Source organism: Paraburkholderia sp. J63 (assembly GCF_905220245.1).
Classification (GTDB): domain Bacteria; phylum Pseudomonadota; class Gammaproteobacteria; order Burkholderiales; family Burkholderiaceae; genus Paraburkholderia.
In genome coordinates this window covers 1-230686 of record NZ_CAJMZF010000009.1, presented here as the reverse complement: position 1 = coordinate 230686, position 230686 = coordinate 1, and the positions used below count along the sequence as shown (strand labels likewise).

The window sequence follows — 230686 nt, the reverse complement described above, 5'->3', positions numbered from 1 at the left end:
GGCCAGATGCTGCGTGATCGTGCGCGTTTCGGCGGACACGGCCCACGGGCTCTCATAGCCTCGCGGATACAGCACCCGAAGCTCGACCAGCTGCTCCAGCGTCTTCGGCGACTCGTTCAGATACGTCAGCAGACGCTGTTCGCGCGCATCCATCTTCGCCGCAAACGCGGCGAGGTCGCGCAGGAAGTGCGTGCGATCCGTATAGACGCCGCGATGGTGTGAGGTCACCCAGATCTTCGCCGGGATCTCCGGCAGCCGGGCCAGGCTGCGGCGAAAGTCGTGCAGGCTCGAATACGCATCGCCATAGTACGGTCCGAAACCGGTCAGATCGATGTCGCCAATGAAGGCCACGCCTTCCGGTTCGACTACCAGAACACAATGGCCCGCTGTGTGACCGGGCATATGGAACGCACGGATCCGCGATTTGCCGAGGTCCCACGTCGCGCCGTCGGCATAGCCTCGCGCATCCGGCCGCGGCGCATAAAAAAAGTCGCGCTGAAGCATCGCCAGCATCGCCGACGCGTCCCGCGTTGCATTGCCATACGCGGCAAACATGCCGTCCCAGTTGCGGATCGCGGGCAATTCGGCCTCATGCACGTAGACCTCGGCGCGGGGAATGCGGTGCAGCCCGGTCATATGGTCTTCGTGCACGTGCCCCATCACCACCAGTTCCGTCGCGTCGAATTCGGCGCCGATGTAGTTCGATACCAGGGGCGTATCGAAGGCGGCGCGAATGTCCGATCCGCGTATCAGCACCTGGTTGCCATCAGGGTATTTTCCGTTCTTCTCGCCAAACAGCACCGAAACGCGGCCAAACTCGACGCGCGCGATCGGTATGTGAGGAGCGGTGTTGCCGCAAGCAAGGTTCATGTCGATCGATTCCTTTGTTCGGGCGGGCGCTGTATGCCCGCTACGCCCGCCACGCCCGCCGTGCGGGCCCTCTCCATCTGGCCGCCGATGGCTAGATCGTCATGCCGCCGTCGACAACGATGCACTCGCCGTTCGTGTAGCTCGATGCGTCCGATACCAGATACAGCACCGTGCCCGCCATCTCCTTCGGTTCGGCATGCCGGCGCAATGGAATGCCGCCAACGAGGCGCGCAACGATTTCGGCGTCTTCGAACAGGGCTCCAGCGAATTTGGTCTTCGTGAAGCCGGGCAGCAACGCATTCACGCGAATGCCGAATGGCCCGCACTCCTTCGCGAAGGCTTTCGTCATATTCACGACGGCCGCCTTCGTGATCGAGTAGATGCCTTGCCGATCCCCCGGCTGCAGCGCATTGACCGACGCGGTATTGACGATCGCCCCGCCGCCTTGCGCCCTCATCAGCTTGCCGGCCTCGATCGACATGAAGAAATAGCCGCGAATGTTGACCTCGACCGTCTTGTTGTACGCGCCGATGTCCGTATCGAGGATGTGCCCGAAATAAGGATTCGCTGCTGCGTTGTTGACCAGAATATCGAGGCGACCGTGCCTTGCACGGATCGTTTCGAAGGTGGCCCCAATGTCTTCCATCTTGCCGACATGGCACGCCAGTGCCTCCGCACTGCCCCCCGAATGCACGATCTCGTCGGCGACTGTCCTGCAATCCTCGATCTTGCGGCTCGACACAATCACGTGTGCGCCCTGCGCCGCGAGCAATCGCGCAATCTCTTCGCCAATGCCTCGGCTCGCGCCGGTTACCAATGCAATCTTGCCCGTCAGGTTGAACAAATCCGGTGTCATCGACTTTGCCTTTGTAGAGTCATTTTACGAAGATGCCTGGCGGCCATCGCAGGCGGCAGCGGCGCGTGCAGCGCGATCCACCTTGTCGTCCATCCGTCCCAGCATCGACATCGCGCCGTTGACGGCACACCACCGCAGTGGCTCCGGCAGCGTGGACGGGGTTTTATGGTGCAATCCGGCCAGTAGCGCCGGCTCTTCGCCGCGAATGCGTTCGGCCAGCAACCGCCCCACGAGCGACTGCGCGCCCACGCCATGCCCCGAGCAGCCGGCGGCATAAAACACGTTCTGTCGCTCGCCGGTTGCGCCGACGACGGGCAACGCGTCTCCCGCCACGCTGATATAGCCGCTCCAGCAAGCACTAACCGTGAGGTCCTTGAGTGTCGGGAAGCGCTCGCGAAATGCCCGTATCAGCGCAAGATACGCTGCGCTGTCCGGAATATTCGGTGTGCGCGAGCCGAATGCATAGCGCACCCGCTTGGTCGTGATCACGAGCGTATTACGCGCCGTCAATCGATGACTCTCCATCTTGCGGTGCGCAGTCACGATGCCCTCGCGGTTCGGCCAAGCCAGTTGCGCCAGTTGCTCCGGCGAGAGCGGTTCGGTCTCGATGGCAGAAACACGCATCGGGACCACCTTGTTTTCAAGCAGGCCGAGTTGGGGCGTGTAGGCATTGGTGGCGAGCACCATGAACCGCGCGCGCGCGATGCCCCGCGGCGTTCGCACCTCGACGATGCGGCCTGTCGTCCACGACTGCACCTCCGTGTTCTCGTAGAGCATCACGCCCGCCTCGAGCGCCACGCGGCGCAATCCCATGACATATTTGCCGGGGTCCAGCGTGCCGCCGCGCTTGATGTAGCTGCCGAACAGAAACGCGGGCGGAATGCCTCGCGCGCGCATCGCCGCCCAATCGAGGAATTGCATTTTGATGCCGAAATCCGCGGCCTTGCGTATATTTTCCCGAATGTTTGCTTCGTGCACCGGATGAATGCCCACGCGAATCAACCCCGAATCGATGTAGTCGCAGTCGATGCCGTGCGCATCGAGCATCCCTTCGACGTGACTGACACCCGCTTCGAAGTAGTCGACGATCTTCTGCGTTTGTTCGCGGCCAATGCGGTCGAGAAAGAGATCGAACTTCGCCCCCGATCCTCCCGCGAGGTAGCCCGCATTCCGTCCGCTTGCGCCAAACCCCGCGAACTCGCGCTCGATCACGACGACTTTGGCGCCCTGCTGCGCCAGCGCAATCGCCGCATTGAGCCCGGCAAATCCGGCACCGACGATGATCACATCCGCGTCGACCTCGCCCTCGAGTTCGCGCTGCAGGTTTAGCGGCTTTTCGACCCATCCGCCAATCGTGCGATATTTCCCGAGCGCTGCGTCCGTTTGCGCTCGCGAGGCGAAATCGCCGCCGGGGCCTTTGGCGACAGGGGGATTGCCCATCCCGGCATAGCCGGCATTCGGTTCTATAACCATGATCGATACACTCGAGTGAAAATAGTCTTAGTGCGCCAGCAGGACACCGTCCTGCGAGAACAAGATTGGCGCGCCGGAAGCGTTCGCCAGGACCGCGGTCAAGGTCGCGCGATCGGCGCGCTGCGAGATCTCGGGTGCTGAGCCGGCGGCACGCTGTTTCAGCACCAATCCATCGAGCCCAACGCCCACCAGCCGATCGCCGACTGCTACAAGGTCGGTGATCGAGCTCTTCGTTCCCGAGCTCACTGGCGACCAGGTCGCCCCGCCATCGCGGCTTTCGAACAGGCTGCCGAGCAAGCCGCCAACGACGATCCGGCCGTCGGGCAGCGCAACGCCCGTCCATAGCGACCCCTTGCCGCCTGTAGCCAGATAGGTCCAGTCCGCGCCGTCGTTAGCGGACTTCAGCACCGTCCCCTGTTCGGAGACCATATAGAGCGAGCCGTGATGGTCGGAGAAGATGTGGTAGAGATTGCGGTCCGCCTTCCCGCCTCCTGGCGGCTTTGGCAACGACGCTTTGGTCCATGTCTTGCCGCCGTCGTGCGTCGCGAGCATCAGCGACCACAAGCCCACTGCGATTCCGTCCTGCGGGCTCGTGAAGACCACGGAAAAGAGCGGCTGGTCGACCGAGTTGTCCATGCGCTGCCGGCTCCAGGTTTCGCCGCCGTCGCTCGTCGCCAGAATCACGCCCCATTGGCCGACGGCCCAGCCATGCTGCGCATCCACGAAGGCCACGGCGGACAGCGTGGCCGATACCGGCACCTGGCGCGCCTGCCGATACGTGTTGCCGTCGTCGTCCGAGAGCAGAACGAGACCGTGCTCGCCCACGGCGACGACGCGTTTGCCGGCTCGCGTCGCGTCCAGCAGCATCATGTGCGCCGGGTCGGTCCAGGCATGGGCAGGCATCGCGCTCCATTCGCTCACCGTACCCGGCGCTTCTGCAAAGGCGGCCGCCGCTACGCAGAGCGCGGCGCCCGCAATCAGTGTCTTGATCATGAAGGAGTCTCCGTGATTGTGCGGGCGTCAATGGCTGAAGAGGCCCGGCGCGCGCGCGGGCTTACTGCGCGGAAACCAGCGTTCGAGCACCGACGCCAGCGCGGGCAATGCCGTCATCGCCATCAGCAGATTGACGAGGAACATGAACGCCAGCAGCTTGCCCATGTCGGCCTGGAATTTCAGCGCGGAGAAGCTCCATGTCGCCACGCCAATCGCCAGTGTGATCGCGGTGAAGATCGTTGCGACGCCAACTTCCAGCATCGCGTGCTGCACCGCCTTCACGATGTGCTGGCCGCTCGCGAGATGCACCTGCAAGCGGTTGTAGATGTAGAACGCGTAGTCGACACCGATGCCCACCGCAAGCACCATCACCGGCAGCGTCGCGACCGTGAGCCCGATCTGCAGTTCCTTCATGAACCAGTAGCCGATGAAGGTCGCCACGGAAAGCGGCGCGCAGCATGCCAGCATCGCGCGCCAATCGCGATACGCGAGGAACACGAGAATCAGGATGGCCGCGTAGACGTACAGCATCATCGGCAACTCGCTCTTCGCCACTTCGTCGTTCGTGGCCGCCAGCACGCCCGCGTTGCCCGCGGCAAGGCGCGCCGTGAGTCCGGGGAAGGCGTGCGAAGCGCGGTATTGCTTCACGTCGTCGAGAATCCGGTTGATCGTCGTGGCCTTGTGATCGGCAAGGAACAGATGGACGGCGGTCATGCTGCAATCGTCTTTCATGAAGCCCTTCACGCGCGCGACGTCGACCGACACCGCCCCATAGTTCTCGGGGTCGATCGGAATGACATTCATCTTCGGATAGTCCTCGTTGTAGCCCTGGTTGTACGCACGCAGCATCGACGGATACGACTGCACCGACACCACGCCGGGCTCCGTGCGCATCGCGGCGGCGAAGTCGTCTTCGTACAACCCGACCGCCGGGTTATCGCATGCCTTGCCGTTCGACTCGATCGCGACCGTGAGCCAGTCCAGTCCCATGTCGTAGTTTTGCGCGATTGACGTCGCGTCCCGATTGAAGCGCGCATCCGCGCGCAGTTCCGGCGCGCCCGGCTGCAGCGTGCCGATCACGCGGTCCCGGCTTTGCCACGCGGCGAGCCCGAATATCGCCACCGTCAACGCGAGCGTGAGCGCGGCGTATTTCGGCTCGGCTACGCGCGCCAGCACGCGCAGCGGCTTCGCGCGCTGCTGGGCGCGCTTGAGCGAATTGTCCGCGTAGGTCTTCGTGAAGTTGAAGCAGGAAGCGGCCACCGGCAGCAGGATCAGGTTCGTCACGATCTTGTACGCGACACCGAGCGACGCCGTGATCGCCAGCTCACGCACCATCGGAATCGGAATCAGCAGCAGCGTGATGAACGATACGAACGCAGTGACGAGCGCCAGCACGCCCGGTATCAGCAGACCGCTGAAGCTGTGGCGCGCGGCGTCGAACGAGCTATGGCCGTGCGCAATCTCGCGCACGATGAAGTTGACCTGCTGCACGCCGTGCGATACGCCGATTGCGAACACGAGGAACGGCACCAGCACCGCGAGCGGATCGAGGCCGAAGCCCAGCAGCTTCAACGTGCCGAACTGCCAGACGAGCGAAGTGAGCGAGCAGGCAATCAGCAGCACCGTGAAGCGCACCGAATGGCAATACCAGTAGACCGCTAGCGCGGTCAGCAGCAGCGCGATCGCGCAGAAGCCGAGCACCGCCTTCGCACCATCCGCAATGTCACCGATCTGTTTCGCGAAACCGATGATCTGCACTTCATAGCCGGCGTCCTCGAATGGCTTGCGAATGTTCGCTTCGAGCAGATGATTGAAGGTCACGTAATCGAGCACCTTTCCGGAGCGGTCACGTTCGTTCAATTCGGCCGTGATCATCGCGCTGTCTTCGCTGTGCGACACGAGCGTGCCGACATAGCCGCCGAGCGTGGTTGCACGACGGATCTTCTTCACGATCTCCGGGGTCAGCTGCTCGGGCGTGACGTTGCCCGAGATGATCGGCTCCGCGCGAAAGCCTTCGTCGGTAATCTCGTTCACGTAGGCGTTCGGCGTCCAGAGCGACTGCACGCCGATGCGGTCCACGTTCGGCAAATACGTGACCGCCTGCGTCACCTCGTTTAGACGCGTGAGCCCCTCCTTCGTCCAGATCGAGCCGTGGCGCGCCTTCACGACGACGGTGATGCGGTTCGCACCGAGCAGGTCGTTCCGGTACTTCTGGAACGTCTGGATGTACTCGTGGCCAATCGGCATCTGTTTTTCGAAGCCGGCGTCCATGCGCAACTGCACCGCAAACACCGCCATCACAACGGTGAACAGACCGATCACGCCGAGCACGATCGCACGATGGCCGAAGAAAAACCTTTCCAGACCGCGGACTAGACGATTTAACACGACATTACCCCTTCAAGTATTTCGACGGCGCACGACCTGCGCCGCCCTCCACTGGCTCACCGGTCAGAAGTTCCGGGTGACGAACATCCCGACGAAGTTGCGATCCGCATAGGGCTGGCCAACCGTGTTGTGCCCGCCCCAGAACAAGGTGTAATTAATGCCCGCCTGCCAGACGGTGGGGTTCTGGTTGAACAGCACATAGAGGTTCAACGACTTCGCGCTCTGCAGGTAATTCGCGGTCAGCGTGGGCGTGTAGCCGTAAAGACCGTCGGCAAAGGTGAGGCCAGGCGTGACCTGCCAGCCGGGAATCAGGCTGCCGTCATAGGTCCAGTTGAAATCGACCGTCGCACCCACCGAACTCGAGGTGCCCTGCGCCATGGCAATCGGGTAGCCGAGGCTCGAGCCGTTGTTCAACCAGGTCAGATAGCCCGCCTGCGGCACCTGTGTGACCTGCTGGCCGTTGACCGTGCGCGTCACGCCGCTCGAACTCAGGCCCGGGTAGTAGATCCACGTGAGTTCCCACGTCAGCGCCGCGGCGTCCGCGCCGATCAGCTTCAGGAACGGATAATCGCTGCGTGTCAGCGCGAGGATGCCGTTGATGTCGTACTGAAGCTTCTTCATGTCGGCCCACTGCTGGCAGTTGACGCCCGACACGCCGTTGGTGTTCAGGTCGAGCGGACCTCCCGCACCATAGCAACTCGACAGTGAGACCGCATCGTGGGGCCGATACGACAATTCCGTGCCGATCGCCCAGTCGCCGACCGCGAAGTTCGCGCTGGCGCCGAAGAGCTGACGGTTCTGCAGATACGACCAGTCCAGCGTGCCGTTAGCCAGCGACGACAGCACGGGCGACTTGTCGGTATAGTTTTCGTAGTAGAAAGCGAAGTTCGCATCGAACGAGCGCGGCGCATAGTTGAACTTCACGCCAAACTGCGGATGGTACTTCGACGGCGCCTGCCAGTTGACGGGCAGACCGATATCGTTCCAGGGCGGCCCGGCGAACTCGCCGTTCACGAGACCGGTGTTGATCCCGTTGAGCACGTTCTGGTTGCCGCTGCCCGGCCCCGCGATCGTGCCTGCGCTGGGACCGGCCACGTTGAAATTGGTTGTGCTGATCGTAGCCGGATCCGTCCCACGCCCCAGAGTGTTCGTGGTCGACCAGAACGAACCGACCGGCGGATAGCGATTCCCATTCCATTGAAACTGATAGTAATCCTCAGTACTGAAGCCATGACCCAGATCCGCGGCAAAGCTCAACATCGGTGCGGGCAGCAACGCCTGCTTGAGCTGTGAGCCCGGGATCAGCAGCTTCTGGATGTCGAGCGAGTTGGTCGCATTGATGCCGCTGCTGGCAAAGATGCTCTCGCCCCAGTTGATCACCTGGTTGCCCAGACGCACGTGCGCGTTCTGCCCGTTGATCGTGAAATCCTTCTCGCCCCAAAGATCGAGCAATTGCGCATCGTACACAACCTGCGCGGAAGCCGTGCTGGAAAGGGGCGTGCGGTTCGTGTCACCCGCGAGGAAGTCGTACATGCCCGTACCACGGACCATGAACTTCAGCCCTTCGCTCGGCATTGTCAGCAGCAACTCGCTGGTCGCGCTCACGTAAGTGCTGAACGGCTGTCCCTTGCGATAGTTCAGATCGCCGTCGTCGCCGAATCCCCATTGATTGGTGTTGGCTGCGGCCCCGCAGCCGAACGCGTTCGGATCGCCTGTCAGCGAGCAACTCGGGCTCTTCGTCCGAATCCCCGCGCCCGCCGTGATGTTGCTCACCAACGACCCCGTGAGGTCGTTCATGCCCGTCGTGAAGTCGTAGCCGTAGGCATTGGACGTTGCCGCCGCCAGAACGGCTAGCGAAATTGCAGGACATCTAAATTTAATGGTCTTTCTCATCATGTCTCCCCCTACCCGCGCTCAATGCGAGCGCGCGTCGCCGTCGCGCGCTCCTCCCCCTCCCGGTGCAGCGAAGCTCAACGCTCGCTGACCGACCTCAGCGATTCCGAAGTGAAGAAGTCCACCTTGAAGCGCGGGTCGTTGACCTGTTCGTACCAGCGAATGTCTTTACCCTGGCCGATTGTCGATTGATCGAATACGTAGCGGCCGTCGATCAGGTCATACTGAACGAACGGCTGGGTGTCGCACGCGCCGCCAAGTTCATACACCGGGATCGGATAGCTTTCGCGCACCTTCCAAAGCTTGCCCTGCGCGTCGTAGTCTTCGCCCACGAGCGCGAGCCAGCTGTCTTCGTCCAGATAGAAGACTTTCTTCGAATCGACGTGGCGCGCGTTGGACTTGAGCGTCGCTTCGATCACCCAGACGCGATGCACCTCATAGCGCCGGTTGTTGGCAGCGATACCATCGGGCGTAGCAACGTCGTGCAGCTTCTCGTCGAACTTGTACATGCCAAACGAGTTGTACGGCACGATCATCTCGCGCTTGCCGACGAGCTTCCAGTCGAAACGGTCGATCGGGCCGAAGAACATGTCGGCTTCATCCATCAGATACTGATTTTCCATCCCGATGATGGGCGCATCGTGCATGTACGCGGGCATGCGTCGCACACGACGCTGGCCTGGGAAGTAGTAGTAGGTCTCAGGATCCTTGTCGAAAAACTGCCGCTGTACAAAAGCCTGTCCCGCCAATGCGGGCGGCGACTGGATCGTGTAGAACGCGCCCTGAATGAGCTGATCGACGTCCTGGAGTGTCGTCTTCCCGGGCTTGCCCCATGGGAGATACACGATCTGCGGTGCCGCAGCATCGATCCATTCGTTGCCGCCGGGGCGCGGTGAGACGACGGTCGTCATCACCGGCCAGTCGGTGCCTTCACCGCGATAACGAATCAGGTAATTCCAGATCGCTTCGGCGCCGTTTTTCGGCTGGGGGAACGGCACGGCTGGGAGGATCGCGGACTGGATGTTATTGCCGCTCGCATCGAGCTTCGCCGTGTTGAGATCCGCCGTCGAGTTCTGTTGGACGAAGTCCGGCAACTGGCATTCGCGATGTGACGGATAGACGTCCATCCGATAGCCCTTCTTCTGCTTGATCAGTTGAACCTGACCCGGAGAGAGCATCGCGGTATACTTGTCGACATTGGAAGCGTCGATCGAATACAGCAGCTTTTCGTTGCGATGCTTCCAGAAGTCGCCCCGGAACTTGCCATACGACCACGCGGAATCCGGCGACTGCCGCCCCACGTATGCAGGCACGGCACCGTCCTTACTGGCTGCGCGGTCGCCGCCCTCCGGCGTAAGATCTTCCGCCGCGGCGGCAGAGCCGACAACGAGCGACACCGCGATGGCGATTGCAGAGAATGCCCTGAGCTTGCACGTATTCATTTGTCTCCTCCTTACGATTTGTCCGGTTCAGCGGCCGGCCGAACCCACTACCGCCACCGCGCGGATCTCAATGCGGAATTCGGCACGGGCGAGTTCCGTCACGCCCACCGCCGTCCATGCCGGATAGTCGCTCGGGAAGTACTCGTCCTTCACCGCGGCGAAGGCCTGGATCTCCTGGCGCATCTGCGTATGGAACGTGTTCAGTTCCACGACATCGGCGAGCGTTGCCCCTGCTTGCTCCAGCACGCACTTCAACGCGTCGAAAGCAAATCGGGCTTGCTCCGTCATGTCGATTCCCACTCTTCCTTCGCTGTCGGTGCCGACCTGCCCCGAGACCCAAACGATGTCGCCCACCCGGATTGCAGGCGAATAGTGAAAATTCTCGTAGCGCGTCCGGAACGCAGACGGAACGATCGATTGCCGCTGTTGATTCGATTTCATGTGATAGGTCGCCTTACTCAAACAATTGACAGAAACCCTGGTGGCCTACCGGGTCGCTACGCAGAAAATCCGCCTCCGCGTAATTGCTTAGCTATCCGAATAGATAACGATTCAAAACCCTGCTCTCGCTGCCCCGCAGACCGACTGAAGTCCCGCTTCAGATAGCCGCCGCGCCAAAGAACGCGGGACGTGCTGCCCGAGATCCAACCACAAGGGGAAACCCGAACTCGCGCCTTGGCAGCACTTCTGTCCGGCTTCCTCGCGATGCATGGAGAACCGCGAATCCAGCTCGACACCGTGGCGTGAGCGCAATATCGCACAAACAATTAATTTACACAATGGTCGTTATCAAAACACACGTTCTTGTAAACATTGACAGGAATCGGGGCACCGGCGCGTCAGTAAAGCGGACCTGCAGACGCGCCATTCGATAACTTCATACGGTTTCTCCGCCTGCCTGTTGCATGAGCGGCGGCCCCGGAATCCGGGGCCCAGAGTGTCCGGGTTTTTCCTGGCCCGGACTTTCCCCTAGCTCCGGGGTTCCGCCTTGTTATTTATTTGTTCACTCGTTAGCATAAATGCATACTGAATCTGCACCGCAGCAAGGATTCGCTGCGCGGCCAGTCACATCACCCGGCGAACGTGACGCTCATGCATGACGTCCACGCGCGCCTACATCGAAAACCCGCACCATCGCCAGTTGGAAATGAGGGCATTCATGCACGCCTCCGAAAATGCAGCGAGAACGATCCTGCACGCGTCGAACAGGCCAAATCGTCTGTCATCTTTCGGCGCCGGTTGGTTATGGTCGTTAGGCATTCTGATCATGAATGTGCTTCCGGTCGTGTTCCAGTCGTTGCACAGAAGCGGTGGCCTCGGTGAGGACCTGCTTGGCACCTTGGGCACGGCACTGGTTCTCGGATTCGGGATCAGTACCGCGAGCGGCCCAATCTGGATCTATCGATCGAATCCGAAATCGGTCGCGCTGGCAGGACTGCTGGTTTCCGCCTTAGGGATGCTGGGCATCACGTTCGTCGCCGGCGCATCCGATCAGATTTACTGGTGGTTCGTAGCTGGACTCGCAAATGGCTGCGTCGCAACACCCGCTTTCACGGCGCTTGGGGCCTCCGAGAATCCGCTGCGGGCATACAGCCTGGCGTCGTTCGCATCGCTGGTTTTCGCTGCCGCGGCCTCGTACGCGTTGCCGCTGTTCGTCGTGCCGCGCTTCAGCGACAAAGGTCTGCTGGTCGTGCTAGCCCTGATATTTATTGTCTCGCTGCCTGCGGCATTGACATTGCCGGCATTGCGCAGGAGAATCGGAGCAAACCACCCCGCTGCGAACGGCGCGCCTGAACGCGCAAGGCGTGGCGGCTTGACCGCGCCCATTCTCGCGGCGCTGTCCGGCGCCATCTTCATGGGCGTCTTCATGGGCGGTGTTTACACGTTTATCGATTCGCTCGCTTCGGCCGTTGGCATCGGTGCGCAGGCCGTCGATCCGGTCATCGCCATTGGCCTCGTCACGTCGATGATCGGCTCCATCCTCCCGGCAGTGCTCGGCCATCGAGTCAATACGACAATCGTGATGGCGATCTGCTCCGTCTGCGTCGTCCTGACGTACCCGGCAATGATGAGCCACTCTTTGGTGGCCTTTAGCCTCGGCTTCATCGTGCACGGGGTCTTCGGGGTGCTCGGGTACACCTATTCGCTCGGGATCGTCCGGCGTCTCGACTTCACCGATCGTCTCTACATCGCCTATCCCGCGCTGCAATCGCTCGGCCTCGCAATCGAGACCTCATTCGCCGGCTACTTGCTGGCCCACTTCTCGACGAAAATGCTGTTCGGCACGTCCGCTGTGCTGATTGGCTTCTCTTTACTGCTTCTCCTGATCGCCGAGAGCATCGCGGGTAGAACCTGCCGAACGAGGGACGAGGTGCCTGGCGGCGCGCCGCAATTCTGATGGCCGGCACGAGAACCCCTATTCACACCGCGCCCAACTGGAGCGCGATCCGAAACAACACGGCGGATAAGTCGAGTCCCCACCCACCGCATTCCTGAACGTTTTCCACTACCGCCTCAAGCAAAGCGGCCCGGTATTCAGGCGTTTTAGCCCCTGAATACCGGGCCGCTTTTCATTGCGCCTCACCTTATCGCAACATTTATTATAAAAACATATGTTGTGTAAATACAGCTTGTCGTCTACAGTGATCGCAGGCGGGAAGTCACGCTTTCGCCACCCAACGAACAAGGAGACTCGCAATGCCCATCCGTCAGTCCCAACGAGACGCGCTCTACCACGACGGCGCCGTGCTCATCGAAAAGTGCCTGAACGAAACGCAATTGAGCGAGTGCTACGACGCACTCAAGTGGGCCGTCGCCAACCCGAGCCCGTACGTGTTTCGCGGCCTCGACGGCACGGCTCTGCAAACCCACATCGACAACTGCAACCTGCTCGCCAAAGACAAGCTGGACGATCTGATGATGCGTCTGCCGTTCGGCAAGCTGTTCCAGGAGCTCTGGGGCTCGGAGCACGTCTGGTACTACGCGGAGGAGATCTTCATCAAGGAGGGAGGAAAGAGCGGCCGCGGTCCATGGCATCAGGACACGGCGAACCTGCCGTGGGCCGGCGAGCACTGGGGCAATGCGTGGATCACGTTCCAGTCCATCCCGAAGCAGAATTCGCTGGAGATCATTCGCGGTTCGCACCATGGCATCCAGTACGACGGCGCCAGTTTCACGAGTGCAGACGATCCGACCGATCCGCTCTACGGAGATGGCACGTATCCGCGTCTGCCGCACATCGATCGCGACCTCGCGGAAAATGCCGATTCGTGGGACGTCCTCTCCTGGCCCATCACGCCCGGCGACGTCGTGCTGCTTCACCCCCGCTCGCTTCACGGCGGGGCGCCGGTCGACGCCAACTGCCCGACCCGCCACACCCTGGTTGTGCGCTTCTTCGGCGACGACGCCCAGTTCCGCACGCTGCCAGAATCGCATCCCCGCTACGCGCGCAATGGCCCATTCTTCAAGGAGGAAATGGCGAGGCTCAATCCCGGCGACCCGTTCCGCGCCCCCGTGTTCCGCCAACTGGTCTAGGCGCGGCGCGTTATACCCGGCACGGGGACAGCGGTCCCCGGCTTTGCTTTCTGGAAGGACCAAGTTCGGACGTTTTCACGTTACGAATCGCCTTCATATCCGGCTGCATTACAATGCGGTTGAATAAGGTGCCGTACGGCATGCCTGGCAGCTCAAACCACTCGACTTCCTATCTATGGCGCGAACCTCCACTTCCCAACCTCGGCAAGACCGCAAGGCCGCCGCCGGCGAGGCCCCCGCTGCGGCACGCAGAGGCAGACCGGTCGGCGACCACAAGACCAAGCGCGACAACCTGCTCGCCGCCACAGCTGCTGTGATCGCGCGCGAAGGTTACGCGGGGACTTCGTTGCGCAAGATCGCAGTCGAGGCCGGTTGCACGACGGGTGCCTTGAGCTACTACTTCGAAGACAAGGACGAGATCGTGAAGGCGCTAGTCGAGAGCTCGTTCGACTTCTTCGACACGATCCTCGAGCCGTCCGAAACGCCGCTTGACGTGAGAACCACGCTCGAGCGCTGGATGAGCTGGCAAACCGCGAAGGACCTCGATCCCCGGATCGTGCAGTTTCAATTGTTGGGACAGGCGAAATACGAGCCCGTTGTCGCGGCCGTCATTCAGCGACGCTATACCCAGTATCGCCTCAAGCTGGCGGCGCTGGTCGCCAACGACCAGAAGCTCGGACTCATCCGGAGCGACATCCCCGCGGATCTGCTTGCCGACCAGGTGTGCGCGCTCGGAGACGGCTGGTCTGTCATGCTTCCGGTCGAGCCGGAGCGATTCAAGCCGCGCCGCCTCAAGGCGCTGTTGAATGCCTACTTCACGTTGCTGAGCCCGCCCGAGGCTGAAGCGCAATCTGAAACAAGCGAGCCGGCGCGCACGACACGTCGCGCGAAATAACCTGTTCCAGGCAAACCGTCGGCCGCGCCACGCGGCCGACGCGTCCGCCGCACTCGCGGCAACTTCCCGCCAAAACCTCGTGTCCGCATTCTAGCGGCACGCTATTCCTCGCGTCCCGATACTGCCCTGCATGCTCACTCTGCGCTCGCGCTAGCACGGCCACTGGTCGCGCGCGCCGAGCTTCTGATTTTAAATAACATGTGTTGCGCAAACTAGATTTCGTCACTATAGTGCCCTCATCCCCGCCGATAACGGCGCGCCTGAAAAGCCGAGCCGGCCCGAATATCCGTTTGTACAACACGTGTTGTACAAAAGCGCGAGGAGATCGCGTTGTCCTCGCTTCAACCCGAAACTCACGAGAAAAAATCCATGGCAGATCTGTACAAAGTTGCGGTGATTGGCGCCGGATTCGCGGGCGTCACTGCCGCCCGCGACATCAGCATGGCGGGCCACTCAGTGGTGCTGCTCGAAGCACGCGATCGTGTCGGCGGCCGGACTTACCTGAGCGAAGCGTTTGGACGGCCGCTGGAGATGGGCGGCACCTATACACACTGGAGCAAGCCACATGTATGGCGTGAGCTCAAGCGCTACGGCATCGGCCTCACCAACCCGCTGCCGATCGCCAGATCCTATTGGCTCGTCGACGGTGTGGTGCACTCGGGAACGCCGACGGAATTCGCCGAGTTGACCGCGCCGCTGCTCACGCGCTGCTTTGCCGACGCACGGACGCACTTTCCGCAAGTCGACAACATTGCGGCGGCCGACGTTACCAGCATCGAGAGGCAGAGTATCGGTGACCGGTTCGACTCGCTGAACCTCTCGAAGCAGGAGCGCGAGCTTTTGATCAACGTCATGGCCACGCTGGTCGGCTCGGAGGGCGAGCAGGGATTGGCTCAGTTGCTGCTCTGGTGCGCGACCTATTTCGGCAACTGGAATGCATTTAGCGAAAGTGGCGGCCGCTGGCCCATCGATGGTGGAACGAAGCGATTGCTCGACGCCATCGCCGCCGATTCCAAAGCTGAACTGCGCCTGTCCACGCCCGTCGCCGCAGTCGACGACAACGGCGAGGAAGTCATCGTGACGACCCGCGACGGGCAGCGCATCCGCGCGCGCCACGTCGTGATGGCGCTACCCTTGAACACCTTGAGCGACGTTGCCATCACGCCAGCCCTGGCCCAGCCTATCCAGACCATGCTCGAACAGAAGCATGCGATCAAGCCCAGCAAGATCTGGGCACGCGTCAAAGGCGAGATCGAGACTTTCCTCGCGCATGCCCCGGTCGGCAAGCATCCGATCAATACCGCGCGCACGGAGTACCGCCACGAAGGTGACACGCTGGTTGTCTCCTTCTGCTCCGATGCGTCCGCGCTCGATGGCGGTGACCGCGCCGCCGTGCAGCGCGCGTTGCGGACCTTCGTGCCCGATATCGAAGTCGTAGAAACGGCGTGGCACGACTGGGCCAGCGATCCGTTCGCACAAGGCGGCTGGGTGCATCACCGGCCAGGCAATCTCACTGAGGTCGTTCCGCAAATGAGAAGCCCCCATGGCCGCATCCACTTTGCGGGCGGGGACTTCGCTGCGATCGGAGTCGGTGGCATTGAAGGTGCGATCGAGACCGGCGCCAGGACCGCAGGCGACATCGTTCGCGCGTTGAACGGCGTCGATTGCTGAGTGCAGCTCTTGCCGATCAGGTGAAGCGCATCGGTGGCTGCGAGTACGCCTGGTAGCTCCTGGCAGCTGCAAATCAGGCCGATGGCCCCCCCCGGTGGGCAGTCTAATGATAGTGAGCACGCAAATGCAAGTTAGCGCGACTTCGCCGTCATGTAGCTCACCGCCGTCTTGATCTCGGCATCGGAACACGCCGAGCATCCCCCGCGCGGCGGCATGGCCTTGAACCCGAGCAGCGCGTGATGCAGCAAGGTGGCGTCGCCCTGCGCAATGCGTGGCAGCCACTCGCCCTTGTCCCCAACTTTCGGTGCGCCTGCCGCACCCGTGGCGTGACATGCGAAGCAGACCGAGCTATAGACAACCTCGCCGGAGCGCGCGGGGCTCGCCGCTGCGGGTGCTGCTGGAACAGCAGGTGCCGCAGTTACGGGTGCAGCGACCGTTTCGTGCTGTACACCTGGGGAGGCAGCGGGAATGAGAGCGAAGCCGCCCTCCCTGCCACCACCGCCTGTCGCGCCATGCAGCTGGCTGAAATAGGCCGCGATATTGAGGACATCACGGTCCGAAAGCGGCGCGGCCATCGCGTTCATCGTGGGGTTCTGCCGGGTCTTGCCGTCACGGTAGGCCAGCAGTGCGTTCGCCAGGTAGTCGCGCTGCTGGCCCGCCAGGTTCGGCACGCCCGGGATCTTCGCCACGCCGTCCACGTTATGGCAGGCGAAGCACACCGCCGCGCGCCGCTTGCCCGCGTCCGTATCGGGCGCCAGCCCCGAGGTCTGGGCATGCGCCATCGTGTAGAACAGCGCCAGCAGGACCAACCCGAAGCGGATGATGTTGTTCATTTCGATTCCTCCCCGTATCAGTTGAAGCTGTCGTGCATCGAGATCGCGATCCCGTACACGAAGAACACCGCAATCCAGACGCCGAGCACCGACACGGCGCCCGTGCCCAGCCGCGCCACCGTGCGGTCCGCGATGTACACGCCCTGCGTGCGTCCCGCGCGGTACAGCAGCATCAGATAGAAGCCGCCGACGAGACCGCCGATGCCGGCGAGCGTGGCGAAGAACAGCACCGTGGAAGGCCAGTCGGCGTGAACCGGGTAGGTCCTGATGGTGTAGCCCAGCGGCCGAAGGTAGTGGATGCGGATGATCTCGCGCCACGTGGCAAGGAGTCCGATCAATGCCAGGCCGAAGGTCGCGGGCAGATAGCCGTGCGCGTTGTCGTCGAGCTGGCGCATCCAGAGTGCCATCGTCGCGATCGCACCGACGATCAGCCAGCCCACCGGATGCAGCGCGAGGCCCGACCCCGCCGGAAAATCGCACTGCCAGGCAAGCAGCGGCAGCAGCGCGATCGCGTAACCCCACTGCGCAAGCTGCCTGCCGAGGTGGCTGACGAACGCCCGGTACGCCGGCTCGCGATCCGCGCGTACGGCGAAGTAATGCGCGTAGGCGAGCAGAAACACCCCCACGGCCGGCATGCACAGACTCATGAAGAACACATAACGCGGCCACTGGATCGCATGCAACGCGGCGCCGCGCGTATCCACCATGCCGCCCGGCGCGTACCAGTTCATCCACTGGTCCGGCAGCAGCGCCTGATACGAGAGCGCATGCATGATGAGGCCATCGAGGCAGAACAGGCCGAGGCCGGCCCACGCGTATACGCCGATGTGCTTCTTCGCGCCTTCGCGATTCGCGTGGTAGAACGCGAACCAGCAGCAGTAGGCCACGATCAGCGTGAAGATGAAGGCGATGGCCCAGCGCCCGGACAGCACGTTCGACGTGTACCACTGCGGGTCGTAAATCACCTGGGTAAAGAGCAGCGGCCCCACCCCCAGCACGATGAGCAGCGACACGGCGACCTTGGCCACCTTCGTCATGGCCATCGACAACCGCTCCCAATACTCACCAGCGGCGCGCCGATGGAACGCAAAAATCGCCAGCCCGGCGGAACCAAGCGCGAGGTGCACGAAGGCGATATGCCCCACCCACGTAGTCACCATCAGGATCTGAAACACCACGGGTTGCGCGGGAACCCCGGCGGGGTCGCGCATCGTGTTCATTACGGCACCAATGTCCATGGCTAGTTCCCCTGCGACGGCGCGTTCGCTGCCGCGTGTTGTTCGGCGATCAGACGATCCACGTTCTTGCCACTGTCGACCGCCGCGAGGTAGTGCGCGATGGCGCGGATCTCGTCGTCGGGCAGGTCGATGCGCGGCATATAGGGCTGCGCGCCATATTTGAGCGGGCCCCGCAGGAACGCGGCGATCATGTCCTCGTCGGTGGACCGGTGCAGCTTGTCGGGCAGATTGCGCAGCGGGCCGCCCGGTTCGAGCGAGTGGCAGTTCGCGCAGGCCACCTTGGTGAGCAGGCGCCCCACTTCGAGCTCGTTGGCGGGCGTAACGGTCCGCAGGTCGTCCGGCACGAACGGATGCAACTGCAGCAGGCCGTGGTCGGCAATGCGCTCGACTTCCGCATGAATGCCCTTGCCCGGCACGTCGCGCGCGATCACCTGGTTGCCGTAGATGTACTGCCCCGCCACGTACGGCTTGCGCATCGATTCGCGCATGCGTTCCTCGGGCCACACGCCCACCACGGCGATGAACAGGAACAGCGAGACCGCCAGCGACGTGTACACGCGCTGCGGAAAGGCCCAGGCAAACAGCAGCCAGAGCGTCGAGACGAGGAACACCGACACCATGCCCTTCGCATAGACGGGCAGCAGGTGCGTGTCGAGCATCACGAGCGCGTTGTTCGGCAGCGTGCGCACGTAGTAGAAGAACATCACCACGGCAATCGCACCGCCCAGGAGCCCGACGGGCGCAATAGAGCGCACGACGCTGCGGCGCAGCGCGGGATCCTTCACGCGGCTGGCCACCAGCAGGCCCACGAGCGCCGCCATCACGAGCATCGCCCCGGTGCGGGTGCCGAGCTGCGCGAAGAAGTTGACGTTATAGAACGCCTCGCTGGTCGAGCCCGTCTGATACCAGCTGTCGTGGCCCGGCCACATCATGAACGAGAGCACGCCCACGATCAGCAGCATGGTCGCCCACGAAGCGAGCGCGAACGACCACGTGAGCTTCAGGTGCGTGCGCGGATCGACCTTGCCGATCAGGTACACGAGCGCGTAGACGCCGATCACCTCGACCGTGAAGTACACCCACTCGCTGGCCCAGACCCAGACGAAGTTGTGGATCAGCCCGCTCACGCCGCGCGGACTCGCCACGGTAATGGCATACCAGATCCCTGGCCCGGTGATCGAGCCGATGATGTACGAGAACACCAGCAGGAACATGCCGTAGCGCTTGATGAAGTCCATCAGCTGCGGCTTGTTCTCGCGGTAGGCGCGCGTTTCGAGCAGTGCGAACAGAAACGACGCGCCCACCGATGTGTGGGACGCCACGACGTGAATCACGCCGATGATCCCCATCACCCAGGCCGTCCCGATGCCCGGGACGTAAAACGTCGGATACATGCCTAGCATGTCTAAGTGTTCTCCCCGTATCTTTTTGTGTTCCAGCGGACCAACGGTAACCGTCGCCGCTCAGTTCGTTGTCGCGTTTGCCGGCGAATGGACCTCAAAGACCGCAATCGCGTGCCGCTGGGCGGCGACCTGTTCCCCCAGCGAGAACGCAGCTTGCGCTGCCTGCTCGACGACGGCGGCATTGTTACGGATCACCTGATCCATGCGGTTCACCGCCTCGTTGACCTGCCCGATCCCGCTGCGCTGCGCTTGCGAAGCTTCGAAGATGCTGTCGTTGATTTCGACCACACGCTGGATCGCATGCCGCACGTCCCCCATGGCATGAGCCACCTGGTCCGCATGTGCGGCGCCACCCGAGATGGACTCCACCGAATTGCGCACCAGCACCTTGATTTCCTTCGCTGCGCTGGCCGCCCGCTGCGCGAGGCTGCGCACCTCGCCGGCGACGACGGCAAACCCGCGGCCGTGCTCGCCGGCACGCGCCGCCTCGACAGCGGCATTCAATGCGAGGATATTGGTCTGAAACGCGATCCCTTCGATCAACGCCGTGATTTCCACGATCTTCGCCGAACTGGCGGAAATCACGCCCATCGTGCCGCGCATCTGCTCGACGGCCGCCACGCTCGTATCGGCCGCGAGTGACGTCGCATTGGCAAACTCCGCGGCCTGGCTGACATGATCCGCATTGCGTTGAACAGACATGATGAGCTCGCTCAGGCTCGCCGCAGTTTCTTCGAGCGACTCGGCTTGTCGCCTTGCACCGGAGGACAAATCTGCGCTGCCTTCGGCTATCTGGATCGAAGCGCACTGGATCGCATCGCTCGATCCCTTGATCGTATGCACCGTCCCGGCGAGGTGCCGATCCATCGTTTGCAGCGCATCGAGCAACTGAGCGAACTCACCATGCAGGCTCATCCCCTCGGCATTGCCCAGCCGGCCTTCGGCGATTTCCCGGGCAACACCGAGTGCCGCCTTCAGCGGCGTCGAAATCGCCCAAAGCAACCAGGCGGAAGCAGCCGTGGCCACGAGGACGCCAAGGCCGATTGCCCCTAGCACGGTCCATCGCAACGCATCGAACGTCGCGTGGCCGCTCTCCGCCAGTTGCCGCGCCTGCATGGCACTCAGTGCGACGTCGCGGCCGATTGCGTCGGACAACGCATCGCCGGTTTCCGTCAGCTCGTCGATCGAGTAAGCCGCCATGTCCAGATTGCCGGAACGAAGCACCGCAGCGATATCGTCCGATTGCGTCCGGAAATTGGCCGATACCTTCGCTACCCGGTCGGCCAGTCGGCGCTCATCCGCCGTCTCGATCTTCGCGGGATAGTAGTCGCGCCAGGCCGCATCGAGCTTCTTTTGCTCCTTGCCGATATCGGCCACGAGTTCCTCGGCCTTGTCCTGTTCATGCAGCGCCTGGATGTAGCGCATCTGCAGACGGATCTTCAGCGCCGCCGCCTGCATTGCGGCGAGATCCTCGATCGGCACGGTACTCGCCGTGTACATGCTGCCCATGTCGGTGCTGAGCCTCGCCAGACCGCGCAGGCCCATCATGCCGATCGTCACCATCAGCGCCACGCAGACGCCAAGCGTAAGCATGACCTTGAACCGGATCGTCCCCGTAAAAGCACCTATGCGGCCAGTCTTTTTATTTTCCATTACGAAATATAATGTTTCTTCGCCGGCCGCTTGCTACCACCGGTCGCCAACTGATGCTTCAGAGATCGCCAACACGCGCCATTACGTCAGCCTTTCCTGCTATACGCGCTGCACCAGCCCTTACCTGCAACCTGCTTGCCCCCGAACATCGGGCACGGCGCGAACGCGTCGCCCGGCTTGCCCTGATAGAACGTGCAGTTGCTGCAAACCTGGCCAGCGGCATACTTCGCGTACTTCGCCTTGTCTACCCTGGTTGCGTCGGACTTGTAGCCGAGGGCCTGCGCCGTGGGCTCAGCGTCGGATACCTTGGGGGATTCGGCGAACGCAAGACGCGTAAGCGCCAGACTCGAAGCCACACCTGCGGTCGTGATCATAAAAGTGCGGCGGGACTTTCTCATAAAAGTACTCCTTATTGTGGGATGGGCGTGCCGGTAAGGCACAGTGATATCAAAAACGAATGGCCCTCGAATTCACCTTGGTTGTCGAGCGCGTCACCGTGTTCAGGCTTTCAGCGCCCCGAAAATCTCGCTCAACATCGCCTTCGCATCGCCGAACAACATGCGGTTGTTGTCCTTGTAGAAGAGCGGGTTGTCCACACCGGCATAGCCCGAGGCCATGCTGCGCTTCATCACGATCGAGGTCTTCGCCTTCCAGACCTCCAGCACCGGCATCCCCGCGATCGGGCTGGCCGGATCCTCCTGCGCTGCCGGGTTCACGATGTCGTTCGCGCCGATGACCATCGAAACGTCCGCCTCGGGGAAATCGGCGTTGATCTCGTCCATCTCCAGCACGATGTTGTAGGGCACCTTGGCCTCGGCCAGCAGCACGTTCATGTGCCCCGGCATGCGGCCGGCCACCGGGTGGATCGCGAAGCGCACGTCGACACCCTTTTCGCGGAGCACCTTGGTGAGTTCATATACCGTGTGCTGGGCCTGCGCCACGGCCATACCATAGCCGGGTACGATGATGACGCTCTTGGCGTCGCGCAACAGCTCGGCGGTTTCGGTGGCGCTCACCGCGACCACCTCGCCCACCGGCTGCGCGCCGCCGCCCGCTGACGCAGGAGCACCGCTTGCGGTGCCGAAGCCGCCGGCGATCACGCTAATGAAGTTGCGGTTCATCGCGCGGCACATGATGTACGAGAGAATCGCGCCCGACGAGCCCACCAGCGCGCCCACCACGATCAGCAAGTCGTTGCCGAGCATGAAGCCGGTGGCCGCCGCCGCCCAGCCCGAGTAGCTGTTAAGCATCGACACCACCACGGGCATATCGGCGCCGCCGATGGCCATCACCATATGCACACCGAACAGCAGCGCGATCGCCGTCATCACGACGAGCGGCGTCATGCCATCCGGGATGCTGCCAGCGTGAAGGAACGCGCGGCCGGACACGATCACGACCAGCAGCGCGGCGAGGTTGAGCCAGTGCCGCGCGGGCAGCAGCAGCGGCTTGCCGCCGATCTTGCCCGAGAGCTTGCCGAACGCGATGATCGAGCCAGCGAACGTCACCGCGCCGATCAGGATGCCTACGTAAATCTCGACTTCGTGGATGGACTTCTCGGCGCCGGTGAAATGCACCGACGTGTCGACGTAGCTGGCGAAGCCCACGAGGCACGCCGCCAGGCCGACCAGGCTGTGCATCAGCGCCACCAGTTCGGGCATCTGCGTCATCTGCACCTTTCGGGCCGCGATGATGCCAACGGCACCGCCAACGACCAGCGCGCCGACGACGTACGGAATGCCCGCAGCCGAAACACGCGGCCCGAGTACGGTGGCCAGCACGGCAACGGTCATGCCGATGATACCGAGCAGGTTGCCGCGACGCGCGGTTTCAGGATTGGCGAGCCCGCCAAGGCTGAGGATGAAGAGAATCGCCGCGCCAATATAGGAGACGGTAGTCAGGTTTGCAGTCATGCTCGCCCCCTCATTTACGGAACATCGCCAGCATGCGCCGCGTGACCGCGAAGCCGCCGAACATGTTGACGGCCGTGAGCGCCAGCGCGAGCACGGCGAGACCCAGGATCAGGCTCGACGGCCGGTCTGCGGCACCCGCCAGTTCGCCCAGCGGCGGCGCGACCTGCACCAGCGCGCCGATGGCGATGATCGACGAGATCGCGTTGGTCACGCTCATGAGCGGCGTATGCAGCGACGGCGTGACGTTCCAGATCACCATGTAGCCGACGAAGCAGGCCAGCGCGAACACCGTGAAGTGCGAGAGGAACGTGGCGGGCGCGTACAACCCAACCAGCAGAAACGCCAGTGCGCCGAGACCGAACACGATGGCCAGCGACTTCGCCGACATCGGCTCGCTCTTGCCGTGAGCGCTCTTTTTGGGCGCGGGCGCCGCCGCTGCGACGGGCTGGGGCTTAGGTGCAACGGCTGGCTGCTGGATCGGCGGCGGCGGCCAGGTGATGCTGCCTTCCTTGATGACCGTCAGGCCGCGGATGGCGTCGTCGTCGAAGTCGACGTTGATCGTGCCGTCCCTGGTTTTGCACAGTTCCTCGATCACGCGCAGCAGATTGTTCGCATAGAGCGATGACGACTGCCGCGCGAGACGCGACGCGAGGTCCGTATAACCAACGATGGTCACGCCGTGGCGCACCACGGCCTCACCGGGCACGGTGAGCTCGCAGTTGCCGCCCTGTTCGGCCGCCATGTCCACGATCACGCTGCCCGGCTTCATCGACTGCACCATCTCCGCCGTGATGAGCTTCGGGGCCGGCTTGCCGGGAATCAACGCGGTGGTGATGATGATGTCCGCGTCCTTTGCCTGCTGCGCGTACATCGCGCGCTGGGCCTGCTGGAAGCCCTCGCTCATGACCTTCGCGTAGCCGCCGCCACCCGAGCCTTCCTCGTCGTAGTCGACCTTGACGAACTCGCCGCCGAGCGACTTGACCTGGTCGGCCACTTCGGCGCGTGTGTCGTTGGCACGCACGATCGCTCCGAGGCTGGCCGCGGTGCCGATTGCGGCCAGCCCCGCCACGCCCGCCCCGGCGATGAACACCTTCGCGGGCGGCACCTTGCCGGCGGCGGTGACCTGCCCGTTCAGGAAGCGGCCGAATGCATGCGCGGCCTCGATCACGGCGCGATAGCCGCTGATGCCGGCCATCGAGGTGAGCGCGTCCATCTTTTGCGCGCGCGAGAGCGTGCGCGGCAGCGAGTCGATGGCGAGCACCGTGGCGTGTTTCGCGGCCAGTTGCTGCATCAGTTCGGGGTTCTGGGCGGGCCAGACGAAGCCGATCAGCATAGCGCCCTCGCGCATCAACGCCACCTCTTCTCTGCACGGAGCGCGCACCTTGAAGACGATGTCGCTGCAGGCCCAGAGTTCGGCTGCCGAGGCCACGACTTCAGCGCCTGCTGCGCGATACGCATCGTCGTCGAAGTTCGCGGCGGCGCCCGCGCCGCTTTGCACGGCGACCGAGAACCCCAGCGTTATCAGTTTCTCGACGACTTCGGGCACGGTCGCTACGCGCCGCTCTCCGGTCGCCGCTTCCAGAGGAATGCCAATCAGTAATGTCATAGGGAAAATGGATTGTTCACATTGGTATCGGTCGTTGCAGCGATTGCAGGCCCGGCGGCACCGGCGCAGTCAGACCAGCCGTGCAATCGGTCAGTCGTTCGCGCAGAAAATCGTCGGTGTGATATTTGTGAAGTTTTTCACGTCGCCGAGCACCTCAGCGGTTTTGGCAGAGGAAAAGGCCATATTGATCCCGACCTGATCGCTGAAACGCAGTATCGCGACGCATACGAAAGGTTGCGGATCAGGTGACGGAAACAGGACCTCCGCCGATTGCAGACCAAACTCGCTCCACGCCGAGCGGACAAGGGGAGCATGGGTCGAAAGATAATACTCTTGGTCAAACGTCGCGCCTTCTGCGCTCGGGTAGCTCACGATCAGGGTAGTCATATTCAGTTCCGTGTTGAGATGCAGTTGAGAGTTGCGTTAGGCGGATGCGCCAGCGCCTTGCATTCGGGCCGGCATAGCTCGCGCGCGGCGCAGCATCTGCCAGCCGAACAACAGCATCCATAGCGGCAGAATCAGCACGACGACCATCTCGCTCGCATTCGAAAGCGCGTCGAGATCCGGGAAAAAGCCGAACAGGAAGAAGAGCCCGAAAGCCCAGCCGACGATCTTGAGCAGAATTGATCCCCTCCAGCCATCCTTTTTTAACACGTTGGCGGCAATCGGCGTCCAGAACAGCACGAGGGGCCCCTCGATCCACCAGAGGCCGTTTTGCGTCGCATTGGCTATCGCCGTCCATACCGCCGCCGCGGCGTTTCTCGTGGCATCGTCGCCACCAGCGTATAGATGCGCTAGCGGGTGAAGGATCGCAAACTGCATGACAGCGCCGGTCACGCCCACCACGACGTACAACACGACGGCCATCGCCACCATGTTGCCGAGCGCGCCCAGTTCTTCACGAAATACGTGCACAAAGTACCCGCCAATGACGAGGAACGGCAGATAGAATCCGAGCGTATCGGCAACCATGCACCAGCGAAACAGGTCCCGGGTATCCGGTGGCAAGGCCAGCATCGATGCGCCGTGCAGCACCATATCGGCATCCGGTCCCGTGACCGCCATCGACAAGCCAACATTTGCGTATGCCAGAATGCCGCCGATAATGGCACTCCAGGCCGTGAAGCGCATGATCTTATGCGAGGTTTCGTTCATCATGTTTCCCCAAGCGAAGTCAGTTGCTGACCGGAACGTGTCTGGACACAACGATGCCCCTATTCTGCGCACGCTCCAGAGCACAATAGGCATAGTAGATTGCGGCCATAAGATAAGCCCACGAGCACAGCGCCAGTGTGTAGAAGTTGAACACGACGTTGGTTTCGTCTCCCGGGATCTTGTAGAAATCGTAGATACATGCAATGGCCTGCGAAGTCACCAGCCCCACTAACAAAGCCGTTGCCTGAAAACCCGCCCCGATGCCCAGCAGTCGCTTGATGAAGTAAGCCAGATAAAGCGAGAACAACGTCCACATCACCACGTTGTAATACGCCAGGACCCCGTCAAAGAAATGGGTTGTGACAAAAACGAGTGTTATTGCGGTTGCGGCTACAAACAGCAGCACGTCCACGCGACCTGATGGCTTGTAGTTGTGGGTAATGGCCATCAGCCCCGCGACAGCGATGATCGGCATACCGAATCCGCGAGAAAACGCATCGAAGAAGTGCGCGACCTCATAGGAAACTGCATTGCCAGTGGCAAAAAATCCAATCGCGTTCGTTGCAGAAACTCCAACAACCCACATCTCGATCCCGAGCAGATAGTTACGCTTCTTCACGACTTTCCAGCCGTAGAAAAACGAGCTCAGTGCCAGCAAGGCACTGGAAAGCATAAGAACGATAGATCTGAGGTCCATGACTAAACTCCCAACTCCGGTTGCATTTGATGGGTCAATTTTTCTTCGGGTCAAGGCTTGCCAGATAGGTGGCAATAGCCTCGCGGTCTTCCGGCGAGAAACCGGTTGCAAGATTTTTCATGACGCCTGTGGGTTCGCTGCGGGTGCCGGAAGCAAACTCGTCGAATTGCGCGAGCAGATAGTCGTATCCCTGCCCCGCCAGGCGCGGAAACTGGTCGTGGCCCATTAATCGCGCACCGTGACAGGCGGCACAGTTGCCCGCAGCCACCAGGCGCTGTCCCGTCTCGCGCAGTTGCGCATCCGGCTTGAAGTAGTGATTCGGGACCGGCGTCACACTGGAGAAATATTCAGCCAGCGATTTGATCTGCGGATCGCTCATCGTCATCGCGAGAGGCCCCATGTTCGGATTGCGCCGCGCCTCACTTGCGAAATTGTGAAGCTGCGTTTCCAGGTAGGGCGCCGGCTGCCCGGCGAGACCCGGATACCCCTGATTGAGCGAATTGCCTTTGACTCCGTGGCAGACCGCACACGTATCGACCACATGTGGCCATGGGCCGCCATCAGCAACATAGGCGGCCGCCGACGTCGTGATATAGCTTTGAAGCCGATAAAGGCCCAGTAGATCGGAACCAAAAATAGCCAGCAAAAAAACAATAACAAGAGGAATGCCAATCAATAGTGTTTTTTTCATCTCGCTATCCTCCTATACCCGGCGCAGCGCATTGAGCGCCTGAAGCGTGCCCTGATGGCCGGAGCGCACGGCGCCATCCATGTAGCCTGCCCAAATATTGGCCGTCTCCGTCCCCGACCAGATCAGCTTGCCGCACGAGGGGCGCAGCGCCTCGCCGTGAACGCTCCAGAAACCCGGTGGAATGGCGGAAACGCAGGTCAAAGTCCAGCGATCGACGCGGGCCCAGTCCTGATCGTGGTAAGCGATGGGAGACAGCGCTGCGTCGCCCAATGCCTGCGCATAGAGCTCCTTGTGCATGGCTATTGCCGCGTCCCGCTCGGACGGGACCATCGCATTGTTGATGAACGCGTTGATGACCCCGATCTCCCCGGCAGGCGGGGAATTGTCGTAAGCCCACATGATTGGGCCATTGGCCTGAAAGATGCTGCCGTTCATGCCCTTGTCGCGCCAGAACGGGCGACGATACACCATGGCCGTCTTCCGCGCCGGGGAATGCGCGGGCCACGCGCGCTGCAGGGCCGCGCGCTTTTCGGGCAAGGGCGGGTCGAACTGCACCTGATGACACAAAGCCGGATGGATGGCCATGATGACAGTCCGCGCCCGCACTTCTCCGTGTTCGGTATGCAGGGTGACGACATCGCTGTCCCATCCGGAAATCTGGCTAACCGGAGAAGACAGGCGGACCTTATCGCCCAGTTGCTGGGCCATCTTGATGCTGAGGATTTGCGAGCCGCCGATGAAGCGGGTTTCCTGTGCGCTGTGCTTGATGCTGTCGAGCTGCGAGTAGTCGCAATCCGCGGAATTAATCATCGAAAGGAAGTGCAGCAATCCCATCTTTGCTGGCGCTGCGCCGCCCGAAAGGCTGATGCTGTCATTCCACGCCACCTGGTCTTCAGGCTTGATGTCCTGCTTTTTCAGCCAGTCGCCAACCGAAAGCTTGTCCAGTTCGCCGGCCTTCGGGGACGTCCACGGTGCGCCACAAGGCACGTCGCGTGAGAGCCTGCTGAGCTTGGCCGCGATCGCGTCGTCGGTGCCGAAAGTGCCCTTCAGATCGACTGCCACGCGGCCGTCACCGCCCAACATGACCGTACTCCCGTCGTAGTAGGTCGGAAATGTGCCGACACCCAGTTCGCGGGCGAGATCCGCGATGGCGGTCTGGCCGGGCCCGATCCATTGCCCGCCGACTTCCGAAACGTACCCGCCAGGGATGTTGTAGTTGAACGTTCGCCCCCCCACGCGATCCCGGGCTTCAAGCACCAGAAAGGACTCGCAGCCCGCGTGACGCAGGTCGCGCGCTGCGGTCAGTCCGGCCAGCCCCGCTCCGATGATGGCGACGTCGAGAATGCCGTCCGCGCCTGGCGCGGCTTTGGTGACTGCGGCATACGCCTGTTGGGTGCTCATGGCGAGCGTACCCACGGCAGCAGCCGAGGCACCGGCATATTTGAGCCATTGCCTGCGCTGCAGGTTTGCAGCGCCGTCTGAGGAAGATTTTTTTGCCATAGTGCCTCTGTCTGCGTAATGAAGGCTCCCGATCTGAGCGGATCACCAGAACCGCCCCGCTCAGGCGCCCGGCTCCAAATCCGTCGATACACCGTGCCATGCAACTTCTTCGAATGCCTCACCGAATGATTCGTGCGCCTCGGCCGGGACCACGAGATTGGCTGCTTCAGCGGTGCATTTATAGGATACACAACCAAAGTTAGGTCATAATACCAATTTACACGGAGAAAAAAATACAGGGTATTCCCCTGTATCTCAAAAGATCCCGCACGACATTTCGCGTCGGATGCCTGACTGGGCGCCAAAGCGCCGCGCCATGGAGAGATTTTGGCGATCCGGGCAAGTGAGCAGGATCAGACCGGCATCCGCCCGGGCATCACAGGCGCAAATTCAGGTCATGTGCTCAAATTGACGACCCCAGCTCCGGCACGACCGTGAACAGATCGCCCACGACGCCGTAGTCGGCCACGCTGAAGATCGGCGCTTCTTCGTCCTTGTTGATCGCGACGATGACCTTCGAGTCCTTCATGCCCGCGAGGTGCTGGATCGCGCCCGAGATGCCGACTGCGATGTAGAGCTGCGGCGCGACGATCTTGCCGGTTTGACCGACCTGGTAATCGTTGGGCACATAGCCCGCGTCCACTGCCGCGCGCGATGCGCCGAGCGCTGCGTTGAGCTTGTCGGCGAGCGGCTCCAGAACCTTCGTGTAGTTCTCGCCGCTGCCCAGACCCCGGCCGCCCGAGACGATGATCTTCGCGCTCGTGAGTTCCGGACGGTCGAGCTTCGTGACTTCACGGCCGACGAATTGCGAAAGGCCACTATCCGCTGCCGCTTCGAGCTTCTCGACCGCTGCGCTGCCGCCTTCGGCTGCAACTGCGTCGAATGCCGTCGTACGGACCGTGATCACCTTGACCGGATCAGCCGATTGAACCGTTGCAATCGCGTTGCCGGCATAAATCGGGCGCTCGAACGTATCGGGCGAGTCCACTGCCGTGATGTCCGAAATCTGCGCGACATCGAGCTTCGCGGCGATGCGCGGCGTCACGTTCTTGCCCGCTGCCGTTGCCGGCGCGAGAATGTGCGAGTAGTTCTTCGCGATGGCGAGGACCGTCGCTTCGACGTTCTCAGCAAGGCCTGCTTCGAGTTGCGGCGCGTCGGCCAGCCGCACCTTCGAAACGCCTGCTATCTTCGCCGCTGCATCGGCAGCCGCTTGCGCGTTGTGACCCGCGACCAGCACGTGCACGTCGCCGCCGATCTTCTGTGCGGCAGCCACGGTGTTCAGCGTCGCAGCCTTGATGGTTGCGTTGTCGTGTTCGGCAATAACCAGATTTGTCATTTCTATCTCGCTCCCTTACAGCACCTTGGCTTCGGTCTTCAGCTTCTCGACCAGCGTCTTCACGTCCGGCACCTTCACGCCTGCGCTGCGCCTGGGCGGCTCGGCAACCTTCAGCGTCTTCAGACGCGGCGTGACGTCCACACCAAGGTCTTCGGGCTTGATCGTCTCCAGCGGCTTCTTCTTCGCCTTCATGATGTTCGGCAGCGTGACGTAGCGCGGCTCGTTCAGGCGCAGGTCCGTCGTGACCACCGCGGGCAGCTTCAGCGACAGCGTTTCCGCGCCGCCATCGACTTCACGCGCGACCGTGGCCTTGCCCTCGGCAACGAGCACTTTCGAAGCGAACGTCGCTTGCGGCAGGTTCGCCAGCGCGGCGAGCATCTGGCCGGTCTGGTTCGAGTCGTCGTCGATGGCCTGCTTGCCGAGGATCACCAGTTGCGGCTGTTCCTTGTCGACCAGCGCCTTGAGCAGCTTCGCGACAGCCAGCGGCTGGAGGTCTTCGTTCGACTCGATGAGGATCGCGCGGTCCGCGCCGATGGCGAGCACCGTGCGCAGCGTCTCCTGCGCTTGCGTGACACCGGCAGACACGGCGATCACTTCCGTCGCGACGCCCGCTTCCTTCAGACGAACCGCCTCTTCCACAGCGATTTCATCGAACGGGTTCATCGACATCTTCACGTTCGCGATATCGACACCCGTTCCGTCGGACTTCACGCCGACCTTCACATTGGCATCCACGACCCGCTTCACCGCCACCAACAATTTCATTGCTTCTCCTCGCTCAATCCATTTATACCGCTTACGCTCGTCGCCGGAATGATCCCCTTTGCCTTCCATACCTGTTCCACGCGCAGAAAGTCTTCGCGGTTGCGCGCCCTCGTCGCGGCACTGGGCGGATAATCAACCCACCGCGGGGGAAGCATCCCCTCCTCTCCAGCCTGCAGGAGTTCGGCCCGGACTTGCGCGCGGGTCTTGCCCAGCGCCGGGTTGACCGCCGTGCCCGGGCGCGCGTCTGCACGTGCCGCATCGGTCTGCATACTCGACTCGTCCGGCGCTCCATTCGAGATGAATGTGGAATGCGGAGTCGACCGCTCGGGGGGGCGAACACCGCCGCCACGCGCCTGAACCGAGACAGCGACGGTTGTTAGCACAGCCGCAAGAACGGCGTGATTCAATATGGCGGCAGTATTCATACCGTTCTCCTTACGTAAATTCAAATCAAAGTTGATGGCGCTGCTCTCGCACCAGCCGCTATCCGACCACCCGATCCGGGTGGCACGGATCCCGACGGCAGGCCAGTACATCGGCGCCGACGGCCTGGTTACTCCTTCGTCCACCCGTTCTGATAGAGCTTCCCTGCCAGCACGCCCAGACGTAACGTGAGGTGATAGTTCTCGCCGTCTTCGATCAGTGCGGAGCGCACATCGCGGAACAGCTTCTCGATCGGGAATTCGCGGGTGGTGCCGTTGCCGCCGAAGAGTTGAAACGCCTCATTCGTGATCTTCATCGCTTCTTCGGTCACGCTGACCTTGGCCTGGGCCGTCGCATACGGATGGCTCTTTGGAGAAAGACGTGAAAATGCCAGGCTGCGTCGTGCAATCGCGCGTGCCATCTCCAGCCGGCGCAACATCTCGCCCACACGCAATTGCGTCATCTGGTGGTCGATCAACACCGCCCCGCCTTGCTTGCGCTCGTGACAATATGCGAGCGCAAGCTCGAACGCAGCGCGTGCCACGCCCACGAACACCTGGCACATGTGCGTGCCGGCGAACGACCAGGTCGAGGCCAGATTGCCGAGGTAATCGTCCTGCAGCGCAATGGCGAAACGCCTGGGCACCTTCACGTTGTCAAAGTAGATCTCACCCTGCGGCAGCGAGCGCTGACCAATCTTGTCGAGCGGCTTGCCACGCGAGACACCCGGCAGGTCGAGCGGAAGAATCATGCCGATGCCGTTCGTGAACGCACTTCGCTCGCCGGTGCCATAGAAGCCATCGCCATAATCCGCCGCCATGTACGCGAGCGCCACCTGCGCGACCGAGCCGTTCGAGATCCATGCCGAACTCTGCCCGTTGATGACGATTTCGTCCGCGCCCACCTTCGCCGTGAGGTTACCCACAGGCTGCTTGCCGCCCGTGCTGATCTCGTCGCGGTAGAGAATCGCGGCATCGCTGCCGCGGTCGGGCTGCGTGTTCATCCAGCAGCCGATCTTGCCGGTGCACATGTCGATCAGTTCCTGATTGCCGATCGACTGCGCCATCATCAGCGGCGCGGGCGCCACACCGATCGAGACTGCAAGCCCCGAATCCCCCCAGCCGAGCTCTTCGCCGATCAACGATTCGATGCGCACCGCCATGTCGGGAGGAAGCTGCGCGAGCAGTTGCGGATCGAGGCCCAGCTTTGCACTCTCCATCATGGCCGCCCAGTACGGCGAGCCAGGCGCGATCACTTCCTCCGGCGTCATACGGTCGAGTTCGCGGCCGACCGGCTTCAGCACGTCACGTGCGAAACGATGAACCGTGTCCTGGATCGCACGCTCCTCCTCACTCATCGGCGTTTCGAAACCGGTCAATCCTGCCAGCGGCAACCCCACAGACTTGTGCAGTCGAATCATTTCGGTACTCCTCCTATCCTGAACGCACGTCGACTGGACTGCCCCGCAACCCAGCCGCCTTTTAATAGATCAACATACCAAACATAGGTAACAATACAAAACGTGCGGCGAAAAAAAAAGACAGGGTATTCCCCTGTCCTTTTTCTTCGCCCGCACAACGCTGTGGCTATCAGGCCGTCTCGGCGTCTACCGTCTTCCCCAACACCAGGTTACGCGCGGTCTCGAGAAACATCGTCTCGAACCCTCGCATGTACGCGCGTTTGCTGCGCGTGGTGCCCAGATGGAGGGTCATGCCGTCCACGATTGAAATAAGCAGCACGGCAATATGTGCACTCTCGGCCGCCCCATGCTCCGGATTCACGGCGCGAATAAGCTTGGCAAACTCGCCCGTGATGGTGTCGTACCAGTCGTCCCTCATCTGCGCACATTCGGGGTCGGTAGACGCAAACGAAAAGAAATGCCACCACAGCGGGATATTCTTCGAGTCCTTCGCGTCCTGCAGCCCCAGATCGAGAATGGCTTCGATCGCCGCACGCGGTGAGGCATTGCTCTGGAGTGCCTGTTTTAGCGCATCAAGATAAGCGTCGATCACGGGCGCCATGACCGCCCGCAGGACGTCGGGCCGCGTCGGGAAGTAGTACTGGAGGTTGCTGACGCTGATTCCCGCTTTCAGGGCGACGGCACGCAGCGAGAAGTCCATGGGACCATTCTCGAGCAGGAGCTTCCTGGCCACACGAATAATGGCATTGCGTGTACGTACGCCCTGGGCCCGCAGGCCGTCGGGTGCGGTTCCCGTAGAGACTGCTGCGCTCGACGTGCGCCGCTTACGGGGGTTTGACTCTTTTGGCACTGTCATCGCTTTCCGCCTTGAGTGAGGTGACGCCTCGCCGATGAGAGGCAACGCGGTCACACAAACCGCTTCCTAGGTAAACATGACTATACCTTACACCTGGCTAAAACTCCATCCACGTGGGGGCATGCTGCAGCGTTCATCCCCCGCCTTCATCACCTTCAACCGCAGTAGCCGATCGCCGAGGCGCTCGCACAGGGCGCCAATTAGGCCTCGTCGAGGCTTGCTCGCCGGAAGCGTCCCATACCTTGACGCGCGTTACGCCCGCTGCGCTTGCGCGGCGCGCGCCTTGCTGTTCACGCGATCGTCGAGCGCGTTCACCACGCCTAACGCCCCGTTCATGACGCACCAGCGCAACGGCTCGGGCAGCGTCGATGGCGTCTTGTGATCGAGCGCCGAAAGGAGCGGATTTTCGATGCCGCGAATCCGCCCGGCGATCATGCTTCCGACCATGGATTGGGCAGCCACGCCATGTCCGGAGCACCCCGCGCTGTAGAAAATGTTCTGATACGCCCCTGTCGCGCCAACAACCGGCAGCGCGTCACTGGCAAAGCTGATATAGCCGCTCCAGCAGGCCCGCAGCGCAATGCCCTTGAGGGTCGGGAAGCGGTCATGCAGGGCTGTGCGCAGCTCGCGATACGTCTCATAGTCGGGCACGTTCGGCGTTTTGGAGCCATATGGGTAGTGGAGACGCTTCGTCGTCACCACGAGGGTATTGTTGACGGTCAGGCGATGGCTTTCCATGGTCCAGTGCGCTGTCACGATGCCTTCTCGTCGCGGCCAGCCCAGCGCCTTGCGCTGGTCATCGGAAAGCGGCTCGGTCTCGATCGCCGAGACCCGCAACGGCACAACCTTGTCCGCCAGCAGACCGAGTTGCGGCGTATAGGCGTTGGTGGCCAGCATCAGTGCCGGCGCACTCGCACTGCCGCGCGGGGTTTGCACCTTGATGACCGGCCCCTCGGTATAAGACAGCAGCGGCGTGTTCTCGTAGAGCTTCACGCCTGCCCGCAGAGCCGCGCGCCTGAGTCCCATCACGTACTTGCCGGGGTGGAGCGTGCCGCCGCGCGGCACGTAGTTGCCGAACAGAAACGCCGGCGGAATGCCACGCGCGCGCATCTCGGCCTGATCGAGAAACTCCGACTGAAAGCCCAACCCGGTACCGGTTCGCATGTCATCGCGCACCTTGTCTTCCTGAGCGGGATCGATGCCCGCACGGATAATGCCCGTCTGGTTGTAGTCGCAGTCGATCTCGTACTCCTTGAGCTTGCCTTCCACGAAGGGAACGGCGTCTTCGTAGTAGCGGACGATCTCCTTCCCTTTCTCGTTGCCTACGCTCTTGAGAAAAAGATCGTATTCGAGCGCGAGTGCACCTGCCAGATAGCCCGCGTTGCGTCCACTTGCACCAAAGCCGGCAAATTCGCGCTCGAGCACGACCACTTTCGCTCCGTGCCTGACCAGTTCGAGCGCAGCAGAAAGCCCCGCAAAACCAGCGCCGACGATGACCACATCCGCACTCACGTCGCCAGTGAGTTCAGGCTGCATGTCGCCTGGCCGTTCCACCCAGCCGCCGAGCGCGCGGTACTTCTCCAGGTCAGCGGTCATTTTTGCCTCCTCCACTGGGCCAATCGATTCGACGCGAGAGCATTGCGTAGCCGCCACCGCCGGCACCACCACGGCTGCCGCCGCCGCACCCTTGATGAAGGTGCGGCGGCTCACTGCGGAACGCGAGCCGTCCTTTTGTCCTGCTTGTGTTTCCGTTGTCTCGCTCATACATCCCCCATCAAACCTTGCTCAGAATATGCACGGCAAGCGCCGCTTCTTCGATGCCCTCAAAACCACCACCGTTTTCCTGAATCGCGTGGCGCGCGCTGGGCACCTGACGCGCGCCCGCTTCTCCGCGCAGTTGGGAGACCAGTTCGTAGAGCTGACCGATTCCCGTCGCACCCAGCGGATGCCCCTTCGATTCGAGGCCACCGGATGTATTGATCGGAATGCGCCCGCCGATGGTGAACTCGCCACCTTCGGCAGCGGGACCGCCCTGGCCGGGCGGGACCAGTTGCAGGTTTTCCGCCTGAATGATTTCCCCCATCGCCGAGGCGTCGTGCACCTCGGCGACATCCATGTCCTCGGGGCCGAGACTCGCCTGCTCGTAGGCCTGTAGCGCCGCAAGGCGGCCGATATTCTTCTCCGGCTCGTCGATGCGTCGATGCGTAAAGCTGCGGACGACGCTCGCTGCAATCCGGATGCAGCGGCTACGGTCGGCACCGATGCGCCCCAAGCCCTCCTCGGTGCACAGGATCGCCGCCGCCGCGCCGTCCGAAACCGGCGCGCACATGGGCAGCGTGATCGGATATGTGATCGGTGGCGCCACGAGCACCTCGTCGATCGTGAACGGCTGACGGAACTGTGAATACGGGTTATGTACCGAATGCAGATGGTTCTTCGACGACACGGCGGCAATCTGGCGCTGCGTGGTGCCGTAGGTCTTCATGTGATACCGGCACAGCGCGGCGTAGACCGACATGAAGCGGCTATAAGGCCGATCGGACTCCGATCCCGGCGGCGGCTCGATGCCTTCGCCAAGCTTCATCAAATTGGAAAAGTTCTCGTCGACACGCGACACGTCCCAGCCCGCCTCGAACAGGGCGAATGATTTCGCCTTGTCCGGGACGTTCATCTTCTCTGCGCCGAGCGCGAGCGCCACATCGCAGGCACCCGACCGAAGCGCCTGGGCCGCGAGATGCACCGCAGTGCTGCCAGATGCACAGGCGTTTTCGACGTTGTAGACCGGAATGCCCTCGATCCCGATCTTGCTGAACACGACCTGCCCCGGAATGGATAGCTGGCCCTGCAGCGGCCCATTGGTGATACCCGCATAGAAAGCCGCGCCGATCGCCCCGCCATCGCAGCCCGCATCCTTCAGTGCGCCGCGTAGTGCTTCGCCCGCGAGATCGTCGATGCTGCGCTCGAAGTGCCGGCCGAACACGGTCATCGCAATGCCGGCGATGTAAATGTCGCTCATGTGTTTTATCTCTCCGTGGCTCACTCAGATCCGGCGGGTTTGACCCTGCCAGTACTGCTCGCGCAGATCCTTCTTCAGCACCTTGCCGGCGGTGCTGCGCGGCAGCGCCGCAATGAAGTCCACGCTCTTCGGTGACTTCACCGAGCCGAGCTTCTCCTTGCATAGCGCCACGAGTTCTTCGGCGCTGACGCTCTGCCCCGCGTTGAGCTCCACCACCGCCTTCACAGCCTCGCCCCACGTTTCGTCGGGCACGCCGATCACCGCGCAATCCTGCACCGCCGGGTGCGCCCAGATCACCTGTTCGACTTCGCTCGGGTAGACATTGAAGCCGCCGCTGATGATCATGTCTTTTTTGCGGTCGGTGATGTGCAGATATCCTTCGGTATCCAGATGACCGACGTCGCCCGTGTGCAGCCAGCCGTCGACGATCGCTTCCGCGGTCTTCTCCGGCGCCTTGTAGTAGCCCTTCATCACGAGGTCTCCGCGCACGCAGATTTCGCCGGTCTCGCCCTGCGGCAGGATCTCGCCGCGATCGTTCAGAATCTCGACGCGCACGAGCGGATTGGGGCGGCCAACCGAGGAGAGCCGCTCTTGCGGCGCAAGCTTGCCGTCCACGAAGTGTTCGGCCGGTGTGAGATAGGAAATCGATGCCGGAGCTTCCGTCTGGCCGTAGCCACCCGCCATGACCGGGCCGAACACCTCGATCGCGCGCTTGAGCTTTTCCACCGACATCGGCGCCGCGCCATACAGAAAGCACTTGAGCGACGAGAAATCCTGGTTTTCGATGCCGGGGATATCGAGCAGGCGGTAGATCACCGTCGGCGGAAGGAAGAACTCCGTGACCCGATGTTTCGCGATCGCCGCGAGAAGCAGCGCTGGGTCGAGCTTCGGCAGCACGACCACCGTACCCCCGCGCGCGGTGCACGGCAGCGACAGCATCCCCGCGGTATGGGTCATGGGCGCCGCGGCAAGATTCACCGGACGCTCCGCGCCATACGGAAACGCCATCATGAATTGCGCGAAGTAGGTCTGAAACGCGCGATGCGTATTCATCACGCCCTTGGGCAAACCCGTCGTCCCGCCCGTGCCCGAAAGCGTCACGATGTCGTCCATGTCGTAATCGACGCGCGGTTCGGTCGCGGGCTGCGCCGCGCTCCACTTCTCCAGCGACGGTGCCCACGGCAGATCGGCATCGATACAGATCCAGAGCCTGACCTTGGGGAGGCTGGGACGCAGCGCTTCAATCACCGGTGCGAATGCCTGGTGGAAGAACAGCGCTTCACAATCGAACGCGTCGAGGAGGTACTGGTTCTCCTGCGGTGCGCTGCGCCCGTTCACCGGGATCCACACCACGCCTGCACGCCACAGTCCCAGCGTGCAGGTCCATGCCGTGACGTCGTTGTCGGCCCAGACCGCTGCCTTCGCTTCCTTTTCGAAGCCAGCGGCGAGCAGGCCGTTGGCGATGCGGCACGACAGCGTGCGCACCTCATCGAACGAATAGCTGCGCTCGTTCTGAATGTAGGCGACGCCCTCGGGATTGATGCGCCAACCGCGGTCGAAGAAGTCAATGATTGCCATGTTCCATGTTTCCCTGAGTCTGTCCTGAATCTGTACCGAAACTGCGCGCTTGCGGCGCTTACAGCTGCGTGACGGTCGCGCGCGCGAGCCCGCGCTGCTCGAGGAAGCCGAGCAGATAGCGATGTCCGAATGCCTTGGATCCCGAGGCAAAGCCCACCTTCGCGGTCTCGCCGTCGAGAAGCTTGATGGCTGCTGCCGTCTGGATGGCGCCGGTCGCGATGTATGGCGTAATGCCGTGCACGGTTGCGCGAACGGCCGAGAGCTGGCCGCGACCGATCGCGAAGTCGACCGTGCGATGAAGCGACGTGCGTTCGCGTGGCGGCATGGCCGGCGTGGTCGAATCGACGAGTTGCTTGAGCACCGCATCCTGCTGCTCGTGCGGCAAGTTCGCGTACTCGGCATCCCACTTCTGCCCGAGCGCATGCACCATCTGCATCGCGTTGTTGTCGTAGAAGCCCACGCAGGAAACGCAGCTGCGCACGCGCGGATCGTTCTCGAAGTACACCGGCAGTGACGTTCCGCCCCACGGCAGCGCGAACACGGGCTGAAGGAAATCGGGAGAAGCGATGTTGAACGAGGCGTGCCGGTCATGCGGCACCAGCTTCTTTTCCCACAGATAGCAGGATTCCTGACGATAGCCTTCGAAGATCGTCGCGGTAGACCCTACGCTCACGCCAGCGCCGGCGCCGCGCGGGCCGCGCGTGAGCGTGGCGGTCTCCAGCGCGTCGGTGCCGGGCGTTTCGAGCGCCAGTTCAGCGGCGATTTCGGCGAACGTGTACATGTAGGCATTCGAGGGCGACACGAGCAGCCCGGCCTGCCGGAACTGCTCGCCAAACTGCTCGCGAACCTCGCGGATAAAGTGCTGCTCGCCCGTGGTGTCGAGGTAGTGGCAGCCTGCCTTGAGCGCCGCTTCCACGGCGGTGAGACCGAAGTTGAAGAACGGCCCGACCGTGTTGCACACGACCTTTGCACCGCGGAAGGCATTCACGAGCGAATCCACGGTGTGCCCGGCTTCGATGATTTCGTAGTTCGCCGACTCGAGGCGCACGACACGCTGCGCCATCATTTCCTGCGTGCGCGTCGCATTACGCGCCACGGCGGTAAAAGGAATGTTCTGGTCGATGAGCCAGTCCATGATCAACATGCCGGTGTAACCGCTTGCGCCATAAACGACGACGGGATGCTTTGCCATGCTTGTCTCCTGAAACGTGATTGGTCAAATGTTGCGTCTGTAAACTACCTGCGATGCCGCGTGAAGTGACGAGCACCGCCGTCGGTTGATGCAGCGATGACATGCGACCACTTCATAGAACACAATACAAAACTTAGGTCATATTGCCAAATATAAGGCGCTGAAAAAAGATAGGGTATTCCCCTGTCTCTCCACTACTCTTGCCTGTTACGCCATGGAAGCTATTGCTTGCCTGCGGCACTGCCATCCGGCGTCAGGCTCGCGAGGTAGCTGGCCACCGCCTGGATGTCTTCGCCCGACAGGGTGGCCACCATCGCGTTCATTGCGCCACTCGGGTCATGACGCTCACCCGTCTTGAAAGCAGCAAGCTGCTTCGCGAGATAGGCGGCGCCCTGGCCCGACAAACGCGGCACCTGGTCCCGGCCCATAAACGATGCACCGTGGCAGGCCTGACAGCTTTTAGCCGCCACGAGTGCCATGCCGCGCTTTTCGAGTGCCGCCTCGGCGCGCACCGCTTCGCTTTGGGCCGGCGTCTGCCGCGCGAAATAGGCAGCCAGCGACTGGATCTGCTCGTCTGTCAGCTCCCTCGCAATCGGACCCATGTAAGGGTTGGGTCGCTGCCCGCCGGCAAACGCATGCAACTGGGCGACGAGATAAGCCTCCGGCTGTCCGGACAGCGCCGGATACCAGGCGTTGACGGACTGGCCGTGCGCACCGTGACAGAAGACACAGGTCTCCTGCGGTTGCGGCCAGGGGCCTCCGTTGGCCAGCTCCGTCTTGTCGATCTCGCTCATCGCCTTTTCGAAATGCATGCCATCGAGATAATCGCGCCCGTAGAGCGCACCCACGCACACGACGCCTGCCAGCACGACAACTGCACCCAAGATCCATGCCCGCCTCATTCACGCCACCTCGCTACGTCGAGTGAAACCGGCCAGCGCCTGCAAGGCTGCGCGGTGGCCCGAGCGCACGGCGCCGTCCATCGCGCCGGCCCAGATGTCGGCGGTTTCAGTCCCCGACCAGATGAGGCGCCCCACTTCGGGATGCAGATACTTGCCCCACTTCGTCCAGAAGCCCGGCGGCATCGGATTGATGCAATGCAGGGTCCATGGATCGACCCGGCCCCAATCGTAGTCGTGGAATTGCGATGGACGCAGCGCGCGGTCGCCGAATGCCCTGGCAAAAGTGGCCGATAGCGTTTTTTCGGCCATCGTGGGATCGTCCGGCAACATCCCCGGCGCGACGAATGCAGCGATTACGCCAAGCGACGCGTCGGGGGGTGAGTTGTCGTACGCCATGAAGACCGGGCCCCCGACCTGGAAGATCGTTCCGCAGTAACCGGCGTCGCGCCAGAACGGCTTGTCGTAGACGTGGACCGTCTTGCGCATTGGGGCATTCGTGGGCCAGTTCTGCTGAAGCTGCGCCCGCCCGCCGGGCAGCGGCGGATCGAACACCACCTGATTGCACAGGGCCGGATTCATCGCGACGATCACGCGACGCGCCCTGACCACACCCTGATCGGTGTGTACCTCAATGACGTCGTGATCCCAGCCTGCGATCTTGCGCACAGGCGAGGACAGCCGGATCTTGTCGCCGAGTTGGTCGGCCATCTTGATGCACAGACGCTGCGAGCCGCCGACGAAGCGCGTTTCCTGCGCGCCGCCCTTGAACGCTTCGAGCTGCGTGTAGTTGCAGCTCGCACTGTTGATCATCGATAAATAGTGCAGCAGCCCCAGTTGCGCCGGCGCACCGCCCGTGGTCAGCTTCGCGGCTAGCGCGAGAAAGTAGCCGTCCTCGTATTTCACGCCCTGCTGCAAGAGCCACTCGCCGTAAGAGAGCTTGTCCAGTTCCGCCAGATGCGGGGCTTTCCACGGCGCGCCCGACGGCACGCCTCGCGACAGTTCGGCTAGCCGGTTGCCGATGGTGTCGTCCCCGCCGGTGCCCCCACGAAAATCCTGGGCCACTGTGGCGCCCTGTGCGATCACGACGGTCTTGCCCGTGTACCAGCTCGGAAACGTATCGATCTCGAGTTGCCGTGCCAGATCGAAGATCGCGGTCTGCCCGGGACCGATCCACTGTCCCCCGGCTTCGGAAACAACGCCGTGCCCAAGGTCATGGTTATAGGTGCGTCCACCGACGCGATTGCGTGCCTCAAGCACGACGAACGAATCGCATCCGGCCAGTTTGAGGTCCCGACCCGCAGTTAATCCAGCGAGACCCGCGCCGATGATCGCGACGTCCAGAATGTCGCCATTCATGGGTTTCGTTACGGCGGCCTGTGCCAGCGAGATGCCGCCGGCCGCCAGTGACGCCGCGCCCATCGCCGTAAAACGTAGCAGCTGACGCCGGGTCTGCGTATCCGGCTTGCGTTTCCGATCCATCTTTGATGCCCAATTCAGTTTCATTACTTCTCCCCTTTCTTTTCTGCTAATAAGGAGAACGTTTTAACCAGGTCGCGTCCGGCGCTTCTCAATGGGCCGTCAGCACCCCGTCCTGCGAAAACAACACCGGTTTGCCGGCGCCGTCGATTAATGCGGCGGTGAGCGTCGCGCGATCTTCGCGCTGCTGGACTTCGAACCATTTGGCTCCCGCACCCTGCTTCAATATGAGGCCATCGAGGCCCACACCGAACAGGCCGTTTCCGTTTGCAACGAGATCCGTGATCGAGCTCTTCGTCCCGGCGTTCAGTGGTGTCCACGTCGCCCCGCCGTCGCTGCTCTGGTACAGGCTGCCGAGCAGCCCGCCCACGACGATCCGTCCATCCGGGAGCGCCACGCCGGTCCACAGCGTGCCCTTGCCACCCGTCGCCAGATAGCTCCAGTTCGCGCCGCCGTCCGTGGACTTGAGCACCATGCCCTGTTCCGAGTCGATATAGAGGGCACCCGTGCGGTCTGCGAAGATGTGATACAGATTGCGGTCCGCACGGCCGCTGCCCGGCGGCTTGGGCACCGTTACCTTCGCCCACGTCTTGCCGCCGTCGTGCGTGGCAAGCATCAGCGACCACAGACCCACCGCAATGCCGTCTTTCTCGCTCGTGAAGAGCACCGAGAACAATGGCTGGTCCACGGAAATATCCATGCGCTGCTTCTGCCACGTCTCGCCACGGTCGGTGGTCGAGAGAATCACACCCCATTGACCGACCGCCCAGCCGTGCTGCGCATCCGTGAATGTGACCGCCGAAAGCGTTGCCGAAACCGGCACCTCGCGCGCCTGGCGCCACGTCTTTCCTTCGTCATCCGAAAGGATGATGAGGCCGTGCTCGCCCACCGCGACGATGCGCTTGCCCGCACGTGTGGCGTCCAGCAACATCATGTGAGCCGGGTCCGCCCACGCGTGGGCGGGCTTTGCCGCCCAGTCCGCCACGGTGCCCGGCGGGAGGGCCCAGACTGCCGCGCTCGCGCACAGCGCGGCGCACGCAACAAGCATCTTGATCATGACTGCGTCTCCCATGTTCAGTGACTGAAGAGTCCGGGCGCACGCGCCGGTTTGCGTCGCGGGAACCAGCGCTCGAGCACGGAAGCGAGTGCAGGCAGCGCCGTCATCGCCATCAGCAGGTTCACGAGGAACATGAACGCCAGCAGCTTTCCCATATCCGCCTGGAACTTCAGCGCCGAGAAGCTCCATGTCGCCACGCCGATCGCCAGCGTGATCGCCGTAAATATCGTCGCCACGCCCACTTCGAGCATTGCATGCTGCACAGCCTTCACGACGTTCTGGCCGCCGGCCAGATGCACCTGCAGCCGGTTGTAGATGTAGAACGCGTAATCCACACCGATGCCCACGGCCAGCACCATGACGGGCAGCGTGGCCACCGTGAGGCCGATCTGCAGTTCCTTCATGAACCAGTAGCCGATGAAGGTCGCCACCGAGAGCGGCAGGCAGCACGCGAGCATTGCGCGCCAGTCGCGGTAGGCGAGGAACACGAGAATCAGGATCGCGGCGTAGACGTAGAGCATCATGGGCAATTCGCTCGCTGCGATTTCTTCGTTGGTTGCGGCCAGTACGCCCGCATTGCCGGCCGCGAGACGCACGGTGATGCCAGGAAACGGATGCGTTGCGCGGTACGTCTTCACGTCGTCCAGAATCCGGCTGATTGTCGTAGCCTTGTGGTCGGTGAGGAACAGGTGTACCGCCGTCATGCTGCAGTCCGCCTTCATGAAGCCCTTCACCCGGCCCACGTCCACCGATACCGCGCCGTAGTTCTCCGCGTCGATCGGAACGACATTCATCTTCGGGTAATCCTCGTTGTAGCCCTGGTTGTAGCGGCGCAGCAGCGCTGAGTAGGACTGCGCCGACACCACGCCAGGCTCGGTGCGCATCGCGCTCGTGAGATCGTCCTCGTACAGACCGACCGCTGGGTTGTCACACGCCTTTCCCGTCGACTCGATCGCGACCGTGAGCCAGTCGAGCCCGATGTCGTAGCTACTCGCGATCGACGTGGCGTCCCGGTTGAAGCGCGCGTCCGCGCGCAGTTCGGGCGCGCCCGGCTGTAGCGTGCCGATCACGCGATCGCGGCTTTGCCAGGCCGCCAGTGCGAACACCACCAGCGTCAACGCAACGGTTACGCCTGCATAACGCGGCTGGGCGATGCGCGCGAGCCCGCGCAGCCATGCCGAGCGACGCTCGCTGCGCTTGAGCGCGCTATCGGCATAGGACTTCGTGAAGTTGAAACACGAAGCCGCGACGGGCAGCAGCACGAGATTCGTCACGATCTTGTAGGCCACGCCGAGCGACGCCGTGATGGCCAGCTCCCGCACCATCGGAATCGGAATCAGCAGCAGCGTGATGAACGAGACGAATGCCGTCACGAGCGCCAGCACACCCGGAATCAGCAGGCCGCTGAAGCTGTGGCGCGCCGCATCGAAGGAGCTGTTGCCATGTGCAATCTCGCGCACGATAAAGTTGACCTGCTGCACGCCGTGTGAGACGCCAATCGCGAAGACCAGGAATGGCACCAGCACGGCGAGCGGATCCAGTCCGAAGCCCAGCAACTTCAGCGTGCCGAACTGCCAGACCAGCGAAGTGAGCGAGCACGAAATCAGCAGCACCGTGAAGCGCACCGAATGGCAGTACCAGTAGACCGCGAGCGCCGTGAGCAGCAGTGCAATGCCGCAGAAACCGAGCACGGCCGTCGCGCCATCGGCGATATCACCAATCTGCTTGGCAAAGCCGATGATCTGGATTTCATAGCCCGCATCCTCGAACGGCTTGCGGATCTGCGCTTCGAGCAGGTGGTTGAACGCCACGTAGTCGAGTACCTTGCCGTTACGGTCGCGCTCGTTGAGCTCGGCTGTAATCATGGCACTGTCTTCGTTGTGCGAAACAAGCGTGCCGATATAGCCGCCGAGCGTCGTCGAGCGGCGAATCTTCGCGACAACGTTGGGCGTGAGCTGATCGGGCGTGATCGTGCCGGAGATGATCGGCTCGGCACGGAAGCCCTCGTCGGTAATCTCATTCACATAGGCGTTCGGCGTCCACAGCGACTGCACGCCAATGCGGTCCACGTTCGGCAGGTACGTGACGGCCTGGGTCACCTTGTACAGGCGCGTGAGCCCCTCCTTCGTCCAGATCGAGCCCTTGCGTGCGCGCACGACCACGGTGATCCGGTTCGCGCCGAGCAGGTCGGAGCGGTATTTCTGGAAGGTCTGGATGTACTCGTGGCCGATCGGCATCTGCTTCTCGAAGCCCGCATCCATGCGCAACTGCACGGCGAAAAAGGCCATGACGGCGGTGAACAGGCCGATGCTCACGAGCACCGCCGCACGGTGAGCGAAGAAGAACCGTTCCAACGTTTTGACCAGGCGATTTAACACGGCATTATCCCTTCAGGTGATTCAATGGCGTACGGAACAGGCCATCAGAAGTTCCGCGTGACAAACATCCCGACGAAGTTACGGTCTGCGTACGGATTGCCCACGGTGTTGTGCCCGCCCCAGAACAGCGTGTAATTGATGCCCGCCTGCCACACGGTCGGGTTCTGGTTAAACAGCACGTAGAGGTTCAGCGACTTCGCACCCTGCAGGTAGTTCGCGCTCAGCGTGGGCGTGTACCCGTAGAGGCCATCGGCGAAGGTCACGCCGGGCGTCACCTGCCAGCCGTGAATCAGCGAGCCGTCGTAGGTCCAGTTGAAGTCGACCGTCGCGCCCACGGAACTCGGGGTGCCCTGCGCCATGGCGATCGGATAGCCCAGGCCCGAGTTGTTGTTCAGCCACGGCAGGTAGCCCGCCTGGGGCACCTGCGTGACCTGCTGGCCGTTGACCGTGCGCGTGATGCCGTTCGTATTCAGGCCCGGGTAGTAGATCCAGGTGAGCTCCCAGGTCAGCGTGGCTTCGTCCGCGCCGAGCAGCTTGAGGAACGGATACTCGCTGCGCGTGAGCGCCAGCAGCCCGTTGATGTCGTACTGGAACTTCTTCTCGTCGGCCCACTGCTGGCAGTTCACGCCGCTTACGCCGTTGGTGTTCAGGTCGAGCGGGCCACCCGCGCCATAGCAGCTCGAGAGGGCCACGGCATCGTGCGGCCGATACGAAAGCTCAGTGCCGATGGCCCAGTTGCCGATGCCGAAATTCGCGCTGGCACCAAAGAGCTGACGGTTCTGCAGATACGACCAGTCCAGCGTCCCGTTGGCCAGCGACGAGAGCACCGGTGACTTGTCGGTGTAATTTTCGTAATAGACCGCGAAGTTCGCATCGAAGGAGCGCGGCGAATAGTTGAACTTCATGCCGAACTGCGGATGGTACTTCGACGGCGCCTGCCAGTTGACGGGCAGGCCGATATCGTTAAAGGGCGGCCCGGCAAACGCACCGTTGACGAGGCCGGAATTGATGCCGTTGAGCACGTTCTGGTTGCCGCTGCTGGCCCCTGCGATGGTGCCGGCACTGGGGCCGGCCACGTTCAGATTCGTAGTGCTAACCGTATACGGGTCGGTGCCGCGGCTGAGGCTGTTAGACAAGGACCAGTACGAGCCCACCGGCGGATAGCGGTTGCCATTCCACTGAAACTGATAGTAATCCTCAGTGCTGAATCCATGCGAAAGATCCGCGGCGAAGCTGACCATCGGTGCGGGCAGCAGCGCCTGTTTCAGTTGCGAGCCGGGAATCAGCAGCTTCTGCACGTCGAGCGAGTTGGTGGCGTTGATACCGCCCTGTGCGAACATGCTCTCGCCCCAGTTGATCACCTGGTTGCCCACTCGCACATGCGCGCCCTGCCCGTTGATCGTGAAATCCTTTTCGCCCCAAAGGTCGAGCAACTGCGCGTTGTAGACGACCTGCGCCGCGGCGGTGCTCGACAGCGGCGTGCGGTTCGTGTCGCCGGCGAGGAAGTCATACATGCCCGTGCCGCGGATCATGAACTTAAGCCCCTCGCTGGGCATCTTCAGCAGCAGCTCGCTGGTCGCGCTGATGTAGGTGCTGAAGGGCTGGCCCTTGCGGTAGTTCAGATCGCCGTCGTCGCCCACGCCCCACTGGTTGACATTGGCCGCCGCGCCGCAACCGAATGCGTTCGGGTCGCCCGTGAGCGAGCAGCTCGGGTTTTTGGTGCGGATACCCGCGCCCCCCGTGAGGTTGGTCACCCACGAACCCGTGAGGTCGCCCAAACCCGTCGTGAATTCGTAGCCGTACGCACTCGTTGCCGCCGTTCCAAACATGGCGAGCGTTACCGCAACATACCTTCCAATGATCTTCGTTTTCATGCGTCTCCCCTGCCGCCTCCCTCGATGCCGACGCACACCACCGGTGCGCGTCGGTCCCCTCGTCCTGCGCCAAACCTCAGCGCTCGCTCACCGATCTCAAGGATTCGGCCGTGTAGAAGTCCGTCTTGAAGCGGGGGTCGTTGATCTGCTCGTACCAGTGAATGTCCTTGCCCTGGCCAATCGACGAGGCATCGAAAACGTAGCGTCCGTTGTTGAGGTCGTACTGCGCCATCGGCTCGTTATCGCAGGTGCCACCGAGCTCCCACACCGGGATCGGATAGCTCTCGCGCACCTTCCAGAGCTTGCCCTGCGCGTCATAGTCCTCGCCCACAAGCGCCAGCCAGCTATCCTCATCCAGGTAAAAAATCTTCTTTGACGCGACGTGGCGTGCCGTGGGCTTGAGCGTCGCCTCGACCACCCAGACGCGGTGCACCTCGTAGCGACGATGGTCGGACGAAATGCCATTGGGCGTGGCGACGTCGTGCAGCTTGTCCTTGAAGGTGTACATGCCGAAATCGTCGTACGGGACGATCATTTCCTTCTTGCCCACGAGCTTCCAGTTGAAGCGGTCGATGGAGCCGTTGAACATGTTGGCTTCGTCGATCAGGTACTGATTCTCGAAGCCGATCAGCGGCGCATCGTGCGTGTAGGCCGGCATGCGCCTCACGCGGCGCTGGCCCGGAAAGTAGTAGTACGTCTCGGAATCCTTGTCGAAGTACTGGCGCTGTACGAAGGCCTGCCCAGCCAGCGCAGCGGGCGAATCGACCGAGAAATAGGCGCCCAGGTTGAACTGGTCGACGTCCTGCGGTGTGGTTTTGCCTTCCTTGCCCGCCGGGAAATAGAACGCTTGGGGGCCCACCGCGTCGATCCAGTCGCTGCTGCCCGGGCGCGGGGAAATGGACGTAACAACCGGCGCCCACTCGATACCCTCGCCGCGATAGCGCGTCTCGTAGTTGAGGATCGCTTCGGCACCGTTCTTCGGCTGCGGGAAGGCCACGCCTGGGAGCGTCGCCGCCTGGATCGTCTCGCCATCCGGAGCGAGTTTCGCCGTCGTAAGATTCGCAGTCGAATTCTGCTCAGCGAATTCCGGCACCTGGCATTCGCGGTGGGACGGGTAGACCTCCATGCGGTAGCCCTTCAACTGCTTGACGAGCTGGACCTGCCCCGGTGACAGCTTGTCGGCGTATTTGTCGACGTTCGACGCATCGATCGTGTACAGCGGCTTCTCGCTCTTGTGCTTCCAGAAGTCGCCGCGGACCTTGCCCCATTCCCAGCCGGCCGGCGTGGCTTCCCTGCCGGCAAACGCCGGCACGAGCCCATCCTTGCTGGCCGCGCGCTCGGCGCCTGACGGCGTGAGGTCATCGGCAACGGCCGTTCCGGCCACAAGCAACAGGGCAGCCGCAATGGCAGACAAGGCTCCGATGGTACGCTTTCTCATCATGACTCTCCTTCCGATCTCTCTCATTCGTAATAGGTAATGCCAGGTTCAAACCCGACGCATTGGCGCACCGGGAGGGGTCACCCTTCGCCGCACCCTGCCACGGCCACCGCCCGAATCTCGATGCACAACTCAGGCAGCGCCAGTTGTGTGACGCCAACCGCCGTCCACGATGGATAGCGCGACGGGAAGTACGCATCCTTGACCGCCGAAAAGGCCTCGATCTCGCCGCGCAGGTCCGTATGGAAAGTGGTCAGCTCCACCACATCGGAAAGGTTCGCGCCCGCCGCCTCGAGCACAGCCTTGAGGGACTCGAAGGCGATGCGGGCCTGCGCCGGCATGCCCTCGCCGGGTTTCATATCAGGGCCGATGCCGACCTGGCCGGAGACCCAGATCGTGTCTCCCACGCGGGTCGCGGGTGAAAAATGGTAGGCGTCGTAGAACGCCTGGAACGGCGGCGGGACGATCGATTGCCGCGTAGTGGACATTGTCATGGTGGTGGTGCCTTTAGTCAGACGAGTTGACGAAAACATGGCGCGCGAAACGGATCCCCTTCCTTCAACGCGGCGAGTTCTTCGAGGAACAAGACACCAACTGGCGTGAAGCCCGAGACGCTCGGCTGCGGCAGCGGACTGAAAACCGCGTCGTCACCGAAGAAGCGCAGCACGAGCGTGTGGCGATCCGGAAACGCGGGGTCCACCGCGCCGCCGCCGTGCAGCACGCCCGGATGCAGCAGCAGGACGTCGCCGGGCTCCGTCGCCCATGAAATGATGTCGTAGGCGGCCGGATTGACGCGGCGCTCAGCTTCGATATTTGGCAAGCGTGGCCAGACATCGCCGCCATGCAGAGGATCGGTCGGGTCATCAGCATTTTGAAAGGTCGTGCCGTCGTGACGCGGGCCTCGATGCGACCCCCGCACAACCTCGAGCGCATTCTGTTTGGGTACGGCCTGGAAACTGATCCAGGCATTGCCGAAGTGCATGCCTTCCCATGGCAGGTAGGACGTGTCCTGATGCCACGGCGATCGGCCGCTCGTGCCGCCGCTCTTGAGGAACAGTTCCTCGGCGAAATACCAGACGTTCGCGGAGCCCCACAGGTCGGCGAACAACTGCCCGAACGGCAGTTCGCCGGCTAGTTCATCCAGGCGGCCCTTCGCAAACGGATTGGCGTTGTCGTTGTGCGTCTTGTGCACCGTGCCTTCGAACAGGCTGCCGGCCATGGGTCCCGGGTTCTCCATGCCCCAGTCGAAAACCTGCCGGCACCGGGCCAACTGTTGCTCGCTGAGCAGGCCTTTGACCAGAACGGCACCGTCCTCGGCGAACGCCTTGCGCGTGGCTTCATTCATGGCTGAACTCCTGAATCGTCAATCGGCGACCTGGTCTCAAACGCTGCCCGCGGCGCCTTACATAGAAAATACTACCAAAGTTAGGTCATGATACAAAAAAGCCCAAAAAGAAAAAAGCGAGGGAATTCCCTGTGTGTGCGGGTCAGTGGCAATGGCGAAGTACCAGACAACATCCGAGCCCAACAGATCCGCGACCAGCCGGACGGCCGGACGGCCGGCAACTGCCCGACCAGGTCGTCCGGGCGCCCTTCGCGAACGGATTGGTGTTGTCGTTGTGCGTCTTATGCACCGTGCCTTCGAAAAAACAACAGGCCATGGGCCCAGGGTTTCCTGCATCCCAGTCGAAGATCTGCCGGCACCGGGCCAGTTGCGGCTCGCCAAGAAGACCTCTCGCCAGACTGCGCCGTCCTCGGCGAATGCTGCGCGTGTGGCGTCATCCGTCGGTGAACTCATGAAACGTCATTCGGCGCCCCGGTTGTAAACGCTTTCAGCACCTCCCTAGAAAATATTACCTAAATTAGGTCATGATGAAAAAGATAGAAGGCGAGAAAATTACACACCCGCCTGCCAACCCCACGGTTAGTCGCAGGATGCGGTTCCGGCACCTGCAAGCAGCTTGAGCGATCGAGGCCGCCTTCGCGGACGGAAGACAATGGGCATGTCGCCAAAATCCACCTTGATTTATTTTGTAAACATACCTATCTTAGTCATCACATACTAGTTTTGACAGCTTCGATAAATCTGCAATCACGTTTGCGCGCGGAAGAGTCGTATCGTGTCGAGTGGCTTGTTTTGCATACATCCACATTGCGAACACCGCTCGCAAAGAACATCTTCGAGTCGCCATTGAGCGAAGTGGGGACAGCGACGCAGTGCGCGGTCTTCCCCTTTGGCAGCGACGTGCTGCAGTCGATCGAGTTAGCAACCCGGCGCCTTGGCATCAGAAGGCGTGGGAACGTGGCCTGGAGCGGCTTTTGTCGCGAAACCGGTGCGGCGCCAGTTAGTGGCGGGAAAGGTGGGAGATGGTGATGTCCGGCATTCTCAGCAATTGGATCTATATGGGCAGCAATGCATACGACGAGTACACGTTCGTGCCATGGCTGAACAAGAACGTCTACCGTCGGACTGTAGACTTTAGTCAGGTCTGCATACTGTAGCGTCTGAACATCACCGCAACGTTGCCTGAATCCAGCACGTAATATTGAGGAACATAGACCGTGTTCACGAACCTGAGCGACGATTCTATTGAGTGGTTACACACTCTTGCTCACCGCCTCCGCGATATTGTCCTCGCAGCGATTGTGGTTTTCTGCTCGCTAACGGGACTGTGTTATGGCGCTGTTGCGCCGGTTTGGCCGACGTCCACTCAAACTGTCGACCTGCCGCCAGAGGCAGCGCCCACTGCAGAGGAAATCGCAACTGTTGTGAGTGCCCGCTTTCATATAGGCTTGCACGACGCCTTGGGAATCGGTCACGCGGTGCTAATTGCGGCGAAGCGCTACACAATCTCGCCGTTGTTATTGCTTGCGGTAATCGCGGTCGAATCTGGTTTCGACCGATTTGCGGTAAGTGTGGTTGGCGCCAAGGGACTCATGCAAGTGCTTCCGTCTCAACACAGAGACCGTGTCCTTAGCACGTCCGATTTGACGGACGCGCGCACGAACGTCCGTATTGGGTCCGCAATTCTGCGGGACTATATAAGAGCGTCGGGTGGCAACCTCGAGGACGCGTTATATCGCTATAGCGGGGGCGCCAAGGGCTATGCACGACGCGTAGCCGATCGCTTGAGCATGATGAAAGCGGAATTCGGTTTGTAGTCGCGACCTTGTTTGGATTCGGTTTTGAAATTCAAGAAGTCATTCGAATATTGCCGCCCGCCTTGAAGGCAACGGATGGATCACGCGGGAGATCTTGTCGCAGCGGCAGCGCCGCCTGGCCTCCTCAATTCTCACACGTCCTGTTTCTGCCGGTTAGGAACCACGTTTGGAGTGCGCCGATGCCTTTTGCCTCAATCGTGCCGCGCGCCTCGAACACGAAGGGATCCCCCAGCCTCTCGCGAGTGGTCGCCGTCACCTGCACACGCCCGGCCATGCCGTGCGACTCCATCCGGCTCGCCAGATTCACCGCGACGCCCCACAAGTCGTAGATGAACTTGCGCTTGCCGATCACGCCCGCCACGACTTCGCCGCTGTTGATGCCAATACGCAATTGCAGGTTGCAGTGGCGCACCACGTTGAAGCGGGCCATCGCGTCGATCATGTCGAGCGCCATGTGGGCCGTGCGCGCCGCGTGATCGTCTACCGGAATGGGCAGTCCGGCGGCCGCCATGTACGCGTCGCCGATAGTCTTGATCTTTTCCAGGCCGCGACTATCGGCGATGCTGTCGAAATCGGTGAAGATATCGCTGAGCACCTCAACGAGTTGCTCAGGACTCAGGCCCGCCGAAAAGCCACTGAAGTTCACGATGTCCGCGAACAAAACCGACACCTCCGGGAAGCGGTCCGCAATCACCTGCGGAAAGCTGCTGTCAGCAACGTCATGAAGATGGGCCTTCAACCGCTCCGCAATCGGATGGGGCAGCATGTTGCGCAACAGCCGCTCCGATACTTTCTGCTCGGCGACGACCTTCGCGTACAGACCTTTGAGCTCGTCGCTCTGGCGGCGAATCAGCTCGCGGCTCGCCTCCACTTCCCTGACCTTCTGCTCGAGCGCCTTGCCGTACTCGCGCGACTCGCGGTGCAGCAGGCGGACCTCCAGCATGTTATGGACACGCATCAGCACTTCCGCCAGATCGAATGGCTTGCTGATGAAGTCCTTCGCGCCGGATTGCAGCGCGCGCAACTTATGCGCCGGCTGGGCGGTGATTGCGATGACCGGGAGATAGTTGTCCACTTCGAGCGACTTGAGGCGCTCCATCACTTCAAAGCCGTCGAAGCCGGGCATCTGGAGATCGAGCAGGATCAGGTCGTAGCGGTTATGCCGATGAAGCTCGCCCACTGCGGACGCATCCATCGTCGACGTGACGTGAGCATAGCCTGCGCGGTGCAGTAGCTGCTCGAGCAGCATCACATTCGCTTCCAGGTCATCGACGATCAGGATCTTCGCGTTGAGGATTGCTGTTGAATCGATCATGGCTCGACGCCCTATGGGCTGAAGCTGGCTAGCTCCTGCTTTTCCCTATTGCGATGGCTTCGGCGAGCGCATCCATGAACCGGTCGATCTTGATCGGCTTGGTCAAATAGCGAAAGAAGCCCGCCTTCAATCCCTTCTCCACGTCGCGCGGCATTGCATTCGCACTGAGCGCCAAAACCGGGATTTCCGCGGTCGCTGGATTCTTGCGCAATATGCTCAGCGCTTCGACGCCGCTGATGTCGGGCAGATTGATGTCCATCACGATCACCTGTGGCAACGCACTGGATGCCAGTTCGACACCGAGTTGTCCCGTCATGGCGCTGAGCATCTGGATGTCCGGGCGCCTGGCGATCAGTTGCTCGACGAGTTTCAGATTGGCCGGATTGTCCTCGACATAGAGCACGGTATGCATGCGCGTCTCGGCGGCCGCCCCGCTTTCGGGCACTGCGCTCACGGACGCGGTGGGCGATGCGCCGGTCATCGGTGCAATGACCGGGGCGCGCGCCGCATCGAGCTCGATCCAGAAGACACTTCCCGTTCCTGCGGTGCTTTCGACACCGATGGTGCCGCCCATCAGTTCCGTCAACCGCTTGGCCACCACCAGGCCGATGCCCGTGCCCTCTTCGGCGCCTGCGTCCTGTCCCAGACGATTGAAAGGCTGGAAGAGTTGGCCCAACTGATCCGGCGACAAACCCGAGCCCGTGTCGGTGACGCTGACGCGAACCCGATCCGGTACGCGCGTCCCGTCATATTCGACGGTGACCGATCCCGACTGGCGGTTGTACTTGATCGCGTTCGAGAGCAGATTGATCAGGATCTGCTTGAAGCGGGTCCGGTCGGCGCGTACATGGCAGCGCGGCTCCACACGCGGAAACTTCACAACAATACCCCGTTGCCGCGCCTGCGGATCGATCATGGATTCGCATTCGCGCAAGATGTCGCTCAACGAGACCGGCTCCGGTGAAATCGACACCTGCCCGGATTCGATCTTGGCCAGATCGAGCACCTCGTTGATCAACGCCAGCAGGTGCCAGCCCGCACGCAGAATGTGATCAATGCTCGCCTGTTGCGAGGGCGTCGGGGGCGGCGACTCGGAGGCCATGAGCTGGGCGAAGCCCAGAATCGCATTGAGCGGGCTGCGCAGCTCGTGGCTCATGCTGGACAGGAAGTCCGATTTTGCGCGGTTGGCGCGGTCGGCCGCAGCCAGCGCCTGCTTCTGGTCATCAATGTCGGTGACCGTCCCAACCCACTTGACGACACGCCCCTGCTCATCTTTCACCGGCGACGTCCGGTCGACATGCCATCGATACGTGCCGTCGGATTGACTTTTTAGGCGCACCTCCATCTCGTATTCTGCGCCGCTCGCGAGTGCGGACTTCCAGTTCGCAATCGCAGATTGGACATCATCCGGGTGTATCACTGACGTCCAGTTCCACCCCTGCACTTGCGCAAAATCGAGCCCTGTATAGGTTTCGAGCCGCCTGCTGACGAAGTCGACTGAGCCATCCGGTTCCGCAGTCCAGACGATATGAGGTAGCGCGTCTGCGAGCGACCTGAAGCGTCGCTCAATGTCGGAAACCTCGGTTTCGGGAGAACGACGATTGGTCGATTCAGGTTGCTTTTGCATGATCCAACCCCAAAACGCACGGCGACGTATCGGTGACGCAGCCACCGAACCTCAGAGCCGCATGGCCACAGCGCTAGCGCCATGTTGCTGCCGGCGTAGCAAAGCGTCAATCAGGACAGGATGTCCCTTGAACAGGTGCCCGGAAACGGCAGAATCACAGCCTCGCCGCAATGGATCGCGAGAACGGTTCGCACTTGGCGCCGCGCGCCGGCACACGTTCGACCTGCGACTTTCGTTGCGGCTGTCGTCTCAGTTGTAACGCAATAGACGGCCGGGCGAGCGGAAGCTAATCGTGGCGTGGAATCCGGGCTGTGGATTTGGGCGCAAAGGCAGCAACAGTGCGACACGCGATGCCAAGATACACGGGTAGTTATCACTTGCGTGAGGGCGAGTTTTTCGCAAAAAGTGCGATGCAGAACGTCTATTAAGATAAGTATTCTTATCATAATGCATCGATTTTTCAATGAAACTATGTGGCCGGCCAATCCGCCTGACCCGGTCCCCCGCCCTCTCTGTCGCTGAATTGCCCGGTTTGACCGTTGCTGATGAACTCGCCATGCTGCGCGCGGAGTATGCCGGCCTGCACGTGCGCCAGGCGGTTGATGGAGGCCACGGAAGGTGAGCAGCAGATGGTCGCAGCCGCAGTCGTCGGCTGAACCCTCATCACTTGTCATTCGACGGTGTCAGGCCAAGAGGACGATTGAGAGCGAGTCCGTACCGATGGGGCGATCGGCCCTTCTTGATACGTCGTGAACCGTCGACTGCTCGGTTTAAATGTTCGCTTTGCAGAATCTGGGGTAGGCATATTAGACTCCGTCGCGATCAGCGCGTTCTGTGCTTGTCAAAGCAGGCTCTCAGACCTCGGGTTCGCCCATGTGATCATGGAGTTCATCGCGGATGTCTAGAAATCTCAAAGAGAGGCGTCACTCAGACGAAAGGTATGTCAATCGAGCTAACTGGACCGAGGAAATACAAGTTCCAAGACCGTGTGTGCGTACTGCTTGCGATACTTGCAGCGACCGATGCGGATACGTCACTGGAAGTTGAGCCTCAAGACGGTGAAGATGCTTTGATGGCCTTGCGCAAGGGTGGGAAGACGCACTTCATTGAGATCCAAGTTAAAGGTGCGGAAGGGCACATCGGGGCAGAGAGCCTTGCAGACTGGCTGGCCCACTTCCCAGCCCGTCGTGCGGATGACTCACTGCTTGAAAGGCTTGTCAACGACGAGCAGCGAAGTGTGCTCTTTGTCGCAAGTGGTCGATGTAGCGATGCCGCGGTGGTTCACATCACTCCGCTATCGGCACGCACCACCGCGCTGGACCCAGGGGCGATCAAACGAGAAACGGAAGCGGGGATCCGGGCTGCACTCCAAGGCTACGCCAAAGCGACCTCCTCCACAGACAAAGACCTAGCGAAGAGTCGCCGTGCACACATTGGGGCGCAGCTTCCACTCATACCAAAAGACGCATTGAAAAATGCGCTTCATCGAGTGTTGATTTCCGAGCAGCTAGATGACGCTGAGGTTCTGAGGCGCAGTAGAGAGGCTTTACAGTCCCTGCATCAAGTGGTACCGGACCAGATCGAGGATGTCCTAGGCCAAATCGAATCCATTGTTTTTCGTGAGAAGCGATCCAAGAATGATCTCCTTCCCCAAGTCGCAAGGGTCATCTCCTCCGGAAAGGCCAAAGATTCATTGGTTGCCGCGTCGTATGTAAAGCGAAGCGAAGAAGCTGCACTGCTAGACAGGCTATCTCGCAAATACGCCATTCTGATTACTGGTGCTCCACGCGTAGGTAAGAGCTTTTGCGCTCGCAGCATTACGGCCACCCTGCAGACGCGGGGCTACAGCGTTCGGGTCTGCGGTGATATGGCCGAAGCAGATCGCTTCTTGACGGAGCCTGTCACCGGGACCCGTGCCGCGCTGGTCGATGACCCGCTCGGTGGAGCGCACGCCGCCGAGAACGCGGATCGCGAACTCCAGTTGCTCGAGCGGCTAATCCCAAAGCTCACCAATGGTCGAAGACTCATCGTCGCGCAGGCCCAAGACCGACTATTAGAAGTTACGCGGTTAAGGTCGGTAGAAGAAATTAATACGGCAGGCCTGTCGTGGGTACCTATGGGAATTGGCGACGCCGGATTTCTGGCCGCAGTTTGGGAAGATGCTGCTACCGTCTATTCGGTGCCAGTTGCTCTCACAAATCAAGTCACTGCTGCGATCGCATCAGCGGACCTGGACCTCGAGCCAGGATGTCTGGTGCATTTAGCCGCCAACCACAGCCGACTAGAGGACGGGGCAACGATCAATGACCTCGTCCGCTTCGCGCGCCAGGACTCGAAGTCACTCGGGAGCGCTTTGCGGAAAGAGAAACTGGCGCCGCTATTGAATGCATTGGCGGTCGCCTCAACGCCAGAGTTACACGTGGCTGAGACAGAGCTTGCATTCATCTTGGACAGCGAACGTGTTGATCGCCCCGGTAAGTCTGACGTTGTAGCTACCATGTCCATCTTTGGTGGCGAGCATTCAGCGAGGCCGAGTCCTCCGCCGAGCTATGCCCCTCTCCCGGTCCTGTCTCAGCAAGCGACAGATTCTCTGGAGCATCTTGAACTGCGCCGAATAGTAGCTAATAAAGGGCGAAGGTACACGTTCAATCATCCCTTTTATCGGGCCAGCGCTGAGTCGCTGTTGGACGCTGCTACCAACCAGTCGACGGAGGCAGCCATCTCATTAGTTGACCGTGCCTTATTCACCATCTCTCCTTACGCTGCCAAAGCCGCAGCGACAAACCTAGTATGGATTTACCAGAACCTCGACACGCAGGAGGGGAAAGAAGAAGTCATCGCAGTCGCTATCAGAGGTTTGAGCTCGATTTTTCCTGTGGTACGAGATCTCTGCTTCCAGTTCCTCGTCAGGAGGTTGTCCGCTCTGCCGGTGGACCAGCAGCACGATATTTCCAGTTGGGTGCAAAAGGTAAATTCAACTGAACTCTCCTATGTTGAATGGGCAGACGATCAGCCACGAATACCTGCCGCGACGTTTGCAGGGACTTTGGAAGTCGACCCGTTTCCTCCGAGCATTGTTCGGGGAGATGTCGAGGGAACTCTTGCATTGCTTAATAGCGAGCGGTCGGATTTCATCTCAAATGAAGTGACCGCCACGGCGCTCATGTACCTTGAAGAGCATCCTGACGCCATGACGGAGCAGATGGCGGCACGACTGCTGAGCTATGACGTTTCGCTGATCCGTGCGCTGGCGGCAAAAACGTGGTTGAGTCGACCTCGAAGTGACGATGCCCTAATTGTCGAGCGCATCTTCAGTGAAGAGCATCCAGCGGTTGCGGAAGCCGTCTACCTAGGGGTCATTTCGGCGTGGCAATCATGTGATGACGAACGGCGTAGGATGCTGACAAGGTCAATGCAAACAATGGCGGCCTCGCCAGTTTCTGCTGTTGTTCTTATTGGGCACCTTGTTGTCATTGCTCGTAAGGAGTACGGTGGCGAAACGACTCCGTGGCAGTTATTCGAAGCGGTGATGCCCGTCGTCTTGAGAGAGCTTCCACTTGGCGCGTCGTTCAGGGATGAACGTCTATACGATGTAATGGACGCAGCTATCGAAAGCATTTCGCAGACCAGTTTGTTAGAAATAGTCGACCGTTGGATCGAGTTGGTCGAGGAATTTGCTTCTGGTGGCATTCCGGGCGACTACATGCTTGGCGTCTCAGACATCCTTGTCTCTGGTGTTGCTAGCGACTCAGGGGGGCGAGATAAGAGGATCGAGCGACTCCTTGCGCTTCCCGGTACGGCTTGTCGAATCCGAGTCGTTTCTGATCTTGTTGACTCGTGGGATCAGTTGACAGAACGTGAACGATCTCTATTGCTTAATCATCTGACGGTCGGTTCGACAGACGAAGTTTGGGTACAGGCGGCGGCATTGACGCGTTCGACAGTGCCTGCAGAAATTCAGAGCCTTGTGCTGCCCAGTGGGATAAACATCAGTGCACCGCCCAACGAAGTCATCGCGAAGGTTCCTTCTCAGTTGTTGAACACATGTCTGCAGGTGTTCACAGGCTACCATCCGATCATTCATTTCGTTGGCGCCCGCGGGGCAAGAGGCTCGGCGTGGAAGGCCATCGCTGGCGAAATTGCTCACATGCCGACGCATGTGATGTTCGAGGCGTGCTGGGATTGGTTGACCGCCACGGAGAAGCCGAAAGTGGTGGCAAAGGTGGCTACTGAGCTGGGGGCGGCTTACTCAGAGCGCCTTGCAAGTCTCCTGTTGGCACGTAAGCAACAAACCTCAGGTGAGTTCATGCTCGAGGTATGGGACGCGCTATTCGAGTTGCCAATTAGCGATGAAGTGAAGTCCGATTGGATCGCACGTATGGCAGCCATCGCCCCAAATGCCCTGAACTCTCTGGACGAGTACGAAAACTGGATCCCCGCGTCGCATCACGAAGAATTCCTTTCTCACTTCATGGAAGACATTGAGATTGGGAAGCTACTGCATACTCTTCACCGCGCGCTGCACGACACACCCATCTCTAAGGATTTGTCGTCCCCGACTGTCGAAATTATTCGTAATCTCATAGAGAAGATGCCTCCCAGACATTGGTCTACGTACGATGTCGTGCGGAGGTTCTTGAGGTCGTTGGACATTGATGATGAACCTCTGACTAAAGAGATCGAATCGAGACGCTCCGAAGGAATCGAAAAAGCGCACAAGCGGCCTGAGCAAGTAGTGCCTAAGCTTGAAGAATGGAAGGGTTGGTCCTAAATTCCGGTGCAACGGCGGAGAAGCGGTGAGGCATTTCATCGCTTTACCGCCGTTAGTTGTCAATGTCGACTAGAAACTGGCCATCGGGTCAGTTTCTAGTCGACATTGACAGTTACGAAAGCCAGAGGACTTCATACACTTTCATGAGGTGCAGAAGGTGGCCGCCGCTGCAACACCTCGCGGCAAGTTGGCGCTGCTCGGTTTCTGGAAGAAACTGCCGCTTGAACGCCGTCCCCGTCCCGTGCGGGGGCGTTCGCAGGACTGCCTATGGCGTCTGGGCTAAAGGAGTGGTGGTTCAGAATATCAAGCGCGCGACTTTCCATCAGCAAAATTGTGAGGAAGCCCTCCTCCCGTGAGGGAGTGCCACACCATTCATTACATCTCGAGCGCGGACAACCCTGAATGCTGCCGCGTGCAAGCCCCCGGTCGTCGGTGACGCCTGCGAGTTGTCCCACTGCGGCCACCGCCACCTGGAGCGGCCCCCTGAATCTCTGGACACAGTCTCCCACTTAAAATAACGGGTAGGCATAGGACTGTGTTTTTGACTAACACCAGGCAGGAAGTGATGGAAGTGTTGACGGGCCCGGAGCGTCGGCGGCGCTGGACGGCGGAGCAAAAGCTGGCGATGGTGCGAGAGAGCTTCGAGCCGGGGAAATCGGTTTCGATGGTCGCGCGCCAGCATGGCGTGAACCCAAACCAGCTGTTCCACTGGCGCAAGCTATACCAGGACGGGAGCCTGTCAGCGGTGAAGGCTGGCGAAGAAGTTGTTCCGGCATCGGAACTGGCCGATGCGCTCAAGCAGATTCGCGAGCTGCAACGGATGCTCGGCAAGAAGACGATGGAGAACGAGATTCTCCGCGAGGCAGTCGAGTATGGCCGGGCAAAAAAATGGATAGCGCACTCGCCCTTGCTGCCCGAGGACGACCAGTGAAGCTGGTCTGCGAAGTTCTCGGCGTGTCGCGCTCGAACGTATCGGCACGACTGTCGCGTCCGGCGACATGGCAAGATGGGCGCCAATCGAGGCAGACCGACGATGCGAGCGTGGTCGAGGAAATCCGCCGGGTCGTCGGCGATTTGCCCAGCTACGGCTATCGCCGGGTATGGGGCACGTTGCGCAATGAACGCGTTGCACTTGGGCTCGTGCCGTTCAATGCAAAGCGCGTCTATCGCGTGATGCGCACGCATGGATTGCTGATGCAGCGCCGGCAGATTCCAGCTCGGCCGCAACGTCGGCACGACGGCAAGGTGGCCGTAGCGCGCAGCAATCAGCGATGGTGTTCGGACGGCTTCGAGTTTCGCTGCGACAACGGTGAACCGCTGCGCGTGACGTTTGCGCTGGACTGCTGCGACCGTGAAGCGATGAGTTGGGCGGCCACGACGGCAGGCCACAGCGGTGACATTGTGCGCGACGTGATGCTGGCTGCGGTGGAAAACCGGTTTGGCAACGAGTTGCATACGCCGTCCGAAATCGAGTGGCTGAGCGACAACGGTTCGGGCTACACAGCGGACGACACGCGCCGGTTTGCGATGGACATAGGCCTGAAGCCATTGACCACGCCTGTGTGCAGCCCGCAAAGTAACGGTATGGCCGAGAGCTTCGTAAAAACGATGAAGCGCGATTATGTCGCCTTCATGCCGAAGCCGGATGCAGCGACCGCTGCACACAACCTGGCTATCGCGTTCGAGCATTACAACGAGAAGCATCCCCATAGCGCGCTGAAATACCGCTCGCCTCGCGAGTTCCGGCGCTCGATGGATTCAGCAACCTTAGTGTGAAGCTGTGTCCGGGATTACAGGGTCAACTCCACCACCCAATGATTTGACCCTAGTATTACGATCCGCCACTAAAACAATATCGACATCCGGATCGACCTTGTTACGACCAACTTCCAGCACTCGAGCGACGCAAGTTTGCTACAATGAAACTTGACAAAACTTGACGCGCGGCGCTCCCCTGACTACTATTCGCGCACTATGCTAAATCTAAATTCCATCCGAGCCAGGATGACTGAGCTCCACCTCACTCAAAAGGATCTGGCGGATCTTTGCGATGTCAGCAAGGAAGCCGTGTCCAACTGGCTATCGGGGGAATCGCTGCCACGTCCCCGCAAGTTACGCGCTCTCTCTGCTGCCTTAGAGCTCGAACTTGACTCGCTGATGGACAATGAGGATATCGCGCCTGGCCCGGTTGTGGCATACCGGACCAAGAAGAATCGTCCGGCCAGTGAAAAGGCGATGGAAGCGGCTACCGAGGTTGCGACTCATCTGCGCGAGCTTGTACCATTTGTAAAAAGTGGGGGTAGCCTTTTTTCGCCGCCGGTTCTCCAAGCGCCTTCGCTCGATGAGACATACATTTGCGAGGCCGCACTCCAGACACGACTGCGAATTGGCCTGACGGACAGGGCTCCGCTGACGCGCGAGCAACTGATTGAGTTGCACCGGACCTTCGGTTCTGTGTTGGTACCAGTCCTTTGGGGGGACGACAAATCCGGGCACGAGAATGCGTTGAGCGTTTATCTGCCGGACACTCGGACATCTTGGGTCGTTTTCAGCTTGAACGCGCGAAGTGACGATTTCAACTATTGGCTCGCTCACGAGCTGGGGCATTGCTACACGCTTCATGCCTTGGCCGGCGACGACGGAGAGAGGTTCGCGGAGAGATTTGCTCAGGAATTATTGTTTCCTCATGCGGTTGCTGAGACCGCATTGCGGGAGATATCGACCAGCAGAGATCCGATGGGCAAAGCGCATTACTATGCGGAGGCTCACGATATTTCGGTCGTAACAGTGATCCGTCAGATCGACAGAGTTGCTCAGCTTCTGGGAGTGAAACCATCCGGCTTGCAGACTGACGAGTTCTGGGCACAATGGAACGCAACGCGCGCGAAAGTACCGACCGTTGGTCATGCGTTGTTCGGTACTGAAAAGATCGACTTGGCTACGTATGTCGCCGAATGCGAGAGAATTTTCGGCACCCCGATCTTTCAAGCGATCGGACAATGGCAGCGACAAGAGGGAGGGCGTTCACCGTCCTTCATCGCGGCTGCTCTCAACGCCAGCCTAGACGATGCCACTGCGTTGTCACACTATCTGGTTAAACACTACGCTCATTGAATCTGAGGCGGCGTCTCGTCGAACAAAGCGCGGTAGCGTTCCTGCCAGTCTCTGGGAAGCTTCTCCTCAGTGCGCAGCCATGAAACAACAGTAGCACGCCGAGCATCCGCCGAGAGTTTGCCTGCGCGCTCGAGTATGGAGAGGACCTCCATACTCGTGACGATCTCGATCGCGTAGTTAGCTTCTTCATCACTGATGAGGTCCGCGACAACGAAGCCAAGCGCCCACTCATCGCTTGCGATGACCGCCCCATATTGCGCCGCCGTCGCGAGAAGCTCGAGATCTCGCCCCGACAGTGTGCGAGCAACCATCCCATGAGCAGTGCAGTGCTTGTCGAGGAGCCAGTTCGCATATCTGCGGAGCGCCTTAATTTCTTCGGCAATTTCTTCCTGATCTGCGCGCGGCAGGGGACCGAGGGTACCATTGTGCGCCTCGTCCATCAGGTCATCGCGCACCCAAGCATACTCATGCGCCAAACGGTTGCTGTCTTCGACCTCACGCAGCAGTGAAATAAGCGTACGAATGCGGTACCCACCGACGTCGGCGCCAAGAAAAGGCCTTAGGTCCGAGTGGTAGATCCGAAGGAAACAATTCGTATCGACGAGCAGCAGACGCAATTCCGCGTTCTCGCCCAGATCGTCATCGCTATCGTTATCTTCTTCGCCCTGCTTGCGCATATTTTTTGGGAACCTTCGTCAAGTCCGGCCGGAATCGAGAAATAAGCGACTCGTTGCTCTTGCAAACTGCGACAGCAAGAGCAATTATACAGCAATCGGCACCATGCCTACCTAGAAAGCTTAAATCGCAGAAGTTATCCACAGATTTGGTGCCAAAAATGGCACTTCCAATACTTATGCACGATCACTCATCCAAATTCGAAGACGCAAAGAGCCTTTCAGCGGAGGAAATTCGCGATCGGATCGCTCATCGCGTGCGTGCTGAGCGCGCGGCTTTGGGTCTTTCGCAACGGGAGTTCGCAGACCGATGCGGCATAGCATTGAGAACATACAAGCGCTTCGAGCTCGGGGAAGGCGACTCACTAACAGCATTCATACGCATTGTTGCGGCATTCGAGCGAGTGATCGCATTCGAACTCTTGTTTCCGCCGAAGCAAGTACTCACAACGCCTACTAAGACCGCAATTGCTCTTGCGCGTCGCTTAGCAACTGAAAGAGACGGCATCAAATAACGATACCGGTACATCCAAGTCGGCCCAAGGTCGTTTAGAAAGCGTCAACCAACTTGGCCAGTAGGCCGGCGTCGGTCTCGCTAATGGGTGTCGCTACCCATCGAGTTAAGCCGCGCCTAGAAATGCTCGACTATACGCTCGAAGCCTGTCGCGCTTGGGGGAAAAGCGGGCCTGAGTGACGCGGACGCATTGTAGCGGCGCTCCTCGAGGCGGAAAGTCTTTTCACTCGTGCAATCCTGGTTTGTGATCGCGAGGCCCAGAATGTCTACTCGGCGATAACCCGTCGGGCGTAGGAAATTTCGGTCACTACTTGATGATGGCCCAATCACGTCTCCTTCGTGTCCGCCTCATGATTTCAACCCAAACCACCCCTGCGGTTGATAGAGCTTCGCTCGGACCGCAACACCCCCTCCGACCAGCAGTCGAAGAGCTTGCGGACTTGAATCACTCACTTGCGCGAAGCTACTGCTAGGCTGCGTGACCGCTGTGGCATGGGTGGTTCGCGAGCCGGCCCCTCGAGTAAGGCGGTTTGGCTGCAGCCAATACTTTTTGCCGCTCCACATGCCGAACGCGCACGCTCATCACCGTACTCATCGCGGGCGACACCTATGGATTGAATTACGGCCTCGTTGATGTCTTCGAGGCGCGCGCGAAATCATCCCAGCACCGCCCGGATCAGCTGCAGGCCAACCAGGCTGGCGCCGCCGATTCAGGAAATACGCTCGCGCATCGCGCGCAAACCACCGCTCGACGGCGGCATAGCGCACACCACGATAGTGACCGACCAGCGTAGGAATGTCCTGGCTGGTGTCGTCGTGAAATCAGTTGCGCAGGAAAGCAGAGGCGACGATGGCGGAGAGAGCCAGCCACACCTTCAGAGGCGTGATGTTGCTGACCTCGGCGAACCCGAGCAACGTCCCCGAAGGCTTGAATGAAAGGTGGAATGCTGTCTGGCGACAATTAATTCTGCCGACGGTAGTTCTAGTTGACGCCAGACAGAATGCTGTGATCGCCGCTGCAAGCGCGACGACATTGCGGCGCAACTTGTCTGGTAGGTCATCCAGATTGTTGGCGTTCTTTAGTCGAGTGAAACCCGAGATCCTACCGAGTTACCAAGCCGTATGCGCATCGGGTGAAATTTCATGACTATTGTGGCGGTAGTTGCCCCGATCGTCTGACAGGGTACTTTTATCGGTACAAGAATACCTTGCAATTGCAACAATGTCGTCGTACCAGTCGGTCTGCAAAATCGCGCGACCGATTGCATTCTAAAATGTTAGATCTGGGCGTCGGACAGGCCGACAACAAATCGAGAAGAGCGCCGAATCGGCTCTGGCCGCTGGCAGAGAATATCAGGGGACCATTTTATGCAATTCGTCACCAATGGGCCGGACATCCCGGATGAGCTGCTGCAGGCCCACGAAGATGGCAATGTGGTGTTTTTCTGCGGGGCCGGTATCTCATATCCGGCGGGGCTGCCCGGATTCCGTGGACTCGTCGAGAAGATCTACAGGCACTCTGGAACTTCCCCTACTGCGATAGAGCAGGAATCCCTCGACCGCGAACACTTCGATGGCACACTCGACCTGCTCGAGCGGCGTTTGCCTGGCCAGCGGCTCGTAGTCCGCCAAGCATTGGCAACAGCCCTGAAGCCAAACCTGCGGCGAAAAGGTGCGACTGAAACACACTCGGCACTGTTGCGCCTTGCGATGAATCGAGAAGGAGTCCTGCGTCTTGTCACCACCAATTTCGACCACCTTTTTTCCAAGGCGGCCAAACGCACCGGGCAGACATTTTCCTCCTACGCCGCACCGATGCTCCCGATCCCGAAGAACAGCCGTTGGAACGGGCTTGTCTATCTGCATGGGGTGCTGCCTAGAAAAGATGACGATGCCGCCCTGAACCGCCTCGTCGTCACGAGCGGCGACTTCGGGCTCGCCTACCTCACAGAACGTTGGGCCGCGCGCTTTGTGAGCGAACTATTCCGCAATTATGTGGTCTGTTTCGTTGGGTACAGCCTCAACGATCCGGTACTGCGCTACATGATGGATGCCCTGGCCGCAGACCGCATGCTTGGCGAAAGACCGTTAAAAGCGTGGGCGTTCGGCGAGTACAGGAAAGGGCAGGAGCAAGAGAAGACGATTGAATGGGAAGCGAAAGGCGTCGCTCCCATACTCTATGAAGTACCAGCAAGTGGGCACGACCATTCCGCGCTTCATAAGACCTTGAACGTATGGTCTGAGACGTATCGTGACGGCGCGCTTGGTAAAGAGCGTATTGTAGTCAGCCATGCACTGGCAAGACCGTCAGCCAGTACGCAGCAAGACGACTTCGTGGGCCGCATGCTTTGGGCACTTTCAGACAAGTCCGGGCTGCCAGCAAAACGGTTCGCGGAATTCAATCCGGTACCGTCCCTGGATTGGCTGCTGGAAGCGTTCTCGGACGACCGCTATCAGCACAGCGACCTTCTGCGGTTCGGTGTGCCGCCGCTCGCCAACCCAGAACGAAACTTACGCTTCAGCCTCGTTCAACGTCCGGCGCCTTACCCTCTGGCGCCCAGGATGTTGCTCGTCTCCAGCGGATGGAAACACTCGCTCTGGGATGACGTCATGGGCAATCTCGCACGCTGGCTCGTGCGGCATCTGAACGCCCCAGACTTAATTATCTGGATTTCGCAGCGAGGCGGGCAGCTACACGAGCGCTGGGCGTGGCTAATCCAGCAGGAGCTGGACCGCCTCGCCCGCCTGGAGCGCGAAGGCCGAGTGGCTGAACTTGACGAGATCCGCTCTCAGGCCGCGAATGCCATACCCGGTGCACTGATGAAAACGCTCTGGCGTCTCTTGCTCGCCGGGCGTGTGAAGTCGCGGCAAGACGCCAATCTCTACGGATGGAAGGAACATCTGACGCGCGATGGACTGTCCGTCGCCCTGCGCTTGGAACTGCGAGACCTGCTCTCGCCGAAGGTGTCCATAAAGAAGCCTTTTCACTGGTATGAAGAAGGGGCGGATGCCGCGGATCCCGTTCGCATGCGACAACTGGTGAACTGGGAGCTAGTTCTGACGGCTGACCACGTTCACGTGGCACTTCGGGACATCGGAGACGAGCAATGGACAGCGATCTTGCCGCAGCTTGTCGACGACTTCCAGCAGCTGCTGCGCGACGCTCTGGACCTTGCGCGCGAACTGGGCGGTGCCGATGACCATAGTGACCAGTCTCACTGGCAGCTCCCGTCCATCAGCCCACATACACAGAATCAGGATTTCCACGACTGGACCGCGCTGATTGAATTGCTGCGTGACAGCTGGCTTGCCGTTCGCGACACCGATACTGGGCGGGCCGCACGCATTGCCCATTCGTGGTTTGACATCCCCTACCCTACGTTCAAGCGTTTAGCGCTTTTTGCCGCCAGTCAGGATAACTGTGTGGCTGCAGACCAGTGGGTCGACTGGCTGTTGGCGGACGACCAATGGTGGTTATGGTCCACCGACACGCAGCGCGAAACGCACCGTCTCATCGTCCAGCAGGGCGTGACGCTGGGCCAACCTGCACAGGGTCGGCTGGAGGCCGCAATCCTTTCCGGGCCCCCGCGCAGAATGTTCCGTGATGATCTCGAGGCGGATCACTGGGACCACCTGGTCAAGCACGAAACGTGGCTTCGTTTGGCCAAACTGAAAAGTTCCGGCGTCGTTCTGGGTGCAGCGGCGAAAGCTGCACTCGACGAGTTGTCGCTCGAGCATCCCAAATGGCAACTCGCGGAGAACCACCGGGATGAGTTCTCGCAATGGATGGGCGATACCGGCGATACCGATTTCGAGCTCCAGGAGGAGGTCAACGTCGCTCCTCGCAAACGGGCGCAACTGGTCCAGTGGCTCAAAGAGCCCGCACCCGATCGAGGCCCGTTTTACCAAGACACGTGGCGCGATACGTGTCGCACGCGGCTCTACCATAGCCTGCTTGCGCTTTGCGATCTGGCGTCAGAGAACCTCTGGCCGCAGGTACGATGGCGCGAAGCACTTCAGGCCTGGAGTGAGGAAGGTTTCGTTCAACGGTCGTGGCGGTCAGCTGCGCCACTCGTGCAAAGAATGCCAGACGGCGTCCTCCTTGAGCTTGCAAAAGAGGTGGCCTGGTGGGTGCAAGCAGCATCCCGGTCCATTGACCGACACGAGCCGGTAATGCTGGATCTAGCCCGTCGTTTATTTGCGCTCGCGATTGAATCCAGTACGAGCACCTCACTCAACGGCCGCCCGAAAAATGACCCTGTGACCGAGGCGATCAATGATCCGGTCGGTCACATCACACAGGCATTGATGAACCTCTGGTTTGCACGCAGGCCCAACGATAACGAGAGGCTGCCGGCCGACATCGAACCCCTGTTCACGCAGCTTTGCGATACAAGCTTCGACCGATTCCGCCATGGACGGGTATTGCTGGGCGCCAATCTAATAGCACTGTTCCGCGTTGACAGAGTGTGGACCGAGCGTCACCTGCTAGGTCTCTTTGACTGGGCAGTTGACCCCGAAGAAGCAAAAGCCGTGTGGAAAGGGTTTCTCTGGTCACCGCGCCTATATCGCCCTTTGCTTGTCGCATTCAAATCGTGCTTTCTTTCGACAGCGCTCCACTATGCCGACTTGGGTGAACAAGCCCAACCTTTCGCGTCATTCCTAACGTACGCCGCGCTCGAGCCGATCGACGGCTACTCGACAGAAGATTTCCAAATCGCTCTCGGCAGCCTACCCCAGCACGGACTGCAGCAATCTGCACAGGCACTCTCACAGGCTTTGGAAGGAGCCGGGGAGAAGCGGGAAGAATACTGGAGGAATCGAATTGCTCCCTTCTGGCACAACGTGTGGCCTAAGTCACTGCACTTGGCCACAACTGATATCGCGGAACCGCTCCTTCGAATGGTACTTGCCGCAGGGCATGAGTTTCCTGCCGCCTTGGCGACCATCCAAGACTGGTTGAGCGCGGTCGAGCACCCGTACTATATCGTGCACCGCCTGAACGAGTCCGGGCTTTGCGCTCAGTTTCCGCGCGAAGCCCTGCGACTGCTCGACTGCGTCATCGACGAGCAACCATACGCTCCTCCAGAATTGAGTTCATGCTTGGACCAGATCGTACGGCGTGAGCCGGCACTGGCACAGGACGCACAATACCGGCGACTCCATGAGTATTGTCTTCGTCGAAGCACCTAGTCCAGTAGGATAGCCAGCATTCGCTTCTACTATTCAGGATTCGATCTAAACCGAGCCCGATGACAAGCCGTCGGGGCCGGACCGCGAGCATCGCAAGCGTGCGCGAACCCTCAGCGATCGGCCGCCCCTGGGCAGCGAGGATGTGAACGGCAGACCGTCCGAACGGTGGTACGCTAGTGCGGCCACGCAACCGGGGGTAACAAGAATGGCGGATATCGCGACGTGCCTCGCGACGGGACTATCGAAGTGCGCGAGTGAATTGAGTACGAGCGATGCGGCTGGATGGGCTCAGGCAGTCGGCACCATGCTTGCAATCGTTGTTTCCGCTTGGATCAGTCTTGCGCTGTCGAACCGGGCACGGCGGGAGACGCTTAAAGACATTCGCGACGCGGCAAGACGCAAGGAGTTGGAGACTGCCGACGCGCTAACAACATTGGCCGAGAAGTCGCTAGCTTTGCAAAAGAGCATTGCCGCGAAGTTACAGAATCGTGAGGCCGTCGCCGAAGCCGCAAGCGATCAATTGCCGTTCGACATGGCGATGCTGGACGGCTTGGAACGCGCGTTGTTTCGCGTGCCGTTGCACGAAATGCCGGGCGAGCTTCTAACGCTCACTCTCATACTGCGCGAGACGGTCCGACAATGCCGGATGAAAATAGAAATGGCATTCCAGTTCCATCGCGAGATGGACGCCAGGCAGTATCAGGACTTGTTCGATACGCTCGCGAATATGAATGAGTCACTAACGGAAACTGTGAAGGACTTCCGCACAAAACGGGAAGCACTGACGCGCCCGTTCTAATGCCCTGCGTTGCGCGGAACATTCGAAAAGTACGGCAAATTGCTGGCGTTTCAGGCACTATTTTTGCACCTAGATGAGGAAAAGTCATACGAAAGATCAGAATTTGCGAGTTGTCATAGCCCATATTGCCGCAAAGCTTGGAGGTAGCCCGGCGCGGACCGCGGTATACGACTATTCACGCGGCGAACACATTAGCGTCACCGGAACTATTTCCCCGTCTAGCGTCTCGCTGTCCGAGCATAAACGGGGTGTGTCGATCACAGGAAGCCCACCAAGTCTCTACGATCATGGAGGCCAAGCAACGATTTCGATTCAGATGAACGGAACGCATTCCACTGGTTATGACTATCGTAGTGGCAGGCACCATTCGGGCAATGTGAACGGAAGCGCCGTCTCAATCTACGATCACGAAACTACCCAGCACCACAGCTATTCCGTCTAGATTTCCACCTAACGATGCATAAAGCGGACCGACGCACGCGTGAGACACATGAAGTGGAGCGCCTGCTGTTCACGGCGGCTGTGCCTGCCGAGGTGGCCGATTCGCTCGATGGAGAGCTAGCTTCGCGGAGCGGTGCCGTGCACCCAGTTCCAGTCAGACAACTACCTCAAGGTGCTTGAGTGAAAACAAGCATATGACGACGGTCTGAATTCAAGCGTTGAATGTCGATTTCCGGACCAATCGGAGGAGGAAGATCAATAGGTGGCATATTCGAACGCCCTGCAGCCTCATGTCATTTCCAACCACCGCTTTGGGCCTCTTGCGATCATAAACCGCAAGCGTAAAATTAACATCGAATCACCAATACCCTACACAAACTCCCGATCCAAAGGAAGCATATGGCAAATAAAATATTCGATGCCTTATTCAGAGAGCGAGTTGACGTTTTCCGGGCCGCATTTTCTGCAACGTCGACCGAAATCTTCTATGACTCATCCAAGGCAAGGTTATTTCATGCTGGCGAATACGGAATATATCGAGAATCAATCGTCCGCGAATTCCTAAAATTCATTATCCCCCAAAGCCTTGACATTTCAACCGGCTTCATCCTATCAACAATGGATGACGTGAGCTCACAATGCGATATCATCGGCTTCGATCCACGGATGACCCCTCTCTATCAGGAAGGAGACCGACAACGTTTCTTTCCGCTTGAGTCTGTTTATTGCGTTGGCGAAGTGAAATCAACGCTTTCGCGCAATGCCTTCTCTCAAGCATTAAATAAACTTGCAGCAGTAAAAGCGTTGGGGGAACGCATTGTCGCACCGGGCGTCGCCAGGCCCGATCAGCTCCACTTCAACCCAACTGACGACGCTCGACAATTATTTTCCAGTTTCCTGATTTGCCAGAAATTTGATTTTGACACAAGTAACATAGAGAACGAAATTGATCGATTCTACGATCCATGTGTCGCACACAGACATAAACACAATGTAATACTCAGCATGGAGGATGGCTTACTGACTTATATTGACCAAGGAGGAACAACCGTTCCATACCCTAGATTTGTGACACAGGATTTGAAGAATTTATTTTCTTTTCCAAAACATGACGAATATTACCACTTTAAAATTTTCAGCTCACTTCTTTTTCTCTTAACGACAAATAAGACACCATGGCATCCGGAGTTTTCCAAATACGTCCACATAGCTGATGATGCCGCTACGGGGCGCATTCAAAAATAGCCATGATGGACCTGGACGCACATCGCCAACTGATCAGAAACGGTCATTGCAGGCTCGTAGGCCCGAGGTCTTTGTGGTCGAAAGCGCTGTCTGGGCGCCGCAGGACCGTAGAACGGATTGAATTTCCTACCACTTCGGAAATAAAACTGTCAGTGCGCCTGACATACCGTGTCTGCCAACGGCTCTCGAGGCCTAGCTACCTGCGGGAATGTAGGTCCGCAGAGCTTAGACCAACACGGGTAAGCTACCGGCTGTTGGGTGTTCTGCACGGGCTATACGGCGTTCCTGCTGGTTGTGGCGGCCACGTAGTTTGGTGTCTTGCCACGTTCGCGATGGCAGCAGAAGATCTCGATCTACACGAGCGAAAACCTCAGGAATCCAAACAGTCGTCGTAGCCCTTCGCACCAGAGTTCCCGGATTGGTCGATTTGATCAATTCATCTTCGAGCCCGAGCGAAGCTCACTTTACTGTTTGTTCATGGATGTGTGGGTTTGTTCGCCAATCGAATCTTGACATTACAAACCGACTGTAAGAAGTCCGTCCCGGCCGGCCTGGCGAACCCCGCACCGACGGGATCCGGGCCCGCTGCGAACCCGCAACCCGGGCGCCTGCCTCGGAGTGCCACGTGCGCGGCCACCCCGACGCGGCCGGCATGCGCTCCGGCAGCCAGCGCTTTTCGTGAGAGAACGCGACGGCGCACGCCCTGCATGCTGGCATTATGGCCGGGTCGTCGCATCAGGGGTTGACCGCGCTCGGGTTCACCATGAGGAACTTCGTCCGCGCACGGTCGGCGAAGGGTGCGGCGCCGGCTCGCGGTATCAGCAGGTGCCGAAATGGCGGTCGTTGCACTCGTGCTAGGATGTCCCCGACAAGGGAGGAAAAGCGATGGCAGTGCACGCGATAACGGCGATTCGGATGGACGGGAATTCGCAAAGGGTCACCCACGTGCTTTGGGGGCAGGTGTCCGTGAGCGGCGAGCAATTTGAGGTCGCGCCGCACGCATCGCCTGTCATCGAAGTGGTAGAGGCACTGGCCAGGGGCGACACCGTCGTCACAGTCTTTCCGCTGGATGGACTGCGCATCGCTGGTCCAGAGGTCCGACGCGTCGTCGACGAGGCCGGACGCGAAGGCATCGAAATGGTGGTTGCTGATTCCGATGCGGGCCAAACGCTCGCGGACCTGCCACGGCTTGATCACGAATAGAGCGCTCATCGGATCGGCTCTATCGGGCGGAGTTTGACCACCCGCACCGACGAACTGACGCCGAGAAGTTTCCACCGGCTCGCGCGCGTCGGCATCGTCTGAACACGCGGGGGCTTGTCGTGCGTTCCCCCATGTGGCAGTGAGCGCCTAGGCCGCGACGGTCCTCCTCGAACTGTTGCGCCGGCGCGGAACCGCACTGGCGCGGGGCGATGATCCTCGACAGCCGACGGAGTTCAGGCTGCTGCTGCCTGATGCGTCGCGTCGTGCTGATCGCCGCCCAAGATATCGACAAGATTGGTCAACATCCGCCCCAATTCACCCGTCATAAGCGTGACATCCGACTCGAAGCGTTCGTCGTCGTTTTGCGCGGTGGGATCCGCCGCCTCCTTGATCACGTCGAGCGGTGTGACACGCTTGATTGTCAGCGACGGCGTCAGTACGAAGGAGACCCGGTCGTCCCAGGTCATCGCGAGGCGCATGCATTGTTTGCCGGCTTCGATATGCCGGCGCATGTCGTTCGCGTCGAGCGCGTGGCCAACGTATCGCACCGTGGCGCCGCCTTCGCCGCTCGAGCGCAACTCGGCGTCCTGGTCCACGGTGAATCCACTCGGCGCCTCGCCGGACATCAGCCAATCCGTCATCGCGGCGACCGGCGAAAGCGCCACGCGAACGCCGGTGAGCGGCAACTGATCGATCGATTTCACGAGCAGCCCGCGAACGTCGTCGGCAAGAGCCTGCGCAGCCGCATCGATGACGAGCCAGCCATTCACCGTATCGATCCAAACGCGGGTATCGCGCCGAATGGTGAACGCGCGAGGCAGCAGTTCATCGGTAACCTGCTCCTTGAGTTCGCGCAGCTGTTTACGCCCCAGCTTGAAGCCCTGCTGCTCCTCGACTTCACGCGCGCGAGCCTTGGTCACCTGATTGACGACCGACGCCGGGAGCAGCCTCTTTTCGGCACGAAACACGAGAAGCATCTGCCGGTTGGTCGAATACACGAGCGAGCCGTCGTCGCGCGGCGATGCCCATCCGAAGCGCTGCATCTCGACGCTGTTGCCCGGCTGAAACGCGTGGGGCGTCAGCCATTTTTCCATCTGATCGGGCGTAACGGCCCAAGGTGCCGGAAGACGATGAAGCTGAAGATTTTTGAACCACATGGGAGTACGGGCAAAGCGCACCATTCTAGATGACGGTGACGCTTCCCGGCCAGACAGGGACACTTGGCGGGATTGCAGGCATCATCGACAATCGATGCTCACATCGTCGACGATTTCATACCTATGTTGAGAAGAAGAGTATGCATTGCATTTCTGCTTGCCGCCCTGTTCGCTGATTGTGCTGCAGCTTCGGACCCGCCACAGAAACCGCCCGGACCGGTAATGATGGTCCACTTCGATTACTACCCCAAGGACCTGCCGCAAATTCGTGCGCTGGAACATCGGCTGGAAGGCGCGATAAAGCGTGCCGGCGTGGGTGAGCTTGGCGAAACCGAATATCACCTCGACGGCAATGACGGGTACTTGTATATGTACGGGCCCGATCCCGATCGCCTGTATGGTGTCGTACTGCCCATTCTGAAGTCGTCCAGACTGATGAGCGACGCCGAAGTCACGAAACACTATGGCTCCCGCTCGGAAACGTTCTTGCTGCGGCGGGATGGTGTGCGATGACGGTTCGGCTTCGGCTTCGATACGTCGGGTAAGTCTTTGACGGAATTTTGCAATTCATGAGCTTTCGGGAATTCGACACCTCCAGCGAACGCATACGGCGGTAGCGAATGACCGCTGACAAGCGGTGCGGATGTCTCTTCCGGGTCGGGTACGGCTGACCGCGTCGGGCGGTCCATCGGCCAAAAGCGGTCCTTGAACTGTGACTACAATCCGACATCCCTCCGGCTGAAATGTTGTTCATTGCGGTCATACACACACGTTGGCGGAACCCTGCAATTCATTAAAAGCCCGCGGTGCGGGACGAGCGGAATCAGGCCGGTGTTAAGCCACCTCACTCATGAATTGCTCATAAGGCCGGTGTGTCAGGTCGAAGCCAGCATCTAGAGCAAGAACCCGATTCTTCACTTCTGCATGATCGACCCTTGCGCGACCGCGGTAATAGCACTGATTGTTCGCGGCGGCAAGTTCCATCAGATCACGGAGATCCGCCAGCCCATAATTCGGAAGATCGGGCGCGATCGCGTGTGAGAACCGCCGGTCAGCAGTATCGAAGCCTCCGCTGCGCGAATAGTAGAGGTTAGCGATATGCCGCGCCGTCGAACGCCATGCGTCAGTGTTCTTTTGCGCACGGAACGCCGCCCAGACCGCCGAGTCGATCGTGTGGCCTACCTGGGTCCGAACGTGTTCTTCTACTGCGGCAATGTATGCTTGATCATTCTCGTAAACGAAAGCAGCAAGCATGTTGGATGAAGGGTTCTGGGCAAGACCGTGTCGAACAGTTAACTGCGCATGTTCAGCTAGATGCTGATAAATGCCATCATTCTCCGAAAGGAACTGGATCAGGAGCGCGACTATTCCAATCCTCGTCGAAACATTGCTGTAGTACTCAGTCGCCGACGCTACCCAGCCTGCGACCAATGCAGGCTCTTTTCGGGCGATTAGTCTTAGCACACGAAAGTTAATCGCGCGATTGACGTCACAAGGCCCGTCCTCAGTGCGGAAAACAAACTTCCAAAGAATCTTAAAGACGGACTCCGCAACGCCCGCTGAAAACTGTGAAAAGTATTTGCTTTCCAGAAACTTGTTAAGCTCGTCATCGTAGGCAAAGAAGGATTGCATGCCCGCAACGTCTTCCAGAAGTCGATCAAGGATTCGTTTGCTCACTAACGCGGGTTTCGTGAGAACGGATTGAAGCGCCATCCGCATCAAGGCGCGCACTTCATCCTTGTTGGGTCGATGCAGTTCTGCTCCTTCCTTAATGATTGGGTGAGCGGCCAGGTGCCTTTGACGCTGCAAATTTTCCAACCCTTGCTGATCAACGGCATCGAGAAGCCCCGTCTGAGCTTTGACCTTAAGAACGAGGCTCCACTCCCACGATGGCGAATTCGGGTTCTTCTCTTGTTCTTGATCGATCTCTCTAAGGATCTGCTGAGCAGTCAAGTCGTTGTGGAGTTCGGCCAAGCGTTGTAGTTTGAAAACCAAATCACAGACGACAACTGACCAAAGCATAACGACGGCCGATCGATAGTTCCCGATCGTGAAGCTTGATTTGACTTCCTCGAAATATGACCTCGTTCTTTCATCCAGAATTTCATCGCTCTTGTGGTCGATGGAAAAGTTGTCCATGTTCTCTCCGCCCCATTCTCTAACCTGCGAATTCTAACGGATGGGAGTATTGTGTCCACTGAACGAGTTGCTCTCGCCGCCAGGGACAAGACCAAAGAAGATACCCGTGTTGGTCGGCCGCTTATGGTGCGACTACGGAGGTTGGCGGTCGAATCGTCAGCGCGCGACCGGCACACCCGCGTCGAGCGTTTTAGTCCTTCGACTAGGAACCGTCGTTCGACCGGGGCGCAGATCAGGCAGATGCTGGCTTCGCATCAGTTAGCGGTCGCTCGCGTACCAACGATGCACTTCCCATTAGAAGCGTCGAAATCGTTTCGTAATTTTCGCGAACATCCAGACTATGTCCAAGAAAAACGTTCTCCCGCCCGAATTGATCCCTGTCCGAGATGCTGCGCGTCGTGCCTTGGGACAAGTTCGCCCGGCCCACATCGCCAACCTGCGCGATCTTTTGGGCGGAAGCCGATCAAATGCTGGAAGAAAACTACCACCTTATTATCTAGTCTACTTCCTGCTGGTGGATTTGCTTGACTTCCAAAACTTAGGCCAATTTGACAAAGTAGCATGGTCCGTTCCAGTCGAGTATAGCGGTGTTACGTACCTGATCGATCATCGAAAAATGGGGCTTGGCATTTTCGCGGAAAAGGTGGAAGAAAAAGAGGATGCGATTCGCGAAATCGTGATTCGAATCCAAAAGGCAGTAAAGAGGGCTGAGCCGTTTTATGAATGGCTGGCAGACCAGGCTCTCGCTCGGTCCGCCGTGAACGTAACGAACAACAGCAGTGAGCTTTTTGACCGTTACCAGTTTTTGGTCAACCTTTTCAAGGAGAAGACGGCCGACGCCATTGTGCGAGCTCGCGAGTTTGTTGACCTGCCAGGAGGAGGGAAGCGTTATGTGGGTGGCCAGTTGCGTCGGGAGGCAAGATGGCTAGCACTCGCCGCAATTGACGCGTTCTACAGCTGGACCGAGCACGTGTTTATCCATGTGGCAATCCTGCTCATGCGCATCACGACGGCGGCGGAGATCACCGCTTTGGCGGAGGCCGAATGGTCCAAGAAATACAAGGCAGTGTTTGACCTCGGTGACAAGGCGGCCAAACAGTATTTCGACCGCCTGACCGAGATTCGCTACGAATTGCGCAACTTCACCGCGCACGGCGCCTTCGGAAAGCAAGGCGAGGCGTACAGTTTCCATTCGAGCGCGGGCGCCGCCCCTGTCTTCTTGCCACACAAGGCGGGCAGCCGAAAATACCGCATGGGGGCAGCTATCGCCTTTCGGGAGGAGGATGCCCTGGCCTTGATTGAAGAATTCATCACGTATTTGTGGTCGGGTGGACGTGAGCCTGCTCGGATGTACCTGCACGACAGTGAGCTGCCGGTGATCCTCACTTACGCCGCCGATGGCACCTATGCTGCCGCGATGAATTCGATCAATAGCATGAACGAGTTCATGGAGTACGAGCAAGCGCGTTGGGATCGGGCAGCAGATATGGACTTTTAGTCCGGCCTCGCGTCCCCCCGGGAGACGCGATAGTGGCTGCCTCGTATGGATGCTCGATGCGAAGGCTCGGATGACCGTTGGCAAGCTGCCAATGAAGTAGCTCGGGAATCAGTGGCAGGATCGGGTCGATCTTGGCCCTTCGCAGTCGCCGGTAACAGTTCTGGGTATATAGATTAACAACTACGAAGACCAAGGTCAGCGGAACGCTCATACGTTGATGAGCCTTCTGGGCAACGCAGCGGTGTCGGCCGTAACGTGAGCGACGGCCGAGTGCGGCCACCTAGCGAAGTCCAGGACGCTGAATCGAACGTCCGAACCGCAGCCCAAATTGGTCATCCAGATTCAGTGCTGACGTGGACCGGCAGAGCATCGGCGGTTGGGCCCATCGTCCTTACGCTCTTGATCGCGGTTCGCGAAAGGCCGCGCAAGCCCGCTTCCTCCTCGAGGCTGCTGGCGAGGAAGACCGGGGGAGAGAGACGGGACGCAACGCCGAGCCGCACAGTGTGTGTCGCAATTCGGGCTACGCGGAGTACGTCGCGCGCTCCTTTGAGGCCCTTGCGACGTCGGGGTCCTCAACCGTTTCAACCATCGCGATGTGTTCATCGAGGTAGTCCTGCGGGAGGCCATGTTCCTGGGCGCCAGCCAAGACATGATCCTTGTACCAACTGTAAGGCCGGAGGCTTTGGTCGATGGCGTCGTTCGAGGCGATATATGTCAGGACCTTCCGCCTGCGGCCCTTGTCATTGACGACTGTCACTATGGCGGCGTCATAACCCTTACCGGTACCCTCAGCAGCGTCGAGCTTTCTACGTTCTGATGGATCAAAACAGAAAAGAACACCGACCACAGCGCTCTCATTGTCATCCGTCGCGAACGCGTTGCACTTCCCCGAACCGTCCTTGCTTCGCTTGTGAAACCGCAGTTCATGCCCAGGGAGGGTGGCGACCCCCAGCGGCTTGGCGCTCGGAATTCGTTGCCGCAGCCGCGCGGTCGCCATGTTCGACCCATAAGCGAAATATTCGGTGGGCTCCGGCGGCCCGGTCCCTGCGTCTTGTAATGCTTCGACCGCCGGATCGCCTGGCTTCCGGATGGCACGCAACGGCACGATCATGATGCTGTGGTCATGGGTCTCCTTGCCTTCGCGGGTTATGAGTGGCCGCCCGTTCTCGGCATCAAGGATTGGAACAGGTCTGCCGGCCCATCCGCAGTCGGCGCATCGCGGTCGTTCCCAGACCACGCCCGGCGCCGCAGTGTTTTCGCCCTTTTCGGGCACAAGATCGGGCGATCCGCAATTCGGACAATCCTCCGGCACGCCGCGTAGCTCACGAAGGATCAGGGAGGTGGCCATACCGATGGCATGCTGAATCAACGTGTGCGCCAAGTCGGCATCGAGCCAGGTAGCTGATTTTGCATGCGTCAGCCAATTGGAGAACGTCCAAGCGCTATCGAGCGCACCTTTCAAGGCACCGCGCCGTTCCCGATTGCTGTTGCCAGGCACGAGAGCGTTGCAGATGATTTCCGACCACTCGCGGAAATTGGCGCGCTGAGGTGGCGTTTCCGTCCAGACCGCGGCGTCCTGGGCGACGCCGATCAACTCAAGCAAAGTCTCTCTGCAACGAACACCAACCGCTTGGTAGTCCGCGAGATTGTGGGCGTGGCTGACTGCATCGCCGGCCTCTTCCATCTTTTCGAGGACTGGCCCGAACGGAAGGAGGCGCATGTCGTCCCGTTGGGCCTGCTCGGTGCGGGGGATACGCAGAATCAGACCGATGTGGAAGGTCAGCGCCAGGTCCATATTAGGGAACTGTTGCTGGGAATAGAGGTTGGTGCCGCCAGTGATGACCCACCATCGGTCTTTGTTGGTGTGTATGTCCCACACGTCGTGGCACATGTTCAGCACCGATTCGGAGTAGACCTTTTGCATAAAGGTTACTTCTAGGTCTGGGGCTTGCCATTCGAAGTATTCCCGAATGGACTCGATTTCCTCTTCGCTGGCCTTCAGCATCCTGGCTCCCATTTGAGGCGGGCGGCCTCAAGCAACAATTTCGTTCGTGGCCACTATAACTCTGCGCAAACAACAGCAGGAGATGCAAACGGGCGAACCAGGCGTCGCTCTCGGCGTCCTTCGGAGTCATGTATCGCTTTTGTTCATGCCCCATGCTATCGTCCACCGCTATGGTTGAAGGTAGGCTCGCAAGATCATCCGCGTTGACATGAACGCTTTCTATGCTCCGGTCGAGCAACGGGATAACCCAACACTGCAGGGTAAGCCGGTGGCTGTCGGCCACGGGGCGAGCCTCGCGCTGATCAGTTCGGTCTACCCGCCGCCGAAAGGCATTCGGCTGGTCGGCGTCACGCTGTCGAACTTCGCGGCCATGACCGAGCCCCCCGCGTTGAACCACGCGGAGGGCGCACTCCTATGATCCTGGGCGACAATCTTCCAAGGGTGTTCCAAGCCAACACCGACCGTCTCTTTCAGCGGTTGATCTGGCCTGGCTTAAACGCGCTGCCGATCCACGCCGAGCTTCGATTCGACGAAGCCGCATCGATGAACGAGTTCCTCAACCGTGCGGCGGCGCAGGTCGATAACCATACCGCGAACGAAGCTGCTAAGGCATTTACCCTCACTCTAGCCGGCCTCTTTGAACGTCAGCTGCGCATATGGGGTCGCAGCCTCGGCGTGGCCGGCAAGAAGCCCGGTCGGGAGCTGTTTCGCGAGCACCTTCCCGAATGCGCCGCAAAAGGCGGCGTCGATCTCAGCGGCATCTGCGACAGTCTTGTAGAGATGTTCCTCGTCGCGAACGTCTATCGCCATGGCGATGGGACCTCGGTGAACGATCTACGCGCCCACGCACCAGAACGTTGGACCCACGATCCCTCGCGATACATCGACATTCTTCCGCCGAACCCCGAGGAGAGTGAGAAGCTCCTTATCCGACCCGAGGACGTCGTCCGCTATGCCGGCGCCTGCGCAAGATTTTGGGGTCGGGCCGATAAGCTGCCTGGCGCGGTATCCGAGCCTGGTTACGGCTGATGCGATCAATGCCTTTGACAATGACGATCGATGAGACTGGAACGCATCGCCGACCGCCTACGATAGACAGACACTTATGAATCCGTTCGACGAACTGCCGCGCCGTGATCAGAACCACGAAATAGAGGACCAGGCTCTTGCCGCCTTCCAAAAGCGGCTGGCCGACAGCGGTTGTTTTATCCTTCAGGCGTCGGACCGCAAGGACTACGGCACAGACTGCCAGATTGAGGTCGTCGCGGGCGGTCTGGCGACAAACGTCCGGGTGCATGTTCAGGTGAAAGGTACAGCCCGGAACCTGAATGCCGACGGGTCGCTCAGCGTCTCCGTCGAGCGCGCGAACCTGAACTACCTGCTGATGCAGCCCTACAGCTTCTACGCCTGCTACCACGTCCCGACGGGTACGTTGCGCATCTGCCTGGCCGACGCTGTCCTGCAGCAATACGAGCACGACGGGCGTTCATGGACGGACCAAAGCTCGGTCACCGTCACCTTCACGCGCGAGATGACGACCGATCGATTGTGTAAGGTGGCCGCGCTCGCGCGGTCCGGCGCCAAGTCTTCGCGGGACCGTCGGATCGCTCAAACCTCCGCCGGTCCTAAAGACTTACCCAACGCCATCCTGGACGCCGCGCCGGTGGTCCATGTTCCGGAGGATCAGCTCCAAGCGGCGACGCTGCTTCAGCAGCTTTATGACCAGAATGCAGACGACGTGATCAGCGCAAGCTTCGAGCGGTTCGCCGCAGCGCTCGGCGCTGATCACGACTTCATGGGCATCCCCTATATGTCGGAGATCAATCTCGGCATGGCGCGCCGAACTCGGCATCCAGAGCGGATCGTCGAAGGCATCGCGTTTTTCCAGCGGCAACTCGCAAGTGGTCGCTTTCAGGCTGCCAGCCTGCATTACACCATTGGAAACGCATATTCGGCGGTTCCTGACGATGAGCAGGCCAAGTTGGCCTATCAAACCGCCCTTGCAGATCCAGGACTTATAGGCGCCTCCGAGTTGGCGGCCCAGATCCACAAGAATCTAGGCACGAGCTTCGAGCGACTCGGCGATCAAGATTCGGCCGTTGAGCACTATTGTGAGGCGCTGCGGCTGGATTCGAATCTGGCCGAGGCCCACAATGCCATGGGCAACCATCTCGTTCGGATCGGCCGTTACAAGGACGCTCTGAATCACTTCGACCAAGTCGCATTCGTAGATCGCAACCAGGGAAAGATGACGGCGGTGTCCGGGTGGCGCGTCAACGTCTTGTTCAACCTCGACCAGGGCTCAGCTGCATTCCGCGAGATCAATGCTCTAATCGGTCAGGCCGACCGCTACGAATGGATTTGGCCGTGGTGCCTGCGGCTAGTGGCGAGTTTCGGCCGCACCACGATCGACAACGCAGTGTACGCTCGCGCCTTCTGGCAGCGCTACGTCCAAGCCCATCCCGACGGCTCGCAAGGGCGATGGGAGCTGCTAATGAATAATTTCTACTTGCGAGGGCAGGGTTATGACCTCGAGAAAACCTACGCCGAATTCAGAGATGAATTCGATCGCCATATCGCTCACGTCAGCGCGGATGACGCCGCATTGCCGTGGGATCGCCTGGGCCATTGGGCGCAGGAGAACGGGGACTGGGCGGAGGCTGAACGCTGTTTTCGCAAGGCCTACGATCTCGAAGGCGGCCACTATGGCTATTGCCTTGGAACAGCGCTGAACTTTTTAGACCGCTTTGACGAAAGTCTACCGATCCTCTTGGAGCAGGCCAAAGCGCTCCAGCCGGACGCAATGAGTTGGTTTCAGGTCGGCGTGGCATACGCGCATCTTGGGCAGGCGGAACAGGCGATCGACGCCTTCCATCGGGCGGTCACCCTAGATCCCGACTATGCTGCGGCAATGTTCGAGCTCGGCGGAGTGCACTGGAACAGCGGCGACCATGCAAAGGCGAAGCAGGCTTGGTCAGTGGCCTGTGAACGCTTTCCTGACCACGAGCTCGTCTCTCAAGTGAAAGCACTTTTGCAGTGAGCAAACTCTATCGCTCGCGAACAGCTGGCGAAAAGCAACGTTTTTGAAAACGGGATTCGCAGCAGGATCTGGCGTTATGTAACGGAACACCGTGCCCCGGCGTGCGGACCAGTGTCAAAGCATCTGCATAGCGGTCGCTACGTCGGATTGGCGTCGGGTGCCGCTCCTCCCGGCAAGCGCGGGAGCAATACTAGCCTCAGCGCACAGGCTCATCCAGCCCTGACGCCGACACACCATCATTTGTCAGGTTCACAGGCGCGCTGCCAACGGCCGTTTGGTTCCAGAAAGCGGTCATCTCTACATCCGTGGCAAGGGACCGCTTCGGGTCGAAGCGACGGCTGAATCGGATATCGCGTATGGCACGAGCCCTCTTTCGCCGCCGGCGCTCGAGGAGAACCCGCGCGCTCCCGTAATTGCGTTACCCATGCGGTAGCAAAGCCCAGTTCAATGAGACGCAGCCTGCAGCACAAATGCCATGGCAACTGCGAGGGAGTTGTTTCCTCCCACGCTCCATCGCCGCCATTTCCGACGAGTACGGATTGTGAACGCCTTTCTGAACATCTTGACGTCGACATCGCCTCGCTATATGCAGGTCAAGCGTAAGCCACAACATGTCGTGAGGGTTTTCATCGGACACGGCCGCGCAAGGGGTTCGGTTTGTCGCCTCTCAACGGCGCCTCGTACGGTTCACGTGCCTGGGCTCTGCCATCGACCGGCAGCACGGTCGAAATGGCATGCTTGAAGACAAGTTGCACAGCTGGGCCAGCCTCCAGCAGAACGGCAAACTGGTCGAAGGCGGTCAGTTGACCGCTCAGTCTGATGCCGTTCACGAGGAACACGTTGACGGTAGTCTTGTCCCTTATGAGCGTCTGCAGAAAGTTGTCTTGTACGCTGGGCGTGCGGTCATGTTCTGAGGTCAACTCGACAGGTCCTTCGATTGTATGGACGATAGCAGAAGCCCGACATGGCAGTCTCAAGACCGCCGCACTGCGCACGGCATGAGGACGAGGACGCCTTTAATCCGAATTAGGTATCCTGATCAACAGGATGTCAGGACGTTGACCCCGACTGTGGCCAGGGCCACCCCCTCTTCTCATCGGGCGCATCCCACTCCACAGACGGCTCAATCCTGACCGACACCTCGACCGGACTCGTCTCCCCTGCAGCATCGCGCGCCGGTTCGTCCAAAGCGCCGCGTTTCATCTCGGGGAGCCCGGCTCCAAACCATTTCACCTTCTTCTGCATATGGGCGACATAGGTTTTCCAGCCGGAAGGATTCCGATCAAACAGGTCGTGTCGAACAGTCGACGCAAGCACCCTGTGGTTGAGGTCTGTCTCAAGCAGTTCCCTGGGCCACAGGAAAAACGCGCTGGCGACACGTGCGCCGAACTCGGCCGCAGTCATCCCCGGTGCGACCATTCGAAGGAACTCGAAGCCCTGCAGCGACTCCTGTTCGGCAAGTTGTGCGACCGGCATGTCCGGTTGAGCTGTTCTGGATAAACAGTTCGAGGCTTCGAGCATCGCCCCGAGGTGAAGCAGCAGTTCCCGTCTGTCAAATCGGTCGTCCATTGCAGTATCCCGTGCATGACGCAGGATAGACCAATCGATCACCAGAGAGAAGCGAACGATACGCTCGCCGTATCGGTTGTTCCAGATGCCCCGCGCATCGCGCGCATCGGTCAAACTCATTTGCGTAGTGTTCCGCCTGTAGTCGACAGGGAGTTCTCCGCATGAGCCGCCATTCTCTTTTCGTTCGGATCAGAGCCCCTTCGCGCATGACAGCGGCACAGCATGCCCTGGCACTGCGATTACCGGTGTTGCACTTTCCGGGTGCTCATATAAATGTCGAAGAGTCCACCATGCAGACGGCACAGCTGTTCGCGCAGGCCGACGAGTTCGTGCTGGTCGCCCTCGCGCTCGCGTCGCAGAATCTCGCCCAGCAGGGCCGTCGCGCGGGAAGGCTTGTGCTCACGCCGCACCCGTGCCTCGGCCAGCCGCCCCGCGAGCACCGGTTTGACCAGGACCAACCAGGCTGGAAAAAAGCGGAAGTCCTCGCTGTCGCCCTTCCCCGGAAACTCGGCATCAAAGCGGCGGCGCAACGCGTCAAGCGATGCGTCACCCAGCACCGGCAATAACGCCACGAACCGTGCAGGTGCCAGCCACGCCAGTTCCGCGAGCAGCGGCCACGCGGCATCAAGGCCATCCGCCCGGTAGCACGCCTCGGTCATCCATGCGAGCGGGGCGGCGAGGTGCCACCACGACTCGATGCCCTTGACGCATTCACGGGCGGCTTCCCAGTTGCCAGCCCTGAGCCACAGGGGCGCCGCGTGGCAGTCGTCGGCGGCGGCAGAAAATGGCAGCGCCGCAGCCCGCAATGCCAGCGAGCGCCAGAGCGACGCCACCCACGGCTGCGCGGCGTGTCTGGGCAGCACACGAACCGCGGCGGGCACCACCTCGTTTGCGAGGGCGCGACGCGCTACCGCCAGGGCCTCGTGGTCGGCAAAGCGGACGACGGCCTTGGCTTCGAGTGCGTCCACCAGCACTGTCAACGCCGGCAGATCAACGTCGTCCGGGTATTCGCCAGCCAGTGCCTCCAGTGCGGAACGCGCGGATGCTGTATCGCGCTGCTGCAGGCACGCCGACACGTCATTGCGCAACATGACGTCTCGGCTGTCGGCGAAGATATCGAGCTGTTGCATGGTCCATGCGCCCCGAATGTGAACATCACGTCTGGCCAGACTAGCGGATTTGACCACGCTACGGAAGCTGCAATCCGCATGATGCCCCGTACACGTTTCATGGAAGAGCAGACTGGCATCCGCTGCCCGCTGCTCAGAACAGTTCCTGCTGCCGCACGTCGCGCGGTGGCGCCAGCGAGACCTTCGCGCGGCGAACGGTGCGGCGGCGCTTGACCCGCCGCACGTGCGCCACAAGCTCCGCGTTACCGTCAGCCCCGTTCATCACGAGCGAAAACAGCCCCACCCCATCCGGCCGGCTTCCGCGCAATGCGCGAAGCGAGACCCGCAAGGCGAGGCGGCGCGCACGATCGAGCATCTGGGCGCGGCTCATCCCGGGCCAACATGTCGCGATGAACTGCGCAACCGGAAGCGGAAGTGACTCGGGAGCGTGTCCGGCGGGAAGCGCAAGAGCAACGAGTTCGAAGCGAGCAGGCATGCGAGGGAATGCGGGAGTTTGCGGTCCACCGCGTGCACGCGCGGCGCCGCGTCTATCCTGGCGGAAATCGTGATTCCGCGCAACGCAGACACGCGATGCACCGGGAGATTAAAGCTGTCGCCGGCATTGCCCGTTGCGTTGCCTGAATCGCGACAGGCATCGAAGGGTGCACGTCGTGAATCGCGCCGCCAGATCGTGTGTGCGTACGGGCAAAAGCGCCGGCAGAGCGAACGCCTGCCGGCTGCTGCAGCCGATAGACCGGACGCAGCGGGCCGGCGTCGCCAGAGCGGGTGTCGTCAGCCACGACTGGATTGAGCGTTACTGTGCTGCCACTTCAGGCGTAGCAGCGACCTCGACCGCTGCCGGTGCCTTTTTCGTGGCGACCTTGCGCGGTGCACGCGTCTTTTTCGCGGGCGCTGCGGCTTTACGTGCTCGCACACCGTCGGCCGACGATGCTGCGCCGCGCGCGCGGGCCGTCCTGGTGGCGGCTTTCTTCGCGACAGCCTTTTTCGCGACCGCCTTTTTCGCGACGGATTTTTTCGCGACGGATTTTTTCGCGGCAGCACGTTTCGCCGGTGCGTTTTCCGCAGGAGCCGATTTCACATCCGCAGCCTTCGTGTTCGCGCCTGCGCCGATGAGGAATTTCGATCGGTCCTTCGCGCCGCTGATCCAGGCCGGTGCCCGCCCGCGGCCGCTCCACGTCGCGCCCGTCTTCGGATCAGCGTATTTCGGTTCAACGTGATGCACGCCTTGGGGAGTTTTCGCTGCACCTGTCGCGGCCAGCGCGGATGGCTTGCGGCCACGCTTTTTCCCGACAAAGCTCTCGATGTCGGCGACGCTCAGTCCGTACTTGTTCATCAGATCACGGATTTTGGTCAGTCCGGCCGACGACTGTTTTTGAGCGACCGTTGCCGCCTGCTTCTGAAGTTTTGCTATCTTCAGGTTGATCGCATCCAGAGTAACCATTGCCTTCGCTCCTCTTTTAGGGTTTTCGGTTTGTGCGATCCTGAAACTTCCCTGGTACAGCGAAGTTCATTCTGGCCCGTCACAATTGACGCCATCGTCGCGACGCAGATTATGGCTTTAAAGATCCGCACGCGCAAACCGTAAGCGCACCCTGGCACTCGAGGGCGGCCTCGAAACAAGTTGAACCTGTGTGGGAGTTACTTATGCCGGAGATACTTTCGTCTTCCGCGCTTATATCTCATCGCGAGCGAGCCCACGTATTGCCCCTGAACGCCAGCACACGCGATACACCGTTAATACGCCCGGATGCGCAGACCCGGTTCATTCCCGCCTCTTCTTCGATTGGCCCATGATGCCCTGGAAGTATCATGGCAATCCCGGACCGAAAGTCCTCGCACATCGCCTGGAACGATTGCGTCCCAGACAGTTCTTCGGTGCCAGGAAAGCGCCCGTTTGTCCATGCATGAAAGCGTGATTTCCGGCGCCTGCCATGGCGGCACGGTTTTGCTGATGCATTGAGGGAAACTGCCTGAAAATCAGGGTCCACCGCGATATGCCGGCCGCCGGATGATCCGATAAAATCGCGACTCTCGCTGACAATCGTACCGAGGCGCTTCGGACTCCCGTGAGTGCCCTGCAGCACGGTGCTCGCTCCATTAAGGTCGCCAGCACAGCGTCAAGCCAGATACTGAAAGGAAAGGAAGCGTGGACGAACGCAAACGGGAAAGCATGGTGGCCTATCTGCGTCGGAGGATGGCCGAATTCGGCATTAAACCCGACGATCTCGCTGACTCAATTGCACGTGATCAGCGGCGGCATAGCGAAACGCGTTACCGCAACGCCGCGGGAGAAACCTGGGACGGCAAGGGCGAAATCCCGCAGTGGCTTCAACAGGCCACAAGCGCCGGTCAGTCGCTTGAACATTTCGCTATCAACGGGACCGCCCGTGAACTGCCAGGAAAGCACAGCGGTGTCGACTGGCGTAACGATCCATTTGCCGGCACCCGCCTCGCCGCTGACCGGCGAGGCCTGGCGACATCCTGAGCAGCCACCGCGGGCCACTTTTCCCCGGCTTCACGGTGCAACTGAATGTTTGCGACTGCATCCGCGCAGGTCATTTTCCCGATGCACTGAAATCCAGGCGGCGACAGGCAACCGCGCGATGGGTGTCATCTCCGGTGTCAGCATCCAACCCGTCCTGAAAATCTTGCCTCAAGCGGATCGCAGAAATGCCGCCCGGAACAACGGGGCGACAGTGGTCGTTCTCGCCGGAAGCCCAGCAATATCCGGAACATGACGGGATTGCAGCCCATTTGCTGATCTGCAGCGCCGGCGCCAGCGAAGCACGCATCAGGCGGATTTCTGTAAAAACGGATGGATGGACCGGACTTCTCATGATCCCCGGCGTGCTCGCGCAGTTGCCCCGCTCCCGGTCAGCGACCAGAGTGTCGAACCTGCGTAATGCATTCGATTCCGTCAGCGACGCTGTCCCGATGAGATGCGGACCGCCTGGTGAGTGATCGAATTGGCCGGCGGTGTCCCTGCTCTGCGCCCGATTCCCCAGCAAAAATCGCCGTACACGATCGACTCCCCCTTCAACGATGCATCCGCAGCATCGCGCCGAACGCTCGCGGACCTGCCGCAGCTTGATCTCGAATAGCGCGCTCCTCGGGTCGGCTCTATTGGGCGAAGTTTAACCACCCGCACCCACGAACTGACGCCGGGAACTTGCCACAGGGAGACAATCATCTGGACGTTCAGGCGTCAGCTTCGCACCGCAATCCGTCGCCCGCATGTCGAAAACGCGCGCCGCACTGTTGAACAATACGAGAGCACTGACACTCTCAATTGAGCGGGCGCTTTCGCCTGCTCGACTCTGCGCGCCGGACGAGGTCACTCAGTAGCCACTTCGCGACCAGTTCAGGTCGATCCATCCCTACCGAGGCGAATTTGACCTCGCCTTCGTAATAGACGATGACCGAACCGGTCATCACCCGATACGTGCCGTTGTGCCTGACCCCGTCGACAAGGGCGTCTACGGGATTCAGGGATTCGTAAGCTTGAGGGCTCATGCCGGAGTCCTGCGCGAAAAACCTCAACGTAGCCAACCACCGCAATTCCGTCAATGGCCGGCAAACCAGATGGTCACGCTATATTGAAGGACGCTCCGCTGATCATTTCGATCGTGGCGTCGTGACGCATGTTATGAGTCGTTGGACAGAGTGCGGGAGGGCGGATGGGCAACGGGAAAATGGACAAACGCGAGCGACACGAACCATGCGCCGAGGCGGCGTTTTCGGACATTGCGTCGCCCATTGTCGACGAGGCAATCGAGCAGGCGAAGGGAATCGCCACCGCCCCTTCCGCTGAAGGGCTCCATCAGTTACGCATCACGATGCGCCGCCTGCGATCGTTATGGTGGTCGTACCGCCCCTTGCTCGACGTGGGGGAGAATACCCGGCAGCGCGAGCTCTTCAGGTCACTCGCCGATTCAGCTGGCAAGGCGCGTGATTATGACGTTCTGATTGCGCTGCTCAAGCTTCAACAGAAAGGCGGAGATGCGCTTCCACCTGAAATAACAGATGCCCGACAGGCGGCACTCGAAGCTGGCAGCGAAGTGTTTTCGAATCCTGAAATGAAGACGCTACTGCTTGAGGCACTCTCGCAGGCCTCGGGAGCGCTGGTCGCGAGAGAGAACCGACACCCACTTCAGGTTTTCTCGGAAGGCCGCGTCGCAGCGTCTGAAAAGCAGTTGCGCAAACGCGCGAGGCGCGCCGCAAAGGCCAAAAGATCAGACGTTTCAGCTTTTCATGATGTCAGAAAGGCTGGAAAGAAGGCTCGCTATCTCCTGGAGCTTTTCGGGCCGGTACTGTCCGCTGGCCATCGCAAAACGTTGAACCGTCTCAAGAAAATCCAGAAGCGATTCGGCGCCCTGAATGACGTCGTTGCGAGCGAAAAGCTTTTGCGCGACAACGCCCCGTTGCTTGCCGCTTTAGGCGAGCCGGAAAGAACACTGAAATGGTTCAAGAGGGAGCGTGAGCGACGCTTGCGGGCCGCTGCGGCCTTATTGCGCAAGCACTGGAAATAGGTCTGCCAGCAACGGGCGCACTCCTGGCAAAGCAGGCCTGTCAGATGTGGCCGTGCAGAGAGTTCTGTGGGCACTTTAATCGACACGTACCGTACGTCAGTGGCCGTCATGACACGAGCAGTCGGGGGCCCTTCGTGAACAGCGATGACCGCCTGGGGTCGGCTAGCGACTTCCGACCGTGGTGTCGCTGTCGAGTACGCCGGGCGGCTAGCGATCGGCAACGATCGTGCAGACGCAACACCCGGCAAATCCGAAGGCAACACGCCTTTGAGGCAGCCTTGCCAGGCAAGTCTCTGGAAGGCAACGCGAGACGCGGTGCCTACTTGAATTTCACCTGGTAGATCCAGCCGGCGCCCGCCGGCGGACGGGTTGCCTGCGTGGCCAGTTGCGCGGCAATACTCTCCGGGCACGGGACCTTCACGCCACCGAGGCGGGACACTTGCCTGCCTGTCACGATCCCGCGCATCTAGCTCCTTCCCAGCGGGCCGCAGTGCCGACGCCGGCGCCGGCGAGTCGCTTGCCGGAACGTTATCGCCAATCTGACGCGCTGATGCCGTGCGTACGCTGCTTCACTGGCCATTTCTTTTGGTCCCGGCGATCAACGTTTTCATCGCGACGGCTCGCGGCTCAAGCAGCAGTACGTCTGCCCGCACCACAAGGCGTCCGCGGGTACACCCACCCAGACCACCATGGCCGGAGAGCCGTCGTCTCGCCGTTGATGCCACGCCACCGCTTGCGCCGCCCCAAAATAAAAAGCCCGCCAGTATGGGCGGGCTGAATCCATATCGTGGAGACATGGAGGAGACAGAAACCATTTTAAGGGTTTTCCCTTATCTGCGCAAGTGCCTCAAGGCTTCGTGACAGATTGCCAGCGCGCCAGTATGATACTGTATAAATGTACAGTGTTTTTTTGGGGGGCGTGATGGGTCAACTGAACGTGCGCGCGGAGGCGATTCACCCGGACCTCTGGTTCGCCTCGCAGCTGGCCGTCGCCCGCGGGCGGGCAATCACCAGTGGCCACGGTTCGCTCGACGCCGAGCTGCCTGGACGCGGCTGGCCCACCGGTGCCCTGACCGAGGTGATGCTGCCCCAGCCGGGTTGCGGCGAACTCCGGCTCCTGCAGCCAGCGCTTGCGGCGATCGCCCAACGGCCCGTGTTTGCGGTGCAGCCACCGCATCGGCTTCAGCCGGCGGCGCTGACCTGGTGGGGGCTGAAACAGGAAAACATCCATGTCCTGAAACCCGCCTCCACCGCCGACGCACTCTGGGCGGCAGAGCAGATCCTGCGTGCTGGCACAGCGGGCGCCGTGCTTTTCTGGCAATCCCAGATCCATCCCGATGCGCTGCGCCGGTTGCACCTCGCGGCACAGCGCGCCGGGACGCTTTTTTTCCTGTTTCGTCCGATGGCGGCGGCAAGCGCGACCTCACCCGCGCCGTTACGGATCGCGCTGGCACCCACACCGGGCGGCGTGAACATTTCCTTCGTCAAACGTCGCGGCCCTCATCGGGACGATCCCGTCTTCGTCCCGCTGTCACCTTCTCCAGTCCTTCTGAATCGCCATGCACCACTGGATCGGCGTTCATCTGCCGCGCCTGCCCATCGAGAGTTTTTGCCCGACCTGGCACATGCCAGCGTCTGAGGCCGGTACCGTTGTGCTGGACAAGGGTCGTGTGCTGGATATGGATGCCGGAGCGCGTTCGCTGGGCGTGGTCGAGGGCATGCGCCGCGGCGGCGTGCTCACGCTCGCGCCGCACGCGCATATCCGCGAGCGCGACACGGCGCGCGAACAGATGACGATGCAGGGGGTGGCTTTCGCGCTGCTCCAGTTCACCCCCAACGTTGTGATGGCAGACGAAAACGTCGTGCTGGCCGATGTGACCGCAAGCGTGCGGCTATTTGGCGGCCTGCACGCGCTGCGACAGCGTATTCGCCGCGCGATTGCCGACTTTGGCGTGACCTGCGTGACATCGATCGCCGCGACGGCTGAAGCGGCGTGGCTGCTCGCGCGCACAGGCGGCGGCGTGGCGCTCAGCGAGTGCTCGCAGCGTCGCGCGCTTGCCCGTGTGCCCGTGAGCGCCCTGCCGGCGGCAAGGCGGTACGCCGAATGGTTTGACGGACTCGGCTGTACCACGATGGCGGACGTGATGCGTTTGCCACGCGCGGGGCTCAAAAAGCGCTGCGGCACGGCCCTCCTGGACGCGCTCGACCGCGCGACGGGTGCGGCACCCGAGGTCCACGAGTGGCTTGCCTTGCCGCCCGCGTTCGATGCACGCGTCGAGCTGCCGGACCGGATCGAGCATGTGGAGGCCGCACTGTTCGCTGCGCGGCGGCTGACGCTCCAGATGACCGGCTGGCTTGCGGCACGCCAGCTCGCCGTCGCCCGCTTTGTCCTGCTGCTGGAACACGAGCGCGGCCGCGATGCGATTGCCCCGACGGAGCTCGAGGTGGCGCTGGGTGAGCCGACGTGGCATGAAGAGCATCTCGTGCGACTGCTGAAGGAGCGGCTCGCGCGCGTCGAGCTCGCGGCACCGGTCATCGCCCTGCGCCTTGAGGCGAAGGATGTCCGGGAGGCTGAAGCGCCCAGCGATTCGCTGTTTCCGGAGCCGGGTGGCTCACCCCAGGATCACGCACGGTTGATGGAACTGCTGGTCGCGCGACTGGGTGCACAGAACGTGCTGCGTCCTGGCCCGGTGGCGGACTATCGTCCGGAGGTCGCCGCGCAATGGGTGCCAACGTCGGGGGAAACGCCGCGCGCCCGCCAAGAACCGCCCCGCGATCTGCCCCGGCCGGCCTGGCTGCTCGACGCACCCGTCCAGCTCATCATGCGTGGGCACCGGCCGTTCTACGGAACACCGCTGCGCATCGTCTCGCCGGGTGAGCGCATCGAATGCGGCTGGCAGGACGGGGCTGTCGTCACGCGCGACTACTTCGTCGCCGAGGCGGAAAACCATCTGCACTACTGGATATACCGGGAGCGCGTCGGAAGCCGGGATGAACGCGAACCCCGGTGGTTTCTTCATGGGTTGTTCGGCTAGGCCATGGCAACCCTGCCCGCGTTCGGGGCACTGCCGGACTATGCTGAACTGCAGTGCGCCTCCAACTTCTCCTTTCTCCGCGGGGCGTCCCATGCGGACGATCTCGCCGCGCGCGCGGCGCAGCTTGGCTATGCCGCGATCGCCATCACCGACGAGTGCTCGCTGGCCGGTGTCGTTCGCGCGCATGTCGAGGCAAAGAAGGCAGCGATACCCCTGATCGTCGGGTCGGAATTCGGTCTCACCAATGCCGACGGGTCGCCCGCGTTGCGCATCATTGCGCTGGCGATGACGCGCGAGGGCTACGGCAACCTGAGCGAGCTGATCACGCTCGGGCGCATGCGGGCGGACAAGGGCAACTACCGGCTGGCCGCGCGCGACCTGGACCACCCGGATCCGGTGCAGGCGCATCTGAGGGGATTGCCGGACTGCATCGCGATCCTGAGCCCCGACTATCCGGCTGACGAGGCGCGCCTCGATGCCCAGATGGCGTGGTTCGCTGACACATTCGGTGAACGTGCATGGGTCGCGCTGACGCTTCATGCGCGGGCGATGGATGACATCCACCGCGGCGTGATCGAACAGGTGGCCGCGCGTCATGGCGTGCCCGTCGTCGCCACCGGCGCGCCGGTCATGCACGTGCGCTCGCGCAAGCCCCTGCAGGATGTGCTGACCGCCATCCGCCTGGGACGGCCGGTTGCCGAGTGCGGCTACGACCTCGCGCCGAATGCCGAACAGCATCTGCGCTCGCGCCTGCGCCTGGCCAACCTCTATCCTGCCCGCGCGCTCGCCGAGACCGTGGCGATCGCCCGGCGCTGCACCTTTTCGCTGGACGAGCTGCGCTACGAATACCCGGATGAACTCGTGCCCGACGGCTTCACGCCCGAATCGTATCTTCGACAGGAGACCTGGATCGGCGCGCACCGCCGCTGGCCGGCGGGCATTCCCCACAAGGTCCACGCGCAGATCGAGCACGAGCTCGCGCTGATCGCCGACCTGAAGTACGAGCAGTATTTCCTCACGGTGCACGACCTGGTCCGTTTTGCTCGCAACGAAGGCATCCTCTGTCAGGGACGCGGCTCGGCCGCGAATTCCGCAGTCTGTTATTGCCTGGGCGTGACGGAAGTGGATCCGGCGCGCTCGTCGATGCTCTTCGAACGCTTTATTTCGCGCGAAAGAGCCGAGCCGCCCGACATCGATGTTGACTTCGAGCACCAGCGGCGCGAGGAGGTCGTCCAGTACATCTATCGAAAGTACGGCCGCGACCGCGCGGCACTCGCCGCGGCCGTGACGACCTATCGCCCCCGCAGCGCACTGCGCGAGGCAGGCAAGGCGCTCGGTGTCGATCCCGCGATCGTGGACAAGGTGGCGAAGGCCCATCACTGGTTCGACTCGAAACAGGATCTGCTCGGCCGGTTCTCGGAAGCCGGGCTTGACCCGGAGGCGCCTCTCATCATCCAATGGGCGCACTTCGCCGCCCTCCTCCTCGGTTTTCCCCGACACCTCTCGCAGCACAGCGGCGGGTTCGTAATCAGCCGCGGCAAGCTTTCGCGACTCGTGCCGATCGAGAATGCGGCGATGGTTGACCGGTCTGTCATTGAATGGGATAAGGACGATCTCGAGTCTCTGGGATTATTGAAGATAGATGTGCTGGCACTCGGCATGCTGTCGGCGGTCCGCCGTGCGCTCGACCTAATCTCGGACAAGCGCGGCGAGGTATTTGAACTGCAGGACATTCCCGCCGAAGATCCGGACACCTACGCAATGATCTGCCGTGCGGACACGGTGGGCGTGTTCCAGATCGAATCGCGTGCGCAGATGAGCATGTTGCCCCGACTGCAGCCGCGCCAGTTTTACGACCTCGTGATCGAGGTGGCGATCGTGCGGCCGGGCCCGGTGCAAGGCGGCATGGTGCATCCGTACCTCAGGCGCAGGCAGGGCCTCGAACCGGTGACATTCCCGAGCCCGCAGATGGAACAGGCGCTTGCGCGCACGCTCGGCGTGCCCATTTTCCAAGAGCAGGTGATGCAGGTCGCGATGCTCGCGGCCGGCTTCTCGGCCGGCGAAGCGGACCAGCTGCGGCGCGCCATGGCGGCGTGGCGCCGCAAGGGGGGCCTCAGCGTCTACTACGACCGCATTGTGAACGGCATGCTCGAGCGCGGCTACGATCGCGAGTTCGCCGAGCAGATCTTCGCGCAGATCCAGGGCTTCGGTGAATACGGCTTTCCGGAAAGTCACGCCGCGAGCTTTGCATTGATGGTGTATGCGAGCGCATGGCTCAAGTGCCATGAACCGACCGTGTTCGCCTGTGCGCTGCTCAACTCCCAGCCGATGGGGTTCTATTCGCCGAGCCAGCTCGTCCAGGATGCAAAGCGCCACGGCGTACGCGTGCTACCGGTGGATGTGACCGTAAGCAACTCGGATTCGACGATCGAAGGTCCGACAACGCACGATCCCCTGCGGCTGGGCATGTCGCTGATCCGCGGCATGAAAGAGGAGGCGGCCGCACGCATCGAGATGGCGCGCGCGGTGCGACCATTTCGCGATGTGTCGGACCTGGCGCGCCGTGCGCAGCTCGACCGTCGCGATCTCGAAGTGCTCGCTGCCGCCAACGCACTGTGCTCGCTCGCGGGCGACCGGCGCGCAGCGCTCTGGCAGGCGGTCGCGGCAGTGCCGGACCGCGACCTGCTGCGTGGCGCCACCGACGACGACGCCACCCCGGTGCTCGCGCCAATGACTGAAGGCCAGGAGATCGTGAGCGATTACCGCTCGACAGGCCTCACACTGGGCCGGCATCCCCTCGCCCTGCTGCGGCCCAAACTCGCGAGGATGCGACTCGTGCCTTCGGCAGACCTCATGCTCTATCGTAATGGCCAGCTCGCGCGGGCCTGCGGCATCGTCACCGTGCGCCAGCGCCCGGGTACCGCCAACGGCGTGATGTTCATGACGCTCGAAGACGAGACCGGGACCACCAACATCATCGTGTGGGAGTCCATACTCGAAAAATACCGGCGCGAGGCGTTGGGCTCCTCGTTGCTGGCCGTCTACGGCGTCTGGCAACGCGAAGGCGAAGTCAGGCACCTCGTCGCAAACCGGCTCGTGGACGTGAGTGGCCTGCTTGGACAGCTGCAGACCGTTAGTCGCAATTTCCATTGAAGGGAACGACGATGAACATCCGGCGTATTGCCCACCTCGATATGGATGCGTTCTACGCGTCCGTCGAGTTGCTGCGCTACCCGGAGCTGCGCGGCCAGCCCGTGGTGATCGGTGGCGGCCGCAATGCCGTGCCGGAGACGCTGCCTGACGGCACGCGCCGGTTTGCGCGGCTTCGTGACTACGTCGGCCGCGGCGTGGTGACGACATCCACCTACGAGGCGCGCGCGCTCGGTGTGTTTTCTGCCATGGGCATGATGAAGGCTGCGCAACTCGCCCCTGATGCCATTCTCCTGCCGACGGATTTCGACTCCTACCGGCGCTACTCGCGACTCTTCAAGGACGCGGTGCGCACGTTCACTGATTGCATTGAAGACCGTGGGATCGACGAGATATATGTAGACCTAACTGATCTGGAGGGAGAGTCACGCGAGCTTGGAAGCCGGATCAAGGCGGCCGTGCGGCAGGCGACAGGCCTCACCTGCTCCATCGCGATCGCGCCGAACAAGCTGCTGGCGAAAATCGGCTCGGAGCTCGACAAGCCCGACGGGCTCACGATCCTGGTGATGGCCGATCTGGAGTCGCGTATCTGGCCTCTGGCCGCGAAAAAGGTGAATGGTATCGGGCCCAGGGCGAGCGAACGGCTGGGCAGTATCGGCATCCACACGGTCGGCGAGCTAGCGGCGGCGGATTTGGGTTTGTTGCAGGAGCACTTCGGGCGCACGTACGCAACGTGGCTTGCACGGATCGCACGCGGCCTCGACGAGCGTGCCGTCGTGGTCTCGTCGGAGCCGAAGTCGATGAGCCGCGAAACGACGTTCGAGCGTGACATGCACGTGCTCAAAGACCGCGCCGTCCTGACGCCCGCGCTGACGACGCTTTGCGAGCGGGTTGCATGCGACCTTGTGCGAAAGGGCTACACTGGACGTACCGTTGGCGTGAAGATCAAGTTTGCGGACTTCAAGGTCGTGACGCGTGACCTGTCGTTACCCGAAGCAGTGGCCGACGTCGCCTCAATCAGGCGCGCCGCAGGTGCATGCCTGAAGCGTGTGCTGCTCGACCGCCGGATCCGGCTCATCGGTGTGCGCGTCAGCGCCCTCGAACGTACCATCGAAAGCAAATCACTCGCCGTTCCAGCTCAGGGCCTGTTGCCCTTCGATTGCTGACGCCGGCCGCGGCAGTCGAGAAGGACACGTAAGCGCGACGGGCTGGCAGACCGGTATCGACCGTCACAGCTTTCCGACTTGGCACTGCGCGATCTGCAGTACAGCGACAATAGAGGCTTGCCGCAATAGCCCAGACAAGTGCGCACCAACACCGCATCAGTCCGGTTCTTCGCCAGGCCTCAATTTTCCCAGCGTGTCCACACTTTGCCGGAGCAGCGTCCGCGTATCAGCGTGCAGACGCTCCATGTGAACAGGATTGGGGCGCCATTGCCCGAATCGCTTGACTTCAAAGCCAACCGCGATCAACGCCTCTATCGCCGTGTCTGCCGACGCAAAAGTAATAGGCACCCTCAAGAGGCTCGGGCGGAAGAAGCCCCACGAAGCCGCCACCAATCTCCATCAGGAAAACGCCGCATCTCGGTTTGAGACTTACGAGGTTGAAGTCGCCGATGAAATCTCAGGCGCGCAGGGCCCTTGCCGCATCGATTGTGATAGTCCGGAATTTCGGCTTTTGGCTGGACATGCATTTTCCCCGGGTGAAAACATCAGGGGCCGAAGTGTGGCGCAAGCCCCTGGACCATGCTGTCGTCTTGCTTGCGGCAGCACACTCACGAGGCCAGCCAAGGCGATGTGAGGTCGCGTGAGGCCCGATGAACCATCGCGTCCGAAGTCATGGTCGGCGCGCGGATCATCTCACTCATCGCCCATCCATGCTTCCTCGATTCGGTGCTGGACGGCCTCCGACGCAATTACCCTCGGGCGAAACGTGCGGTATGCGGGTAACGGCATCTGTCCGGCTTCAGTCAAGGCGGCTGAGAGCGGGACAACAACGGAACTGGGCATGTAATCGGTCTCAGAACGGCGACGTGATCGTGATGGTTGCGACAACAACGCACTTTACGACACGTGTCGACTTCAGTGGCACTCGCCGTGGCAGCGCGATGCATGCGCCGGTTGAGTGTCCCACACCACACCGTCGCGTGACGGCGCCCCAGCAATGTGCCCCGATCAGCACAGGTGCCCGACGTTCTATCTGGTACAGGAGGCGCGCGCGTGGGATACCCGCAACACCGTGCTTCGCACGGTGTTGCCCCGCCTGGCGGAGCCGGCCGGGTTCTCCAAGGGGCATCCCCTTGGAGCACGGTATATGTAGACGGGAATGCGTCAGCATTCCCGTCTACATATACGTCGTGCCTCGGCTTTAAGCCGACCGCCCAACGATAGGTCATGCCTGGATCAGAATGAATCGCGTTTGGATCATTTCTGGATCGTTCTCAGAGCATGAAGGATCACAGATTGAGCGCCAATGGTGCATCTTTCGATCATTCGCGGCATACTGACGCCGTTTCCTCTCCCGCGAGCGCACAAATGGACGCCCAAATCGCCGCGCAACGCGCACAACGCCTCGATGCCCTGTCGGCGGCATTGGATGGCCGGTCCAAGACCGCCCAGCTTCGCGACGTGTTCGATAGCGTCGAGCGCGCCATTCGCGCAGGCGTCCGGTACGCCGCGATCATTCAGAACCTGGCCGAGACCGGCCTCGTCTTCACGTACCAGACTTTCGCTCTGACCCTTAAAAGACTGCGGCGCGAGCGCGGCATCGTGCTCCGGCCCCCCCGCGTGTCACACCCGGACACTGGACCGGCAGCCCACCGCGCGGAGAACGCGCCGAGCCCGGCAGCAGCCCGCACGCCAGCGGCTGGCAACGCCAGACCCGCTCCGGAAGCGGCGAGCGCACCGCCCGTTGTGCGCGAACGTCGCCCGGTTGCGCCGGTCGGTGCACGGCTCCCCGATGACTGGCTCACCGCCGACCTGACCCGCGAGCAAAAACGGCTGCTGACGCGTGAGCAGCGCAACGCACGCGCGGATGCCGTGGTCAAAAGCCTGTGGCCTAACCCGTTTGACCCGGTGCCACCTGAAAAAAACAACCCCGCCTGAGCGGGGTTGTTGTGATGCGACGCGTAACAGACGTCAAATCTCAGGGGCAACCCCGCTCAGTGTGCCTCGTCGTCGTCGTCGCCCGAACCCGCTTGAGTCTCTGACACTTCGTCAACATCGGCCTCGCAGTCGGCTTCGTCCTCTTCGTCGTCATCCTCGCGGTATCCGTACGTGATGCGCTCCGGTACTTCGCGATTGCGCAGCACTTCCGGCAACCACCCCGAGTCCGTCATGCGAAGCTCTGCCGCCGCCGCCGCGTCATCCTTCTTCATGCTGCGCAGTTCGCCCGCCACCTGCGGCGAGACGCTCTCGCCCACCACCGCCGCGATTCGGTCTTTCGCCACGTGCGCAAAATAACCGTCGCGCGTCGGCTTCCAGTAACGCGAGAGGTCCACGGCCAGCGTGTTGGCTACCTCGTTCACGGCGTGCGGACGGTCTGCGCTGCTGATGCCGTCAACCGTGGCCGCCACGCAGAAGGCAAAGAGATTCGACGTCACGTCCTCACCCTGCTCCAGCAGCCAGGGCAGCAGATCTTCGGCGCGCCTGGGCAGCATCCGCGCCCATTTCGCACGCTCGCCCTCCAGTGCCTTCCAGGCCACGCTTTCGGCCATGTCGTCCGCATTCGATACCAGCGCATCGCGCGACGTATGCAGTTCAATCATCACCGCATGGTCGATGTACGAGCGCGCGTAAACGTCATCGAACACAACCGGAATCATGCGCTGCATCAGCACGGCCAGCGCCACGCCCGGCTGCTTCGCAAGCTCAATCTGTACGGCGGCAGTGCGGTGCGCAGTCAACCGCCTGCACAGCTTCTCGCCATGCACGGGCCGCTCCTTCGGCGCGCGGGCAGCGCTCGCACTGATCGCGTGTGCGCCTGCCTGCGGGTTCGGCGTCGCCTCGCGCCGGACTAACCCGCGCTCGATGCAGACCCGACCATCGTCGTCGATATAGACATACGCCCCGGCCTGCTTCATGTCCTCGGGATCGAATGTCTCGAAGCGCTCGGCATACTGGTCTGCCGCATACGTCGCGGTAGTGGCCGCCGCTTCCAGGCGCTCCGCCCGCACCTCGTCGGGGTCGCTGTCTTCGTCGTAATACGCGTCAAGTTCGGCCTGTGCGGCATCGCGCGCGGCGCTCAGTTCGGCAAGTTCCGCCTTTTCCTCTTTTGTCGGCTTGCGCGTGGTCGAGGCGATACGCCCATGCCGCATGATTTCCATCGCGTCGTAGCGCGTCCGGCACTCCGTCCACTGCCAGCCCTCGTTTGCGATCGCCTGGGATAGCTCGATCAGGCGCTCCGTGGCGAGCCTGTGCAGCAATGCGGCATCCTCAATGTATCCGGCGTTTTCGTCGTCGCTGAACAGGTCGCGGCGAACGCGACCGCCCGCCGCCTCGTAGGCTTCCAGGCCAACGAACCGCGCCAAGGCGCTGTCCCTCGCATCGATTTCCTCGCGCGTAATCGCCGCGCGCAATTCGGCGGGGCGGCGCTGCCACGCGTTGATAGCCTCGTTCCATACGCGTTCCTGCGTCGCATGATCGTTGGCCAGAACCAACACCTTCGCCTGCTCGTAGTCCAGCTTGTCGTCGCGCAGAAGGTCCAGCAACGTGGGTGCAAGGCTGGCGATTTTCAGCGCGCGGCGCACCGCGACTTCCGGAATGCTGAAAAGCGCCGCAATATGTCCGGTACTTTTCCCCTCATCGGCCAGCAGCCCGAAAGCGACTGCCTCATCCGCGACGCACATGTCCTCGCGCTCTCGGTTTTCGATCAGCGACGCGGCGAGGGCTTCACCTTCGCTCACGATCAATACCGGCACCTGGTAGTCCTGTGTAATCCGGCCCTGATCAAACAGCAGATTGAGCCCTGCAAGGCGGCGCTGGCCCGCACAGACGCCCAGCTTTGGCACCTTCGCGCGCCCTTTCACTTCATGCACAACGAGATTTTGGATCAGGCCTTTTTCGGCGATGGTTTCGGCCAGGGCTTCAATGCCGCTTGTCGCCTTCTTGCGTACATTCAGCGGCGACGGTGTCAGACGCGACCACGCAACATACTGGATTTGCGCCGCATCGACGGGGCTCGCGAGGACTTCAGAGACTTGCTTTCGCATGGAACATTCTCCTGGTTCGGACCACAGCGGAAGCGCCGGGCCACATGAATAATATAGGTCTAATAGACCGTTATAGAAAGGTCTTTTTACATTTATCCAAATGGAATATTTTAAGTTAGCCCTTGATATTGAGGTCTATTAGACCTAATATGTAGATGTAGCCCGGCACTTCTGCTGTGGCTCTAACCCGGAGATTGATCGTGAGTACTCCTGATTTGAAAGCCAGTTCGGCCGTGGTTCCCGAAGAACTGCGTATGAACGTCCTGCCGCGCTACCTCGGTCGTCATTACATTGCTGGCGAATCGCTTGTCTATGACTGGGCCGCACGCCTGTGCAGCAGCTATGCCCATGGCTCGTGGCATTACTTCACGCTCTCTAATGGCGGCTTTTACATGGCTCCTGCCAACATGGGCCGCGTGCACGTGCGCTGGCATCTGAACGGCTACAGCGACATGATGGGCTCGGATGCCTTCGGCATCACCGTGACGCTCTTCGCGCTCTGCCATCTCGCGGAAAAGACGCAGGACGACACCATCATCGAACGTTTCCACCAGTTGCGCGAGTTCGCAACACAACACGTGGAAGCCGCCAACATCCTGCGCGCCATCGACTAACTGACCGGCCCCGGCCCTCGGGCCGGGTCTGCTCCATCATTGGGGAAAAGACATGAGTACGCTTGCAAGCCGCTTTAGCAGCAATGCCGTTGTCCTGCGCTCGGATCACCCGCTGACGAACGATGAAATCGCCGAAGTCGCGCCTTCGGTCCTCGCCCACTGCCCGCACGAAAGCCGTTCGGCGCGTTACAGCTACATCCCGACCGTGGATGTGCTCGATGCGCTGCGCAAGGAAGGCTTTCAGCCCTTCATGGTCTGTCAGACGCGTGTGCGCAATGACGACATGCGCGAATACACCAAGCACATGCTCCGGCTACGCCACGCCGACCAGATCACGGGCACGCGGGAAGCGAATGAGGTCATCCTGTTGAACAGCCACAACGGGGCCAGCAGTTATCAGATGATCGCCGGAATGATCCGCTGGGCGTGTCAGAACGGGATTGTGTGTGGCAATGACCTGAGCGATATCCGCATCCCGCACAAGGGCGATGTGATCGGCCAGGTTGTCGAAGGTGCGTTCAAGGTACTGAAAAGCTTCGATGAGACGGCCCAGCAACGCGAAGGCATGGCCGCGACGGTGCTCGACGAGGGCGAACAGGTTGCCTTCGCCCGCGCGGCTCTCACGCTGCGTTATGACGAGAGCAAGCCTGCGCCGGTCACGGAACGCCAGCTTCTCGCGCCGCGCCGGATGGAAGATCACGCACCCGATCTCTGGACCACCTTCAACCGTGTCCAGGAAAACATGATTCGCGGCGGGCTGCACGGTCGCAACGCGAGCGGTCGGGCCACCACAACCCGCGCCGTCTCCGGCATCGACCAGAATATCCGCCTGAATCGTGCCCTGTGGGTACTCGCTGATGAACTGCGCCGCCTGCGCGGCTAACCGGATGGCCCCGGCCTTCGGGTCGGGGCGCATCCCACCAGGGGAATATCGCATGGACACGCTGAACACCCGTCCTTCGTGGCTCGCCACCCTGCTGCCGTTGCTGGCTGTCTGGCAGTACGGAGACCGAAATATCGTGCGCGCCGAATTGCACCGCATGGCCCTGTCCGCAGATGCGGCGGCGCATTCCGCCGATGCGCTCCGGCGCATTGCCGACATGCTCGACCGCGAGGGCAATCCGGTCGAGATGCATCGCGAAGAATTGCGCGCCATCGCCCTTGCGGCGCTGGCCAACTTTGATCGTGTTCCGCCCTACGCCCCCGTCACGACCATCATCGAACACCCGGGGCAATTGCACTAGCAGTGGCGGACTGACATTCGACGCCCGCGCGTGGTTGGCGCGGGCGTGTGAGGCTCTCATGACTACCCGTTTGACCATTGCCGAAATCGAACAGGCCATCACCTTCTGGTGAGCGCAGGAAGCACCTGCCGAGGATGGCGCGCCTGTGCGCGCCGGCGCGCGCGCTCGCCGACGTGTACGGCCTGATGATCTGTGAGTGCGCAACGCCTGTCGACGTCACACGACTCACGCCCGAACAGGTGGACGCGGTGCGCGTCTCGCTGGATCCCCAGCACCTGCTGCCGCCGTGATAGCCTTGTGGCCGGCCACCCCGGCGCGCCCGGGCACGCGCCGCGCCCCCCCTCCGACTGCAAGCCAATGAGGTCAGATAATCACACCACGTCCCGCGCGCGCCGCGCGCCCGGATCGAGGCGCACGGGGACCCGCGCCGCGGGCGCGGGGAGAGCGCCGGCGCGCCGCGGCTGCGGCGCGACGATCCGGCTGGGCCTGGGTGGACCGCTGGGCGGGGTCGTCAAGCGCCCGTCGGGCGCGTGTATCCCCCGCGGCGCAAGCCGTGGGGGCTGGATAACAATCGGATAACGCCATGCAGAAAGAATCATCTGTCAAAATTCGTCCGGAATGCCTGAAGCCCGCGATTTACTGGGAAAAACCGACCGGCGCCGAAATTCAGGAAATCGTTCGCCAGGCCGGATTCACAGGCAGACTCGCGGCGGACTACCTGGATCTGGCAGACAAGACCGGCCGCCAGATCCGGCGCTGGATCAGCGGTGAAACAGATATCCCCTATTCGGCCTGGGCGCTGCTCTGCCACGCGGCAGGTCACGGCGCGATCTGGGATATCAATGCCGATGAAATGCGGCAGCACCGAAGAGCGCTAGAGCGCGAAGAACGTGATGGATAATGCGGCCTCAGCCGTTGATTCACGAAGGCGAGTAAGGAGAACATGATGACAGAGCCAGACGATGATCGCGCAACCGTCGACCAGATGACGCATGCGCGCTCCCTTTGCGGAAATAGCCCTTTCCTGCGGACGGAGCTCGAGGAATTCCTGAACACCCGCCCCTCGCGCTCACAAATGACGGGGTTCATCGAAAGTCTCCGTGATCCCGATCTCCAAAGGGAGCGCTTCGACAGGAACATCCTGCGGATCTGCAAGCTGGTCGGCATCGATGAACCGACACCGGCCGATAAATTGCTTGCGCTTCAAATCGGCCTTCAGCAGGAGCAAAACGCCGCACTGGAGCTGATTGCGAACCGCCTTGATGCGGCCGGCAAGCAGTCTCAATCGGGCCAGTGCCCATCCGCATTCAGCCCGTTTTTGACCGGGATGCTTCTGGGTACCGTGATGTCACATTGAAACGCCGGATGCACAGGCAGAGAATCGCCGACCAGTTTGGCAACACCCGCTCGCCCCTCTACTGCGTGCTATCCGAGCGCTTGCCGGTACACACATAGCACATGAGATCCGACTGAGTACCAACACCCGGAACGAACTGCATCAGGAATCTGTCAGCGCTCTATCTGTGGTCTCGCGTGCCATGAGGATGCTTCTTCTCTCCACGCCTGGAATCTGCTTGTTGCTCGTTATGGGCAAACAACGCTCGAAAAACTGCTTCTTGCGTGGTTTGACCCGTTGGGTTTGCTGGCAATGTTCGCCGGCGCAGCGTTCGCAGTCCTTCTGACTTAGCAAACGCGGCGGGCTGAACGGCGCTTCCGGTGTCGCCTCGTTCGGGGATGCCGCATATTCACGACGCGCGACGTGCTCTTTGTGCTCCGGGTCGTTCGTCTGGCGTCTGATGACGATCATTGAAAGGCCGCCCGGGAAACGTGCGGCCGCGCGAGCTTTTCACTGTCCCGGCAGGCCGTCCCGGTCCGGCCACACGGCTGCATTAAACAGCCGGTCGACGAGTGCGAACCGTCGCGCATTGTCGGCCTTGGTGTAGAGCGTCGTCGTCGCCAGGCTCGCATGGCCGAGCCCGGCCTGCACGTCGCGCACGTCGCCGCCGGCATCCAGCGCATGGTTTGAGTGCGTGTGCCGGAGCCAGTGCGTGCTCGCGCGGCGCAGATCCGCCGCAGCGCCCGGATAAGTCCCCTCAAGCTGGTCCGCGGCGCGCACGAACACCCGCTTGAAAAGGGCCCCGACCATGCTGGCCGACAGCGGCCTGCCCGTGCCGAGGTGCGCGAGCAGCGGCGTCGCCGGCGGTGCCGCCTCGAGCGTCACGGGCACGGCGCGCTGGTGCAGCGATGTGCGGAGCGCGTCCATCAGGCCGCGCGGCATCGGCACCGTGCGCAGGCGCCGGCCCTTGCCGTCGACCTGGAGGGTCCACGCATCGTCGAGCGCGCCATCGAGCGCCTTGCGCGACAGGCGGCCCACGCTCGCCGCGGCGAGCTCGGCACGGCGCAGGCCGGTCGCATAGGCGAACAGCAGGGCGAAGTAATCGCGGTGCTCCGCCGCCGTGCAGGTCGGGGAGGCCAGCGGGCGCTGCACCGTCTGCAGCACGTAGGCCCATTGCGCATGCGTGAGCGTGCGGCCCGCGGTGTCGATCGGCGCGCGACCGGTATCGATCGCGGGCAGGCCGGCGAACGGATTGACGAGCAGATAGCGCTCGCCGACCAGCCACGCACACATGGACTTCAGGATCGCGCGCGCGGTGTGGCGGCTGCGATCCGAGAGCGGGCCCGCGAACGGGCGCCAGTCCGGATCAAAGCGCTCCACCTGGCTGCGGCCCACCCAGCGCTGCGCGGGCTGCGGATCGCGCAGGAACTCGTCCACATACCCGGCGCAGTCCCGCGTATTGAGCGACGACAGCGGCTTGCCCTTCACCACGAGCGCCCACAACAGCAGCCGCTCGGCCTCGCGCCGGTACGCGCGGCGCGTGTGCGCGCTGCGTGCGCCGCGGATGTCGATCCACGCCGTCACCGCCTCGAGGTCCGTGTTGAGCGCGGCCTGGTGGGCCGGCACCGGTGCGCGGTTCAGCCCCTGCGAGCCGTCGAGTTCGTGTGGCACGCGCAGCGCCTCGAGCGGCACGACCTCGGCGGCCACCGGTGGACGCAGCAGCGCGGGATGCCCGGCCGGCAGCTGGCGACGCGGGGTCGTCGCGAGCGGCGAGAGCACGCCCAGGGTGGCGGCGTGCAGGTCCAGCCAGTCGAGCACGCGTCGCGCGCCCTTCTCCCCCAGGCGGGGCACACCGGCATACCAGCGCTGGCGCCGCCGGCGGATCAGCGCCAGCAGGTCCGCAAGGGTTGCCAGCCCCGCGGCGGCCAGGCGCGCGGCCAGGCGCGCATCGAACCAGGTATCAAGCGGATCTTCCGGCTGGGGGTCGAGCGCCAGCGTCGCCTCCATGCGCGCGAGGGCGGCCGCCTGGCGCTGCCGCAGGCGCGCATTGCGCGCCAGTTTGCGGTCCAGTCGCTGACGTTCCGGCGCCGGGGCCTGTGCCGGATACGCGTCGCGATACAGCGCGAGCAGTTCCGCCTCGGCGTAGAAGCCATCCGGGTCGATCTGCTCGCGCCAGTCCTCGAGCGACGGCGCGCCGGTCTCCAGTGCGAGCCCGGCGGCGGCGAGCTGGTCACGCAGGCTGCCCGGCTTCAGGCGCAACAGGTGCGCGGCGTCAGTATCGCGTGCGCGCCGTGCGGCGGCCGACAGCGTGTCGCGGATGACCACGATCTGCCGGCGCGTGATCTGCACGTCGGTGCCCGCCGTGCCGTAGCTCGCGTGCAGCGCGGTGTCGTCCACCCCTTCGAGCCACGCCCGGTACAGCGCGAAATCGGCGCGCGTGAGGAGCAGTGGCCGGCCCGGGTGGGGTGTTGCGGTACGCGTCATCGCGAATCAGTGCCTGTCGTCCGTCGGCGGCGACGTGCTGGCCAGGGTGACCCCGCCATCCCATTCGAGGACGACGGGCCCGCCGCACGACCTGCACCTCGCCGCTTCACCGTCGTGCGTGTCGCCGGGCAGGCGGACTTCACCCCAAACCCCGCATGCAGAGCATCGGTAAACATAGAGAACCTGCGCTGTGTCTTCCATCCTCACCTCCCTGTCCATTAATCGTCCTTTTCAACGCCTGCACCGTCGGGTCACAGGAACCGCCACGCCAGCACCGAGGCGGCCGGCACAGGCACGACGGCGGCCACTGCGGCAGCCATGACTGCGCGCCCGCTCGCGTCCTGACTGGACGTGAACCGGAAGATCACGACCATCAGCAGCAGGTCGATGACGACCAGGCCCGGCAGACCGATCCAGTGAGACATGACTATCTTTCGTCAGAACCGGTAGGGATCACGGTTCCGGGTACCGTCCGGACACCGGCCTTACCGGCGTTTTCCGCCTTGACGGCCGCCCAGTACCGCTTCGTGAGCACCCGGGCCATCAAGGCCGCCGCGAGACAACCTGCCGCGGCAGGTGCGGCAAGGAATCCGTACTGGTCGAAGCGGGCGATCGTGAAAATAAGCAACCAGCCGCAAGCGATCGAGACAAGCTCCAGTGAAATCAGGCGCACGGGGAGAAACGCAAACGCCCATCGCCTCATGCCCCAGCCCGTCGCTGTGATAACGAAGAACACCACAATGACTATGGTCATCGGTTACTCCCGTGAGAACACCGGCGCGCCGCAGGTGTCAATGAGCAGCAGGCCGGGCCCTGGCGGGCATTGTCTCGCATTCATTGGCAGTCCTTTACGTATGCGCAGCCACTGCTAGAACCCGTACGGATCCTGCTGCCAGCGGCGCAGCACCGCATAGTCGCACTCCGGCAGCACGATCAGGCCGGCCTCGGCCGCCTCGAGCACGCGTTCGATCTGGCCGCTCTTTACCAGGTTGCCGTGCAAGCCATAGAAGTACCACGCGAACGGCATGCCGATACGTGCGTCGAACTGGTTGAGCTTCCCGTACAGGCCGTACGCGTCGAGCCGGTACGTGTCCTTCAGGGCCGCGATCCTGCGCGTGTGCGCCCACTGCGGCACGAAACCCAGGTGCCGCGCGCCCCCCGGTTCGGTGTAATCCGACGTGTTGAAGGTCCAGCGCGTGCACACGCGCTCGCCGGCGTGGCCCGCGCTGGAGTCCGTCCAGTCGTCGAAGAAGCGCCGGCCCGGCCAGCGCTGCCGGTCATAACCGGGCGTGAGCTCGCGCACGGTCAGCTCACGCACCTCGCCGGTGGTGAGATTGCGCTCCACAAGCCTGCGGTCGCCCTCGGCCTGCCGCCGTGCGTGCCAGGTCGCCCCGGCGAGCGCCACGAACCGGTGCATGTCGGTCGCCTCCTGAAGTGCGTACCGGGGTTCACCCAGCGCGCGCCGTTCCATACGAAGCTCCGCCCCGTGTTCCGAAGCGCGCCGCAGCTCATCGGCATCGGGCAGGCTCCAGCGCGTGTCGCGCGGGAACACCTCGCGCTCGACGTACTCCTGCTGCTCCCAGACCGCAAACTGGACGAAGTTGTCCTGGGCGCCGCCGCGGTCGTGCACGAAGTAATGCAGCAGCGGCCGGACTTCGACCAGCCAGTAACCGCTGTTCCGGTTAGCGTCGATCACCGCGCGCGCCGATTCGCCGTGTGCGGCCAGCTGCGCATCGATCCATGCATGGTAGTCGGGCGCAATCTCGCGCCCCTCGCCATCGATCACGCGCGACGGCCAGTCGCTGTAGATGTCGCGTGTCATGACGTAGCGCGCCGCGCGCCAGTCGGTGCGCGTCGCGAATGCCGTCAGCAGCGCGGCGTGCTTTTTCGTGACGGGCGTGGTTGCGACGATGGTCGCCAGCACGTCGGTCTGCAGGTCATAGTCCTTGCGCATGGCCAGACTCCGTTGAGGTTGGGAGCGGGGCCGGGGCGGCGTCTTCCGGGTACATCAGTGCGTCCAGCCGCGCGAAGTCGGCCATGAACGACTTCCTGCGGTGCGGTTCCAGATACTGCACGGCCAGGCCTTCCCACATCCTGTGCACGGTGCACGCGCACACCCACGCTTCGTGGGCGCGGGTATCGTGACCGGCCTCGCGATGCACCGCAGCGTCGGCCAGATGCGGGCGCAGGGTCTGCTCCGTATGCGCGGTGAGGTTGGCGTAGCTCAGGATTTTGCTCACGCTCTTGCGCCCCCTCATCAAAACAGGTTCAGTTGCCGGGGATCCCGCGCAGGCACCGGCGCCGGTTGCACGCCCTGGCCAACGCGCCGCATCCGCGCGATCAGCGGAACCACGCAGCCATCGACCGTGAGTCCGAAGCCGAACGCCTCGAGGCCGTCCCGCCTCAGGTGGGCCAGCGGTTTCCAGGTCGGCGCCCAGCCGCGTGCGCGCGTGCGGGCAAGCAGCTGTCGCCGGGTCAGCCCCGGCACGCAGTCGCGCACGAACCCGGCGCAGGCCTCCGGCACCAGCTCCGGCGGGAACGTCGGCGGGAGGGCGAAGGCCGCCAGTTGCCGGGAATCGGTCATTCGTCCTCCTCGTCGGGACACGCGCCCCGATGTCGTGACAGGGATACCCAGTCAGCGTTTCAACGTGGCCGGGCAGATCGTTGCGGGTGACGTGCCCATCGTCTGCCGGAGTCAGACGCGCCGGACCGGGCCCGGGTAGCGGGCCACCGCATCGTCATGGGTGAGCAGCGTGACGCCTTCGGCGATCGCCTGGGCGACCAGCAGCCGGTCGAAGGGGTCGCGGTGGATCGGCGGCAACCCTTCGAGCGCCATCACGTGCGTGCTGAGCACCGGCAGTTCCTCATAGCCGTTGTCCAGCAGGTTGCGGCGCAGCAGCCGCGGCTCGACCTGGAAATCGGGGCGGTCGAGCGCCCGCTTGATCGCAATTTCCCACAGGCTCGCGACGCTGAACTGCGGCGTATGGTCCGGGTCCGCGATCAGGGCCCGCGCCCCGGCGGACAGCTCCGCGGCGCCCGCGGCCGCCCACAGCAGCAGGTGCGTGTCGAGCAGCAACTTCATGCGTCCCGGCCCTCGAAGAGCCCCGCGATCTCATCAGCGCCCATCGTGTCGAAGTCGGCCGGCACCTGGATCTGGCCTGCCATGAAGCCAATGCGCCGCTGCTGCGCCGCCGCCGGCGCGTCGAGCGGCACCACCTTCACGAGCGGCCGGCCGGCCTTGGCGATGATGAACGGCTCGCCACCGTGGACGGCCTCGTCGACCAGCCGCGAGAGCTGGGTCTTGGCCTCGTGGATGTTGTAGGTGTGCATGGCAGTCTCGATAAACTTGGTTCAATGGACTTAGTTTACTGAATCCCGGTGAGGCTGTCCAGCGGGTGCTGCACGCGGCGCCGCCAAGCCTTGCCCGGCGGGGCTTCCCGGGGAGTGTACTGCAGAACCCCAAATCTGACTGGAAAAAATGGCATTGATGATAAGTGCCGTTATCACCAGTGGCACTTTTTGCCCCGCTGGACAGGCCGCCGTCCGGTGCAGTACAAAGATATATCTCCATACAGGCAGCCCACGCGATGGACTCCTTCGACTTCTTCACCCCCGACGATCACGCGCGGGCTGTCGCCGCGATGCTGGCGCACGTCGACCCCGCCGACCGGGCCCTCCTCGGCACCCTGAGCGGCATCAAGCGGCGCGCGCGCACCCGCGCGGTCATCGCCTTCATGCAGCGGCTGGACCCTCCGCCTCCGGATGCGACGATCACCACCACCCGCGCCCTGCTGCGCGTACTGTTCAGCGGTCGGGCCATCTCGAACAACGAACTGCAGCGCCACTTCGCCACGCCGGGCCGCAAGGCCGACGACCGCGCCGACGCGGCCGCCCTGCGTGCGTGGCTCGAGGCGCACCGCGAACGGCTCACGGCCGCCGCCGAGCAGCGGCTGCGCGAGCTCGACCAGGTGTGGCGCCGCTTCACGCAAGCGGCCGCCACGGAGGCAGGCGCCCTGCGCCGGCGTGAAAACGGTCAGTGAAGCGGGTCAGTAATCAGCGCCAGTACCGTACCGAGATATATTCCTGTACGCATGACCGGCAGGTCACCCCGCCACTACCCGGGATGTCAGCCCTGCGCGGCGCGCGTCGCCGCCGCATACAGTGTGTCGACGATGGCCAGCAGCTCGCGCAGGCGCGCCGCCACGCGCGGCGTCACGAACAGGTCCACCTCCTCAGTACGGGCGTAGTGCGCTTGGTCCGGCCCTACCCCGCCGCCCCAGCCGATCTCAAGCAGCTGCAGCTCGCGTGCGGTGCCCGTCGCCGGCCGCTCCATCAGCTCCCCCTGATCCCGGATGTTGTAGATGAAGCCGCGCTCGCACCAGTCTGCGGTGTCGATGCACCAGGCGGCAGCCAGCAGGTATTCGAGGTGGGTGGCGGCGTCCGCGCCGTGCGGCGCCTCGAAAAACACGATGCGCTCCTGGTAGCCGCGGCCCGGCTCCCCCATCGCATCGGGCAGTGCGACCACGGCGCGATGCAGGCGACCGTTGCCGAGGCCGGCAATCGACACGGGGGCGGGAATGGCTTTCATCAGGACATCTCCTCGGGACAGTCAGGGCCTGCGCGGGAACGATCGTATGTCCCCCGCCTCACTTTCCGGCCGGCTCGGCCACCATGTCGCCGGCCGGCCACAGCCGCAGCATCGTTCGCGCCGCCTCGACGTTCGGCGTGTGCAGCCACTCGTCGTAGTCTTCCGGCCGCAGGATCACCACCGCGCGCTTCTCGTCGGTTGGACGATGCATGCGGCCCATGACGGCGTGGCCTTCCGCGTTCAGCGTCAGCATTGACACGCCCAGCACGGGCCCCCGCTGCGTCTCGTACCGCTTCCAGATCCCTGCCACGGCGAACGGAGCCCAGCCGGTCAGGCCGATGCGGTGCCAGACATTCTTCCCCGACTCCCAGCACGGCTCGACCACGTACCGCGCCGGAATCAGGCAGCGCTGGCCCGCTCGCCACGCCGCGGCATACAGGGGCTTGGAGCCGACTTCCTCGCCGCGGGCGTTGTACGTGTCGTAGGGCTTTTTCTTGCGGCCCTGCGGGTCGCGCCGCTCCGGCTGCAGGAACTTCGGCCAGAAGCCGTAGGCGCCCAGCGCGGCCTGCGTGCCCTCGCCGGCCGGCAGGATCCCGGGCGCATCATAGTCCGGCCAGACCTCCGGCTTCCAGGGCGTGCGCGCCCATAGCTGGCCCAGATCAATTTTCAGATCGCTGAAGGCCGGCAGGTCAAGCTCGTCCGGCGCGCGGTAATTGGTACACATCGCCCCACCCCGATTCCGTGCTGGCAACAGCGGGAGAATGCCTGCCGCCCATGGTGCTGTAAACCCACCGACTGTATATTTATACAGTATCCATGGTGAGACAGGTGGGATGATGGAACCGCTCTGGGAATGGCGATGGGCGTACTGGGACGAGGCGCGTGGGTGCTTTGCCGAGGCGCCGGTATGGATGACCGACGAAGAGGCCCGATCCGACTGGTGGGCGTGGGACGACCGGCGTTCGCACCGCCTTGACTACACGAAGCGCGACCGGCACCGTTCAGATTCGTGTTCGGTGGATCCACCCGCCCGCGACGTGGACTGGACGCGCGAGCGGCGTCAGCGGGAGGAACGCAGCCGGTACAGCCTGCCGCCGTTCGTCACGCCGCTCTACGCGGAGCTGCGGTGGGTCTGGCGCGCGCATCCGTTGCCCGAGGTCCGGTGTCTGGCGCTGGAGGTCCAGTGCGGCCGCCTTGCTTTTGCGAAGCTCGACGCCTTGACTGCGGAGATCTACTGGCACATGGACAAGCCAAGCGCCACGATCGGAGAAGCGCGCAGGGAACTGCGGCGAATCCGGCGTCGGTTGAAGCAGGAAATGCTGCGTATCGGACCTGTCCGGGGCGACGACGCCAGCCGCTAGACGCGAGGCCGGCTTTCGCGGCACGCCGCGGCGCCGTGCCGGCGCCCACCGGTCGGTTGCCCGCCGTATCTCCTCCGGCGGGACCGCTGCCTGTACACAACTGCCCCGGCCAAATCAGCTTACCGACGGGGGACAGGTCCCCCGCACGGCGCATGGCAAATGGTGCACATTGCATACTCCTTCCAGGTTTTCACGGCAGCAGGAAAGTGGCTTCCGCGTTGCATGGGCAGATCACGAACACGCCGCGCCAGATGCTCTGCAGCCCGCGTGGCCTCGCGCAGATGCGTGCCGGCTAGGGCCGCGGCGGTTCGCGCTATGGCAACCAATGACGGGAGCCACTGCACTAGGCGAGCGAGGCCTCCGGCGCGCCCAACACCCAGCCTCAAGCGCGGACTCAAGTCAGGATCGCGGGATTACTGAAGGCCATCGGCACTAGCGTTCGAGCTGCTTCGGGGATCGTCCGTCGCATCGTCCACTAGTCCGGAATGTCTCTCTCCCGAACAGTCAGGCCTTGTTTCAGCCCGTTCGCTTTCAGGCGACGCCTGACCTGCAGACCTCATGAGCATAGGTCCACAGAGCGTCGGTACTACTGACACTCTGGGGAACGTCGGCCGGCCCAACGATATCAGGAGGTTCGGCGCGTCAGTAATACTGACGCCTCGATGCCTCCGCGATGGCGAAGTGCGATGCGGGTCAGACCGCAACGAAGGTCCGGACTGTCGGTACTACTGACGCCGCGCGCCGTCGCCGGGGGCGTGGCGCTATCTGGAGGTTCGACGTGGCAAAGCCTCGCCGGCACGCTAAACGCTCTCTCTGACTGTCCGTATTACTGACACTCCAGCGTTAATTTGCGCGCAGGCCGCTTTTGGCAATGGACAAAAAAAAAGCCCACAGTTGAGTCTGCGGGCTTCTCACAGGTCAGTGAGATTACTGCTGCGCGCTTGGTTCTTCCCTGTACAGCTCACTGATAAGTTGCCGGATTCGAGTCTCTTGAGCTTCGCTAAGCGACCCGGTCTTGATTTTGACAGTGAACGAGTTCACGTCCTTGGTAATGCTCCCGGCCTGTTCCTTGCCCGAAAAGAACTTCGCGATGCTCCGCTCACGGGCCTCCGCTCGTGAACCCTGACGGGTGGCCTGCGCTACGATTGCCGCAGCATATCGGCCCTGGAGAATTTCTCCTTTGACAACGTCCGACCACAAGTCCTTCGCCGCAGCCAAACCGGCAGCACCATGCTTTTTAATAGCCGACACAATTTCTTCTGCAGCGTTGCACCCAAGCAATGCGGGCTGCAAGTCCAATTGCTCCTTGATGAAATCAGGCAGCTTGTCGAACGCCAAAAATTGATACAGTCCAGTGCGAGACATACCGAGGGACTCAGCAAGCCGCTTTCGATTCGGAAACTCTGCTTCCCCACGACGAAGCGAAATCGCGATTTCATAGTCGGTTAGGTTGGACCGCCCGATGTTCTCTACCAACGCGAGAACAACCATATCCTCATCGGAGCACTCGACTATGACGGCCTTGATTTGCTCCATGCCCAAGATTTTGTGCGCGCGCAATCGCCGCTCACCAGCGACCAGCTGGTAGCCGGACTCAACGCGCCGCACCGCCACCGGCTGAACCAACCCTTTTTCGCGAATAGACTCGGCAAGGTCCGAAAGCTCGGCCTCGACAAAAATCCGTCGCGGTTGCCACGGATTCGGCACAACCTCCGCAACCGGAATCGTTGCCTGGCCGCCACTCGCTTCCAACTCTTGAATTTTGAGTTGGGCGGCTGCTAAGGCCCCTGCCATCCCAGGCCCTGTCTTCGGCTTCTCGACCACGGGCTTGGTCGCGTCCATCTCCTCATCAGAGATTGAGGACGTCTTCCGGAGGTTGGCGGTTTGTAGAGCCATACGGTCACGAATGCTGCTCATTGTGCGAGACTCCATTCGTCGACGTACATGTTGTCAATCCACCTGCAGTATTCAACCAGAGGTTGCCGTACGCGCTGCACCGTTTTTGAGACCCCGTCGGATTTGCTGAGGTCGAACACTGTCGAGAGCGCGAGTGCGCCGTTGCTCATCACCGAACTCGCCGGAATCTCGGTCGTGGTCAGCCAGTCTTCGTAGGCGCGTTGCGTCCACGAGCGAACGATGGGTGCTGACGACGTCGGGCTTGTATCCACCTTCGACAGAATCACGGAGATGAAATCGTAGACCTTGTCTGACTCCTTCTCCATGAAGTTCGCGGCAATATCCGAAAACAGCCCCCAGAACGATACCGAGCTGATGAAATCCAAACTCTCCGGCACCAAGGGCATCACCATCGAATCAGCCGCCATCAACGCGTTCAATGTGAGGTAGGAGAGGGAGGGCGCTGTGTCCAGAATGATGTAGTCGTACTTCTTGCGCAGCGGCTCCAGGCCTTTCCGCAGGATTGCCCAAAACTGATAGCTCGGGCGCGTCTTCAGCATCGAGGGGATGAAGAACTCAGCACTGAACAGCGATGGATGCGCGGGAATCACATCCAGGCCGTCCCAATACGTTTCCTTGATGGCAGATTCCAGTCCACCTTCCATCTCCTCGTTATAGATAAAGGGGAGAACGGTCGAATCCTCGTCGACCTCGTTCTCGGCATAGAGTCCGCAGAGTTCAGACAGGGAGGCCTGCGGGTCCAGGTCAACAACGAGCACTTTCCGTCCGCGCAACGACAACCCTTGCGAGATGCACATCGTCGTCGTAGTCTTCGTCGACCCACCCTTGAAGTTGGCAACTAGAATAATCTTGCCGTCGGCCTCGCGACCAGTGACGAGCGGCGACTGATAGATCTCCGACAACTGTTGTACGTAGGTGCGTGCCTCGGCCAAGGTGAACAGGCGGCTGCGGCCCGTGCCATGCGCAACGCCCGACGGCAACGTGCTTCCTTCCCGCGTCGCTTGGTAGTGAAGCTTGGTTCGGTCCAGCCCGCACAGGTCTGCTACTTCGGCAGTCGTAAAGTTTGGCGGCGCCTTTCGCGGCCTCGGCGTGAGAATCTGCTCGCGCAGTTCGGCTGTCAGCCCGTCCAGTTTTTTCGCAAATTTAGCGATTTTCGCGAGAGGAACCTTGCGCGTGATCGCGGGAAATTCGGCTTTAGACATGATTTTTACACTTTCACCGGAAATCAGGACGAAGCGTAGAATACTCGAAAACTTTAGAAAAATCGCCCTCGTATAAGCTAGTTTCTTAAATTCTCCGCCTAACCTGCTGGAAAACAACGTAAAAAAATCAAACGGCACAATGAAAGGGCCAGAACTGACGGCACTTGTGAAAGCATTCCGAAATTTTATGGTGAGAGATATTGTTGAAATGCGCAAAAGCGACGCCCTGAACGTGGGTGAGAAGAATTGTTGAAATGCGCCAGCTGACGTGCCATGTCTGGTTTTTCAACAATTCCTCTCACCATCCCATCGCGGAGACATCACCTCGGCGCGCAAGGCGGGGCACTTTTTGCACCAGTTAGTTCTCGGCAGCCTGGTCGGAAGTCTTCCGGCAGTCCATAACGTAAGCGTTCCACCAGTTCTGACTGTTGGGACGACTGCACTTGCCTACAAAAATGCTCACCATGATCAACCGGTAATCGCCTTATCCACAGATACCCTAGCCGCAAACCGCCGTCCTGCGGGCCTGGGTGCTGTTCATGCCGATAAATCGAGCACCCCAGCTACGCCCGTGCCACAAAAGCACTCACCATCCTTCAACAAAACGACTCACCTATTTCGGGCTATTTTCGGCGGAGCGCCCCGCCAGGTAAGGCTCTCCGCGATGGGGAGCAGCATTCAACAAAAATGCTCACCGTCACTCCGCGCCCACAGAATCACTCACTTGGCGCTGGTAAACTTCTCACGGTAGCCAAGGATTTCTACTCACCTTCGCCCCACAAAACTCCTCACCTCAAGCACAAAACTGCTCACCTATAAGGAGGTAACGCATTGTTTTTACGACAGTTTGCTTTCTCTGTTGTTAGTTCGTTAGTTTTCGTTTTTAAAAGATTCTGAAAAACATACAACCATCCGTCAGGACGCTCAGTGACCCCAAAGCAGGAAGGTGAGCAGATTTGTTGAAAGCACACGGGCCTAAAGATGGGTGATCAGATTTGTTGAAACGCCCCCTGTCATGGTGAGCCTTTTTGTTTTGACATCTCACCTACACGTGCTAGAGTCTGCCCGACCGGCAACTAGGGACAGGGACCTCGATGGCAAACAACATCACGACACGCGCAACCTCGCGCCAGCTGTCGTTTGAGCTGTTCGAGGAGATGCTCGCCACCGATACGCCAATCACCGAATCGACGAAGGAGATTGGTTATCAGCGTAACAACGTTTTTATCGACATCACCGATGTGGGCATTACGGCCAGGAGACTCCTGGACGCAGCGCACTTCATCGTGGCGCAGGAGCCGACCACCCCGAAGGTCTATGACGTCGAGCTGAGCTACTTCCGATGGCTCATGCGTTACGACAGCTACAACTACAAGCACCTACGAACAGTTGTGTCCGAGGCTCAAAAAGCCTTGATTCAGGTTTCCGCCTCGCCCCCTGGCAGCACGTCTGTCGATGACGAAAAGTGGGTGTCCGTACAGCTCATCGGTATCGTCGGTATCGACAAAGGGCGCATCACTTTTGCGGTTCCTGAGCCGCTCATTCCGCACATCAAGGACCCGGTGAAGTCGCACTGGCTAAGCCTGCGAATCACCTCTGCCTTCACGCTTACCTATGCTCGAGCCATTTACGACCACGTCGTCGGTTACGTGGCTGAAGGGATAACCGAGTGGTTCGAAGTCGATGTGGTCCGTGGCTGGCCTGGGAAGGCCGCGTCGACTGCAACCGAATTCAAGTATTTCAAACGCGACAACCTCGACAAGGCGGTTAAGCAGATTAACGCAGTCTCCGACATCGACCTGAGCTACGAGACTCGCACCGTGAGCCCGAAGTCGAAAAAGATTGACCGGATTCGCTTCAGGCTTACGCGCAAGGAAACCGCTGGCGCCATTCGAGCGAGCCTGCTTGGGGCGCAAGAGATATACACGACGCTGAAGAACGAATTCGGCTTCACCGAAAAGCAGTTCAACACCATCTCGCAAAACCGAGCTGTGTGGCCGGATGAGCGTATTCTCCAGGCAATCGAATACACCCGCGCCAAGGTCGACTCCGGCCAAGTCAAGAAGAGTCCGGGCGCCTACCTGCTAAAAGCTATCACCGATGGCTACAAGCTATCGGACGCCGACCGCAAAATGCTAACGGTACAGCAACAGCAGCAGGAGCAGGAGAGGGCGGAGTCCAGCGCGAAGCAACTGGCGACAGCGGCAGTCGCCGCAAGCACGGCAGCGGCAGAGGAGCGCAGCAAAACACAGACCGTCGAGAATGCCGACCTCGGTCGTGAGGTGTATCACATGGCCGACAGCAAGGCGCAAAAGGACTTCATGCGTGCCTTTATCGCCTCCGCGGCCGGTAAGCTGGCCATCAAGCGGGTGAAGCTCAACCCGGCGACGATTCATGAGTCGGAAGTGCTGGCGCATAAGGACCTATCCTTTGCTCTCTATTCGTTCGTGTTTCTGCGCACCAAAGCGAAAGCCGCCGCCAAGGCTTAAACGGTACGCGATCACTCGGCTCCGCACCCTGTAGACCTGCTCAAGCATCTCCCACTAGCTCGCATTCACGGTCGTTGCGTTAATCCAGACCGTTTCATCACCATGCGTCTCGTGCAGCCGCAGAAGGTGGCCGAATCGCGGGTGCACCTCCGCGTTTTGCCTTTTGATTTGGAGGCCGACCGGCTGATCGGTAGCGAGCATATCGATCTGCCATTCGATGTCGCTTCATGACTGGCATTCACATTGCAAAACAATTCGTCCGTAACGCCGAGTTATGGGTCGGGTGCGTGGGAGGCCTGATTGACTAGCATTACAGTGGCGGAGAGCCTGCCCGGCACGAGCGGCACCCAGCTGTTCCTAGTCGGCAACGTCCCGCGCACGGTCTCAAGAGAGCGATCGGTGTCATCAGGCGCGGCCCCTGCGCGCAGGGCCTTTCGCGGAGTTCAGTCAATTGAGCTGGCGCGCGTTCATCGATCGCCGATTCGGTGGCAACCATCCACGCAGCTCATGCACAATCGTGGCTTGCAGGACTTCATCGGCTAGTGCGTCCCAGATAACTATGCGCGCGCAAGTCAAGGCAACCACAAATTTGCCAGGATAGCAGGAATTGGCAAATTTCCAATGGAGAGGTTAGCCGCGTATGTATCGTTTCGAAGACTACGACCTTATCATCGACGCGCGGTGTGAGCGCGAATTTGCCGAAGATCACATACCCGGCGCAATCAACCTGCCAGTGGTCAACAACGACGAGTATGCGGAAGTCGGAACTTTGCATCGAACCGACAAGATGCGCGCGTACCTGATCGGCGTGTCCTATTCGCTGAAGAACATTTCGCGTCACTTGGACACCGTGATCGCTTCCCGTTCCCGTCGAGACAAAATCTTGGTGTACTGCTTTCGAGGAGGCAAACGTAGCCGTTTATGGTTTGATGCGCTGGACACAGTCGGCTACAAGGTCGACCGGCTGCCGGGAGGCTGGAAAGGATACCGACGTTGGGTCAATGAACAGTTGGAAAGCCGTCCGCGCCAGTTCTCGTACGTGGTTCTTTCGGGGCCGACTGGCTGCGGGAAGACGCGGTTGCTCGAGCAACTCGCGATCGAAGGCGCGCAAGTGCTCGATCTCGAAGCGATAGCATCTCATCGTGGTTCTATCATCGGAGCGATTCCAGGAGTGCCGCAGCCGACCCAGAAGTATTTTGACAGCTTGCTTCTCCAGCGGCTCTCGGCCTTTTCTCCGTCGCGTCCGGTGTGGGTTGAGGCTGAAAGCAAAAAGATTGGCAATGTCCAGCTTCCACCGGCACTGCTTGAAACGATGCATTCGTCGGGGACTGTCTTGCGGGTCGATGCACCGATGGCCGAGCGCGTACGACTTTGGCGGGAAGATTATGCGCACTTCGAAACTGATCCTGATTCGCTGGTTGAGCGGCTTACTCATCTGCGAAGCCTGGTGGGCGGGAAGGAGATCGATCTATGGCGTGAGCTGGCTGCAACTCGAAAGATTCCTGAGTTGTTCGAACGCCTTATGGTCGCGCACTACGATCCTAGTTATGCGCGATCTACGAAGCGAGGCTATCAGTCTCTTTCCGATGCTCCATTCATCGCACTCAAAGCCCTGCAGCCTGCCAGCCTGAACCAAGTAGCACGGAACTTGATCAATCGTTTTGACTGATATGCGGAGAAGATAAACTCCGCATCAGCCATCCCGTCACGATCCGCACATCTTGCGAAGCTGTGCGGACTTCATGACCTCAATCAAGTGCAATTTTGCCGAACCTTCGCGGACGGCATCAGATTATGTCTCCGGATGTAACAGCGCTAGCAAGCTCTGAAGCAGAAGCAGTAACGCCTTACGAAATATTTTGTTCCGCACAAATCGGATTCTCGGATCGGGATTGTTGTGTCATGTCCACAACGATAACCGACCGATTCATGCAAATATGCACGCTCTAACACTGTCCCCTGTTGCGCTCCGCGCTGCCGGTTCATACCGCTGTGATCAGTAACGCTGAATCAATGCGCGTGGAATTTGATCAATCGTCTTGATTGATTTGCAGAATAAATTGTCAAGCTGTTTGATGGGATTTTAATCGCGTATTTATTTCCGGAAATTATTTATTGAGCATATATCGGTAATTTTTATTGGCCGAAATCTACTGCATGGAAGCGCTGTGCTGTGGAGAATATTTCGGAATGTAACAGCGTTGGCATGCTGAATTGCCAACGCTGTATTTTCATACAATATGTCCAGCGCTTGCCACTCCAGACAGGCATGCTGTCTTACCAGGGCTTCGACTTCTTTCAATCATGGCGGGATAGTAAGAGCAGGGCACGTTGACGGGGCCCTGAAAGGCGGCGCAGAGGGTTAGAGGACGCAGAATTCAGTTCAGGAGCCAGCTAGACGACGCCGTCCGCTGTGAGGGGGCGCTGCAGATAAATACCTGGGCAGGTGTGACGCGAATGCCGTCGCTGTTGCATCGGTGCCAAAGTGTTGCGTAGGGAACTATGAGCGAGTCAACCAGCATAATTTGCCCGGAATGCGGCGCCGTATTCGGCGATGATCCGTGGGAATTCTTGCCAGAAGGCGAGGTTCATCAAATGACGTGCCAGACATGCCGGACCATCTTTTTCACGAGCCTGTTCGAATGTGAAGCCTGCGTCGCGGACAACATGATTACCTCCATGTCGTCGGAGGAGTGCGTTGATCGCACGTGCAGAAAATGCGGTCATAACCCAGATGACATTGGTGAGGACTATGAAGAATCTCTTATTTGAACGCCACATCGGAGCGTCGACCGAACAAGTCGGCGTTAAGCTGTACCGCGTTGCAGCCGGATTCATCGCCGAGAGGTTTGTCGTCCAGGGCAACCAGATGATTGCCGTGCAGGTGCTTCCGATGTTAGCTCTCGCTGATTTTGAGGGCTTCGCATTGTCCGATCCGCATTATCCGATGATGCGGGCCATTTATGGAGAAGTTCGACAGCTGGTGTGGGGAAGTCAAGGTTAGCGAAACGCGTTGAGCGGGGCGGCAGTCATGGAATTGAGCGTTGATGATCTCCTGAATGCAGCGGACGAGATGGAATTGATTCCACTCGTCAAACGCGCGGTTCAGGCTCATGGTGCTGACTGGTTTGTATTTGTCACGTTGCACCCTTCCGATTATTCCGATAGTCGATCAACCTACCGGTTCCTGATCGGCTGTCGTCCCGAGTGGTGCCAGTTGTATAACGCAAACCACTGGTATCTGACCGACCCGTGCCTGGAATATGCGCGCTCGAACACGGCACCCCTGTTAGGTTCCGCGTTACCGGTCCGAACCGCAGGACAGCAGCGCATGCTCGTCGTTGCAGCGAAATATGGGTTCCGCAGCGGCTATGTCGTTCCTGTTCACACGAGTGAAAGAGGGCGCATCGGCGTTCTTTATCTCGGTTCCGACCATCCACCAGAACAGATGGAGCCAAGATTCCACGAAGCACGCCCTTTTTTTCGTGCATTGGCAATGGAACTCCTCGAGTGGTCGTCCGGAGCAGTGAGAGAGGAAGCTCTGCAGACGACCGGCCTGACACCTGAAGAGCTCCGGCTCCTGGGGCTCGTAAAGACCGGTTTCACCGCCACAGAAATCGCCAACGAATTGCAGGTATCGTCGATGACGGTCTATCGCCAATTTCAGCGCATCAACGAAAAGCTCCGCGTTGCACGCATCACGGCAGCTGTGAAATTCGCGGAGGAGCATGACCTCCTGGCGTGAAAAACCTGCGTGGTACTGGTTGTCGTCCGCGATGCCGGCTTCAGCTATCGTTGCGTTTCAGTGTGGTCACCCATGGGCGTACCTCGGTTCCCTGATAGTTGCAATTCTTGTCTTCGACACGATACTCGGCAAGCATGTCGACATAGACAACCAACAAATCAATGCAGCATCGACGGGCTGCGCTGTTCCTGTCGGCTTTATCTGCTTGTGGTTGCTTGCGGTGCTCGATTCGACTGCCCGAATCGAGCACGTTACCGTGCTGGAATTCGAGGGCCTTACGGTGGTATGCGGCGTTCTAGGTGCGTTTGCGATGGCGCACATTCATGAAGTGATGCATCACGACAGTCGTTGGGGAAGAAGAGCTTCGGATATCGCGATGGCGCTCGCAGGCTACCCACACTATCGCCTAGTGCACGAATTGCATCACGCACACGTAGGGAATCCCCAGTTTGGTTCAACGGCCCACGTCGGCCTGTCGCTTTGGATGCATGTCGGCCGTTCGTTCGGTAATTCACTTCTTGCGGTTCTCGCCGCCGATCGCTGCCGATTAGTTCAGGGGCGAAGTCGCAGACTTTTGTTTCCCGCCTCGGTGTGGTTTGGAATTGTGTTGGCATTTGCGGCTCTTTGTGGTGGCCGCGGCTTACTGTTCTATCTGGGGCAAGGTGCGATCTGCGTTTTTGTTGTCGAAACGATCGGCTACATACAGCACTACGGCCTCGTTGAGGGCAGTGATCCTGTCGCGTGGAACGTTTGTGCTTGGTTCTCCAACCGACTTTTCGTGAATAACGGTCTTCATACCCGCCACCATCTCGAACAAACGCTCTCCTACGAGCGCCTCACGTGCGCTGGTGCAACGCTGCCAGCAGGCTACGTGCACATGTTCTTCCTTGCGCTTGTTCCTCCTCTCTGGTTTTCGGTCATGAACCGCCATCCGGCTATGCCGGCGCGTGGCCATAGCACCGACATGCACAAAAATCAAGAATAAACGCGCATCTTGAAGTTATCAAGGCGTTTAGGCGAAGGTGTCAGGGTGGTGTCGATTCGGTGTTGCCTTCGATAAACGACGTGGCAAACAGCACGGGAGTGCATAAGAGGAGGGGGGAATGGGTGACATCGTTCGCTCGCAGTGTCGACTTCCCAGGGAGCTAAACGACTGGCTGGCCGAGCGCGCAAAGCTTGAGTCGCGGTCGAAAAACGCTCAGCTCATTGTGGAGCTTTGTGCCCGGCGTGCGGCGGTCGAGACGAAACGCACGGAGACACCGCCGCAGGAACCACAATTAGCATGTTCTCGATAACGCCGCCATGGAATCAAAATGATTGTTTTGATTCCATGGCGGTTATTTTGGTGTATGCTGGAAGTGAATTCGCATCGAAATTCCCTTCTTGACGTCAGCATGTGGAAAATACGGCCTGTGCTAACGGCTGAGGGAACTATGTTTTTCACGTTTAGGGAATTGGCTGCAGTGGCGCTGACCGGTGCTGATAACTACCTGCTTGACCTGCTCAAGGACGAGAGCGGCAAGTGGGTGGTTCGCGTGACGATCCTTGCCGGCGCGACGAGGGCGCAACAAACCTACATGGTGCAGACCAACCGGGGGAAAACGAAGACGTGGCGGTACCTGGAGGATGTCCTGCTCTTCGTCGAGGAGTATTGCGGCAATTGCCACCACCTTACGATCAAGGTCGAAGGGCGACTCTGGCGGTTACACGCGGACGCGGCGGATAAAGTGAAGTAGCGAGAACTGAACGGTCGATGCCAGTGCGCCAACACCGGCATCAACCTGACCATTACGCAGTAACTGTTGAGGAAAACCGGAATGGCTACGCGGATTGTAGCGCATTGGACCCATTGTCCGACCGAGGTAAACGTGCGCGCGCGCGCCATGGCGGCCGCGCTACCCGTGCGTCCGATGCTTCGGCGCGGGGACAGGCCCACAAGCGTATCTGGTAGCGCATCAAAAACAAGCAACGATCCCGCCCCGAATATTTCGAGGTCGCCTCGTCGCAACCCCATTACGATGCCGCCGCTACCCTTGTACGGCTTTGGTAGCCGTCACTGATTGATTTTCCCCGGAGGACAATGCCATGTCATTGAGTCACGCGGAAAAAATAGTACTACTAAATGCATCGCTCTCTGTTGTCGATGCGATCGACGCGCAAATCGAGATCCTGCGCGCCGCCTACCCGCATGCTTTTCACACGCCGGATTCGCTGGCAACGCGCCGTTTCTTCGACGAGCCCAAGCACGCGTTGCCGTGTCGCGGTTTTGTGCGCGCGTGTGAGACCGGGCAGGAGATCTAGCAGGCGTGGGCAGTATCGGCCGGCTAAATGTCGGAGGGGTCTGACGACATCGGAGGACGCCGTATGGCCAGAGTTTTTGGGTGGATTCGAAAGGGTGTTTGCGCGCTGCTGTTGTTCCTGGCGTCGACATCGTTCCTTGGCTTCGCGTACTGGGTGATCCAGCGGCACTCGTCGTTGCGCGATCTGATTGCGGTGGCGCTCGTGGGTTTGGGCTGGGCTGCAATGGGCTATGTGGCATACCGGCGCGGCTGGCCGCGCGATAACCGGGAGTGGTGAACCATGCGCAACCTGTTTAGACATCCGCTTGCGACACCGCTCGGAGTCGGCCTGATGCAGATGGGCGTGCTCATCGCGTGGGGCTGCGGTGGCATGCAGTGGTTTCTGGAGTACTACGTGACCTGGGCTGCCCAGCGGGTGCAGAGGCTATCGCTATTGGCCGTGGTGCCAGCGGCGATCGCCCTGGCCCTAGCCGGTGCGGCCGTAGTGCTGGTGACGCTCCAGTTGGCCCCTATCGCGGTTGCCCTCGCGGAGGGCGCCGCGCAGCGGATCTGGCGCGAGCGAGGTGACGCATGAAAGCACCCCCACGATGCGCGCATGCATGGGAGCCGTCATGATGCCGGTCGACTTCGCGATGCTCGCGCAGCAGTGCGCCCCGGCGGTCTATCCCACCACCCTGCAGGCGCTGGTCAAGACGGAATCGGGCTTCAATCCTTTTGCGATCGGCGTGGTCGGCGGCCGCCTGGTGCGGCAACCACGCACGCGCGACGAAGCGATCGCCACCGCGCGTGCGCTCGAGGCGGCCGGCTGGAACTACAGCATGGGCCTGGTACAGGTCAACCGCGCGAACCTGCGTGTCCATGGCCTCACCACCGAAACCGTGTTCGATCCTTGCGCGAACCTGCGCGCCGGCGGCGCCATCCTCTCCGACTGCTACACCCGCGCATCCGCTGGCGACCGCCCGCCGCAGGACGCCGTGCGGGCAGCCCTCAGCTGCTACTACAGCGGCAATTTCACGCGCGGCTTCAAACCGGATGAGGGCGGCACGAGTTACGTCCAGCGCGTGGCCGCGAATGCCGCCGATATCGGCGCCAGCGCCACGGTCGTACCCCCGATCGTCGTCGTGCCGGATGGCGCGGCGCCGGTTGCGCGCGCGGCAGCGCAACCGGCTCGCGTGCGGCGGGCCGAAGACTCATCCAGTGCCGCCACCGGGGCCGACCATGCCCGGCAGGCCGATCACCACCCAGCCTGGGACGCCCTGGGCGATTTTTAACGGAGCAGGCAGATGCAGAAGATCTTTCCCAAAACCGTGGCCGGCCGCGCCGTGGCCTTGCTGCGCATGCGCAGCATGCATGCACGCCGCATTGGGGCTGGCGTGGTGATGTCGATGGTCGCTCGCGCCGCCTGCGCGGGTGGCGGTCTGGCCGCGGGCACGCAGGCCGCCAACACTTTCACGACCTGGTTCTACAGCTTTTGCGGTATCTGCGCCGGTTCGTATCTGCTGTGGACCGGGATCCAGTGCTGGACCAACAAGGCGGACTGGATCCATGACTTTGGCGGCGGCATTGCGAAGGTGGCCGGCGTGGGTTCGGCACTCGTGCTCGCCGGCTGGGCATTCGGCCTCTTCGGCTGATCGCCATGGAAGACGACCGTACGCTTTACCCGTCCTACGCGGGCCTGAACCGGATCGCGATGATCGGCGGCGTCCCGATGTTCCCGGCGCTGATCACCGGCTGTGCGTCACTGATCGCCAGCATGACCGGCGGCTTTGTGCTGGGCCCCGGCGGCCTGCTGATCGGCTCTGCCGGCGTGCCGGTCTTCCTGTTTTTCCGCCAGGTTTGCGAGACCGATGACCAGGCACTGCGCCTGACCTGGCTGGAATTCCTCTGCTGGCTCGACCGCCGGCGCGTATCGGTATTCGGCAAGACCTGCACGCTTGCGCCGATGCGCTACGGCCGCGATCTGGACGTGTACACCCGCGCGTTTGCGCCCGGCCGGGACCTGGAGCGCTACGAGGCGCTGCGTCACAGCCTGCTCTCGCAGGCACTGGAGGACAACGATGAGTAACCGTCACCCTGTCGGGCCTGTCGACGACGCGCGACCTGTCGTGCCGGGTCACACGATGATTCCCGGGCGCCCTGGCGCGGGCAAGACTACCTTCAACCTCTACGAAATGCTTCGCCTGACGGAGCGGGAGTTCCGTCTCGTGCGCGGCAGCGGCAACCCGGCAGACGATGCGCCGGGCGCGGGAGACGAGCCATGCGCGTGAGCAACGAGCTGAACCGGCTCGTCGCGGCCGCAGAGGACAAGCTGCCGCGCATCGGTCGCCCGGTGTCGGTCAGTGCGACGAGCATCGACAGCGGCGGCGCCATGATGGTGCTGCGCGTGAACGGCGTGCCGTTCGAATCGGTCAGCCGCGGCGAGATCGAGGCCCGCTACGACAGCTGGAACCGTCAACTGGCCGCGATGACGCTGGAGAAGGGCAACCGCCTGTCGCTGTGGACCACGTTCCGCCGGCGGCGCGTGTCGTTCGGCGACGAGTACCGCTTCTACAAACCGTTCATCCAGCAGGCCGTCGACAAGTACCTGCAGCGTTTCCGCAGGCACGACCACTTCGAGAACAGTTTCTACATCACCGTGATCCTTCAGGGCGATGACCTGGACGAAACGGTGCGCGAGCTCGAGGAGCTGGGCGAAGGGCTGACGAAGGCCCTCGTGTCCTATGATCCGCAGCTGCTGGAAACGTACGGGCACAACGGCATCCTGTTCTCCGAGCCATACCAGTTCATCGGCGAGCTCGTGAACGGCATCGATGAACGTGTGCCGGTCACGCAGGCGACGGGACGCGAGCTGATCCCGACGTCGCACCTGCATTTCCACTATGACACGGTCGAGATCCGCACCGACCGCTCGACGCGCTTCGCGGTCTGCTACGACCTGAAGGATTTTCCGAAGGCAGGCTGGGGGCAGACGAATCCGCTGCTGTCGCTGCCGGTCGAATTCACCCTCACGCAGAGCTTCGGCTGTCTGAGCACCTCTGAGGCGATGAAGGCGATCGAAGACCAGATCAACAACCTGAATTCGGTCGAAGACAAGGCGAAGCACCAGATTGACGAGCTGAAACAGGCGGTCGCGCTGATCGCCGGGCGCGACCTTGCCTTCGGCGACTATCACGGTGCGCTCATCGTGTATGGCGACACGCCGGAGAAGGCGATCAGTAACGGCGCGTACGTGACGAGCCGGGCGCTGAACGACTGCGGCTTCAAGTTCGTGAAGGCGACGGCGTCGGCGCCGTTCACGTACATGAGCCAGGTGCCGGGATTCAGGACGAAGCCACGGCCGATGCCGAAGTCGACCCGCAGTCTCGCATCGTCGTTCTCGATGCACACCTTTTCGGCGGGCAAGGCGCGCGGCAATCCGCTCGGTGACGGTTCGGCGCTCATGCCGGTGCAGACGGTCGCGAAAAGCCTGTTCAGCCTGAACTGTCACGCTTCGCGCCTGGATGAAGACAGCGTCGGCGAGAAGGTGGCCGGCCACACGCTGATTCTCGGCTCGACGGGCACGGGCAAGACGACGCTCGAAACGATGCTGCTCGCCTTCCTCGAGCGGTTCGACCCGAAGATTTTCGCGCTCGACCTCGATCAGGGCCTGCGGATCTTCCTCGAGGAGATGGGCGCGCTCTACTACACGCTGCGCGAAGGCGAGCCGACCGGTCTCGCGCCGTTCGGCCTGCCCGATACGAAGCGCAACCTCGCGCACCTGTATGACCTGGTGGGCGCATGCTGCCGCGACGAGAACGGCAAGCTCAGCGCCGACGACCAGCGGCAGATCAAGCATGCCGTCGACACAGTGATGAAGCTGGAGAACATCGAGCACAGGACTTTCAGCCGCCTGCTGGAGTCGATTCCGGACACGGGCGAGGAAAACAGCCTGTGGCTGCGCCTGAGCCAGTGGTGCGGCGCAACTAACGGTCGATTCGCCTGGGCGCTCGACAACGTGCCGAACACCCTGATGAATATCGCCGACGTGCGCCGGATCGGCTTCGACGTGACGGATTTCCTGAAGAAAGACTATGCCGCCACGGAGCCGGTCCTCGCGCACCTGCTGTATCTCAAGGACCAGATGCAGAAGAAGGGCGGGCTGCTTGCGACGGTGATCGCCGAATTCTGGTTGCCGGCGAGCTATCCGACCACGCAGGAGCTGATCCGCAAGTCGCTGAAGACGGGCCGTAAGGCCGACGAATTCATGATCCTGGATTCGCAGTCTCCGGAAGACGCGATCCAGTGCCCGGTCTTCGCCGAGATCCGCGACCTGACGGCGACCAAGATCTATCTGCCGAATCCGGACGCGACGCGCGAGGGCTACAAGCTCCTGAACCTGACCGATCGCGAGTTCGACACGCTCAGGCGGCTCTCGAAGGAGTCGCGCACCTTCCTGATCAAGCAGAGCAACCAGTCGGCGTTTGCAACGCTGGACCTGGGAGGCATGAACGACGAAATCGCGGTGCTGTCCAGCAGCCTCGACAACGTGGCGATTTGGGAGGAATGCACGCGTGAGGTCCATGGCGACACGGATCTGCGCATGCAGTTGTTCCAGGCCCGCCGCAAAGGCAAGCGCAATCGCACGCCCGAGGCGGAACTTACGGAGGAGAATTGAATGACGACGATCGACGATCTGCACCTCGCGTCGGCTATCGGGCCGGCTACACGCGAGCAGCTCAGGCAGTGGGCGGTTGAGCACGACCGGATGTGGGACAGGAAGACCCGGGTGCGCCGCATCATGTTCGGAGTCCTGCCGTTTGCCATTGCGGCCCTTGTGGGTGCTGCACGCATGTACAGGCTCCATGTTTCCCGCATCGGCACATGGCACGGAGGTCAAGTTGATTACGGCACCCTGGTGATTAAGGTTATCGCGATCAGTGTGTTCACAACCACCGTGGTGGATCGTCTGGTGCTGTCGCGTTCCCGTCCGGTCAATCCCTGGCGCCCGATCGACCTTACACCTGCTGATCTGGAGAAGCAGAACGCGGATTTCCCGGGGGCGCTTGCGTATCTCGACGCGATTCACCATCAGCACCGGCCCATCGTGCCGCACGACCTCGACGTACTGGCGATGTTTCGCCAGCAACAGCAGTCCAGCCAGGGAGCATGACGATGAAAGCGATGTGGATGAAGTCCGCTCTGATGACATCGACCGTGACCGCCGCCGCGCATGCTCAGGCACTGATTAACGGCACGGCGTCGCCCGCGTCGGTCGCGCAGGCGAGGGGTATTCAGGCACAGAGTCAGGGATCGCCCGCGAATCCCGGCGCGCTGTCGTCGACCTGCGCGGAAACGGACAGGACTGCGGCAGCGCCGTGTGTCGAAACGAATCAGCAGATTCTCGGCGAGTTGGTCCGGATCGATACCACGCTTGAGCGGCAGATTCATCTTCAGCAGCTCCAGCCTGAGCTCGAACAGCACGAATACACCGCCGGCCATTGAGTGTGTGCCCACCCCTCTGGAGAACAGGACGATGAAGACCATTCGCAAACTGACTTGCGCCGCGGTGATCGCGGCCATCTGCCCGATGCAGACCGTCCACGCGCAGGGTGTTCCGGTGCTCGATTTGCAGGCGATCGCGCAGGCGATCCAGACCGTCAAGCAGCTGGAACAGCAATACAGCCTGCTCTCGAACCAGTACGCATCGACGATCGGCAATCGCGGCCTGGGCGACATCTTCAATGACCCGTCACTGCGCAACTTCTTGCCGGATCAATGGCAGTCGGTTTATGACGAAGTGAAGAGCGGGCAGATGAACGGTATCAGCGGCCTCGCCAGCAGCATCGAGAGCCAGGAGGGGATGACCGCATACACGCCAGGCCAGCAGCGCCTGAACGATACGCTAGCTGCCAACAAGGCGATGGCGATGCGTTCGTATCAGGCGTCGATTGACCGGCTGACGAACATCCAGCAGCTGATGCAGCAGTCGAACCTGACGCAGGATCCGGCCGCAAAGGCCGATCTGCAGAACCGTTGGTCGGCGGAGATTTCATCGATCAACGCGGAAAAGATGCAGCTTGATCTCGCGGGGCGGTTGCAGGACGCGGAGAAGGAGCTCGCACAGCAGGCCGCGCATAACGACATGCAGAGTCGCCTGAACGACGACAACGCCGATCAATAACGCGGAGCGCGAACATGGCCACGCAACTGACGATCTTCACTGACATGTTCAACTCGTTCGACCAGAACGTGCTGAACACGATCAACACCGGCTCGGCCCGGATGATCTCACTGATCAGTCCGCTGGTCGCCGCCTGCTTCAGCCTCTACGTTCTGCTCATCCTCGTGTCGTACTGGCGTGGCCACAACGACAGCCCGATATCCGACTTTCTGCTGAAGACGGCGGGCTGGGCGGCGGTGCTCACACTCGGGATGAACATCAACTACTACAGCGAGTACGTCGTGCCGTTCTTCAACGGCCTTGGCGACGATCTGAGCACCGCATTGATGGGGGGCAACAGCCTGAGCAATGGGCTCGATACGCTGTTAAATCTCTATATCTCTGCGATCAAGAGCATGTACAACGGATTGGGCATTACTGACGTCGGACTGTTTGTAGAGGTCTCGGTGCTCGCAATCTGCATCCTCCTGGTCGGCGTCCCGTTCCTTGCGATTGCGGCGGCCTACATCATCCTCGCGAAGTTCGCACTGGGGTTGCTGCTCGCACTTGGCCCGGCCTTTATCGTCGCGGCGCTGTTCCCGGCGACGCGCCTGTTCTTCCAGAACTGGGTTGGGCAGTGCCTGAACTATGGCCTGCTTGTCGCGTTGTTCGGCGCGGTCGGCGCACTCGAGGTGAGCTTCATGACCTCGGTACTCCCGAAGAGTTTCAGCGTCTCGGACGTCATGCTGACCTACACCATTGAAGGAAAAATCGTCGCATCAGGGCTGGTGTTCATCGTGGTGTCGTTGAACATGCCGTCACTCGCCTCGCAACTGGCAGGTGGCGTGGGCATCTCGTCGATGGTCGGTAAGATCGGAGCTGCGGCCAGCATGGCCATGAGGGCGATGAAGTTCTCGGGCGGGTCCGGCGGTGGGTCGTCGGGTGCGTCCAGCAACTCGCTTGGCCGCGCGTGATTTCGACTACTAACAGGAGCAATAGATGAGGGCAATCCGGTTCGTGACGGCAGTAGTGATGGTTATCGTGGCCGTAACTCAATTCGGTTGCGGCAAGCATGACGGGAACGAATTCGTGGGTACATGGAAACGTGTTAGCCCAAACGGTTGGCTCGAAGTGGACATTGCCCGGAACGGCGATGGGGACGATTTCTATGTCTCTCACAAAGTTCCGAATCTCGCCGCTGATAGCGAAACGGATAGATGGCAAAACGTGCGAGAACCAGCCGTAGTCCAGGACGGAAAGATGGTTGTGAGCGGTGGGGTTCCGTACGTCATCACGATCGACAAAGCAACCGGACACCTTGTTGCTCCTGGTGCCGAGTTTGAACGCGCGAAGTAAATGAGAGACCGTCCGCCGGAGCAACCAGCGATGGCGGGCGGTACAACCCACCCGGAGATTGAAATGAAATTCATCGTCGTGCTTTGCAGCGCCGCGCTGCTTGCGGCCTGCTCGTCGGCGCCAAAGCCGACGCAACCTGAGGGGCCGTGGATGCCCGTGAACCATGCGACACAGGGGAGCGCGCAATGAAATGGATTCCGGGGAAGACGGCCAGAGCGCAGGCTGAGCCAGCCGCGGCTGCGACCGACGCCAATTCCGCGGCTGCGCTGCAGGACCTCGCGGCGAAGCTCGCCGACGCCGACCCGCGCGAGATGGCGCGTACGTTTTTCAGGGAAGCGCTCTCGTTCGAGAAGTCCCGGCAGCAGCTGCAGGAGACCATGACGAAGATCGCCTGGCGTGTCGCGGGTGGCGCCATGCTTGTTGCTCTGGCTTCTATTCTTGGCTCAACAGCTTTAGTACAACTAAAGAGACCGTCGCCGCCAGTAATCATCAAGGACAACACCGCGACCGGCGACGTGCAGGTGATCGACGTCGCGCACAGCGGGATCGTGACATTCGGTGAACTCGAGTTGCGCGCAGCACTGCGCAGGTACGTCGAACTGCGCGAGCGGTATGACTGGTACACGATCCAGGACGACTACGACACCGTATCGCTGATGAACTCCCCGCGCGAGCAGACGGGGTACGCGGCGCTGTACAGCCGCAAGAACGCGCCGCAAAACGTGCTGACCGACAAATACCGCGTGGTGGCACAACCCGGTGCGATTACGTTTATCGGCTCGACCGCGCAGGTGTTCCTCTCGAAGAAGATCATTTCGCTGTCGACGCAGGGCAGTTCGACACCGACGCCGCCCAGGACCGAGTACTGGGTCGCGACGATCACGTATGAGATGGGCGAGCTGCCGACCAAAAGCGATGAGCAGGTGCGCAATCCGACCGGATTTCGTGTCACCAGCTACTCGGTCGATCGTGACTGGACCCGCAGCGGCACGACGGACGGCGCGGCGCCGATGCCGTCGGCGGCTACGTCGTCCCAGTCGGCGCCGTCGGATGCGCAGGGAGGGGCGAGCCAATGAAAGCCCGGTTCCAGAAAACGTTGTATGCGCCGGCGGGTGTGTTGACGATCGCGGCCGTGCTGGCGACCCTGGCCGCCGTGGCATTGCCGGCTGTGGCTGAAGTGATACCGGGCCCGTGCGGGAGCGACCCCCATGTGGCGTGCGCGGTGTACGACCCAACCGAGACGTACCGGATCGCCTACCGGCCCGGCGAGGCGACGGTCCTCATCTTCGAGAAAGGCGAAAAAATCGACGGCGGCGGCATGGGCGACGGCAAGGCCTGGTCCGCGGGGCCGGCTGGCAACGGCTTCTTTTTCAAGCCGAAAGCCGCGCAGGCCGCTACCAACCTGATCCTGCTCACGAACCGGCGGCGCTACGTGCTGAAGCTGGTTCCGGTCACACGGCGCGAGCAGGCGGTGTGGTCGCTGACCTTCGACTACCCGGACACGCGTGCGAAGGAGTCGACGGCCGCCGCCGTGCGCTCGGCCGAAGCGCGGGCACTGCTTGCGCAGACCGTCAGCACGCCGGGCACGGGCAACTTTGACTACGACATGCACGGCGATACGACACTCGCGCCGACCGCGCTGTGGGATGACGGCCGCTTTACCTACTTCGAGTTCAGGACGAGCCGCGACCTGCCGCAGATCTACCGCGTGTTCGCGGACGGCTCGGAAGCGCTCGTGAATCCCGACGACGTGCGCGGGCCGGTGCTCGTCGTGCATGACACGGCGCAGCGCTTCAATCTGCGCGTGGGCGATGCCGTGCTCGGTATCCGCAACAACGCATACCGGCCCGATGGCCAGCTGAACCCGACGGGAACGACGATTCCGGGCGCGGTGCGGCTCGTGAAGCAGAAGGAGGCGGGCAGTGAGTGACGAAATTAACCTGAACCCGTCGCCGGTCGAGCCGGCAGGCATCGGCGAGCGCGGCGTGCCGGGGGTTGGCCGCACGAAGCGCAAAAGCCCGTTCCGCATGCTGCCGATTGTGCTCGGGATCGTGCTGGTCATGCTGTTCGGCACAGTCGCGGTGGGTGTCGCGATCAAACGCTGGTCGGCGCAGCAGCATGCGGAATCCGAGGCGGCCCGTGTGGAAGCGCAAAAAGAAAAGCCCTCGGATGACCGGCACGACTTTGCGCGTGACCAGGCGAAGATCGAAAAGCAGCGTGCGCTGGAAGCGGCGATGGCCTCGGAGGCTGCTGCTGCGAGTTCCGCGCTTGCCACACCAGCCCATGCTTATGCCGCGAGTGCGTCGCCTGCGGGCGGAAGCGGTGCCGTTGCGGCGACTGCAGCCAGTGCGGTCGAGACGGCCGCGCAGCGCAAGCTCGACGGGGACGTACTGCTCAATTTCAACAATGACCAGAAGACGCCGGGCGCCGCGGGCGCGGGCGGCTTGCCTGGTCTCGCCGGTTTGACCGCCCAGCATCCCGATTTCGCGAAGGAGGGTCTGGACAGCAAGCTGCAGCCGTCGAAGCTGGCGACGGTCAAGGCCGAACTGATGCCGTCACGCGACTTCCTGCTGATCGCGGGTACCACGATTCCGTGTGTGCAGGGCGCGGAGATCGTCACCGACTACCCTGGCATGACCACCTGCCATGTGGCGAAGGACGTTTATTCCGCGAACGGCAAGGTGCTGCTAATCGAGCGGGGATCTGAAGTGGTGGGCGAGCAGCGCCAGGCGCTGATGCAGGGACAGGCGCGGATCTTCGTGATCTGGACGCGTCTGACGACGCCTGACGGTGTGATGGTGCAACTCGATTCGCCGGCGGCCGACGCGCTCGGCGGCAGTGGCCTGCCGGCCTACGTCGACAACCACTTCTGGACGCGGTTTGGCGGCGCCATGATGGTCAGCCTGATCAGCGATGCGGGGCAGGCGCTGTCGACCATTGCGGCGAACTCGGGCAGTGGCAGCAACGGCATCCAGTTCAACAACACGACGAATGCCGGCGGCGAGGTTGCAGCCGAAGCGTTGCGCAACACCATCAACGTGCCGCCGACCGCATATTCGAAATACGGGTCGATGACGACGATTTTCGTCGCGCGCGACGTCGACTTTTCTGGCGTGTACGAGCTGGCGACGCCCTGATCCAATTTCCTGCGGAGTGCTTATGAACATGCGATACGACGACAGTGTCACGGTACGCAGTCATCTCAGGACACTGGGCATCGCCGGATTGCTGGCTGCACCCGGCGTCACGGAGCTGGCGATCAACCGGCCGTATGAAGGCTGGACCGAAACGCGGGACGGCTGGCAACGCCATGAGCTGCCGAACGCGTCGCTGGAAATGCTGATGCAGTTCGCGCCGGCGCTGGCGATCTACAACAAGGCGAAGCCGGCGCTGTCGGCGGCCGAGCCGGAAAAGCCGGTGCGCCTGCCCGACGGCGAGCGCGGCCAGATCGTGATCCCGCCCGCGTGCGAGCCGGGCACGGTGTCGATGACGATCCGTGTGCCGAGCTCGACGCGCTATTCGGTGCAGGAATGGGCGGACGCAGGACAGTTTGACCGGTTCCGTGATGTGGTCCGGAGTGGACTGAAGCGCGGTGGGGCACTGACGGAGGGCGACATCGAGGCGGCGACGGCACGGGCTGGCCCGGAGGGCATCGATGTTGGCCGGGCCACCGCGGTTTTCGATCCGGCCCGCGCGCTGGATGCGTATGGACTCGCGCGGTTCCAGCAGGACATGCTCGACGCGCTTGCGCAGCGCGACGTGGTGCGGTTTCTGACGCTCGCCGTGCTTAACCGGCTGAACATCGTGCTCGTCGGTGGCACGGGCTCCGGCAAGACCACGCTGATGAAGGCGCTGGCCGACCTGATCCCGATCATTCCGCACGAGGCGCGCCTGGCGACGATCGAGGATACCCACGAACTGCCGTTGCCGCTGCATCGAAACCACGTGCATCTGTTCTACAGCGAGGCGATTTCCGCGCGGCGCATTGTCAAGGCGACGCTACGCATGAAGTTCGATCGCGTGTTGCTGGCCGAGCTGCGCGGTGATGAAACCTGGGATTACCTGACCCTGCTCAACACCGGCCACCAGGGCGGCTTGACGACGGTGCACGCGAACGACTCGATCGCGGCGCTGGCGCGCATCGCCACGCTGGTCAAGCAAAGTCCGGTCGGACAGACCCTGCCGTTTGACTACCTGATGCGCGAGATCCGCACGACGGTCGACGTCGTGCTGTTCATGGCGAACCGGGACCTGACGGAAATCTGGTTCGATCCGGTCACGAAAATGAAGCTGCTGCGGGGGGACGCATGAAAACGCTCGCAAACGATCCCGTCATCATGAACGGCGACACACACGCCGGCCTCGAAGCCCTGGAGTGGCGGTCGCACGCCGCGGCGGATCGCCTGGCGCGGCAGATTCCGGCCATGTGCGATGCGAACGGCGCGCTGCCACCGCAGGGAATACTCGCCCAGGAACTGGGCGTGAGCCGGACCCTGCTGCGCGAGGCGGTCAACCAGCTCGTCGCGCGCGGCGTGGTCGATGTGCGTACGAGGGTGGGTTCACGCGTGCTCGATGAGCGACAGTGGCAGATCGTCGACCGGCATGTGGTGGCCTGGCGCCTCGCCCGCGCAACGGATCCGTCCTTCGTGGTGGACCTCGCCGAGATTCTCCGCTTGCTTGAGCCGGTCGCTGCAGCTGAGGTGGCGCGACATGCGAGCCCGCAGCAACGCGCGCGGATCATGGTGGCCAGCGCCGCGCGGCTGGCCTCGACGTCTCTGGCCGGCTACGCCGCCGCACGTCGCGAACTGCATGTGGCGATCCTCGCCGCGAGCCCCAACCAGTTCCTCCAGCAGCTGACGTGCCTTGTGCCGCCGCTGGGGGCGACGGATGATCCGGATACTGGCGTGCTGGAGATCGCCGACGGTGAGCGCCAGGCGCTCGCACTCCTCGAGGCGGCCATCCGTAACGGCAATCCGGTCGCCGCCCACGAAGGCGTTGAACGTCTGAACGGCTGGGATCTGCCACGGGCGGGCAATACGTATGGTCATCGGGGATCTGTGGGAGCGTCAGCATGAAGACCCGTCTTCTCATTGCCGGTGTCCTGAGCGTGCTGTCCGGTGCAGTGGTGTTCGGCGCCGCCCGCCTGCTTCATCTCGACGCGATCACTGATCCGGTCGGGATCGCCGCAGTGGCGGGCCTCGTCATCGTCGTGTGCCTGCTGTGGGGCGTATGCGCGAGCGCAGTGCTGCTGAAAACCGCGACGCTCGCTGACCGTATCATCGCCGCGGCCCTGCTTGCGCTCGTGGTCCTGGCCGGTCTCGCGGTCGCCGGCCAGTTCGTGGGCGCGATGGCGTTCGCGAAGCTGGAAAAGCTGCCGGACTCGGCGATCGGCCTCTGGACGCTGCGGGACTACTGGCACGCGTATGGCGATGTGAAGGCCGTGAAACGTTCGCTGCAGATGGCCACCGTGGTATCGGTGATCGTGCCGCTGCTGCCAGTTGCGGCGATCGTCGCGGCGCTGGTCAGGAAACCGAAGCGCGAGCTGCACGGCGATGCACGTTTCGCCTACGGCTACGAGATTCGACGCTACGGCCTGCTCGACGAGGCGAACGACCGCTGGCGCCACAGGGGAAACTGCGGGGGGCGCCGCCGGGACGATGACCGCGATCCCTCGATCATTGTCGGCAGATACAAGGGCAGGTACCTGACCTTTCGTGGAACGGAGTTCGTGATGGTGGCCGCGCGCACGCGCTCACGCAAGGGCGTGGCCATCGTGATCCCGAATCTGCTCACCTTTCCAGACTCGGTTGCGTGTCTCGACGTGAAGGGCGAGAACTTCGACCTGACCTCGCGTTACCGGCAGGCGTGCGGCCAGCAGGTGGTCCGCTGGGCCCCGTTCGACCAGAAGGGGTTGACGCACCGCTGGAATCCCCTGTTCAAGATTGCGAAGAGTCCGGCGTTCGTGCGCGTGGGGCGCCTGCAGGCGATCGCCGCGCGCCTGTATCACACCACCGACGGGCGTAACAAGTTCTTCTACGAACAGGCTGCCGACCTGTTCATGGGGCTTGCGCTGTATCTGATGGAGATGACTGGCGACTGCACGTTCGGCCAGGTGCTGCGCTTGGCGACCACGCCCGACAAAAAGGTGCGTGAGCACCTGTCGGAGTTGATGCAGCACGAGCCGCAGAAGGGCGTGCCGCTGTCGGGGGACTGCCTCGGTGCGCTCTCGCGCGTGCTGGCCTCGCCTGACGAGACGATGCTGAACATCGTCGCGACGTTCAATGCGGGGCTGCGCCTCTTCAGCAACCCGATCGTCGACCAGGCGACGAGCGCCTGCGACTTCGAGCTGGACCGTGTGCGCCGGGAACTGATGTCGATCTACATCGTGCTGCCGGTGCGGGAACTCGCTGTCGCCAGCCTGCTCGGCAATCTCTTCTACACGCAGCTGATCGAGGACAACCTCGACGTGCTGCCCGGTGAAGATCCGGCGATTAAATACCAGTGCCTGGCTGTCGGGGACGAAATTACGGCACTCGGTCGCATCGAAGTGCTCGACAAGGGCAATGCGTTCGTCGCGGGCTACTGGATTCGCCTGCTCACGATCCTGCAGTCGAAGGCGCAACTGGAGCCGAACGAGCTGTACGGCCCGGCCGGGGCGCGCACGCTGATTACCAATCACGCGGTACTGGTCGCGTATGCGCCGGGCAATCAGGCCGACGCGAAGGAGCTGTCCGAAACACTGGGCACCTTCACCGAGAAGGCGACCTCGAAGAGCCGCAATCACGGGCGCAACACGTCGACGGGCACGAGCACATCGGATCAGGGCCGTGCGCTGATGCTCGACCAGGAACTCAAGCGCATGGAGCAGCACGAGGAAATCGTGCTCGGCTTCCAGCGGCCGATCCTGTGTGAGAAGGCGACCTATTACGAGGATGACCTCTTTATCGACCGCATGCGCTCGGTCAGTCCGAGGCTCGCCGCGATCGACAAACGCCTGCCCACCGAAGAGGAGATCAAGGCCGCCTGGCAGGCCGGTGAGCTGCGTGCGACCGGCATCCCGACGCACAACCCGGAAACGTATCACGCGGCGCTGTCCGCGAAGGCTGCGGGCGAGATCCGTCTTGCACGGCAGGCCGGTGCGAAGCCGCTGACTGCGGCCGAACTTCTCGCGCTCGACCAGCGCACACCCGGACCGCTCGCAACCGGCATGGCGCTCACCGGCTTCGAGGCCGATATGAGCGAACTCGGCGTCGTGATGCGCGACGACGTGCGCGAAATGCTCGCCGGCATCCGCATCGATTTCAGCGTGGCAGAAGCGGATGACGCTGACCAGGGGCAGATTGGGCCGGCGCCCGCGTCTGTGGTGCCGGCGGACAACGAGGTAAAGGAGGTATCACATGGCTGACCGGAACAGGCCGAAAGGCGGGCGGACGTATCTGGACGTGCCGTTCAGGGAGAAAGAGGCGGCACGCGGGCTGGGCGCGAAATTCGACCGGCGCTCGAAGAAGTGGTACGTGCCGGGCGGCGCCGACGTTGCGCCGTTTGCACGCTGGATGACGGCAGCCGCGCTGCAGGCAGCGCAGGGTGCCCCGGGTACACCTGACGCGGCGCGGGACCAGCCGCGGGCCTGGTTCGGGAGTGAGGCCGACATCGAGCGCGAAGCCGTGCGGCTGAGCGAACTGATGGGGCAACCGCTCGAAGAGTCCCGGGCGTTCGTGCGGGACTCCGTGCAGGCCGCAGCGGAAAAGGCGGGGCTGGAAGCCCGGGACCGCCTGCGTGCGCAGGGCGCGTCGGCGTTCGACATGATCGACGGGGTACGCGAGGCTGGCCTGCAGGCGCGGCACCGGTATTTCGCCGACCGGCAGCATCTGTATGCGCAAGGCGAGTCCCGGTCGCCCGAACAGGGCGCACGGGCTGGCCAGCAACCTGGACGTCCGAAGCTCGACGATGCAGCGCTCGGCCGCCGCTATCGTGAAATGGTCCAGTCCATCACGACGGCGGTCACGCTGCATGGGGCCGAGGTCACCCGGATACTGGCCCTCGAACAACGGCTCGAAACGATCCATCGTGACGCGTGGCGCAGGTCGGGTAACTCGGTCGACGGTGAGCGCGCAATCGGTGAGCAGATCCGCACCGGCAGCGGGTTTGCGGCGCAGGCGCTGCCGCCGCGCGCGGCCGAGGCGCTGAACAGGCTCCGTGATGAGGCGGGGCTGAGTCCGATGGAAGTCGACGGGCGCACGCCCGCGCACGACGTGACGGATTCCGTGCCGCCGGAGGGCGAGCTGCCGGTGGACGTGGCCGGTAACGAGCCGCAGCACCCGCATCGCCGTCATGAGCCGGAGCGCGACGACGGCTTCGCCACCTTCGCGGACATCGCCGAAGTGTTCGCGCCTGGGGAGGCGGTATTTGGTGCCGGTCGTGACCACGCAGACAGCACCGACTGGTCGATGGTGGCAAAGGACCTTGCCGACTTCCGCGGGCTGACCGGGCGTATCCGGGAGGAGTTCGGCAAAGGCAGGAGCGCGCCTGACGTTGCCGCTGCGCTCGATCAGGAGCTTGCGTTCCTGTCCCCGCCCGCACGGACTGCGTTCGTGTCGCACGTTCGCGAAGCGCTTGACCGGCAGGTTGACGTCCCGTCCGTGCCGCAGGAGGCGCCGACGGTCAAGGCCGGGGGCGACGCGGTGACGTTTGCCGATGTCGGCGATACGGTGATTGACCATGCGGCGATTGATGACGCGATGCGCCGGCGCGGTCTGACGGAAAGCGCGGTACCGGGCAACCCGGGCGTCGCGCCATCGGCTGTCACTGCCGCGGTCGCGAATGAGCCCATCGCCCGTCCGGGGCAGGCCGCCAACGATACGGCGATGGAGGCTGCGGCGGTGTCAGGCGTGCTCGACACGCAGGTCCAGCGCGCGCAGACGCCTGCGCAGAATGAACCCGACGCCAGGAATCCGGCGAACGACCCGCAGCGGCCTGAATTTGACACCGTGTCGGCGCAGGATCTGGAGCGTGTGCGCACGGTGCGGGAGGGCGAACATGCGGCCGCCGGGAAGCTGTTGCGCGAGCAGGGTAAGCCGGCGCCAGTGTCGGAGGGCGGCGCCGGCGCACCGGCAGCTGCGTCCCGGGCAGGCCAGGCGCGTAGCACCGACACCCGCGACAACCAGATCGGCGCCGATCCGGCCTCCCGCAAGCCGGTCGTCACGAAAGACGGCTACGACGTGCCCGCCCACGTCGCGTCGCGCTACATGGTGAAGGACGGCCGGTTCTGGAAGCTTGATGCCATGGAGGCGAAGCCGGCGAGGCAATCAGATACGCAGCCGGATGCGACACCGGTCACGAAGCCGCACTTCGAAGACGTCGGCGCACGCCTGAACTCCCGGCAGAACGATCGCGCAACGATTGCCGACATGGTCGCGGTGGCGAAGGCCAAGAACTGGGACACGATTGTCGTGCGCGGCAGCGAAACGTTCCGCCGCAATGCGTGGATCGAAGCGTCCCTCGCGGGCGTGGACGTGAAGGGCTTCAAACCGGCCGAAAGCGACGAGGCCCTGCTCGAGGCCGCGAAGCGTGAACGTGCGGCCCTGACGATCAGGGCCGGGGCGTCGCCGGCTCCTGGTCCGGCGACGAGGGTCCGCCCGGCAAGCGCAAATCCGGCACTCATGCAGGCAGACGCGAAACCGCAGGCGACGCCCGCCGCGCCGGTAGCAGCAACCGCGGCTCCGGGCGAAGCACCGAAGACCGTCGCGCAGCTGCGCGAGGTTCTCGAAAAGTCGCTCGAACGGGCACCCGCGCGCATGCGGGCCGAAGTCATTCGCCGGTTCGACGCGCGCATCCAGGCCGGGACCGAGATCGAGGCACGCATTGCCCGTGGTGAGCTCAGCCATGACGCGGGCGCCGCCGAGGTCGACCGGCGCGCGGCTGAACTGCACGCGGCGTGGACCGCGCCGAAGGCCGCACCGGCGCCGGGACAGTCGAACAGCCCGAAGCCCGATCAGCAGCAGACGGGCGGGCCAGCGAAGGTCGCTATGTAAGCGTCGCCCACTCCCATTCATGAGGATATCGAAATGAGCATTGCCATCGTGAACTGCTCCGGCAACGTCGGCAAGACAACCGTAACCCGCGAACTGCTCGCGCCACGGCTGCCGCATATGTCAGTGCGTCAGGTCGAGTCGATCAATACCGATGACTCGGCGGGCCCGAAGGTCGAGGTGATGATTGCCGCACGCTTTGACGAACTGCACGACGAACTGATGCTCGGCCGGGCGCTGCTGGTCGATATCGGCGCGTCGAACGTCGAGGAATATCTGAACCGCCTCGACGGTGCCGAGGGCGCGCAGGAGGATTACACGTGCTTCATCGTGCCGGTCGAGCCGGAAAGCAAGCAGATGAAGGACACCATCAAGACGATCAACATGCTTGCAGATCTCGGCGTCGAGCCTGGGCGCATCCGCGTGCTGCTGAACAAGGTCGAGCTGGTCAAGAGCGAGGCGCGCGAGGTGACGCTACGCCGTCACTTCGGCCAGCTGTTCGAACTGCATGAGAGGAAGGGGACGTTCGAACTCAACCAGGACGCGCTCGTGCCGAAGAACGACGTCTTCACGCTCGCAGCCGCGGCGGGCCGCACGATCCACGATATCGCAACCGACGGGGTCGACTACAAGACGCAACTGATCGACGCTCCGACCGCCTCGGAGAAGGACCGTCTCGTGCGGCTGGTCGGCCTCAAACGCAAGGCGCTCTCCATCGAGCCGCTGCTCGATCAGGCGTTCAACGCGCTGATGGCGGGAGTGGATGCATGAACGAGCCGACGCCGCAACCGGATCACGCGGGCAAGGCGTCGGAGCGCCTGGGCCAGCTGATCGCCACGATGCCGGCGTCCAACGAGCTGGCCGTGCTCGCAGAGATCCTGATTGAGCAGATGAAGGTGGTGGACGCGCAGCACCATGTTGTCGCCCTGATGGAGTCCACCGACCAGAAGCTGACCGCGACGGTGCAGGCGTTGCGCGAGGAGAACGCGCAGCTGACGAAGCTGCTCACGCAGTCGCGTCAGGCCTTCATCGGCGAGGTTGCCGCGAAGGCGGCCGACCAGGCGCGTCGCACCGCGACCGCGGAAGTGGCGGACGAACTTGCACGGCTGCGGGTGGCCGTTGAATCGCGTGATCGCGCGGTCAACACGAAGCCTGTGGTGCCCGCAACCGGCTCAATCGCCGCGCGCATGGGTATTGCATTTTGCGCAGGCGGCGCACTCATCTGGATCGTCTCGCGTCTGGCGCACACGCTGATCTAGCGAAGCATCGAACTGGACGGCTGATCGCAGGCGGCCGGAATCTTTCGGCGCTGATGGAGGACGACATCATGGAACGCAGGCAGGAGAGCTCGAAGAAGGGTCCTGTGAGCATCGATACGGAGACTGAGATGCGCACCGTCTCGAGGAGTAGCGCGATGGAACACCCATTCACTGATCGGAAGTTAACCAAGAGTCATGCCATGAAACGACGATCGATTGCGGCCGCGCTGTGCAGCGCTGCACTGGCCGGTGTACTCGTCGCGCCGACGGCACGCGCCGACGACAACCAGGATGCGTGCGGCGCGGTGCTCTGTCTGGCCGGTCTGATCATGGGCGGCAACGGTGGCAAGACGTGCGCCGAATACGAGGCCTCGTACTTTTCCATCGTGAAATTTCACAACGGGCACTTCGACCTGAGCGGCACGTCCAGTGCGCGCGGCGATTTCCTGAACCAGTGCCAGTCGGTCGGCAGCGACGTGAAGGGGCCGGTCAACTCGAAATATGGCGCTGTCCAGAACGGACCCTGACCGGTGTCCTGCTGACCCGCTGACACATTGAAACCCGCCCGCGCCGACCGCAGAAGATCGCAGCCGGCACCGACTCCACGCCATTGACCGCCACGGACGGCAACTGCCATGAGCGCTGACGATCTCCATGTTGTGACCGGACCGAAACGCCGCGGCCGCCGGAAAGCGCACCCGGCACTCGGCAAGCCGGTCAGCACGCGCCTGACGGACGAGCAGTGGCGGATCTTCAACGAGAAGGTCGAGCGTTCGGGCATGAGCCCTTCGGAGTTCCTGCGCGACTGCATCCTCACGAACCGCACGCAGATCGTCGCGCGGCCGCCGGCGACGCTCGAGCGGCAGCGGATCATGTACGTGATCAACAGGACCGGCAACAACCTCAACCAGCTGGCGCACGTGGCGAACAGCGCGCGCGTGTCCGGCAGGCTGTCCGAATCCACCTTCGTTGCGCTGGTCGACGAGCTGGAGTTGATCACCCAACTGCTGAAGGCGCATCTCCATCGTGTTGATTAGGGTGTCCGGCCGCCACGACGGCGTGAAGCAATACCTCGAGGAAGGCCGCAAGGTCGACCGCGACATCGATCGCGACGAACTCGACGAGCGCGTGGTGCTCGCCGGCGATCTCGACCTGACCAACGCGGTGATCCAGTCGATCAATGCCGCGCCAGGTGTCGAGCGCTACCTGTCGATCACGCTCTCCTTCAAGGAGGATCACGTCGATCGCCAGACGCTGTTCCAGATCGTGCGCGATTTCGAAGCGTTCGCGCTGCACGCATACCGTCCGGACGAATACAGCTTCTATGCGGAAGCTCACCTGCCCCGCATCAAGAGCTATGTGAACCAGTCGAGCGGTGAACTGGTCGAGCGCAAGCCGCACATCCATATCGTCATTCCGCGCTGGAATCTGCTGGCTGAAAAGCACCTTGAACCGCTCGGTTACGTGCGTTCAAACCTGAGCTTCATCGACGCATTCCAGGAGCATGTGAACGCGCAATACGGGCTTGCGAGCCCAAAGGACAACCGGCGCACGCTGCTCACCGATGCGTCGGAAATGATCAGCCGCTACCGCGGCGACCTGTTCCGCGCGAACAGCCGCGAGCTCAAGGAAGAGATCCTCGACGCGGTGCTCGATCGCCAGATCGAGAACCACGCCGACTTCATGGCGCTGCTGCAGGAGCACGGCGCCGTACGCATGCGCAACGCCGGCCGCGACGATGCCTATCCGAACGTGAAGCCCGCCGGCGCCGGCAAGGGCGTGAACCTCAAGGAATACGTGTTCACGCCTGAATTCATCGCACTGCCGACCGCCGAAAAGCTGCAGGCGCTCTCGGCCGATGCCGTCGACCGTTACGAAGCGGGTGTTGCGCCGCGACGCACGCCGGGGCACATCACCGCCGTACTCAACGAGTGGTACGCGACGCGCGCGCGCGAGGTGAAGTATCTCAACAGCGGCAGCCGTCAGTACCAGCGCTACCAGGAATCCTCTCCCCACGACCGCGAGCTGATGCTCGCGGATCTTGAACGCGGTTTTTATGCACAACATCTGAAGGCATATCATGACCGAGCAGACGACTCCCTCCCAGGCCTCGACGGACATCTTCAACGATCCGGACGCGCATTTGAATTCGGCGCCCAGCCGTCCTATGCCGTCGACGGACCCGGCGCGCGCGAAACCGACCTCGACAGCGCGGGACGCGTCGACGATGGATACGGCGGGCTCGATGCCGAGTTTGACCCTGTCGCAGGTGGGGCCTACCCGTCGCCCGAACCCTTCGACGCTTTGCGAGACCTGTCCGGCCGCCCTGTGGACGGCATCGGACATCGATCTGCAGTGCTATTGCCGGGTGATGCGCTTTACCAGCTGGAGCCAGACGGCGCCGTATCCGCGGATCGCCTGCGATGGACTGCAGATCGCCATGGAGAGCCTGCAGCGCAACGAGTAGGCGGCCCCGCAGTTGCCCCTGCATTTGCCCCGCCTCCCGGCCACCTGGATGCGTACCACCGTGCGCTTGAAGCGCACTACGCGTTCGGCGATCCACTCATCGATCCATTCAACAGCCTGCCGCCGATGCGATCGCCGGCGACAGACGCACCGGCCGGTATGTCGCCGCCTGGCTGGTTTGCCGGTCTGCGACACGATCCGTTTGCGGACCGGCTTGACGCGATCGATGTGCCGTTCGATTTCGGGGCTGGCCGGCCATTCAACCTGCCACCGCCCGGGCTCACAGACGACGCGCCACCGTACCGGTCGCGCCGCTCGCGCGCTGGAGACGCCGCGTTCGCTACACCGCGTCACACCGGACGGGTGTCCGACAACGTGCTGTCGCAACTGGCGCGCGAGATTCGACAGCGCGACGAATCAGTTAATAAGTATGCCGAATTTAATGAGATCCGCAAGGGTCTCGACGCCCGCCGTCTGCTGGCCGAGCTGTCCCACACACACGGCGTGCGGCCCGCGAAATACCAGGTTGTCACCGGCCGCGACGGCGCCGCCCGCATCCGCGCAGGCTCGCGCAACCTCAACGTGTCGGACTTCCTCACGAAGGAACTGAATTTGTCGTGGCGGGAAGCGGCTCCGCTGCTGCGCGAGGTCTGGCAGCGACAGCAGGCCGGTGAGCTGGTCCCGGCCCCGCGTGAGCTGCCGCGCGCCGCACTCTGGCGTGAGTATTCGGTCGCGCGCGAAGCACATGTCGCGGCCCGCATCGACGCGTGGCTTGCACAGCGCGCGAGCGAACAGCAGCGCCGCGGAGAGATCCGCGCCGCGTTCGAAACGAGACGGGCGGCGATCAGGCAGGACATGGGTCTGAAGCCGGCCGGGCGGCGTGCGGCGACGTCGCTCGCCCGTGCCGATCGCCTTGGCCGTGAGGACGCGCTGCGCGAATCCATCGCGCGCGAGCGGGCGGCACTCAAGGCCGAATTTGGCTCCGCGGGCGGCCCGAGCTTTTCCGGCTGGCTGCGCACGCGGGCCGAGCAGGGGGATGAGCGGGCGCTCGAGGAGCTGCGCCGCACCGCGGGACCGGAGCGGCTGGCCGTTGTGCTCGAGGACGACGCCGGCGACGGGGCGTTCAACGTGATCCGGCCGAACACGCCGCGTCCGCATGGGCACGACGAGTACAACGCGATCATTTTCCGCTCGCCCCAGCTGTCGTGGTCGGTCAATGAGCGTGGCCACGTCACCTACCGGCTCGATGGCCGCGACGTCGTTCGCGATCGCGGCACGAGCGTGCAGGTGCTGCAGGTTGACCGGGCCGCCATCGAGACCGGGCTTCGCCTCGCGCAGGCCAAGTTCGGCCGCACGCTCGAACTGACCGGCGACGACGCGCACCAGTCGGCGGCCGCAAGGGTGGCGGTAGATGCCGGGCTGCGCGTGCGGTTCAGCGACGAGCGCCTGAACCGGGCGATGGATCAATATCGCCACGCGCGCGTCGACCAGCAGGTGCAGGACGTTCTCGGCCCGCCCGGTGCCAGCCCGTCCGCTGATCCCCGGCCACAGCCGCAACCCGGACGCCCGGCACAGGACTGGCCGACACTCTCCGACGGCAAGCCGACCCATTGATGCACGATCGGCCACAGCCCGTTTCCGCCTCCTGCGCCACGCTGCCGCCCGATCCCGGGTACGGACAGTCGCGCGCGGGCGCAACGCACGGGGCGGGCAATCGCGCCGCCCGGTGCGGTGGTCGCCCACGTATCCTGCAGGAAATGCAGGATCGCCTCGACGCGTACCTGGACGAACCCGCCCGGCATCTGCCGACCCTCAACGCGGCGAACGGCAGTCATCGCCAGCAACGCCGCGAGCGGCGCATGGCATGCGTGCAGCTGCTGCGCGCGATGCTGAGCTATCTCGACCTGGCGAGCCTGCGTGTCGGCGTCCCGCAGCGCGACGGCGGCTTCATGAGCCTCACGCTGCCCTTCCTTGCCCGGCATGCGTACTTGCCCGTGCGGCGGGCCGAGCGAGCGATGCGCGACCTGTTGCGCGCCGGCCTGGTCACGGCACAGCAGCGCGCCGAACGCACGCAGGATGGCGATTACCGTGGCCTCGCGTCGCTACGCCAGGTGCCGGCGGCGCTTTTCGGCGCGTTCGGTCTGTCGAAGTGGCTGCGTCACGAGCGCAGAAAAGCCATCATGCGCCGTTACCGTGCCGCGACAGAAGCATCCAAAGCCGGCCGCGAGCACCTGCGCGGCAGCCGAGCCGAAGCACAGGCGTCGCTCGCGCTGGGCGCCATCGCGCAGCGACTGCAGACCCAGCGGCGCGCACACGAGGTCACTGGCGATCGCGACGAGGCGATTGGCCGGCGTATCGGCGTCCTGAGAGCCCTTCATCCAGACTGGGATCGCGAGCGCTGCTACAGCGTCGCACTCAGCGAACTCGAATAGCGGATCTCGTCCGCACCTCCCCGTTTTTTCTCATTCCGGTTGGCCGGTGCCGGCGTGCGCGCGTGTCCCATTGCGAGCGCGTGCTCAATGGGCCCCATATTCACGCCACGTGCCGTCACAACTCATAAACCCGCTACCTTCAGACGATTCATCCACAGATTCCGACCGCATATGACCGCGCAGTCGCATTTGCGATCGGTTATTTGTCGGGACCAATGGCACTTATTTGTCGGATCTTAATCAGCGTAGTTTTATCAGTACTCCCCGTGAAGTGATTTTGCTTCATCCTCCCCAAAGAAAGCCCGTGCTGCGGTAGGTCAACTCGCGCGTGTGTTCAACTACTTTCCGGAAATACAAACAAACGTGGACCTTGTTGATGAAGGGAAGTGAATCTGGAACTTTGATGTGGGTTGGCAGTAGCTGACATTGGTACGGTCGATCCTGCTCCGCAGTTGCGCTTTCACCCGATCTCCATTCAACGCTCGATTGAGCATGGATAAGGGCCCGACGGTTGGGTCGTCGCATCTGGTGTTGACCGGGATCGGCTTCAGCATGAGGAACATCGTTCGCGCACGGTCGGCGAAGGGTGCCTCGCCGGCGCGCGGTAGCGGTAGGTTCCGGAATTATCATCGGCCTTGAAAGTCGTCGAAGCCCGATTTTGAATGAAAATTACATCGTACTCCGAAATAAAACTTCGCTAATCCTTATTATGTTAAGTGTGCGCGGTAAGAATTGGCGCCTTGCGCAGGCTGCCCGACAGCCGGTGTCCGCCAGCGAAACGCTTGACCAAAGATCTGGGCACGCCCGCGTGGGCTCTCGCTGGCGGACCGGCGGTCTGACGCCGCGCAGACTGATCCACAACGAGAGAATGGGAAGGTCGGAGTCCATCAACCCACTATAAACACCTCCGAAGGCATCGTCGTAGACAACCCCGCGGCGCCCCCTTAGACCCATACCTAAATCAACGTGCCCGTCCGTACCCGAAGTCGTCCGCGAGGCGTCAGATCTGAAAGCGATCGCGCGTCGTGATGTAATCGCCCGCGCCGAAGCGCCTCACTAAGTTCGGTTTCTGAGCCCGCTTTCTGTCTCGTTGTCGAATGGGACATAAAACCTAAAAAATTCTCATCCGGAATATTAAATATCAAAAACATTCATTTTACGGTATGGATTCCGCCGCGGAAAATACAAGATGAGAGAACAACCGGATGGAAATCGTGGCCCTCGGTGTCCTTTTTGCTGTTCCCCCCCTAATTGTCATCTTTGTTTTGATTCTGCGCCATGGGCGCGGGAATCTCCGCAATGATCTCGCCAGTGAAGCTGTTGATCGGGGCTACCTCCATCAACAAGATCGGCGACGAAAGCCGAGTACTCAGAGTCATCATTATTCCGAGTATTTTTATCACTCTCACCAGCGCGGCTGTCACATTCTTTCTTTAACCCCACGACGAAAAAACGCTGATCGTCAACTGATTAAGCTATATCCCGACGACCTTCCGATACTCGTCCATCCCGTTCAGGAGAAACCTATGCTGGGCAAGATTGATACCCATCACCACATTGTTCCGCCGGCGTACGCCGCCTGGCTCGAGCAGCGCGGCATCACCGCAGGCGGCCTTGCCATCCCGAAGTGGAGCGTTGAGGGAGCACTCGACGTCATGGCTGCTGAAGATACAGCCACGGGCATCTTTTCCGTTTCCACGCCGGGCGTTCACCTTGGCGATGACGTGGAAGCTCGCGAGAAGGCGCGCGAAGTCAACGAATTCACCGCTGACGTCGTGGCTAAGCATCCTGGCCGCTTTGGCTTTTTCGCAACCCTGACCCTGCCTGATGTTGATGGCGCAATCGCTGAAGCGAAGTACGCCTTCGACGCGCTTAAGGCGGACGGTGTCGTGCTGATCAGTAGCGTTCGCGGTACCTATCTTGGCGACGAATCCTGGGCTCCGCTTTTCGAAGAGTTGGACCGCAGACATGCAGTCGTGTTTATTCACCCGGGTGACCTGCCCTGCGCTCCCGTTCCCGGCATCCCGCCGTACGCAGCAGACTTCCTTCTCGACACGACGCGCGCTGCCATCAACATTGCAAAGGCAGGATGGCTCGAACGCTTTAGCAACGTCAAATTCATCCTTTCGCACGCAGGTGGCTTTATCCCCTATGCTGCACAGCGCATTGCCCATGTCGTGGCGGCCGACAACACTAACGAGGCTGGCATCGCTCGACTTCGACGCTTTTACTTCGACACCGCACTGTCGAGCAGCCCGTTCGCTTTGCCTGCGTTGCTGGCTTTCGCGGACCCATCCCACATCACTTTCGGCAGTGACTGGCCATACGCGAACAAGGATCGTTCGGTCGACTTCACCAAACTGCTCGAAAGCTATCCATTGACCGAGACGCAGCGCCACGCCATCTACCGCGGGAACGCCGAGAAGCTGTTCCCGCGCCTCGCAGCGGCTTAATGTCAAACGAGAGAACCAGCAAAGAAGGTGCATACATCACGCCACGCGTGTGATGTATGCCTGCTAGAAGAGTATCGGTGCGGCCGCTCACATAGGTATGCGCACTGGCCAGATGTGCTCGCCCGACAGCAGCGGCGATGTGTGGTTTTCCCAACACATTGGCTGCGACAGAGCGAACCGCGTCAGAATCCGCTAAATTAGTTGCGTGCGCAACCTTATCGCAGATCTCACGTTCGGCACTTGATCCACCTATTCTTTGAAAGGGATAAGTGGAATTTTTATGACACCACCGTTCAATACTCGTACGCGCGTTCCGGCGCAAGGCCCCTTCCTTGCAACGATGAAAAGGCCTGTCTTTTAAACCGTGCGGGGAGCAATGATGACAAAATACAATGAAATCCTGGCGGAGGTAGGAGCAATCTTCACATCCAACAACCGGTGCCTGGAACGCGGCTCATTTGCGTCTTCGCGCCGCGCGTGACTGCAAAGTCGTTGTGCACACATTCAACTGCATCAGAATCGTTGCGACGGTCGCTGCAGAAAGCTCCGGGCCGGATCTGGCCGTGACGAGGACTGTCGGACTCCGCTCCATGGTGTCAGGGTCAGCGCTTGCTACTATCTCTGGCGCGATTCGTTTACATTGGTGCGGTGCGTACCTCGCACAATTCAGCAGCTTGATCCGGTGTTCCAGCGCGGGCAAGCTGCTCAAATCAATCATAGAGGAATCAATGCGTTCTACCATCAGCAAACTGGCTCTCGCCGCGACAACCTCAGCATTCCTGATTGGCGTCACTGCGCCCGCGCTCGCGCAAACGCAGGCCAGCGCACCGGCCGGCACGCAAGCCGCTACCGCGCAGCCGCTCACCAAGGAACAGAAGAAACAGGCGAAGGCCCAGGCCAGGGCGCAGCGTAAGGCGGAGCACAAGGCCGCACGTGCGAAAAATTCTGCCGAACTCAAGAAACTCGAAGACGCTGGCTATAAGCCTGCACAGAACGACGTGAACTATCCGCAAAATCTGCAAGACGCGCAGAAGAAAGCAAACGCGGCTGCCGGCGCCAGCCAGTAACGCACACCTGCTTAGGTCACTCACATGACCGCTCGCGGCATTCGGGTCAGCTACCGTGCGAACCCGAATGATTTTGTTCTCCGACGCGGTGCTCCGCACCTTTTGTGCGCGTGTGAGTGCTCCGACTCGCGCATCATGTCGGCGACTTTTGCGGCCTAAGCGAATAGGATTGGTTTCACTGCGGGAAGCACTGTCGAGAAGAGCGGTGGCTCTGTCGTGGCGCTCCTCGATACGGTTAGGGAAATCAGCTCGAACTCGATGCGAATCGGCGAAATCATCGAGCTGATTGGCGGCATTGCATTTCGGACCAGTATCCCCGCCCTTAACGCGGCAGTCGAGGCAGCACGCGCCGTCGAGCAGGGTCGTGGCTTCGCGGTCGTAGCTGGCGAAGTGCGCAGTCTCGCTCAGTGATCCTTTTCGGCCGCCAAAGATTTCAAGGCACTGATCCAGGTGTCCGTCGATACCGTCCAGATTGGGGTAGAAAAAGCCGATCAGTTGGACCGTGCGTTGGCGGACGTCGAGTGTGCGATTGGACTCGTCGCAGATCTGGTCGCTGAGATTACAGTGGCATCTGATGAACAGGCACGCGGTATTGCACAAGTTGATAGTGCCGTGGCCCAAATGGATCAGATGACAGCAGACCGCTGCTCTCGTTGAGCAGGCAACGGGCAGCAGCTCGAGCGATGGACGATCAGGCAAGTCGGCTAAAGGCCGCGGTTGATGTCTTCCGGCGCCCGCGTATCGCCGACATCGGCACGACCGTACACCGCTTCCGTCCGTACGCAGCACATAGCCTCCCTGCATCACCGACGACGGCGGCGAGGCCGTGGTCAGGGCCTGCCGCGTCCGCGCGTGGCCTTCTGCGGACGCCGTTGTAGCCTGTTTTGTTCAGATGCACGCCATCTTTTCGACGGGAGCCAGAGGGCTCGGACAAATCAACTGCTGCTTATTTTGACAAGGTCTGCCGCACACGTGCGACCTGAGCGGTATCGACCGGCCCAGTGTGATTTGACCAGCCACTACGCAGGAATGTCGCCAGTTGCGCGACTTCGTCGTCGGTCAGTCGGTTCGCAAATCCCGGCATTGGCAGCACCGAGGGGGCCTTCGCAGTCGACGGCGTTCGCGCTCCAGCCAGAATGATGTGTATCAGCGCGGTTGGACTGGCCGCGTTGACCGTCGTCGCGCCGTCCAGATGCGGGAACACGCGCGAGGCGCCCTTGCCGTTCGCGAAGTGGCAGGCGTTGCAGTTGTCGAGGTAGAGGCGCTCGACGAGCGTGAGATTCTGCGCGGCCGTCAGTTTCGCCGTGGTGCCGTTCGCGGGTGCGTGCGAGGCCGTCTGTGCAACCCGTGGCGCGGGCAACGACTTGAGATACGCTGCGATCGCCCCGAGATCGGCATCGCTCATGTGTGAGGTGCTGTGATAAACGACCGATGTCATCTCACCGGCAACAGCCGCGCTGCTGTTACGCCCGGTCTGCAGATAATCGACGATATCCTGTTCGCTCCCCCGCGTAGCGAGGGCACGCTCCAGCCGTTGAGGTTGCCGCCTGCGAGGAACTGCGCGTCGCCGCCGTCGTAGGCCTTTTCGTTCATCGCAAAGCCGCGCGGCGTATGGCAGCTACCGCAGTGACCCGGCCCTTCGACCAGATACGCGCCACGACGAACCTGTTCACTCGCATTGCCCGGCGCAGCAAACGGCCTGTCCGGCGCAAACGCCCAATTCCATAGCGCCATACCCCAGCGCTGATTGAACGGGAAGCCCAACGCCGTTTTCGGCGCGGCTTCGCTCACGGGGGGCACGCCCTTCATGAAGTACGCGTATAGCGCGTGGATGTCCTCGTCCGTGATCTTCGCGTATGACGGATAGGGCATGGCAGGGTACAGATGCGCGCCATCTGCGCGTACGCCACGTTTGACCGCCGACGCGAATTGCGCTTCCGTATATCCACCGATACCCCATCGCGCATCCGGCGTGATGTTGGTCGAGTAGATGGTGCCAATCCCGCTCTTGATCGCAAGGCCACCTGAAAACGGCTTCCTGCCTGGCGCGCTGTGACATGCCATGCAATCGCCAGCACGTGCGAGATATTCGCCGCGTTGAATCAACGCGGCATCCGACGCATTGCCCTGCGCGATGGCGAAATTCGTGCACAGCCCTGCCGTCATCGACACGGCTGCAGCAGTAACGGTCTTGAGAATGTTCATCGCTCAGGCTTGTACGAGTGGACCGGGCTGAACCGCACCGGGAATCGTGGAGGCCGGTTGGTTTAAGTTAACACGGCCAGCTCAGCGGTATTTTTGAGCTGCCTGTAGTAGTAGAACTGATAGACCGCGTCAGCTCGGCACTGATGGCGTATCTTGCTGATCTTAATGTGGCCGATTGTCGCTGACGGTCCACGGCTGATACAGGCGCGAGGAATAGCGCCTGGCGTCCGCGAACTGCACGCCCAAGCGGAGAGTCCATCACGTTCTTCAGGTGAAATCGATGGAATGTAACAGGTCACGTACTCCACGTGTACGTCATGGCTGGCGTAGCAAGAATCGCGATTCGGCTGTGAGATCTACAGCCAAATTCAAGCGTCCGTTTCCGCGAACCGACCACGAAAACGTGCTGGCACGGGTGAGAGTGCTCGCAGAAGTCTGCCACCGAGCGTTCAAAGTGTTTGGCACCGAAGCCGCCTTTCTGTCACTCTGTTGCCCGATGGCCCTTCTACAACGTTGCCTGGACGGGTAGCTTTCCCCAGATGGGCTAACACGAGGCAAAGTAAAGCCGGAGTGCCGCTACGGTGAGCGGACCACCTGCGCCGCAACCCGCAAGAGCGCACCCTTTGCCGTCGCGCGGCCATGCAGGCACGCAGATTTGAGCGGTAATATCACATCAGGTGCAATAGACTCGCACGCGGTCTTCAGAGCACGCTTTCGTAATGGAGTCGATTCACTGAGGCTGAAAGTCGACGTTAAGGCTGCCACGCGCTGCATGACCGCGGCAGCATTCGCGTACGAAGACTTCTCGCATGAAGACAACGCAGACTGCCGCACAGCGCGAGATTCTCTCGTCGGTCATGTCGCCGGCCACAGAATCATCTGCGTACAGCGGTACAGCGCTAGGGTCTTGCCGGAAGCCTCATCCTTCACGACGGCGTCCCACACCTGTGTACGCTTTCCGAGGTGAACGGCATTGGCAACGCAGATCGCAACGCCAGAACGTATCGTCGAGAGGTGATTGCTCTTGAGCTCGACAGTGGTGAACGACGTCGCGCCCTCCGGCAAATGGGCTTCCGTGCAAAAGCCACACGTGCTGTCTGCGAGCGCAATAATGCTGGCCGCATGCAGATACGAATTGGGTGCGAAATGCAGGCCCTTTACTGCCATGCGGCTTGATCCGGTACCTTGGCCGATCGAAGTCATTTCGATGCCCAGGTAGCCGGGTAGGCAGTCTCGACCGCGCTCCGCGAAACGTCCGAGATCGATGTCCGTGTGCAACTTGCTCATGTTCATTCTCTTTTTTGAAGCGCCGGCTGGCCATCCCGGCAAACCGGCGCGAACTACTTATACCCAGTGCTAAAACTGATCGTCGTCCAACGCGAGCGTCGCACGGCCGCCGTACGCAACGGTTTCGGCAAAGCTCGCAGCGTGCGGCAAGACGTGGTGGGCGTAGAACTGCGCCAATTCGATGCGCGTTCGCAGGAAGACCGAATTCGCGGCATTATCGTGCTTCAACCGCCGATGTGCGGCTAGCGCGCCACGCACGAGTTGCCATCCACCTGCCACCTGCCCGAACAGCATGAGAAACGGCACAGAGACGGCAAGTGCTTCGTCAGGTGCGTGCGCAACCGCGCGCAGCAAGGAATGGCCCGCTGTTTCCAAGGCAGCGACGCTCGATATGAAGCGTTCATGGAGCGCCGCGAAGCTTCTGTCTTCCCCAATGAGCGTTGCCGCGTTCTCGCGCATCTGACCCACAACCGCATTGAACGTCCTGCCCTCGTCGCGCGCGAGCTTACGGGTCACGAGGTCAGCCGCCTGAATGCCGGTCGTGCCTTCGTAGATCGTGCTGATTCGTGCGTCACGCAGATGCTGCGCCGCCCCGGTCTCTTCGACATAGCCCATTCCGCCATGGATCTGCACACCCAGCGAGGTGACGTCCAGACCAGTTTCGGTCGCCCATCCCTTGAACACCGGCGTCATGAGGTCGACAAATGCCTGTTCCGATGCCCGTCTGGCTACACTTTCGTGGCACCGAGACATATCCTGCGCCCGCGCGATCACAAGAGCCATGGCGCGCATCGCTTCGATCTGGCTGCGCATCGTCATCAGCATCCGCTTGACGTCGGGATGCTGAATGATCGGTACCATCGCGCTGCTTGCGCCGCTCGGCCGCCCCTGCACGCGCTCTTGCGCATAGCCGCGCGCCTGTTGATACGCCCGCTCAGCCAGCGCCACGCCCTCCATGCCGACCGTCAAACGCGCGGCGTTCATCATCACGAACATCGCCTGCAGGCCGCGATGGCGTTCGCCCACGAGGTAGCCAATCGCGCCGTCACGCTCGCCGTAGGCCATCACGCAAGTCGGACTGCCGTGTATGCCGAGCTTGTGCTCCACCGACGCGCACTGCACGTCGTTGCGCGCACCGAGACTGCCATCGGCTTCGACAAGGAACTTGGGCACGACGAAGAGCGAGATGCCTTTCACGCCGTCAGGTGCATCGGGTGTGCGCGCGAGCACCAGATGCACGATGTTCTCGGTCAGGTCGTGCTCGCCATAGGAAATGAAGATCTTCTGGCCGTAAATGCGATAGCGGCCGTCATCGGTGGGGACCGCTCTGCAACGAATCGCGCCTACGTCAGAGCCAGCCTGGGGCTCGGTGAGGTTCATCGTGCCCGCCCAGCGGCCGCTGACCAGATTCGGTAAATAGCGCGCCTTGAGTTCATCCGATCCCGCTGCGGCCAACGCTTCGATAGCGCCGAGCGTTAGCCCGGGGCACATCGAGAACGCCTTGTTCGCCGCCATGAAGATCTCGGCTACCGCTGTCGATACGAGGCACGGCAGCCCCTGGCCGCCCAGGGCAAGCTCGACACCTACGTTGTTCCACCCCGCCGCCGTATATTGTGCGTAGGCTTCCCGAAAGCCCGCGGGTGTGGCCACGCCTTGTGGCGTCCACTTCACACCTTCGCGGTCACCGCTCGCGTTCAACGGCGCGAGTACCGTTTCGGCGAACTTGCCGGCTTCGGTCAGAATCGCCTCGACAAGGTCCTCGCCAAGCTCGTCGTGGCCCGGCAATCCAGCCACTTCGCTGAGCCCGGCAAGCTCGCTCATGACGAAGCGGATATCAGCCACAGGTGCTGCATACTGAGTCATGCCTGCTTCTCCTTCATTTGCTTCTCTCGTTCCTGAAGCGATCGCCACTGAATCTTGCCGGTGCCCGAGCGTGGCAGCGCGTCGACGAACTCCACGAGGCGTGGAATCTTGTAAGCGGCCATCTGTCCGCGCGACCATTCAATGATGTCTTCTGCCGTCAGAGCGCTGGCTGCTTCTTGATTGAGCACCACATAAGCCTTGACGGTCTCGCCGCGACGCATATCGTCGACGCCCACGATGCAAGCCTCGCGTATTGCCGGGTGCCGGTACAGCATCGCCTCCACCTCGGCAGGCCAAACCTTGAAGCCAGCGGCATTGATCATTCTCTTGAGGCGATCCGCGAAGAAGTAGAAACCGTCTTCGTCGAAGTAACCGATGTCGCCGGTCCGAAAGAATGGCTTGCCATCGAGTTCGACGAATGCTTCCCGAGTTGCCTGCTCGTTATTCCAGTAGCCGCTGAAGAGCGACGGACAACGCGTGACGAACTCGCCCTGCTGGTTCACACCGAGCTGCGCACCGGTGGCCGTGTCGATCACGCGCGTATCGACGTCGAACGTCGGCATGCCAAGACATTGGCGCTTTGACTTCGTGTACGCATTCAAGTGGATCGCCCCGGCGACCTCGGTGAGCCCCCAACCCTCGAGGTATTCGCGCCCGGTCAGCGCGTGAAGACGCGTGGCGACCGCCTCGGGCATCGAACTGCCGCCGCCGCCGATATAGCGGAAACTCGAGAAGTCGTAACGGTCGATATCGGCGATCGCGAGCAGATCGCTGACCATCGTCGGCACGTTGCACCAGTGGCTCACGCGATAGCGCTGGATCAGTTCCGCCGCGACTTCGCGGTTCCAGCGCGGCAGCAATACCGTGCTCGCGCCCGCGTAGATCGGCAGGTTCATCGCCGACGCCATGCCCGTCACATGGAACAGCGGTGCCGTCGCGAGCGCAATCGCCTCGGCGGTCCAGCCGTTCCAGTCCGCGAGGCTCACGACCTGCGCGTTGAGCGCGCGATGGCTCAACATGCAGCCCTTCGGATGCCCGGTCGTGCCCGAGGTATAGACGAGCAGCGCAATGTCCTCGCCGCCGCGTCGGCTCGCGCACTGCAGCGGCGCATGCTGCGCGGTTTCGCTCCACGCGACGAAACCCGGCGCAACGATCGCCGCCGCCGGTGCGCGCACGATCTCGGGGACATCGAATTCGGGCGACTCGGGCAAATCGTCGGCATACGCCGCGACGATCACCTTGTCGAGTTGCCCCGCTTCCACTAGCGGCGCGAACTGCGCCTGCAATTCCTGCGCGATGCAGGCCACGCGCGCACCGCTGTCCTGTACGTACCATTCAATCTCCTCGCGGAGATTCATCGGATTGACCGGCACGACGATCGCATCCGCGCGCAGGATCGCGTAGTACGCAATCACGAACGCGGGGCTGTTCTGCATATCGAGCAGCACGCGGTCGCCGTCCCGCACCTGGCACTCCGTGCGCAGAAAACCAGCGAGACGTTCGACGCGCTCATGAAGTTCGCGATAACTGATGGCCTTGCCATAGAAACTGAGCGCTGTGCGCGCCGGATAGCGCCGCGCGGAGACGGCCAGGTTGTCAGCCAGATTCGTGGCTGGCACGCACAGCCGGTGCGGCAAGTGCTTTGGCCAATGCGTCAAATGCAGTACGTTCATGCGACGACCTCGAAGAGCCCTGCTGCACCCATGCCGCCGCCAATGCACATTGACACGACGACGTAGCGCACGCCGCGCCGCCTGCCTTCAATCAACGCGTGACCGACGAGACGCGAGCCGGACACGCCATAAGGGTGACCCACGGCGATGGCGCCGCCATTGACGTTCAGCCGCTCGTCGGGAATGTTCAGTTGGCGCTGGCAGTACAGGACCTGCACGGCAAAAGCCTCGTTGATTTCCCAGAGACCGATGTCTTCGCTGCGTACGCCGGTGCGCGCCAGCAGCTTTGGAATGGCGAACACTGGGCCAATGCCCATTTCGCCGGGTTCGCAGCCGGCCACGGCGAAGCCGCGGAAAATACCCAACGGAGCAAGACCGCGGCGCTCCGCCAGGCGCGAATTCATCACCACGCAGGCCGACGCGCCGTCCGAGAACTGGCTGGCGTTGCCGGCCGTCACCACACCGCCTTGCTGCGCTGGCGACAACGTCGAAAGCGCGGTGAAATTCGTATCGGCGCGAATGCCTTCGTCCTGCTCGACAGTCACGGTTTCCCGCCTGAAGGCGCCCGTGCCGCGGTCAACGACGCCCATCGTCGTCGCCAGCGGCACGATTTCGTCGGCGAAGCGGCCCGCCGCGCGCGCCTCGGCGGCACGCAACTGGCTGCGCACGCCGTATTGATCCTGATCCTCACGGCCGATCCGGTAGCGTTGCGCCACGGCTTCGGCCGTTTGCAGCATCGTCCAGTAGACCTCTGGCTTGTGGTGCTCGACCCAGGCTTCCTTCAGTCCCTTCAGGTTCGCGTCGTTCTGCACGAGCGAAATCGACTCGACGCCACCTGCCGCATAAACGTCGCCCTCGCCGACCACCACGCGCTGCGCGGCCAGCACAATGCTTTGTAGTCCAGATGAACAAAACCGGTTGATCGACAGGCCGCTCGTGGTGACGGGGCAACCCGCACGCAGCGCGACCTGGCGCGCCATGTTCATACCAGCGGGCCCTTCGAGGAAGGTCGCGCCCATGATGACGTCCTCGACTTCGCCGGCCTCGATGCCCGCGCGCTCGATAGCGTGGTGCACGACATGACCGCCGAGCGCGACAGGATGCGTGAGATTGAACGCACCGCGCCACGACTTCGTGAGCGCGGTACGCGCGGTTGAAACGATAACGGCCTCGTTCATTGCGCGGCTCCAGGCTGATTGAATTGGCCGCCAGCGGCGGAAAGGCGGTCGAGCAACGGCGCGGGCGTCCAGAACGCTGCGTCGTCTTGCGCGTCCGCGGCGAAGTCGCGCATGCGGCGCACGACGCGATGCAAGCCGAATTCGTCCGCGACCTGCATCGGGCCGCCGCGCCAGCGCGGAAAGCCGTAACCGGAGAGATAGACCACGTCGATATCCGAGGCGCGCAGCGCGATGCCCTCATCGAGAATGCGCGCCCCCTCGTTGATCAACGCAAAGATGCATCGCTCGACCACTTCGCTGTCTTCGATGCGGCGCGCGACGAAGCCGCTTTGCGACCGATAGTCCCGAATCAGTGCGTCCACCTCGGGGTCCCGCAACGGCTTGCGCTGTCCTTCCTGATAGCGATACCAGCCCTTGCCCGCTTTCTGCCCGAAGCGGCCTTGCTCGCACAGCACATCGGCAATACCGGAGAAACGAAGCTGCGGCTGCTCGATTGCCATGCGCTTGCGAATCGCCCAGCCAATGTCGTTGCCCGCCATATCCGACATGCGGAACGGCCCCATCGCCATGCCCCATTGCTCCAGCGCGCGATCGACCTGCCACGGCGTCGCGCCCGCATCGACGAGAAAGCCCGCTATGCGCAGATACTGGTTCAGCATGCGGTTGCCGATAAAGCCGTCGCAGACACCCGACACCACCGCTGTCTTGCGGATCCTGCGCGCGAGCGCCATTGCCGTCGCCAGCACGTCGGGTGCGGTATGTTCGCCGCGCACCACTTCGAGCAGCTTCATGACGTTCGCAGGACTAAAGAAATGCAGTCCGATAACATCCGCTGGCCGCGAGGTCGCTGCGGCGAGCGCGTTCAGGTCAAGTGTCGATGTGTTCGAGGCGAGTATCGCCCCCGGGCGCGCCACGCCATCGAGCCGGCGCAGCATTGCCGTTTTGGCCGCCACATCTTCGAAGATCGCCTCCACGATCAGGTCCGCATCTCGCAACGCCGTGTCGTCGAGCGTGGGGCGCAGGCGCGCGAGGCATGCGCTCGCCTGGGCGTCGCCGAGGCGCCCTTTCGTGGCAAGCGTTTCGTAGTGGCGCGTGATGTTATCGACGCCACGCGCCAGGGCTTCGTCCGACTGTTCGAGCAACGCCACGCTCATGCCAGCGTCAAGAAACACAATCGCGATGCCCGAACCCATCGTTCCGGCACCGACCACGCCCACACGCTCGACGCTGCGGACCGTCGTGTCTTTCGGCAAGCCGGGCACTTTCGCGCATGCCCGCTCGGCAAAGAAGGCGTGCCGCAAGGCCCGCGATTCCGGCGTGTCGAGCAGTGCCCGAAACAGCGCCTTTTCGGTCGCGATGCCGTCCTCGAAGCGCTGCGTGCAAGCCGCTTCCACCGCATCGACGCAGCGCAGCGGCGCGAGCCCTTGACTGGCCTTTGGCGCCAGCGCATTGCGCACGAACTTCAGATACAGATCGACTTCAGGGGTGACGACATGCTCATCGCGCAGGCGGCGCAAGGGGCGCTTGCGCGTCACCGTTTCTTTCGCGAAGGCAAGTGCCGAGTCGAGCAGATCGTCCTCCGTCACGACATCGACGAGACCGGTCTCGCGCAAGGAGTCGACGGCGACTGGCTGCCCCGAGAGCATCAGGTTGAGCGCGGGCTCGACGCCAATTGCGCGAGGCAGACGCTGCGTGCCGCCCGCTCCCGGCAGGAGGCCGAGCTTGATCTCGGGCAGCGCCACCTTCGTGCGTCGCCGAGCCACCCGGAAATGGCAGCCGAGCGCCAGTTCGAAACCGCCGCCCATGCAGAGATCGCCAATCGCGGCAATCGTCGGCTTAGGGCTGCCCTCGAGCCGCTCCACCAGCGTGGGCAGGCTCGGCTCGCGCGTCATGTCGGCCGAGCCGAATTCGCCCAGATCGGCGCCAGCAGAGAACACCTCGTCGGTTCCGTATAGAATCAGCGCGGAAACTTCTGGGTTGGCCAGCGCGGCATCGATAGCCTCGGCAAGGCTGCGCCGCACCTGCAAGCCGAGACAATTCAAAGGCGGTGCATCAAGCCGGATGACTGCCATCCCGCCCTGAAGCTGATAAGGGAAATTACTCATTGCGTCTCCTCAGTATCCCGGAATAAAAGGCGCGATGAAATTGCGCCGGAATCCGGCGCGCTTGATTGCGCGCTCCAATTGGCCTCGGCCGATTCTCTGCGGTCGCAAGCAGGAAATCTGTAGGAAATTTCTGAAGTAATCGCCGCTCACGAGAGCGGCCGCTTGAAGAATGCGAGAAATGAAACCGGATCCCAATTCAAACGCCAGCGGCGAGGTGCCATACAGGGCACTGGTCGAGCAGTCGCTCGTCGGCATCTACGTCATTCAGGACAGCGTGCTGCGCTATGCGAACGCGGCCTTTGCACACATGACCGGGTTCCAGCCCGAGGAAATCGTGGGGCAACGCCTGGCGGACCTTGTATCGCCGGGTTCGCTCGATGAAGTACAGCGCAAGGAAACGGAACGCCTGCTCCAGGGGTCAAGCATTCGCTATTTGACGCGCGGCCGCCACAAGGACGGGCGCGACATCGATCTGGAGGTTCATGGCAGCGCCGTTGAATTCAACGGGCGGCCGGCGGTCGCCGGCGTGGCAATCGACGTCTCGGAGCGGCTGCGCTATGAGCGCGAACTCGACGCGTCCCGCGAAGAACTGCGCGAACTCACGACGCACCTCAACAGCGTGCGGGAACAGCAGCGCGCGACGATCGCGCGGGAGGTTCACGATGTGCTCGGCGGCATCCTCACTGGCATCAAGATGGACGCAAACCGGATTCTGGAGCGCGAGCCAACCAGCGAGCTTGGCGCCATCACCCGCGACCTGCTCGCGTCGGTCCAGGAAGGCATCGACGTCGTGCGCGAGATCTCCGAATCGCTGTATCCGGCGGTCCTCGATTATCTCGGACTTGAAGCCGCCATCCGTCATCACCTCGATCGCTTCTGTCCACGCCACGGATTGCGCCCGATGGTGGAAATCACCCGTGAGGCGGCGCCGCTCTCATCGCTGCAAAAGCTCGCGGCATACCGTATCTTCCAGGAATCGCTCACGAATGTCGTGCGCCACGCACAGGCCACGCAGGTCGTGGTTCGCATCGAGGTAGATGAAGCGCGTTTCGATCTGTTCGTGGAAGACGACGGCGTCGGCATCAAGTCCTCGAGGCACCGACGCGGCGGGATGGGCCTCATCAGCATGCGCGAACGCGCCCGGGAGGTCGGCGGCGAATTCTCCGCGCGCCCGGGCCCTACCTGTGGCACCTGCATCCAACTGACGCTGCCGCTCGGCGACGGGAGGCGCAGCGCGTGATTAAAATCCTTCTTGTCGACGATCACACGATCTTCCGCTCCGGGCTGCGGCGCCTGCTTTCTGACAAGCCCGAATTCTGCGTGTCTGCCGAAGCGTCGAGCAGCGCCGAAGCGCTCTCGCTCGTGCGTGATCAACCATTCAATGTCGTCGTGCTCGACATCAACCTGAACGGGCGCAGCGGCCTCGACGTGCTTGAGGGCATTCGCCGCACGATGCCCGACCTGCCTGTGCTCATGATGTCGATGTACCCGGAAGCGCAATTCGGCGCCGCGACGATTCGCGCGGGTGCGAACGGCTATCTCTCGAAGGACACCACGCCGGAAGCACTCTTCAGCGCGATTCGCACGGTCGCAAAGGGCCAGCGCTATCTGAATGTGCCCGGCGTACCTGCCGCTAGCGACAGCGGTGAGACAATGCCTCACTTTCGCCTGTCTGCGCGCGAGCTTCAGATCCTCCAACTGATCGTAAGCGGCAAGTCGCTCACGGAAATCGGGCGGATGACCTTCATTAGCGTGAAGACGGTGAGCACGTACCGCAGCCGCATACTGGAGAAGCTCAATCTCACCAGCAATGCTCAGCTGATTGACTATGCGATCCGGAACGGCGTTGGCAGCGTCCCTTGAGCTCCGTGATTTGCGCTCGCTATCTAGCGCCGGGCAGACGCCGAGAGTGCGAGCCCGATGATTTCCTCCAGGGCGCCAAGCGCCTCCGCCGCTCCGCGCCGGCCCGATGCCGGTGTGATCAAAAAGCACGAGCGCTCAGGCGTGGCATCACGCAGCGTGAATGACGCAAAATCGTGTTTCTGGCAAGCGACCTGCGCGACTCTTGCTGGAACCAGAGTCCACTGATCGCGTCGGCGCAAGAGCGATAGCGTGAGGTGAATCGTATCGACAGTAATGCGGCCCTGAACGCGCGTTCCCCAACGGGCGTCGTGCCACGACTGGAATTCCTCGTCGGAGTGCGCAAAGATCTCGTTTTCGGGCAGCAACTCACCCGTCTCGACCCCGCTGCGGCCAGCGAGTTTCGAACCAGACAGGCAAACTCCCACCATGCACTCGCTGTAGAGCTTGCGCGTAATGACCTGTTCATGCGCGAACGGTTGTCGGGTGAAGGCCACGTCCAACTCACGGCTTGTGACCTTCTCGAATAGCTCACGAGAATTGCCGGACTGAATCGAGATCCAGAACGGTGGCTCGGAAGCGGCCAGCGCGGCATAGACGTCATCAAGCAATTCGTAATTGATTCCCGCAATGCTGCCGATGCGCAGTGACGAACGCTCCGACTGCCCCGAAATCGCGATCGTCTCGCGGTACAACACGACCCACCGCTCGGCGACATCGAGAAACGCCTCACCGGCCTCGGTCAATTTGATGTCGCGGACGCCGCGGCCTCGTTCGATGAGCATGGCGCCCAGTTCCTCTTCCAGGAGCCGGAGACGCTTGCTTACGGTGGGTTGCGTGAGACAAAGCACTTCGGCCGCGCGCCCAAAGCCGTTGCACCGGACAATGGCAAGGAATGCAACAACACCTGAATAATTCACGTACCTACTCCAACGGACTTACGCCCTTCACCGCAAGGCGATCGGCGGCAAACGAAGCCGGCTGCAAACGGCGTGGCTCAATGTGGAAAATTGCACAAAACATTCTGTGTTCGTATTTTTAATTGCAAAAAAATTCATTTTACCTATTAAATCTTCACCTGGAAAATATACGTCATGTTGACCGCGCGACGCGGCAACAAGGGCATCCGTTTCCCGGCACGCAGATCCAGCATGCATCCGGGTCCCGGTGAGACTTCGTCCGGCATTGTGTTCGCTCGTTGCTTTCTCAACAAGCGTACTCCCAACGGTCGCGGGAATTTACCGTGCCAAAGGTAGCAACGCTGCGGTTGGCTTGATGGCTCAAGTCGAGGAAGGTTCCTGATGTCCCGCAAGCTCGACACCGATCACCAGGTTGCTCCCCCCTCGTGCGTCACGTGGCTCGAACAGCGCGGCATCACTGCAGGGGGCTATTCGGACTGGAGCGCAGAAGGCGCGTTGGATCTGATGGAGGCGAAAGACTCCGCCACGGGGAATATCTCGGTTTCTGTGCCCGGCTTGCACCTCGGCGATAACATCGAAGCGCGCGAGAAGCACGCGCGGTGAATGAATTCGCCGCCGGCATTGTTGCGCAGCGCGCCCGAGCGTTTCGGATTCTTCGCAACACTTACGCCACCCGATGTCGACTCGCCCGGAACGAGTCTGTCGCGAATCACGATGAAAACGCGGACGCGCTGCAAGACGATTCCAGTCCTCGGACAGTATTGAGACAGCAAATCAGCGAGGCCGCCCCTCAGCGAACACGTCGAGACGCGATCGGGCAGACACTAGGCAGACTTACGTCAGCCGTTTTCATGCCGCCCAACGATCGCAAAGTTGCTCAGAACATCTGCCTGAGGCCAATGCTCGCACCCACCGTGGAGCCTTCGACTCCATACAAAGCATTGTTGATGGAGAGACCGGTGTCCATGTGGCCGTGGTTGTGAACGTATCCAAGTTGCGCGTACAGCGTAGTGCGCTTGGAAAGAAAGAACTGCACGCCGCTTGCTGCAAGGATGGAGTGATTCGCGCTATCGTTGCCGTCGCGTGTGTAGTAGACGCCGCCATTCACATTGAGGTACGGCTTAATGAAATAGCTGAACCCGCCGGCGTACACGCCGTTGCTAAAACTTCCGGAAACCTTGTAAAGCGTGTATGAGGCAGACAGCGTGAGGTCGTTCGCGAACCGGTAGCTCGCGCCGATATCCCGCCCGACGAACGCAATGGTGCTCGGAATGGGCGTCGACACGCCTGTCCCTCCCGCGTTACCGTTATAAATCGCACCCGAGACGGTCAAGCCACCGAGGTGATACCGCAAGCTTGCCGAATACTGCCTTCCCGCGGGGAAATCGCCTGCTGTCCCGCCAAGAGAAAATAGTCCGGCGGCCTGAAGGCCCGCAATCTCCGGGGACGTATAGCTGATCGCGTTATTGTTGAAGAGCCCGGTGACCCATACGTTGTTGACGTAGTTGATCAGGCCGCTTCCGAAATTCGACATGCCACGCGGGTCGAGATCGTAGAGGGAAAGAAAGAACGGCGAAAACTGCAGCCCGGCCTTCATTGTTCCATACGGGCTATCGATGCCGACCCACGCCTGACGGCCAAAGAAGTTCCCATTCGAATGACCGAGCGCGCCGGTCCCCAGATTGATACCGCTCTCGAGATCGAATATCGCACTCATGCGACCGCCGAGATCCTCAGTACCGCGCAATCCGAAGATCGATGCCGTCATTCCACCAGGCGTGAACGAGAATTGATGCCCTGCATCCCTACCCGTCTGCGTGTTCAGCGTGTGGCTCGTGTACATGAGCGAGCCATCGACGATGCCATAGAGGGTCACACTGCTTTGCGCATTCGCGTTACCGCTACCCAATCCCGAGCACGCAAGCAAGGAAACACACAATGCTCTTCTTGCAACACAAGTCATTTCGTCATCCTTAGTTATTGTAATACGTGGTCGGATTTCTTAAGCCTCTTGCTTTGCTAAGTCAGCGCTTCTCTGAGACAGGACGCGCGCATAGGCCGGGAAGCAGCCAGTGTCAACGCTCTGTTTTCAGGTGCGGCAGGACAACAGTTTTCATGTCTAGCGGCCATGCATTCGCTCCGTGATCACGACATGCAAACCACGACATCGATTGTAGTGAGTAAATTCTCATCATGACAATACTCTCGATTACCCTGGCAACTCACCGTGATATCTCGACGCGCGGGCTCTGAACAGGCGCAGACGCAAGCCCGGCAAGGCCTGCCCCTCTCTCGCAGGACGGCTCAGACGCTGGATGATTGCGGCCGCAACGGGTTAACGCTCATGTTGTACCGGTGCAAATTTATTGACACCCTACAAAATATGCCGGATTCTTCCATTAATTGAGATGACTTCAATAAATATAAGGATCACATCCTCCTGCGATTTCTCGCACACGATCAATTAGTATAACTACTTAAATGGAGACTCAATATGCTTCGGAGACAGGCGGCACTCGGTGCCTTTGCAGCTTTCCTCTCTGTGCCGGTATACGCCCAGAGTTCGGTGACACTCTATGGAATCATCGACATTGGTCTGAGCTATACAAACAGTGCGCAGACCAGCGTGGTGCGGGGCACTCCGCAGGGGGGCTCCCAATTTGCCCTGACTGATGCGCACGCGACCGGTTTGAGCGGCAGTCGCTGGGGCTTGCGCGGCTCGGAAGATCTCGGAGGCGGTCTGAACGCCATCTTCGTTCTGGAAAACGGCTTTCTTGCCAATACGGGCGCACTCGCGCAAGGCGGCGCCGAGTTCGGCCGACAAGCCTTCGTGGGGCTATCCAATCCTTTTGGCAGGGTGACGCTGGGCAGACAGTACGACCCGCTGATCGATTTTGTGCAACCTTTTGCGGCGTCGGGATCGTGGGCCGGCTACATGGGCGCGCACCCCGATGATCTCGACAATCTCACCAACACCAACCGTATCAACAACGCGGTCAAAATCACGACGGCCAAATTTGGGGGCTTCAGCGCCGGTGCGCTGTACAGCTTCGGTGGCGTGCCGGGCAGCACAACTCAGAACCAGATATGGGCGCTTGGCGCCGGTTATACCGGCGGATCATTCGCTTTCGGTGCGGGCTACCTCAATGCGCGCGACCCCAACGTTTCGTTCTATGGAAACACGCCTAACAAGGGCACGGCGACCGCCAACAACATCGGCTCCGCTGGCAGCAGTACGAGCCCGCAATCATATCCGGTCTACGCGGGCTATGCGTCGGCCAAAACGCTTGAAATCCTTGGCGCTGGCGCTTCGTACACGCTCGGCAGCGCGGTCTTCTCGCTCGCCGCGACCAATACGCGCTTCGACCATCTCGGCTCTGCATCGGGTCCGAATCCGTTGGGTTACAGTGGCAACGCGGTCTTTACCAGCTACGATTTCAACGTGCGCTATAACGTGACGCCGTCGCTTTTGCTGGGGTCCGGCTTTGATTACACGCACCGCAACTCGGTGAAAGGCGACGATGGTGCCAAGTACCTGCAGCTCGACCTTGCCGCCGACTATCTCCTCTCAAAGCGCACGGACGTGTACTTGCTGACCGTTCTGCAGCGCGCCCTGGGTACGGACTCACTCGGTCAACGTGCAGTGGCCTCGATCGCCGGCTTCAGCCCGTCCGCCACCGACAAGCAGATCGGCGTGCGTCTTGGCATTCGGCATAAGTTCTGATGGTTCAGACGGCGCGCACTGCGCGCGCCTTGCGGGGTGCCGGGCGTTTCACGACCTCCGGCACGCTCTCGCCCAGCCACCCCCCGAAACCGTCAAGCAGCAGTTTGAGACCCTCGTCGAACGCCTGCTCCGCACTCAGTTCCGCGAACGCAGTACCCACGATTTTTGCTGCGGGATAACGTTCGCCGGCGATTTCGCTGAACTTGCCACGCAGGAAGTCCGAGTGCTCCGCCGGAGACTGGCGGCCCGCCGCCGAAATGCTTGACGAAAGGAGGTATTGCGCCAGAAGGTGATACGCGAGCGCCGCGCGTTCGGCGGGAAAGCCGCCCTGGAGGAAGGCGGAGGTGACATGGTTGAACATGGCCAGGCCATAGTCGATCTCACCAGGCGCCACCGCCTGAAATAGCCGGAAGCGGTTGTGCGAAGCGACATACAGGCTTACGCCGGGCACGTCCCTCGCCAAGGCGAAGGACGTGCGCGCAAATGTTTCGACGTCGGAGCGCCAGTTACCGGTCAAGGCAGGCAAGGCCTCGAGGCGCCGCCGGTAATAACCGTTCAGCACGCCCGAAATGAGTTCGTCCCGCCCCCCCAGGTAGTAGTGGATCAGCGTCGGCGCTACGCCAAATTCCTTCGCGAGCTGCACCATCGACACCTGATCGAGCGGCGTGGTCCTTGCCATCTCGCTGGCGCGTTCGATGATGACGTTGCGGGAGAGCATGGACTCCGTGCGGATGGCCGCGGCGCTGCGAGGCGGTCGTCCGCGCTTGCGCGTAGGCGCTTCGACGGGCGTTTCCGGCTTCCTGGTCGTGCGTGCGGTCATCGATGAAGATCGTCGGTCGGGTAAGTCCTGGCAGTTTACCGCCAAAATGTAATTGACACCATATAAATTAATTCTTAACCTGATTTATATCAAACTCAATTCTTGGTGGGAGGAGATGTGGAACAGGCGGAAAAAGCGGTCGTCACCGCCGGCCTGCGCGGCGCAAACTGGGATCCAGCGCTGATGCAACGCCCCTTCACGGTCACGCCCTATGCGTTGCAGACCGTCGATGGCCAAAAAACGTTAGGCTTTCTCTTCACGTCGACGGGCAAGGAGAAGACCGTCGTCTCGATCATGCATCCACGTGAAATGTCGGTGACCCACTATCTCGTGCCAGCGGTACTCGACGCGGGTTGCGCGTGCTGGGTGCAGGGTCCCCGCTCGATCGGCAACGATCTGCGCCTCGAACACGAGATCGCGCTGCTCGACGTTGCGGCCGGTGTACACCATCTGCGTACGCTCGGCTATCGCAACGTCGTGCTGCTCGGCAATTCCGGCGGAGCCGCGCTGTATGCGTTCTACAACCAGCAATCGCGCCTCGTCCCTGCCGAGCGGCTCGCCCATACGCCGGCCGGGCGGCCAACCGGACTCGGGGAAGCCGAGTTGCCTCCCGCCGACGGTTTCATTCTCGTCTCACCGCATCCCGGCCAGGGGGCCATCCTCCTGAACAGCCTGGACGCCAGCATCGTCGACGAGAACGATCCGTTTTCCGTTGATCCGGCGCTCGATCCGTTTTGCGCCGAGAACGGCTACGACCCGAAAACCCGTAGCGCGCGCTATGAGAACGCGTTCATCGAGCGCTATCGCGCTGCCCAGTTGCAGCGCGCTCAGCGGCTCGACGAGCGGGCCCGCGATCTGATCGAACGTAAGCAGGCCGCACGACGTCGCCTGAAAGCGGATTCGCCCACGCCGGCGGACCGCCGGCTCGCCGCGCATGCACCGATCTTCCAGGTATGGCGAACCGATGCCGACCCGCGCGCGTGGGATACGTCACTCGATCCGTCCGATCGGAAAGTCGGCTCCCTATGGGGCAACGATCCGTTCGTGTCGAACTGGGGCAGTGTCGCGTTCGGACGCATCGTCACACCGGAGTCATGGCTTTCGACGTGGTCGGGTCAGTCGTCGCGCGCATCGTTTGCACTGTGTGGCCCATCCATTGTCGCCCCCACGCTGTTGCTCGAATACACGGGGGACCAATGCGCCTACCCGCAGGACATCGAAGCGATCTTCAACGGGCTCGGTGCTGTCGACAAGACCCGCATTCGTGTGCGCGGCAATCATCATGGCATGGCGCTCGAGCGCGGCGAGCCACCGGGGCGTGAGGTAGTGGGACGGCACATTGCTGCCTGGCTGGACGAACGCTTCGGCGAATCCTGAACAGCACGTTTCGCAAACACATAGAGACAATGTCGGAGACAACGTTGGAACAACAGACAATCCGTCCGAGGGTCGCGTTGCCGGGTGTGCGTTACCCGGACGAGCCGCGACTGCGTCAGTACATCGAAGCTGGCGTGCTCGGCACGCAATCGCTCACCACCGCATTGCGAGAGGCGTTCGCCACCCATGCCACAAGGCTCGCGCTGGTCGGCCCCGAAGCGGAATACACGTACGCACAGTTCGACGACCTGACCGATCGCTTCGGCGCAGCGCTTCTCAAGCTCGGCGCCCGTCCACTCGATCCCGTGGTCATGCAATGCGGCAACTGCAACGAATTGTTGATCGCCTTCATCGGCTGCCTGAAAGCGTCGCTGATTCCTCTGTGCGCGCTGCAGGCCTTCCGCAAGCACGAGATCTCTTACCTCGGTAATCTTTGCGAAGCCACGGTGCACGTCGTGCAGGGGGACGATCCGAAATTCGACGATGTTGCATTCGCGGCCGAAATGCGCGCACACGTGCCATCCCTGAGGATCACTGTCCAGGCTCGCGGCACGCAGCGTGGCGAAGCGAACTCACTATGGCCGCTCCTCGACGACACTAGCATCCATGAAGCGCGCGACATCCTCTCGCGAGTGGAGAGCGATCCCTTTCAGGTCGCGGTGTTCCAGCTCTCAGGCGGCACAACTGGCGTGCCCAAGATCATTCCGCGCTTTCACAACGAATATCTGTACAACATGCAGGCCGTCGCGGCGTGGAATCGCTATACCAGCGACGACGTACTGTTCATGGCCACGCCGTTCATGCACAACATGAACATGGTCTGCTTTTTTGGTCCGATCCTGCTTGCGGGTGGTCGCGTGACGGTCTGCCCCGACATCTCCCAGGAAACGCTGACGGGTGTGGTGTCGAAGTACAAGCCAAGCTGGTTTGGTCTGGCGGGCCCGATACTCTCGCGCGTGGCGGATGAAATGAAGCACGCCACGCCGGAAGACAAGGCTCGTCGCAAGCTTACCGGACCGAAAAACGCACCGCGCCTGCGGGAAATGCTCGGATCGCCCTGCTATCACATCTTTGGAATGACCGAGGGTGTGATCATGTTCGCGCGGGAGGGCGATCCCGCCGAAGCGCTCGACGAGTCCGTGGGACGCCCGGTCTCCTCTTGCGACGAGGTGAAGATCGTCGAAATCGGCAGCGAAATCGAGGTGCCGGACGGTGAAACCGGCGAGGCGCTGTTTCGCGGGCCCTACACGATCCGTGGGTACTACAAGTCCGAAAAGGAAGATGTCACTCGCTTCACGCCGGACGGATTCTATCGCTCGGGCGACCTCATGATGGCCAAGGTCATCGACGGCCAGCGCTACTACTTTTTCCGCGGTCGCACGAAGGATGTCGTCGATCGTGGCGGCGAAAAGATCAATTCCGAAGAACTCGAGAACGTCATCAACCGTTGTCCGCATGTCCATGCGTCGGCGGTGGTCGGCATGCCCGACCCCGTCTACGGCGAGAAAGTCTGCGCGTTCGTCGTGCCCGACCCGCTCGACGTGCCGTTGACGCTTGCCGATCTCACGGCCTTCCTTGAACAGGAAGGACTGGCGAAATTCAAATGGCCGGAACGCCTTGAACTCATTCCGGAATTCCCCATGACTGCATCCGGCAAACGCAGCAAGGTGCTGCTGCGCCAGCAACTGATCGAGCGCCTGAATAGCGAAGGGGCGGAACGAACCGCCTCACGAGGATAAATCATGAATCAGCCATTGAATCCGTCCCTGCTGGCGCGCCCGGTCCTGCGCGGCGTGCACCACACCGCTCGTCCCACCTGGAAGCTGGAAGACACCGTCCACTTTTACCGCGATTTGCTGGGCCTGCCGCTCGTGCACGCGATTTCCGCGCGAGGCTGGGGCCCTGCTGATCATGCCGACTTCCTGCACTTTTTCTTCGACAGCGGCAACGGCAGCACGATCGCCTTCTTCTATTACATCGGCACGGAGCGCCCCGAACGGCTCGCTCCGAGCGACCACTACCAGGAACGCGCCACCCATACCGCGTGGCAGGTTGCGGACGCGGCGGAACTCGCGGCCTGGCGTGTGCGAGTCGAAAAGGCCGGCATCGATCTGCGTTATCAGGTGCGCCACGAAGTCATCGAGTCAATCTATTTCAACGACCCAAACGGGTACCCTATCGAGATCACCTACCAGACGCGTCCTTTTGATGCACTGGATGCCGGCGATGCAGCCCGCACGATCGAGGCCGCCATCGAGCTGGAACGGCATGCATCGACGGGCGAGCCCTTTGGCTCGATCGAGCCGGTGTGGCAACGCAAAGGTATGCGGCTCGATGGTCCGCGCGACGCGCGTGTCGCCTCCCTGTTCGTGCTCGACGTTCCGGAGTTCCGCCCGCTCGTCGAAACCGCGAAGCAATCCGGCACTTACCGCACGACCGTGCTCGGTGACGGCTATATCCGCATCGACGGCAATCCGGGCATCGCGCTCAACCGCAGGGCCCTTGGTTTCAAGCCCGCTGTCTGGTACGGCGCGCTCACTGGCGGCCTCATTGGCCGTATCGCGCGGTTCGACGCGGACGATCTCCTGATTGACCCGACGGAGCAGCCATGAAAGTCGACATCGTAGGTGGCGGCCCGTCTGGTCTCTTCCTCGCCATTCTTCTCGCTCAGCACGCTCCGAATATTGAGATCGAGGTGTTAGAGCAGAACGCGCCGGATGCCACCTTCGGCTTTGGCGTCGTCCTTGCCGATACCGGGCTGGCCAGACTCAGCGACGCAGCGCCGGAGGTATGCGCCGATCTCGTCAAAGCGATGAAATTCAGTACGCAGCAGACGATCGTGAGTGGAGAAACACCAATCACGGTGCAACGTCCCGGGATCGGCGGCGGCGCAATTGCGCGCTTGCAGTTGCTGTCGATCCTGCAGGACCACGCGGCACGTCTCGGCATCCGTGTGAAATGGTCTTCCCGGGTGTTCGACATCGAGGCACTCGATGGTGACATCGTCGTGGGCGCTGACGGCATCAACTCGCTGGTGCGGGCCAGTGCGCCGGGTGCATTTGGCACGACGCGTCGCGATCTGACGAATCATTTCGCCTGGTTCGGCGTAGAAAAGGCGTTTGCGTGTCCGGCGCTGATATTTCGCCGCCACGAGGGCGGCTATTTCATCGCACATTACTATCCCTATTCCGAGCGGATGAGTACCTTCGTGGCGGAATGCGACGACCGCACCTGGCGCGAATTCGACCTTGACAATGCAAGTGCCGACGAGCGACGCGCGCTGTTCGAGCGCGTTTTCGCGCCCGAACTCGATGGGCACGGGCTGGCATCGAACAACTCGATCTGGCGGCAGTTTCCCGTGATCCGCAACGCAAACTGGTTCTGCGGCAACCGCGTGTTGATTGGCGACGCGCTCGCCAGCGCGCACTTCTCGATAGGTTCCGGCACGCGCATCGCCATGGAAGACTCGATCGCGCTCGCGCAAGCCATCGCCTCGCACGGCAGTGATGTGCCATCCGCCCTGCACGCCTACGTGCATTCGCGCCGCGAGGCGAAAGACCGGCTGATCGGCGCTTCGGAAGCCTCCTATGAATGGTACGAGCAGATCCGCGACTGGATGGACGCCTATACGCCGCACGAATTCGTCTACCAGTTCATGACGCGCACGGGCCGGGTGGATGCGGCGCGTCTGCGCGAACAGTACCCCGCTCTCATGCGCGAACTGGCAAGCGCTGGCGCGGTACCAGCTGGCGAGGCGATGCAATGACACAGAGCTACGAATACGTTCTGAGCGAAGCGCCGTTCATCGTGCGCCGCACGGTACGCTGGGGTGATTGTGATCCGGCGGGCGTCGTCTACACCGGCAGGTTTCCCGACTATCTGCTGGGGGCGCTCGCGCTCTTCAAGGATCACATCGTGGGCGGCTCAGGCGAGTCACTCGGCAAGCAGCATGGTGTGGGGCTGCCCTGTCGCGGCATGACGTTCGACTTCGCCGGCACACTCTGGCCCAACGATATCGTCGACCTCGAATGTTACGTCGGCGAGCTACGCACGCGCAGTTTCGACTTTCACTGCGAAGGCAGACGCCCAGGCGGCGACTCCATATTCAGCGCGCGTTTCTCGCCGATCTGCGTGCATGCGCACGTGCGCGAAAGCACGGACATTCCCGCGTCGTTGCGCGCAACCCTGATGCGCTACGTGCGTGTTCAAACCACGAGGTGAACGGAGTATGAAATATCGGATCGGGCAGATCGTGCCCAGCTCGAATATCACGATGGAAAAAGAAATTCCAGCGATGTTCGCCGCGTACATGAACGCACATCCGGAGCACGAGTTCACGTTTCACTCGAGCCGCGTACGCATGCACAAGGTCGTGGCGGAAGAACTCGAACGCATGAACCGCGACATGGGGCGCTGCGCTGTCGAACTCGCCGATGCTCGTGTCGACGTGCTCAGCACCGCGTGTCTCGTTGCGATCATGTGCATGGGCCACGGCTACCACCGCACGGCCGCGCAGGATCTGCGTGACGCCATTGGCGCGCAGTCGGCGCAGCCCGAAGTCATGACATCTGCCGGCGCGCTCGTCGATGAACTCAAGAGCTTCGGCGCGAAGCGCATCTCGCTGATGGCGCCCTACACCGACACGCTCACGCGACGTGTAGTCGAGTACATCGAGGCAGAAGGCATCGAGGTTCAGCACGCAATCAACTTTTCGATCGACGACAACCTGGACGTGGGCGCGCGCGATCCGCTCAGGCTCATCGAGGACGTAAAACGCCTGAACGTGCGCAACGTCGATACCGTGGTTCTTTCAGCCTGTGTCCAGATGCCTTCTCTGCCCGCCTTGCAGCTCGCGCAACACGCGCTCGGGATTCCGGTCACATCGACAGCTGCCTGTACGGTTCGCCAGATGCTCAAGCTGCTCGGGCTCAAGCCCGAATTGCGTGGCGCCGGCGCGTATCTCGGCGACACGCAGGGACTCGACTAGCGCCATCGCAGCACGCGTGGCTTCAATATTCGGGCGGCCACCCGCAAGCGCCGCCGAAAATGCACATGAGGAGACGTTGATGACTACAGTATCCACAAAGCGGGGCGCGATTGAGCCTCCGCCCGAAGCCTCCAGGCGTACGCTTGCCGCAATCGTACTGGGCGCGGCGATCGGCATGGCGCTCGGTTACGCACCGGTATTCAACGCGACTGCCGGCGTCTTCGCGCCGTCCATCCTGAAGGAGTTTCACTGGACACGCGAACAGGCAGCCGTGTCCTACGCTGCGTCGATGGGTGGCCTTGCTGTCGCGAGCCCGTTCATCGGCGTGATGATGGACCGCTTCGGCGTGCGCCGGGTGATTCTCGTCTCGGCCATTGTGTTCAGCATTGCTGTGGCCTGCATGGGGCTGCAAACCGGAAGCAAAGGCGCATGGCTTGCCTTGTCGGTCGTCATCGGTGTGTTTGGCGCAGCGACCTCGGTGCTCGGTTATCTTGCCATCTTGCCGCAATGGTTCGACAGGCGCCTTGGGCTCGCCACGGGCTTTGCGATGATCGGGCTGGGCGCCGGCGCGGCCGCCGCGCCCGCCGTGACACAACACCTGATCGCAGCGTTTCACTGGCGGCACACCTATCAGATCCTTGCCTGCGTCTCGCTCGCAGGTTCGTTGCTCGCCCTGTCGTTGATCAAGGAGCGCCCGCCTCGCACGGTAGCGGAACGGGAGCACGACCGGACTGCCACGGTGCATGCGGTCGCACTGCCATTTTCCGCGTGGAAGCTTGCCACCATCTTTCTCGTGGCATTGCTGGCGTCAAGCGCGACCCTCTCGCTCAATCCGCACTTGCCCGCACTTCTGATGGACCGTGGACTGTCGACCGCGTGGGCCGCCACCTGCGCCTCGCTCGTCGGTGTCGGGATACTCTTCGGCAGGCTGCTCTCGGGCTTTCTTATGGACCGCTTTCACGCCCCATTCGTCGGCGCCACGTTTCTGCTGGCCGGTGCTTGCGGCAGCCTCCTGCTGCTGAATGCCGCAACGCTCCAGTCTGCATTGGTCGCGTGTGGACTGGCCGGCCTGGCGATCGGCGCCGAGGGCGATCTGCTCTCGTATCTCGTACGTGCGTATCTCGGGTTGCGCAAGTTTGGACGCAACTATGGTGTCGCTTTTTCAGGCTATGCGCTCGGTGCCGTTGTCGGGCCTATCGCCGCGGGCCGGTATTTCGATGTCTACGGAAACTACGAGCTACCGCTGCGTGTCGCCCCTGTCCTGCTGATCGCCGCCAGTGTGCTGCTGGTCTCGTTGGGACGGTATCCCATGTTGAATCCCGAGAAGACGAAAGCACGGATTGCCCAAGCAGATGCCTGAAAGCCGGTATTGAGCCTGGCAACTGCGAGTACCCCAGGGAGAGCGCGCAAAGGCGGGAACTCCCCGGGCGACTGTGGACGCAGGGCTCAGCGGTCCCGAATCTTCTCGGCGATCGCCTCCACACCGCGTCCGAACGCTTTTTCGACACTATTTGCCGAAGCAGCTTCGCCACCCGTGTCCACCGTAATGAATCGTGGAAACAAGGCCAGGGCGTGTGCTCGGTCTATTCCTGCCTTGGTGCTCGCATCGAACACTGTGAGGTCCTCGAGCGCCCGCGTCTCCATTCCCGTCACCACGGCCGGCGCAAACGGGTAATCGCTACCGAACAGAATGTGCTCTGGCTCAACGAGTTCACGCAGGGCTGCCATCGCATAGGGCGACGGGGACAACGCTGTGTCGTAATAGAAGCTGCGGATATAGTGTAGTGCGCCGCGGGGCGCTTTAATTGCCATCTCCGGGATGCCATTGGCAAGCGACAACCGCCACGCAATGTAGGGGAGGAACCCCCCTGCGTGTGCAAGTATCCACCTGATGCGCGGATACTTTTCCAGTGTCCCCGAAAAGATCAGGTTGGTTGCCGCGCGCGTGGTATCGCACAGGAATTCCACGAGGAATCCAGGCGTTGAAAGCGCGAGTTCCGTGCTGGTCTTGTGCATGTTCGGATGGACGAAAACCACCGCTTCTCGCTGGTCGAGTTCAGCCATCAACTCGTCGAACCGCGTGTCACCCAGAAAATGACCATCGGTGCTGCCGAGCAGGACAATACCGTCCGCATTCAGCACGTCGAGCGCGTGTACCGCTTCCCGGCAGGCGTGTTCGGTGAAAGGCATCGGCAGGACCGCGAACGAGCCAAAGCGCCCCGGATGGCGCTCGATTGCATCGGCTGCAAATTCGTTGCAGGCGCGGGCGAGGTCGCGTGCCTGCAACGGTCCACCAAGATTGACGCCGGGTGCCGACAGCGAAAGGATCGCAGTGGCAATGCCGTGGGCGTCCATGTTTTTTATGGACATTTCCGGCGTCCAATGTGGCAGCTTCGCGCCCGCGACCTCGTCGCGGCCTCTGGAACGCATGGCATTCACGAACGCTGGTGGAATCAGATGATGGTGGACGTCAATACGCCCGGGAGGATGGTTCACACTGCTCTCCTGAAAAAGAAGCGGTGTCGCAGAACGCTTGCCAGGCCGTTCATCCTGCTTGCCGCTCCGATACACACGGACTGCCGCTCTTTGACGCTCCAAGCTATTCCACTGTTCCGACGGAGACGTCCTGGGCCAGAAAGCTCGCAACAGCCGCATTGACCTCTTCGGCGCGCTCCCACTGTACCCAGTGCCCCGTCTTGCCGTAGAGATGCACGTCACAGTTGGGCAAGCGCGTGGCCAGCGCCTTCGCACCGCTGACTCTGTTCACCTTGTCCTCCATCCCCCAAAGTACGAGAGTCGGATTCTCTACTGCTCGCACGCGTGGATCACGGGTGAAGTCGATGTGACGGAAGTTGGTTATGCCACGAAGCCGGCGTAATGACGGTTTGGCTAGTACTTCGGGCCCAAGGCTGGCGCGGAAACGTTCGTCGACGAGATCCTCCGTTACTGAACTCGCGTCGTCGACAAAATCTCTTCGAAGGAGCGTCGCCAACTTTTCACGCGACGGCCCGCGCCCTTTGTAGTAGCCAATAGAACGACGAAGCGCCATGGTGGGCAAGGCGCGTGAAGTGTTCACGCCGTCGGCGCCCATCAGGACAAGTCGGCCAATCGTTTCTGGACTCTCGATGGCCATTCGTAGTGCGCAGGCGCCCCCAAACGAATTGCCGACGACATGGGCGCGACTGATCCGGATGGCCCGTAGCATCGCCAACATGCTTGCGGCGAGATCGCCAAACGGATCACGCACGTCTATTCCTTTCGACGATTGGCCGTAACCGGGCAAGTCGGGCACCAGCACGCGGTAGCGCGCTGCCAGCATCCCGATGTTGCGAGAGTAATTCGACAGACCGGAAGCGCCCGGGCTGCCTTCATGGAGCATCAATACCGTCGGCCCCGTACCGGATTCGGCGAGAAAGATCCTGCGCGTCCCAACGGTAACAAAGCGCTCATTGACGGTAGCGGAAGGATATGCGGCTTTCACCTTGTCTCCGGACGGACGTGCCGCGAGGCAGGACCGCGGCCCATCTATAATGACACATTTCTCATTATGACGCCATGCTCGCTTTTTACTTGCATCGATGATGGACGACCCGTAAGGCGAACGTATAATCGGGCCATGAACAAATCTCCCCCTACCGTCGATCATCGCACCCGCGTGGCCGCCGAGCGGCGCGAACGAATGCGGGCGCGGCTCATCGAGTGCGCCATGCTGGTTTTCGCCGAGAAGGGCGTTGGCGCCAGCATCATCCAGGATGTCATCGCTGCCGCAGGCGTATCGCAGGGTTCGTTTTACAACCACTTCCGCACCAACGTCGACCTGCTTGAAGCGGTTACGCAAGAACTCAATAACGAATTGCTTGAGCTTATTGAGGGCGAGGTCGGTCGTTACGAGGATCCCGCACTGCGTATCGCAACCGGCGTACGCATGTATCTGCACTCGGCCGATGCTTATCCGTTGCTCGGTCGCTTCATCAGCGCCGTCGGCCTGCATTCGGGGGGGCCAGGCAGCCTGTTTTACCGCTATCTTCCAGTACACATCGAAGAAGGTTTGAAAGCCGGGCGCTTCAAAAGCGTAACCGTTGATGTTGCACTAGATCTGATTGCGGGAACGGCACTCGCAACGACGCTGAGAATCGCGACGGGGGCGGCGGACGCCACCCAACCAGAGCGAGCAGTGGCAGCGATATTGCGTGGGTTGGGACTCTCAGGCAAGGACGCAGACGCGCTCGTTCGGTCACCCGTAGCTCAGGTCAAAGCGTCGCCAACTTCGCTGCTGGTACGGGGACGAATCCGCTCCGAAGAACGCGCGGCAGATACGGCGGCGTGACAAATGTCACGACGAAGCGCTATAGCGTCATTTCGAACCCACTGCAAACGCCCTCCTGGAAAGGAAGCACCATGCCAGGAACGCTGCAAGGACCAGCAAAACGACGATCAGTAGCATGCCCGGTGCGAGCGAACCGCTCCACACCTTCATCGCCCCCATGAGGCTTGGCAATACGAATCCGGACAACGTCCCGATCGTACTAATCAGGGCGATGCCGACAGGAGCACGCCGTGCATCGAGATACGTGGGCGGTAACGACCAGAAAAGAGCGATCGCAGTCGTGGCACCCATGTTGGCGAGCGCGATCGCCGCGACTAGCCCTGAAAGCGATGTCGTCGCCGTCGCCAGCGCAAGGCCGAGCGCGCCAGCGCCAACGCAGGCGAGAAAGTGCCATTGGCGTTCGCGAACCCGGTCCGAATGCCAGCTGACCAGCACAATGCAAATTGCCGCGAGAGTGGCCGGAATGAATGCAAGCAGGCCAACGGAGGCGTAGTTGGCCACACCTGCGCCACGAATGAGCGTCGGCAGCCAGAAGTTGATACCGTAGCCGGCGGCAGTTAGCGCGAAATAGATGAAACTCAGGAGGTACACCTGCGGGTCGCCGAACGTGCTGACGGCCGCAACGGCCTGGGCGCGAATCTGGTGCTCCCGCTCCTCCTCGCGGATTTGTGCTTCGATCCATGCGCGCTCGCTGGCGTCGAGCCAATGCGCGTCGGCCGGACGATCGTCGAGAAAGCAATAGCAGAACACACCCAGGACGCAAGTCGGCAGGCCCATCAACAGGAAGAGCCATTGCCATCCCTGCAGACCGAGTGCGCCGTCCATCCACTGCAGGACCGCCCCGGAAAGCGGCGCTCCCACCATGCCCGCAGCAACGGTCGCCATGAGGAAGATACCCGTGGTCGAGCCGCGACGGCTTCGCGGAAACCAGTAGGTCAGGTACAGGATCACACCCGGGAAAAAGCCGGCCTCGAATACACCCAGCAAAAAACGCAGCACATACAGTTGCCACGGCGCGGTGACGAATAGCGTCGCCGACGAGCACACGCCCCAGAGCATCATGATGCGCAGGAAGGTCCGCCGCGCGCCGATTCGTCCGAACAGAAAATTGCTTGGGACTTCGAACAATGCGTAGCCAACGAAAAACACACCGGCGGCGAGACCGTACTGCGCATCGGTCACCCCGATCGCGTGCTTCATCTGTAGCTGCGCAAACCCGATATTGACGCGATCGAGAAACGCGAAGAGATAGCTGATGAAGAGAAGCGGCAGTAGCCGCCAACGCACGCGCCGGTAGAGCTGATCGACGACGTCGTCCTGAAGTTGCCCGGCGGCGGCTGGCGCCTGCGCAATGGTGGGTTGCATGGTTGTCTCCAAACGATTCTATGTTGTAGTTAGTTCTGGCCCAGCCGCGCAGCGAACGCTAATCGCCTGTGTAGCGCTTGCGAAGCTTGCCCTTGTCAAGCTTCCCGACTGACGTTCTCGGCAGGGCATCGACGATCTCGATGTGATCCGGCACCATCCACTTCGGGTAGCGCGACGAGAGATGCGCTCGAATCTGCGATTCTGTCGCCGCCAGGCCTTCGCGCAGCGAGACAATAGCGAGCGGCCGTTCGCCCCAGCGCTCGTCTGACACGCCGATCACCGCCGCCTCGAAAACCGCAGGCATGTCCTGCAACGCCTGCTCCATGTCGACGGAGCTGATCCATTCGCCACCTGACTTCACGAGGTCCTTGAGGCGGTCGACGAGCCGCATGTAGCCATCGGGAGCGAACGTCACGATGTCGCCAGTCTTCAGCCAGCCATCGGGAGTCGTGGCGGTGAGCGGGTCGGGACGCCCCAGGTAAGCGGAAGCTATCCACGGCCCGCGCACCTGCAACTCGCCGCGGCTCGTGCCGTCCCATGGCAGCACTTTCCCGTCGGGATCTACATGACGCAGTTCGACGAATGGCAGCGGCAAGCCATTGCCTGTGCGCAGCGCCAGACGTTCGGCGTTCGGGCGCGCGTCGTATGTACGGCGCACCCACGTCTGCGTTGCGATGGGCGAGCACTCTGTCATGCCCCAGCCGGTCTGGAGATAGACCCCTAGCGCATCGAAACTGCGGATCATGTCCGCCGAAGGCGCTGCGCCGCCCACGTAGAGCCGAACGCCGGGCTCGAACTGCCAGCGGCCCGGATGCGCGTGCCATGCCTTGAGCGCGTCCACCCAGAAAGTCGGCACGCCGAACGCGGCCGTCACTCGCTCTTGCGTCATCAGGTCCAGTACAGCGGCGCTGGTGGCATGCGCCCCGTTGAACACGAGCTTCGCGCCGAGCATGACGGCGCTATACGGCATTGACCAGCCGTTCACGTGAAAAAGCGGTGTGAGCGGCATGAGCGTGTCGCGCCCGGACAAACTGAACGCATCCACACCCGCCGCAGCCAGACCGTGGAGCAGCATGGAGCGATGCGAATAGACCACGCCCTTCGGGCGCCCCGATGTCCCGGACGTGTAGCAGATACTGACCGCCTCGTTCTCGTCATGCGGGCCGTCCGGCCAGTCGGGAATCGGTTCAGTCTGCTCGATCAACGTATGCCAGTCCAGACGCCCTTCGCTCGCGCCACCTCGCCGCGCGCGATGTACGATCACGTGAGGCACACGAACGAAGCGCTCGATTTCTGCATATAGCGGCAGCATGTCTTCGTCGACGATAAGCGCCTCGTCGCCGGCCTCCGCGATGATGTAGGCGATCTCTTCAGCCGAGAGCCGCAGGTTCACCGGGTGCAGCACCGCTTCGATAGCGGGAACCGCGTAGTACGCCGTGAGATGCGTGGCGTGGTTCCACATCAACGTGGCGACGCGCATGCCCTTGCCGATGCCGAGCGCGCGCAGCGCCGCTGCCATGCGCTTCGCGTCCCGCGCGATGGCGCCATACGTTGTGCGCTCAATGTGGCCTTCCTCGACACGGCTCACCACCTCCACGTCGGCGAACAGGCGCTCGGCGCGGCGGATGACGTCGGTCACCCGCAATGGCCGGTCCATCATGGTTGCCACGAGCGAGGCTGCGGCATTCTTCGCGCGCAGTGCTTCGTAATCGGGTTCGCTCACCTGCCCCTCCATCAATAGACCTCGAAAAGCGCCGCAGCACCCTGGCCGCCGCCGATACACATCGACGCTACGACCCAGCGCGCACCACGCCGCCGTCCTTCAGCGAGTAACTGACCCACGAGACGTCCGCCCGTTGCGCCATAAGGATGACCGAGTGCGATTGCGCCACCGTTCACATTGAGCCGGTCGTCGTCAATGCCAAGCCGGTCGCGGCACAGCAGCACCTGCACCGCGAACGCTTCATTGATCTCCCAAAGGTCGATATCACCAATCTGGAGGCCCGCGCGCGCCAGCAGCTTCGGTATGGCGTAGATCGGGCCCAGCCCCATTTCCGCCGGCTCGCATCCGGCGACCGCAAAGCCGTGAAAGCGTCCCAAGGCTTCGCAGCCCGCACGCGACGCCGCGCTTTCCTCCATCAGCACACAGGCCGCAGCGCCGTCCGTAATCTGGCTCGCGTTGCCCGCCGTTACCGTCCCGCCGGCAAGCGCGCTGCGCACACCGGCTAGCGTCGCGACCGTCGTCTCCGGGCGCAAGCCATCGTCGGCAGCTATCGTCACCTGTTCGCTGCGCAGATCGCCGGTGGCGCTGTCGATCATGCACGCCAAGGTCGTGATCGGCTCGATCTCGGCAGAAAGGCGCTCCGCTTCCCGCGCCGCCACCGCACGGTGCTGGCTTTGCGCGCCATAGATATCCTGCTGCTCCCTGGACACCTCATAGCGCGTCGCGAGATGTTCCGCGGTCCGCAGCATCGGCCAGTACAGTTCAGGCTTGTGCGCCGCGATCCACGCTTCCTCGAACATATGCATGTTCAGTTCACGCTGCACGCATGAAATGGACTCTGCGCCGCCGGCGACGAGCGTTTCACACTCGCCCGTCTGAATGCGCTGCGCCGCGAACGCGATCGCCTGGAGCCCGCTCGAGCAAAAGCGGTTCACAGTTACGCCAGGCACCGTGACAGGCAGTCCAGCACGAATAGCGCTCTGGCGCGCAATGTTGCCGCCGTTGGCGCCCTCCGGGTTCGCGCAGCCAAGCACGACATCCTCAACCCGAGCGGGATCGATGCCCGCGCGAGCGACCGCCGCCCGGACCGCGTGGCCACCCAGCGTCGCGCCGTGGGTCATGTTGAGCGCGCCCTTCCAGGAGCGCGCGAACGGCGTACGTGCCGTCGAAACAATTACGGGGGTTTTCATAACTCGAAATGACGCTCCGCTCAAGATGGGTTGAATACGCCGCCTTCGCGCGCGAGCCGCATGACTAGCGGAGCGGGGGTCCACACCGCGTTTCCCGTGCGCCGGCGCAGATCAAGCAGCTTCTGTTCGACGACCGCGAGCCCGCTGCGGTCAGCATGTAGCATCGGACCGCCGAGACGACGAGGGAATCCATAGCCCAGAAGAAACGCGATATCGATGTCCGACGCTCTCTGGGCGATTCCCTCCTCGAGCACATGTGCGCCTTCGTTCACCATGGCGAGCACGCAACGGTCAACAATCTCGGTCGGTGCAAGCGCGCTCGCTGGAGCCGCAGGCAGCAGTGCCTCCACTTCGGGGTCGGCCAGCGCCGTGCGGCGGTCGGCGCCATAGCGATACCAGCCTCGCCCATTCTTCTGACCGAAACGCTCACGCCCGACGAGCGCTTCGGCAAGCGCATAACCAGCCGTATCGGTCCGTCTTCCGCGCGCCTTCGACAGCACGTCGTTGCCGATCAGATCCATCGTTCTGAACGGGCCCATCTTCATCCCCATGACCTCAAGCGCACGATCGACCTGGCCGGGACGCACGCCTTCGGCTGCAAGCTCGAGCGCCGCGTCGAGCAAGCGGTCGAAGATACGGTTTCCTACAAAGCCGGGGCCGACGCGCGCGACGATCGGCACCTTCTTCATGCGCCGAGCCAACTGCAACGACGTTGCGATCGCCTGCACCGACGTCTGCGCACCGCGGACGATCTCGAGCAAACGCATGACCGGCGCGGGGCCGAAGAAGTGCAAGCCGATCACGTCCGGCGCGCGTGAAGTCGCCTGAGCGAGCACGTCGACATCGAGCGTCGAAGTATTGGTCGCGAGCAACGCACCCGTGCGCAGCCACGGGTCAATCTTGCGGAAGACTTCGATTTTCGCATCCATCGACTCGACGACTGCTTCGATCACGAGATCGACGTGGGCGAGTTCGGAAAGCTCGCGCAGGACGCTCACCCTTTGCGCCTCGATCTCCGGGTACGCGGCGAGCTTCGCGACTGCTCGCTGCGCTGCCTCAACGCTCACGTCGTGCAGAAGCACGTCGATGCCAGCACGCGCGAGGCAATGCGCAATTCCACTGCCCATGAATCCAGCGCCAATCACCGCCGCCCGGCGCACTTCCCGGGCCGGCGTGCTGGCATGCACGTCGCGAACTTTCGGGGCTTCACGTTCCGCGAAGAAGGCGTGACGGATCGCAAGCGCCTCTTCACTCTCCATGACAGGACAGAAGAGCGCGAACTCGCGCTTGAGCCCTTCGGTGGCCGGCAGCGACAGGCTCAACTCGATCGCATCGAGCGCTACGAGCATGCCGTTCGTGCAGTCCTTGCGCGCGCGTGTCTGCGCACGCGCTACCGCCAGAAATCCTGCGGCCTGCGGATGCTCAACACTGCGCTCCAACAGATGCGCGAAGGGCCGGCCTCGTTCAGCCATACTCAACGCCAGTTGCCCTGCCACCTCGATGAGACTGTCCTGCGACGCGAAGCCGTCGATGAGCGCTGTGCCCTTGAACGACTCTGCGGCCTGAATGCGGCCGTTCAGAATGAGGTTCACGGCGCGCTCCAGGCCCACAGCGCGCGGCAGCAACTGGTTACCGCCTGCGCCCGGCATCAGGCCAAGCGTGGTTTCAGTGAGCCCGAGTGCCGCGGTGGGCGTCGCAACGCGTGCATGGCACCACATCGCGAGTTCCAGGCCGCCACCCAGTGCACTGCCGCCGATCGCCGCGACGAGCGGCTTGCTCATCGCGAGAATGAATGGAATCAGGACATCGACGAGCGACGGATAGTCCATCGCCGTGCCGTTCGTGAACTCTTTCAGGTCGGCGCCGGCACAGAACGTCTTCGCGTTACCGGTGAGCACGACCGCGCGGACATCATCGTCTGCTTCAACCTTTCGCAAATTTTCAAGGAGTGCCAGGCGAAATGGTGTCGACAGTGCATTGACCGGCGGGTTGTCGATTGTCAGGACGGCTACACCCGGTGACGGGCGAATCAGTTCGATGCACATGGACGGGAAGCGAATCAGGTTGAATGGAATTCAGGAGATGAGGTTGCGCACTCAACGAGTACGCCGCCGACGTCACATTCTTCCGATTGCCACCCATTATGTCAACCTTGATTGACAAACGGGATGCCAGGGATTTTCCCTGGAACCACATGAGCACGTGCGCTCAATCCCCGCTTTCGCCGGTCCAGCCTTTGGAAAGAATGCGTTTGAGTTCTTCGAGATCCTTTCGGCCGATGCGGCACGCCAGTTCCTCTTCCAGTGCTTCAAGCGTATGCGCAGCGCTTTCCGACATATTCCAGCCGCGCTCGGTGAAGCGCAGCAGTTTCACCCGTCCATCGCTTTCGCTTGCGCAGAACTCCACCAACCCGAGTTCCGCGGCTTCGTTCGCACATTGATGCACCGCCTGACGCGATATCGCGAGACGCCGCGCCAGTTCGGAAAGACCGATCGGGCGGCCGCCCATATGAACGAACATCCGGTTCATGGACGGCGTGACCTCGCCGAATCCACTTTCACGCGCCCGTTCCAGAACACGCTGCTCGATCCACTCAGAACGCCAAAGAAGAAGCTGACGCAGAAAACGCTTTTGGGAGACCATTGAAGAGAGAGTCCAGTAAGAATCACCCGCAATGATACTGCCTTGGATCACCGGGGCTACCATTTTCGTCAATGTGTATTGACAATATCCACGCAGGAAAGCGATGATGGACCGAAGTTTTCCTGCCGCGGCTCGCTCTCGTCGCTAATCCCAAGTTCAAAGGAAGTCGTTCATGTTGCAGTTTCCCCGTACTATTTTCGGTCCCGAGCACGATGCCTTCCGCGACCAGGTGCGCCGCTTCTGCGAAAAGGAAATCGCGCCGCATCACTCGCTCTGGGAGTCGGAGCATCGCGTGCCGACCGAAATCTGGCGCAAGGCCGGCGAAAATGGCCTCCTGTGCTGCTGGATCGGCGAGGAAGATGGCGGCCCAGGCGGCGACCTGCTTTGCGACCTGATCGTGAGCGAGGAACTCGGTCTTGTCGGCGCAACCGGACCGGGATTCCCGCTTCATTCGGTGATTGTTGCGCCCTACATCGTCCATCACGGCACCCCGGCATTGAAGAAACGTATTCTGCCTGGCATGGCGAGCGGCGAAAATATCGGAGCAATTGCGATGACCGAGCCCTCTACAGGTAGCGATGTCGCCGCCATCCGCACGAGCGCACGCGAAGACGGCGACGCCTGGGTCATCAACGGACAAAAGACCTTCGTCACGAACGGCTACAACAGCAATGTGATCGTTGTCGCCTGCAAGACGGATGCTTCGCAAGGCGCACGCGGCGTGTCGCTGTTCGTGGTCGAGGCCAACACGCCGGGATTTTCGCGCGGGCGCAACCTCGAGAAAATCGGCCAATACGCGCAGGACACGGCAGAACTGTTCTTCGACAATGTTCGAGTGCCACGCGAAAACCTGCTTGGCGAGGTGGGTCAAGGCTTCCGCTACCTGATGAGGGGTCTCGCACAGGAGCGCCTGCTCGTTTCAGTGCAATGCCAGGCGCGCGCTGAAGCCGCGCTCGAGTGGACCAGCGCCTACGTGAAAGAGCGCAAGGTTTTCAATCAACCGCTCAGCGCGATGCAAAACACGCGCTTCAAGCTCGCCGAGGTCGCGGCAGACATTCATGCCGGCCGCGCTTATTGCGACCAGCTCATCCAGTGGCATGTCGCCGGCGCGCTCGATCCGGCAGCGGCCTCGGCGGGCAAGCTCTGGCATTCCGAAATGCTCGGCCGGGTCGCCGATGCCTGTCTGCAACTGCACGGCGGTTACGGCTATATGCGCGAGTATCCGATCGCGCGCGCCTTCGTCGACGCGCGTATCGAACGCATCTACGCAGGCACATCCGAGATCATGAAAGAGATCATCGCACGCTCGTTTCTGGACTGATGCCCCCCTTCATGCCCCATTCACGCACATCATGAAACCCGCCAACCAGGACCACGCGCTCATCACGCGTTTTCTCGAAGCACCAAATACGCCGCTTCCTGTGCTCTCCAATCCGATGGCGATCGCCTTGGGTACGCATATTGTCGCTGCCGATCCGCAGCAAGGTCGACTCGACCTGGAGTTCAACCCCGCGGAAATCTTCATTCAGGGAACCGGTGTGCTTCAGGGCGGTGCGGTCGCCGGCATGCTCGACTTTGCGATGGCTTTTTCAGTCCTCGCCCGTCTCGGCGACAGCGGCACTTGCGCGACGGTCGATCTGACGACAGCGTTTCTCCGTGCCGCGCCGGCCGGCAGGTATCGGGCGACCGGGGAGATCGTGCGCAGCGGGAAATCGATCGCGTTTTGCCGCGCCGAACTATGGAAGCATGACGACGCGCGGGGCCCGGTGGCCACAGCCATGGCAACGTTTGTGGCGTCGTCCAGTTAAGCGCCTTGTGGAACATCCTGAGCTACACGCTGTAGCGAGCAGCTAACGTCCCACGTTCAGATCGAGCGCCACGTCGACGATCATGTCTTCCTGGCCGCCCACCATCCGGCGCCTGCCCAGTTCGACGAGAATGTCCACCGTCTTCAGGCCGTACTTCTTCGCGGCCACCTCCGAGTGGCGCAGGAAGCTCGAATACACACCTGCATAGCCGAGCGCGAGCGTTTCGCGGTCCACGCGAACCGGGCGGTGCTGCAGCGGGCGCACGATGTCGTCGGCGGCATCCATCAGCGTGTAGAGGTCGGTCCGTGGTTCCAGCCCATGCGTTCCGCCGCGCCGATGAACACTTCGAGTGGCGCATTGCCCACTCCAGCACCCATGCCCGCAAGCGATGCATCGATGCGGTCGCAACCTTCTTCCACGGCGACGATCGAGTTCGCCACGCCAAGCGACAGGTTGTGGTGCGCGTGCATGCCCGTCTGCGTTTCGGGTTTCAAAACGGCCTTCACCGCACGGGAGCGATCGCGCACGTCGTTCATCGTGAGTGCGCCACCCGAATCGACGACGTAAATGCAGGTCGCGCCGTAGCTTTCCATCTTCTTCGCTTCGACAGCGAGGTTTTCCGGCGTGGTCATATGGCTCATCATCAGGAAGCCGACGGTGTCCATGCCCAGTTCGCGTGCGTATTCGATGTGCTGCTTCGAAATATTGGCTTCCGTGCAGTGCGTGGCCACGCGCACGATGCGCGCGCCCGCGTTGTACGCGGCCTTCAGGTCATGGATCGTGCCGATGCCGGGCAAGAGGAGCGTAGCGATCTTTGCGTGCGTGACCACGTCGGCCACGGCCTCTATCCATTCGAGGGCGCTGTGCGCGCCGAAGCCGTAGTTGAAGCTCGAACCTTGCAGGCCGTCGCCGTGGGCAACCTCGATGCTGTCCACCTTCGCCCGGTCGAGCGCGCGGGCGATGTCCTGCACGTTCTGGATCGAATACTGGTGGCAAATGGCGTGGCTGCCGTCGCGCAGCGTCACGTCGGAGATATAGAGTTTCTTGCTCATCGCTTTACGCTCCTTCTACGCTGAGCAGCGTTTGCGCCATGCGTTCGGCGGTGGCGAGCGCAGCGGAAGTCATGATGTCGAGGTTGCCAGCGTAAGCGGGCAGATAGTGCGCGGCGCCCTCAACTTCGAGGAACACCGAAGTCTTCAGGCCGCTGAACTTGCCGAGGCCCGGAATGTTCAGCGGCGCGCTCGCGGGAATCTCGTCGAACTGCACCTTCTGCTTCAGGCGATAGCCCGGCACGTAGGCGTGGACCTTCGCGACGGTCTCTTCTATCGACTGCTCGATCTTCTCGCGGTCGGCCAGATCCGAAAGGGTGTAGACGGTGTCGCGCATCATCACCGGCGGCTCGGCCGGGTTCAGCACGATGATCGCCTTGCCCTTCGCGGCGCCGCCCACCACTTCAATCGCCTTCGCAGTCGTTTCGGTGAACTCGTCGATGTTCGCGCGCGTGCCGGGGCCCGCCGACTTGCTGCTGATCGAGGCGACGATCTCCGCGTAGTGAACCTTCGCCACACGCGACACCGCGGCGACCACGGGGAATCGTGGCCTGGCCGCCGCACGTCACCATGTTGACGTTCGGTGCATCGATATGCGCGTCGATGTTCACGACCGGCACGCAGTACGGGCCAATCGCGGCGGGCGTGAGGTCGATCACGCGGATCGAGGGCCTGAGCGCGCGCAGCAGCGCGTCGTTCTTCACATGCGCGCCGGCGGAGGTCGCATCGAACACGAAGTCGATCTGGTCGAAGACGGGCAGGCGCGTGAGGCCTTCCGCGCCCTCGTGCGTGGTCGCCACGCCCAGAGGCGCCGCGCGCGCGAGGCCGTCCGAGTCCGGGTCGATGCCGACCATCGCCGCCATCTCCAGGTGCCGGCTGTGGCGCATGATCTTGATCATCAGGTCCGTGCCGATGTTGCCGGAGCCGATGATCGCGGCCCTGAGCTTTTCCGAAGCCATCTGTAGTCCCCTGTTTCAGGCGGTGAATGCCGCGCGAACGCTGCCGAGGCCTTCGATCTGCGCGGTATAGGTGCCCGGTGCCTTCACGGCCACCATCGGGCCGAGCGCGCCGGTGAGCACCACGTCGCCCGCGCGCAGCGGCGTGCCGAGCTGCACCATGCGGTCGGCGAGCCACACGGCGGCGTTGAGCGGATTGCCGAGGCACGCCGCGCCGTTGCCGCGCGAAAGCACCTCGCCATCGCGCGAAAGCTCCATCGCGCAGGCGCTCAAATCGATCTGCGAAAGCGGCACAGGGCGGCTGCCCACCACGAAGCGCGCGCTCGACGCGTTATCGGCAACCGTATCGACGAAGCGGATATCCCAGTTCCGTATCCGGCTGTCCACCACTTCGATGGCCGCAAGCGCATAAGCACTGGCGCGCAGGATGTCGACGAAGGTGTGCTTCTCAAACGTGAGATCGTGCTCCAGCACGAGCGCGATTTCCGCTTCCACCTTCGGCTGGATCAGCTGCGAGAGCGGAATCGCTTCGGCGTCGCCGCAGGCCATCGAGGCGAACAGCGCGCCGAAGTCGGGCTGGCCGACGCCTAGCTGCTGCTGCACCGCGGGCGACGTGAGGCCGATCTTGCGGCCCACGATGCGCTCGCCATTCGCCACACGCAGGTCCACGTTGGCCTGCTGCACGGCGTAGGCGGTCGCCATGTCGTCCGGAGCAATCTGGCCGCGCACCGGCTCGATCGTTTGGCGCGACGCTTCGGCTGCGCGCAGTCGCGCGGCGAGCACTTCCGCAAGTCCGGGATTGGTCACGTCAGCTCTCCTGTTCATTTCAAATTTTGTACCGAAGCCTCCGGTGTCCCCTTCAGTGCCGAACCCCTGTTCGCTTCGATACGACGGAGGCGGCAGGAAGTGACGCATCGCGCGCTGCGAAAGCCGGGAAGGTCTTGACGGGCCGATCGCGCCTACCTCTGCCCTGGCAAGCGGACCATCATCGGCTGGCGCTGCCATCAGACGTCGTCAATGCTCATGCCCGGTCCGGACTTGACGAGACGGCAGCCGGCATCGACACCGACGAACGCGCGGGATATCTGGCCTCCATCGACGCTGGCGGTAACACCGGCACGTTAAGCGCATCGTCTGCGGCGACGACGAATCGGTCGGGTCGTAGCGCCACGCACTTCGTATTGCGGGCGCGCATCCAGTCCAGGAATGAACCGTCAAGATCAATCAGCTCATTTTCGGAGGTGGCGCCCTGCGAGCCCTCCCTCAAAGCGATATAGCGCGAATTGAGTGCGGCCCACGCCGCCTGCTGTGACCCGGACAGCAACTCGGCCGGATCTACGCCGTCGCCTACCAGAACGAATCCCATGCCAAGGAAGTCATCGAGGCGTCCCTGTCTTCCACGCACGTCGGCAACGCGTGGCTGAGGTGGCATTTTTCCGACCAGATTCGTCTTCGTCGGCACCGCACTCATCCAGCCTGCGTCAAGTGCAGGCAAACCTGCCAACGGCTGCGGCAGGTCCCGCATGTGCAACGCTTTCCGGATGAGTCGGTGGACCGCGTCAAACTTCTCGGCTGCGGTCATCTGCCGCTTGATAATTCGTCCAAGTCGCTCGGATTCTGCTGTCACGAACGCCACGTTCGGCGCGCGCTCTGCCTCGTAGCTATCGAGAATGCTTTCGGGAAGGCGACCTCCGAGGACCTCCCGAATCTTCCAGCACAAATTGAACGCGTCGCGAATACCGGACTGCATGCCTGAGCCTGCCCAGGGCGGCATCAGGTGCGCGGCGTCTCCAAGCAGGAATACCGAACCGCTCCGCCACCGCTGCGCCCGTCGCACGTGGTGCTTGTAGAACGCGTGCTGATGGATCTCGATGTTCTCGGGCGTCACGCCCATCGTGGCAAGCAGTGTCCACAACTGGTCGTGAGTCGAGAAGTCCTTTTCCGATTCGTGCTCGGCAAGCGGAAATTCCCAGCGGTGATTGCCCAGCGCCAGCGGAATATCGACAACCGGACGTTTTGCATCCGACCAGAACGTAAGCAGATGACGCTCGGGCCACCACCGCTTCACGCGCACGTCGATCACCACCCATTTCGTATCGGTGGTGGAACCCTCTAACGGGATTCCCAACTGGGTTCGCACGTTGCTCGATCCACCATCACACGCAAGAACGTAGCGGGCCGTGAGACATCGTTGCACACCGGTATCCACATCGCGAAAACTCACTTCCGACCCGGCGCCAACCGACCGGAGCAAAGTCACTTCCTGGCCGAACCGCACTTCGACTCTGGATGCAAAGCGCTCCACGCCGGCGCGCAACACCTGCTCCATGGCCGGTTGATAGATCATCGAGGCGACAGGCAGACCCATTTCCGGATCGGGGACCTTCATGCGCATCAAGTCCTTGCCGGCATACGTGCGCCATCGCATCTCCGTCATGGGATCCATCACCTTTAGCAGTTCGTCGGCAAGTCCGACCGACTGATAGCAGCGCAACGTCCAGTCGTTGACAGTGACCGCCCGCGCGCGAGGATAGATCTCCCGATCGCGCTCCATGACCACGCATCGGATCCCGTATGCACCAAGGAAGTTGGCGGCGGAAACGCCGGTTGGGCCATATCCGACAATCGCCACATCATAGTCAAAGGAACTTGTAGTCATCCGACGCCCGCTCAGGCCTGTTTCAGGAACCACGTAACCAGCGGGTTAAACTTGGCGGCCTGCTCCCATTGCGCCCAGTGACCGCATTGCGCGAAGAGCACAACGTCCTGATTCGGAACCGACCTGAAGCTCTGTACGCCAGCGGGCAAATTGACCTTGTCCTGCTGCCCCCAGATCAGCAGACAGCGATGCGGCAGCGTGCCGAGTCGAGCATCCTCGCTCAGATAGAACTGCCGCGGCGGCGGCCCGGCGGGCGGGAGTGTCAGCGGGGGATTCGCAGCGATCTCAGCGTCGTTGCTCGCTGTGAATCGCTGCTCTATCAGCTCGGGCGTCAACACCGATGTGTCATAGACGAGGTTGTGAAGGAAGGCGCCAAGCTTCTCGCGCGAAGGCCCTTCACCGCTGTAATAAGTCAGCAGTTGCATGATGCCTTCGGTCGGACCTTGCCCTTCGAGATAAGCCCCTCCGGGCCCCATGGCAACCAGGCGGTCGACCGCTTCCGGATACTCCATCGCCATGTAATAGGCGACCGCGCCACCAAACGAATTCCCGATCAGGTGCGCCTTGCCGATTCCCAGCTCGTCCATGAACGCCTTCAACGCGCGCGCGCCGTTCACGAATGGATTCGGTGTGCCGAATATCTGCAGATTTTTCGAAGAGCGCCCCCAGCCCGGCATGTCGATTGCGTAGACGGTGAAATGCTCCGCCAACGGCGCGATATTGCGGCTGTAGTTGCTCACGCCGGTTGCACCCGGACCTCCCCCGTGAAGGAGGATTAGTGCCGGGCCATCTCCTTCAACCGTGTAGTGAATCGACCATGCTTTGCCGTCGTGAACGCCATGCACAAATTTCGAATCGCTCATTTCGTATCTCCTGTTGTTATTCGGGCTTGCCTACGACGTATTCTTTTTCCCTCAGCGACGAGACGGCGCGTCGGAACTGCTTGAGCGTCATTGCCAGCGACTGGTTTTCCTTGAAGTGCCCCCAAAGGCTGATGCCACGGTACGTCGTGGATCGCCATGACGTTTCGTCCACGGTGATCGGGTTCCAGCCGAGCTCCATCTCGAAGCCAGAAGGCGTAACGACATAGAACGACAGCTCCCGATCGTTGGGATGCTGGCCGATCGCGTTCGCAATCGAGTAGCCCAATTGCTTGCAGCGAAGATAGGCAGCCGAGACATCATCCAGGCTTTCAGCCTGCAGGTTGAGGTGGTGAATCCGGGTACGCATTGGATCGAGCCGGCGCCCCCGGGTAGAGGCAACCGCAATACTGTGGTGACGTTCGTTGATACGGAGGAACGTGAAATCCATCACCGTGCCGCCGACCTTGTCTTCGATGTGATCGGAGATACGCGCATCGAAAACTGTCTCCCAGAAGTCCTGGAATGCGTCGGGCTCCCGGGTCACGATCGCCACATGCCCGATGCCGGCGGCTCCTGTCGAGAATCCGCTGACGTGCATATGCAGCGAATCGTTCGACAACACCGGCCGCGTATAGAGGTCGATCTGCAGGCGCTTGGGACCATGAAATGTATGAAAGCTCTCGACACCACGCAGACGCGCTTCTTCTTCCGTACCTCGTCGCAACGTGACGCCGCGCTCACCGAGACGCCGGCGAATTTCTCCCAGCGTATCGTCGCCGTCGACCTCAAAGCCCAACGCGGTCACGTCTTCGGCCTCCCCCGGTCGCACGACGATGCGGCGCTGATGAGCGTCCAACCGGAAGGCAAGAGCGCCACCTTCGGCACTTTCGACATGCATGCCCAGGCCATCCGTGGCAAATTTCCTCCATTCGTCGAGACGACTGGATTCGATCAATACGTAGCCCAGCCGGGATTTTCCGAAGATCGAACCATGTGGTTGCCGGTCGCCCTTCACTGGCTCCGCTTTCCCGGTGAGAACGGCGATCAGTCCGTCGAGGCGGGCAGGAAGCTCATTGGCTCGCCATGCCACATGCTGATCCTGACGAACGATCATCAACTTGTGCTGGTACGCCACCTCCTGCGGTGCTCGAAGATCCAGAACCTTCAATGGCATGCCCGCAGTCTGGGCCGCCGTGACGAGACTGGAGACATCGATCGACCGATCGAAGCGCAAAAGCGTGTAGACGGGGCCCAGCTCGTCGTACAACGATCGCCCCGCTTCGAGCCAGAAGTGCGGCAGCCGGCAGCCAGGGACAGTGGACGCCGTGACACCACCCATCGAGTAGCCTGGGGCCTGGTCTGCGTCGTACTGGATGATGGGCGAGCTGGAATAGTAATAGCCGAAATTAAGGCCCTCGGGCGCGAACTGCGGAACATTGAGCTGATGCAGTTTTGCGCCCATCGCCGTACGCATCGCAACTCCTACCGGGTTCAGACGTGAACTCAGCGCTACCGGCACGCGGTTTTTGCCGAGTGTCTCGACCATGTCGAGCATGCTTTGCATCGCCAGGCGGGATACCTGGTCAGTGATCGGATGCCTTTCGGCCTCGTACGCGTTCAGCATGCCCGGGTCTGCCCACCCATCAAGCACGTTTGACAACAGCCATGCCAGGTTCACGCCGTCGGCAATGCCTGCGTTCATGCCATAGCCTGCGAACGGCACCCAGAGATGCGCAGCATCGCCAGCGAGAAAGACTCGCCGCTCGCGCAAGCGCTCTGCGACCATACGCCTGCCCACCCAGTCCTCGTGGTTGAGGATTTCAAACTGGAAATCCAGTCCCACTCCGAGCACATCGCAGATCGACTGCCGCAGGTCCAGGGCATCAAAATTGTCGACGCCATGCGGGAGCGTGCGGTGAACCAACCACGTGTCCCTACCGTCAATCGCGACGACGTTCCCCCGAACCTTGTGGTTTGCGATCCAGCTCATCCACGCGGGACGGCGATTTCCCCACAACTGGATAAGCCCGGGAGCGCGGATCAGGGACGTGCGAGTCCGGGCGAGCTCCGCTGCGCCCACGAGCCTTGTCCCCATGATCTTCCGTACCACGCTTCGACCACCATCGGCGCCGATGAGATATCGGGAGCGAAGCATGACAGGAGATCCGTCGCTTCGACGGCAAGAAATCGAGACGCTCGAGTCATCCTGTTGATATGTCTCGACCGATGTGCCATAGAGGACGGTGATGCCGGAGGTGCGGTGCATCAGCGCCGAAAGGATGGGCTCGAGATAAAGCTGCGAAACTCGAACCTGCGGCTCGGGCGTACGCCAGTGGCTGTCCGGGAATCCCGGTTGCGTACGCTCGGCTCGGGAAGGCATCCCGATACGCGTCATCTCATGACCACTGATAGACGTACAAAAAACGATATCGGTCGGGAAGTCATCCGGCAACCCTGTCCCGCGTACCTCATCCGCTATACCAAAGCGCCTGAAAACCTCGAGAGTCCGCGAGGCTACCGTGTTGCACTTGGCACTTGGCGCAACATCCTTCTCCCTCGCCTCGACGACGACGACCTGATGGCCGCGCCTTGCCAGTTCGATCGCCGTGCACATCCCGACGGGACCGGCTCCAGCAATCACGACCAGCGCATCATGCGTAATCATGCGTCAACGCCTCCGTCCAGATCTCCCGCGAACAGGAACCGTCCGCAGGCACCAGCGGGCGACACCGTTGCGCACGGCGTCGCGAACCCGTCAAGGTCGTCTGCGGGATATCGTGTTTGCCGACAGTTACCTCCACCCCCCTTCAAGTGAAAGCCGTCGTTAGCGCGAGCAGGTGCTTCCCTGCCGTCGCTGGGCAGCGACGCGCGTCTCTGGCAGTCATGGGCACCCGCCCCGGGAAATTGCTGTGCGTGCTTTCCGGCCATCATGTCTCCGTTCAGGAACCCGCCTTACATCGCCCGACAAGTCGGACATGCCATGCGCATCCCGAGCTTGCTCCCGTAATAATGACAATAGTCTCATTACGACATGAATCTCGTTCCGACACATTTGTCGTTAACCCCAATCCACACCAGGAGTTTCGATCCAATGGCACGTTTGTCTGTCCGGAAACGTGTTGGGAACCTCTGCCTTCCCCCCCTGGATGCGCGGTGTTACGAGCTGACCTGGCTAACGTGTATGTGCCGTGCCGATGGGTCGAAGCGCGCGTCGACGGTTCCGCTCAACGGCGCGATGCGCGTCGCGCTGGACATCCAGCGGCGCAGCAGCCACAGAGCGCCAGGCGACACGTGGCCGCACATCTCCATTTCGCGATGGGGCATGACGAAGTGGAAACGGAAATCGTGCGCGTCGTCCTGCGGCCGTAGCACGAAGGCGTTCTCGTGCCCGTGAAAGGCCGCGACTGCGCGCATCGGGCTCCTCGCGAAAGCCTCGGAATCGCCTGTACGCGCATTTTCTTCTCGCCGGATCGGGCCAGGCCGGCAATGCGACATCGGCGGCCGCAATCAGGGCGAATTCATGTCCTTTTGCGGAGCGGTGGTGCTGAATATGCCGTATTCGAACACTTCCTCGCACATTCCCGCCGGGCACATCACGGCGGTGCGTCATGTCACGATTCCCGGCTGCCGGACCGAATGGCACGAACACGACGAATACATGTTTCTCTTGCCGAAGCTCGGGTCGCTCGCGCTGCATACCGAATCGAATGAACGCGAGCAGCGTCTCGCGCCGTGTGTGCTGGCCGTCCTCGAACCGGGTATCCTCCACAAGACGAAGAGCGACGGCGTCGACCATCGCCATACGGCGATCTATGCTGAGGGGGGCTTCGTGTCGTTCTGTGAGCGCAAGGCACAGGGGCATATTGCGCGCTCGGCAAAGCGACCGCGCAGCGCATCGTTTCGGGTAAGCGTGCCAACGTCATCGTTGATTCGGGCGTAGCAGTTGCATGCGATGCGGGAACGCTCGTGCCAACCGGAGGCCTTCGCGCGCTATCGCGGCGAGATGATCGACCGGCTCGTCGCTTCCGCGTGTATCGAAGCGGTGCTCGAATCGAACGTAGTGTTCGCACCGCAAGCGACCAACCGTGAAATTCTGGTGGCGTAGATCGTCGAATACATCAATGCGATGCTCACCAAGTGCCTTGACCTCGACGCGATTACCTGGCGCTTCGCCATATCGCGGCGTCAACTCACTCGCATCTTTCGAGAAGCGGCCGGCGGGAGCATCACCGACTATCAGATGCGACAGCATGTCGAACGCGCGGCGGCACTGCTACGCAAACCGGCGACTACAGCACTCGACGCGGCAATGGCAGTAGAAATAATCTGGCATGCTTATTCGAGCTATACGGAATGGGTAAGCCGGGTCGCTACAAGATCGGTGTGCGCAATCATGAGCGGCAAACGTGCCGCAAAAATGCTCATCAGGCTACGGGCACTATGGTTGCACCTGGTCAGGCATCTTCTTGAGTGAGGAACGTCCGTACCGCGGAATTAAACTCGTCTGCTCGCTCCCACTGCACCCAGTGTCCAGTCTTGCTGAACATATAGACATCGCAATTGCGCATGCGTCGCTGCAACGAATTTGCTCCACTCGGACGGTTAACCTTGTCCTCAGTGCCCCACAGCACCAGCGTCGGGTTCCGCAGGGAGGACAGGCGCGGATCGCGGGTGAAATCCAGCTTTCTGAACTGTGGAATTCCTTTGGGACCGAGTAAAGGCGGGCTGGCCAATACGTCCGGATCGATGCTGGATTTGTAGCGCTCGGCAATCAGCGCCTCGGGAACCCGACTGCCGTCATAGACGAGGTCGCTGCGGATGAACGTGGCGAGCTTTTCCAACGTGGGCCCGTCCCCCTTGTAATATCCCAGCAACCGCCTCAATCCCTGGGTCGGCAATTGGCGAGTCGTATCAACTCCCCCAGGGCCCATCAGCACCAGTCGGCCAACGTTATCCGGACGCTCCAGTGCCATACGCAAGGCACACGCGCCGCCCAGCGAATTTCCGATCAGATGTGCTCGCGAGACGCCGATCTGATCCAGCATCCCAAGCATGCTGGTCGCCAGATCGCCAAATGGATCACCTCGATCCAGGCCCTTTGACGACCTGCCGTAACCAGGCATATCTGGCACAAGGACGCGAAAGTGACACGCCAGAGCCTCGATATTCTTCACGTAGTTGGACATACCCGATGCCCCCGGACCACCGCCGTGAAGCATCAATACGACCGGGCCGCGACCGACCTCCGAAAGAAAGATCCGGCGCGCGCCGACGTGAACGGTGTGCTGATTCATCGCGCTAACGGCAAACGAGGCATTCATTGCGGCATCGTGTGAGGGGTGACAGTGGAAGCATTTTAGTGAGTAATTTGTCATAATGACAATATACTCGTTTATACTTAGACTGGCCTATGTGGACGCCCTTTGGATTGCAAACGGATCTACATCACACATCAAGGGGGCGCCCCAGCGTGCGACCCAATAATGCCGTTGGGTAGGGGGGGCCCTGCTGACTCTTGTCGAATTCGCTGACGAGAGTATCGGCCAACACTCGAGTTGAAAGGAAGACGCGCGGGCAGGCTCTGAAGCCGGGTTGTTCAGCTACCACGGGTGAGGTGCTGTCCCATGTGCTCACACCGGGTTGACGTACACGACGCTGCACCCAGCGCACCGGCCGTCACATCGCAACCGGGACGTTCGCGCTAACCCTCACCACGCGCTGCACGAAAATCCCAGGAGTAGTGATGACTTCCGGATCCAGATCGCCAACGTTGACAATCTCGTTGACCTGCGCGATCGTCAGCGTGGCCGCCGATGCCATCACCGGGCCGAAATTGCGTGCCGTCTTGCGATACACGAGATTGCCGTACCGATCCCCCCGATATGCCTTGATGAGCGCCACGTCGCCATGCAGCGGGGTCTCGAACACATGCGGACGGCCGTCGATTACCCGCGTCTCCTTGCCCTTGGCCAATTGCGTGCCGTAAGCGGTCGGCGTATAGAAGCCGCCGATTCCTGCGGCCGCCGCGCGCATGCGTTCGGCGAGCGTGCCTTGCGGTACTATCTCGAGCTCGATCTCGCCAGCACGATACAGTCGATCGAACACATACGAGTCGGCCGCGCGCGGAAACGAGCAGATAATTTTCCGGACGCGCCCCGCCGCCAGAAGCGCCGCGAGTCCGCGATCGCCATTTCCCGCGTTGTTACAGACAATAGTCAGATCGGCCACGCCTGTCTCAAGTACGCCTTCTACCAGCTCCGTAGGCATACCCGCATTGCCGAATCCACCAATCAGCACTGTCGCCCCGCTTCTGACGTCGGCAACGGCGTCGGCGATCGACGTAATGGTTTTATCTATCACGTTCCCGTATTCCTTGAAGAAACTCCCAGGCGTCGCGCGGCAAACTTCAGGTACCGCACGTCCCGAGGCTCGCCGCTGCCATTCAGATCAGAATTTGTGCCGAATCGAGAGCCGGACGATCGCCTGGTTGCGGGTCGACGACGGGCCAGTCGCGCCGGGTACCAGCGCGTAGTCCAGCGCCGTCCCGGTCTTGTCGCCGCCCACATGCACGTAGTCCGCCTGCGCATACAGGTCGGTGCGCTTCGACAGGTTGTAGTCCGCCATCAGGCCGGCCGTCTGATATACGGGCCGGTGGCCGCCCGATGTCGAGTCGTAATTGGCCGGCGTGTACACGTATTCCGCGCCGACGAACGCCACGGGCGCGATCTGATATTTGCCGTTCACTTCGAAGTTCTGGAAGCGTAGCTTCTCGAGCGTGCCGGATGCCGGCAAAATGGAGCCGCTCAGGAACGCGGTGCTCTTCGGCTGGTTCAGGGGTGCCGACATGATAAGCACTTATGCGCCGCAGAGGATAAACGCTTATCATGCTCATACCCCTACTTTCGGTGGCCGTCGCGCTCATCCTCACGCCGGCCCTGTGCGCCACCATTCTGCGCCGCCCCTCGGTGCACGGCGCAAGCCGTGGCTTTGCCGCCTGGTTCAACCGCGGCTTCGATCGCGGCTCACTTGTGTATCGCCACGGCGTGAGCGGCGTGCTCGCGCGCAGCAAGCGCTTTCTCGCGATCTTCGTGGCACTCGTCGTTGCGACGGGCTGGATGTTCATGCGCCTGCCAACTTCGTTTCTACCCGTTGAGGACCAGGGCATTCTGCTCACCGCCGTGCAGTTGCCCCCCGGCGCGATGGCCGCTCGCACGCGCGATGTGCTCGACAAGGTCACGCGCTATTACCTGCACGAGGAGATGGACGCGGTGGAAGGCGTCATGGCGATCGAGGGCTATGGCTTCGGCGGCTCGGGACAGAACGCGGGCATGGTGTTCGTGCGCCTTAAGGACTTCGACACACGGCATGCACCGAATCTCTCGGCGCAGGAAGTCGCACAGCGCGCGAGCGCCGCATTCGCCGCCATCGGCGATGCGCAGGTCTATGCGCTTCTCCCCCCTGCCATTGATGGCATGGGCACCTCCAACGGCTTCGACTTCTACCTGGAGGACACCCATGGAGCAGGACGCGAACGGCTCGCGCAACTGCGCGACCAGTTGCTGGGCGCAGCGGCGCGTAGCCCGGTGCTTGCCAACACGCGGCCCACGGGGCAGGAACCGGCGCCACAATTTTCCGTGGATATCGATCAGGCCAAGGCGAGCGCGCTCGGCCTGAACCTCGCCGACATCAACAACACGCTCTCGGTGGCCTGGGGCAGCGACTACGTGAACGACTTCATCGACCGAGGCCGCGTCAAGCACGTCTATGTGCAGTCCGACGCCGATTTCCGCATGCAACCGGCCGATCTCGACGGCTGGCACGTCCGCAATGCGCAAGCCACGATGGTGCCGTTCGCTTCGTTCGCCACGGGGCGATGGACCCTGGGTCCGGCGCGTCTCGAGCGTTACAACGGTGTGTCCGCGGTCGAAATTCAGGGCGAGGCCGCGCCGGGCGTGAGTTCAGGCATGGCGATGAGCGAAATAGACCGGCTGGTGAAGCAACTGCCGCCGGGCGTCCGCCATGAGTGGACAGGGCTCTCGTATGAAGAACGCCTTTCGGGCGACCAGGCAAGCGCCCTTTATGCGATCTCTGTGCTAATCGTGTTCCTTTGTCTCGCTGCGCTGTACGAGAGCTGGTCGATTCCGCTAGCGGTGATGCTCACCGTGCCTATCGGCATGGCCGGGGCACTGCTTGCGGCGCTGCTGTGCGGTCAGACCAACGACATCTACTTCAAGGTGGGCCTGCTCACGACCATCGGTCTCGCCGCCAAGAACGCGATTCTGATCGTCGAATTCGCGCTGGAGCGCGAAGCGCAGGGGGCCAGCCTCATCGAAGCGACACTCGATGCCGCGCGACTGCGCCTGCGGCCGATTCTCATGACGTCGTTCGCCTTCATCCTTGGCGTGCTGCCGCTCGCAATCGCGAAAGGCGCCGGCTCCGGGGCGCAGAATGCGATCGGTATCGGCGTGATGGGCGGCATGCTCGCGGCAACCGTGCTCGGCGTCTTCTTTGCACCACTGCTCTATGTGGCCGTACGCAAGGCCGTCAAGGGCAAACGCTCATGAACGCAATCCAGCTCACGATCATGCATCTCCCCAAATTCATACCGAACGTGCAACGGGCGGCCGCGCTGCTGGCTCTCGGCGCCGGCGCGCTGCTCGCGGGCTGCGCCGTTGGCCCGCGCTACCAGGCCCCGCACGCCGACGTGCCCGCCCAATGGAGCACGCAAGCCGGAGCAACGGCCGCACAGCCGGATCTCCACCAATGGTGGCTGCGCCTGAACGATCCCCTGCTCAACGCGTTAGTCGACGAAGCCGTGCGCGGCAACCTCGACGTGGCCACGGCTGCCGCGCGTATCCGCGAGGCACGCGCCTTCGCAAACCAGAGCGACAGCGCGCGCTATCCGTCGCTCAACGGCACCGCGGCATATACGCGTGCGGGTGCCGGACCGAATGCCATCGCCGGACTGTCTTCGACACCTGAGTCCGGCACCGCATCACCTGGCAGTCGAACTCATCTCTTTCAGGCCGGCTTCGACGCCAGTTGGGAAATCGATCTCTTCGGCGCGAGACAACATGCATTCGAAGCAGCGGGTGAAGGCCTCGATGCGGCTCAGTGGGATCTGCGTTCCACCCTGCTGACGCTCATCGGCGACGTAACCACGCGCTACGTCGAAGCGCGCGGCTACCAGGCTCGCCTCGCGCTCGCCCGCGCCACGGCACACTCGCAGGAGGAAACCGCGCGTCTCGCCCGCGTTCGCTACACCGCCGGCTCGACCTCCGGGCTCGACGTTGCCAATTCGGCAGGCGAGGCTCAGGCGACGCTCGCCGAGATTCCCGCGCTTGAAGCCGCTTATGCGCAGACCGTGCACAGCCTGTCCGTACTGACCGGAAAGCCTCCACGCGCGCTGCTTGCGCGCATGCAGCAGGCGCAGGATGTGCCCACACCGCCGCTGCCCGTTGCGCTCGGCGTGCCCGCCGACGTGCTGCTCTCGCGCCCGGACGTGCGGGCCGCCGAACGGCGTTATGCGCAGAGCACGGCGCGCGTGGGCGAGGCCCAGGCCAATCGCTACCCGCGCGTGACCCTCGTTGGCTCGCTCGGCACAACTGGCACCCAGTTCGGCGATCTCGCGCGGCATTCGTCGATCGGCTGGTCAATCGGGCCTTCGGTGACCATCCCCCTGTTCGACGCAGGCCGCCTGAAAGCCGCTGTGGAGATCGCCGATGCGCAACGCGATCAATCCTTCATCGCTTATCACGCCGCTGTGCTGGCAGCCTTGCAGGATGTCGAAAACGCCAGTGTGACGCTCTCGGGCGAGACTGAGCGCGCGGAGGGCCTTCAGCACTCCGCCGACTCCTATAGCGAAGCGTCGACGATTGCTAACGCGCTGTACCGTTCGGGCTCGACCAGCTATCTCGATCTGCTCATTGCCGAGCGCGCACTGTTCGCTGCACAAGACGCCCTGATCCAAAGCCGTGTTCGCATCACCACCGACTACATCGCGTTGAACAAGGCATTGGGCGGTGGATGGGATGGGCCGATAGCGCCGGATTGAGGAGATACACCAGGCACACCAACTGGTAGCCATGGCTTACGACGAGAGGGACTTGCTCGTTGCTCAAGTCCCTCTCGCCGACTAACTGTTCATCCAGTGCGTGAGCGCCGGCAGCGGTTGCCACCATTGGGCGACGACGAGACTGAGGCCGCTGACGATCAGGCACCACATGCTCGACATCAGCACACGCACAGTCCGTGAGAACGTTCGAGGATCGTCGTTTTCAATTTGCAAAGCGCGATAAAGCGTGGCGACCTGCAGGATCATCGCGCAGAAAGCGATCAGCGCGCTGATGGCCGCGAAGAGCGACCATCGTTGCGACGATGCATCCACCACGAAAAACTTGAGGTAGGCAAGCGTGGTGCCGGAGAGGAACACCGTAGCGCTTACGAGCGCTTGATGAAAGCCGCCAGGGATCTTGGGTTCCATGCGCGATGGCGGCCCGGAAGTGGTCAGTGCCCGACTCTAGCACAGAGTCCCGGGCGCCCACTATGTGTGGGCACTTGCCCTTTCATCGCGTTTTCGGCTGAGGATTGCAATAGCACCGAGTTTTTCTCTATTGCTCCGTGTGCTTTACATACATCGAATGGCGCGGATGGGCGAACACGCGCGTGACCATGGGTTCGAAGAATGACAGTGGCAATGCGTCGTAGTCCTCCATGAAAGCCGGAGCATCATATTTTTCGCAGAATTCAGCGGTGCGCTGGAAGAGTTCCGGCTGATCGCCGAAACGGTCGCGAAGATTGCGATCCAGGCCAAGATGATGGAAAAAGTAGTAGCCCTGGAATACGCCGTGATGCTGCACCATCCACAGGTTTTCCGAACTGACGAAGGGCTTGAGTATGGCAGCGGCAATATCCGCGTGATTGTAGCTCCCCAGCGTATCGCCAATATCGTGCAGCAGCGCGCAGACCACGTACTCCTCGTCGCGGCCATCGCGATGTGCGAGCGTCGCGGTCTGCAGGCAATGTACCAGCCGGTCAACCGGGAAGCCGCCGTAATCCCCCTGCAAAATTTGAAGATGACCGAGTACGCGCTCGGCAAGCGCCGCGGCGTACGGCTTGAATTCCTCGCCGATTGCAGCCCAGTCCTCGGAGGTGCCTTGACTGATGTGAGAAAAGGTGGCGCGCTTAGTCATGTTTGCGACTCCCGGCTTGCCCGGCGCAAGCAAGAATTTCCGCCAAATCAACGATCATCATCAAGTCTCCTCATTCAGTAACGCTTCCAGTTTCGATACCGGCTTCATGAAGCGGTCAAATTCTTTTGGCGAACTACCTTGCCGGCCCGCCGTTCCCGGCTGCCCTCCCGCGCGACTAACGACGGAAAGACGGATCCTTGCGATCCAGTCTTCTCAACAGTGCGGGCCACGCTAGATCGCCGAACGAACCCATCGTGGCAATCTTGCTTTCCGCCTCGATTGTTTCGAGCAGCGCCTTCGGCACCAGCGAAAGCGGCTTGCCTCCCGATTCGGCCAGAACCTGAATTCGACAAGCCGATTCCAGGGTGTACATCGCGAGAAACGCGTCGGGAATCGTCCGGCCTACGGCGAGCAGCCCGTGATTGCGCAGGATGAGCAGCTTGTTTTTACCCAGGTCGGCGACAAGCCGGACCTTTTCGTCATCGCGCACCGCGATTCCTTCGTAATCGTGGTAGCCCAAAGTGCGGTATATCGACAACGCCTGCTGCGATACCAGCTCCAGACCGCCCTGCCGCGCGGCGATCGCCACCCCGTGCAAACTATGCGTGTGCAGCACGCATCTTGCGTCGTCATTGGCAGCGTGAATGGCGCTGTGAATGGTGAATCCGGCGGGATTGACCGGGAACGGCGTATCCATGACGGGGCGGCCGTTCAGATCCACCTTCACCAGGCTCGAAGCGGTAATCTCCTCGAACAGCGCACCGTATGGGTTGATCAGAAAATGGTGCTCCGGACCGGGCACGCGAGCCGAGATATGCGTGAACACCAGGTCGTCCCAGCCGTAGCGGGCAACGAGTCGATAGCAGGCCGCCAGGTCGACGCGCAATTTCCATTCGTCATCCGAAACATGTGAGCGAACATTCGCACCTTCAGCATAAGTCAACGGGTCCATGCCCAGGGTCTCCAAAGTGTCTGACGTAAGGAAAGCTCGTCGCCATATTGACACGGCGAACGTTCCGAGATTGTCAGAAAGACTACAATCCAGGCGCTTCCAGCCTCAAACCGGATCCGCATTTCCCCTAATATCCGCACGTACACGAGTTCCTCGGGCCATCGACATGGCACGGCGCGGTCACGATATCGGGCGGCCAGCATGGCGTGCTTCGGCTCCCTTCTTCGTCACACGTCACAGGTAAGCGCCGAGCTCCAGCTTCGCGATCGCGTTGCGATGGACTTCGTCGGGACCGTCGGCAAGACGCAGCGTGCGCGCGCCCGCATAGGCACGCGCCAGCCCGAAGTCTTCGCTCACGCCGCCCGCGCCATGCACCTGGATCGCCCAGTCGATGACCTGGCACGCCATCTCAGGCGCCGCCACCTTGATCATCGCGATCTCCTTGCGCGCCGCCTTGTTGCCGTGCGTGTCCATCTTCCACGCTGCGTGCAGCACGAGAAAGCGCGCCTGGTCGATGAGGATGCGCGCTTGCGCAATGCGCTCGCGCGTGACGCCGTAATCGGCGATCCTGCGGCCGAATGCGACGCGCGAGCTCGCGCGGCGGCACATGGCTTCGAGCGCGCGCTCGGCACGCCCAATCAGGCGCATGCAGTGGTGAATGCGGCCCGGCCCGAGACGCCCCTGCGCGATCTCGAAGCCGCGCCCCTCGCCGAGCAGCGCATTGCCGACCGGCACGCGCACGTTCTCGAACAGCACTTCGGCGTGGCCGTGCGGTGCGTCGTCGTAGCCGAACACCGGCAAATGGCGCAGCACGCTCACGCCCGGCGTGTCCATCGGCACGAGTATCATCGACTGGCGGCGGTGCGCATCGGGATGGTCCGGCGCGGTCTTGCCCATGAAAATGAGGATCTTGCAGCGCGGATCGTTCGCGCCGGACGTCCACCATTTGCGCGCGTTGATGACATAGTGATCGCCATCGCGCGCGATGTGCGCGGCGATGTTTGTCGCGTCCGACGAAGCCACGGCGGGCTCGGTCATCGCGAAGCCCGAGCGGATCGTGCCGTCGAGCAGCGGAATGAGCCACGCTTGCTGTTGTTCGGCGCTGCCGTAGCGCACGAGGGTTTCCATGTTGCCGGTGTCGGGCGCCGAGCAGTTGAACGGCTCCGCGCCAATGGACGAGCGGCCCATGATCTCGCACAGCGGCGCATATTCGAGGTTCGTCAGCCCAGCGCCGTACTGCGATTCGGGGAGGAACAGATTCCACAGGCCCGCCGCTTTCGCCTTTTCCTTGAGCGTCTCCATGACCGGCGCGGGCTGCCACGCGTTGCCCGTCCTGCGTGCCGCGTCCATCTCCGCTTCGAACTGACGTTCCGCCGCATAGACATGCTCGTCCATGAACGCAGTCAGTCGCGTCTGGAGATCCTTCACCTTGCTCGAGTGCTCGAAATTCATCCGTGTTGTCCTTTTTTCACTGCGAAGGCCGCGCGCATCGAGCGGCGACCCGTCATTGCGTCGCTCAGCGCGCCGCGTCGATTTGCTGTGCCAGCGTCCAGGCCAGATCGGCGAGCGGCCGCGTGCGCTTGCCGACTTCGAGCGCCTGCGCGCTCGACGCGTTGCCTTGCAGCGCGCGCGCATGCACGCCCTGCAAGATGCCGACGAGCCTGAACAGGTTGAACACGAGGTAGTAGCCCCAGTCCGCCTCCGACACCGGCTGGTTCGACGTCCGCATCACGCGTTGCAGATAGCGCTGCAAATAGGCCGCCTCGTCCGGTATGCCGAGCGCGGCGAGATCGATGCCCGCGAGCCCGCGCCCCTGATGCATCGGCATCCGCCACGTCATGCAGTGGTACGCGAAGTCGGCGAGCGGGTGGCCGAGCGTCGAGAGCTCCCAGTCGAGCACCGCGAGAATTCGCGGCTCGTGCGGATGGAAGATCACGTTGTCGAGCCGGTAATCGCCGTGCACGATGCGGCTTTCGTCCCCGCACGGCACGTGCTGGGGCAACCAGGCGATCAGGCAGTCGGCGGCTTCGATCCGCTCGGTTTCCGCCGCGCGATATTGCTTCGTCCACCGTGCTACCTGACGCTCGATGTAGTGACCAGGCTTCCCATAGTCGGCGAGGCCCACCGCAACCGGATCGACCGAATGCAGCGCCGCGATCACGCGGTTCATCTCGTCGTACATCGCGCCGCGCTCCGCGCTAGAGAGTCCCGGTAGCGCGCTGTCCCAGTAGATACGCCCTTCGACGTACTCCATGATGTAGAACGCGGTGCCGATCACGTCGGCGTCCTCGCACAGTGCATATGCACGTGCGACCGGCACGCGAGTACCGGCCAGCGCGCGAATCACCCGGTACTCGCGATCGACCGCATGCGCCGAAGGCAGCAATGCACCCGGCGGTTTGCGGCGCATCACATAGCGACGGCGCCCAGATTCGAGCAGGAAGGTCGGATTCGACTGCCCGCCCTTGAACTGCTCGACGTGCAGAGCGCCCGCAAAACCGTCTACATGCTCGCGCATGTAATCGCCTAGCCGCCCGGTATCGAACGCATGGGCCTGCGCGACCGGCCGCGTGCCGCTAAAGTTCGTTTGTGCGTCGTTCGTCATGTCGCCGATATCCCACCGTCGATGGCCAGATACTGGCCGGTCACGTGCCGCGACGCGTCGCTCGCAAAAAACGCGAGCGCGCCCTTCAGGTCCTCGTCGCCACCCAGCCGCTGCAACGGCGTGCGCGCGATCACCTGCTCGCCAACGGCATCGAGCGTGTCCGCCGTCATCTTCGACGGGAAGAAGCCCGGGCAAATCGCGTTCACGTGAATGCCGTAACGGCCCCACTCGGTCGCCAGCGCGCGCGTGAAATGGATCATCGCCGCCTTCGAGCTGTTGTATGCGATCGTGCCTGTGCCGCCCGACATGCCTTTGAGCCCCGCGATCGAAGCGATGTTGACGATCTTTCCGCTCCTGCGCGGAATCATGCTGCGCTTGCCGATCTCGCGCGTCAGGAAGAATGGCGCGTTCACGTTCAGATTCATGACCTTGTGCCACGCTTCGTCCGGATAGTCCTCCGCCGGCGCGCCCCAGGTCGCGCCAGCATTGTTGACGAGGATGTCGACGCGTCCATGCGCGGACAGCACCTCGTCGACGAGCGCGGGAATGCGGTCGAACTTCTGCAGATCGCAGACGACCGCCTTCGCCTCGATGCCCCTGCCGCGCAGATGCGCCTCGGCCCCGGCCAGCTCATCGGTCTTGCGCGCCGAGATGACGACCTTGCAGCCCAGTTCGCCGAGCGCTTCGGCCATCTGCAGCCCGAGGCCCCGTGAGCCTCCCGTGACGAGCGCGATACGCCCGTCGAGCTGAAACAGTTCCTTCACCGACACCGCGTTCTCCTTCGCTCAGCACACTTCGAACAGCCCGGCCGCGCCCTGGCCGCCGCCGATGCACATCGTGACCATCACGTACTTCACGCCGCGCCGCTTGCCTTCGATCAGCGCATGGCCGACGAGCCGCGAGCCGGACACGCCATACGGATGGCCAACCGCAATCGCGCCGCCGTTCACGTTCAGCCTGTCGTCAGGAATCCCGAGCGTATCGCGGCAATACAGCACCTGCACCGCGAACGCCTCGTTCAGTTCCCACAGCCCCACGTCCTCGATCTTCACACCCGCGCGCTCGAGCACGCGCGGCACCGCGAACACCGGGCCGATGCCCATCTCGTCCGGCTCGCAGCCGGCAATCGCGAAGCCGCGGAAGATGCCGAGCGGCTGCAATCCGCGCTGCTCGGCAAGCTGGCCGTTCATCACGACGCACGCGGAGGCGCCATCCGAAAACTGGCTTGCGTTGCCCGCCGTGACCACGCCGCCCGGCAGTGCAGGACGGATCTTCGACACCGCTTCGAGCGTTGTGTCCGCGCGAATACCTTCGTCGGAGGCGATCGTCACTTGCTTCGTCGCGAGCTGCCCGCTCGCTTTGTCGATGACGGCCATCGTCGTGGTCATCGGCACGATCTCGTCGTCGAACTTGCCAGCCGCTTGCGCCGCCGCTGCACGCAACTGGCTGCGCACGCCGTATGCGTCCTGTGCTTCGCGCGCAATGCCGTAGCGTTTCGCGACGGTCTCCGCCGTCTGCAGCATGCTCCAGTACAGCTCGGGCTTGTGCTCGACGAGCCACGGATCGAAGCGCATGTGCTTGTTCGACTCGTTCTGCACGCACGAGATGCTCTCGACCCCGCCCGCGACAATGGCGGGCGAGCCCTCGAGGATCACGCGCTGCGCGGCCATGGCGATCGTCTGCAGACCTGACGAGCAGAAGCGGTTCACGCTCACGCCACCCGTCGTCACAGGCAACCCGGCGCGCAGCGCGATTGCGCGCGCGATGTTGCCGCCCGTCGTGCCTTCGCCAAACGTGCCGCCCATGATCACGTCCTCGATCTCGGCCGGATCGATGCCGGCGCGCGCCACGGCGTGCCGCACCGCGTGCGCGCCCAGCGTCGCGCCATGTGTCATGTTGAATGCGCCTTTCCAGCTCTTCGCGAGGCCGGTGCGCGCGGTGGAAACGATCACTGCGTCGGTCATGTCGATGTCCTCAATTGAAAGTGCGGCCTTCATCCGCGAGCTTCACCAGCAGCGGCGCGGGCTGCCACCACGCTTCGGCGCCGGGCTCGGCGGCGAAGCGCTTCAATGCGCGTACGACATTCGCGAGACCCAACGTGTCCGCATACAGCATCGGGCCGCCGCGATGACGCGGGAAGCCGTAACCCGACAGGTACACGACGTCGATATCCGACGCGCGCGCGGCAATGCCGTCTTCGAGAATGCGCGCGCCTTCGTTCACGAGCGCGTAGATGCAGCGTTCGACGATCTCCTGCTCGCCGATCTTGCGCGGCGTGATGCCGCTTTCGCGGCGGAACTGCTCGACGATCGCGTCCACGGCCGGATCGGGAATCGGGTCGCGCTTGCCCGCTTCGTAGCGATACCACCCCGCACCGGTCTTTTGTCCGAAACGGCCCGCCTCGCACAGCGCATCGGCCGCGACACGCGGCTGCGAGCCTGGCGCCTCGGCCGCATGACGCTTGCGCGCGGCCCAGCCGATATCGAGTCCCGCCATGTCGGCCATCCGGAACGGGCCCATCGCAAGGCCGAACCGTTGCAATGCGCCATCGATCTGTTGCGGCGACGCCCCCTGCATCAACAGCCCGCCCGCAGCCGAGCCGTAGCGCGCGACCATGCGGTTGCCGATGAAGCCGTCGCACACGCCTGCAACGACGGCGACCTTGCGGATGCGCCTCGCGAGCGCCATGCAAGTGGCGAGCACATCCGGTGCAGTCTTTTCGCCGCGCACGACTTCCAGCAGCCGCATCACGTTCGCTGGACTGAAGAAGTGCAGGCCGATCACGTCCTGCGGCCGTTGCGTAAACGAAGCGATCCGGTTCAGATCGAGCGCCGACGTATTCGACGCGAGAATCGCGCCGGGCTTCGCAATCGCGTCGAGACGGCGGAACACGTCGTGCTTCACGCTCATCTCTTCAAACACCGCTTCGATCACGAGGTCCACATCGGCGAGCGCCGGGTACTCCAGCGTCGGCACAATGCGTGCGATGCGCTCGTCGAACTGCGTCTGCGTGAGCTTGCCCTTCTTCATCGACGCTTCGTAGTTGCGGCGGACCGCGCCGAGGCCCCGATCGAGCGCTTCTTGCTTCGTTTCGAGCAGCACGACCGGAATGCCCGCATCGGCGAAGGCCATCGCGATCCCGCCGCCCATCGTGCCCGCTCCGATCACGCCCACCCGGCGGACCTCGCGCAGCGGTGTATCGGCCGGCACGTCGGGCAGCTTCGACGCCGCCCGCTCCGCCGTGAAGATGTGGCGCAGCGCGCGCGATTCCGGCGACGCCATCAACGTCGTGAAGATCTCGCGTTCGAGCCGAAGCCCCTCCTCGAATGACTTGCCAACAGCGTTTGCGACCGCCTCGACGCATTGCAGCGGCGCTGGGAACGCACGCGAAGCAGCGGCCACATTGGTACGCGCGAACTGGAGGAACGGCTCCGCGAGCGGGCCGGCGATTCCGATGTCGCGCGCGCGCTTGAACCCCCGCTTGTTGGCGACCACCCCACGGGCGAACGCGACGGCCGCATCGACCACATCGCTCTCGACGACTTCGTCGAGCAGCGCGGTGCCCGCAAGCGTCTGCGCATTCACCGGTTGCCCCGAGACGATCATGTTCAGCGCGCGCTCGACGCCAATCAGCCGGGGCAGCCGCTGCGTGCCGCCGGCACCCGGCAGCAACCCGAGCTTGACTTCGGGCAGGCCGAGCGATGCATCGCGCCGCGCGAGACGGAAATGGCAGCCCATCGCGAGTTCGAGACCACCGCCAAGGCAGTTTCCCGCGATGGCCGCCACGACCGGCTTCGGCGACGCTTCGATCGCGGCAATCACGTCGGGCAGCGTCGGCGCGCTCGACGTCCTGGCCGTGCCGAACTCGCGCACATCCGCGCCCGCGCTGAAAACCTGTTCGCCGCCGCTCAGCACAATGGCTTCGATCTCCGGGTCGGCAACTGCGCTATCGAGCAGCGCGACGATGGCCGCACGCAATGCGAACCCTAACCCGTTGACCGGGGGTTCGCTCATCTTAAGTACACCTATGGAACCGAGCTTTATCAACCCGGCAGGGCTATTCGTCGACATGGAGTCCTCGTCAGGAAAACGAAAGGCGAACTGCGGCGCTTGCCATCACAGTCAATCGTGGTGCGTCTGAATTTACGTTACAGACGTTATGTCTATCTGGGAAAATGCTAACGCTTGCGAACGGTCGTGCATAGCCAGAGATGATCAGTGTAAACACCTAACGCATACACAACTCATTGTATTTGTTGAACATAATTCATGAATATATGATTACACTCGTTATCTATAATTGCCTCGAGAGCCTGACAACTCTGCGACGCGGATCTTCAACCGCTGCAACTCAACCTTTCCGGTAGCCCATGTCCCACTCGAGGATCATCCTGTGCCACGGCGCGCCGGCCGTGGCATCGTGCCATCAGTCGGCGCCGCAACCCGCTACGGCAATAGCGCGAATCTCGACCAGGTACTCGGGGCGGGCCAGCTGGGTCACGCCCACCCCTGTCCATGATGGGTAGCGGTTGGGAAGATACTCATCCTTGACCTTGACAAACTCCTGAATGTCCGCTCCCCGCATGTCGAGATGGAAGGTCATGATTTCCACGATGTCGGCCATGCTGGCGCCGGCGGCCTCGAGTACGTACTTCAGGTTCTCGAACGCCAATCGGGCCTGTGACTCCATCCCCTCGCCTGGCGTGTTGGTGGCGCGATCGAAGCCCACCTGGCCGGAAACCCAGATCATGTCGCCCACCCGGGTGGCCGCTGAAAAATGAAGCCGGTCGTACAGTTCCTGAGTCTGTGACGGATTGATCATTTGTCGTTTCATGGCTGTAGCACTCCTTATGATGTTTTATCAGACTACCTGACGGAAAATGGGCGAGCGGAACGAATCTCCCTCATTGAGCTTCGCCATCTCTTCCCTGAAGAGAAGACCATTGCGTACGTAATCCGGGTTCGAGTCGGGAAGGATGCGGAACGTGGCATCATCACCGAAGAAGCGCAGCACTAGCGTATGCCGCATTGGGCAGGCAGCATCGACAGCCGCGCCGCCGTGCAGCGAATGCGGGTGAAGGAATAGCACGTCGCCGGGCGTGACCGGCCAGGAGAGCACGTCCCAGGAGCTGGGGTTTTGAGCAAGCTCCCTGTCGATGTGCGGCAGGCGTGGATAGACACCGTCCCCGTAGAGCGGGTCGGTCGGATCTTCCGCGCTCTTGAAGCTGGCTCCGTCGTACTGGATACCCAGATGCGAAGCGCGGATAACCTCCAGCGCATTGTGCTTCGGAAGTTTCTGGAAACTAATCCATGCGTTGCCCCAGTGCCTCCCCGCCCAAGGCAGGTTCGCAGTGTCCTGGTGCCACGGACCTCGACCGCTGTTGCCTCCTTCCTTGGAGAACACCTCCTCGGCGAAATACCAGACGTGCTCCGAGCCCCACAACTCTCGAAAGACTTGCCCAAACGGGAGCGCCATCACCAGAGCATCCAGTCTTTCCTTGATGCCAGGGTTCGCGTTGTCGATGTGGGTCTGCAGCTTGGCATAGTGATGCGGCCCCGGGTTGGCCACGATCCACTTGAATACCTCATAGCACTGCGCCAATTGCGCCTCGTCGAGGCAGTTCTCGATGAGGACTGCGCCGTCGTTACGAAATGCGTCCCGCTGGGACTGAGTAACTAGCATGTTGAGCTTCCTTCCGTTCGATGAGCAAAGTCTGTGTTGCGCGATGGGAAACGTAATAGCCATCGGCTTGATCGCATCAGAATCGCTCGCCAGATTGTTAGTAGAACAACTTAATAACTTCAATGGCTGGCAAAAATTCAGCCCGCCGTGCGTTGAGACATGAGTCGACGCCCGGTCACTTGCTCAAGTGGTCCGGAAACCTTGCCTGCGCGGATGCGAGACCGGCGATTGCCTGGGTCGCTATCTGCTCAGCAGTGGATCGCGACCGTATTTACAATAACAACTGTCGTGTTAAAAATAAACAGGGTATTCCCTGCCTCACCGGGACTGGGCGGCGCATGCCGCCCCGAGCCAGACGTTGATCCCCGGCCTGCGCTTTCTGCAAAGACGACATACGAGCGCTTGCACGTTACGAATCGCCTTCATATCCGGCTGCATTACAATGCGGTTGAATAAGGTGCCGTACGGCATGCCTGGCAGCTCAAACCACTCGACTTCCCATCTATGGCGCGAACCTCCACCTCCCAACCCCGGCAAGACCGCAAGGCTGCCGCCGGCCAGGCACCCGCTGCGGCGCGCAGAGGCAGACCGGTCGGCGATCACAAGATCAAGCGCGACAGCCTGCTCGCCGCCACGGCTGCTGTGATCGCGCGCGAAGGTTACGCGGGGACCTCGTTGCGCAAGATCGCAGTCGAGGCCGGGTGCACGACGGGTGCCTTGAGCTACTACTTCGAGGACAAGGACGAGATCGTGAAGGCGCTAGTCGAGAGTTCGTTCGATTTGTTCGACACGATCCTCGAACCGTCCGAAATGCCGCTTGATGTGAGAACCACGCTCGAGCGCTGGATGAGCTGGCACACCACGAAGGCTCTCGATCCGCGGATCGTGCAGTATCAACTGTTGGGCCAGGCGAAATTCGAGCCCGTTGTCGCGGCCGTCATTCAGCGACGCTATACGCGGTATCGCCTCAAGCTGGCGGCGCTCGTCGCCAACGACCAGAAGCTCGGACTGATCCGGAGTGACATCCCCGCGGATCTGCTCGCCGACCAGATATGCGCGCTCGGAGACGGCTGGTCTGTCATGCTTCCGCTCGAGCCGGAGCGATTCAAGCCGCGCCGCCTCAAGGCGCTGTTGAACGCCTTTTTCACGTTGCTGAGCCCGCCCGAGGCTGAGGTGGAATCCGAATCGAACGAGGCGGCGCGCACGGCACGTCGCGCGTAATGACCTGTTCCAGGCAAGCCGTCGGCCGCGCCACGCGACCGACTAGTCTTTTTCGTATCAGAGATTTCCGGGTTCGAGTCAATTGATGCGACTAGACCACCGATCATGGAGATTGATCGAAACAGCCGCCCCAGATGCGCGCTGGCGTCAGAACCGGTGTCCGAATCCGAGCATCGCGAGGATCTGATGGTTGTTTGACGATGGAGTGGCACCCGCGATTTCCGCTACCGCAGCCGACCCGAGAGAGTTGGTCCCTGATGCATGTTGGTAGATAGCGCCGCCATAGATGTATGTCCGCTTCGAGATCGAGTAATTGCCGGCGAGCTCGACCTGCTGGTAACGCGCGGAGTTCACCCCTGAAGACTGCGTGTACGACCAGGCCGCGCCAAGGAGGAACGCCGGCGTCACAGAGTATTTGAAATTCAGCTCCCCGATGTTGAAGGTTTCGGTTCCGCGATAGCCAGCCTCCGTCTCCGAGAGACCAGACACCGCTGTTTCGCCGAGATCGGTGTATCGCGTATTGCTATAAACCGCTCCAATAGTCGCGCTGCCCAATGTGCAAGCAGCGCCGGCAGTGAGAATCTTTTGTCCACCTGCGGAAGCAAAGCCCGCGTTGACGGTGCTAAACATATTGTTTCCCGTCGCGCTCGCCGATGGATTCGTGCCATAGAACGAAAAATTGGGTTGATTGGCGACCTGATAGCCAACACCCAAGGTCACCACGCCATTGACGTATGCCCCCCCGATGGCCATGATCCGGTGTTCAGCCGTCGATCCGCTGATGCCCCCAAAGCTGTACATTGCCTTGCCGGTAAAGCCGGCGATGGTCGGAGTCGTGTAGACCACCGCATTGTTGATCCATTGGAAGCTGTCGAGGTTGTCGACGTCGCCCGGATGCGCGCTATAGCCGCCGCCACCGAACGACCAGGCATTGGCCGTCACGGGCCAGACGTACCAGAACCCAGGCGAGTACTGACGCCCGATCGTCAGCGTTCCCGCGCGACCGGAAAGTCCGACGTTCGCAGTACGGCCGAAGATAGCGCCGTCATTACCTGTCGCGCCGGAATTGCTCGAGAATCCGCCTTCGATCTTGAAAATCACCTTCAGACCGCCGCCCAGATCCTCGGTACCCAGCAAGCCCCAGCGATTCGACTCCGAAGCTCCACTCGACAGATAGTATTGGTTCTTTCCGCCGGCGTTCGAGTTGAATACGAGCGCATTGTCGATGGCACCGTATAGGGTGACGCTGCTCTGCCCGTATGCGACTGAAAATGGAACCAATAGCGCAATGCTTACCAGACGCTTCTTCACCTTGATATCTCCAATTTTATATTTGCACTACAAATTATTAGAAAATGTAGATTTTTTCTTGAAGCCTCCGGAACAATCTCAAGATACGCAGCCAGTTTCATTGGCTCAAAATGGCAGGCACGCTGGAGCATGTACGGCACTTTCGCCAGATCTGGAAACCAGGCGCAATGACAGAACGATTCGCGTTCGGCGCTGGTCGATTGCAGAGCGGGGACAGTGCGAAGGCCGGATCCGCAGCGACATCCCCGCGGATCCGATCATTGAACGACTCTGTGCGCCCGGCGACGGCTAGACGATGATCTTCCCGATCAAGAGCGGGCCGAAGTTATGCGCGGAATGATTAAAGTTAATTGCGGGACGTTGGACTAGTGTGGCCAATGCCGCTAATGTCCGGCGCCATCCAATGCCCGAGCGATGTCACTGGCCGCCTGGGCGCCGGTTTCGATGGCGCCTTCGATGCCGCCGACACCCATGGCCGCGATGTCCGCGCCCGCGAAGCGGATGCGGCCGTGGGGCTTGCGCATCAATGGGGCCGCCTGGGTCAGGTTGCCTGGCCGGTGATGCACCCATCCGCCCCGCGAGAATGGATCGCTTGCCCAGTCCTGGCAGACGGTTTCCACCACTTCGATATCCGGGATGAAGTCGCGCAGCGCCCGCTGCACGGCCTCACGGTCATTGCCGTCGAGCATCGACGTATCGCAACAGAAGCACACTGCCAGTGTGTCGCCATTGTCGTACCGCTCGGCCCGTGCTGTATTGATGGGATGCTTGCCAACCGGCGCCTGAATCAGGAATGGCTCAACCTGGCCCCTCACCCGGACCCAGATCTTGCTGGGCATGATCGCGTGCTTCTGCTCGATCATGGCGCACACGGGTTGCGCTAACGGCGGTGTGATCGAGACGTCGTTCAGCATGTTCAGGGGCAGCGCCACAACGGCGTGCCGCGCACGGATACGCTCTCCGCCGCGGGTGGTCACGATGACCTCCTGGCCTTTGTCCTCGATCGCCGCCACCGGCGTTGAAAAGCGCACTTCGGCTTTCGAGTCGGCGGCCATTGCGTTGATCAGGCGTCCGGTTCCGCCTTCGATCGGCCAGTGTCCCGCGACTTCCTTGAAAGCATCCCAGTCGCCGAAATAGATCGCCGCCCAGTACAGAAACTGCGCAAGGCCCTGCTCGGTCTCGGACCCGACCAGGGTCGCCATCATGTTGATCAACAGATCATGGTCGTGCGGGGAGAGTTCAAGCGAGTCGATCCGGTCGCGCAGGGTTTGCTTGTCGATCGCACGGACATCGGCGGCCTCGAAGTCGCCCATCCGGGGAAAGTACGCCCGCGCGTCGGCAAAAAACCGCTCGACCAGCGGCGCGGCCAGTTGCTTGAGTTCGACAGGAGTTCCAGAGTGCACCGCGCCGCCCGCGAACCAGTACGCCCGGGTAATGGGGAGTGGCGTCGCGAGGTCAATGCCGTAGCGCCTGAGCTCGCGCCAGATATGCGCCTGGGTCCAGTGGACATAAGTGCCGCCCATATCCAGGTGAGTGCCCAGGACTTCACGCCACCAGGTTCTACCGCCAATGCGCTCGCGTGCCTCGATCAACACGACCGAATGGCCCGCCATACTGAGGTCCCGTGCCGCAGTGACGCCCGCGAAACCGGCGCCAATCACGGCAACATCGTACAGATCCGTCATGAAAGCTCTTCTCCTTTGCTTCATCCGTTGCGAAGGGCACGCAGGCCCGCGCCTGGTTCATGCATCATGCGCTGAATAAAGAACACGTTCTTCAGCTCATGCGCAGGTCGTCGCCGGCGGCCAGGCCGGCGCCCGGCACCGCATATTCATCCTTTGTACTGCCAAGTTCCTCGCTCGCGACCACTTCGAGCGAACGGTTCGTGGTGCGAGGTCCAAACAGGACGACGGGAATCGAGAAGAGGATGTAGCAGACCCCCGCGGCGAGCATCACCCCCTCCATGTTCCAGCGCGTGAAGAGCGCCGCACCCAGGACGCCGGAGGCGGCCCCGCCGAATCGACCGCCAGAGATCACCATGCCGCTGCCAAGCGCACGCAACTGTGTGGGAATCGTTTCCGGAATATAGGTGAAGTAGGCGTTGAGGACCATTCCGGTGATGATCGCGGCAACGCCGCCAGCGCTGATCACCACCCAGTTGGTAGTCGACATGCCGAGCACGCCCAGCGACACCGCGCTGAGGACGCAGGTAGCGAGGATTGTCGACTTGCGCTCGCACCGGTCCAGCAACCGCATGGTAATGAGCGGAGTGACACCATAAACCACGTTCCAGATGAACAGGATGTAGTACGCAGCTTCCTCGGAATATTTGAGGCCATTGATGAGTGCGTAGGCAGCCCAGTTCCCGTACAGGTAGTAGCCGAGGTAGGCGCCGAAATAGCCGATCGAAAGCACGGCCACGGTACGCCGCACGGCCTTGTGTTTCAACATTTCGCGCAGCGTGGGCTCGTGCGCGTTTTCCAGCCCCGTGGCAATCTGGACTTCGTCGAGCGGGCCGCGGCGCAGCGCGCGCTCTTCCAGATTGCCGACGATCGTTTCGGCACGGACAAACTGCCCTCTGGAGGCAAGCCAGCGGACCGACTCCGGAACGGTGAAGCGCACCATAGGCGCGATCAGCAGCCCGACACTCCCGGCGACGAGCAGATGACGCCACGCGTTGGGGCCGCCATGCGGGAGAACGAACATAGTCAGCGCCGCTGCGCCAATGCCCGCGACCACATAGCCGGACGACACAATGGAAGCGAATCGTCCGCGTGCTTTGCGCGGAAACATCTCCGCGACATAAACGAGCAGCACGGACGTGGCGGCCTGCACGCCTATGCCGGTAATGACCCGGGCGGCCAGCATGGTCTCGTAGCCAGGCGCAAACGCCGTTGCCAATGCGCCCAGTGAATACAGGCTGGTGGACCATACGAGAACGGAGCGGCGCCCGAGTTTGTCCGAGAGCATGCCTCCGACGAGAGCGCCAATGATCATTCCCACAAAGAAGGCGCTGGTGACGTACCCGATCTGCTCCAGGCTCAGGTTTGTGTATTTTTTAATCGTGGGTATGGCGTAGGCAAAGATAGCGTTGTCGTAATACTCCAGCATCAGGTTGGCCGCGAGTAGCGCGGCCCAGAGGTAGTGCGTGGACAACACCGGCACCCGATCCAACCGCGCAAGCAAATTGAATCTGACTGCCGTATCTGAACGATTCATGTTTTCTCTCCATCAACCTATTCGCTGTTCTTTTCTAATTTCCAGTTTTGCTCCGTGTGAACCACAGATCGCCGGCTGTGGCATCGAGTCATCAACTGGCACCGTGCCCGGAAACCGCGATCGGGCCAATTTCCACCAGGGCCAAGTACTCGGGCAGTCCCTGTTGAGTCACGCCAACGCCCGTCCACGAGGGAACTCAGCGCCGCCGCTATGCAGACAAACACGAGATCCACGTGGATTGTGTTTCAAAACAATTAGTGATCCTTATCATTTGTCATATCCGATTGAGCTACGCAGTCAAACAGCGATCCGCCGTTTGTGATCCGACCGCTGACCACGGAAACCCGTCTTCCAGATTGAAGGCGGCTTTCAGGCCGCCGCCCGAGTTTTCGGCGCCCTTCATGCCCCGGCGGTTACTATGACCACGCGAAATACGTTCGCCTGACTTCCGGCGCAAGCGTGATACGGGCCAGCGCTAGCAAGTTCGCTTTTCTCATGGCCCCGACCTCCGTATCCTCGTGAGACGGTTCAATGGCCGCTTGATGGGGACACGCGACATATCGGAATAACACGCTAAATTATTAGTATAACTACTTAATAAACAGCATGCTCGACGAAATTTCCAAACCGCCAGTCGCTAACGCACCCCTGAATTACAATAACAATTGTGATGTGAAAATAAAATAGGGTATTCCCTGCCGGAAACGAGCGCGTCCGCATGAAAACGGCCCTGCGTATTGAACGCGCGAACGATCATTCCGGCTTCGATGCCCCGGCTGTGGTGCCAGTAGAGAATGAGCGCGCCGCGCCGATGCGATTCGCGCAGAGGCCATGGCTCACGCGCGCACCGAAGCGGCTTCTCTTGGGTCAGCGCAACTGCGTGCTGTAACGGGACCGGTACGGCTCGCCCGGCGTCAGCGACGCGTCGTTGAGGTCACTAATGTCGTAGTCGTAGTTGGCCCCTCCGGTCGGCAGGGGCCGATAAAACAGCTGATCGCCATAGAACCGGTAGACCAGCGTGTGGCGGTCTGGACAGTCCGGGGTCACGGGAGCCCCACCGTGCAGCGTGCCAGAGTGGAACACCAGTGCATCGCCGAGTTCCAGATCCCAGCAAAGCACATCCCACGACGCCGGGTCCTTCGCGCGTTCGGCCTCAATGTTGGGCAGTTGCGGCCAGTCGGTATCGATCCACAACGGCCTGTTGGGGTTGCTCGGATCGTCGTAGGAAGACCCGTTGTACTGAGTGCCGAGATGGGAGCCTCGGACGATTTCGAGCGAGTTCTTGCGGGGTAGCTTTTCAAAACTGGCCCAGAGGTTGAGCATGTGCGGGCCGCTCATTGGCGAGTACGAGGTGTCCTGGTGCCAGGGCGACCGGCCGGCCCGGCCTCCCTTCTTGATGAAGATTTCCTCGCCTCTGAACCACACATGCCCGGAGTCCCATAGCGCCGCCACAAATTCACCGAGTCCTAACGCCTTGATCGCCGCGAGGTGCACATCGCGGTTGGCAAAGTTGCCGTAATCGTTGAAATGCTCATCTGGCGTGCCTTTGTAGACGTAGCCGTGCTGCGGGCTCGGGTGGGCGATCCCATAATCAAAAGCCTCGCGCAGCCGCTCGAGCCGCTCAGGAGAAAACAAGCCCCGAACAACGATTGCACCATCTTGCGCCAGGTCCCGTTTCATCTGCTCAGTGACTTGCATGTGAATCTCCTCCTGCGTCGTCGATAACAACAGTCAAGTATTCCGGCAGCGCATCCTGTGCACCGCCTCTCTCTGGCAACTCAATTAGGGGAATCTGATGTGATTCGAGGTGACAAGCACGCCAATGAAATTGCCATCCGGGCAGGATTTGCCCATGCAGGGGCTGCACAGGGCAAAGTGGCAGAGCTTTTGCCTTAATGGCGTCGTGGCTTTCTACTTTCCGGCGAGAAAGGCTGGCGGTTCGAAACACGTAGTCGGGGGCAGTACGGCGGTGTAGCGCTCGATCTGGACCAGGCACGAATTGGCCGTGCTCCCCTGCGCGATTTCCGATGTGCCCTGGTCACGGGTCAGCACGTTGACGTTGCCATGCTTGTCCAACGGGATGCCGTCGCCATCGTCCAGCGCCAGATCCAGCCAGGCACCGGTGGCCATCTGCAGGACGCCTGGGATCACGGCCTCGGAAACGACCGCGCCCGCAAGGCAACTGCCCCGCGTATTGAACACGCGAACGATCATTCCCGTTTCAATGCCCCGGCTGGCCGCATCGAGCGGATGCATGCGTATCGGCTCCCGGTCGGAAATCTTCCGCTTCCTGCTGTGCGGTGCATGGTCATACTGGCTATGCAGCTTGGACGCGGGCTGATTGGAAAGCAGATGCAAAGGGAAGTCCTGTGCCTGGCGGGATCCCAGCCATTCCTCAGGCTCGATCCAGACCGGATGGCCCGGCTGCCCATCGATCCCAAAGTCGCGGATGGTCTGCGAAAAGATCTCGATGCGGCCCGATGGCGTTCGTAGAGGGTGCTCGACCGGATCTTCAATGAATTCCGAGAACACCGCGGCGGACTCTCTCGTCGGTAGCTCGATCATGCCCTGCGCCCAGAATTCATCGAACCCCGGTAAATTCAGACCTTGCTCATCGCCTTGCTCCTTGATCCGCGCATAGAACGATCGCAGCCAATCCTCCTCGGTCCTACCCTCCGTGAATTTTTCAAGGAATCCAAACCGGGCGGCAAATTCGGAGAAAACCTTATAGTCGTTCCACGCATCCCCATGGGGTTTCGCATGCGCCGCGGAGGCGACGATGAAAGGATCGCTGCTGGTGCCCGCGATGTCGTTGCGCTCGAACGCCACGGTCGTGGGAAACACGATGTCCGCGTGCTTGGCGGTCGCTGTCCACCATGGCTCGTTGACGATGATGGTTTCCGGCACCGCCCATGCCTTGCGAAGACGGTTCAAATCCTGATGGTGATGAAAGGGGTTGCCGCCAGCCCAATAGATGAGCCGTATGTCCGGGTAGGTGAGCGTACTTCCGTTGTAGCGGAACGACTGGCCCTTGTTGAGCAGCATGTCCGAGATTCTGGACACGGGGATGAAGGAGGCCACGGAGTTCTTGCCTTGCGGCAGCGCCGGTATTTTCACCGTGATCGAATCGTGCCCTATGCCATTGACGGCGGCATAGCCAAATCCGAATCCGCCACCCTCGAGGCCGATCTGGCCAATCATCGATGCAAGGGCTACCGTCATCCAGTACGGCTGCTCCCCGTTTTCCGCGCGCTGCAACGCCCATGACATCGTGATCATGGTCCGGTGCCGCGCCATATCGCGCGCAAGCTGCGCAATGTCCTGTGCCGAGATGCGGCAGATGGACGATGCCCACTGCGGCGTCTTGGGTACGCCGTCTGTCAGGCCTAGTAAGTAGTCCCGAAAACTCTCGTACCCGACCGTGTACGTGGCCAGGAATGCCCGATTGGCGAGGTTTTCGGACTCCAGCACGTAGGCCAATCCCAGCATCAGCGCCACATCGGTTTGGGGACGTATGGGGACCCATTCGCAGGGTACGCTGGTGTCATCCCGAATCGGACTGATCGAGACCAGGCGCACACCCGCCTGCACGAGTTGCCCGAGCGTGTCGCGGTAGTGATGCCGTGTCACGCCCCCCGCATTCACCTGCGCGTTCTTTTCCGGCAATCCACCCAAACTGACCAGCAGCCGGGTGCTTCTGATCATCGATTTCAACGACGTGTGCCTGCCCGCCAGGCTGTGCATGGAGCCGACCACACGCGGAATGATCACCTCCCCGGCTCCATAGCTATAGGAATTGATCGATCGCGTGTAGCCCCCAAAAAGGTTCAGAAAGCGGTGGATCTGGCTTTGCGCGTGGTTGAATCGCCCGGCGCTGGCCCATCCATAGGATCCGCCGAAAATCGCCGCGTTGCCGTGCGTCGAACGAACCCTTTCCAGCTGCCCTGCGGCCATGTCGAGCGCCGTCTTCCAGTCCACCTCGACGAAGGGCTCGCGCCCGCGGCCCGCACCGCCTGCACGGTGCTGCTTGTCGAAGAATGACTTTCTTATGGCAGGCGAGGCGACCCGCAACCTCGTCTGCATGCCATCCAGGCCCTCCCAGACGGGAGCCGGTGCAGGATCGCCTGACCAGGACCGGATGCTGGAAATGCTGCCCTGATCCACGGCAACGTTGTAGGTGCCCCAGTGCGTGGATACCACCCGTTGCTTTTGCGTAGGAAACATAGACGGCTCCTCAAGCCATGGAAGTCGAGGGGATGCGCGCGGGGCGCGGGCGGCCCTTCTCAGGCGGACGCGCGAGTGGCAGGCGTGGGCGCAAGGCCCTCCTCCTTGCCAAGGCCGAGTTCCTCATCGGCCACGGCTTCGAGCGAACGGTTAGTGGTGCGCGGGCCAAACAGCAGCACGGGGATGGCAAAGACAATGTAGACGGCCGCCGCCGTCCACGTCACATACTTCAAACCGCCTGCGCTCACCAGCGCCGCGCCCATCACGCCGGACACCGCCCCGCCGACCCGGGCACCCGACATCACGATGCCATTGCCCAGGGCGCGCAACTGCGTGGGCATGGTCTCGGGGATGTAGGTGTAGTAGGCGTTGAGGACAAAGCCGGAGAAGACCGTGACGACGCCACCGACAATGGCGACCGCCCAATAGCGCGCGGATATCCCAAGCACTGCTAACGAAATCGCGCAGAACACCGATGTGGAAAGGATGGTGTTCTTGCGCTCCCACCGATCCAGGAATCTCATGGACAGGAAGGGCATGACACCATAGACCACGGTCCAGATAAACATGATTAGATACGCATTCTTCTGGGCGTACTTGAGGTCATAGACCAGCGCATAGATGCTCCAGTTCGCCCATGTGTAATACGCCAGGTACACCCCGAAATAGGACACGAATAGGACGATCAGGTTGCGCAGCACGGCCTTGCTCTTCAGCAGGTCACGTAGTTTCGGCTGCGCGCCGGCACTCGATTCGGCAAGGGCCTGAGGCTCATCGAGCGGACCCTGACGCAATGCACGCGCTTCCAGTTCGCTGACGATCTGCCCGGCGCGGTCGACATTCCCACGCGAAACGCACCAGCGCACCGACTCTGGCAGGCAGAAGTGCACAACCGGCGCGATCAGCAGCCCTATGGCACCGGCGAGAAACAGATGGCGCCAGGTGTCCGGGCCGCCGGTCGGCAGATAGAACAAGGCTAGCGCCGCCGCCATCACGGCCGCTGCCGTGAGACCCATCGTCACGACCGACAGGAAGCGCCCGCGCGCACGGCTGGGAAACATCTCGGCAACGTAGACAAGCAGCACCGACGTGGCCGCCTGCACGCCCAGGCCGGTAACGAAGCGAGACGCCAGGATCCATTCGTATCCCGGTACGAAAGCCGTCGCCACCACGCCGAGCGAATAGATGAGCGTGCCCCACACCAGCACCGGGCGGCGCCCCCCTCTGTCCGAGAGCCAGCCGCCTGCGAGGGCTCCGATCACCATGCCCACATAGAACGCGCTGCTGATGAACCCGATCTGCTGGGTGCTCATGCCGGTTTGCGCCTTGATGGTCGGGCTCGCGTAGGCAAAGATGGCGTTGTCGTAGTACTCCAGCATCATGTTGAGCGCGAGCAAGGCGGCCCAGACGTAGTGCAGCCTCATGGTTGGCAGGCGGTCGAATCGCGCCAGCAAGGATGAAGGGGTGATGCTGGCGGAGGATGGCCTCGCCGCGTCGATGCGGTTCATCGTTTGTCTCCATCAGCGTTGCCGCTTTTGCGTTGCTTCTTTCTGTGAAGCCGAACCCTGCCTGAGGTGCTTCACTGTAGCCGGCAGCTTCATTTAACACAACACACGTAATGTTAGGAGAATCACGTATTTACATGACGAATGTTATGCAAGATTGGCGAGCCCGCGACGCAAGGGCCTGATGCGATGTGAGGCGTCACCGGCTTTTCAGGCTGCGACCCCTTGAGGGTTAGCCGGGTTGCCGCGAACGCGGATGCAGATCCGCAGAGCGGTACCAAGGATGGGAGCCAGCCGCCCGAAGGCGGCTTTCACGATCAGGCTTCGAACCGCCCGATGCTGCTGCGTTCAACGGCCGGTTGAAGCTTTGGCTCCGCGTCCGGCAATCACCTCGCGAATACAGTCGAGGAAGTGTTCGGCAGGCCGCGTGAGCTGGGCCTCGGGTGGCGAAAACAGGTACAGCCGCAGCGGCGGTGGCGGCGTTTCGGCCAGCGCGAGTTCGACGAACCGATGGCCATGCTCGGTCTCGGCGAGCGAGTGCCTTGTCCACGCGAACACGGCGTCGGAAAGCAGCGTGAGGCCATAGAACAGCGCGTATGAGGTGCAGCGCGTGATACGTAGCGGCGGTTCCAGCCCGGCGCGGTCGAACATTGCGCGGATAGTGCCTGGGTAGTTGTCAGTGCCGTCGGTGTGGATCCACTCGGCCGCCTGCAGCTCGGCCAGGGTCGTCGCGCCCGCAAAGCTGCCGTTCGCGCGCGTGATGAACACCGTGTCGTACTCGAACAGCTGCTCGACCGTGCCTATGTCGTCGCCCGGACTCATGGGAAACGCGCCGAACGCGAGATCCAGTGTGCGGCTGCGTAGTTGCTCGCGCAATGCGTTGATGCCGAGCTCGCGAAACTCGATCGTCACCTGCGGCCAGCGGCGCCGGAACTCCACGAACGCGTCGGCAAGGCCGCCCGTGCCCGCGATCGGCGTGACGCCGATCATGAGCTTGCCGTCGCGCGAGCCCTTGAGGTACGCGAGATCCTCCTGCGCGCGCTCCAGTTCCCGCACGATGGTATGGGCTCGCTGCAGCAGCGTCGCGCCCTCTGCCGTCGGGACGACACCCCACGGATTGCGTTCGAGCAGGCGCACCCCGCATTCGTCCTCGAGCTCGCGCAACGCCTTGGTAATGGCGGGCTGCGTCACGTGCAGGCGCCGCGCCGCGCCGTTCAGGCTGCCGGTCGCGGCGATCTCCACGAGAGCTCGAAGCTGATTGAGTTTCATAATGCGGCAAATATTACCATCGGTTATCGGCATGCCGATTTTTCTTTTTTTATTTCGACCGATCGTCCTTAGTCTCTCGCCTCGAATGCCGGCGCAGTGCACGGCCATGGAGAAACGAGTACATGACACAGGACACATCCAGCGCTCTGCTCGCGGCCCTTCGCGAGCACGAAGCACAATTCATTTCGATACGGCGCGATATTCACGCCCATCCCGAACTGGGTTTCGAGGAAACACGCACCTCGCACATCGTCGCGGAACAGCTCTCGCAATGGGGGTTTGAGGTTACGACCGGCATTGGCCACACCGGCGTCGTGGGGCGCATCAGGCGCGGCACGTCCACACGAACGATCGGCCTGCGCGCCGACATGGACGCGCTGCCTGTCGAGGAGCGCACCGGACTGCCCTACTCAAGCACTGTCAAGCAAACGATGCACGCTTGCGGCCACGACGGCCACACGGCCATGCTGCTCGCCGCGGCGCACCACCTCGCGACCCGCGGCGAATTCGACGGCACGCTCAACGTGATTTTCCAGCCGGCCGAGGAAGGTCTGGGCGGCGCATCGCGCATGATCGCGGATGGGCTATTCGAGCGCTTCCCGTGCGATCAGGTGTTCGCATTGCACAATGCGCCGGGCCTGCCGGTAGGCCATTTCGCCGTGCGCCATGGCTGCATGCTCGCTTCATCCGACTCGGCCACGATCACGGTCACGGGCCACGGCACGCACGGTTCCGCGCCGCAGCTCGGCTGCGATCCCATCGTTGCATCCGCAAGCATCGTGATGGCGTTGCAGAGCATCGTTTCGCGCAATGTGGAGCCCACGCGCGCGGCCGTCGTGACCGTAGGCGCCATCCACGCGGGCAAGGCCGGCAACGTGATTCCCGAGCACGCAACGCTGCAGCTTTCGATCCGCGCGCTCGACATCGAAACACGCAACGCGCTCGAAGCGCGCATCCGCAGCATCGCGGCATTGCAGGCCCAATCCTATGGCGCGACGGCCACGGTCGAATACCGCGCGATCTCGCGGCCGCTCATGAACGAACGTAACGCCACCGAGCTCGCCATCGCAGCGATCGACTCGCTCGTCGGCGAGGGCGGGCTCACGATGATGGCCCACGCGGAAATGGGCAGCGAAGACTTTTCGTGGATGAGCGAGAAGGTTCCTGGATGCTATGTTCTGCTTGGTAATGGCGTGGACAGCGCGGGGGGATGCAGCGTTCACAACCCCGCATACGACTTCAACGATTCAACGCTCGTCTGGGGCGCTGCGTGGTTCGTCACGCTCGTCCAGCGCTACTTGTGCCTCGAATGAAAGCGGTGTTTGCGGCGCTGAGACACGCCGCGTGCTCGCTTGATCGTCGCTGCCCCGGCTCCCGAAGTTTCTGACCAACCTTAAAAAAGTCCGCTAATGTCAGCAATCAGCACCACGCCTTCCTCTGGCCGGGCCGCCGGCCGGCCGCCTGTACCGGCCGCGCGCATGGCCGGCGCAGTACGGCTCGCCGCCTGTGCCGCCGCGCTCGGGGGCGTCTCGCATGGCGCCCTCGCACAGTCTTCCGGTTTGTTTCTCGACGATTATTTCCAGGGCGTCCCCTACGCCGGGGACGCGGCCTACACGCCGGGCGTCTCGCTTTACGGCGTGGTCGACGAGTCGCTGGGTTTCACCAAGGGAGCCCAGACGTCCTTCTTCCAGCAAAGCAATGGCCAATGGACCTCGAAAATCGGCCTGTACGGCGTAGAGGATCTCGGCGGCGGCTACCGCGTACGCTTTAGCCTCGAAAGCGGCTTCAACCCTGCCAACGGACAGCCCGGCGAAGCCAATACGCTGTTCAACCGCGAGGCGTGGGTGGGCATCGGCTCCGCCAAGGCGGGGGAGTTGAAGTTTGGCCGGCAGGACGATGTGGGCGTGCCGCTCTTTGTCGACGTATTCGGCCAGATCGGCACGGTCTCGACGGTCGCGTATCAGACCGCGTGGGTCTATGATCTCGGGCCCGGCGCGAGCTTTGTCGCGCCCCGCCTCTCGAACGCTGTCAGCTATTCGTCCCCCTGGTTCGGGCCGCTCAACGCGCAGGTCGCGCTTGAACTCCATGAGCCAGGCACGAACGAGCCGACCATCGTGAACAAGTCCGTAGTACTCAACTACTTCGACGGCCACCTGTTCGGAGCGCTGAGCTATGGCGGCAACTATGGCCTCAACGCGCTCACGGCCTCGCAATACGTGCGCACCGACAACTTCGCGGCCGGCCTGCTCTATGACGGCGGACATTACGTGGTTTCGGCGGGCTACAGTTTCCTCGCGCCGCGCCTGGACGGTGACCGCGTCGCCTCGCTCTATACCCTCGGCGCGCTCTACCGCTACCGGCAACGCAACGATTTCCGCGTCGAGCTCGCGTATCGCACAGTGGGCGGCGTGAGCGACCATTCGTACGGCATCACGCTCGGCTACGACTACAACCTCTCGAAACGCACGGCGCTCTATGTGCGCGGTGCGCTGGTCCACAACACAGGTGCCGCGCCTTCGTATGGCAGCTATCCCTCACAACAGCCAACCGTCGACAACATCGACAACAGTTATGTGAATGCGAACGGCGCAAACGAGACGTATCAGTCGCCGCATGTCGTGCTTGTCGGCATGTACCACAAGTTCTAGAAGCGGCTTCGCTGCATCGCCGAACAGAAAACAAAAAACCGAGAAAAGGAGAGAGGACATGACACCCCGGACCTTCCAGCGCTACCTGGCTGCGGCGTGCTTTGCCACGGTGAGCGTGAGCAGCTTGGCCCAAGGAGGCGGCAACGCCAGCGCTGTAGTCGCCGCACCGAACGCGGAGGCTTCGAGCGCAGCCCCCACCACGGCGAATGACGCTCGCTCGGACCGCGCACTCGCCGTTCGCGTGCGCCACGCCTTGCGGGCGGCCCGCAAGCAAGGGCTCAAATCGACCTTCATTCGCGTTCGGGCGCACGACGGTGCGATCACGCTTTCAGGCGTCGTGGCGAGCGATACGCAGATTGCGCTCGCGATTGCGGTCGCCCAAGGCGTAAATGGCGTGCGCGCGGTCACGAGCAAGATCGAAGTGCGCGGCAATACCGGCATCACGGGCAGCCAGTAACACCACAAAGCGTCACCGCCGCATGCGGCCCATGCGTGCTGCTTCGCCCACACACCGCAACACGGGCCGACCTGGTCATCTGGACACGAACGCACCGACGGCGCGTCACCAGGCCAGGCCGAAACTCCATTTTCACGTTCAAGAGTCTTCCTTGTGATTACCATTGCCCATCCTGACCAGACATCAAATCGCGCCACCGTATTCTCCGCTGGCCTCCTCTGGTCGTTGGCCACCCTGATCGCCAATATCCTGCCCGTGGTATTCCAGGCGCTCCATCACAGCCGCGGCATGAGCGTCCAACTGCTTGGGACAATAGGCACGGCGTTCATGCTCGGAAAAGGCGTCGTCGCTGCGAGCAGCGCTTTTTGGGTGTACCGGGTGAGTCCCCGAAGGGTAAGCGCAGC

Annotated in this window: 200 protein-coding genes and 3 pseudogenes (1 of these 203 cut by a window edge); 94 read left to right on the top strand and 109 right to left on the bottom strand. The window is 61.7% G+C overall.

Annotated elements, in window-relative coordinates; translation table 11 throughout:
• The 8 genes from U5775_RS13025 to U5775_RS12990 all read right to left on the bottom strand — a co-directional run.
• On the bottom strand, positions 1–870 hold the 5' portion of the coding sequence (locus tag U5775_RS13025) for an MBL fold metallo-hydrolase (RefSeq protein ID WP_322058539.1). 60 nt of this gene lie to the left of the window's left edge; only the first 870 of its 930 coding nucleotides appear in the window; it begins with the start codon at positions 868–870; its stop codon lies beyond the left edge, outside the window.
• A 91-nt stretch (positions 871–961) separates the two neighbouring features.
• Complete coding sequence (locus U5775_RS13020; protein ID WP_322058538.1) at positions 962–1726, bottom strand: SDR family oxidoreductase; 765 nt, start codon at positions 1724–1726, stop codon at positions 962–964.
• Between the two features lie 24 nt (positions 1727–1750).
• The gene (locus U5775_RS13015; RefSeq protein WP_415913561.1) at positions 1751–3199 is read right to left on the bottom strand and encodes an FAD-dependent oxidoreductase; all 1449 of its coding nucleotides are present in this window, start codon (positions 3197–3199) and stop codon (positions 1751–1753) included.
• A 27-nt stretch (positions 3200–3226) separates the two neighbouring features.
• Positions 3227–4192, bottom strand: coding sequence for a WD40/YVTN/BNR-like repeat-containing protein (locus tag U5775_RS13010; protein WP_322058537.1), 966 nt, complete (start codon positions 4190–4192; stop codon positions 3227–3229).
• Between the two features lie 27 nt (positions 4193–4219).
• Positions 4220–6580, bottom strand: coding sequence for an efflux RND transporter permease subunit (locus U5775_RS13005; protein WP_322058536.1), 2361 nt, complete (start codon positions 6578–6580; stop codon positions 4220–4222).
• A gap of 63 nt (positions 6581–6643) precedes the next feature.
• On the bottom strand, positions 6644–8473 hold the full coding sequence (locus U5775_RS13000; protein ID WP_322058551.1) for a DUF1302 domain-containing protein: 1830 nt from the start codon (positions 8471–8473) through the stop codon (positions 6644–6646).
• 77 nt (positions 8474–8550) lie between these two features.
• Entirely contained in the window at positions 8551–9915 is a 1365-nt protein-coding gene (locus tag U5775_RS12995; protein WP_322058535.1) for a DUF1329 domain-containing protein, read from the bottom strand.
• A gap of 27 nt (positions 9916–9942) precedes the next feature.
• Complete coding sequence (locus U5775_RS12990; RefSeq protein WP_321845076.1) at positions 9943–10356, bottom strand: RidA family protein; 414 nt, start codon at positions 10354–10356, stop codon at positions 9943–9945.
• Positions 10357–11011: 655 nt separating this feature from the next.
• On the opposite strand from U5775_RS12990, the gene U5775_RS12985 reads away from it, so the two are divergent.
• From U5775_RS12985 to U5775_RS12970, 4 genes are all read left to right on the top strand, one after another.
• Positions 11012–12313: a hypothetical protein gene (locus tag U5775_RS12985; protein ID WP_322058534.1), complete on the top strand. Its 1302-nt coding sequence runs from the start codon at positions 11012–11014 to the stop codon at positions 12311–12313.
• Positions 12314–12618: 305 nt separating this feature from the next.
• Positions 12619–13449, top strand: coding sequence for a phytanoyl-CoA dioxygenase family protein (locus tag U5775_RS12980; RefSeq protein WP_322058550.1), 831 nt, complete (start codon positions 12619–12621; stop codon positions 13447–13449).
• 175 nt (positions 13450–13624) lie between these two features.
• A complete protein-coding gene (locus tag U5775_RS12975) occupies positions 13625–14344 on the top strand; it encodes a TetR/AcrR family transcriptional regulator (RefSeq protein ID WP_322058533.1) in 720 nt (239 codons plus the stop codon).
• Between the two features lie 369 nt (positions 14345–14713).
• Positions 14714–16015 carry an NAD(P)/FAD-dependent oxidoreductase gene (locus U5775_RS12970; RefSeq protein WP_322058532.1) on the top strand — a complete coding sequence of 434 codons (1302 nt, stop codon included), beginning with the start codon at positions 14714–14716 and terminating at the stop codon, positions 16013–16015.
• Between the two features lie 131 nt (positions 16016–16146).
• Here U5775_RS12970 and U5775_RS12965 read toward each other — a convergent pair whose 3' ends face one another.
• From U5775_RS12965 to U5775_RS12825, 29 genes are all read right to left on the bottom strand, one after another.
• Positions 16147–16848, bottom strand: a complete 702-nt coding sequence (locus U5775_RS12965) for a c-type cytochrome (RefSeq protein ID WP_322058531.1) — start codon at positions 16846–16848, stop codon at positions 16147–16149.
• Positions 16849–16865: 17 nt separating this feature from the next.
• Complete coding sequence (locus U5775_RS12960) at positions 16866–18086, bottom strand: hypothetical protein (protein ID WP_322058530.1); 1221 nt, start codon at positions 18084–18086, stop codon at positions 16866–16868.
• 2 nt (positions 18087–18088) lie between these two features.
• Positions 18089–19489 carry a cytochrome ubiquinol oxidase subunit I gene (locus U5775_RS12955; protein ID WP_322058529.1) on the bottom strand — a complete coding sequence of 467 codons (1401 nt, stop codon included), beginning with the start codon at positions 19487–19489 and terminating at the stop codon, positions 18089–18091.
• 60 nt (positions 19490–19549) lie between these two features.
• The gene (locus U5775_RS12950) at positions 19550–21142 is read right to left on the bottom strand and encodes a methyl-accepting chemotaxis protein (protein WP_322058528.1); all 1593 of its coding nucleotides are present in this window, start codon (positions 21140–21142) and stop codon (positions 19550–19552) included.
• 86 nt (positions 21143–21228) lie between these two features.
• A complete protein-coding gene (locus U5775_RS12945) occupies positions 21229–21540 on the bottom strand; it encodes a high-potential iron-sulfur protein (RefSeq protein WP_321845066.1) in 312 nt (103 codons plus the stop codon).
• A 102-nt stretch (positions 21541–21642) separates the two neighbouring features.
• Positions 21643–23055 (bottom strand): Re/Si-specific NAD(P)(+) transhydrogenase subunit beta, encoded by a 1413-nt coding sequence (pntB, locus tag U5775_RS12940; RefSeq protein WP_322058527.1) that lies wholly within the window; start codon positions 23053–23055, stop codon positions 21643–21645.
• A gap of 10 nt (positions 23056–23065) precedes the next feature.
• Positions 23066–24661 carry a Re/Si-specific NAD(P)(+) transhydrogenase subunit alpha gene (locus U5775_RS12935; RefSeq protein ID WP_322058526.1) on the bottom strand — a complete coding sequence of 532 codons (1596 nt, stop codon included), beginning with the start codon at positions 24659–24661 and terminating at the stop codon, positions 23066–23068.
• 90 nt (positions 24662–24751) lie between these two features.
• Positions 24752–25048 (bottom strand): EthD family reductase, encoded by a 297-nt coding sequence (locus U5775_RS12930; protein WP_322058525.1) that lies wholly within the window; start codon positions 25046–25048, stop codon positions 24752–24754.
• Positions 25049–25084: 36 nt separating this feature from the next.
• On the bottom strand, positions 25085–25819 hold the full coding sequence (locus U5775_RS12925; RefSeq protein ID WP_322058524.1) for a hypothetical protein: 735 nt from the start codon (positions 25817–25819) through the stop codon (positions 25085–25087).
• Positions 25820–25835: 16 nt separating this feature from the next.
• Positions 25836–26513: a hypothetical protein gene (locus U5775_RS12920; protein ID WP_322058523.1), complete on the bottom strand. Its 678-nt coding sequence runs from the start codon at positions 26511–26513 to the stop codon at positions 25836–25838.
• A gap of 34 nt (positions 26514–26547) precedes the next feature.
• Complete coding sequence (locus tag U5775_RS12915; protein ID WP_322058522.1) at positions 26548–27204, bottom strand: c-type cytochrome; 657 nt, start codon at positions 27202–27204, stop codon at positions 26548–26550.
• Positions 27205–27216: 12 nt separating this feature from the next.
• Positions 27217–28704 (bottom strand): flavin monoamine oxidase family protein, encoded by a 1488-nt coding sequence (locus U5775_RS12910; protein ID WP_322058521.1) that lies wholly within the window; start codon positions 28702–28704, stop codon positions 27217–27219.
• Positions 28705–29107: 403 nt separating this feature from the next.
• Positions 29108–30040 carry an electron transfer flavoprotein subunit alpha/FixB family protein gene (locus U5775_RS12905; RefSeq protein WP_322058520.1) on the bottom strand — a complete coding sequence of 311 codons (933 nt, stop codon included), beginning with the start codon at positions 30038–30040 and terminating at the stop codon, positions 29108–29110.
• Between the two features lie 15 nt (positions 30041–30055).
• Positions 30056–30805 carry an electron transfer flavoprotein subunit beta/FixA family protein gene (locus tag U5775_RS12900; RefSeq protein WP_322058519.1) on the bottom strand — a complete coding sequence of 250 codons (750 nt, stop codon included), beginning with the start codon at positions 30803–30805 and terminating at the stop codon, positions 30056–30058.
• Positions 30802–31230, bottom strand: coding sequence for a DUF4148 domain-containing protein (locus tag U5775_RS12895; protein WP_322058518.1), 429 nt, complete (start codon positions 31228–31230; stop codon positions 30802–30804). Before U5775_RS12895 ends, U5775_RS12900 begins: the two co-directional genes overlap by 4 nt.
• A gap of 128 nt (positions 31231–31358) precedes the next feature.
• Positions 31359–32648 (bottom strand): acyl-CoA dehydrogenase family protein, encoded by a 1290-nt coding sequence (locus tag U5775_RS12890; RefSeq protein ID WP_322058517.1) that lies wholly within the window; start codon positions 32646–32648, stop codon positions 31359–31361.
• A 169-nt stretch (positions 32649–32817) separates the two neighbouring features.
• Positions 32818–33504, bottom strand: a complete 687-nt coding sequence (locus tag U5775_RS12885) for a TetR/AcrR family transcriptional regulator (RefSeq protein WP_322058516.1) — start codon at positions 33502–33504, stop codon at positions 32818–32820.
• Positions 33505–33756: 252 nt separating this feature from the next.
• The gene (locus U5775_RS12880; protein ID WP_322058549.1) at positions 33757–35100 is read right to left on the bottom strand and encodes an FAD-dependent oxidoreductase; all 1344 of its coding nucleotides are present in this window, start codon (positions 35098–35100) and stop codon (positions 33757–33759) included.
• 178 nt (positions 35101–35278) lie between these two features.
• Positions 35279–36520 (bottom strand): thiolase family protein, encoded by a 1242-nt coding sequence (locus U5775_RS12875; RefSeq protein ID WP_322058515.1) that lies wholly within the window; start codon positions 36518–36520, stop codon positions 35279–35281.
• Between the two features lie 24 nt (positions 36521–36544).
• Positions 36545–38098, bottom strand: a complete 1554-nt coding sequence (locus U5775_RS12870) for a class I adenylate-forming enzyme family protein (RefSeq protein WP_322058514.1) — start codon at positions 38096–38098, stop codon at positions 36545–36547.
• A 58-nt stretch (positions 38099–38156) separates the two neighbouring features.
• On the bottom strand, positions 38157–39290 hold the full coding sequence (locus U5775_RS12865; protein WP_322058513.1) for a saccharopine dehydrogenase family protein: 1134 nt from the start codon (positions 39288–39290) through the stop codon (positions 38157–38159).
• Positions 39291–39511: 221 nt separating this feature from the next.
• Entirely contained in the window at positions 39512–40192 is a 681-nt protein-coding gene (locus tag U5775_RS12860; protein WP_322058512.1) for a c-type cytochrome, read from the bottom strand.
• A complete protein-coding gene (locus tag U5775_RS12855; protein ID WP_322058548.1) occupies positions 40193–41671 on the bottom strand; it encodes a flavin monoamine oxidase family protein in 1479 nt (492 codons plus the stop codon). It lies immediately after the preceding gene.
• Positions 41672–41759: 88 nt separating this feature from the next.
• A complete protein-coding gene (locus U5775_RS12850) occupies positions 41760–42725 on the bottom strand; it encodes a WD40/YVTN/BNR-like repeat-containing protein (protein WP_322058511.1) in 966 nt (321 codons plus the stop codon).
• A 17-nt stretch (positions 42726–42742) separates the two neighbouring features.
• On the bottom strand, positions 42743–45103 hold the full coding sequence (locus U5775_RS12845) for an efflux RND transporter permease subunit (RefSeq protein ID WP_322058510.1): 2361 nt from the start codon (positions 45101–45103) through the stop codon (positions 42743–42745).
• A gap of 44 nt (positions 45104–45147) precedes the next feature.
• The gene (locus tag U5775_RS12840; RefSeq protein WP_322058509.1) at positions 45148–46977 is read right to left on the bottom strand and encodes a DUF1302 domain-containing protein; all 1830 of its coding nucleotides are present in this window, start codon (positions 46975–46977) and stop codon (positions 45148–45150) included.
• A gap of 76 nt (positions 46978–47053) precedes the next feature.
• The gene (locus U5775_RS12835) at positions 47054–48418 is read right to left on the bottom strand and encodes a DUF1329 domain-containing protein (RefSeq protein WP_322058508.1); all 1365 of its coding nucleotides are present in this window, start codon (positions 48416–48418) and stop codon (positions 47054–47056) included.
• Positions 48419–48495: 77 nt separating this feature from the next.
• Complete coding sequence (locus tag U5775_RS12830) at positions 48496–48909, bottom strand: RidA family protein (protein WP_322058507.1); 414 nt, start codon at positions 48907–48909, stop codon at positions 48496–48498.
• 17 nt (positions 48910–48926) lie between these two features.
• Positions 48927–49760 (bottom strand): phytanoyl-CoA dioxygenase family protein, encoded by an 834-nt coding sequence (locus tag U5775_RS12825; RefSeq protein ID WP_322058506.1) that lies wholly within the window; start codon positions 49758–49760, stop codon positions 48927–48929.
• A gap of 1217 nt (positions 49761–50977) precedes the next feature.
• On the opposite strand from U5775_RS12825, the gene U5775_RS12820 reads away from it, so the two are divergent.
• A complete protein-coding gene (locus tag U5775_RS12820; RefSeq protein ID WP_322058505.1) occupies positions 50978–51577 on the top strand; it encodes a lytic transglycosylase domain-containing protein in 600 nt (199 codons plus the stop codon).
• 124 nt (positions 51578–51701) lie between these two features.
• Here the strand turns inward: U5775_RS12820 and U5775_RS12815 are convergent, their stop codons facing one another.
• Positions 51702–52892 carry an adenylate/guanylate cyclase domain-containing protein gene (locus U5775_RS12815; protein WP_322058504.1) on the bottom strand — a complete coding sequence of 397 codons (1191 nt, stop codon included), beginning with the start codon at positions 52890–52892 and terminating at the stop codon, positions 51702–51704.
• A gap of 28 nt (positions 52893–52920) precedes the next feature.
• On the bottom strand, positions 52921–54519 hold the full coding sequence (locus tag U5775_RS12810; RefSeq protein WP_322058503.1) for an ATP-binding protein: 1599 nt from the start codon (positions 54517–54519) through the stop codon (positions 52921–52923).
• A 940-nt stretch (positions 54520–55459) separates the two neighbouring features.
• Between U5775_RS12810 and U5775_RS12805 the strand changes: the two genes are divergently transcribed.
• From U5775_RS12805 to U5775_RS12795, 3 genes are all read left to right on the top strand, one after another.
• Entirely contained in the window at positions 55460–59290 is a 3831-nt protein-coding gene (locus tag U5775_RS12805; protein WP_322058502.1) for a hypothetical protein, read from the top strand.
• 565 nt (positions 59291–59855) lie between these two features.
• Positions 59856–61066, top strand: a protein-coding gene (locus tag U5775_RS12800; RefSeq protein WP_322058501.1) for an IS3 family transposase whose coding sequence is annotated in 2 segments (ribosomal slippage) — positions 59856–60171 and positions 60171–61066 — 1212 coding nt in all. Because the reading frame shifts where the segments join, the coding sequence is not laid out codon by codon here.
• A 228-nt stretch (positions 61067–61294) separates the two neighbouring features.
• Positions 61295–62404, top strand: a complete 1110-nt coding sequence (locus tag U5775_RS12795; RefSeq protein ID WP_322058500.1) for a helix-turn-helix transcriptional regulator — start codon at positions 61295–61297, stop codon at positions 62402–62404.
• Here U5775_RS12795 and U5775_RS12790 read toward each other — a convergent pair.
• A complete protein-coding gene (locus U5775_RS12790) occupies positions 62398–63081 on the bottom strand; it encodes a hypothetical protein (protein ID WP_322058499.1) in 684 nt (227 codons plus the stop codon). The genes U5775_RS12795 and U5775_RS12790 overlap by 7 nt on opposite strands.
• Before the next feature lie 158 nt (positions 63082–63239).
• Between U5775_RS12790 and U5775_RS39445 the strand changes: the two genes are divergently transcribed.
• From U5775_RS39445 to U5775_RS12770, 5 genes are all read left to right on the top strand, one after another.
• Positions 63240–63593 (top strand): helix-turn-helix domain-containing protein, encoded by a 354-nt coding sequence (locus tag U5775_RS39445; protein ID WP_415913560.1) that lies wholly within the window; start codon positions 63240–63242, stop codon positions 63591–63593.
• Between the two features lie 1367 nt (positions 63594–64960).
• On the top strand, positions 64961–68785 hold the full coding sequence (gene dsr1 / locus U5775_RS12785) for an anti-phage defense-associated sirtuin Dsr1 (protein WP_322058498.1): 3825 nt from the start codon (positions 64961–64963) through the stop codon (positions 68783–68785).
• 304 nt (positions 68786–69089) lie between these two features.
• Positions 69090–69584 carry a hypothetical protein gene (locus U5775_RS12780; RefSeq protein WP_322058497.1) on the top strand — a complete coding sequence of 165 codons (495 nt, stop codon included), beginning with the start codon at positions 69090–69092 and terminating at the stop codon, positions 69582–69584.
• Positions 69585–70424: 840 nt separating this feature from the next.
• Positions 70425–71270, top strand: coding sequence for a DUF6602 domain-containing protein (locus tag U5775_RS12775; RefSeq protein WP_322058496.1), 846 nt, complete (start codon positions 70425–70427; stop codon positions 71268–71270).
• A gap of 885 nt (positions 71271–72155) precedes the next feature.
• A complete protein-coding gene (locus tag U5775_RS12770) occupies positions 72156–72473 on the top strand; it encodes a hypothetical protein (protein WP_322058495.1) in 318 nt (105 codons plus the stop codon).
• A 233-nt stretch (positions 72474–72706) separates the two neighbouring features.
• Here the strand turns inward: U5775_RS12770 and U5775_RS12765 are convergent, their stop codons facing one another.
• Positions 72707–73630, bottom strand: coding sequence for a recombination-associated protein RdgC (locus U5775_RS12765; RefSeq protein ID WP_322058494.1), 924 nt, complete (start codon positions 73628–73630; stop codon positions 72707–72709).
• A gap of 222 nt (positions 73631–73852) precedes the next feature.
• On the opposite strand from U5775_RS12765, the gene U5775_RS12760 reads away from it, so the two are divergent.
• Entirely contained in the window at positions 73853–74143 is a 291-nt protein-coding gene (locus tag U5775_RS12760) for a hypothetical protein (protein ID WP_175197809.1), read from the top strand.
• A gap of 321 nt (positions 74144–74464) precedes the next feature.
• On the opposite strand, the gene U5775_RS12755 is transcribed toward U5775_RS12760, so the two are convergent.
• Positions 74465–75769 (bottom strand): hypothetical protein, encoded by a 1305-nt coding sequence (locus tag U5775_RS12755; protein ID WP_322058493.1) that lies wholly within the window; start codon positions 75767–75769, stop codon positions 74465–74467.
• 340 nt (positions 75770–76109) lie between these two features.
• On the opposite strand from U5775_RS12755, the gene U5775_RS12750 reads away from it, so the two are divergent.
• The gene (locus U5775_RS12750) at positions 76110–77267 is read left to right on the top strand and encodes a hypothetical protein (protein WP_322058492.1); all 1158 of its coding nucleotides are present in this window, start codon (positions 76110–76112) and stop codon (positions 77265–77267) included.
• Between the two features lie 520 nt (positions 77268–77787).
• Here U5775_RS12750 and U5775_RS12745 read toward each other — a convergent pair.
• Positions 77788–79272 carry a gamma-glutamylcyclotransferase family protein gene (locus U5775_RS12745; RefSeq protein ID WP_322058491.1) on the bottom strand — a complete coding sequence of 495 codons (1485 nt, stop codon included), beginning with the start codon at positions 79270–79272 and terminating at the stop codon, positions 77788–77790.
• Positions 79273–79480: 208 nt separating this feature from the next.
• Here U5775_RS12745 and U5775_RS12740 point away from each other — a divergent pair, with 208 nt between their 5' ends.
• The 3 genes from U5775_RS12740 (at position 79481) to U5775_RS12730 (ending at position 82312) form a co-directional block, all read left to right on the top strand.
• Positions 79481–79690 carry a hypothetical protein gene (locus tag U5775_RS12740; protein WP_322058490.1) on the top strand — a complete coding sequence of 70 codons (210 nt, stop codon included), beginning with the start codon at positions 79481–79483 and terminating at the stop codon, positions 79688–79690.
• Positions 79687–80301, top strand: a complete 615-nt coding sequence (locus U5775_RS12735) for a hypothetical protein (protein ID WP_322058489.1) — start codon at positions 79687–79689, stop codon at positions 80299–80301. Before U5775_RS12740 ends, U5775_RS12735 begins: the two co-directional genes overlap by 4 nt.
• 76 nt (positions 80302–80377) lie before the next feature.
• Positions 80378–82312, top strand: a complete 1935-nt coding sequence (locus U5775_RS12730) for a tetratricopeptide repeat protein (protein WP_322058488.1) — start codon at positions 80378–80380, stop codon at positions 82310–82312.
• 626 nt (positions 82313–82938) lie between these two features.
• Here U5775_RS12730 and hfq read toward each other — a convergent pair.
• The 5 genes from hfq to U5775_RS12705 form a co-directional block, all read right to left on the bottom strand.
• Entirely contained in the window at positions 82939–83232 is a 294-nt protein-coding gene (gene hfq, locus U5775_RS12725; RefSeq protein ID WP_134760556.1) for an RNA chaperone Hfq, read from the bottom strand.
• A 130-nt stretch (positions 83233–83362) separates the two neighbouring features.
• The gene (locus U5775_RS12720; RefSeq protein WP_322058547.1) at positions 83363–83881 is read right to left on the bottom strand and encodes a hypothetical protein; all 519 of its coding nucleotides are present in this window, start codon (positions 83879–83881) and stop codon (positions 83363–83365) included.
• Between the two features lie 239 nt (positions 83882–84120).
• On the bottom strand, positions 84121–85011 hold the full coding sequence (locus tag U5775_RS12715; protein ID WP_322058487.1) for a hypothetical protein: 891 nt from the start codon (positions 85009–85011) through the stop codon (positions 84121–84123).
• A gap of 133 nt (positions 85012–85144) precedes the next feature.
• Positions 85145–85381: a hypothetical protein gene (locus U5775_RS12710; RefSeq protein ID WP_322058486.1), complete on the bottom strand. Its 237-nt coding sequence runs from the start codon at positions 85379–85381 to the stop codon at positions 85145–85147.
• A gap of 423 nt (positions 85382–85804) precedes the next feature.
• Complete coding sequence (locus U5775_RS12705) at positions 85805–86452, bottom strand: H-NS histone family protein (RefSeq protein ID WP_322058485.1); 648 nt, start codon at positions 86450–86452, stop codon at positions 85805–85807.
• A gap of 705 nt (positions 86453–87157) precedes the next feature.
• Here U5775_RS12705 and U5775_RS12700 point away from each other — a divergent pair.
• Positions 87158–87496, top strand: coding sequence for an H-NS family nucleoid-associated regulatory protein (locus tag U5775_RS12700; RefSeq protein WP_322058484.1), 339 nt, complete (start codon positions 87158–87160; stop codon positions 87494–87496).
• 70 nt (positions 87497–87566) lie between these two features.
• Here U5775_RS12700 and U5775_RS12695 read toward each other — a convergent pair whose 3' ends face one another.
• Entirely contained in the window at positions 87567–87848 is a 282-nt protein-coding gene (locus U5775_RS12695; protein WP_322058483.1) for a hypothetical protein, read from the bottom strand.
• A gap of 448 nt (positions 87849–88296) precedes the next feature.
• Positions 88297–88524 carry a hypothetical protein gene (locus tag U5775_RS12690; RefSeq protein WP_322058482.1) on the bottom strand — a complete coding sequence of 76 codons (228 nt, stop codon included), beginning with the start codon at positions 88522–88524 and terminating at the stop codon, positions 88297–88299.
• A gap of 164 nt (positions 88525–88688) precedes the next feature.
• Between U5775_RS12690 and U5775_RS12685 the strand changes: the two genes are divergently transcribed.
• The 6 genes from U5775_RS12685 (at position 88689) to U5775_RS12660 (ending at position 98829) form a co-directional block, all read left to right on the top strand.
• Positions 88689–89540: a CHAD domain-containing protein gene (locus U5775_RS12685; RefSeq protein ID WP_322058481.1), complete on the top strand. Its 852-nt coding sequence runs from the start codon at positions 88689–88691 to the stop codon at positions 89538–89540.
• Positions 89541–90462: 922 nt separating this feature from the next.
• A complete protein-coding gene (gene imuA, locus U5775_RS12680) occupies positions 90463–91179 on the top strand; it encodes a translesion DNA synthesis-associated protein ImuA (RefSeq protein WP_322058480.1) in 717 nt (238 codons plus the stop codon).
• Positions 91100–92575, top strand: a complete 1476-nt coding sequence (locus U5775_RS12675) for a DNA polymerase Y family protein (protein WP_322058479.1) — start codon at positions 91100–91102, stop codon at positions 92573–92575. The genes imuA and U5775_RS12675 overlap by 80 nt, the downstream gene beginning before the upstream one ends.
• 3 nt (positions 92576–92578) lie before the next feature.
• Positions 92579–95728 (top strand): error-prone DNA polymerase, encoded by a 3150-nt coding sequence (locus tag U5775_RS12670; RefSeq protein WP_322058478.1) that lies wholly within the window; start codon positions 92579–92581, stop codon positions 95726–95728.
• Between the two features lie 11 nt (positions 95729–95739).
• A complete protein-coding gene (gene dinB / locus U5775_RS12665) occupies positions 95740–96891 on the top strand; it encodes a DNA polymerase IV (RefSeq protein WP_322058477.1) in 1152 nt (383 codons plus the stop codon).
• Positions 96892–98259: 1368 nt separating this feature from the next.
• Positions 98260–98829, top strand: coding sequence for a hypothetical protein (locus tag U5775_RS12660; RefSeq protein ID WP_322058476.1), 570 nt, complete (start codon positions 98260–98262; stop codon positions 98827–98829).
• A 56-nt stretch (positions 98830–98885) separates the two neighbouring features.
• On the opposite strand, the gene U5775_RS12655 is transcribed toward U5775_RS12660, so the two are convergent.
• The gene (locus U5775_RS12655) at positions 98886–100934 is read right to left on the bottom strand and encodes a ParB/RepB/Spo0J family partition protein (RefSeq protein ID WP_322058475.1); all 2049 of its coding nucleotides are present in this window, start codon (positions 100932–100934) and stop codon (positions 98886–98888) included.
• Positions 100935–101188: 254 nt separating this feature from the next.
• On the opposite strand from U5775_RS12655, the gene U5775_RS12650 reads away from it, so the two are divergent.
• The 6 genes from U5775_RS12650 (at position 101189) to U5775_RS12625 (ending at position 104149) form a co-directional block, all read left to right on the top strand.
• Complete coding sequence (locus U5775_RS12650; protein WP_415913562.1) at positions 101189–101548, top strand: antirestriction protein; 360 nt, start codon at positions 101189–101191, stop codon at positions 101546–101548.
• Between the two features lie 52 nt (positions 101549–101600).
• The gene (locus U5775_RS12645; RefSeq protein WP_322058473.1) at positions 101601–102431 is read left to right on the top strand and encodes a DUF932 domain-containing protein; all 831 of its coding nucleotides are present in this window, start codon (positions 101601–101603) and stop codon (positions 102429–102431) included.
• Between the two features lie 52 nt (positions 102432–102483).
• Positions 102484–102792 carry a hypothetical protein gene (locus U5775_RS12640; protein WP_322058472.1) on the top strand — a complete coding sequence of 103 codons (309 nt, stop codon included), beginning with the start codon at positions 102484–102486 and terminating at the stop codon, positions 102790–102792.
• Between the two features lie 134 nt (positions 102793–102926).
• Positions 102927–103082, top strand: coding sequence for a DUF3717 domain-containing protein (locus U5775_RS12635; protein WP_322058471.1), 156 nt, complete (start codon positions 102927–102929; stop codon positions 103080–103082).
• Between the two features lie 293 nt (positions 103083–103375).
• Positions 103376–103693, top strand: a complete 318-nt coding sequence (locus U5775_RS12630) for an XRE family transcriptional regulator (protein WP_322058470.1) — start codon at positions 103376–103378, stop codon at positions 103691–103693.
• A gap of 42 nt (positions 103694–103735) precedes the next feature.
• Positions 103736–104149, top strand: a complete 414-nt coding sequence (locus U5775_RS12625) for a hypothetical protein (RefSeq protein WP_322058469.1) — start codon at positions 103736–103738, stop codon at positions 104147–104149.
• A gap of 141 nt (positions 104150–104290) precedes the next feature.
• Here U5775_RS12625 and U5775_RS12620 read toward each other — a convergent pair whose 3' ends face one another.
• The 9 genes from U5775_RS12620 to U5775_RS12580 form a co-directional block, all read right to left on the bottom strand.
• The gene (locus U5775_RS12620; protein WP_322058468.1) at positions 104291–104599 is read right to left on the bottom strand and encodes a hypothetical protein; all 309 of its coding nucleotides are present in this window, start codon (positions 104597–104599) and stop codon (positions 104291–104293) included.
• A 39-nt stretch (positions 104600–104638) separates the two neighbouring features.
• A complete protein-coding gene (locus U5775_RS12615) occupies positions 104639–106612 on the bottom strand; it encodes a phage integrase family protein (protein ID WP_322058467.1) in 1974 nt (657 codons plus the stop codon).
• 251 nt (positions 106613–106863) lie between these two features.
• Complete coding sequence (locus tag U5775_RS12610) at positions 106864–107037, bottom strand: hypothetical protein (protein ID WP_322058466.1); 174 nt, start codon at positions 107035–107037, stop codon at positions 106864–106866.
• A gap of 2 nt (positions 107038–107039) precedes the next feature.
• Positions 107040–107366 carry a hypothetical protein gene (locus U5775_RS12605; protein ID WP_322058465.1) on the bottom strand — a complete coding sequence of 109 codons (327 nt, stop codon included), beginning with the start codon at positions 107364–107366 and terminating at the stop codon, positions 107040–107042.
• Positions 107367–107480: 114 nt separating this feature from the next.
• Positions 107481–108566, bottom strand: coding sequence for a hypothetical protein (locus U5775_RS12600; protein ID WP_322058464.1), 1086 nt, complete (start codon positions 108564–108566; stop codon positions 107481–107483).
• Entirely contained in the window at positions 108550–108852 is a 303-nt protein-coding gene (locus tag U5775_RS12595; RefSeq protein ID WP_322058463.1) for a hypothetical protein, read from the bottom strand. The genes U5775_RS12600 and U5775_RS12595 overlap by 17 nt, the downstream gene beginning before the upstream one ends.
• Positions 108853–108869: 17 nt before the next feature.
• Entirely contained in the window at positions 108870–109196 is a 327-nt protein-coding gene (locus U5775_RS12590; protein WP_322058462.1) for a hypothetical protein, read from the bottom strand.
• Between the two features lie 111 nt (positions 109197–109307).
• Positions 109308–109694, bottom strand: coding sequence for a type II toxin-antitoxin system VapC family toxin (locus U5775_RS12585; RefSeq protein WP_322058461.1), 387 nt, complete (start codon positions 109692–109694; stop codon positions 109308–109310).
• Positions 109691–109942 (bottom strand): type II toxin-antitoxin system Phd/YefM family antitoxin, encoded by a 252-nt coding sequence (locus U5775_RS12580; protein ID WP_322058460.1) that lies wholly within the window; start codon positions 109940–109942, stop codon positions 109691–109693. The genes U5775_RS12585 and U5775_RS12580 overlap by 4 nt, the downstream gene beginning before the upstream one ends.
• Positions 109943–110199: 257 nt before the next feature.
• Between U5775_RS12580 and U5775_RS12575 the strand changes: the two genes are divergently transcribed.
• Positions 110200–110652, top strand: a complete 453-nt coding sequence (locus U5775_RS12575) for a hypothetical protein (protein WP_322058459.1) — start codon at positions 110200–110202, stop codon at positions 110650–110652.
• Between the two features lie 86 nt (positions 110653–110738).
• Here U5775_RS12575 and U5775_RS12570 read toward each other — a convergent pair whose 3' ends face one another.
• Both U5775_RS12570 and U5775_RS12565 read right to left on the bottom strand, forming a co-directional pair.
• The gene (locus tag U5775_RS12570; protein WP_322058458.1) at positions 110739–111200 is read right to left on the bottom strand and encodes a hypothetical protein; all 462 of its coding nucleotides are present in this window, start codon (positions 111198–111200) and stop codon (positions 110739–110741) included.
• Between the two features lie 58 nt (positions 111201–111258).
• A complete protein-coding gene (locus tag U5775_RS12565) occupies positions 111259–111924 on the bottom strand; it encodes an SOS response-associated peptidase family protein (protein WP_322058457.1) in 666 nt (221 codons plus the stop codon).
• A 109-nt stretch (positions 111925–112033) separates the two neighbouring features.
• Here U5775_RS12565 and U5775_RS12560 point away from each other — a divergent pair, with 109 nt between their 5' ends.
• Positions 112034–112561: a hypothetical protein gene (locus U5775_RS12560; protein ID WP_322058456.1), complete on the top strand. Its 528-nt coding sequence runs from the start codon at positions 112034–112036 to the stop codon at positions 112559–112561.
• Positions 112562–113488: 927 nt separating this feature from the next.
• Here U5775_RS12560 and U5775_RS12555 read toward each other — a convergent pair.
• Positions 113489–114478 carry a ParB/RepB/Spo0J family partition protein gene (locus U5775_RS12555; RefSeq protein WP_322058455.1) on the bottom strand — a complete coding sequence of 330 codons (990 nt, stop codon included), beginning with the start codon at positions 114476–114478 and terminating at the stop codon, positions 113489–113491.
• Positions 114475–115680 carry a ParA family protein gene (locus U5775_RS12550; protein ID WP_134760504.1) on the bottom strand — a complete coding sequence of 402 codons (1206 nt, stop codon included), beginning with the start codon at positions 115678–115680 and terminating at the stop codon, positions 114475–114477. The genes U5775_RS12555 and U5775_RS12550 overlap by 4 nt, the downstream gene beginning before the upstream one ends.
• 1094 nt (positions 115681–116774) lie before the next feature.
• Here U5775_RS12550 and U5775_RS12545 point away from each other — a divergent pair.
• The 3 genes from U5775_RS12545 to mnmH all read left to right on the top strand — a co-directional run bounded on the left by U5775_RS12545 (position 116775) and on the right by mnmH (position 119838).
• Positions 116775–118169: a replication initiation protein gene (locus tag U5775_RS12545; protein ID WP_322058454.1), complete on the top strand. Its 1395-nt coding sequence runs from the start codon at positions 116775–116777 to the stop codon at positions 118167–118169.
• 102 nt (positions 118170–118271) lie between these two features.
• Positions 118272–118400, top strand: coding sequence for a hypothetical protein (locus tag U5775_RS12540; protein WP_322058453.1), 129 nt, complete (start codon positions 118272–118274; stop codon positions 118398–118400).
• Positions 118401–118809: 409 nt separating this feature from the next.
• Entirely contained in the window at positions 118810–119838 is a 1029-nt protein-coding gene (mnmH, locus tag U5775_RS12535; protein WP_322058452.1) for a tRNA 2-selenouridine(34) synthase MnmH, read from the top strand.
• 842 nt (positions 119839–120680) lie between these two features.
• Here mnmH and U5775_RS12530 read toward each other — a convergent pair.
• Entirely contained in the window at positions 120681–120896 is a 216-nt protein-coding gene (locus U5775_RS12530; RefSeq protein ID WP_322058451.1) for a hypothetical protein, read from the bottom strand.
• Positions 120897–120921: 25 nt separating this feature from the next.
• Here U5775_RS12530 and U5775_RS12525 point away from each other — a divergent pair, with 25 nt between their 5' ends.
• From U5775_RS12525 to U5775_RS12360, 34 genes and pseudogenes are all read left to right on the top strand, one after another.
• On the top strand, positions 120922–121173 hold the full coding sequence (locus U5775_RS12525; RefSeq protein ID WP_322058450.1) for a hypothetical protein: 252 nt from the start codon (positions 120922–120924) through the stop codon (positions 121171–121173).
• A gap of 27 nt (positions 121174–121200) precedes the next feature.
• On the top strand, positions 121201–121914 hold the full coding sequence (locus tag U5775_RS12520) for a helix-turn-helix transcriptional regulator (RefSeq protein ID WP_322058449.1): 714 nt from the start codon (positions 121201–121203) through the stop codon (positions 121912–121914).
• The gene (locus U5775_RS12515; protein WP_322058448.1) at positions 121898–122899 is read left to right on the top strand and encodes a fatty acid desaturase; all 1002 of its coding nucleotides are present in this window, start codon (positions 121898–121900) and stop codon (positions 122897–122899) included. The genes U5775_RS12520 and U5775_RS12515 overlap by 17 nt, the downstream gene beginning before the upstream one ends.
• 328 nt (positions 122900–123227) lie before the next feature.
• On the top strand, positions 123228–123650 hold the full coding sequence (locus U5775_RS12510) for a hypothetical protein (protein ID WP_322058447.1): 423 nt from the start codon (positions 123228–123230) through the stop codon (positions 123648–123650).
• Between the two features lie 349 nt (positions 123651–123999).
• Positions 124000–124215, top strand: coding sequence for a hypothetical protein (locus U5775_RS12505; RefSeq protein WP_322058446.1), 216 nt, complete (start codon positions 124000–124002; stop codon positions 124213–124215).
• 63 nt (positions 124216–124278) lie between these two features.
• Positions 124279–124491 (top strand): hypothetical protein, encoded by a 213-nt coding sequence (locus tag U5775_RS12500; RefSeq protein WP_322058445.1) that lies wholly within the window; start codon positions 124279–124281, stop codon positions 124489–124491.
• Positions 124492–124494: 3 nt separating this feature from the next.
• Complete coding sequence (locus U5775_RS12495) at positions 124495–124788, top strand: hypothetical protein (RefSeq protein WP_322058444.1); 294 nt, start codon at positions 124495–124497, stop codon at positions 124786–124788.
• A gap of 37 nt (positions 124789–124825) precedes the next feature.
• Positions 124826–125485, top strand: coding sequence for a lytic transglycosylase domain-containing protein (locus tag U5775_RS12490; protein WP_322058443.1), 660 nt, complete (start codon positions 124826–124828; stop codon positions 125483–125485).
• Between the two features lie 12 nt (positions 125486–125497).
• A complete protein-coding gene (locus U5775_RS12485) occupies positions 125498–125845 on the top strand; it encodes a hypothetical protein (protein ID WP_028220687.1) in 348 nt (115 codons plus the stop codon).
• A gap of 5 nt (positions 125846–125850) precedes the next feature.
• Positions 125851–126279 carry a VirB3 family type IV secretion system protein gene (locus U5775_RS12480; RefSeq protein ID WP_322058442.1) on the top strand — a complete coding sequence of 143 codons (429 nt, stop codon included), beginning with the start codon at positions 125851–125853 and terminating at the stop codon, positions 126277–126279.
• The gene (locus U5775_RS12475; protein WP_322058441.1) at positions 126272–126481 is read left to right on the top strand and encodes a hypothetical protein; all 210 of its coding nucleotides are present in this window, start codon (positions 126272–126274) and stop codon (positions 126479–126481) included. Before U5775_RS12480 ends, U5775_RS12475 begins: the two co-directional genes overlap by 8 nt.
• A complete protein-coding gene (locus U5775_RS12470) occupies positions 126472–128868 on the top strand; it encodes a transporter (RefSeq protein WP_322058440.1) in 2397 nt (798 codons plus the stop codon). The genes U5775_RS12475 and U5775_RS12470 overlap by 10 nt, the downstream gene beginning before the upstream one ends.
• A complete protein-coding gene (locus U5775_RS12465) occupies positions 128869–129363 on the top strand; it encodes a hypothetical protein (RefSeq protein ID WP_322058439.1) in 495 nt (164 codons plus the stop codon).
• A gap of 2 nt (positions 129364–129365) precedes the next feature.
• The gene (locus U5775_RS12460) at positions 129366–129695 is read left to right on the top strand and encodes a hypothetical protein (RefSeq protein ID WP_322058438.1); all 330 of its coding nucleotides are present in this window, start codon (positions 129366–129368) and stop codon (positions 129693–129695) included.
• Positions 129625–130374 (top strand): type IV secretion system protein, encoded by a 750-nt coding sequence (locus U5775_RS12455; protein ID WP_322058437.1) that lies wholly within the window; start codon positions 129625–129627, stop codon positions 130372–130374. Before U5775_RS12460 ends, U5775_RS12455 begins: the two co-directional genes overlap by 71 nt.
• Before the next feature lie 14 nt (positions 130375–130388).
• Positions 130389–131327: a type IV secretion system protein gene (locus U5775_RS12450; protein ID WP_322058436.1), complete on the top strand. Its 939-nt coding sequence runs from the start codon at positions 130389–130391 to the stop codon at positions 131325–131327.
• Between the two features lie 25 nt (positions 131328–131352).
• Positions 131353–131709 carry a hypothetical protein gene (locus U5775_RS12445; RefSeq protein ID WP_322058435.1) on the top strand — a complete coding sequence of 119 codons (357 nt, stop codon included), beginning with the start codon at positions 131353–131355 and terminating at the stop codon, positions 131707–131709.
• A 63-nt stretch (positions 131710–131772) separates the two neighbouring features.
• Positions 131773–131898 (top strand): hypothetical protein, encoded by a 126-nt coding sequence (locus U5775_RS12440; RefSeq protein ID WP_274389479.1) that lies wholly within the window; start codon positions 131773–131775, stop codon positions 131896–131898.
• Entirely contained in the window at positions 131895–132785 is an 891-nt protein-coding gene (locus tag U5775_RS12435) for a type IV secretion system protein (protein ID WP_322058434.1), read from the top strand. The genes U5775_RS12440 and U5775_RS12435 overlap by 4 nt, the downstream gene beginning before the upstream one ends.
• On the top strand, positions 132782–133639 hold the full coding sequence (locus U5775_RS12430) for a TrbG/VirB9 family P-type conjugative transfer protein (protein ID WP_322058433.1): 858 nt from the start codon (positions 132782–132784) through the stop codon (positions 133637–133639). Before U5775_RS12435 ends, U5775_RS12430 begins: the two co-directional genes overlap by 4 nt.
• A 97-nt stretch (positions 133640–133736) precedes the next feature.
• Positions 133737–134846: a type IV secretion system protein VirB10 gene (gene virB10, locus U5775_RS12425; RefSeq protein WP_322058432.1), complete on the top strand. Its 1110-nt coding sequence runs from the start codon at positions 133737–133739 to the stop codon at positions 134844–134846.
• 22 nt (positions 134847–134868) lie between these two features.
• On the top strand, positions 134869–136020 hold the full coding sequence (locus tag U5775_RS12420) for an ATPase, T2SS/T4P/T4SS family (RefSeq protein ID WP_415913559.1): 1152 nt from the start codon (positions 134869–134871) through the stop codon (positions 136018–136020).
• Positions 136017–136784, top strand: coding sequence for a FadR/GntR family transcriptional regulator (locus U5775_RS12415; protein ID WP_322058430.1), 768 nt, complete (start codon positions 136017–136019; stop codon positions 136782–136784). Before U5775_RS12420 ends, U5775_RS12415 begins: the two co-directional genes overlap by 4 nt.
• Before the next feature lie 50 nt (positions 136785–136834).
• Positions 136835–139114, top strand: a complete 2280-nt coding sequence (locus tag U5775_RS12410; RefSeq protein WP_322058429.1) for a type IV secretory system conjugative DNA transfer family protein — start codon at positions 136835–136837, stop codon at positions 139112–139114.
• Entirely contained in the window at positions 139107–141740 is a 2634-nt protein-coding gene (locus U5775_RS12405; RefSeq protein ID WP_322058428.1) for a DUF5710 domain-containing protein, read from the top strand. Before U5775_RS12410 ends, U5775_RS12405 begins: the two co-directional genes overlap by 8 nt.
• A 33-nt stretch (positions 141741–141773) precedes the next feature.
• Complete coding sequence (gene stbB, locus U5775_RS12400) at positions 141774–142508, top strand: StbB family protein (protein ID WP_322058427.1); 735 nt, start codon at positions 141774–141776, stop codon at positions 142506–142508.
• Positions 142505–142996: a hypothetical protein gene (locus tag U5775_RS12395; protein WP_322058426.1), complete on the top strand. Its 492-nt coding sequence runs from the start codon at positions 142505–142507 to the stop codon at positions 142994–142996. The genes stbB and U5775_RS12395 overlap by 4 nt, the downstream gene beginning before the upstream one ends.
• A 200-nt stretch (positions 142997–143196) precedes the next feature.
• Positions 143197–143523 (top strand): TrbM/KikA/MpfK family conjugal transfer protein, encoded by a 327-nt coding sequence (locus tag U5775_RS12390; RefSeq protein ID WP_322058425.1) that lies wholly within the window; start codon positions 143197–143199, stop codon positions 143521–143523.
• 108 nt (positions 143524–143631) lie between these two features.
• A complete protein-coding gene (locus tag U5775_RS12385; protein ID WP_322058424.1) occupies positions 143632–144033 on the top strand; it encodes a plasmid mobilization protein in 402 nt (133 codons plus the stop codon).
• Complete coding sequence (locus U5775_RS12380; protein ID WP_322058423.1) at positions 144023–147076, top strand: LPD7 domain-containing protein; 3054 nt, start codon at positions 144023–144025, stop codon at positions 147074–147076. Before U5775_RS12385 ends, U5775_RS12380 begins: the two co-directional genes overlap by 11 nt.
• A 143-nt stretch (positions 147077–147219) precedes the next feature.
• Positions 147220–147894 (top strand): hypothetical protein, encoded by a 675-nt coding sequence (locus U5775_RS12375; RefSeq protein WP_322058422.1) that lies wholly within the window; start codon positions 147220–147222, stop codon positions 147892–147894.
• A 1205-nt stretch (positions 147895–149099) separates the two neighbouring features.
• Positions 149100–150347: an amidohydrolase family protein gene (locus U5775_RS12370; RefSeq protein WP_322058421.1), complete on the top strand. Its 1248-nt coding sequence runs from the start codon at positions 149100–149102 to the stop codon at positions 150345–150347.
• A 728-nt stretch (positions 150348–151075) separates the two neighbouring features.
• Entirely contained in the window at positions 151076–151414 is a 339-nt protein-coding gene (locus U5775_RS12365; protein ID WP_322058546.1) for a DUF4148 domain-containing protein, read from the top strand.
• A 159-nt stretch (positions 151415–151573) separates the two neighbouring features.
• A pseudogene (locus U5775_RS12360) lies at positions 151574–152166 on the top strand (methyl-accepting chemotaxis protein); the annotation flags it as partial.
• Positions 152167–152360: 194 nt separating this feature from the next.
• Here U5775_RS12360 and U5775_RS12355 read toward each other — a convergent pair.
• From U5775_RS12355 to U5775_RS12325, 7 genes are all read right to left on the bottom strand, one after another.
• Entirely contained in the window at positions 152361–152819 is a 459-nt protein-coding gene (locus U5775_RS12355; protein WP_322058420.1) for a cytochrome c, read from the bottom strand.
• A 29-nt stretch (positions 152820–152848) separates the two neighbouring features.
• A complete protein-coding gene (locus tag U5775_RS12350; RefSeq protein ID WP_322058419.1) occupies positions 152849–153619 on the bottom strand; it encodes a cytochrome c in 771 nt (256 codons plus the stop codon).
• Positions 153620–154474: 855 nt separating this feature from the next.
• On the bottom strand, positions 154475–154906 hold the full coding sequence (locus U5775_RS12345) for a PaaI family thioesterase (protein ID WP_322058418.1): 432 nt from the start codon (positions 154904–154906) through the stop codon (positions 154475–154477).
• 69 nt (positions 154907–154975) lie between these two features.
• Positions 154976–156769, bottom strand: coding sequence for an acyl-CoA dehydrogenase (locus U5775_RS12340; RefSeq protein ID WP_322058417.1), 1794 nt, complete (start codon positions 156767–156769; stop codon positions 154976–154978).
• Positions 156766–158442: a long-chain-fatty-acid--CoA ligase gene (locus tag U5775_RS12335; protein WP_322058416.1), complete on the bottom strand. Its 1677-nt coding sequence runs from the start codon at positions 158440–158442 to the stop codon at positions 156766–156768. The genes U5775_RS12340 and U5775_RS12335 overlap by 4 nt, the downstream gene beginning before the upstream one ends.
• Positions 158439–159620 (bottom strand): acetyl-CoA C-acyltransferase, encoded by a 1182-nt coding sequence (locus tag U5775_RS12330; RefSeq protein WP_322058415.1) that lies wholly within the window; start codon positions 159618–159620, stop codon positions 158439–158441. Before U5775_RS12330 ends, U5775_RS12335 begins: the two co-directional genes overlap by 4 nt.
• On the bottom strand, positions 159617–161725 hold the full coding sequence (locus U5775_RS12325; RefSeq protein ID WP_322058414.1) for a 3-hydroxyacyl-CoA dehydrogenase NAD-binding domain-containing protein: 2109 nt from the start codon (positions 161723–161725) through the stop codon (positions 159617–159619). The genes U5775_RS12330 and U5775_RS12325 overlap by 4 nt, the downstream gene beginning before the upstream one ends.
• Before the next feature lie 178 nt (positions 161726–161903).
• Here U5775_RS12325 and U5775_RS12320 point away from each other — a divergent pair, with 178 nt between their 5' ends.
• A complete protein-coding gene (locus tag U5775_RS12320) occupies positions 161904–162965 on the top strand; it encodes a PAS domain-containing sensor histidine kinase (RefSeq protein ID WP_322058413.1) in 1062 nt (353 codons plus the stop codon).
• Entirely contained in the window at positions 162962–163588 is a 627-nt protein-coding gene (locus U5775_RS12315) for a response regulator transcription factor (RefSeq protein WP_322058412.1), read from the top strand. Before U5775_RS12320 ends, U5775_RS12315 begins: the two co-directional genes overlap by 4 nt.
• 23 nt (positions 163589–163611) lie before the next feature.
• On the opposite strand, the gene U5775_RS12310 is transcribed toward U5775_RS12315, so the two are convergent.
• A complete protein-coding gene (locus U5775_RS12310) occupies positions 163612–164505 on the bottom strand; it encodes a LysR family transcriptional regulator (protein WP_322058411.1) in 894 nt (297 codons plus the stop codon).
• A 381-nt stretch (positions 164506–164886) separates the two neighbouring features.
• Between U5775_RS12310 and U5775_RS12305 the strand changes: the two genes are divergently transcribed.
• The gene (locus U5775_RS12305; protein WP_322058410.1) at positions 164887–165108 is read left to right on the top strand and encodes a hypothetical protein; all 222 of its coding nucleotides are present in this window, start codon (positions 164887–164889) and stop codon (positions 165106–165108) included.
• A gap of 274 nt (positions 165109–165382) precedes the next feature.
• Here the strand turns inward: U5775_RS12305 and U5775_RS12300 are convergent, their stop codons facing one another.
• Positions 165383–166468: a porin gene (locus U5775_RS12300; RefSeq protein ID WP_322058409.1), complete on the bottom strand. Its 1086-nt coding sequence runs from the start codon at positions 166466–166468 to the stop codon at positions 165383–165385.
• Positions 166469–166999: 531 nt separating this feature from the next.
• Between U5775_RS12300 and U5775_RS12295 the strand changes: the two genes are divergently transcribed.
• The gene (locus U5775_RS12295; RefSeq protein ID WP_322058408.1) at positions 167000–168229 is read left to right on the top strand and encodes a porin; all 1230 of its coding nucleotides are present in this window, start codon (positions 167000–167002) and stop codon (positions 168227–168229) included.
• Between the two features lie 4 nt (positions 168230–168233).
• On the opposite strand, the gene U5775_RS12290 is transcribed toward U5775_RS12295, so the two are convergent.
• The gene (locus tag U5775_RS12290; RefSeq protein ID WP_322058407.1) at positions 168234–168947 is read right to left on the bottom strand and encodes a TetR/AcrR family transcriptional regulator; all 714 of its coding nucleotides are present in this window, start codon (positions 168945–168947) and stop codon (positions 168234–168236) included.
• Between the two features lie 285 nt (positions 168948–169232).
• Between U5775_RS12290 and U5775_RS12285 the strand changes: the two genes are divergently transcribed.
• From U5775_RS12285 to U5775_RS12255, 7 genes are all read left to right on the top strand, one after another.
• The gene (locus tag U5775_RS12285; RefSeq protein WP_322058545.1) at positions 169233–170426 is read left to right on the top strand and encodes an alpha/beta hydrolase; all 1194 of its coding nucleotides are present in this window, start codon (positions 169233–169235) and stop codon (positions 170424–170426) included.
• 44 nt (positions 170427–170470) lie between these two features.
• Positions 170471–172165, top strand: a complete 1695-nt coding sequence (locus tag U5775_RS12280) for an AMP-binding protein (RefSeq protein WP_322058406.1) — start codon at positions 170471–170473, stop codon at positions 172163–172165.
• A 3-nt stretch (positions 172166–172168) separates the two neighbouring features.
• Complete coding sequence (locus U5775_RS12275; protein ID WP_322058405.1) at positions 172169–173038, top strand: VOC family protein; 870 nt, start codon at positions 172169–172171, stop codon at positions 173036–173038.
• Positions 173035–174192 (top strand): FAD-dependent monooxygenase, encoded by a 1158-nt coding sequence (locus tag U5775_RS12270; RefSeq protein WP_322058404.1) that lies wholly within the window; start codon positions 173035–173037, stop codon positions 174190–174192. The genes U5775_RS12275 and U5775_RS12270 overlap by 4 nt, the downstream gene beginning before the upstream one ends.
• Positions 174189–174647, top strand: coding sequence for an acyl-CoA thioesterase (locus tag U5775_RS12265; RefSeq protein ID WP_322058403.1), 459 nt, complete (start codon positions 174189–174191; stop codon positions 174645–174647). Before U5775_RS12270 ends, U5775_RS12265 begins: the two co-directional genes overlap by 4 nt.
• 7 nt (positions 174648–174654) lie before the next feature.
• A complete protein-coding gene (locus tag U5775_RS12260; protein WP_322058402.1) occupies positions 174655–175413 on the top strand; it encodes an Asp/Glu racemase in 759 nt (252 codons plus the stop codon).
• A gap of 79 nt (positions 175414–175492) precedes the next feature.
• Positions 175493–176773, top strand: coding sequence for an MFS transporter (locus U5775_RS12255; protein WP_322058401.1), 1281 nt, complete (start codon positions 175493–175495; stop codon positions 176771–176773).
• An 86-nt stretch (positions 176774–176859) separates the two neighbouring features.
• On the opposite strand, the gene U5775_RS12250 is transcribed toward U5775_RS12255, so the two are convergent.
• Positions 176860–177909 (bottom strand): amidohydrolase family protein, encoded by a 1050-nt coding sequence (locus tag U5775_RS12250; RefSeq protein WP_322058400.1) that lies wholly within the window; start codon positions 177907–177909, stop codon positions 176860–176862.
• 103 nt (positions 177910–178012) lie between these two features.
• Positions 178013–178894, bottom strand: coding sequence for an alpha/beta fold hydrolase (locus U5775_RS12245; protein ID WP_322058399.1), 882 nt, complete (start codon positions 178892–178894; stop codon positions 178013–178015).
• Between the two features lie 135 nt (positions 178895–179029).
• Between U5775_RS12245 and U5775_RS12240 the strand changes: the two genes are divergently transcribed.
• Positions 179030–179740 (top strand): TetR/AcrR family transcriptional regulator, encoded by a 711-nt coding sequence (locus U5775_RS12240; protein WP_322058398.1) that lies wholly within the window; start codon positions 179030–179032, stop codon positions 179738–179740.
• Positions 179741–179767: 27 nt separating this feature from the next.
• Here the strand turns inward: U5775_RS12240 and U5775_RS12235 are convergent, their stop codons facing one another.
• The 5 genes from U5775_RS12235 to U5775_RS12215 all read right to left on the bottom strand — a co-directional run bounded on the left by U5775_RS12235 (position 179768) and on the right by U5775_RS12215 (position 186661).
• Positions 179768–181105 carry an MFS transporter gene (locus U5775_RS12235; protein ID WP_322058397.1) on the bottom strand — a complete coding sequence of 446 codons (1338 nt, stop codon included), beginning with the start codon at positions 181103–181105 and terminating at the stop codon, positions 179768–179770.
• A gap of 58 nt (positions 181106–181163) precedes the next feature.
• A complete protein-coding gene (locus U5775_RS12230) occupies positions 181164–182828 on the bottom strand; it encodes a long-chain-fatty-acid--CoA ligase (protein WP_322058396.1) in 1665 nt (554 codons plus the stop codon).
• Between the two features lie 11 nt (positions 182829–182839).
• Positions 182840–184018: an acetyl-CoA C-acyltransferase gene (locus U5775_RS12225; RefSeq protein WP_322058544.1), complete on the bottom strand. Its 1179-nt coding sequence runs from the start codon at positions 184016–184018 to the stop codon at positions 182840–182842.
• Between the two features lie 20 nt (positions 184019–184038).
• Positions 184039–186063, bottom strand: a complete 2025-nt coding sequence (locus tag U5775_RS12220; RefSeq protein WP_322058395.1) for a 3-hydroxyacyl-CoA dehydrogenase NAD-binding domain-containing protein — start codon at positions 186061–186063, stop codon at positions 184039–184041.
• A 163-nt stretch (positions 186064–186226) separates the two neighbouring features.
• Positions 186227–186661 carry a MarR family transcriptional regulator gene (locus tag U5775_RS12215; protein ID WP_322058394.1) on the bottom strand — a complete coding sequence of 145 codons (435 nt, stop codon included), beginning with the start codon at positions 186659–186661 and terminating at the stop codon, positions 186227–186229.
• A 172-nt stretch (positions 186662–186833) separates the two neighbouring features.
• Between U5775_RS12215 and U5775_RS12210 the strand changes: the two genes are divergently transcribed.
• Positions 186834–187982, top strand: a complete 1149-nt coding sequence (locus U5775_RS12210) for an acyl-CoA dehydrogenase family protein (protein ID WP_322058393.1) — start codon at positions 186834–186836, stop codon at positions 187980–187982.
• Between the two features lie 31 nt (positions 187983–188013).
• Positions 188014–188469 carry a PaaI family thioesterase gene (locus U5775_RS12205; RefSeq protein ID WP_322058392.1) on the top strand — a complete coding sequence of 152 codons (456 nt, stop codon included), beginning with the start codon at positions 188014–188016 and terminating at the stop codon, positions 188467–188469.
• A gap of 42 nt (positions 188470–188511) precedes the next feature.
• Here the strand turns inward: U5775_RS12205 and dmpG are convergent.
• From dmpG to U5775_RS12170, 7 genes and pseudogenes are all read right to left on the bottom strand, one after another.
• Positions 188512–189521 (bottom strand): annotated as a pseudogene (gene dmpG, locus U5775_RS12200) (4-hydroxy-2-oxovalerate aldolase).
• 4 nt (positions 189522–189525) lie between these two features.
• Positions 189526–190477 (bottom strand): annotated as a pseudogene (locus tag U5775_RS12195) (acetaldehyde dehydrogenase (acetylating)).
• Positions 190478–190492: 15 nt separating this feature from the next.
• On the bottom strand, positions 190493–191281 hold the full coding sequence (mhpD, locus tag U5775_RS12190) for a 2-keto-4-pentenoate hydratase (protein ID WP_322058391.1): 789 nt from the start codon (positions 191279–191281) through the stop codon (positions 190493–190495).
• A 214-nt stretch (positions 191282–191495) separates the two neighbouring features.
• Positions 191496–193133, bottom strand: coding sequence for a bifunctional 3-(3-hydroxy-phenyl)propionate/3-hydroxycinnamic acid hydroxylase (locus tag U5775_RS12185; RefSeq protein WP_322058390.1), 1638 nt, complete (start codon positions 193131–193133; stop codon positions 191496–191498).
• Between the two features lie 11 nt (positions 193134–193144).
• Positions 193145–193996, bottom strand: a complete 852-nt coding sequence (locus U5775_RS12180; RefSeq protein WP_322058389.1) for an alpha/beta fold hydrolase — start codon at positions 193994–193996, stop codon at positions 193145–193147.
• A gap of 16 nt (positions 193997–194012) precedes the next feature.
• Complete coding sequence (locus U5775_RS12175; RefSeq protein ID WP_322058388.1) at positions 194013–196661, bottom strand: FAD-dependent oxidoreductase; 2649 nt, start codon at positions 196659–196661, stop codon at positions 194013–194015.
• Between the two features lie 491 nt (positions 196662–197152).
• Positions 197153–197410 (bottom strand): PhzF family phenazine biosynthesis protein, encoded by a 258-nt coding sequence (locus tag U5775_RS12170; protein ID WP_322058387.1) that lies wholly within the window; start codon positions 197408–197410, stop codon positions 197153–197155.
• A gap of 106 nt (positions 197411–197516) precedes the next feature.
• On the opposite strand from U5775_RS12170, the gene U5775_RS12165 reads away from it, so the two are divergent.
• On the top strand, positions 197517–197936 hold the full coding sequence (locus U5775_RS12165) for a hypothetical protein (RefSeq protein WP_322058386.1): 420 nt from the start codon (positions 197517–197519) through the stop codon (positions 197934–197936).
• Between the two features lie 12 nt (positions 197937–197948).
• Positions 197949–198101 carry a hypothetical protein gene (locus U5775_RS12160; protein ID WP_322058385.1) on the top strand — a complete coding sequence of 51 codons (153 nt, stop codon included), beginning with the start codon at positions 197949–197951 and terminating at the stop codon, positions 198099–198101.
• Positions 198102–198450: 349 nt separating this feature from the next.
• On the opposite strand, the gene U5775_RS12155 is transcribed toward U5775_RS12160, so the two are convergent.
• From U5775_RS12155 to U5775_RS12145, 3 genes are all read right to left on the bottom strand, one after another.
• A complete protein-coding gene (locus U5775_RS12155) occupies positions 198451–199317 on the bottom strand; it encodes an alpha/beta fold hydrolase (protein ID WP_322058384.1) in 867 nt (288 codons plus the stop codon).
• A 355-nt stretch (positions 199318–199672) separates the two neighbouring features.
• Positions 199673–200356 (bottom strand): 3-oxoacid CoA-transferase subunit A, encoded by a 684-nt coding sequence (locus tag U5775_RS12150; protein ID WP_322058383.1) that lies wholly within the window; start codon positions 200354–200356, stop codon positions 199673–199675.
• A gap of 87 nt (positions 200357–200443) precedes the next feature.
• On the bottom strand, positions 200444–200842 hold the full coding sequence (locus U5775_RS12145; RefSeq protein WP_322058382.1) for a porin: 399 nt from the start codon (positions 200840–200842) through the stop codon (positions 200444–200446).
• A gap of 38 nt (positions 200843–200880) precedes the next feature.
• On the opposite strand from U5775_RS12145, the gene U5775_RS12140 reads away from it, so the two are divergent.
• A complete protein-coding gene (locus U5775_RS12140; protein WP_322058381.1) occupies positions 200881–202560 on the top strand; it encodes an efflux RND transporter permease subunit in 1680 nt (559 codons plus the stop codon).
• Positions 202557–204050 carry an efflux transporter outer membrane subunit gene (locus U5775_RS12135; RefSeq protein WP_322058380.1) on the top strand — a complete coding sequence of 498 codons (1494 nt, stop codon included), beginning with the start codon at positions 202557–202559 and terminating at the stop codon, positions 204048–204050. Before U5775_RS12140 ends, U5775_RS12135 begins: the two co-directional genes overlap by 4 nt.
• Before the next feature lie 81 nt (positions 204051–204131).
• Here the strand turns inward: U5775_RS12135 and U5775_RS12130 are convergent, their stop codons facing one another.
• From U5775_RS12130 to U5775_RS12085, 10 genes are all read right to left on the bottom strand, one after another.
• Entirely contained in the window at positions 204132–204479 is a 348-nt protein-coding gene (locus tag U5775_RS12130; RefSeq protein ID WP_322058379.1) for a hypothetical protein, read from the bottom strand.
• Between the two features lie 127 nt (positions 204480–204606).
• Positions 204607–205188, bottom strand: coding sequence for an HD domain-containing protein (locus tag U5775_RS12125; protein WP_322058378.1), 582 nt, complete (start codon positions 205186–205188; stop codon positions 204607–204609).
• A 175-nt stretch (positions 205189–205363) separates the two neighbouring features.
• Entirely contained in the window at positions 205364–206140 is a 777-nt protein-coding gene (locus tag U5775_RS12120; protein WP_322058377.1) for a class II aldolase/adducin family protein, read from the bottom strand.
• A 234-nt stretch (positions 206141–206374) separates the two neighbouring features.
• Positions 206375–207592, bottom strand: a complete 1218-nt coding sequence (locus U5775_RS12115; protein WP_322058376.1) for an acyl-CoA dehydrogenase family protein — start codon at positions 207590–207592, stop codon at positions 206375–206377.
• 64 nt (positions 207593–207656) lie between these two features.
• Positions 207657–208745, bottom strand: coding sequence for a phosphotransferase (locus tag U5775_RS12110; protein ID WP_322058375.1), 1089 nt, complete (start codon positions 208743–208745; stop codon positions 207657–207659).
• Entirely contained in the window at positions 208742–209515 is a 774-nt protein-coding gene (locus U5775_RS12105; protein ID WP_322058374.1) for an SDR family oxidoreductase, read from the bottom strand. The genes U5775_RS12110 and U5775_RS12105 overlap by 4 nt, the downstream gene beginning before the upstream one ends.
• A gap of 15 nt (positions 209516–209530) precedes the next feature.
• Entirely contained in the window at positions 209531–210709 is a 1179-nt protein-coding gene (locus U5775_RS12100) for an acetyl-CoA C-acyltransferase (RefSeq protein WP_322058373.1), read from the bottom strand.
• Positions 210710–210719: 10 nt separating this feature from the next.
• Positions 210720–212816, bottom strand: coding sequence for a 3-hydroxyacyl-CoA dehydrogenase NAD-binding domain-containing protein (locus U5775_RS12095; protein WP_322058372.1), 2097 nt, complete (start codon positions 212814–212816; stop codon positions 210720–210722).
• 355 nt (positions 212817–213171) lie between these two features.
• Positions 213172–213579: a RidA family protein gene (locus tag U5775_RS12090; protein WP_322058371.1), complete on the bottom strand. Its 408-nt coding sequence runs from the start codon at positions 213577–213579 to the stop codon at positions 213172–213174.
• Between the two features lie 27 nt (positions 213580–213606).
• Positions 213607–214428 (bottom strand): phytanoyl-CoA dioxygenase family protein, encoded by an 822-nt coding sequence (locus U5775_RS12085; RefSeq protein WP_322058370.1) that lies wholly within the window; start codon positions 214426–214428, stop codon positions 213607–213609.
• 504 nt (positions 214429–214932) lie between these two features.
• Here U5775_RS12085 and U5775_RS12080 point away from each other — a divergent pair.
• Positions 214933–215649: a TetR/AcrR family transcriptional regulator gene (locus tag U5775_RS12080; protein WP_322058369.1), complete on the top strand. Its 717-nt coding sequence runs from the start codon at positions 214933–214935 to the stop codon at positions 215647–215649.
• Between the two features lie 147 nt (positions 215650–215796).
• On the opposite strand, the gene U5775_RS12075 is transcribed toward U5775_RS12080, so the two are convergent.
• From U5775_RS12075 to U5775_RS12065, 3 genes are all read right to left on the bottom strand, one after another.
• Entirely contained in the window at positions 215797–216960 is a 1164-nt protein-coding gene (locus tag U5775_RS12075; protein ID WP_322058368.1) for a porin, read from the bottom strand.
• Between the two features lie 383 nt (positions 216961–217343).
• On the bottom strand, positions 217344–218645 hold the full coding sequence (locus U5775_RS12070; protein WP_322058367.1) for an NAD(P)/FAD-dependent oxidoreductase: 1302 nt from the start codon (positions 218643–218645) through the stop codon (positions 217344–217346).
• 91 nt (positions 218646–218736) lie between these two features.
• Positions 218737–220179: an MFS transporter gene (locus tag U5775_RS12065; protein WP_322058366.1), complete on the bottom strand. Its 1443-nt coding sequence runs from the start codon at positions 220177–220179 to the stop codon at positions 218737–218739.
• 718 nt (positions 220180–220897) lie between these two features.
• On the opposite strand from U5775_RS12065, the gene U5775_RS12060 reads away from it, so the two are divergent.
• Positions 220898–221068 (top strand): hypothetical protein, encoded by a 171-nt coding sequence (locus U5775_RS12060; RefSeq protein WP_322058365.1) that lies wholly within the window; start codon positions 220898–220900, stop codon positions 221066–221068.
• Here the strand turns inward: U5775_RS12060 and U5775_RS12055 are convergent.
• The 4 genes from U5775_RS12055 to U5775_RS12040 form a co-directional block, all read right to left on the bottom strand.
• Complete coding sequence (locus U5775_RS12055) at positions 221047–221877, bottom strand: phytanoyl-CoA dioxygenase family protein (RefSeq protein WP_322058364.1); 831 nt, start codon at positions 221875–221877, stop codon at positions 221047–221049. The two genes, U5775_RS12060 and U5775_RS12055, sit on opposite strands and share 22 nt — an antisense overlap.
• 213 nt (positions 221878–222090) lie before the next feature.
• Entirely contained in the window at positions 222091–224403 is a 2313-nt protein-coding gene (locus tag U5775_RS12050) for a molybdopterin-dependent oxidoreductase (RefSeq protein ID WP_322058363.1), read from the bottom strand.
• Positions 224404–224462: 59 nt separating this feature from the next.
• Positions 224463–225911 (bottom strand): MFS transporter, encoded by a 1449-nt coding sequence (locus U5775_RS12045; protein ID WP_322058362.1) that lies wholly within the window; start codon positions 225909–225911, stop codon positions 224463–224465.
• Between the two features lie 345 nt (positions 225912–226256).
• Positions 226257–227177 carry a LysR family transcriptional regulator gene (locus tag U5775_RS12040; protein ID WP_322058361.1) on the bottom strand — a complete coding sequence of 307 codons (921 nt, stop codon included), beginning with the start codon at positions 227175–227177 and terminating at the stop codon, positions 226257–226259.
• 122 nt (positions 227178–227299) lie between these two features.
• On the opposite strand from U5775_RS12040, the gene U5775_RS12035 reads away from it, so the two are divergent.
• The 4 genes from U5775_RS12035 to U5775_RS12020 form a co-directional block, all read left to right on the top strand.
• Positions 227300–228490 carry a M20 aminoacylase family protein gene (locus U5775_RS12035; protein WP_322058360.1) on the top strand — a complete coding sequence of 397 codons (1191 nt, stop codon included), beginning with the start codon at positions 227300–227302 and terminating at the stop codon, positions 228488–228490.
• 165 nt (positions 228491–228655) lie between these two features.
• Positions 228656–229825 carry a porin gene (locus tag U5775_RS12030; RefSeq protein ID WP_322058359.1) on the top strand — a complete coding sequence of 390 codons (1170 nt, stop codon included), beginning with the start codon at positions 228656–228658 and terminating at the stop codon, positions 229823–229825.
• Between the two features lie 58 nt (positions 229826–229883).
• Positions 229884–230282 (top strand): BON domain-containing protein, encoded by a 399-nt coding sequence (locus tag U5775_RS12025; RefSeq protein WP_322058358.1) that lies wholly within the window; start codon positions 229884–229886, stop codon positions 230280–230282.
• Between the two features lie 153 nt (positions 230283–230435).
• On the top strand, positions 230436–230686 hold a 251-nt coding region (locus U5775_RS12020; protein ID WP_322058357.1), incomplete at its 3' end, for a hypothetical protein.

Bases quoted from the DNA above. Each gene is read 5' to 3' on its own strand.
- U5775_RS12480 (WP_322058442.1), top strand. From the start codon at position 125,851: ATGGAAGACGACCGTACGCTTTACCCGTCCTACGCGGGCCTGAACCGG.
- U5775_RS12115 (WP_322058376.1), bottom strand. From the start codon at position 207,592: ATGAATTTCGAGCACTCGAGCAAGGTGAAGGATCTCCAGACGCGACTG.
- U5775_RS12835 (WP_322058508.1), bottom strand. From the start codon at position 48,418: ATGATGAGAAAGCGTACCATCGGAGCCTTGTCTGCCATTGCGGCTGCC.
- U5775_RS12210 (WP_322058393.1), top strand. From the start codon at position 186,834: ATGTTGCAGTTTCCCCGTACTATTTTCGGTCCCGAGCACGATGCCTTC.
- U5775_RS12515 (WP_322058448.1), top strand. From the start codon at position 121,898: ATGACCTCCTGGCGTGAAAAACCTGCGTGGTACTGGTTGTCGTCCGCG.
- U5775_RS12600 (WP_322058464.1), bottom strand. From the start codon at position 108,566: ATGCGCAAGGACTATGACCTGCAGACCGACGTGCTGGCGACCATCGTC.
- U5775_RS12625 (WP_322058469.1), top strand. From the start codon at position 103,736: ATGATGACAGAGCCAGACGATGATCGCGCAACCGTCGACCAGATGACG.
- U5775_RS12965 (WP_322058531.1), bottom strand. From the start codon at position 16,848: ATGAACAACATCATCCGCTTCGGGTTGGTCCTGCTGGCGCTGTTCTAC.
- U5775_RS12695 (WP_322058483.1), bottom strand. From the start codon at position 87,848: ATGAGAAGTCCGGTCCATCCATCCGTTTTTACAGAAATCCGCCTGATG.
- U5775_RS12175 (WP_322058388.1), bottom strand. From the start codon at position 196,661: ATGATTACGCATGATGCGCTGGTCGTGATTGCTGGAGCCGGTCCCGTC.
- U5775_RS12850 (WP_322058511.1), bottom strand. From the start codon at position 42,725: ATGATCAAGATGCTTGTTGCGTGCGCCGCGCTGTGCGCGAGCGCGGCA.
- U5775_RS12935 (WP_322058526.1), bottom strand. From the start codon at position 24,661: ATGACATTACTGATTGGCATTCCTCTGGAAGCGGCGACCGGAGAGCGG.
- U5775_RS12770 (WP_322058495.1), top strand. From the start codon at position 72,156: ATGGCAGTGCACGCGATAACGGCGATTCGGATGGACGGGAATTCGCAA.
- pntB (WP_322058527.1), bottom strand. From the start codon at position 23,055: ATGACTGCAAACCTGACTACCGTCTCCTATATTGGCGCGGCGATTCTC.
- U5775_RS12685 (WP_322058481.1), top strand. From the start codon at position 88,689: ATGGGCAACGGGAAAATGGACAAACGCGAGCGACACGAACCATGCGCC.
- U5775_RS12485 (WP_028220687.1), top strand. From the start codon at position 125,498: ATGCAGAAGATCTTTCCCAAAACCGTGGCCGGCCGCGCCGTGGCCTTG.
- U5775_RS12865 (WP_322058513.1), bottom strand. From the start codon at position 39,290: ATGGCAAAGCATCCCGTCGTCGTTTATGGCGCAAGCGGTTACACCGGC.
- U5775_RS12465 (WP_322058439.1), top strand. From the start codon at position 128,869: ATGACGACGATCGACGATCTGCACCTCGCGTCGGCTATCGGGCCGGCT.
- U5775_RS12340 (WP_322058417.1), bottom strand. From the start codon at position 156,769: ATGACTCAGTATGCAGCACCTGTGGCTGATATCCGCTTCGTCATGAGC.
- U5775_RS12905 (WP_322058520.1), bottom strand. From the start codon at position 30,040: ATGACAAATCTGGTTATTGCCGAACACGACAACGCAACCATCAAGGCT.
- U5775_RS12185 (WP_322058390.1), bottom strand. From the start codon at position 193,133: ATGACTACAAGTTCCTTTGACTATGATGTGGCGATTGTCGGATATGGC.
- U5775_RS12730 (WP_322058488.1), top strand. From the start codon at position 80,378: ATGAATCCGTTCGACGAACTGCCGCGCCGTGATCAGAACCACGAAATA.
- U5775_RS12475 (WP_322058441.1), top strand. From the start codon at position 126,272: ATGAGTAACCGTCACCCTGTCGGGCCTGTCGACGACGCGCGACCTGTC.
- U5775_RS12520 (WP_322058449.1), top strand. From the start codon at position 121,201: ATGGAATTGAGCGTTGATGATCTCCTGAATGCAGCGGACGAGATGGAA.
- U5775_RS12995 (WP_322058535.1), bottom strand. From the start codon at position 9,915: ATGAATACGTGCAAGCTCAGGGCATTCTCTGCAATCGCCATCGCGGTG.
- U5775_RS12585 (WP_322058461.1), bottom strand. From the start codon at position 109,694: ATGAAGTTGCTGCTCGACACGCACCTGCTGCTGTGGGCGGCCGCGGGC.
- U5775_RS12415 (WP_322058430.1), top strand. From the start codon at position 136,017: ATGAAAACGCTCGCAAACGATCCCGTCATCATGAACGGCGACACACAC.
- U5775_RS12095 (WP_322058372.1), bottom strand. From the start codon at position 212,816: ATGTCGACGAATAGCCCTGCCGGGTTGATAAAGCTCGGTTCCATAGGT.
- U5775_RS12500 (WP_322058445.1), top strand. From the start codon at position 124,279: ATGGCCAGAGTTTTTGGGTGGATTCGAAAGGGTGTTTGCGCGCTGCTG.
- U5775_RS12275 (WP_322058405.1), top strand. From the start codon at position 172,169: ATGAATCAGCCATTGAATCCGTCCCTGCTGGCGCGCCCGGTCCTGCGC.
- U5775_RS12205 (WP_322058392.1), top strand. From the start codon at position 188,014: ATGAAACCCGCCAACCAGGACCACGCGCTCATCACGCGTTTTCTCGAA.
- U5775_RS12560 (WP_322058456.1), top strand. From the start codon at position 112,034: ATGATGGAACCGCTCTGGGAATGGCGATGGGCGTACTGGGACGAGGCG.
- U5775_RS12355 (WP_322058420.1), bottom strand. From the start codon at position 152,819: ATGAGCGATGCCGATCTCGGGGCGATCGCAGCGTATCTCAAGTCGTTG.
- U5775_RS12880 (WP_322058549.1), bottom strand. From the start codon at position 35,100: ATGACCGCTGACCTGGAGAAGTACCGCGCGCTCGGCGGCTGGGTGGAA.
- U5775_RS12025 (WP_322058358.1), top strand. From the start codon at position 229,884: ATGACACCCCGGACCTTCCAGCGCTACCTGGCTGCGGCGTGCTTTGCC.
- U5775_RS12300 (WP_322058409.1), bottom strand. From the start codon at position 166,468: ATGACTTGTGTTGCAAGAAGAGCATTGTGTGTTTCCTTGCTTGCGTGC.
- U5775_RS12180 (WP_322058389.1), bottom strand. From the start codon at position 193,996: ATGAGCGATTCGAAATTTGTGCATGGCGTTCACGACGGCAAAGCATGG.
- U5775_RS12570 (WP_322058458.1), bottom strand. From the start codon at position 111,200: ATGAAAGCCATTCCCGCCCCCGTGTCGATTGCCGGCCTCGGCAACGGT.
- U5775_RS12060 (WP_322058365.1), top strand. From the start codon at position 220,898: ATGAAAACGGCCCTGCGTATTGAACGCGCGAACGATCATTCCGGCTTC.
- U5775_RS12170 (WP_322058387.1), bottom strand. From the start codon at position 197,410: ATGCGCGCAGTCGCGGCCTTTCACGGGCACGAGAACGCCTTCGTGCTA.
- U5775_RS12035 (WP_322058360.1), top strand. From the start codon at position 227,300: ATGACACAGGACACATCCAGCGCTCTGCTCGCGGCCCTTCGCGAGCAC.
- U5775_RS12495 (WP_322058444.1), top strand. From the start codon at position 124,495: ATGCGCAACCTGTTTAGACATCCGCTTGCGACACCGCTCGGAGTCGGC.
- U5775_RS12240 (WP_322058398.1), top strand. From the start codon at position 179,030: ATGAACAAATCTCCCCCTACCGTCGATCATCGCACCCGCGTGGCCGCC.
- U5775_RS12660 (WP_322058476.1), top strand. From the start codon at position 98,260: ATGGACGCCCAAATCGCCGCGCAACGCGCACAACGCCTCGATGCCCTG.
- U5775_RS12870 (WP_322058514.1), bottom strand. From the start codon at position 38,098: ATGGCAATCATTGACTTCTTCGACCGCGGTTGGCGCATCAATCCCGAG.
- U5775_RS12325 (WP_322058414.1), bottom strand. From the start codon at position 161,725: ATGAGTAATTTCCCTTATCAGCTTCAGGGCGGGATGGCAGTCATCCGG.
- U5775_RS12430 (WP_322058433.1), top strand. From the start codon at position 132,782: ATGAAAGCCCGGTTCCAGAAAACGTTGTATGCGCCGGCGGGTGTGTTG.
- U5775_RS12885 (WP_322058516.1), bottom strand. From the start codon at position 33,504: ATGACAGTGCCAAAAGAGTCAAACCCCCGTAAGCGGCGCACGTCGAGC.
- U5775_RS12720 (WP_322058547.1), bottom strand. From the start codon at position 83,881: ATGGACGACCGATTTGACAGACGGGAACTGCTGCTTCACCTCGGGGCG.
- dinB (WP_322058477.1), top strand. From the start codon at position 95,740: ATGAACATCCGGCGTATTGCCCACCTCGATATGGATGCGTTCTACGCG.
- U5775_RS12705 (WP_322058485.1), bottom strand. From the start codon at position 86,452: ATGGTTACTCTGGATGCGATCAACCTGAAGATAGCAAAACTTCAGAAG.
- U5775_RS12270 (WP_322058404.1), top strand. From the start codon at position 173,035: ATGAAAGTCGACATCGTAGGTGGCGGCCCGTCTGGTCTCTTCCTCGCC.
- U5775_RS12295 (WP_322058408.1), top strand. From the start codon at position 167,000: ATGCTTCGGAGACAGGCGGCACTCGGTGCCTTTGCAGCTTTCCTCTCT.
- U5775_RS12070 (WP_322058367.1), bottom strand. From the start codon at position 218,645: ATGACGGATCTGTACGATGTTGCCGTGATTGGCGCCGGTTTCGCGGGC.
- U5775_RS12810 (WP_322058503.1), bottom strand. From the start codon at position 54,519: ATGCAAAAGCAACCTGAATCGACCAATCGTCGTTCTCCCGAAACCGAG.
- U5775_RS12915 (WP_322058522.1), bottom strand. From the start codon at position 27,204: ATGAAAAAAACACTATTGATTGGCATTCCTCTTGTTATTGTTTTTTTG.
- U5775_RS12215 (WP_322058394.1), bottom strand. From the start codon at position 186,661: ATGGTCTCCCAAAAGCGTTTTCTGCGTCAGCTTCTTCTTTGGCGTTCT.
- U5775_RS12620 (WP_322058468.1), bottom strand. From the start codon at position 104,599: ATGATCGTCATCAGACGCCAGACGAACGACCCGGAGCACAAAGAGCAC.
- mnmH (WP_322058452.1), top strand. From the start codon at position 118,810: ATGTATCGTTTCGAAGACTACGACCTTATCATCGACGCGCGGTGTGAG.
- U5775_RS12920 (WP_322058523.1), bottom strand. From the start codon at position 26,513: ATGGACCTCAGATCTATCGTTCTTATGCTTTCCAGTGCCTTGCTGGCA.
- U5775_RS12330 (WP_322058415.1), bottom strand. From the start codon at position 159,620: ATGAACGAGGCCGTTATCGTTTCAACCGCGCGTACCGCGCTCACGAAG.
- U5775_RS12635 (WP_322058471.1), top strand. From the start codon at position 102,927: ATGGCGCGCCTGTGCGCGCCGGCGCGCGCGCTCGCCGACGTGTACGGC.
- U5775_RS12320 (WP_322058413.1), top strand. From the start codon at position 161,904: ATGAAACCGGATCCCAATTCAAACGCCAGCGGCGAGGTGCCATACAGG.
- U5775_RS12605 (WP_322058465.1), bottom strand. From the start codon at position 107,366: ATGACCATAGTCATTGTGGTGTTCTTCGTTATCACAGCGACGGGCTGG.
- U5775_RS12675 (WP_322058479.1), top strand. From the start codon at position 91,100: ATGCACCACTGGATCGGCGTTCATCTGCCGCGCCTGCCCATCGAGAGT.
- U5775_RS12985 (WP_322058534.1), top strand. From the start codon at position 11,012: ATGACGTCCACGCGCGCCTACATCGAAAACCCGCACCATCGCCAGTTG.
- U5775_RS12055 (WP_322058364.1), bottom strand. From the start codon at position 221,877: ATGCAAGTCACTGAGCAGATGAAACGGGACCTGGCGCAAGATGGTGCA.
- U5775_RS12405 (WP_322058428.1), top strand. From the start codon at position 139,107: ATGGCTGACCGGAACAGGCCGAAAGGCGGGCGGACGTATCTGGACGTG.
- U5775_RS12740 (WP_322058490.1), top strand. From the start codon at position 79,481: ATGAACGCTTTCTATGCTCCGGTCGAGCAACGGGATAACCCAACACTG.
- U5775_RS13010 (WP_322058537.1), bottom strand. From the start codon at position 4,192: ATGATCAAGACACTGATTGCGGGCGCCGCGCTCTGCGTAGCGGCGGCC.
- U5775_RS12365 (WP_322058546.1), top strand. From the start codon at position 151,076: ATGCGTTCTACCATCAGCAAACTGGCTCTCGCCGCGACAACCTCAGCA.
- U5775_RS12950 (WP_322058528.1), bottom strand. From the start codon at position 21,142: ATGGAAAATAAAAAGACTGGCCGCATAGGTGCTTTTACGGGGACGATC.
- U5775_RS12050 (WP_322058363.1), bottom strand. From the start codon at position 224,403: ATGTTTCCTACGCAAAAGCAACGGGTGGTATCCACGCACTGGGGCACC.
- U5775_RS12490 (WP_322058443.1), top strand. From the start codon at position 124,826: ATGATGCCGGTCGACTTCGCGATGCTCGCGCAGCAGTGCGCCCCGGCG.
- U5775_RS13020 (WP_322058538.1), bottom strand. From the start codon at position 1,726: ATGACACCGGATTTGTTCAACCTGACGGGCAAGATTGCATTGGTAACC.
- U5775_RS12760 (WP_175197809.1), top strand. From the start codon at position 73,853: ATGATGGTCCACTTCGATTACTACCCCAAGGACCTGCCGCAAATTCGT.
- U5775_RS12290 (WP_322058407.1), bottom strand. From the start codon at position 168,947: ATGCTCTCCCGCAACGTCATCATCGAACGCGCCAGCGAGATGGCAAGG.
- U5775_RS12555 (WP_322058455.1), bottom strand. From the start codon at position 114,478: ATGAGCAGCATTCGTGACCGTATGGCTCTACAAACCGCCAACCTCCGG.
- U5775_RS12630 (WP_322058470.1), top strand. From the start codon at position 103,376: ATGCAGAAAGAATCATCTGTCAAAATTCGTCCGGAATGCCTGAAGCCC.
- U5775_RS12350 (WP_322058419.1), bottom strand. From the start codon at position 153,619: ATGAACATTCTCAAGACCGTTACTGCTGCAGCCGTGTCGATGACGGCA.
- U5775_RS12875 (WP_322058515.1), bottom strand. From the start codon at position 36,520: ATGAGCGACATTTACATCGCCGGCATTGCGATGACCGTGTTCGGCCGG.
- U5775_RS12990 (WP_321845076.1), bottom strand. From the start codon at position 10,356: ATGAAATCGAATCAACAGCGGCAATCGATCGTTCCGTCTGCGTTCCGG.
- U5775_RS12305 (WP_322058410.1), top strand. From the start codon at position 164,887: ATGTCCCGCAAGCTCGACACCGATCACCAGGTTGCTCCCCCCTCGTGC.
- U5775_RS12125 (WP_322058378.1), bottom strand. From the start codon at position 205,188: ATGACTAAGCGCGCCACCTTTTCTCACATCAGTCAAGGCACCTCCGAG.
- U5775_RS12100 (WP_322058373.1), bottom strand. From the start codon at position 210,709: ATGACCGACGCAGTGATCGTTTCCACCGCGCGCACCGGCCTCGCGAAG.
- U5775_RS12775 (WP_322058496.1), top strand. From the start codon at position 70,425: ATGGCAAATAAAATATTCGATGCCTTATTCAGAGAGCGAGTTGACGTT.
- U5775_RS12690 (WP_322058482.1), bottom strand. From the start codon at position 88,524: ATGAGCCCTCAAGCTTACGAATCCCTGAATCCCGTAGACGCCCTTGTC.
- U5775_RS12090 (WP_322058371.1), bottom strand. From the start codon at position 213,579: ATGAAACGACAAATGATCAATCCGTCACAGACTCAGGAACTGTACGAC.
- U5775_RS12370 (WP_322058421.1), top strand. From the start codon at position 149,100: ATGGAAATCGTGGCCCTCGGTGTCCTTTTTGCTGTTCCCCCCCTAATT.
- U5775_RS12255 (WP_322058401.1), top strand. From the start codon at position 175,493: ATGACTACAGTATCCACAAAGCGGGGCGCGATTGAGCCTCCGCCCGAA.
- U5775_RS13015 (WP_415913561.1), bottom strand. From the start codon at position 3,199: ATGGTTATAGAACCGAATGCCGGCTATGCCGGGATGGGCAATCCCCCT.
- U5775_RS12755 (WP_322058493.1), bottom strand. From the start codon at position 75,769: ATGGACAACTTTTCCATCGACCACAAGAGCGATGAAATTCTGGATGAA.
- U5775_RS12645 (WP_322058473.1), top strand. From the start codon at position 101,601: ATGAGTACGCTTGCAAGCCGCTTTAGCAGCAATGCCGTTGTCCTGCGC.
- U5775_RS12135 (WP_322058380.1), top strand. From the start codon at position 202,557: ATGAACGCAATCCAGCTCACGATCATGCATCTCCCCAAATTCATACCG.
- U5775_RS12505 (WP_322058446.1), top strand. From the start codon at position 124,000: ATGTCATTGAGTCACGCGGAAAAAATAGTACTACTAAATGCATCGCTC.
- U5775_RS12085 (WP_322058370.1), bottom strand. From the start codon at position 214,428: ATGCTAGTTACTCAGTCCCAGCGGGACGCATTTCGTAACGACGGCGCA.
- U5775_RS12790 (WP_322058499.1), bottom strand. From the start codon at position 63,081: ATGCGCAAGCAGGGCGAAGAAGATAACGATAGCGATGACGATCTGGGC.
- U5775_RS12440 (WP_274389479.1), top strand. From the start codon at position 131,773: ATGAAATTCATCGTCGTGCTTTGCAGCGCCGCGCTGCTTGCGGCCTGC.
- U5775_RS12345 (WP_322058418.1), bottom strand. From the start codon at position 154,906: ATGAGCAAGTTGCACACGGACATCGATCTCGGACGTTTCGCGGAGCGC.
- U5775_RS12040 (WP_322058361.1), bottom strand. From the start codon at position 227,177: ATGAAACTCAATCAGCTTCGAGCTCTCGTGGAGATCGCCGCGACCGGC.
- U5775_RS12225 (WP_322058544.1), bottom strand. From the start codon at position 184,018: ATGAAAACCCCCGTAATTGTTTCGACGGCACGTACGCCGTTCGCGCGC.
- U5775_RS12970 (WP_322058532.1), top strand. From the start codon at position 14,714: ATGGCAGATCTGTACAAAGTTGCGGTGATTGGCGCCGGATTCGCGGGC.
- virB10 (WP_322058432.1), top strand. From the start codon at position 133,737: ATGCTGCCGATTGTGCTCGGGATCGTGCTGGTCATGCTGTTCGGCACA.
- U5775_RS12975 (WP_322058533.1), top strand. From the start codon at position 13,625: ATGGCGCGAACCTCCACTTCCCAACCTCGGCAAGACCGCAAGGCCGCC.
- U5775_RS12925 (WP_322058524.1), bottom strand. From the start codon at position 25,819: ATGATGAACGAAACCTCGCATAAGATCATGCGCTTCACGGCCTGGAGT.
- U5775_RS12930 (WP_322058525.1), bottom strand. From the start codon at position 25,048: ATGACTACCCTGATCGTGAGCTACCCGAGCGCAGAAGGCGCGACGTTT.
- U5775_RS12890 (WP_322058517.1), bottom strand. From the start codon at position 32,648: ATGATTCGACTGCACAAGTCTGTGGGGTTGCCGCTGGCAGGATTGACC.
- U5775_RS12545 (WP_322058454.1), top strand. From the start codon at position 116,775: ATGGCAAACAACATCACGACACGCGCAACCTCGCGCCAGCTGTCGTTT.
- U5775_RS12840 (WP_322058509.1), bottom strand. From the start codon at position 46,977: ATGAAAACGAAGATCATTGGAAGGTATGTTGCGGTAACGCTCGCCATG.
- U5775_RS12550 (WP_134760504.1), bottom strand. From the start codon at position 115,680: ATGTCTAAAGCCGAATTTCCCGCGATCACGCGCAAGGTTCCTCTCGCG.
- U5775_RS12110 (WP_322058375.1), bottom strand. From the start codon at position 208,745: ATGACGAACGACGCACAAACGAACTTTAGCGGCACGCGGCCGGTCGCG.
- U5775_RS12030 (WP_322058359.1), top strand. From the start codon at position 228,656: ATGGCCGGCGCAGTACGGCTCGCCGCCTGTGCCGCCGCGCTCGGGGGC.
- U5775_RS12220 (WP_322058395.1), bottom strand. From the start codon at position 186,063: ATGTGCATCGAACTGATTCGCCCGTCACCGGGTGTAGCCGTCCTGACA.
- U5775_RS12815 (WP_322058504.1), bottom strand. From the start codon at position 52,892: ATGATCGATTCAACAGCAATCCTCAACGCGAAGATCCTGATCGTCGAT.
- U5775_RS12575 (WP_322058459.1), top strand. From the start codon at position 110,200: ATGGACTCCTTCGACTTCTTCACCCCCGACGATCACGCGCGGGCTGTC.
- U5775_RS12285 (WP_322058545.1), top strand. From the start codon at position 169,233: ATGCAACGCCCCTTCACGGTCACGCCCTATGCGTTGCAGACCGTCGAT.
- U5775_RS12745 (WP_322058491.1), bottom strand. From the start codon at position 79,272: ATGCTGAAGGCCAGCGAAGAGGAAATCGAGTCCATTCGGGAATACTTC.
- U5775_RS12080 (WP_322058369.1), top strand. From the start codon at position 214,933: ATGGCGCGAACCTCCACCTCCCAACCCCGGCAAGACCGCAAGGCTGCC.
- U5775_RS12610 (WP_322058466.1), bottom strand. From the start codon at position 107,037: ATGTCTCACTGGATCGGTCTGCCGGGCCTGGTCGTCATCGACCTGCTG.
- U5775_RS12750 (WP_322058492.1), top strand. From the start codon at position 76,110: ATGTCCAAGAAAAACGTTCTCCCGCCCGAATTGATCCCTGTCCGAGAT.
- U5775_RS12670 (WP_322058478.1), top strand. From the start codon at position 92,579: ATGGCAACCCTGCCCGCGTTCGGGGCACTGCCGGACTATGCTGAACTG.
- U5775_RS12390 (WP_322058425.1), top strand. From the start codon at position 143,197: ATGAAACGACGATCGATTGCGGCCGCGCTGTGCAGCGCTGCACTGGCC.
- U5775_RS12130 (WP_322058379.1), bottom strand. From the start codon at position 204,479: ATGGAACCCAAGATCCCTGGCGGCTTTCATCAAGCGCTCGTAAGCGCT.
- U5775_RS12140 (WP_322058381.1), top strand. From the start codon at position 200,881: ATGCTCATACCCCTACTTTCGGTGGCCGTCGCGCTCATCCTCACGCCG.
- U5775_RS12710 (WP_322058486.1), bottom strand. From the start codon at position 85,381: ATGAGCCGCGCCCAGATGCTCGATCGTGCGCGCCGCCTCGCCTTGCGG.
- U5775_RS12655 (WP_322058475.1), bottom strand. From the start codon at position 100,934: ATGCGAAAGCAAGTCTCTGAAGTCCTCGCGAGCCCCGTCGATGCGGCG.
- U5775_RS12260 (WP_322058402.1), top strand. From the start codon at position 174,655: ATGAAATATCGGATCGGGCAGATCGTGCCCAGCTCGAATATCACGATG.
- U5775_RS12540 (WP_322058453.1), top strand. From the start codon at position 118,272: ATGCGTCTCGTGCAGCCGCAGAAGGTGGCCGAATCGCGGGTGCACCTC.
- U5775_RS12525 (WP_322058450.1), top strand. From the start codon at position 120,922: ATGAAGAATCTCTTATTTGAACGCCACATCGGAGCGTCGACCGAACAA.
- U5775_RS12165 (WP_322058386.1), top strand. From the start codon at position 197,517: ATGTCCTTTTGCGGAGCGGTGGTGCTGAATATGCCGTATTCGAACACT.
- U5775_RS12715 (WP_322058487.1), bottom strand. From the start codon at position 85,011: ATGCAACAGCTCGATATCTTCGCCGACAGCCGAGACGTCATGTTGCGC.
- U5775_RS12335 (WP_322058416.1), bottom strand. From the start codon at position 158,442: ATGAACGTACTGCATTTGACGCATTGGCCAAAGCACTTGCCGCACCGG.
- U5775_RS39445 (WP_415913560.1), top strand. From the start codon at position 63,240: ATGGCACTTCCAATACTTATGCACGATCACTCATCCAAATTCGAAGAC.
- U5775_RS12375 (WP_322058422.1), top strand. From the start codon at position 147,220: ATGCAGGATCGCCTCGACGCGTACCTGGACGAACCCGCCCGGCATCTG.
- U5775_RS12235 (WP_322058397.1), bottom strand. From the start codon at position 181,105: ATGCAACCCACCATTGCGCAGGCGCCAGCCGCCGCCGGGCAACTTCAG.
- U5775_RS12650 (WP_415913562.1), top strand. From the start codon at position 101,189: ATGAACGTCCTGCCGCGCTACCTCGGTCGTCATTACATTGCTGGCGAA.
- U5775_RS12830 (WP_322058507.1), bottom strand. From the start codon at position 48,909: ATGACAATGTCCACTACGCGGCAATCGATCGTCCCGCCGCCGTTCCAG.
- U5775_RS12805 (WP_322058502.1), top strand. From the start codon at position 55,460: ATGTCAATCGAGCTAACTGGACCGAGGAAATACAAGTTCCAAGACCGT.
- U5775_RS12065 (WP_322058366.1), bottom strand. From the start codon at position 220,179: ATGAATCGTTCAGATACGGCAGTCAGATTCAATTTGCTTGCGCGGTTG.
- U5775_RS12910 (WP_322058521.1), bottom strand. From the start codon at position 28,704: ATGGCAAAAAAATCTTCCTCAGACGGCGCTGCAAACCTGCAGCGCAGG.
- U5775_RS12460 (WP_322058438.1), top strand. From the start codon at position 129,366: ATGAAAGCGATGTGGATGAAGTCCGCTCTGATGACATCGACCGTGACC.
- U5775_RS12160 (WP_322058385.1), top strand. From the start codon at position 197,949: ATGCGGGAACGCTCGTGCCAACCGGAGGCCTTCGCGCGCTATCGCGGC.
- stbB (WP_322058427.1), top strand. From the start codon at position 141,774: ATGAGCATTGCCATCGTGAACTGCTCCGGCAACGTCGGCAAGACAACC.
- U5775_RS12615 (WP_322058467.1), bottom strand. From the start codon at position 106,612: ATGACGCGTACCGCAACACCCCACCCGGGCCGGCCACTGCTCCTCACG.
- U5775_RS12960 (WP_322058530.1), bottom strand. From the start codon at position 18,086: ATGGACATTGGTGCCGTAATGAACACGATGCGCGACCCCGCCGGGGTT.
- U5775_RS12590 (WP_322058462.1), bottom strand. From the start codon at position 109,196: ATGACCGATTCCCGGCAACTGGCGGCCTTCGCCCTCCCGCCGACGTTC.
- U5775_RS12735 (WP_322058489.1), top strand. From the start codon at position 79,687: ATGATCCTGGGCGACAATCTTCCAAGGGTGTTCCAAGCCAACACCGAC.
- U5775_RS12565 (WP_322058457.1), bottom strand. From the start codon at position 111,924: ATGTGTACCAATTACCGCGCGCCGGACGAGCTTGACCTGCCGGCCTTC.
- U5775_RS12120 (WP_322058377.1), bottom strand. From the start codon at position 206,140: ATGGACCCGTTGACTTATGCTGAAGGTGCGAATGTTCGCTCACATGTT.
- U5775_RS12420 (WP_415913559.1), top strand. From the start codon at position 134,869: ATGAACATGCGATACGACGACAGTGTCACGGTACGCAGTCATCTCAGG.
- U5775_RS12450 (WP_322058436.1), top strand. From the start codon at position 130,389: ATGGCCACGCAACTGACGATCTTCACTGACATGTTCAACTCGTTCGAC.
- U5775_RS12860 (WP_322058512.1), bottom strand. From the start codon at position 40,192: ATGAGGCGGGCATGGATCTTGGGTGCAGTTGTCGTGCTGGCAGGCGTC.
- U5775_RS12825 (WP_322058506.1), bottom strand. From the start codon at position 49,760: ATGAATGAAGCCACGCGCAAGGCGTTCGCCGAGGACGGTGCCGTTCTG.
- U5775_RS12900 (WP_322058519.1), bottom strand. From the start codon at position 30,805: ATGAAATTGTTGGTGGCGGTGAAGCGGGTCGTGGATGCCAATGTGAAG.
- U5775_RS12780 (WP_322058497.1), top strand. From the start codon at position 69,090: ATGCTTGCAATCGTTGTTTCCGCTTGGATCAGTCTTGCGCTGTCGAAC.
- U5775_RS13000 (WP_322058551.1), bottom strand. From the start codon at position 8,473: ATGAGAAAGACCATTAAATTTAGATGTCCTGCAATTTCGCTAGCCGTT.
- U5775_RS12045 (WP_322058362.1), bottom strand. From the start codon at position 225,911: ATGAACCGCATCGACGCGGCGAGGCCATCCTCCGCCAGCATCACCCCT.
- U5775_RS12435 (WP_322058434.1), top strand. From the start codon at position 131,895: ATGAAATGGATTCCGGGGAAGACGGCCAGAGCGCAGGCTGAGCCAGCC.
- U5775_RS12640 (WP_322058472.1), top strand. From the start codon at position 102,484: ATGGACACGCTGAACACCCGTCCTTCGTGGCTCGCCACCCTGCTGCCG.
- dsr1 (WP_322058498.1), top strand. From the start codon at position 64,961: ATGCAATTCGTCACCAATGGGCCGGACATCCCGGATGAGCTGCTGCAG.
- imuA (WP_322058480.1), top strand. From the start codon at position 90,463: ATGGGTCAACTGAACGTGCGCGCGGAGGCGATTCACCCGGACCTCTGG.
- U5775_RS12945 (WP_321845066.1), bottom strand. From the start codon at position 21,540: ATGAGAAAGTCCCGCCGCACTTTTATGATCACGACCGCAGGTGTGGCT.
- U5775_RS12795 (WP_322058500.1), top strand. From the start codon at position 61,295: ATGACTGAGCTCCACCTCACTCAAAAGGATCTGGCGGATCTTTGCGAT.
- U5775_RS12530 (WP_322058451.1), bottom strand. From the start codon at position 120,896: ATGACCGCATTTTCTGCACGTGCGATCAACGCACTCCTCCGACGACAT.
- U5775_RS12145 (WP_322058382.1), bottom strand. From the start codon at position 200,842: ATGTCGGCACCCCTGAACCAGCCGAAGAGCACCGCGTTCCTGAGCGGC.
- U5775_RS12265 (WP_322058403.1), top strand. From the start codon at position 174,189: ATGACACAGAGCTACGAATACGTTCTGAGCGAAGCGCCGTTCATCGTG.
- U5775_RS12470 (WP_322058440.1), top strand. From the start codon at position 126,472: ATGCGCGTGAGCAACGAGCTGAACCGGCTCGTCGCGGCCGCAGAGGAC.
- U5775_RS12385 (WP_322058424.1), top strand. From the start codon at position 143,632: ATGAGCGCTGACGATCTCCATGTTGTGACCGGACCGAAACGCCGCGGC.
- U5775_RS12955 (WP_322058529.1), bottom strand. From the start codon at position 19,489: ATGCTAGGCATGTATCCGACGTTTTACGTCCCGGGCATCGGGACGGCC.
- U5775_RS12765 (WP_322058494.1), bottom strand. From the start codon at position 73,630: ATGTGGTTCAAAAATCTTCAGCTTCATCGTCTTCCGGCACCTTGGGCC.
- U5775_RS12395 (WP_322058426.1), top strand. From the start codon at position 142,505: ATGAACGAGCCGACGCCGCAACCGGATCACGCGGGCAAGGCGTCGGAG.
- U5775_RS12155 (WP_322058384.1), bottom strand. From the start codon at position 199,317: ATGAATGCCTCGTTTGCCGTTAGCGCGATGAATCAGCACACCGTTCAC.
- U5775_RS12510 (WP_322058447.1), top strand. From the start codon at position 123,228: ATGATTGTTTTGATTCCATGGCGGTTATTTTGGTGTATGCTGGAAGTG.
- U5775_RS12855 (WP_322058548.1), bottom strand. From the start codon at position 41,671: ATGGATCGGAAACGCAAGCCGGATACGCAGACCCGGCGTCAGCTGCTA.
- U5775_RS12580 (WP_322058460.1), bottom strand. From the start codon at position 109,942: ATGCACACCTACAACATCCACGAGGCCAAGACCCAGCTCTCGCGGCTG.
- U5775_RS12445 (WP_322058435.1), top strand. From the start codon at position 131,353: ATGAGGGCAATCCGGTTCGTGACGGCAGTAGTGATGGTTATCGTGGCC.
- U5775_RS12895 (WP_322058518.1), bottom strand. From the start codon at position 31,230: ATGAATACTGCCGCCATATTGAATCACGCCGTTCTTGCGGCTGTGCTA.